Raw genomic sequence first — 230,686 nt, 5'->3', positions numbered from 1 at the left:
GCCGGCCGCAAACAATTCGGGATATTGGTTGCGAGGTTGCAGGGCTGGGCCGAACATCAGGTGAAATAGTTCAGTGTGCTCACGGGCAAACTTTACATAGGCCAAGCCAAAGTAGAGTAAGCTTTTGTCTGCCCGGGGCTCTTCTTCACTGGGGCGCCCCATTTCAAAAAAGCGTTTAAAGCCCTCTGTTGCGAGGGCCGCGAGTAGCGCATTTTTGTCGCGGAAATGGCGATAGGGCGCCGTCTGCGATACGCCGATTTCACGGGCGAGAGCACGCAAGCTCAGATCGCGGACGCCGCCCTCGACCAAGTGTTTTTCTGCAAGCTCCATCAGCTCTTGACGGAGATTGCCGTGGTGATAACTGGAGGATGTATTGCTGGCCATAAGGTCACTTCTAAATTGATGCGACAGCAATGTTGACAGCTGGGAGTGGGCTTGTCATCTTTTTTTCACGAAAATGCGATTTTTGCCCCAAAGCCGTGACAAAGCCCGAAATTCGACGGTTTTCGTGGCCGACTTCGATAATTTAACGGCCGATATTGTCGGTGCTCAGGCGCAATTCAGGCCGCTATTGTTTGGGTGGGCGCTGTTGCAGTGTCATGTTTCAGGAGAGAGAAAATGGACTTAGGTGTGAGTGGAAAGGTCTTTTTGTTGGCGGGTGCCAGTAAGGGGCTGGGCTATGCCATCGCCGAGAACCTGGCCCAAGCTGGCGCAACGCTATTATTGGGTAGCCGCGATGTACAGCGAACCCAGGCATCGGCAGCGCAGTTAGCGGAACGTTACGGCACCCGCGTTGTGGGCGCGGGCCTGGATATGGCTGATGCAGAGAGTATTCGCGCTTGGGTAGCTCAAGGCGTGGAGGAGTTTGGTGAGGTGAATGGAGTCTTGGTCAATGCCGGCGGACCACCGCCCGGGGGCTTTGACGCGTTTACCGATGACGACTGGCAAAACGCATTTAACTTAACCCTGATGAGTGCGGTACGCCTAGTGAGGGAAACCCTGCCTCACCTGCGTAACGCGGGCGGGGGAGCAATTTTGATGCTGACGTCGTCGTCGGTAAAAGAGCCGATCGATTTTCTATTACTGTCCAATGTGATGCGTTCGGGCGTCAGCAGTTTGGCAAAGAGTTTAAGTCGCTCCCTGGCTGCCGACCAAATCCGCGTTAACAATTTGATTCCGGGGATAATCTATACAGACCGAATAAAGTCGCTGGATGCCAATCAAGCGCAGATGAGAGAAGTGGCGGTGGAGCAGCAACGGGCCGCGAATGAGGCGTTGATTCCGCTCGGGCGCTACGGTGAGCCGGAGGAGTTCGGTCGCGCCGGTGCATTTCTACTGTCGGATGCGGCCAGTTACATCACGGGCGCATCGTTGGTGGTTGATGGCGGTACGATGAAATCCCTATTCTAGGGTTTGCTCATACTCATTGAATTGCACCGGCTGGCGGTTATTTTTGGCTCCAGCCCTTCGGCTTGTGGCTAAAAATCCACCACTTGTCGTTTATGTGGAATGACCAGAGTTCTCTTATCATTCCTGGATTGGCGAACTTTTAGCCGCAACAGACGTGGCGTAATCAGTGTGAACAGGCTCTAGGGCAAGTCTTCAGTTGAGTCGCTCCGCAAGCCTATTTTGCTGATGCGCTTGCCTTTCATCTCTGCGACCGTCCAGATCATGTTCTGCCATCGAATGTGGTCGCCCAACACCGGTTTGCTGGACAATCGCCGAGATAAAAATTGCGCGAGGGTGAGGCCGGCATTCTTGTCGCTGACCTTCAAGTTATACAGCTGGGCAATATCGGCTAAGCGCGCATCTGCTTGGAGAATAAAGTCGCCGAAGAAGCGCATATCCAATCCTTGCGTTGGCGCCTCGCTAAACAGCTTTCCAAGTGCTGGCAGGTCTGCATCGTGTGCGATGACACAGAGAATATCACCGCTTAGGAGCAGTGTGCTGCCGCTTGGGTGGAGGAGCTGTCGGTCGCGGAATAATGCCGCGATCCGCGTATTCTCGGGCATATGCAGCTGCTTTAATGGCCGACCGATATACCATTTGTCCGCAGCCAGGGTGTAGACGAAGAGCTCCCATTGACTGGCGATATGTACCTCAAGGCCAACGCGCGAAACCGGGGCCGGCGTTGCGGGCACGACGACATCGGCGCGTCGCGCCGCCCAGCTCAGGCTGCTTCCCTGGAATAACAGCGATACTAAAACGATAAAAAAGGCGACATTGAAGTAGAGTTGGGCGTCTTCCAAGCCTGCCATCATCGGGAATATCGCTAGGATAATAGGTACGGCGCCGCGTAGCCCAACCCAGGCTATAAAGGCCCTTTCACGCAGGGCAAAGCTCCTGAAGGGGATTAAGCTAGTGAATACGGCGAGCGGCCGTGCAAAGAAGATCATCCACAATGCCAGTGCCAGGGCAGGCAGGGTCACTGCAAATAACTCGCTTGGGGTAATTAATAGTCCCAGCACCAAGAACATAGCGATTTGGCTGAGCCAGGCCAGACCGTCGAACATATGCAAAATACCATGGCGGTTGCGCACCGGGCGATTCCCCAACACCAAACCACAAAGGTAAATAGCGAGAATGCCGCTGCCGCCAGCAGCGGTGGTGAGGGCATAGATAATCAGGCCGCCGCTAACAGCCAGCAGGGGATAAAGGCCACTGGCGAGCTCCATTTTATTGATTAAGCGCCACAGCAGGTAGCCGCCGCCGACACCCAGGCCGATTCCCAAGCCGAACTGCCACAGTAAATCCACTGCCAGTGATAATGAGAGTGGTTGGGCGCTGCGCAGTAATTCAATAAGACTGATCGTCAGGAACATCGCCATCGGGTCGTTGCTGCCCGACTCTATTTCCAAGGTGGCGCCAACCCGCTCATTGAGGCCTTTACCGCCTAATAGCGAGAAAACGGCTGCAGCATCGGTGGAGCCGACGATGGCGCCTATCAGCAGACCCTCCATCCAGGTGAGAGGGAAAAGCAGGGTGGCGACCCAGCCGGTGAGCGCTGCGGTAATCACAACACCAAAGGTGGCGAGTGACAGTGCGGGCCAAAGTGCGACTCTAAAACTGCTTATTCGCGTGCGCATGCCGCCATCAAGAAGGATAACCGCCAGCGCAAGGTTGCTAATGAGATAGGCGGTTGAAAAGTTGTCGAAGCGAATGCCTCCCGGGCCTTCTTCGCCGGCTAGCATGCCGACGCCCAAAAAGATGAGAAGAATTGGAATGCCCAGCCGAGAGGAAACGGAGCTAACGAGGATACTGGCTGCGACGAGGCTGGCGCCGATCAGAAAAAGGGTGTTGATGCTGGCAGCGTCCAAGGGAGTCCTATCTGGTTGGCATTAAAACGCTAATTAAAGCGAGAGTGTAGGGGCGCTGTCAAAAGCGATACGTCAGGATACGAAAGGTCAGCAGGGCTGACCTTTCTCCCATGAGGGGCTTATTCAGTAGTGTGATCGTCGTATTCGTCTTTGACTTCTTCTACGCCCTCTTGGTAGGAATCTCTGGCGCTTTCAAAGCTTTCATCAACGCTTTCAGCCGCTTCTTCAACGGGGCCCTCGTTGCGGTCGCACGCAGTCAGGGCAACCGTGCCACCGAGTGTTATCGCAACCATTAAGATGCCTCGTCCGAGAAAAACATGATCAAAAAATGACGTGAATTTCTTCATATGAATACGCTCCATAGTTGTTAGGTTTCGGGCGTCGATGTTCCTTGCGCCTCGCTGTGCAAACGCTGACGACGGGTATTTCTGTCGGTAGCTCTTTTGCATTGGCCATGTCGCGACATGGTGTAGCTGTGACGCAAATTCAGCGGTTTTGTTCCTTTACCTTTGGCCAGGCTGCCGCATATGGGCGGGAGTGAGGCATAAAAAAACCCGCATTGAGCGGGCTTTTTCACAGCAGGTAAAGAGTGATTATCTCTCTAAGTACTGGAGTTTATCTGGTTTTCCTGCCCATTCTTCTGCGTCGGCCGGAGCATCTTTCATTTCTGTGATATTCGGCCAAACCTCTGCGAGCTCGGCATTCAACTCAAGAAATACTTGTTGATCATCGGGGAGTTCATCTTCCGAGAAAATGGCTTCTACCGGGCACTCGGGCTCACACAGTGCGCAATCGATGCACTCATCTGGGTGAATAACCAGAAAGTTCGGGCCTTCGTAAAAACAGTCAACAGGACATACTTCCACACAGTCTGTGTGCTTACACTTGATGCAATTTTCACCTACAACAAAAGTCATTTTGGTCAGCCCCTTACTCTCTGACTGTGAATCGGCAAGCGCGCATTGTAACACCAGGAAAAAATATCGGTACAGCGTCAGCCTTAACAATAATTTAGGTGTACATAATTTGTTTTACTGATGAGCTGATATTGATCACTTATCACCCAATTCTTTGAGCTGATAGAGGGCTTCCAATGCTTGGCGGGGCGTCAGCGCGTCGGGGTCGATGTCTGCCAGTGCCTCGTCGACTGCTGAGAGGGTGGGGCTGGCAAACAAATCCGCCTGCGGGCCACTGGTTTTTATCACCGGGGCAATCGCCTGTTGTTCCAGCTCATTGAGTTTACTGCGAGCGGCCGAGATTACTTTTTCGGGCATTCCGGCAAGTTTTGCCACCTGTAGGCCATAACTGCGATTAGCTGGCCCTTCCTCAAGACGGTGCAAAAAGACGACATGGTCTTTGAATTCCCGCACACCGAGGTGAACATTGGCCGCGCAGGGATAGGTCTCGGGCAGAACCGTTAATTCAAAGTAGTGGGTGGCAAACAGGGTGAAGGCCTTGACCTTGTCGGCGAGTTCAATAGCGCTGGCCCAGGCGAGCGACAGGCCGTCAAAGGTGCTGGTACCGCGACCAATTTCATCCATTAACACCAGGCTATTTTGTGTGGCGTTGTGGAGAATATTTGCCGTCTCGGTCATCTCCACCATGAAGGTCGAGCGTCCGCCGGCCAGGTCGTCAGAGGAGCCGATGCGGGTGAAGATTTGATCCACCACGCTTAGCTTAGCGCGTTTCGCCGGAACGAAGCTGCCGATATGGGCCAGCAGAACTATCAGCGCGGTTTGGCGCATATAGGTCGATTTACCGCCCATATTCGGGCCGGTAATGATGAGGGTTCTGCGACGGCGATCCAGGTTGAGGTCGTTGGCGATGAAGGGTTCGTCTAGAACGCTCTCGACCACGGGGTGACGACCCTGCTCGATATCTATGCAACCACTGTCGGTAAACTCCGGTTCACAGAAGTCCAGCTGTAAGGCGCGTTCTGCGAGGTTGCTTAACACATCTAATTCGCACAGCGCGTGTGCCGAGAGCTGCAGGGCACCTAGATGCTCATTCAAACGATCCAGTAATGCTTCGTAGAGCGCTTTTTCTCGCGCCAGTGCGCGGCTTTTGCTGCTGAGCGCGCGGTCTTCGAACTCTTTGAGTTCCGGTGTGATAAAGCGCTCGGCATTTTTTAAGGTTTGTCGACGAATATATTCTGTTGGTGCATTTTCCGCCTGTGTGCGGCTGATTTCTATGTAATAGCCGTGCACACGGTTATAGCCGACTTTTAAGCTACTGAGACCAGTCCGCTCTTTTTCGCGCTGCTCCATTGCCACCAAAAATTCGCCCGCATCACTGCTCAGGCTTCGCAGCTCATCCAGCTCGGCGTCATAGCCCGGTGCGATGACGCCGCCGTCCCGAATGACCACAGGCGGATTGTCGATGATGGCTGTTTGTAATAGTTCAGCGAGTGTTGGGAAGCTACTGATATCTGCTGCAATTCCACGAATATGTTCCGTGGGAATTGCCGCTAACAGTTGCTGCAGGGTCGGCAAAATGGCAAGTGAACCCTGCAGGCGAGAAAGATCCCGGGGGCGAGCCGAACGCAGCGCAACACGCGCCAAAATTCTCTCCAGATCGCCGATGGCTTTTAGCTGTTCACGAATGGATTCAAAGTGATAATCCTGGATAAGTGCCGCGATACTGTTTCGCCTAGCTTCTAATACTACTCGGTCGCGTAGCGGGCGATGAAGCCAACGTTTGAGAAGCCGACTGCCCATTGCTGTCTGACAGCGATCAATCACGGAGGCGAGAGTGTTATCGGTACCGCCGCTGAGATTTGTATCAAGCTCGAGGTTGCGGCGGGTGGCGGCGTCCATGGCGACAGCCCGCTCGCATGCATCGTGCTGGAGTCGACGAATGTGCGGCAATTCGCAGCGTTGCGTATCTTTTACGTATTGTAACAAGCAGCCGGCAGCTGCCGTTGCGAGGGGCAGGCCGTCGCAGCCAAAGCCGGCGAGGTCTTGAACCTGGAAGTGGCTGCACAGTAATCGCAGCGCACTTTCGCTATCGAAGTCCCAAGGCGGAAGGGCGCGCCTGCCGGGTATATCTGGCAACCACTCGCCGCCAAAATCTTCGGGTATTAGTAGCTCGGCTGGGCGCAGCCGCTGTAACTCGCTTAGCAAGGCCGGTTCATTCGTCAATTCTGATACGCTGAAGCGGCCGCTGCTCATGTCGAGAACGGCTAAACCGAAAGTGTTTTCTTGTCGGCAACAGGCGACAAGCAGATTGTCGCGGCGTTCGTCGAGCAGCGCCTCATCGCTCAGTGTGCCGGGGGTGACAATGCGTGCGACCTTTCTTTCAACCGGGCCTTTGCTGGTGGCGGGGTCGCCGACTTGCTCGCAAATCGCAACGGAAACGCCATATTTCACCAGGCGAGCGAGATAGCCTTCCGCCGCGTGATAGGGAACGCCGCACATAGGAATTGGGTTTCCGCCAGATTTTCCGCGGGCTGTGAGGGTGATATCCAGTAAGTCGGAAGCGCGTTTTGCGTCATCGAAAAAGAGCTCATAAAAGTCGCCCATCCGGTAAAATAGTAATTCCTGCGGATGTTGCGCCTTGATTTTCAAGTATTGCTGCATCATCGGCGTGTGCTGGGCCAGGTCGATGCCTGCATTCATAATCACTCTCCGAACCCGAGGGAAAATCCGCTCGTCACTTTGCTGGGGAAAAGCGAGAAGTTTACGGAATGCCTCGTTGTGTCGCCAGCGTCGTGAGCAGGACTTTTTTTCAGCAGGGATTGACAACGCCTTACATAATACTGAGTATATATACAGTAATTAGTCAGCGGCCTCGCAAGTGTGGTTAAGACCACTAGCGACATAAAGAAGGGTGAGAAACTATGGACGCCAACAAACAGAAGGCTCTGGAGTCGGCATTAGGGCAAATTGAGCGCCAGTTTGGTAAAGGCTCAATTATGAAAATGGGGGATAGCTCTCGTGAAATCATGCCCTCTGTTTCCACAGGCTCATTGGGTTTGGATGTTGCCCTTGGGATCGGTGGCCTGCCGTTTGGAAGAATCGTAGAGATATATGGCCCTGAGTCGTCGGGTAAAACCACGCTGTGTTTGCAGGTAATGGCTGAGGCGCAAAAGCTGGGCAAGACAGTGGCTATTGTTGATGCAGAACACGCCCTCGACCCCCAGTACGCCGAAAAGCTTGGTGTGAACCTGGAAGATTTGCTGGTTTCTCAGCCCGACACCGGGGAACAAGCGCTGGAAATTACCGATATGCTGGTTAGGTCCGGCTCTGTCGATGTCATTGTTATCGATTCGGTCGCCGCGCTAGTGCCGAAGGCTGAAATCGAGGGCGACATGGGTGACTCTCACGTCGGTCTTCAAGCGAGGTTGATGTCCCAGGCGCTGAGAAAGCTTACTGGCAGTATCAAGCAGACCAATACGCTGGTGATTTTCATCAACCAGATTCGTATGAAGATTGGGGTTATGTTTGGTAACCCCGAAACCACCTCTGGTGGGAATGCCCTGAAGTTCTACGCGTCAGTTCGCATGGATATTCGTCGCACCGGCGCGGTGAAGGAGGGCGATGAGGTTGTTGGTAATGAAACCCGCGTTAAAGTTGTGAAAAACAAGGTTTCACCGCCCTTTAAGCAAGCTGAATTTCAAATCATGTATGGCCGTGGTATTTACCGCATGGGCGAAGTTATCGACTTGGGCGTCAAGCTGGGCTTAGTTGATAAATCTGGTGCCTGGTACGCTTATAAAGGCGACAAGATTGGTCAAGGTAAGGCAAACGCTGCACGCTTCTTGAGTGAGAACCCCGAAATCGCCAATGAAATTGAATCGGCCATTCGCGAGCAGCTGCTACCGAAGCCGACTGCTAAAAAAGCAGAAGAAAGTGTAGGGGCTAGCGAAGAGTAGCTTTGCAGCTAACTGGCTCAGGGGCATTAATGCTTGCCCCTGACTCCTTTTGACCTAACTCTCAGGTTCTTGAGGCTCTTCCTCTATTTGCAGGCTGAAAGCGTTATCAGATTTTCTGTCACTACTATTCGTATCAGGCTCTTCCTTATCGGCAGGAATACCTCTCGTACTTTCTAGTTTAATCCTAAGACGTAGGTTGTTGGACGAATCGGCGTTCTTCAACGCATCGTCAAAAGAGATTCTTCCTTCCTCGTAAAGCTTAAACAAGGCGGCATCAAAGGTTTGCATCCCCAGGTTCTCTGATTTCGCCATGATCTCTTTGATCGACTCGACGTCGCCTTTGTGAATAGCTTGGGCGACGGTTGGCGTACCCAATAAAATCTCGATAGCAGCGCAGCGCTTCCCGTCTAGGGTGGGGATTAGGCGCTGAGAGACGAAGCACTTTAAGTTGAGAGAGAGGTCGAGCAGTAATTGATTCCGGCGCTCTTCGGGAAAAAAGTTAATGATCCGGTCGAGCGCCTGGTTGGCGTTATTGGCATGCAGTGTGGAAATACACAAGTGCCCCGTTTCGGCAAAGGCAATGGCATGTTCCATCGTTTCGCGGTCGCGAATTTCTCCTATTAAAATCACATCAGGTGCCTGCCGGAGGGTGTTTTTCAGGGCTTGGTGGAAGCTGCGCGTGTCCACACCAATTTCGCGTTGATTAACAATGCTACGCTTGTGCCGGTGTATGAACTCAATCGGATCTTCGATGGTAATTATATGACCGCTGCTGTTGGTATTCCGGTGATCAATAAGTGCTGCCAGAGACGTTGATTTGCCAGAACCCGTTGCCCCAACGAATAACACCAGGCCCCGTTTTGTCATAATCACGTCTTTCAAAACCGGGGGGAGTCCCAGGGAGTCGACGTTGGGAATATCCGTGACAATATTCCTAGCCACTATCGAGATTTCGTTGCGTTGTTTAAATATATTGACGCGAAAGCGGCCAACATTAGGAATGGCGTAAGCAAGGTTCATTTCGAGCTCTTGGTCGAACTCTTTCTGTTGCTCGTCATCCATTATTTCATAGGCAATATCCCTGATCGCACCTGATGTGAACGGTTCTTTATCTAGAGGCTTTAATTTCCCGTGAAATTTTGCACATGGCGGAGCGCCGGTGCTGAGAAATAAGTCGGAGCCACCATTTTTTGCGAGAATGGTTAGGTAGTCATTGAAGTTCATTGTGGTTATAGCCAGCAGATTTTGTTTTTTTACAGTGTAACAGCAGTCGTTGTCAGACTATATTTTTTTGCAGAAGGCAGCATTAATAAAGCGAAAAGGCTCGCGTTACATTACTAGCTTCACTCGATCACTTTCGCAGGTCATGGCCGCGCCTACCTCGGTCTCGGCCAAGCTGACACCGAGCGCATCCAACAGCTGATTAATAATGGCTGTCAGCAGTGGGGAAAGCGTAGATGTGATAATAGCTTCAACTGCGTCAGTCAGTGCATTAGCCGCTGAGCCTACAAGGAAGAGGAGTCCACCGAGTGTGTTCCCGGTAATACCATCGCCGCTGTTGGTAGGGGCGTAGAACTCTAGATTTAAGCCCAGCAAATCGCCCTCCAAGTTATCTACGAGGCTTTGGGTGTCGACGCTTTGATAGGCCTCATCTATTGGATCTACACCGAACTCGGGTAGGTAGTCATCGGATGGGTTGTTGGCGAAATTCAGAGTTTCTGAGCCCGCGAGCAAATCGGAGTCTAAACTCAGGCCCAACCCGCCTCCAGTGAAGGCGTCCCGCTCGGCGGCACTGGGATCACCATCCCAAGCGCTGCCGTCCCAGTATTCAGTCCAGCAAATCAGCAATAGGGTGCACTGGTAGCGTACCCGCTTGGTACCGATATCGAGTATCGGAATGGGCTCCACATTTGGTGAGGCTTCATCAAAAGCGTTAGTAGCCGCATCATTCATATCGCTACCCAGGCTGCCGGCAAGTACGCTTACGGCGGAGCTATTTGCGAGGGCATCCAGCGCTTTGTCTTCGCCGTCGCAATCGTAATCGGTTACGCGACCGTCCCCGCTGCCTGCCTCAAGAAGGATATCCAGTCTCGGCGAGCTTAGCACTTCTATATCTAAAAGGTCTCTCTGGATGTCACAGTAAACCACGCAACTCAGCCCCTGTAGTACACCGAGTATATCCAGTGACAACAAGCTGCTGACTGTGCCAGCGATCCCGTTTAGTAAAGGGTTGTCATTGACGAGGCTTAGCAGCGTATTAAGGGTGGTGCCGACAATTGGCAGGTCTAGCGATATAAATGTGCGTACTTGGGCTGATCTGACAAATATCGCATCTGCGCCGTATGGGGCATCTGTTGCTAGCTTTGGGTTGCCGGTGGCCATGAGTCTTGGGGGGTCGGTCACTTGCAGTTTTACAGTGGCGCCGGCTAAGCCGAGAAGGTTTATGGGTATGTCGGCGGCGATCGCAGATTTGCTGTTAGCCAGTTGAATGGTGCCTTGAACAAGTTGCATTGCCTGAAGGCCAATGTCTAGCGCGGCGTCGGGTGCTCCGGTTTGCACCTCAAGCAGCTCACCGAGCGATATCAGGGGAGTGGCCCCAGGGATAGCTAAGACAAGATCACGAAATGCGCTAACCGCCGCTGTATTCCCCCCCAATTCCAGCACATCTGCGCCGACGTCGAGTAGATCTCCCAGGCTAACGTCGGCGTTAAGTACGCTATCGTAGTCTCCTGCGGAGATGCCGAGATCAACGGCCAGAGCATCAAGGTAGCTCAGCAAATTGAGGTTTGTGTCCAGTAGCCCGTCCCACTGCGCGACACTGAGGTTGAGGGTCGTGCCTAACAAGCCGCCTAAGACGCCGTTGAGCAGGGCAGATTGACTTGAGTCGACGTTGAGCAAATTGCTACGCAAATGTAGCGATGCGACGGGTTGGCAAGCTTCTGCAGCGCCTTGCGCTTCAATAGTGATGGTTTGGTTGCCGCCGGGTACCACACTGCCGAAAAGAGATGCACGTATCGTTCGCGTCAGCGTGACCTGTACCGCCTTCCCATCGGCGCTTGCGGTAAATTGTTTGACACTACCACCGTTGCCGTCATCAGCGCTCGTGATCTCACCAAGCACAACCGCAATACCACCCGCATCGCCACGAAAATTATTGCGCTCACTAGCCAATGCCGCCTGGGCGGCCGCAAATAGGCCGTCATCATCTAGCGATTGGTCGCGGCAATAGGTCAATGACGTTTCCAGGGCCGCTAGGTCAGCTTGCCTTTGCAGGGTGCGCTTCTCCAGAAAAAGCCTGCCAGTATCGACTGAGAGCGCAAGAAAAGCAGTTATCGCCAACATTAACGCAGCTAAGGTCAGCGTCATTACCCCTCGCTGTTGCGAAGGCGCTGGCTGGCGAATGAAGTGGCGGACGGCACTCATTACTATTCCGTTTTAAAGTCTGTGTCGATAAATGACACGGGAATCGGGCGGTCAAAGCTTTCGGTATAGCGTTTATAGCTTAACGCGCGTGAAGCGCCGTTCTGCTTCTGAGGAATATCCGAGGCTATTTCTCCAGAGCGTTGAGCGGCTAAGGCTCGCGTTGTTGCGGTGTCGCGGCTAATGTCATAGCTGGGCTCGCCCGCGGTGACCGCACAGCTAAAGGCGAGTGATGAAAGTATCAATAGTCGATTCTTCATACATTAATTCCCTATTTAACAATGGCGCGTTTGGCGACAGTGGGCTCGGTGAAATGGTTTGCTTTTTCAAGGAGCTGATTAAATTCTGCACTATTAATATCGTTGTTCTGAGCGAGGCGCAGTGCGGTTCGGGTGTCACCATCAAGTATTAGGCTGATAATCATGTTACGCATAGCTACCGGATGACCATTTTTCAGTTGTAATGCGGTCATAAACTCTCGTTGGGCTGCCTTGAAGTCTCGCATTGCCAGAAGAATAAAGCCGTAGTCGTTGCGAACATCTGCGCTGGTAGGGGCGAGGTGTCTGGCTTTCAACATGTGCTGATGGGCAATTGCCAGATCGCCACGGGTGGCAAGTATCTTCGCCATGCCAGCGTGGCCGGCAGCGGTCATGCAGGTCAGGCTGAGGTCTCTGTAGTTGTCGTAGGCTTCACTCAGCATCCCCGTCTTACGTTGTGCTTCGGCGGTCAACCAAAGGGCCCGAGGACTATCACTGTCATCTTGCTCGAGGTGCGCTTGTGCAGAGAAGTAACTGCCTTCTGACAATAACTGCTCAACAAGATCTAGTTTTACCCGCTGGGTTTGGCTCAATGAGGCGCCACAATCTCCACGGTGTTGCGATACTTGTGAAGGCGCTGAGGCGCATGCCGATAACAGCAGTGACGCCAGCATCAGCGGCAGAAAGCGTCGAATACACCCGTTGTTTATTAACGTACTCATCATCCACCCAGCTCGTTAAGCGCTTGCACCATGGAGAAAAAGCTAGGGCCCGCTGCAAGTAATACTAAAGCGGGAAATAAAAACAGCATCATCACCAATGACATTTTTCCCGATATCTTATTAACCTGTTCTTGTAAGCTAAGCCGCCGACGGTTTTGTAAGAGCAAGTAGAGTTCATCAAGGGACTTATCGATACTACCGCCAGTAATGGACTGTTGGCGGATTACAATCAGGTACTCTTTGAAGCCCTCTGCACTGCAGCTATTGATAAGCTCGTAAAGGGCCTCTTCTTGACTCTGCCCCGACTCAATTTTATTTGCTGCCAGGGAAAGCTCCTTGGCGCAGTTGGGCGATAATTCCGACAGTTGCTCGCAAATAATGCCTAGGGTTTTGGGTAAAGACAGGCCGACACGCCATAGCATGCGCGTGGTCTGAATTAACATCATGGTTTCTTTTTCTAAGGCGTTTTGTCGCTCGTCTGCTTGGTTTTTTAGAATGAGGTAGGCCAGTACAACACTGCCAATCACCGTCGCTCCGGTGATGGCCAAGACTTGCCCGATAGCCAGCCCTTTAAACAAACTCACGGCGGCGGCAATCACGCCTAAAACTATGCAAGCGATCAAGGTCAATGAAATCGCTTTGATCTGCTGTGCGCTGGTAAATAGTCCCGCGCGGCGTAGCAGCTGAGAGAGCGAGGCAATATGGGTGTTTTCCTCGCGAAGCATTCGCCAGGTGTCATGGCGCCCAAACTCTATTTTAGTGTTCTCGCTGGCATCACTATTAATGTGTGCGGTAGCCAGAAGGATTACTGGTGCGGTGCATAATATTAATGCGCCGATAATGAAAAAATAATGTTGCGCTTCCATGTCTATTGCCTATGACTCTATTGAGTTAACCATGCGCCACAGTACGAATACGCCCAGTATTTCCATTACCGCGGAGATGATAAATAGGGACTTACCACTGCTTTGGGACCACACCTCCAGCATCATGTCCGGGTTGATGCTAAACATGTATACGGCGATACCTGGCGGCAGCAGAGCAAGTACTGTCGCTGTGAAACGTGTTTCTCCTGTCATTGCGGCTAGTTCACGCTTGCCAGCCTCATCCATTCGCAAAATACCCACGATATCGTCCAGAATAGAGCGAATACTCCCGCCGTATTGTTCGTTGATGCGCAGGGCCGTCGCAATTACGTTGAATTCGTGCAGCTTCGTCACGCCAGCTTCACGACTGAAAGCTTGGTGAAGGTCGTAGCCCAGGTGTACCCGTCTGACTACTCGCCGCATGACGGTGCCCAAGGGACGCTCCAGGGTTTCAACTGAGTCTGCGAAGGCATTTTCTACAGATATACCCGCCGAAAGCCTACGGGTAACTTGGTTGATAAAAGAGGGCAGTTGCTCGAGCATCTTCGCCCGACGTTTGCTGCCGACAAATTTTATGCTGAGAAACGCGACGGCATAGCCAGTTAAAATGCTGATGGCAGCGATACTAATCGGCAGTAATGCAATGCACAGAATCGTCATTGCTGCGAGGCTGGCAATGACGCTGTAGATCACGACAGCTGGCAGTTCTACGCCATTGGCGGCTAGGTAATTAGTAATGAACTCTGGCACGGGGTCTTTGCGTTCGACCTCGGCGATTTCGACCTCTGCCGGTGCTTCGACATTGACCAACAGCATGAGCACAAAGGCCAGGCCAATCATTAGTGCCACCAGGGCTATCCAAAACATCACGGCGACCCCGGCATTACGTCGTTGAGCAGGGGAACATTTTGCTCACTGGGGTTTCTTGCGAGATTGCCGCCAGCATCCAGTGCGAATAGCTCGCGTAGTTGCAGTCCGTTCGCCGTATTCGTGAGTTTGCATATTTGCATTACACAGCGATGCCCATTTGATTGGCGGCCGATATGAACGATCATGTCCAATGCGCTGCCAATCATTTTGAGAATTAACTCGCTTGAGCCTTTGAACCCCGACATCCCAACCATCATTTCCAGTCTAGTGATCGCGTCGCTAGCTGAGTTGGCATGCACGGTAGTCATCGAGCCATTGTGGCCGGTATTCATGGCTTGCAACATGTCCACGACCTCTCCACCGCGGCTTTCACCGACAATAATTCGGTCTGGGCGCATGCGAAGGGCATTTTTGACAAGCTCTCCCGGTGTGACTTGGCCAACACCTTCATTGTTTTCCGGTCGGGTCTCCAAGCGCACCACGTGACTGTTGCGCAACTGGAGTTCTGCAGCGTCCTCAATGGTTACGATCCGCTCGGTTGCCGGAATATACTGGCTCAGAATGTTAAGCAAAGTGGTCTTACCGGAACCGGTCGCCCCGCTAATTAAGATATTGCGCCTTTTAGCAACCGACTCACTGAGAAAGTCCAGTGCGTCTTTGGTTATCGACCCACCAGCCAGGAGTTCTTCGGCGGTCAGAGGGTCCTTGCGAAATTTGCGGATGGACAGACAAGGGCCATCTAGCGCGAGCGGCGGAACAATGGCGTTAATACGGCTACCATCTGCCAGTCGGCCATCGACGATGGGGCTGGACTCATCAATGCGACGCCCCAATGGCGATATCATGCGCCGAATAACCCGAAGCACATGACGGTCGTCTAGAAAACGCATCGAAGATTGTTCTAGTACGCCGCGACGTTCGACAAAGATGCGCCGCGGACCATTGATCAAGATGTCATTGATATCGGGGTCGTCGAGAAGAACTTGTAGGGGGCCAAAACCCACAATTTCGTCTAGCAGTTCTTTCTCTAGATTATCGAATTTTTCGCGGCCGATATTTACCTCGTAAATACGACAGTACTGGCGTATATAGGCACCAATCGCTTCTTCTAACTTTTTTGAGTCATCGTCGTAGATGATATTGTCATCTTCGATACGGTCTATAACAAAGCGGTGAAGGGCGGCTTTGAGCGTTTCATAATCGTCGACTTGTTCCCGCTTAGTTTCAGGTGTTCTCCGGTCGATCAGCCTCATCACTGGACTCCCTTATTAATCGGCGAATCCGACATCGGATTTCTGCGCCTTTTTCGCTGCTCGCTTGCTGGACTTATCCAGGTCGCGAAACAGCATATCGGTAAATGAGGGGACGTAGTGCTTGTAGGTTTCTCCGGGCAGTTCTGGCAGCTCCGCGTCCTTGGCGATGGGGTTTACCAAGTGGGGAGTGACAATCATGATCAGCTCCTTGTCTTCCTGTGAAAACCGTGTAGAGCGGAATAGGGCGCCCAATATAGGAATATCTCCCAGGCCGGGCAGCCGGTCGGCATTGGTAAAGGTGTTTCTGCTTACCAAACCACTGATAATGAAGCTCTCCCCGGGAGCGAGCTGGATCGAGGTGTCAGTGCGCCTCACACGCAGAGAGGGAACGGAAACGCCGCTGGCTTGCACGCCGTTGGTAAAGTCCAGGTCACTGACCTCCGGGGCAACTTTTAGCATGATGCTATTTTCACTAAGTACGGTTGGTGTTAAGTGCAGCCGCACACCAAACTCTTTGTATTCAATTTGAATTTGGCCATCGCGGTTCGACGCTGGGTAGGGGAATTCCCCACCCGCCAAAAAAGTTGCTGTTTGCCCGGACATACTTACCAGCGTTGGTTGAGCCAGTGTGTAGGCGTAACCGTTTCGAGCAAGGGCGTTAATAGCTGCACTAAAACCATCTTTTACATGACCCACTAGTATTGAGGAGGCATCCGCGCCTGTTGGTGTAATGCCCAACAATGCACCGAGTGGCCCATTGCCCTCTAATAGCGGAAGCAATCCAGATCCGCCGGTTGCGATCGATGTATCGCCACCGACGTAGGACAGCGCGGTCCCAATTTGCTTGAGTTGAGATCGGCTGAATTCAACAATGCGAATATCTGTTTGCACCTGCATGGAGCCGCGCAGGACGGTGTTGTCCAAAACATTGGGGCCACTTGATGTGAGTAGTTGCTGATGTTGTTGTAAGGACCGAGTCTCGCCCTGCAAGCTGATGTAGGGGCCACTGCTGTCTACCGCAATGCCGTCGCGCGTACTGGGTGACAAACTGGGTACGACCTCTATGCGAAACTCCGTTGGCTGCCTGCCGCCCTGCCAAAGCAACAGCGAGGTTGCTCCAAGTTGTTTTGCAGTCAGAAGAAATTCTCTTGAATTGAGTACTTTAAGTGACGCAACGTCCGGGCGCCCAATGGCGCTCCTCTTTACGCTGTATTTGGTACTCAGCATTTGCTGCTCACCTAGTTCCAGTCGCAGGGTCTTGTAGGGCTCCGCATGCAGGCTGGTGACTAGCCCTAACAGCAAAGCAATTAAAAATCCCTGTTTCATGATAGATGCTCCATATCGAACCAGTGGTTGCTGCATTAGTTTCGTACTCGAATTGTCTCGACTTTATCGCCGCTATACATATAAATCGATTTTGGCGGTGGGGCGGGTTTAAAGCCCGTCACTTCTCGCATCAAGGTCGCTTTGTCTTCGTTTTCTTTGGGCGTTTCACCGGATGCGATCATCTCCTCGCGCGCTAGGCGGTCAGCTTCACCGATCGCCACCAATCGAAGACCCCCGGCGTTCTCAGCTAACACAAGGCGGTTTACCTCGTCTGTCGGCACTTCCAGCACCGCGGAGCGACTGCGTTTTCCGCCATCCTTGTTGTTCGCTTTTTTACTGCTTTCGTTAGTAACCGGCTGTGGCTTTTCGCCCTCGACCTCGTCGCCAAACGCGATCAGACGAATATTGCGTAATACGCGTCGCGACAAACTGCGGTCGTTGGTCTCTTTTGTTGCACGGCTATTAAAGATGACGTCAACAAAATCCCCGGGCTTTAAGAACCCTCCGGTGCCGATAACCTCATCAACTTTAACGGCAACGGCGCGGTGACCTGGCTGAATTTGCTCAGCTAATTTGCTATCGGATTCGAAATCGCTGTCACGAATCACCGAGCCTTTTAGAATGTCTTGTTTACTTCGCTTGTTAACTAGCTCTGAGACCGTTGCAAAGCTGCCCTCGACCTTGATTGCGTAAGGAACTTGCATCAGCTCCTCTTCGGTCAGGGTTTCCCCCTTGGCGATGTCTCTAGTTGCAATGACTAGCTTTTGAGCATACGTATAGGAGTCGGCCTGCGTTGCCACAGTCTGCCGCTGTTGGTCACGAATGGCATCTTGTTGGCTAATTCGATAACCAATGATACCCATGATAACTGCGCTGATAATTAGCAGTGCAGCGATGATCTTGAGAGTCCTTGCTTGCATCGGTATATCCCTTGAATGCATCTAAGATGAAGTTATCGTTTTACACCGTCGCTATATTTTAGTTTAGCGTCTCTTTCCCTGATGTTAGGTGGTGTGACGTTGTGCTGATATTGTGGCACCTACGTATAGTTTCCTGGTCGCGACCACTACATGCGCAGACTGGAGCGGCTGACTACCGGGTCGGGCAGGTTGGGAATGCTGCCGATAATAGGTAGGTTTATGTTGTCCAAAATGGGTGAAGCGCTGAGCCTCACCGTGCACAGCATCGTTGCATCGCAGCTGAAGAAATCGTCTCCGGCCGTTGCTGCATTGACGAGGTCTGCGGAGAACCAGGTAAGTGAATTCTGAACTTGCGCCGTAACGACAGGCTCTAGCTCTGCCTCCGTGCATATCGCTGCAGCACAGTCGGTAGCTAGCGCTGCCCTGAGGGCATCCTCGCCCGCATAGGCAAAACTCTGCAGCAGTAGAAAATACATACCATAGGCCATTACTGCATAGCTTAGAGCGAAAAATACCGGGAATAGAATGGCGAATTCAATGGCGACCACACCACTCTGGCGCGAATTATTTGTAGTATTTGGCGCCCCGGCCATCATGTTTTCCTCGCGGTGTGTCATAACGAAAATGGAAAGCGTGGCGTGAGTGGGAGCATTGCTGCGCCCAGGCTCACCGCAGTGCCGATCGGGAGTCCGCGCGCTCGATGGTTATCATGCCGCTTACTTTTTTCGATGAGAATCATGATGAATGACAGCATCAGAGTACCCGAGGCGAAGACAAAGAGTAACGTCGTCGGCGGCCAGAGCGGAGAGAGGGCCATCAGCAGCTTGACGTCGCCCGCTCCCATGTTGTTCGAAAGGTAGCCTGGCAGTGTAATAGTAAGGGCGAGCACAATATTCACCACCCATTGATAGGCGCTGATGCCACTACTGCCGATAAAAATGCTCAGCGATGCTATAAACAGCGCCAGATTTAGGGCGTTGGGGATTCTCCGTGATGACCAATCAACATATGCCAAGATTGCAAGTAGCAGAATGATGACAATGGCCATAACACGGGGAATTCCTTTTTCGCCGCCAATTTCAATAATGCGTCTAGGCTGCGTCGATATCTGCGTTGATGTCAGTGAAGATGCCGCCAAGGTCCAGCAAGCCAATCGCTGCGATGATGACGCCGATCAGTACGGCAGCCATAATTGCGTATTCGATGGCGCTCGCACCGCGCTCGTCATCGCGGAATTTAGCCAGGGAACCCGAAAAAATCTGCATCAACAATACTTGAATTTGCACTAACATAGTTACACTCCATGGTAAGAGAAAGCGGTCGAGTCTAATAACGCCCTGTTGACCGTGTTGTTACTTTGCTATTTGCACAGATTAAAAAAAATAAGTATTTGCCGTAGGGGCGAGCATCTACCCCCAGTTAGGATAGTAGAAATTGAGCGACATAGGTATACGAAAGAAAGCGATGGACTTGTTGGCCCGGCGGGAGCACAGCCGTAAGGAGCTGGCGTCCAAGTTGGCGCAGCGCTTTCCCAGTTGTGATGCGGACATTGCGATAGTTGTGGAGCGCTTGGCCCTTGAGCGGCTGCAAAGTGATCAACGTTTTGCCGAGAGCTATCTGCGTATGAGAGCAAATAGTGGCTTTGGCCCCTCGCGTATTCGCATGGAACTGCGCGACCGCGGTGTTTCAGAGACGGTTATCGATGAGGCGTTTACCGATGGCGGTTTCGACTGGTTCGAGCAATTGCAGGGTGTTTACCAAAAAAAATATGCCGATGTTCCACCCAAAGATCGGCGGGAGCTGGCCAAACGGCAGCGATTTCTTCATCATCGTGGCTTCGACGCAGAGTCCATCCGGCGCGTTTGCAGAATTGCATAACTATGTTGCACCGAGAAGTGCTTTGTTTGGGACAGATTCAGTGAAAGGAATAATGAATGTTGATTCGCTCTATCTCGATTCTTTTTCTCAGCACATGGGTGCTTGTGATGCCGACTCAGGCGGCAGAGGCTCTTAGCAGTGCCAGCATCGCTGCCTTGGCGGACAAGCTGGAGCTCACCAGCCAGCAACGCGAGCAGGTCAATAAGTTGATTGTCCGCTATGCGGCAAAAGCAGCCGAGTTACAAAAAGAAAGTGTCGCACTTAGACAAGATATGCAGCTGCAGCCGTTACCAGAAATGACGCGCAGTACGATTGCTGCCATGAGTCAACGGGCGGGCTCTGTTGCAGCCCGCCACACGGGGTCAATTCTCCAGACGCAAATGGAGTTTTACGGCCTGCTTACGCCCTCCCAACAGGCAGAGTATCGAAGACTGCGCAAAGCTGGCCAAGAAAAAACCGGTGTCTCTGCGGCGCAGTGAGACGCAGTGGTCGCTGAAATCACGGTTTGTACCTAGATAGCGTCTACGCCAGCTAACGTAGTATTCGCAAGGATAGCGAGCTGCAATGGGCAGTCAATCAATGGAGCTGTGAGTATGCGACAGGGTTTATTAGCCTCTCTGTTTATCTGTTTTTCCCTTGTCGCCTGCGGTGGAGGTGGTGGGGGAGGCTCCGATCGCGACGACGCGCCTTCCTATCGCATCGCACCAGGCGAAGCGTCGGTGATAACGTTCGATGACACCGCGCGTTTAGAGCTGGCGTCGACCAGCGCAGCGCAAGCCCTGTCTATTTCTGTAGAAGTGAATGTCGCCGCAGAGCAGACGCAGTATCAGCTGCAGCCCACGGGAACACAGCTGCTAACGCCCGCTAGGTTATTCTTACCCCTGCCGGAAAACTCCAAAAATCAACGCTATAGCGTGGCCAGAAATGTTGACGGCCAGTGGCGGCCGCTATTGAGCTCCGTGCAGAGCGAGGCGGGTGTCACTGCCAGTATCACCCAGTTCGGTGACTATCGCTTGGTTCCCACTGAAGCTCCCGGGGTGGCTCGCGTGATCAACGGCAACTGCGAAGCACAAGCCGACGAACAATCGCTGCGCTTTATTCATGTAGCTGACCTGCATGCACGCTATGGTGGCCCCGAGAAGCTTTTTAGTCGTATCAAGGCCTACCACCGACAGGCGCTCGAAGAGCAGCCTTATACGGTATTCAGTAACGGCGGAGACGATTTTGAAAAGGGCAGCGTCGCTGAGTTGTTATCGGCGGGAGCCGCGACGGTTGAGGTCACAAAGGCCATGGCGTTTGATGTACGCGTCATTGGCAATCACGATTTTGCCTGGGGGGCGGACACGCTACTTGACCACGCCCAGGACCCAATCGCACAGGTGATTGCCAGTAACAGTGAATACCGAGGCGGTAGTGCAGAGAGTTTTGGCGCGCAGGGCTTTGCGGTACTTCAGGTAGGCTGCTTGAAGGTCGGCTTCTTTGGCATGAGTTCGGGGCCGTGGAATGAGCTTGATGAGCCCCTTGAGACGGCGCCGATTCCGGATTTCGTCCCTGACTTTAAAATGAATTGGCACTTGCAGCATATTGCCGAAGGGGTGGTCAGCCAGTATCGGGAGCACGTGGATGTTTTAGTGATGCTCAGCCACCTTGGTGCCAGTGCGGATCGTGAGATCCTACTCGCCAATCCAGGGATAGACCTCGCCCTTGGCGGACACAGCCATTTGGGTACCGAGTTTGAACAGTTGGCGTCGGGCAATATACTGATCCAGCCAGACTTTTTCGCCGATGGTCTGAGTGACGTGACGCTTCGCTACCGCCTGTCGGATAAACGTCTCCTCGACGCCAGTGTTGACGAAATTCAGGTGCGTGATATCGCTGAGCCCGATGCTGCAACACAGCAGGTTATTGACGGCATTGTGCAAAAATACAGCCCCGATGCGCATGTCGAAATCGCCTTGGCTGAAGACCAGCCAAGTGCGCAACAATTAACCGCTCTGGCAGCCAAAGCGGCGCTATATCATCACGGGGCTGATGCCGCATTGCTCGACCCTTCTCAGGTTATCGAGCGCTGGCTGCCTGGGACGGTAACTGCAACCGAATTTCATCGTGCGCTACCCGTTGAGCGACAGCCCGCAGATACGCCAGGGTTTAAGGCATTCTATGAAGTTAGTGTATCCGCCGCGGAATTGGCTGAGATGCGTGCGGCGCAGCCAAGTTGGGTGTTTGTCTCGTCGGAGGCAGCCGAGACAGATCCCATCAAGCTGGTGCTGTATAAAAGTGCCGCGTGGAATTTGCCGCTTTTCTTCCCCAATTTAGCTGACCGTTCAGCAACCTACCTGTCCGAAAGTTGGGCAAGCCTGGATGCGTATGCGCGCCAGCGCAGCAGTGATTGCCTGTATCTGGATATCGATAAAACACTGAGTCGCTGTCAACCAGACACCGTTACCACTACGTGGCAGTTCCATAGCGGTGAGCAGCCCTTGCGAGAAGACGCTGGGCCCTCGCGCCTGAGCTACCTTAACGTTGCCACACAAGCGGATACCCAATTCGGTCTGCCGGCAGACTTTGGTCTGCCTGAATTAGCGGGTGGAGACTCGGTGGTGATGGCATTTGATGCCTACAGTCCCGAGCAGGGGCTGAAACTGCAGGCCAACGTCCCCGCCAATGGCGACCTTGCCGCGCAAGGAAAATTATCGGATTACTCGCTCGTTATGGACATTTTATGGCCAGAGGCCAGTGATGGCTTCTGGCGCGCCATTATGCAGACTGCGCCTAATAACGATGATGACGCAGACATATTCTTCGAAGCCAGCGCCAGTGGCGGTGTGGGCATTGCCAGTGCCGGTTCCGGGTACTTTGGCGAGTTCCGTCCCGGAAAATGGCATCGCCTCGGCTTGGTCTTTTATGCCGGTGGCGACGGCGGTAGCTTCAAGGCCTACCTCGACGGTGAGCTAATCGGCGCCAAGGCGGGGGGAGATATCGGTGAACGCTGGGCGATAGTCAATGAGCTATTACTGCTGACTGATAACTCCTTTGAAACGGAAAAGGGTTACATGAATGCGCTGCTGTTCTCGGGGCGTGCACTGAGCGACAGCGAGCTCAATGACTTGGGCGCCGCCAAACAAAATCTGCGCCTGCAGCCCAATGCTCAGCAGCTACAGCAGCGCATACAGCGCCACCTTCACCACTGATAGAGTAGGTGACACTGCAACGGGCGCTACAGTTGCCGTTGCTCAAAGCCTTCCGCTGACAGCCAGCTGTCAAGGTTTTGGGCCGTTGCGCTATTACTGATTACCGCAATGCTGGGCGCCACGCCCTTCAGGTACTCTCGGGTCACCCGCTGTAAATCGTCGCCAGTCACCGCAAGTACGCGGTTTCGGAATGTGCGGCGGTCATCAATGCTGCGGCCAAAAATACGGCTGTGAAAATCCTGCTTTGCCTCGCCTGCGGGCGAGCCAGGTTTGTCGATATTGCTGACAACGCCCAGTATCGCTTGCTCCAGGGCGTCGCTGCTCACCGGCGTGTCCAGCATCCAATCAATGGCTTGGCTGAAATCGTTTAGCGTTTCTTGCAAGCGTGGATCGCGGTAGGAATAAAAGCGGAAGGCCGCGATATTGGAGTCCTGCGATGCACCGCCGCCATAGGCGCCGCCCTGTTCGCGAATGCTGCGATGCAAGATGCCGTTGCGAAGATACACTGCAAGCACGCTCAATATCGCGGCGTCCGGGTGGCCCGAGGGAACGGTGGGGTAGGCGCTGGCGCAGAAGTTGACCTGGGAGTTAGCAGACCAAAATTCACGACGTGCTTCACGGCAGGTGTCGGTGTGCATTAGCGCGTTGCCATCGCCCTGGAAATTATCCCAGACCGATGCCAGCTCTGAGCGATGAGCATTGAACCCCTGTTCTTCAGCAACGACTAACAGCTGCCGGTTGGCAGACAGCACTTTCTGGTGAATGGCCGCTAATCCCTCAGCCAAGGCTGCTTTGCCGCTCGCTGTCTCAGCCGCATCGCTCAGCTGTCGAAGCTGCAGAATGCCATCTAAACCGGACATCTTTTGGCTAATTCTTGCAACGGGGCTCATCCCCGAAGAGGCTGCTGCCATGGCCAGCGCGTGCCCGTTTCCGGTGATTGAAGACTCTCGTCGCGCCTTCATGTGGGCGAGCATATCGTAGATTCGTTCATGTTCGTCAAAGCGCACCTGCTCCAGTGTGTCGCGCATGAGCGTTGCTTGCGCCTGGCAATTACGTAGCAAGGCCTTCGACGACAGTACTAAGTACGCCTGCTGCTGCTGTTCATCGTTTATGCCGCCGCGCATACTGGTGTAAGCCGAGATGCCGCCACAGATCGCGGCTTGGTGGGCTTGTACTTCTATGTAGCTGCGCTCGCCCAGGCCGAGCTCGGTGACGGTTTGGGTGTAGAGGGGGAGTAAGCCGAGCTCGTCATCGCTGAGATGCGGCATTTCGATTAACAACTGCTGGTAAATCAAACCATTGGTGCCGCGGTTGTAATAGCAGTAGGGCAGGTTGCCGAAATGTGCGTCGGTATAGGGCAGCTCGGGGAGGTCTTGGGCGACATCTGCCAAGCCGACTCGGGGCAAGATGCTCTCGTCTTCTTGCAGGGTTTGTCGCTCAGCCAAGGCTTCTGCCTGATCGATAATCGCCTGCTTCTCTGCGTCGCTGAGCGAGGCTTGGATTGTGGCTAGTCGGTGTTGTTCAGCGTCTTCGGCGCGCTGTTGATACTGTCGGTCAGGACTGAAAACCAGGGTGACGCGATGAGGGTTATCAATCAGCTGCTGCAGCAAGCGGGGGAGGTAATCCGCATCTGCAATTTTCTCACGCAGGCGTGCAAGCGCCGGGTCAAGGTCTAAGACATCAACGGGATTGCCGCGGTGGGTGGCTGCTCCCAAACTATTCAAGATCAGTTGCAGGCCATAGGGGTAGCCGTCGCCACTGATCTCTCGTTGTTGCAGCTCCAGCTGGTGAAGGACTGATTCAACTTGGTCGGCGTCGACGCCCTCCTTGATTAAGCCGCGGAGGGTGTCTAGCACCAGAGCTTCTACGGCATCGCGGTGCTCGATCTCACTACCTTCCAGTCCGCAGGCAAACACCATCTCACGCATTGAATCCTCTAAACCACACATCGGCGACGGGGAGCTCCCCAGGTCGCTGGTTTCAAGCGCGTGTAACAGTGGGCTGGAGCTGTTATCCAATAATATTCCGGCAAGAAGTTGCGCCTCTAGCAGGCTATCAAGGTCGGTGCTATTGCCCAGTAGCCAGGACAACACGATATGGGTCTTGCCCTTGGGGTCTTCCGCCGCTGGCAGCGGGTAGGACTCTTGCACGCGAATGGGGGCGTGGTAGCGTTTCTCATCCTCCACTGCAATGTGTTTATCCAAGGGGGTAAAGCGCTTGAGGGCCAATTCTTCAAAGCGCGCTTGGTGCTCGGCGGCAGAAATATCGCCGTAGGTCATAAAAATGGCGTTGCTGGGATGGTAATGGCTTTCGTAAAAGCTCTTTAACTCTTCGTAGCTGAGGTCTGGAATGGCCTCCGGGTCGCCCCCGCTGTTGTGGTGATAGGTGGCGGTGGGAAATAAATACTTACACAGCGTGTGCCAGAGCCTGCTTGGTATCGAGCTCATGGCCCCCTTCATTTCATTGAAAACCACACCTTTAAATTGAAGCGCGGAGTCGGGGTTGCCGCGCTCGCTAAACTCTAGCCGGTGACCCTCTTGGGCGAAGTCTAAGGGGTGCAGGCGGGAGAAGAAGACGGCATCCAAATAGACCTGTAATAAGTTATCAAAGTCTTTCCGATTGCTGCTGGCAAAGGGGTAGGCTGTCCAGTCAGAACTGGTAAACGCGTTCATAAAGCTGTTTAGCGAGCGGCGAATCATCATAAAAAACGGGTCGCGCACCGGGTATTTTTCGCTGCCACACAGCGCCGTGTGTTCCAAGATATGGGCGACGCCCTTCGAGTCGTTAGGGACGGTGCGCAGTGCAACAAGGAACACATTTTCTTTATTGTCAGCGTCGATATGGTAGTGGCTGGCGCCGGTTTCTATGTGCCGGTATTCGCAAAGGGTGACGCCGAGTGCGTCGATTGATTTACTGCTGAGCAATTCAAAAGCAGGGTGGGCGGCACGTGGTTGGGTAGCAGTCATAGAATCCTGTCTTGAGCGATTAAACGTTTCAGGGAGACTAGCATTTTTAGCGGGCTTTTGCGGCGGTTTTTGCCGCCTCCAATGCGGGAAGCGTAAAGCGAATTCGGTAGATCTTGGGCCAGAGTTTACCCGTCACCAGCCAGGTATTGTCGCGGGCATCATAGGCGATACCGTTGAGCACCGCTTCCTCATGGAGGCCCTCTGGAATGAGTGCACTCAAGTCTAGTTGTGAAACAACCTCACCTGAGCGTGCATCAATGACAAGGAGATAGGGCTGCTTCCATTGATTGGCGAGGATATAGTCGCCATGGCACTCCAATTCGTTGAGGTGCTGATAGTTACCGGGACCAGTAACGGTGAGCGTGTCCACCAATGAAAAGTCGCCGGTTCGGCGCCACTGTATTTCGTCGCTGCCGTTAGACATTGCAAATAAGTCGCGGCGCGAGTGATAGCAAATGCCCCAACCCTGACCCCTGTACGTGTGGCGGCGCAATAGCGCAAACCGCTCGGGGTCTATCTCCAGTAATTGACCAGCGCGCCATGTGAGCAGGTAAAGTCGGCCTCTGTGAAAGGTTAAGCCCTCTGCGAATAGCGATTTGTCCAGGGTGACGCCCCGCAGGGTTCCAGTACTTTCTTCAGCATCAGTCCTCCCTTCTGGAAAGGGGCGTGCAATCACTTTTGAGCGGCCATAAAGACCGCTGCTCTCAAAAAGCTGGCCGTGAAACAGTTCCAGCCCCTGTGTGAAGAGCGCTGTTGAATGAGGGTAGTGCCCTACAACTTCGTAAGGAAGCGTATTAGCCGCCGCGCGCAGTGGCAATACGACGACCACAAGAGCGATAAGCGTGTATAAGCGGTACATCACTATTGTCAGCGTTCACAGTGTTTGCATAATCTCCTACTATGCCATTTCGCTGTTAGCCGCGCACCACTGACGTGCAGATGAGGGACGCCGTGGCTAAGCAAGGATTTGGAGGGCACCCAGGGCTATGAACACCGACGACATTATCTGGCAATTGTCAGCGAAGGAAGCTATTCGCGACTTGGTACTGCGCTACTGCCGGGCCATTGACCGCAAAGACTACGCCGCTTTGGCAGAGCTATATCACCGTGATGCTACTGAGGACCACGGCGCCATGTTCCGCGGCGCAGCGAGCGATTATGTTCAATGGTTACCAGAGCAATTATCGCTGATGATGACGGTGCACGCGGTAATGAATCACCTGATTGTGGTTGACGGCGGGCGCGCCGAGGGCGAAGTGTATTGCCAGGCTTATCACCGTTATCCCGGTGCCTCGGGTGACGAAGAGCTGCTGGTGGGTGGGCGGTATTTGGATCGCTATATTTACTGTGAAGGCCGGTGGCAGTTTAGTCACCGCGAAATTGTCACCGACTGGAATGAATGCCGCCCTAGCCGTTGCGACTTTTCAGGCCCCATGTTTGCCGGTACGGCCCAGGGGGCTGAGCTGTCTCGCGATCCATCCGCGGACTGGTTTGGTCAATGAACCGCTCGGTAATGGTCTCTACAACGAGCGGCTTATATGGAGGGCATTGTGTTTCCGGTGTAGGTAACGCGGGCGTGATCACCAGAAAAATCAATCATCTCAACAGCAGCCACCGTGAAACGGCTCGCTGATATTTTCCACTCTCCATCGACACGTTGGTATTCATCATCGTAGTGTCCTGACAACTGAATGCGCGTTTTGTCCTGGGTGTTGATGCTCAGAAAACGCAGGCCGATGTGCCCTGTTGCTAGGTTTTCCGAGAGGATGCGGATAACGGGGTTTTGGGCGTGGTGCATGTCGATAATGTGGGGGTGGCAGCCGAGCTCTTCAAAGACGTTTACAAAAGCTTCGCGGCTGTCAAAGTGCCCGATATGGCCGAAGTCGATGTCGATCTTTCCTGCAACAAAGCACTCAATAACATCCTCGGGGCGCTTGGCATCACAGGCGTTGAGGTAGCGATATTTCAGTGCAGAAATTGCTGAAATATCCTCGAGTTCGCGCAGACGTTTTTCCAGGGCAGTGTAGTCGCTCACGCAGGCTCCTATGGTGTGTTAGCAGATGGAGGCAGCCTAGCGTTTACTGCGCATTAAGTCACGAATGATAAAACGCGCCGGCGACAAACTTTCGCATAACTGCTTGGGCAGTGGCCGGCTCTCATTGCATAGATAGGCGGCAAGCAGTTCGGCGGCAAGAGGGGTCGACGTTAGGCCCCGCGAGCCATGGGCGACATTCACATAGCAATTGCGCAAATAGCGCCCGGGCTGATCGATGGCGCGGCGAGCATCTTTGCGCAACGCGGCGTAATCATTGTCGAAGGCTTCAATATCAGGCAGGGCGCCTACGATGGGCGCGTAATCCGGGCTGGCGCAGCGCAGCGCGGCGCGGCCGCCAATCGCTTCGCTGCCAGGCTTTAGCAGCTTCGGGCTAAGGCCGGCGAGTGTGTTGAGGTTATAGGCGTGGTCTTCAGTCGTTATTTCGCTGTTGGTGTTGTGAAGATCAAAGCTGGCGCCAATGCAGAGTTGTTGATTATGTTCGGGGGCGACATAGCCTTTGTGGCACACCACGCACCGGGGCGAGGTCTGAACATCCTGCTGTCGAAAATAGCTAATTTGACCGCGAATTTTACGCAGCGGTAAGAACTCGCTCTGTGAAAACTGTGTTGCGTCGTGGCTATTGGCAATCACAACGGCGTCACCCTCGGCAATTGGATTTGGCCCGCTGCCAATGATCTGCCAGCGGTCTCCATAGTCAACCAGCGATAGCGCCTCACTGTTGGTCAATAGCTCAATGTTGGGGTGGGCAATGCGCTCCTTGCAAACACTCGGCGGCGATAGCCAGCCCGCGGCGGGATAGAAAATACCGTCTTGGCGTATATCAATACCGCTTAATGCAGAAGCCTGATCGCGATCCACAAACTTCAGCCAGTTGTGTTCGGTCAGTTGTTGCTGCAAGCGCTTAAACAACGCCTCCTCGCGTGGCGAATTGGCGAGCTGAAGCACACCGCAAAACTCACCATCAATGGCATCGGAATTGCTTGCAATACGATGGTAGTGGTGTAAGGCATAGAGGAAGCTATGCAGAGTAAACACGTTGAGTAAGCCGGGTTCCGGCGATAATTTGGTATAGAGCATGCCCTGGGGGTTGCCGGATGCCTCCTCAGCAGGGTGGGCCCGGCGCTCAATAAGGGTGACCTTGAGTCCTCGCTCTGCCAGTGCGCGGGCGGTGCTGCAGCCAGCTAAACCGGCACCAACCACCACCACTGAGTGCACGCTTGCGGTCGCGGCAGGCTGATGCCACGGCAGGCGGCTCGGTGGCAAAGCGGCCAGGGTGTCGGGCTGCGCGGCGGTAAAGTGCCCGATAAGCATGTCGCGTTTGCGGCCAAAGCCCTTGGTTTTGGTCACGGTAAAGCCGCGCTCCCGCAGGCCACGTTTGACTATGCCGGCAGCGGTAAAGGTCGCAAAGCTTGCATTGGGCTTGCTCAGGCGGGCCATGGCGTCAAAAAGGCCCGCTTGCCACATGTCCGGGTTGGCGGAGGGGGCAAAGCCGTCTAAAAACCATGCATCAACGGGGCGCGGTGACGAGTCGGGGTGAGTGCCAATACTATCGATCAGTGAGGGCAGGGTATCGGCAATGTCGCCAAACAGCAGGTCTATGTGGGGTCCTCTTTCACCGAGTGAACGGCGATGGTGTCCAGGTATCAAAGGGGGATAATTGTGCTGTAGAATCGCCGCCAATGACGCTAGGCTTGGCCAGTGCTGATGAGCTTTGGTGAGGTCGCCACTGTTAAGCGGGTGCTTTTCGCAGGAAATATAGTGCAGGGTCCAGGAGTCGGGCGCACATTGTTGCCATAATTGCCATGCCAGTAAAAAGTTGAGGCCGGTACCAAAACCGGTTTCGCAGATGGTAAAGCGCCCGGCTTGGTTGGCATCTAAGGCCCTCCAGCGTTCTGCCAGCTGGTTGCCGTCAAGAAAAACATAGCGGCTTTCTGCACGGCCATCATCGCGGGAAAAATACACATCACCGAAGTCGCTGGCGCAGGGAATGCCGTCTTGCCAGTCGAGCTCGGCAGGTTGGAGATAATAAGGATTGTTGTGGTCGTTCAATGACAGGCCTGTAAACGCTATGAGAGAGGCAAAGGGTATTGTAACAGGCAAAATTGCGTCGGCTGTAATGCTGATCGTATTTGCTGTCGTGGGGATATTCCCAGGCCTGCCCGCGCAGGCGAGCGCCGTTGACCTCGAGTCAAAAAGTATTACGCTGGCGCTCGCTACTGAACCGCCCACATTGCACAGTGCGAGAGCGACAGATACGATCGCGAGCTTCGTTATCTCCCATATGATGGAGGGGCTGCTGCGCTACGGCGAAAACGGTGAGCTGGTGGGCGGGGTGGCCGAACGCTGGCAAATCGACGAAAACGGGGCGCGGTTTTGGCTGCGTGAGAACGCGACGTGGAGTGACGGCCAGGCGGTTACCGCTCAGGATTTTGTTTTTGCGTGGCAATATGCCCTGCGTCCGGAAACCGCCTCCCAGTATGCGTTTATCTTTTATCCGATTAAAGGTGCTCGCGCCGTAAACGAAGGCCTTGCACCGCCGGATTCACTGGGTGTCCGGGCTGTCTCCCGCACCGAGTTGTATGTCGAGTTTGCCCAGCCGTGCCCTTACTTCCTAAGCCTCACGGCCTTCATGAGTTATATGCCGCTGCGCCAGGACGTTGTAGAGCACTGGGGGCGCCGTTATGCCGCCGACGCCGATAAAATGCTCTACAACGGGCCTTTTACCCTCACCAAATGGGTGCACGGCGCGCATTTAACCCTCGAGAAAAATCCGCATTACTGGGACAAATCGTCGCTGCGGATCTCTCGCATCGACATGCCCTATATCACCGCAGACCCCGGTGCACAGTTTAATTTGTTTCGAGATGGGCAGATTGCACTGGCCAATCTAGATACCGGTTTGTTGGATGAGGCGGTTAAGCGCGGCTACGACATTCAGCACTTTCACAGTGGCTCGCTGTTCTTTCTCGAGTTTAATTTTCGCGCGGGCAGGATTACAGCGAACAGAAGCTTCCGTAAGGCGATTCAGTATCTGCTGGACCCAGCTGTACTCGTCAATAAAGTGATTGGCCTGCCGGGCGTGCTGCCGGCGTATTCGCTTTTTCCGGTCACAGTGCGCGGCCAGCGACAGGCTTTTCGTCAGGAATATCCGGTGAGGAGGCTGCGGCAAGACCTGGCTGTGGCGCGCCAGTATCTGGATCAAGCAAAAAGGGAGCTGGGCCTTGAGGTTTTCCCGCCGCTTATGCTGCTCGCTGGAGACAGCCCTCGCGCCGTGCAAGAGGCTGAGTATTACCAGTACCTCCTCAAGCGCGGCTTGGGCCTGGACCTGCGCATTGATCAGCAGGTATTCAAACAGCGCATAGAAAAAATGCGCCGCGGCGATTTTGACATCGTGGTTGCCGCCTGGGGCCCAGATTACGACGATATTATGACCTTTGCCGATTTGTTTGCGTCGTGGAATGACAATAACCGAGGTCGGTACAGCCACCCGGAATATGATCGCTTGGTGCGCTTTGCTCAAAACAGCGCCAGTGCTTCCCAGCGATTTGCCGCGATGGCTGTATTGCAGGACTTGGTGGTTGATGATGTTCCCATTTTGCCCACCTACGAGAATGCCATGCTGTATGTTCAGCACCCTCAGTTAAAGGGCGTTCGTCGTTCCGTTTTTGGTGGTGACCCCAATTTTCGCGATGCCTGGATTGAGCCCTGAATGATGATCAAGTTTGTATTGCATCGGCTCTTATGGGGCGCGATAACGGTTTGGTTCATTGCAACGGCGACGTTCTTTGCCATGCATGCGGTCCCGGGTGACCCGTTGATCCAGGACAAAGCGATGTCGCCGGCAGTTCGCGCGCAGTTGGAAGCGCGTTACGGACTAGATAAGCCGCTGAGTCAGCAGTACTTCACCTTCATGGGTAATATGTTGAGCGGCGACTTCGGTATCTCCTTTACTCAGGAGAATCGCCGTGTGAACGACATAATACGCGAGCACTTTCCCGTGTCGGCAACCTTGGGAATCGCTGCCATTGCTATTGCATTAGTGGGTGGGGTTTTTGCAGGCAGCATCGCCGCGCATTATCGCGGCCAATGGCCTGATAAGTTAGTAATGTTCATGGTGGTTGCAGCGATTTCTGTGCCGGGGTTTGTGATAGCCGGTTTGGCTCAATTAATTATCGTCAGGCTCAACGCCGCGGCCGAGAGTACGGTATTGCCGGTGGCGGGGTGGGGAGGTGTCAACCATGTTTGGGTCCCGGCTCTGGTGCTCGGGCTGGGTACCCTGGCATATTTAAGCCGCTTGAGCCGTGCGGCCATGCTCGAGGTACTAAGCAGCGACTATATATTAGCGGCGCGAGCACGGGGCATCAGTGGTATATCACTCTTCTTTCGCTATCAGCTGCGCAATGCCCTGTTACCGGTAGTGACTGAACTCGGTCCAGCGGTTGCAGCGATAACGACCGGCGGGTTTGTGGTTGAGCTGATTTTTGCCATACCCGGCTTGGGACGCTATTTCGTGCAGGCCGTGCAACAGCTGGACTACACCGTCATTATGGGAACCACGGTATTTTATGGCGCCTTTCTGGTGGTGATTGTGGTGCTTGTCGACATCAGTTACGGCTTGATCGACCCTCGCATTCGTTTATCGGCGGGGCGAAGTTAACATGGGCATTCCCGTATTTCGTTTTGCGCCGTGGCAGCCGCCGATACTTCCAGACGTAGAGTGTGCGGCGCCCCCGTCATGGCGGTGGAGCCCCAGCTTGTTAGCGGCCGCGGGCACGGCGATGGCGATGCTGCTTTTTGTGCTCGTTGGCCCTTTAGTGTGGCAGCAGGACCCGAGCCAGCAATGGTTGTCGCAGGTGTCCAGTGGGCCGACATCGGGGATATACGCAAGGGTGGTTGGCCCAATACCGGCAAAGGGGACCGGGAACCTCAGCCGCTTGACGGTGATTGAGAGTAATACCGAACGCGTGCACCTTGCCTGGCCCGAGGTTGTCTCGGTTGAGCGTTTTCGTCTCTATCGAGCCAAACAGCATCAATCAGGTAAAGGTCTGCCGCTCTGGCAGGGTAGGGACCGGTCGTATACGGATGAGTTGCAATTGCGGCGTCAGATCTACCGTTACACCCTAGTCGATGCCGATACGGGGATAATGCTGTTTTCAACCGAGACGCGCCCTGAGCCGGCAATTTCCGTATTTGAAGCCCAGTTGCAGGGGCTGATTCCTGCCTCTGCGGCGGTTTATCCTGAGTACGTGAGATTGCCTGCTCACCCTCTGGGTACCGATGCATTGGGCCGTGACATCCTGGCAAGGTTGATGGCCGGCGGGCGAAGTTCACTGTTCGTGGGGATAGTGGCGCCGTTGTTGTTTATCAGTTTCGGTGCGATCTTTGGTGGTTTGGCAGGCTACCTTGGCGGTAAATTTGACCACTTTGCCATGCGTTCGGCAGATTTCGTCGTCGCATTGCCGTTCTTGTTATTCATGATTTTACTGCGTATTGCCTTTGGTATTGGTCCCGGTGAGGACGGTATTTTGCCACTTATTTTGGCAATGTTGCTGCTTAGCTGGCCGAGCAGTGCACGGCTTATTCGCGGCCAAGTACTGGCCCTGCGCAGCCAGCCATTTATCGACTCGGCGCGACTCTCAGGCGTTACCACTTGGGGGATCTTCCGGCGACATATTTTTCCAAATGTGCTGCCGGTATTGATGGTGGCGTTCAGTTTTGCCATTCCCCAGGCGATTTTTACTGAGGCCTTTCTTTCATTCATTGGTATGGGGGTGTCGCCACCAAGCACGTCTTGGGGGGCAATGTGTAACGATGGTATCAAAACACTTTTGTCCCACCCCGGGCAGCTTTTGTGGCCGGCCGCAATGATCAGTATTTCGGTGTTGGCGTTTAATATTCTCGGTGACGCATTGCGTGATACTGCCGATAAACGCAGTGGCGGGGTGGGGCAATGACTGTCGTCGCGATAGAGCATTTACAACTCGCACTCAGCGGCAACCAGGTGTTGAGAGATGTATCTTTCAGTTTGGCCGAAGGGGAATGCCGAGCGCTTGTCGGCGAGTCTGGCAGCGGCAAGTCGTTAACCGCCATGTGTTTACTCGGTTTGGCACCGCCCAATGCGGTGCTCAATGCCGAGCAGTTCAGTGTGATGGAACAGCCACTGCCTGCCCAGGGGCATCGCGATTGGCGGGGGTGGCGTGGGCGGCGCATCGCTATGATATTTCAAAACCCGATGACCGCATTAAGCCCCACGCGAACGATCGGAGCGCAGCTGTCTGAGTGCTTTCGCTTGCACCGCAACATGGACCGTCGGCAAGCGCGTGCCGAATCTGCGGCACTTCTTGAGCGCCTGGCCATTCCGCGGGCAGAGCAGCGCTTATCTCAATACCCCTTTGAGTTTTCGGGTGGCATGCTACAGCGGGTGATGATAGCGCTGGCTGTCGCTTGTCGCCCGAAACTCTTGATCGCCGATGAGCCGACCACCGCACTGGATGTGACGGTTCAGGCGGAAGTGTTGGCATTGCTGCGTGAATTACAGCACGAGCAGGGCACCAGTTTACTGTTTATCAGTCATGATTTGGGGGTGGTGGCCAATATTGCTGACACCGTGTCAGTGATGTACGCCGGTGAAACCGTGGAGTCGGCCTCTGTGGCGAGCTTATTGTGCCATCCTGCCCATCCCTACAGTGAGGCCTTGCAGGCAGCGATGCCGCGTTTGCATAGCAGCGAAATGACGGTTGCCATTCCAGGTTCGCCGCCCGACATGCGCGGCACTATTCACGGTTGTGCCTTTGCACCGCGCTGCAAACATCGGATGGCTATTTGTGAGGATTCGCCGCCGTTGCTGGCCTCACCTCGAGGCGCGGGCGTGCGCTGTTGGCGTTGGCACCCGGACTATCCCGAGCGCTGGAGGCTGCAGCATGACTGAACCATTGCTTGCGCTGCACCAAGTCAGTTGTCATTTTCAACGCAACAATGAGGATCTGGCCGCAGTCGATGGAGTGAGTTTATCCATCCGCGCTGGCGAAGTGCTGGGCCTAGTGGGCGAAAGCGGCTCCGGTAAGTCCACCTTAGGACGTATCATTGCCGGCCTGCAACGGCCTTCCCATGGCACTCTGCGATTCAACAGAGCGGTTTTACCGAAGACGCTCCAGCGCCGCCGCGTGGGGCAGATACAGATGGTTTTCCAGGACAGCTACGCGAGCCTCAACCCCCGCATGACCATTGGCGACAGTTTGGCCGAGCCACTGCTGGCACGCGGTGAGCGTCGCAGCGTGATTCACCAGCAACAGGGATATTGGTTGGAGCGGGTCGGCCTTGGTGCTCGATTTGCCCAGCGCTATCCCCATGAACTATCGGGCGGACAGCGCCAGCGGGTGGGTATTGCCAGGGCCTTTCTGTGTGAGCCACAACTGGTGGTTTGCGACGAAGCGGTGTCGGCGCTGGATGTGTCGGTGCAAGCGCAAATATTGGCACTGCTGAGGGAAATTCAGAGCGATCTCGGTACCGCAATGGTTTTTATCACCCACGACCTGGCGGTCCTTAGTGGCTTGGCTGACCGCATTGCGGTGATGTACTTAGGCGAACTGCTTGAGCTAGCGCCCTGCTGGCAGCTGCTGAATACCCCGGCGCACCCCTATACGCAGCAGCTACTGGCTGCTCACCCCGAGCCGACGCTAGATCGCACCAAGGTGCAAGTGGCCGCCCCGCGGACCACGGAGTTGCCCCTGCCGTTAAGTACCGATGTCGGCTGCCGCTTCGCCGACCGTTGCCCCTACGCCCTTGACGCGTGCCGACAGACCCCGCCCTGGCTTAAAGTGCAGGCTGAGGGCAGGGCTGTAGCCTGTCACCGCAGCGATTATATTGCCGGGGCAGCGCCCGTGGGCTGAGGCTGGTGTGAAGGAGAGTCTTGCATTAGCATGCTGTCGCCAGAATATGACGTACCAGGAATAACAACAATGAATGTAAATATTGAGACCCCCGCTCTGATGTTATTGGCATCTTCGCTGATTAAACAGTGCATCATTGATGGGCAGCGCAGCGACGGAAAGCGTTTTTTCCGTGCCTTGGAGGCAGGTAAGGCGGTATTGCTGAACGATGTGAAACTTGAAGACGGATCGGTTCTGCGCGTTAGTCTTGATATGAACTATGATGAGTTCCGCGGACAGTTAAACTTTAGTGCATTTCGCAATCAGTTGATCATGCTGGTGGATAGCTACGCCCGCTTTTTAAAAACAGGCAATGCACCCAGGGTGATGAGTGATGAAGAGGGGCAGGAACATGTTATTTTTGTGCCTGTCATCAGTGAAACAAAGGGGCAGATGAATGCGCTGGTACTAGGTGTAGACCAACGGCAAGCGGGAAATTTGCGCTTTCGTCTGATGTTTGTGGACCCGGATCAGTTTACGGCTGGCGAGACAACTGGTGTTGACAGTGAACACAAATCTGGTTAGCTTGCCAAATTCACTTGAATAGGCGTCCGAGCCCTTGTGCCAACTGGCATGGGGAGGCACGTCGATAACAAAAATATAGCTAGGGGGCGACCTTGTCTGAGCAGCAACAGCAAATTGCAGAAACGATTAACGCGGCGAGATCACGCATTGGCCTATCCAATGACGTCGATCTACAAGAGTTCCCAAATTTGGTCGGTATGTTTGACCATTGCGTCAATCAATACGCGGCGAACCCGGCTGTCAGCTGCTTGGGGCACACATTAAGCTACGCAGATCTGGATCGCTTGTCTGCGCAGTTTGCCTGTTACCTGCAAGAGCACAGCGGTTTGCAAGCCGGTGATCGCATTGCGATTCAAATGCCTAATATTTTGCAGTATCCGGTTGTACTGTTCGGTGCGCTGCGTGCCGGCATGATCGTTGTGAATACCAACCCCCTATACAGCGAGCGCGAACTCAAGCACCAATTGAACGACTCCGGTGCAAAGGCCATCGTTGTATTGGCAAACATTGCCGAAACGGCGGCCGCAGTAGTCGGTGATACCGGCGTGGGTACGGTTATCGTTACTGAAGTGGCCGACCTTCATCCGCCAGTGAAGCGGACATTGATTAACAGCGTACTTAAGTATGTACGCAAAGAAGTCCCCTCCGTTAAATTTAAGAATTCCATCAGCTTCCGTAAAGCCCTGGCCAAAGGCAGTAGCAAGCAATATCAAAAGGCCGCGCCCGACCTGGAAGCATTGGCACTGCTGCAGTACACCGGTGGTACCACTGGGGTGTCTAAAGGCGCAATGATTAGCCACAGAAACCTGATGGCTAACGTATTGCAGAGCCGGGAGAACTTCTCCAGCTATGGCTTGGTGAGTGGTGGCGAAACCTTTATTGCACCGCTGCCGCTTTACCACATCTATTCCTTCATGCTGACCTTTGTTGTCATGATGCAGGGTAACCACTCGGTTTTGATTCCCAATCCGCGTGAGCTGGACAGCGTCATCAAAGAGATGAAGCGCTGGAAATGGACGGGAATGAGCGGTATCAACACGCTGTTTGTTCAACTTTGTAAACACCCTGAATTTGCCAGCTTGGACTTCTCCGGACTCAAGGTCACGCTGTCTGGTGGTATGGCGCTGACTGCCGGCGCCGCGAAAACGTGGAAGGAAATGACTGGTGCGGAGATCTACGAGGGTTACGGTTTGACCGAGACCTCGCCAGTGGTATCGATCAATCCAGGTGGCGCCAACCAAATCGGCACCATCGGTTTGCCGCTGCCGGGTACCGAAGTGCGCCTGGTTGATGACGACGGCAACGATGTGGGTATCGGCGAGCGCGGCGAACTTTGCGTGCGCGGCCCGCAAGTCATGATGGGTTACTGGCAGCGCCCGGACGAAACTGAGAAGACCATTAAAGATGGTTGGCTGCTGACTGGCGATGTCGCGGTGGTGAAGGAAGATGGCTACCTGAAAATTGTCGATCGCAAGAAAGACATGATCTTGGTGTCCGGTTTCAACGTTTACCCCAACGAAATCGAGGATGTGCTTAGCTCGCATCCAAATATTGCTGAGTGTGCGGCGATTGGCGTGCCTGATGAAAAATCCGGTGAAGCCGTTAAGATTTTCGTTGCTCCCAAGCAGGGCGAGCTTGACGAGAAAGAGTTGAAGGACTTTTTGCGCGAGCGTCTCACCGGCTATAAAATGCCGCGCTATATCGAAGTTCGTGACGAACTGCCCAAAACGAACGTTGGTAAAGTACTTCGCCGCACCCTGCGAGACGAAGAGCTTGCCAAGCGCGCCAGCTGATTTTTACGCTGGAAAACGCAAGGGCGCCCATGTGGCGCCCTTTTTATTTTAAGGTCCTAGTCTAGCGCTCATGTCCGGCCATAATTGGAATCTCCTCGCTGACAAACTCGGCGACAGCTACCGCCCCGATCACTATCGATTGCGACGTCGTTTGCAGCAACTTCAGCGACGCGAGCGAGAAGGGCAAGCTGTCGGCGACGCCTATGTCAAACTTGCCGAGAGTATCAACGCCTCTGCTGAGCGGCTGCTTTCCCGGCAGCGCGCCGTACCGGCGGTGAGCTTCCCCGAGGCATTGCCGGTCAGTCAGCGCATTGACGATATTCGAGCAGCAATCGATAAACACCAGGTTGTGGTGATTGCCGGCGAGACGGGCTCGGGTAAAACCACGCAGCTGCCGAAGTTGTGTCTGGAAATGGGGCGCGGGGTCAATGGACAGATCGCCCACACCCAGCCTCGTCGTCTTGCGGCGCGTACGGTGGCACAGCGAATTGCAGAGGAATTGAATACGCCATTGGGTGATGCCGTGGGTTATCAGGTGCGTTTTCAGGAGCAAAGCACCCCGAATACCTACATAAAGTTGATGACTGACGGGATCCTGCTCGCTGCAATTGCCAATGACCGTTATTTGAATGATTACGACACGATCATCATCGACGAGGCCCATGAACGCAGCCTCAATATCGATTTTTTGCTGGGTTACCTGAAAACGCTGTTGCCCAAGCGTCCAGAACTCAAACTGATTATTACCTCCGCAACCATCGATGTAGAGCGCTTTTCTCGCCATTTCGACAATGCCCCGGTCGTCGAGGTGTCAGGTCGCAGCTACCCGGTTGAATTTCGCTATCGTCCTCTGGAAGAGATCAGCGCAGAGCAAGACCTGGGAGAAGGGGTAGAACAGGTATTGCGGGAGATGATCGCCGAGGGCGCGCATCGCCATGGCGATACTCTGGTTTTTTTGAGTGGCGAACGGGAGATACGGGACGTCGCCAAACAATTGCGTCAAGCGCAACTGCCGGGTGCGGAGGTGTTGCCGCTGTATGCGCGGCTGAGCGCGGCGGAACAACAGCGCATTTTCGACCTTAAAGGGCGGCGTGGCTGGCGCGTGGTATTGGCGACAAACGTGGCAGAAACCTCGCTGACGGTGCCAGGCATTCGCTATGTGATCGACGCAGGTACGGCGCGCGTGAGTCGCTACAGCGTTCGCAGTAAGGTACAACGCCTGCCGATTGAACCAGTGTCTCAAGCCAGTGCAAATCAGCGCGCGGGCCGCTGCGGGCGCGTGGCAGAAGGCATCGCTTATCGCCTGTACAGCAAGGAAGACTTTGAGCGCCGCCCGCTGTTTACCGAGCCGGAGATTCAACGTACTAACCTGGCGGCCGTTATCCTCCAGATGTTGCAGTTGGGTCTGGGTGATATCCGTAAGTTTCCCTTTGTCGACGCGCCGGATAACCGCTTAATTCGCGATGGCTTCGCCTTGCTGAGGGAACTTGGGGCCGTCGACGGGGAGCGGATGACGGCGCAGGGCAAGATGCTGGCGCGTTTTCCGGTAGATCCGCGTATAGCTCGGCTGATTATCGCCGGGGCAGAACAGCAGTGCCTGCGTGAAATACTGGTGATTGCCAGTGCCTTGAGTATTCAGGACCCACGCGACCGCCCGGCGGATAAACAGCAGGCGGCGGACGAAAAGCATCGGCGCTTTTGGCAGGAGGGGTCGGACTTCCTCGCCTTTGTGGCGCTGTGGGACTACGCGGAGGAACAGCGCCAGCTACTGAGTGCGAATCAATGGCGCAAACTGTGTAAGAAGGAGTTTCTCAGCTGGGCTCGCATGCGTGAATGGCGGGAGGTACACCACCAGCTTCTGCTGATGTGCCGGCAGTTAAAGCTCGAGCAAAATAAGCAGCCGGCCGATTACCAAAGCATTCATCGGGCGCTATTGCCGGGCTTTCTCAGTCAAATTGCCAACCACGACGAGGGCAGGGAATACCTCGGCGCGCGCAATCGTAAGCTGATGATTTTTCCGGGTTCGTCGCTGCGAAAGAAAACGCCGAAGTGGATTGTTGCCGCCGAACTGGCAGAGACCAGTCAGCTCTTTGCTCGCTGTGTGGCGAAGATCGAGCCGGAGTGGGTGTTTGGCATCAACGACAGTTTGTTAAAGCGCCATTACGCTGAACCGCATTTTCACGCTCGTAGCGGGCGGGTGATGGCCTATGAACAAACCTTGCTTTATGGCCTGACCCTGCGCGACCGTCACCGTGTTCACTTTGGCCCCATTGATGCCAAGCTGGCTAGGGAGATATTTATACGCCAGGGCTTGGTTGAGGGGCGTTACCGAGGTGCGGCGGCATTTTTTGCCCACAACCAGGCCTTGCGTCGCGAGATACTCGACTTGGAAGACAAGGCGCGCCGGCGTGATATTTTGATCTCAGATGAGGAGATCTATGCGTTCTATGATGAGCGCCTGCCCGAGGGCATAACGACCGCTAGGCAACTGGAGTCCTGGCTGAAAAAATCCTCTGCGGATGCCACTCTTAAGATGGCTCGCTCGCAGATGATGCGCAGCGAGGGTGGCGTTGACGAGGCGCAATTTCCCACCCAGTTGAGTTGTGGGGGTAAACAGCTGGCCTTGTCTTACCACTTTGAGCCGGGGCATCGCGATGACGGCGTCAGTGTTTCCGTTCCGCTAGTATTGTTGCACAAGCTGCCGGAGGGGCGCTTCGAATGGCTTGTGCCAGGGTTATTGCGAGAAAAATGTATCGCTCTGGTTAAGGCGTTGCCAAAGGCCCAGCGCAAGCAATTGGTGCCGGTTCCTGACTACGTAGATCGGGCATTGGCCCGGCTAACGCCGAGTGACGAGCCTCTACTGCCGGCATTAGCTGCCCGGCTGGAGCAGCTTAGCGACGCCAATATTGATTTAGCGGCATGGTCATCGGCGACCATAGACGACTACTACAAAATGAATGTGGTGGTACTCGACGACGGCGGCAAGCGGCTGGCGTCGGGGCGGGATATTGTTGCATTGAGGGCGCAGCTCGCTTCAGAGGTGCAAAAGAGTATCGCCGAAGAGAGTCAGGGCGGTTTTGAGGTGCGCCGCTATCAACAATGGGAGTTTGGCGAACTGCCCGTCGAACATCGTTTTAAACAGGCGGGCGCGACTTTGACGGCTTTCCCCTGCTTGGCGGATTTGGGGCAGGATGTGGAGCTCAGTTTGGCCGAAACGCTGGAGGAGGCGCTGAACAAGTCCCTGCGCGGCTGTATGCGGCTGTTACTTCTGCGTTTACCCGCCCAGTGCAAGAGTCTGCGCGCCAAGTTGTTTAAGGGGAATGCCCAACAGCTACAGTTCGCGGCCTGCGGACAACAGCGTAAAGCGTGGATAGAGGCCTGTCTATTGGTGGCAGCGCGTCGAGCTTTTGCAGTTACTACGGATAATCTGCCGCGCGATCAACAGACCTTCGATGCCCTTTGGGAGTTGGGTCGCGCGGAATTTGTGCCTTGCGCCGAAGAGGTTGCTGAGTTGTTGGGCGATATTCTTGCGTCGCAGGCGAGAATCCGAAAGCAGCTGAAAAAGCTAAACAGCCTGAGCTGGATACACAGTATCAATGATATTCAACGCCAGTTAGACGGCTTATTTGTCGATGACTTTATTTTTCAGGTGTCTGCCGAGGCACTTGGCCACTACCCGAGATACCTTGCTGCGGTAGAGGAGCGGATCAGTAAACTCGACGGCCACTATCAGCGGGATCGCCAGTCGACACTGGCCATTGAGCCGCTGCAGGAGCAGCTGGAAAACGTACTGGCTCGCGATCCTACGTTGTGGCAAAAATCAGAAAAGCTCAGAGAGTACCGCTGGCTGTTAGAAGAATTTCGGGTGTCGTTGTTCGCTCAGCGCTTGGGCACGGCGCAAACCGTATCGGAGAAACGCCTTAAGCAGCTTTGGCAAGCGTTAAAGAGCGATGTAACAATTCGCTGAGTCATACGTCCTAGCTCAACAATAACGGGCGAAGAGGAGAGGGCCTTGCCGCAACATCACGTTCAGCAACTGTCAGCAATCCAACCGGGCTTAGCGGCAGATGCCGTGGGGCTGGGCTTGCGGCGCGGCATGCTCGATGCCTTCAGCGAGTTGCAGCCCGGCGATATCGACTTCTTAGAGGTTGCCCCCGAAAACTGGATTGACCTCGGCGGACGGTTTGGCAAGGCATTTGAAGCGCTGGCCGAAAAATTCCCGGTCACTTTGCATGGCCTGAGCTTAAACATCGGTGGTTTTACGCCGCTCGACTACGCGCTGATCGACGATATCGCGGCATTCATCGACCGCTTTGATTGTCGCCTTTACAGCGAGCACCTTACCTACTGCGGCGATAGCGGCCACCTCTACGACCTGATGCCGATCCCCTTTACCGAGGATGCGGTTACGCATGTCGCTGAGCGCGTAATTGAGGTGCAGCGGCGTCTCGGCCGGAAAATTTTACTGGAAAATGCCTCCTACTACGCCGCGCTTGACAGCCAGATGAGCGAATCGCAGTTCATCACTGGCGTGCTCGAAGAGGCCGATTGTGGCCTATTGCTGGATGTGAACAATGTTTACGTTAACAGTGTGAACCACGGCTACGATGCCCGGCAATTCCTGCGCGAGCTACCGCTGGAGCGCGCCGCTTATATGCACATCGCCGGTCATTTTGACGAGGCTGATGACCTCAAAGTGGATACGCACGGTGCGCCCGTTATCGAGTCCGTGTGGCAGCTGCTTGGCGAGTGCTATGGGCATTGCGGGTCTTTGCCGACATTGTTGGAGCGAGATTTTAACTTTCCACCAATGGCCGAGTTGCTCGATGAGGTATCGCGAATTCGCGATGTGCAGGCGACAGGGGAGGTAGGGCAGTAATGGGTCCCTTTCAGCAACAGCAGCAGGCCTTCACCGCCTATTTGCGCGATCCGGAGTCTTGTCCACCGCCATCGGGGATCGAGCCTCGACGCCTGGCCGTGTATCGAGACTTGTTCTACAAGAACATAGAGGGCTTCATCAGCGGTGGCTTTCCGGTTTGTCGCAGTATTTTTCCCGATGATCAGTGGCACGCCATGGTGCGGGACTTTATGAAAGTCCATCACTGTCAGAGCCCGTATTTTTTGCAAATTGCCGAGGAGTTTCTTCACTACCTTAGCAGTGCGCGCGACCACCCGGATGATCCGCCATTTTTACGGGCTCTGGCGCACTATGAGTGGGTGGAGCTCGCCCTCGATACAGACACTGCCACGCTGCCGGCTAAGCTGTCTGCGTCCGCGCCCTTGGTCGATACCTGTTTGCGGAAATCGCCCCTCGCCTGGAGCTTGAGTTACCCATACCCGGTCCACCGTATTTCGAAGGCCTATCAACCTCCCCATCCGTCGGGGGACATGACGTATTTGGTGGTGTACCGGGACCGTAGCGACGCGGTGCGCTTTATGGAAATTAATGCGGTCACCGCTCGCTTGTTAGCGTTGCTAGAGGGAGGAGCGCCTCCCCGAGCGTGTTTAGCTAGCTTGGCTGCGGAATTGTCGACGGAGGAAGACCGCCTCGTTGACTTCGCTGAGAGCCTGCTACAGCAGCTGCTTGAGGCGGATATTCTCTGCCTTGCAGAGCCTTCGTTCACTGGCGAATAACATCGCTGGTATTAATGTGGGCTTTAGGTATAGTGGGCGCAATACAACGTTAGGGAATACTATTCGCATGTTGCTGCATAGGCTGCTCACCACGGTGATTTGTCTGTTCGCGCCGCTGTCTCTCGCCGCAGAATATGGCAATGATCCCCGCGACCCTTGGGAAGGCCTCAACCGCCATATTTTCGCCTTTAACGAGGGGGCGGATCGCTACGTTGCCAAACCGGTTGCCAAGGCTTACAAAGATGTGACGCCGAGATTCATTGACCAGGGTATCGGCAATGTTTTTGACAACCTCGGTGAAGTAAAGAACTTCTTCAATGATGTCCTTCAGGGCGAGGGCAAAGACGCCATCGTCGATGCTGGGCGCTTTCTGATTAACACCACGGTGGGCGTGTTGGGCTTTTTTGATGTCGCGACCCATCTGGGGCTGCCGCGCGAGTCAGAAGATTTTGGGCAAACTCTGGCTGTTTGGGGAGTAGAGTCCGGCCCCTTTCTAATGCTGCCCTTACTTGGTCCAAGTACGATTCGCGATGGTAGCAGTCGCTTTGTCGATCGCTATGCCTCGCCAACCAGTGAGGTTGAACCCCTTGCCGCTGAATTGGGTTTGATGGCGTTGGATCTTGTGCAAGTGCGTGCAAAATTATTGGGCTCTGATGAGCTCGTCAGCGGTGATAAGTACACGTTTCTGAAAGATGCCTATTTGCAGCGTCGTCAGTTCTTAATTAACGATGGCGAGTTCCAGGATAGCTTTGGCGACGAGGATTTTGAGTCCTTTGATTTTGAATAGCAGGGTAGCGGGATGTGAATCCTGCACAGGCACATGGCTTGCTCCGGTGGCGCCGTATAGGTAAAACAGGCAGATGACCAGACCCTTACATCACCGGCTGCTGCTTGTTCAGCACCGCGATGACCTTCATCGGCAATTGCGCGAAGCCCTAGAGGCCCTCGGCGTTATCGTGTTGAGTATCGACGACAGTACAGAGGCGCTGCGCTGTTTTCGGGAAGACGACATCGATATTGTGATGATTGATATCGATCTGCCCGACGGCCAAGGCATCACGTTGCTTGATGATATGGCCGCGGATCCCCGAGAGCTTCCCCTGATCTGTGTGTCGCGGCGCGAGAGCCTGGCCGATGTTCTCTCTGCTGTGCGCCACGGCGCTACCGATTACCTCATGCTGCCGCCAGAAAGCGCTGATGTCATTCGCCATGCCATTAATCGCGCGGTAGAACGCTGCGAACTAAAGCGCGAGAACCTCGCATATCGCCACAAATTAGAAGCGGCCAACCGCGAGTTGCTGGAAAGTCTGACCCACCTTCAGCAAGATCAACAGGCGGGTAAGCACGTTCAGCAATTACTGTTGCCAGACACACCAAAAGACATTGAAGGCTACCAATTCTGCCACTTTATTTTGCCGTCTCTCTATCTGAGCGGGGACTTCGTAGATTATTTTCTCGTCGGCGATGACAGGGCAGTGTTCTTTGTTGCCGATGTGTCAGGCCACGGCGCTAGCTCCGCCTTTGTTACCGTATTTTTGAAAAACCTTTTCGCTCGTAAGCGCAGTGACTACCTCCATCGCGGCTCAACGGCAATACTGTCTCCCGCGAAAATGCTTGCCATTGCCAACCGTGAGCTTCTTGAAATGGGTATCGGCAAGCATGTGACCATGTGCGTCGGCGTCTTTGACCTGAACTGTGATCAACTCTGTTACGCGGTTGCGGGACACCTTCCAGCGCCGGTGCTGGCCTGTGACGGGCAGGCTGAATTTTTGCCGGAACACGATATGCCCGTGGGGCTTTTTAGCGACGCCGCTTTTACTGATCATATGATCTGCTTTCCGAGTGGCGCCGTGCTGACACTCTTTTCCGATGGTATATTGGAAGTGTTACAACGCGACTCGCTAAAGGAAAAAGAAGAGGCGTTATTGGCTCTACTCAGCGCTGGGCAGCGTTCGTCCAGTGAACTGGTAACGGCCTTCGACTTAAACAACATTGGTGATGCACCGGATGATATCGCCATCTTAGTCATCAGCAGGTTATAAGAAGTTATGCAGCCAGGTAAGATTTTGGTCGCAGAGCAAGACGGTGCCTTCGTCATTAAGTTGGTTGGCGAAGTGCGTCTAACCCTTTGTACGACGATGGATGATTTTTTTGACGATATGCTAACCAGTAAAGGGTTTGCCAGTGTCGTTATTGATCTCGTCGATGCAACCAATATAGACAGCACCACCCTCGGCTTGCTCGCAAAACTGGCAATCAAAGCCAAGCAGCGCTTTTCCTATGTGCCGGTTATTTTGTCTACTAATCCTGATATCACTCGCGTGCTGGATAGCATGGGGTTTGACCGCGTTTTCTGTATTCGCCAAGAGCCAGTGGTAGACGACGAGGACCTGAATGAACTGCCGGTATTGCCCGACAGTGAGGACGCTGTTCGCGCCAAAGTGCTGGAGGCGCATCGCGTGCTCATGGGGATGAATGACAGCAATCGGGCTAAGTTTCGCGAGCTTGTCACCCTGCTGGAAGGGCAGTGTTATTAAGCCTGCGGCATTACTTTTTTGCTGTCAGGCCAAGCGTTTCACAAACCATCAGTTTTGCCCTGATAAAGTCCTTGTGGGGCAGGTAAATCAACTCTGAAATTTTACGAATGACGTGCTCTTCGTACTTGTCTATGTCGCCGTCTTCCGCCGCAACTTCCCACAGCGCCTTCACCAGTTGGAATTTCTCTGCATTATTGCAATTGTCATTGATGTAGCGGGTAAAGGGGTAGAGGGAGGTGCTGTCTTGGGTCGACTCATGCGCCTTTTCCATAAAGGCTTCAATTTCGTCTGCACTGAGATGAAAGTGCTGCACCAGCAGTTGGCGAATCTTATCCACTTCTGCCGGCTCTTGCTTGTAGTCGGATTTGCTGACTTCTATCAGCAGCGAGGCGGCTACCAATTCCATCGACAGCTCGTCGCTGCCGTCGGCATTGGAGGCCTCGCCCAGCAAGTTTTTTATAAACTCAAACACCTTGCCAGCCTCTCAACAAATCCTCGAGTTTCCTTTGATCGGCGGCAAAGGCGCGAATCCCTTCTGCCAGCTTTTCCGTTGCCATGGCATCTTCATTCATGGCCCAGCGAAAAGATGCTTCGCTAGAGTCGAGCTTCTGTTGTGTTGCAAAGTCGGCGTCAGGACTCAGGCGCTGTGGCAGTTCACCTTGCGCATTATCCAATTCTTCGAGCAGGGCAGGACTGATTGTGAGTCGGTCACAACCCGCTAGCTCAGCAATTTCGCCGGTATTTCGAAAGCTCGCGCCCATCACAATGGTGCTGTAGCCATGCTGTTTGTAGTAGGCATAGATACCCGCGACTGACTGCACGCCGGGATCTTGTGCCGGGCTTTCGGGAGTGTCGCCGCGCGCCACGTGCCAGTCGAGAATGCGCCCGACAAAGGGCGAGATCAATGTTGCACCTGCCTCGGCACATGCTGCTGCTTGTACCAGGCTGAACAATAGGGTCAGGTTACATTCAATGCCGGCTTTTTCGAGCTCTGCGGCAGCTTGAATGCCTTCCCACGTCGAGGCGATTTTTACTAATAACTTGTCGCGCCCAACACCCGCTTCTTCGTATAGCTTGACGATAGTCTTGGCTTGTTCGATGGTCGCGGCAGTATCGAAGGAGAGCCGAGCGTCCACTTCTGTGGAGACTTTTCCTGGCACCAGCTGACTAATTTCGCTGCCTATCGCCACGGCCAGGCGCGTACAGGCGGTTTTAATTTGTTCGTCGTTGTTAGGGTCGGTAATGTTTTCGGCAACGATGCGGTCAATCAGCGCCTGATACTGAGGCAGCTGAGCGGCTTTTAGGATGAGTGAGGGGTTGGTGGTCGCATCTTGAGGGGAAAAGCGCTTGATTGCCTCGATGTCGCCGGTGTCGGCCACGACATCCGTCATCGCTTTCAGTTGTGCCAGTATACTGCTCATTAAATGAATCCTATCACCGTATCTTGATTTCGCTTTCCTGCAGGGTTTGGGCAGCACGTTGTTGCGCGTAGTCTTGCAGGCGTTGTTGCGCCGTTGTTGTCAGGGCCAGTGCTTCTTGCAGCACCTCCAGTCCGGCGTCATTCCGGTGCGCATGCTGACTGAGGTGGCGGCGGAACTGGCGGGCTCCGGCCTGGCCATTAAAAATCCCGAGAATATGCCGCGTTATATGGTGGAGTCGAGTACCGCTTGCAAGTTCCTTTTCAATGTAGGGGTAGAGTGATTCGACAACATCCTGCCGGCTGCGCTGATTGGCTTCATCGGCATAGATACGTTCATCTACCTCCACCAGTTGGTAGGGGTTCTGGTAAATACTGCGCCCCAACATACTGCCATCGACATGTGACAAATGCGATAGCGCGTCGTCGATACTGTCGATACCACCATTGATAATGACCTCCAGTTTGGGAAAGTCATTTTTGAGCTGGTAAACCATATCGTAATTCAACGGCGGGATTTCCCGGTTTTCTTTGGGGCTTAAACCCTGTAGCCACGCTTTGCGGGCGTGCACAATGATCGTGTTACAGCCTGCCTGATGAATTTGGTCAACAAAGTCGTGCAGCGGCTCATAACCTTCCTGATCATCAATACCAATGCGGTGTTTCACGGTGACCGGCAAGTCACTAGCATCAATCATCGCGGCGACGCAGTCTGCCACCAGGCGGGGGCGGGCCATTAAACACGCGCCAAAAAAGCCATTTTGAACACGGTCAGAGGGGCAGCCACAATTCAGATTCACCTCGTCGTAGCCCCATTGTTTGGCAAGCTTGACTGCCTTGGCTAAGTCGCCAGGATCGCTACCGCCCAACTGCAAGGCGAGGGGTTGCTCCTCTGTGCTGAACTGCAAATGCCGGTGTTGGTCGCCGTGAAGCAGGGCGCCAGTGGTCACCATTTCTGTGTAGAGCACGGCGCGCCGACTCATTTTTCGCCAAAAGAAACGGCAGTGGCGGTCTGACCAGTCCAGCATTGGCGCTACGCAGAAGCGCCTGTCGAGGGTATTGTTGGGCATTCGCCAGGAAAACCTCCGGGGTAGGTGAATCTTATCGCCGCTGGCCCGTATAATGGCGCCTTTCATGTCGCAGCTTATGCGCGCGGCCAACGCTAATTGTATTGAAATGGTAAACAACTCTCCATGACTGTTCGCACTCGCATTGCGCCATCCCCCACTGGTGATCCACACGTCGGCACCGCATACATCGCCCTGTTTAACTACTGCTTTGCAAAAAGCCAAGGCGGCCAGTTTCTGCTGCGCATTGAAGACACTGACCAGCAGCGTTCGACGCCAGAGTCAGAGCAGGCCATTTTAGACTCCCTGCGCTGGCTGGGCTTGGACTGGGATGAAGGGCCAGATGTGGGCGGGCAAGCAGGGCCTTACCGGCAGAGTGAGCGCAGCGAAATTTACCGTGAGCACTGCGAGCAACTTATCGCGAAGGGCTTGGCGTTTCGCTGTTATCGCAGCCCTGAGGAACTCGATGCTCTGAGAGAAGCGCGGCGTGCTGAAGGCCAGCACACGGCCTTAAAACCCTCAGATCTGCGCCTGAGTGACGACGAGCAGCAGCGCCGCGAAGCCGAGGGCATGCCCTATGTTATTCGCATGGTGGTGCCCGAAGAAGCGGGTCGTTGCGAGATAGAAGATATGTTGCGCGGTACCGTGGAATTAGATTGGGGCCAGGTCGACGCGCAGATATTGTTGAAATCCGATGGCCTGCCTACCTACCATTTGGCCAATGTCGTCGATGACCATTTGATGGGTATTACCCACGTGCTGCGCGGCGAAGAATGGTTGAACTCTGCGCCTAAACACAAGTTGCTGTACGAGTATTTTGGCTGGCAGATGCCGCAACTTTGCCATTTGCCACTGTTGCGCAACCCTGACAAAAGCAAGCTCAGTAAGCGCAAGAACCCCACTAGTATTTTGTACTACCAGCGCATGGGCTTTTTGCCGGAGGCGCTACTTAATTACTTGGGGCGAATGGGCTGGAGCATGCCCGATGAGCGCGAGAAGTTTAGCCTGCAGACAATGATCGAGCACTTCGACATTCAGCGTGTCAGCTTGGGTGGCCCGATTTTCGATGTTGAGAAACTGCGCTGGCTTAATGGGCTGTGGTTGCGAGAGGACTTGAGCGACGACGCCCTAATTGAGCGCCTGCAGCGCTGGGCATTGAATCGGGAAACGCTGACCAAAATGTTGCCACACCTAAAACAGCGTATTGAGGTATTTACCGATATCGCACCGCTGGCGGGTTTTTTCCTGTCGGGAATGCTGCCGCTGAGCAAGGAAAGTTTTGCTCAGTGCACCTTAGAGGAAGAGCAGTTGGTTGAGGTCTTGCAGTGCTGCTTGTGGCGTTTGGAGGCCGAGTCCGATTGGCAGCGCGATACCTTGTTTGCCGATATCAAAGCGTTGGTCGACGGTCTGGAACTGCGCATGAAAGATGTGATGCCACCGCTGTTTATTGCCATTGCGGGCACCACTGCATCGATTTCAGTCGTCGACTCCATGGAAATACTGGGGCCGGAAATCAGTCGTGCGCGCATTCGCCACGCCATTGATATTTTGGGCGGTGTGGGCAAGAAAAAACTTAAGAAGCTGGAAAAACGCTACCAACAACTCCCTTGATGGTGGCGGCAATGCGCCTGTGTTGTTAAAGGGGATTTTTTTTTACTGCGCGTGTTGACAAGGTCGGGGGCGAACCTTAATATGCGCAGCCTCTTTCGGGGCTATAGCTCAGCTGGGAGAGCGCTTGCATGGCATGCAAGAGGTCGGCGGTTCGATCCCGCCTAGCTCCACCAAATTAAAAGAACCGCCTACCGGCGGTTTTTTTATGCCTGCAATTCCGTCAGCGCCTGGGTGCGACTCTGCTAGAATACTTGATATTCCCGATGCGACTTACTGGAGACTGACCGTGTCGAAAATTTCTCTTAGTCAACGCCACTCGAAAAGCGACGCAGATGTTCGGGAGATGCTCGATGCTTTAGCAGTGAAACTGAGCGACCGTTTTGAGATGAAGGCCCATTGGCGCAGCGACCGAGAACTGGAGCTGAAGCGCTCCGGTATTCAGGGGGTGTTGCAATTGTTGGAGGGCGAGGTCAAGGTCGACATCCAGCTGGGAATGATGATGAAGCCTTTTAAGTCGCGAATCCGCGATGAGCTCTCCAAGGCGATGGCAGAAAAACTGGCCTGAGCAGGCAGTAATTTGCTGATCTTGCAGAATCTGCTTATTTAGGGAAATAATTTTGGATTCTGCACTCTAACCTTGTTATCAACGTTATGAGGAGATCGGCACAGTTATGACCCGGATTTTGCAAACCACCATTTCCCGCTCATATTTAACGGTTTTTGCCGTGCTGCTGTTAGCGGTAAGCACGCACAGCTTTGCTCTACTACCGAAGTCGGGGAGTGACGGGGAGCCATTGCCCAGTTTGGCGCCGATGTTGAAGTCGGTGAATCCAGCGGTGGTCAATATTTCAACCTACACGACACAACGGGTTCAGCAGAACCCACTGTTAAACGACCCCTTCTTTCGCCGTTTCTTCAATATGCCTCAGCAGCAATTGCAGCCGCGCCAGCGCCGCACGCAGAGTGCTGGGTCGGGCGTGATTATCGATGCGGGTGAGGGGACTGTGCTCACCAATCACCATGTGATTGACGGTGCGGATGAAATCACGGTGTCACTGGAGGACGGGCGCAGTTTTACCGCAGAGCTGGTCGGCTCTGATCCAGACGTTGACATCGCGGTGCTGAAAATTCCCAGCGAAAAGCTCACCGCGGTGCGCCTCGCTGACTCCGATAAATTGCGTGTGGGCGATTTTGTCGTGGCGATCGGTAACCCCTTTGGCCTGGGACAAACGGTGACCACCGGGATTGTCAGTGCCTTAGGTCGCACCGGACTGGGTATTGAGGGCTATGAGAATTTCATCCAAACCGATGCCTCTATCAACCCCGGTAACTCGGGTGGCGCACTGGTAAATTTACGCGGAGAGTTAGTTGGCGTGAATACCGCGATTCTGGCGCCCTCCGGTGGTAACGTAGGTATCGGTTTTGCCATTCCGGCAAATATGGCCATGGCGAGCATTGAACAGATTCTTCAGCACGGCGAGGTACGTCGGGGTCAGCTGGGCGTTATTATCCAGGACCTGACGCCCGAGTTGGCGGAAGCCTTTGATATTGAAGCGGGTCAGCGCGGCGCTGTAGTGGCAGAGGTTCAAGAAAATTCGGCCGCAGACAAGGCTGGCATAGAGGCGGGTGATGTCGTGATCGCTGTGGATGGCAAGGCCGTACTGAGTTCTGCGCAGCTGCGAAACGCCATCGGCTTGCGACGAGTCGGCGACAAAGTGGCGATCACGCTGCTAAGAGAAGGGCGCGAGAAACGCTACAAGGTTGTTTTGGGGTCGGCTGAAAAGCAGGTCGATGCCGATGCACGGTCGGTGCATCCTCTGCTTGACGGCGTTAGCCTAAAAAATGCCGACGATGGCAAAGGCGTGGTCGTTACCGAGGTTAAGCAGGATGCCTTGGCTGCCTCTAAGCTGCGCCCCGGTGACTTGTTAGTGTCTGTGAATCAGCGGCGCATACGCAGTATTAATGAGCTACAGGCGGCGGCATCACGCAGTGATGATGGCATGCTGCTGCGTGTTATTCGCGGCCGCTTTGCAAACTGGGTTGTACTTAAGCGAAATTGAAGCCACTAGGCGACTTGGAGGGCGTAATGCACGATTTACCCGCAGTCATTAAGCGATTTGGTATTGCCATCATCGTCGCAGTAATAGCGGCGTGTACCGCGGTGCCAGTGAGTCAGGATTACGCCCTCGATTACGATTTCGCTACCGTAGAAAGTTATGCCTGGCTGGCGTCTGAAAACGAGCAGCGGGAACCCGCCTACGACGCGCTGATGCATGAGCGCTATCGCGACGCTATCGAGGCGCAGATGGCGCTGCGCGGCGTCAAGAAAGTTGCCGCCGACAGCGCGTCAGTACTGGTGAGTTACCATGTCGGCACTGTCGAAAAAACACGTGTGGAAAGTGTGGGCAACTGGTATAGCCATTTTGGTTATTATCCGTGTTATCACTGCTACCACCGCCCGGGTTTTGGCTACGCGCATTTCTATGATGACGATCTCTGGGTGCGCGAATATACCCAGGACAATGTTGTCATCGATATTATCGAGCCCGAAAATCGCCGTTTGGTATGGCGCGGCAGTGCAAGCCGTGTCAAGCCGACGCTGAAAGATCCCGTGGAGCGGCGCGCGTATATCGATGAAACTGTGGCGACGATTCTCGCGCAATTTCCGCCGGTCAGCGCGCAATAATCCGATCATCCCTCTTGCATGTGAAGGGGGTTTCGAACACAATAGCGCCCCGCAATTGGCCGAGGCCGAAAGCGCGTTATGGTGGTCCTTCCGGTCCTCTCGCAACGATAGGTAGCAAACCCCGCCAGGCCCGGAAGGGAGCAACGGTAGTTATCGACTCGTGTGCCGGGGTGTGGCTGGTTGGGCCGCCACCCATTTATTCCTATCCCTGTGATTCCTCTCGTTTTTTCTAATTCCGACATTATTTATGTCAGCGCAGCGCTAGTGTATCCTTGACGATCGATTTCGAGAGATTTTGTGATGACATATCAGGTTCTGGCGAGAAAGTGGCGACCCAAGAGCTTCCGGGAAATGGCCGGCCAGAGCCACGTGCTCAAAGCCTTGATCAATGCGCTTGATCACGACCGGCTTCACCACGCTTACTTGTTCACCGGGACTCGTGGTGTGGGTAAAACCACCATCGCGCGTATCCTGGCGCGTTGTCTGAATTGCGAGCAAGGCGTTAGCTCTGAGCCCTGTGGTCAATGCCAGTCGTGTGTCGCCATCAACGAGGGGCGCTTCGTTGACTTGATCGAGGTTGACGCGGCGTCGCGCACCAAGGTTGAGGACACCCGCGAGCTTCTCGACAATGTGCAATACACCCCGACACAGGGGCGCTACAAGGTATACCTCATCGATGAGGTGCACATGCTCAGTGCCAGCAGTTTTAATGCGCTGCTAAAAACGCTGGAAGAGCCGCCGCCTCACGTTAAATTTTTGCTGGCGACGACGGACCCGCAGAAAATTCCCGCTACCATTTTGTCGCGCTGCCTTCAGTTTAGCCTGAAAAACTTAAGCCCTGAACGCGTAGTAGAGTATTTGAAACAGATACTCGAAAAAGAGCTGATCAGCTTTGATGAGGCGGCGCTGTGGCTGCTGGGGCGCGCCGCCGACGGCAGTATGCGCGACGCGTTGAGTTTAACGGATCAGGCAATCGCCTTCGGCTCGGGTAAACTCGGCGAGCACGATGTTCGGCAGATGCTGGGTACCATCGATCACGGCGCGGTTTACCGGATAATTTCGGCGCTGTCTAAACGCGATGGCGCTGAATTGTTAGCGATCGTGGCGGAGCTGGCCGAGCTGGGTGTGGATTTTGCCGGCGTTGCCAATGAGCTGCTGGTGGTGCTCCATCGCATCGCTATTGCCCAAACCGTTCCCGAGGGGCTGGACAATAGCCTGGGTGACAAACAAAACGTGACGGCATTGGCGGGCGAGTTCAGCGCCGAGGAAGTTCAGTTCTATTACCAGATGGCGCTTCAAGGGCGACGCGATTTGAATCTGGCCCCCGAGCTTCGTGGCGGCTTGGAGATGTTGCTGCTGCGCATGGTGGCCTTCAAACCTGAAGGTGTCATGGCGCCGCCAAGTCAGCCGCTTACTGCCAGCGCCTCGCCCGAGGGGGAGGCTGCTCCCGTAAAAAAGCCGCCGACGCCGTCTGAGGCCGGGAGCGAGCCGGAGGCGGAGCCGAACACTGCTGTTACGGCGGCAGGACCCGCACCGATTGCCAATGAGACTCCTGAACAGCATGGCCGCGAGGCCGAGGCTTCGTCAGTAGCCGGTGAGCCTAGCAAACCAGAGCAAGCCTCAGCGCCGATTTCGCCACGAGAGGCCCTGCAAAACAGCGCGCCATCGCCCGAGCAAATTACTGACGCCGTTGAGCATAAGCAAGCAGAAGTCCAGCGGCCGCGTCCAGACGAGCCAACAGTGGCAATAGCGTCGGCACCGGAAGAGGCTGCACCCGCGGCGCCGAGTGTTGAGCTCGCTGATCTCGATGCCAGGCTATGGCGCGAGCAGTTCGACGCTTTCGCCTTGCCTGGAATGTTGGGGAGTATTGCCTCGCATTGTCAGCTTGCCGCCAAAGAGGGTAGCCACCTGCAGTTTGTAATTAGCCAAGGCAATGCGACACTGCTGAATGACCGCCATATCGAGCGCCTACAAGAGGCCTTGGCTGATTACTTTGGTCAGGCACTCAAGGTGGCAATCGATATCGGCGAACCCGCGGAGGAGACACCGGCCGAGTACCGCGCCCGGCGCCTACAAGAGAGGCTTGTTGTCGCTCGCCAAGCGATTGAAAGCGACCCCCTGGTGCAAGAAATTATCGCCGAGTTTTCCGCCGAATTAGACCTAGACTCAATCAGCTTGCCGGAAAAACGTCGTCAAGATTAGGAGACTAAAGTGAAAGCAGACCTCAATGAATTGATGAAAAAAGCTGCCGAAATGCAGGAAAAAATGCAACAAGCGCAGCAAGAGCTGGCAAATAAAGAGGTGCGTGGCGAAGCCGGCGCGGGCTTGGTGAGCGTGGTAATGACCGGGCGCCACGATGTGCGGCGTGTGCAAATAGACGACAGCTTGCTTAGCGAAGACAAAGAAGTGCTGGAAGACCTGTTGGCCGCAGCGGTGAATGACGCTGTGCGCAAGGTTGAGGAAAACAACAAGGGACAAATGGGCGATATGCTTTCAGGGATGGGGATGCCCGGTAACTTCAAGATGCCTTTTTAATGTCGAACTACAGCCCCCTTATCGATGAGTTGATTGACGCGTTGCGCTGCCTGCCTGGGGTTGGCCCCAAGTCGGCGCAGCGCATCAGCTTTCAATTACTGGAGCGCAACCGTGGCGGCGCCCAGCGACTTTCAGAAGCGCTGCTCAATGCCGTTGAAAAGGTCGGGCACTGCCGCAGTTGTCGCACGCTCACAGAAGACCCTGAATGTCGATTGTGTCGTGACCCGCGGCGCGACCAACACACAATCTGCGTCGTGGAGTCACCTGCCGACGTGCTTGCCTTTGAACAGGGGGGGGACTATCGCGGCCTGTATTTTGTATTGATGGGCCGGCTGTCGCCCATCGATGGTATTGGCCCGGAGGATATTGGCATTGACCGCCTGGTCGAGCGTGTGCAGGCCTTGAACGTCTCGGAATTGATACTGGCAACTAATCCCACCGTAGAAGGCGAGGCAACTGCCTTCTACATCGCTGAAGAGATGCGGCGCTTAGGGGTGGCAGTGAGCCGTATCGCTCACGGTGTGCCACTGGGTGGAGAGCTTGAATATGTCGACAGCGGTACCTTGTCGCACGCGCTAAAAGGACGCCAGCGCTTTGAATGATGCATACCATTATCTGGATTCCAACGAGCAGCTAGAGCAAGCTTGCAAGCGTTGGCAGTCGGCTGAATTTGTCGCCCTGGACACCGAGTTTATCCGCCGAGATACCTTCTACCCCATTGCAGGCTTAATACAGGTAGGCGCGCTTGGTGAGTGTTGGTTGATCGACCCCATCGCGATCACCGAATGGGAGGACTTTAAGGGGCTTCTCAACAACGCAGGTATCCCTAAAGTCCTGCACTCATGTAGTGAAGATCTTGACGTGTTTCAACGCCTGTGTGGTGCGTTGCCAGCGCCGTTGTTAGATAGTCAAATTGGCGCTGGTCTGGCGGGCTGGGGAGAGGGCCTGAGCTACCAAAAACTGGTCGCTCACAGCTTGAATAAACACGTAGAGAAAGGCGAAACACGCTCCAATTGGCTGCAGCGACCGCTTACCGCCAGCCAATGCCACTACGCGGCGCTCGATGTGGCGTATTTGCAGGATATTTACCCATTACTGCGTCAGCGACTCGAGGAGTTGGGTCGGCTGCCGTGGTGGCAAGAAGATTGTCAGCAACTTATTGAGCAGGCCGATCAGGGCACACCATTGGATCAGTTCTACCTGCGCAATAAATCGCTTTGGAAGCTCAACGGCTGCCAGCGTCTGGTGTTGCAGCGCGTATGTGCCTGGCGCGAGGAGCTGGCGCGGCAGCAGGATGTGCCACGCGGGCGAATTTTTAAGGACCCAGTGTGCTTCGAAATTGCTCGCCGCCAGCCGTCCAGTAGCGGTGAGTTGGCAAGGATTAAAGACCTGCCCAGTTCATCGCTGCGGCGCTTTGGCGATGATGTGCTCACCATCGTACGAGAGGCATGTGAGGAAGATAGTGCTGCGCATCCACCACCGGGTGAACGGCCGTTATCAGCAGAGCAGACGCAATACCTGGCCGCGATGCGCCGCGGAGTAGAGCGTTGCGCAGACTCGCTGGGTATCCCCGCGGGTTTGTTGTGCCGCAAACGTGATATGGAAGGGGTGATTAGGCACCGTCGCCTGCCCGATTCGATGACAGCGTGGCGCAAGCGGGTGGTAGGTGAGGTGTTATTACAAAGTTTGGAGGGGGCGTGATGCGGCGGATTTGCACCATTTATCGCAGTGCTAAGCATGAGGGGATGTACCTTTATGTCGACAAGGCGGAAGACACTGAGCGCGTTCCAGAGGCGCTGTTGAAGCGCTTTGGTCAGCCGGAGAGAGCGATGACGCTGCTGCTCGAAGAGGGTAAAAAGTTAGCTAGAGCAGATGTTAAGGATGTGTTGCAAGCTATTGATGAAAATGGATTTTATCTTCAGCTTCCGCCGCAGCCAGATGCGCCGTTATCACCGCGTGAAGATCGGTGATAGCGTCTCGTCATCGCCCATTTTGGGAGGCGAAGCCGCTCGCAGAGATGAGCGACCAGGAGTGGGAAGCCCTGTGTGATGGTTGTGGCCGCTGCTGTTTGCACAAGCTTGAAGACGAAGACAGCGGTGAAGTGTATTACACCGACGTGTCGTGTCGACTGCTCGATGTTGACCGCATACGTTGCCGGGATTACCCGCAGCGCCTGACGCGGGTGCCGGGCTGCCTCGATCTGCGCGAATCGCTGTCGGCGTTTGCGTATAGCCTACCCAGCAGCTGCGCCTACCGGCAGCTTCATGAGGGGCGGCCGCTTGAGCCTTGGCACCCCCTTATTGCCGGTGATAAGCGGCTGATGGAAGCGTTGGGTGTGTCGGTGAAGGGCCGCTGCGTGAGTGAAGTGACCGTGGCAGACGACGAGCTTGAGGACCATATCATCCGTTGGATTGATTAGGGATTAGTATGATTGATAACAATGATTACACACTTGCCTGGCAAGCCTATTGGGCCTTTGGCGTGGTTGCGACTCTGTTTTGGGGCTTGCTGATTCGTGTTTACCGCCTGTCTGCAGTCAAGTTGTGGGCGTTTCTCGCTGTGGCCTTTTTACTATTGCTGCCGTGTCGGCACCCCGAGGCGGTGGAGCTGTGGATGCCGGCAACCATCGGTGCGGCATTAAGTGTGATGACCAGCGGGATTGAATCGGCAATGGCGGCGGTGATTATTGTTGGCGCCGGCCAACTCTTCGCCATCGTCGCGGCAATAGTGTGGGCGCTGGTCGCTCCTCGCTCTACAAGTCCTGCTCCCTCGGCTGAGAAAGCCGGGGAGCGCGTCGAGCCGAAGGTGTCGGCGTAATTAATAGCATTGTAGTTTTAGCTGCGTGGCAGGGTGATATCAGCTTTCGATTTCGCTGAAGGCGCCGTCAAATAAGGGGCTGCTGAGGTAGCGCTCCGCGGAGTCGGGCAGGATTACGACAATGGTTTTGCCGGCATTGGCCGGTTCGCTGGCTACGCGCTCGGCAACGGCCATCGCGGCACCGCTGGAAATACCGGCCAGAATGCCTTCTTCCTTCATCAGCCGATGCGCCCAGCGCATGGCTTCTTCATCGCTTATCGCTTCAACGCGGTCTACCACGCTTAGGTCTAGCGTATCTGGCAGAAAGCCTGCACCAATGCCCTGAACTTTATGGGGAGCGTGCCGGAGTTCCTCGCCATTGAGTGCATGGCGAATCACCGTCGAGCTCTCCGGCTCCACGGCCACTGAACATATGGCTTTGTTGCAGTGGTTTTTAATATAGCGAGACACGCCGCTAATTGTGCCGCCGGTGCCGACGCCGCTAATTAAAATATCAATATCGCCGTTGGTGTCCCGCCAAATTTCCGGGCCGGTGGTTTGTTCGTGAATCTCTGGGTTCGCGGGATTCTTAAACTGCTGCGGCATAAAATAGCGCTCGGGGTTCTGGGCGCAAATGTCTTCAGCGGCACTGATGGCTCCCTTCATCCCCTTGGCGCCATCGCTTAAATGGAGTTTGGCGCCTAGTGCAATGAGTACTTTACGGCGCTCCAGGCTCATTGTGTTGGGCATGGTCAACGTGATGGGGTAGCCCCGCGCCGCGGCGACAAAGGCCAGCGCGATGCCGGTATTACCACTGGTTGGCTCAACAATTTCCATGCCGGGTTTCAGCGCACCGCTCTGCTCAGCTTGCCAGATCATATTGGCGCCAATTCGGCATTTCACGCTATTGGCAGGATTGCGCGACTCCTGTTTTACAAGAATCCGGTGGCGGCTGATTCTGCGTATCTGCACCAGCGGCGTTTCGCCAATGCTGCGGCTGATGTCGTCGAAAATTGCGGTCATTTGGGGTTTCCTTGATCCTGGCAGTGTAATGTCACGGCAAATTGTCCTGCCTCGATACTATAGCTGGCCGCTGCGACGCTTGCCGTAAGTCGAGCAGCCAAGTAGGCTTCGCGTTGACTATTAGATAGTGTGGCGCCAGCGCCGCCCAGTGTAATGATCGTCCGGCAATAATAAAACCGGGCGCCCGAGTAGGACGAGTTGATGAAATTTACTGGTACTGATTCTTACGTATCCACCGAAGAGCTGAGCATGGCGGTAAACGCCGCCGTCACCCTACAACGCCCGCTGCTGATCAAAGGCGAGCCCGGAACGGGTAAAACCCTGCTCGCCGAGCAGGTAGCGGCTGCAATGGGTAAAAAATTGATCCAGTGGCATATCAAATCCACCACAAAGGCTCAGCAGGGCTTGTATGAGTACGATGCGGTGTCGCGTTTGCGCGATTCGCAGCTGGGCGATGACAAAGTGCACGACATTGCCAACTACATCAAGCGCGGCAAACTCTGGGAAGCTTTTGCCGCTGATGAGCAAGTGGTGCTGCTGATTGATGAAATTGACAAGGCAGACATTGAGTTCCCGAATGACCTGCTGGTCGAGCTGGACCGCATGGAATTCTTCGTATACGAAACGGGTGAAACCGTTCGTGCCAAGCACCGACCCATTATCATTATTACCAGCAACAACGAGAAAGAGCTGCCAGATGCCTTCCTGCGCCGTTGCTTCTTCCACTTTATTAACTTTCCCGATCGCGAAACGATGGAGAAGATCGTGGAGGTTCATTATCCCGATATCTCAAAAACCCTCGTTCAGGAAGCGCTTGAAGTCTTCTTCGATGTTCGCAAGATCCCGGGTCTGAAGAAAAAGCCCTCAACGTCAGAATTGATTGATTGGTTGAAGCTGCTGATGGCCGATGACATCCCCGAAGAAATTCTTAAAAATCGCGATGCGAGTAAGGCCATCCCGCCGCTCTACGGCGCATTGCTGAAGAACGAGCAAGACGTTCACCTGCTTGAACGGCTGGCCTTTATGCATCGTCGCGAGAGCCGCTAGTCTATGTTGGTTCAGTTTTTCTTTGGTCTGCGAAATGCTGGCGTTCCGGCGAGTATTCGTGAACTACTCGACTTGATGGCCGGTCTTGAGGCGCGGCTCGCCTTCATGGACGTTGACGAGTTTTATCAGCTCGCTCGCGTCTGCATGGTGAAGGATGAGAAGTATTACGACCGCTTTGATAAGGCGTTTGCGCGCTACTTCAATGACCTATCGAGCCTCGATGACGTCATTGAGGCGCTGATTCCCGATGACTGGTTGCGAACCGAATTTTTGAAGCAGCTCAGCGAGGAAGAAAAGGCAAAAATTGAGTCTTTGGGTGGGCTCGATAAGCTCATTGAGGAGTTTAAAAAACGCCTGGAAGAGCAGAAAGAACGCCACGAGGGCGGCAACAAGTGGATCGGCACCGGCGGCACCTCACCTTTCGGCCACAGTGGTTATCACCCTGAGGGCATCCGAATCGGTGGTGAAAGTAAAAATAAGAAAGCCGTAAAGGTCTGGGAACGCCGCGACTTTCGCGACTTGGACGACTCCGTTGAGCTGGGTACGCGAAATATCAAGATTGCGTTGCGCCGGCTGCGCAAGTTTGCCCGCAGCGGTGCGGCCGATGAGCTGGATATCGACGACACGATATCGTCGACGGCCCGCAATGCCGGTTTGCTGGACCTGAAGATGGTACCGGAACGCCATAACGCCGTTAAAGTGCTGCTGTTCTTTGATGTGGGCGGTTCTATGGATCCGCATATTCGCGTTTGCGAGGAGCTATTTTCCGCCGCGCGCAGCGAGTTTAAGCACATGGAGTATTTCTACTTCCATAACTTCCTGTATGAGTCGGTGTGGGACAGCAATGTGCGTCGTCACAGCGAGCGAATACAGCTGCTCGACGTAATGCACAAATACAGCGCGGATTACAAAATTATCTTTGTCGGCGACGCGTCAATGTCGCCCTATGAAATCGTGCAGCCAGGCGGCAGTGTCGAGCACTGGAACGACGAGGCCGGAGAGCTGTGGATGCGGCGCTTGCGCGAGACCTTTGACAAAGTGGTATGGCTAAACCCGGTGCCGCCCGAAGATTGGAGTTGGACGCAGTCCATAGGCATGGTTGAGCAGATCATGGAAGGGCAGATGTACCCCATGACCCTGGGCGGCCTGGAAGAGGCGATGGCCTACCTGGCTAAGTAGTGCCGAGCTATGCGCCCGCCCTGTTATGGCTAAATGCCAACAGGGCGGCGGTTACCGCGACATTGAGTGACTCCACGCCATTGGCCATTGGTATTTGCAGCGCGCAGTCGCTCAGTGCCTGTGTGGCCGGCGACACGCCCTCAGTTTCATTCCCCAACACATAGACTCGACTGGTGTCAGACTGGCTTTCGAAGAGCGATTGCTCGGCGTGGGAAGATAGGCAGGCGATCTCCACACCGGCTTTTTGGAGGCGCTGCAATTCGGACTGAAGTGTGTCGCAGTGAAAAATAGGACAGTTGAACAGGGCCCCGGCGCTGGCCTTGATCACCAGCGGTGACAGCGCGGCACAGCCTTTTTTGGGCAGTATTAAGCCATCGATGCCACTTGCCGCCACCGAGCGAATAATCATGCCCAGGTTCTGTGGGTTGTTAACGCCATCGAGAGCGATATAGATACGCCGGGTATGGGTGTCGCGACTTGCTGGTATCTCGCTACAGGGCCGGTACGCCTTAAGCTGCAGGTCCGCAGCAACGCCCTGGTCTTGTTTGCCATTTTTCGATATCCGCGACAGGGCGCGGCGCTCGTGCCAAGCGATCTCAATCCCTTCGCGCTCCGCCGCGTCTACGATTTCTTTGACGATGCCGTCGCGTCGATTGCTGTCCGCCAAGTGCAGTTTATAAATGCGAACTTGTGGGTTTTGTAGCGCCTCTAGCACTGGCTTGCGGCCGTAAATAGTTAGCAGCTGTTGGAAAAATTGCTTTTTCTTGAGGTATTGCTGGCGGTCTTCGGTCATGCGGTCGGCGGATCCTGGTGGGGCTGGGGGTAACTCAGGGTTGCGGTGGCGGCTTCGCTGATTTCTTTAGCCGCGAGTTTTAGGCGGTCGGCGATGGCAAGGATATCCTGCGCTGACACGGGGCGGCGAATACTGCCCGCTGAAATAACCAGTTCCGGTTCTTCATCACTGGCGAAGATAGGCACAGCAATATTGGCGACCTGGTACTGGCGACCTTCTTCAATACGGTCAAGGTGGTAGTGGCTGCGGCACAGCGACTCCCGGTAGTGCTGTACGTGCTCAGCGACTTCCTCAAGGCTCCAGTTTTCTTTCGGTTTAGCTAATTCCCGCTCCAGCGCGGCCTCTGCCTCGCTAATCAAGGTCACTTCAAAGCCGCGAGCACGTATGCCAATAACGGAAATTCGTAGTCGTTTATCTAAGTTTTCATCCCACTCGGGCAGATGTGCCTGAGCGCTATCTAACCACTGTTGCAACTTGTTCGGTGACGACCAGGCGATAAAAGCGGCCCCTAATGGCGCGGCATTGGGCAGACGCAGGCCTTGGTGGAAAGGAAATTCCAGGCGCTCTGGAATGCCGTAATTTGTGAGCAGCACGAGCTGGTCGCCGCTTCGTCCCATCAGGCCGCAGCCCAGCTGCAGCTCTTTACTGAGTGCTTCCAGTCGCGGGCGAGCCACTTCAAGCACGGGGAACTGGGCAAAGGCTGACATGCCCGCAGCGGCGATGCTTGGTCCCAAGCGATAGGCTTTACTGCGACTGTCCTGGGCGAGAAAGCCGTAGCGGGCCATGGTGCTCAATATGGCGTGGCAGGTGGCCTTGTTCAGGCCCAGTATGCGCGTCAGCTCGGTTAAGCCGTAGGCTTTACTGGGATGGCTCATAAACAAGTCCAAAATCGCTAAGACTCTGGCAGTTGGTTTGGAAAACACGCTGTTCTCCCTTGTTATCGTTGTTGGCGGCCTATTCTACGTTATCTGAGCTTGAATGCCTCAGCCTATCACGCGCTTCGCCACTGAAAACGAATTTGCAAGAAAATGGTGCGCTCGCCCCATTTTGGGCATGGATATTGCTTTTAATCAGGGCAGCGGTCTCTTTCGGCGATAAATAACGGCGCGGGCAATACTGTGCTGAAGCCGCCGAAATTTGATAACTATTTGAAATTAAATGGAAAATAATTTCCTGGTGAGGGCGGGCTAATTCGTTTTTATTGCCAATTAGCATCAATATGCACCTAAACGGTGCTGGCTCATTGGGTTGTGCTTATAAATAGTGCGTTTTGTTGCGCGAGTTTGGAGAGATGTAAATGAAAATTCCTGTCGTTCGGGCGGCTCTGCCCATTTTTGTTGCATTGGCAGCATTGCTGCCTCAAAGCAGCTTCGCTGCAGAAGCCGATGGTGCGAATACGGCGTGGATTTTAACGTCCACTGCGCTGGTTCTTTTCATGACCTTACCGGGGCTGGCCCTGTTCTACGGCGGTCTTGTGCGCAGTAAGAACATCCTCAGTGTGCTGATGCAGTGCTTTAGCATCACCTGTGTGGCCTCGCTGTTGTGGTTTGCCGTGGCCTACAGCATGGCGTTTTCTGATGGCAACGACTTTGTCGGCGGTCTCAGCCGTGTTCTTCTGGCCGGAGTAGGGGAAGACAGCTTGGTGGGAGATATCCCCGAGACGGTGTTTGTGATGTTCCAAATGACATTCGCCATTATTACGCCGGCACTAATCGTGGGCGGTTTTGCTGAGCGTATTCGCTTTTCTGCCGTGATGCTGTTTTCCGCACTGTGGCTGCTGGCCGTTTACGCACCCATTACCCACTGGGTATGGGGTGGTGGCTGGCTCGGCCAAATGGGGCTGCTCGACTTTGCTGGCGGTACGGTTGTGCACATTACCGCCGGCGTGGCCGCACTGGTAGCGGCGATGGTAATGGGGCCGCGTAATGGCTTTGGCAATGTCGCCTTACCGCCTCATAACTTAACGATGACATTTACCGGCGCAGGAATGCTCTGGGTGGGTTGGTTTGGCTTCAATGCCGGGAGCGCGCTGGCGGCGAATGGCGATGCTGGTATGGCAATGCTGGTGACACACCTGTCAGCGGCAACCGGCTGCCTTACATGGTCGCTGGTTGAATGGTGGCGTTACGGTAAACCCAGTGCACTGGGCGCTGTGACTGGTATGGTGGCCGGGCTCGGTACCATCACGCCAGCATCGGGGTATGTTGGTCCAGCGGGCGCGGTGGTAATTGGCTTGAGCGCGGGCGTTATTTGTTTCTATTGCACGCTGTGGATCAAGCAAGTATTGAAAATTGATGACTCACTGGATGTATTCCCCGTGCACGGTGTTGGCGGTATTCTCGGCACCTTCCTCGCCGGTATTTTTGCCAGCGGTGAGCTGGGTGTTTTCAGTGGCCAAGGCTTGGCCGAGGGCGTGACAATCGTTGAGCAGCTGAAAGTGCAGCTTATTGGTATAGGCTCAACCTTTGCCTATACCGCGGTAGTGAGTTTTGTGCTGTTTAAACTGGTTGATAAGTTGATTGGTTTGCGTGTTACCGCCGATGAGGAATCGGAAGGTTTGGATATTACTGGCCACAACGAGGTCGGATACGACTTATAATGGCCTAACACCTGACCTGGAGCCCGGCAGTTGCCGGGCTTTTTTTTGGACCAAGTATGCGTGAATTAACTCTGTATGGCACCTCGGCGTGCCACCTTTGTGAGCAAGCAGAAGCCCTATTGGCTAACTTGCTTGCCAGCCATCCGCAGTGGCAAATAGAAGTGGTGGATATCGCTGAAAGTGATGCCCTGATTGCCGATTATGGGGAGCGTATCCCGGTGTTAGGCGATGGCGACAGGGAGTTGCAGTGGCCGTTTGATAGCGCTGCCGTTGTGACCTTTGTCAGTGATGGAGACGCGTTGTGCAAGTAAGTGGTTTGTGGCGCTACCCGGTAAAATCGCTGGCCGGAGAGTCCCTTTCGACCCTTGATGTTAGTGATTGGGGGCCGCATGGTGATCGGCGCTGGATGGTTGTCGACCACCGTGGTCAGTTCCTTAGCCAAAGGCAGTTGCCACAGATGTGCCGACTGCATGCAAGGCAAATCGATGGCGGGGTTAGGTTGGAAGACTTGGGTAGTGGCGACTCTCTGCTGGTGATGCAACCCACTGGCAGTCATAACATGGCTGTTGTTGTTTGGCAGGACCGCTGCTCGGCCGCGGACGCTGGTGATGAAGCTGCCCGCTGGTTGGCCCGCCGGCTGGGGGTGGAGGCACGACTGTGCTACATGACTGATCATTTTCACCGGCAGGTAGATACCGCTTATGCTCAGCGCGGTGACAGAGTCAGCTTTGCCGACGGTTTTCCCTTTTTGCTCTGCCTGCAGCAGAGTGTCGATGCCTTATCTGATGGCTATGGCGAGCCACTGGCGATGGAACGTTTTCGTCCAAACCTCGTTGTTGAGGGCGCGCCACCCTTCGCGGAAAGGCAGTGGCAGCAATTGCGTATTGGCGATGTTACGTTCGATGTGGTCAAGCCCTGCACCCGCTGCGCCATTCCGACCATTGATCCGCAGACAGGCGAGCGTGAAAAGGCCGTCTTTTCACTGTTGCGTGAGCACTGCAGTGAGGGAAAAAATATCATTTTTGGGCAGAACGTTATCCAGCGCGGCCAAGGGCGGATAGCCCTTGGCGACGATGTTGAGGTGCTGGCTTAGCTTAGGGCGTTTGAAGCTCCTCGAAGGGGCTAATCCGCCGCTCATGCTGAGCCAGGATGGGCTTGCTCAGTTGCAGCTTTTTGCCGTACACCACGCTGAAGGCCATGACATTCTTGATGTACTCACGGGTCTCGCCGTAGGGTAAATTCTCTATCCAGATATCTGCCGGCATATTGCCATCTTGGCGCATTAATACTCGCTCCACCCGGGACGGACCGGCGTTATATGCGGCGGTGGCGAGAATGCGATTGCCATTGAAGCGCTTGAGTAGCTGGCCCAAGTAAAAGCCGCCCATTTCGATGTTGGTGTTGGGTTCCAGTAACTCCTTACCGCGGGGGGCGGGGCGCCCCATTTGTCGTGCAAGGGTGCGAGCGGTGCCGGGCATCAGCTGCATCAAACCGCGGGCGCCAACGGGAGAGCGGGCATCACTGGCAAAGGCGCTTTCTTGTCTGGCGATTGCGTATATCCATTTTAAGTCGATATTTTCTTTCTCTGCGATACGAGCAAATACCGTCTGGTAGGGAGTGGGAAAGCGCAGAGACAAGTCGTCCCATTGCCCCGCTTGAATAGCGGTGGCGATGGCCTGGTGAGACCACTGCCAATCCAAAGCGAGTTGCGCCGCCGCGATTTGCTCAGCGGTGTTTAAGCTTCGCATTGCCTGGCGCCACTCAAGCCGGGCTATGGTCGTTGCGCCGTGCCAGTATAGCTCGCGCGCGCGCAGAATAGCGCTGTGTTGTTGCACTTCGCTCACCAAACCGGGGTCGAGGTTGCGTTGGTGGCCCAAGCGATATTCCTGATTCAATAAGTCCGCCGCCATAAAACTGTAGTAGCCGCGATCAGTCGCCATGGCCCTAAGCCGCGTTTCTGCTTCGGGTGTGAATCGTTGATTCTTTTCAATGTCGGCACGTGCCCACCAGTACTGCCAGTCTGACTGCTGGCGCAGTTTGGCCGGCAGCAGGGCAATGTAGTGGTGGACTGCCTCCCAGTCGCTATCTTTTAACGCGAGCCTTACGCGCCACTCGGTGAGGTAGGGGTCTTCAAAGGCGGGGTCATTGGCGTTAATCCAATCCCGGGCGTATTCCGCGTCGCTGGCGATAATTTGCCGGGCAAAGGCGTCACGCAGTGCGTAGTTCTGCTGGCTACTGAAAGACAACTCCCTCTCTAGTTGGTGCCAGAGCGTATTTGCACGTTCGAAATCACTTTTCGCCAAGCGGCGCAGGGTAAGCAGTGCCAGCTGGCGGTTGTCGTCGTTGGCCGACAACTCGAAGCCACGGGTATAAAGCAGGCTGGGCTGCTTAAGCAGCGCGAGCGCGTCATCGCTGCCGGGTACGTTTTTAAGTAAATAGATCGCTAGATTGTGCTGCCCAGCGGCAATTGCCAGGCGCGCTCGCTGGCGGCGTTGTTGATGGCGTTCCTGTGGTGCTAATCGGCTGAGCCACTGATCTAATACGCCATCGCAACGTGTGGGCAGCGAGTGCCCGGTATGCCACAGTTTTTGCGTTTCTTTATCCGCTAAGGCGTTGTCGCCGGTATGTCGGAGGGCGCTAATATAGGCGCAACGCAGGCTGTTGAGGGGCTTTTTTCGGTAGTAACGTATAAATTGCGGCCAGTCCCCCGCGCGACGCAGCTGGTGTAGCCAGGCAATGTGAATACGGCTACCAACGACGGTGTTGCGGTATTGTTGTAGATAGTAGTCGATGGTGCCGCTAGCCACGTCGTCAATCTGCGCTTTTAACAGTTCCAGTTCAATGTAGGGGAGCAGTGGGTAGTTGGCGAGTGTGGGAAGATACCGCTCGGCTTCTTCGCTGCGACCGCGGCTGATTTCATCCATGGCTTCACGATATACTTGCCGCTGCTCGTTCAACTGGGCATTATCCGCCCAGCATGATGCAGCGCCAATTGAAACAAGCAGCGCGAAGAGTCGCGTGCCAATCGTCTTGTTTATCATCCTTGTGCACCTGCTTTTCCGGCCAGCGATGTGGCGCGGCAGTTAACCTTAATATCCATGGAAACCACTATATGCCTTTAATTCGCGGCACTCAATTGCAACACAGCATTGGTCAGCAGACGGTATTGGATAACACTGATATCCAGCTGGACGATGGTGATCGCGTTTGTTTGCTTGGGCGCAATGGTTGCGGAAAGTCGACATTATTGCGCATGGTTGAGGGCGGCCTTCAGCCGGATGCGGGTGAATTTTGGCGCCAGCCCGGGCTGGTCATTGCACGAATGGAGCAAAATCTGGACTTCGCGTCGGCAGATGACTGTGTTTTTGACGTCGTGGCAGGCGGCCTTTCTGAGCTCGGCGATTTGCTGAAGGGCTACCACAGCCTGACGCACGGTGAAATGAATGATGCTTCGTTAAAGCAGCTGGAGCACCTACAGCGTCAAATTGAAGCGGCCGATGGCTGGCTTTTTCAGCAGCGTATCGAGTCTATCTTGAGCCGCTTGGAATTGGACCCTGAAGCCCCGATCTCATCCCTGTCCGGCGGATGGTTGCGCCGTGTGTCGCTGGCGAGGGCGCTCGTCGCAGACCCCGACGTATTGCTGTTGGACGAGCCGACTAACCACCTCGATGTTGAGGGCATTCTGTGGCTAGAGCAATGCGTTAAAAGCTTCGGTGGCTGCGTGCTTTTCGTCACTCATGACCGTGCACTGATTGAGTCACTGGCTAACCGAATTATCGAGCTGGATCGGGGGCAACTGAAAAATTACGACGGCACTTACAGTCAGTATCTGCAGCGGCGCGAGCATGAGCTAGAGGTAGAGGCTGAGCACAATGCGTTGTTTGACAAACGCCTGGCCCAGGAAGAAGTCTGGATTCGCCAGGGTATAAAAGCGCGGCGCACGCGCAATGAAGGGCGGGTCAGGGCGCTTGAGCAAATGCGTAGGGAGCGCGCCCAGCGCCGTGAGCAGCAGGGTACTGCGCGCCTGAACGTCAACGAAGGGACAAAAACCGGCAAGGTTGTTGCCGAGCTGAGCGATGTTTGTTTTAGTGTGCCCGGCCGCGACTTGGTGAAAAACTTTAACCTGTTGCTGAATCGCGGCGACAAGCTGGCACTGATTGGGCCGAACGGCGCGGGTAAAACGACGCTGCTTAGGTTGATACTGGGGGAATTGGCTCCTCAGAGCGGCGAGGTCAAGCAGGGGAGCAACCTGCAAGTCGCCTATTTTGATCAATTACGCGACCGCTTAGACCCCAACGAGCGTGTGGTAGATATCGTCGGCCAGGGGCGAGAGTCGGTTTCGATCAATGGCAGCGAACGGCACATTATGTCGTATTTGGGTGATTTCCTGTTCACACCTGAGCGCGCTCGCAGCCATTTTGGTGTGCTGTCAGGGGGCGAGCGAGCACGCGTGCAGCTGGCATGCCTGTTTACGCAGCCGGCAAATGTGCTGGTGATGGACGAGCCGACCAACGATCTCGATATGGAGACCCTCGAGCTGCTGGAAAGCTTACTTGTTGATTTTAAAGGAACCGTGCTATTGGTCAGCCATGATCGGTCTTTTGTCGACAGCGTTGCCAGCAGTTGTCTGCTTTTCGAAGGAAACGGCAATATCAGCGAGCACATTGGCGGGTATAGCGAAGTGGCCGCCTACCAGGCGCGTAGGGCGGTGGTTGCGCCCGAAAAACCAAAAGACGAGAAAAAAGCGGCGGCTGCGCCGGCCAAAAAAGCAGCACGTAAGAAGTTGAGTTACAAAGATCAGCGCGAGCTCGATAATTTACCTGACAAGATTGACGACCTGGAAACTCAGCTGCAGCAGTTGAGCGACCAAAGCGCCAGCGCCGAGTTCTATCAGCAGGATGCGCAAAAGGTTAACGATACGCTGGCGCGCTTAGCGGCGCTCCAAGAGGAACTGGATAGCTGTATGGAGCGCTGGATGGAATTGTCTGAGGCGGCGGGAGACTAACCCACTCTTACAGACAAAACGTCGCACTTGGCGCCGTGTAATACGGCGTTTGCTGTGGAGCCAAGTAGCAGGGCGAGCCCTTTGCGGCCGTGGCTGCCCACGACAATCAGGTCGCAGTCTAGTTCTTCGCTGAGTTGGTGGATATGGGCCTCAGGGCGGCCAGTAAGCAGGTGGCAGTTGTCGGTTTGAATGCCGTATTGGTCGGCATAGCGTTTAAGGCTGTTTTCCGCCTGTTGTTGCAGCTCTTCCTGTATCCCTGAGAAGTCCATGGGGATATCGCCGCCGTAGGCCAGGCTCAGGGGTTCAACGACGTGTAAAAGATGCAGTTCCGCTTGATGCTGGCGGGCCATGGCTGCCGCGCGTTGCAATACCGGAATCGCCTCGTCCGAGAGGTCGATCGCCGTCAATATCCGTTGGTAGTTGGCCATGGTATCTCCTTGCGCTGTACTTGCGGTGAGTCTATACGACATTTTATAGCACGGGTTGTACGACCAGTGTGCAATGATTTATTAAGGATAACCATGTTCTGGATCATCGCGGCGGCAGTTTTAGCGTTTATGTTGGCGCCAATATTGTGGATCATTCCCAGCCCGCGCCAGCGCTTGCAGGCGGCCCTTCGCGATCGGGCGAGGGCGATGGGTGTTACGGTGCAGATCACTCAGCTGCCGCAAACTCGTCGCCAGCAAGTGCGCAAGGAGGACACCGTCAACGGGCTATGCTATGCCATGACACTGCCAAAAGCCCGCGCCGGTGAGCGCTGGCGATATTGGCCCGATGGCGCCGAAGACGATGTGCCTGCTCCGCCTGCGGCGTTACAAGATCGCATTGCCGGCCTGCGTGACCAGCTGCCGAAAGACACCATAGTGATCGAGGCCAGTGGCCGAATGGTAAAAGTGTTTTGGCGCGAGGCGAATGCGGATATCGCGGCAGTTGAAAATTTGGCGGATATCCTCAATACACTAGTATCAGATTAAGGTTGGAGTATGTCGGAAAAGACAAAGGTAGAGCTTGGCCGTTATCGCCACTATAAAGGTGGTGAGTATCAGGTCTACGGCGTAGCGCGGCACAGTGAGTCCGAAGAGCTGCTGGTGGTATATCGCCCCTTGTACGGGCAATCGGAACTGTGGGTTCGGCCCGTTGATATGTTTCTCGAACATGTTGATATCGACGGCAAATTAACGCCTCGTTTTGCGCTGATTGAGCAAAATAAGGAAGCCATTTAGGGGCGTTGTCGGGTCGGCATTATTGTGACCAGCCTTGACCACCGAGGACTGAACACTTATATATGTCGCCTCGCCACTGGCGCGTCATCTAATCGCATTTTGCAGATAAGGGTAATATGGGTAAATCTCTGGTAATCGTGGAGTCGCCGGCCAAAGCTAAGACGATCAACAAATATCTGGGGTCAGATTTTGTTGTTAAGTCCAGTGTGGGCCATATCCGGGACCTACCCACTAGCGGCAGTAGCAAGGGCGCTGGGGCAGATCCGAAGGAACGCGCCAAGGCCGCCGCGCTAACGCGCAAAATGTCGCCGGAAGAGAAGGCGCGCCACAAAAAGAAAAAGGCGCGCGAGCAGTTGGTGGCGCGAATGGGCGTAGATCCGGAAAAAGGCTGGAAGGCGCGCTATGAAATACTGCCCGGCAAAGAAAAAGTCGTCAGCGACCTGAAAAAGCTGGCCGCCGATGCCGACACCATCTATCTCGCGACCGACCTTGACCGCGAAGGGGAGGCGATAGCCTGGCATTTGCGCGAGGCGATTGGTGGCGACGACTCGCGCTACAAGCGCGTCGTTTTCAACGAGATTACCAAAAAGGCGATTCAAGAAGCCTTTTCCGCGCCCACCGAGCTTGATATCAACAGGGTTAACGCCCAGCAGGCGCGTCGCTTTCTCGATCGCGTTGTTGGTTATATGGTTTCGCCACTGTTGTGGGCAAAGATTGCACGAGGCTTGAGCGCAGGCCGAGTGCAGTCGGTGGCGGTGCGCCTGATTGTCGAGCGTGAGAAGGAAATCCGCGCTTTCGTGCCAGAGGAATACTGGCAAATCCATACGGACAATCGCGCTGAGGCAGGGCCGCTGCGTCTGGAAGTCAAAAAGCAGGGGGCGAATAACTTCCGGCCGAACAGCAAAGATTCAGCGATGGCGGCGGTGACCGCACTTGAGGCCGCGAGCTTTGAAGTAGCCGGTCGCGAAGACAAGCCGACGCGGAGCAAGCCCGGCGCGCCTTTTATTACGTCTACGCTGCAACAAGCGGCGAGTACGCGCTTGGGGTTTGGTGTTAAGAAAACCATGATGCTTGCGCAGCGCCTCTACGAGGCGGGTTATATCACCTATATGCGTACTGACTCGACCAATCTGAGCAATGATGCTGTGGAAGCCTGCCGAGGCTACATTGAGCAGAATTTCTCCAAGCGTTACCTGCCTGACCAGCCTCAACGCTATTCAAGCAAAGATGGCGCTCAGGAGGCTCACGAGGCGATACGCCCCTCCGACGTTAATGTAGAACCGACCCAATTGTCGGGCATGGAGCGAGATGCAGAGCGTCTTTACACCCTGATCTGGCGGCAGTTTGTTGCCTGCCAAATGGTGCCGGCTGAATTCACCAGCACGTCTATCACCGTCAAAGCAGGAGAGTTTGAGCTGCGCACTCGAGGGCGTGTGATGCGCTTTGATGGATTCATGAAGGTCCAGCCGCCAGCTGCGAGCAAAAAGGACGACGATCAGGAACTGCCCGATGTGAAAGTCGGAGATCGCCTTGAGTTGCTCAAGGTCGATCCCAGCCAACACTTTACCAAGCCCGCGCCGCGTTACAGCGAGGCAGCATTGGTTAAAGAGCTTGAGAAGCGCGGCATCGGCAGGCCATCGACCTATGCGTCCATTATTTCGACGATTCAGGACCGCGGTTACGTAAAAGTCGAAAATCGACGCTTCTATGCTGAAAAAATGGGCGACATTGTTACCGATCGTCTAGTTGAGAGTTTTAGCAATCTTCTAGACTACAGTTTCACCGCACGAATGGAAGAGTCCCTGGATAGTGTTGCGTCTGGCGACAAAAACTGGACGGCGCTGTTGGATGAGTTTTACAGCAACTTTAGGGCGACCCTCGAAAAAGCGGAGGGCAGTGAAGATGGGATGCGCAGCAACCAGCCCACCGAAACGGATATTCCCTGCCCGAAGTGCGGGCGTAACATGCAAATCCGCACCGCCAGCACCGGTGTCTTTTTAGGGTGTTCGGGTTACGCGTTGCCGCCCAAGGAGCGTTGTAAACAAACCATCAATCTGGTTCCCGGTGAGGAATTTATTAGTATTGATGCGGAAGACGAAGAGGCAGAGTCTCGGGTCTTGCGCAGTATGCATCGCTGCAAGCTATGCAATACGGCGATGGAGAGTTACCTGATCGACGAAAGTCGCAAATTGCACATTTGTGGCAATAACCCCGATTGCAGCGGCTATGAGATTGAGAAGGGTGCCTTTAAGGTTAAAGGCTATGACGGCCCAATTATCGAATGTGATAAATGTGGCGCTGACATGCAGCTGAAAACGGGGCGCTTCGGCAAGTATTTCGGCTGTACGAGCGAGAGCTGCAAAAACACACGCAAATTACTGCGTAACGGCGAGGCGGCACCTCCGAAAATGGACCCGGTTCCTATGCCGGAGTTGCAGTGTGAAAAAGTCGATGACCATTACGTACTCCGCGACGGCGCCTCCGGACTGTTCCTGGCTGCCAGTGGCTTCCCCAAAAATCGCGAAACCCGGGCACCCAAAGTGAAAGAGATCCTGCCTCACCAGGCAGAGATCGACCCCAAGTACGCCTTTTTGTTTTCCGCGCCAGCGCAAGACAATGAGGGGCGAGATACCGTTATCCGCTATAGCCGCAAGACTAAGGAGCAGTACGTCCAGTCTGAGGTTGACGGCAAACCCAGTGGTTGGTCGGCCTTTTATGAAGGCGGTAAATGGGTGGCGCATGTAAAGCAGAAAAAAGCGGCTAAAAAGTCGCCGGCAAAGAAAGCGAAGTAGGGCGTATGTCAGAGAGTTATAGGGGGCAGTGCAACCTCCATTTACACTTCGCCAAGCAATACCTCGCTGACAGTGGAAAGGACGCCGAGCCGCAGTGGAGCGGGCATTATCAGCGAGCTTGTGTTGAGTCTGCGTTGTGGCAGCTACGGCTGGCCTACGAGTGCCATTTGGCCGACTTACTCACCCAGCAACCGCTGTACAGCCAGACTCTGCCCACTGGGCGTATGAATGCGCAATTATTGACGAAGGCTGCGCATCCTCCGGAAATTGCAGAGTTGGCCGATCGCGAAATACACGATGATCAGTTGAAGTGGATGCTGGACTACCGTTTTTTGCGCCAGCCCGGTGATGCAAAACAGTACAACCCGTCGCTGCTAAGCACCGTTACGGTTTCTGATCAGGACGATATCGAGCTTGCTAAGGGCTGCTTGCAGTTCCTCAGTGAGCTGATTGCTAGACACCGAAGCACACTTCTAGAGTATTGATAGATCGGTCCACTGACAGATTGGCCTACTGGTCGCTGGGTTTGTTACACTTAGCAACCGCGTCAACGCGTGGTGATAACAAACAAGGGAAACTCTGTGCTGGCTTATTTAGAATTGGTTGAATTGGCAAATGGCGATATCGTGCTTCAGCGTTCCGAAGGCGACGAAAAGCCATTGGTAATGATCCGGTTCTCAAGTGAGGCCAGAGAACAAATTCCCGGCTCATGTTTAGAGATCGCCCGTGCAATGGTGCAGGCCGGCTTAGAAGCTGCGCAGGTTGTGAGCGAAGAGCTTAGTGACGACTCGGCCGAGGCACAAGACGACGATCAGGACGATATTCACCCCCCTTCCAAGACCCTCCACTAGGGCATAAACCACTTCTTTACCTTTTGTTTATAGAGGTCGCCGGATTCCCCCTGGCTGCTAATTTTGAAGCTGTATCACCAGGCACTCGGCGTCGCCGGCTAGCGCGGCTCGTTCTAGGGCACAGCGTTGCTCTGTGCTGAGGGGGGTGTTCGTCAAAACCGCCACGGTGTGACTTTTTCCGCGCTCCAGCGCTCGTGCGGCAATATTGCAAAGGCTGCCGCCGTTAGCCACAACTTGTAATATTCGCTGGCCGCGATCTTTACCGCAGGCATCGAGTAATGGCTTGAGAGGTCTGTCTGCAACCCAGCACAACCAACGCTCCTCGGTTTGCCCGCTTAGCTGCATTAGCATGGCGGCCAGCAATGTGCGTGATAGGTGCGCCTGGCTGCTCAAAACGATATCGGTAATGCGCGTAGCAGCGTTGTGCTGCTGAGCGTTTGAGAACAGTGATGTTTGTTCGATTAGTGCCATGCTTAACTCCCGCGTCTCAGTACACCGACACTCAAGCCTTCAATGGCGAAGTCCTGTTCTCGCAGGTCAACTTCAATGGGGGCGTAGTCGGGGTTTTCGGCGATTAATAGCAATTGGTGTTTGTTCTTTTGGTGTTGCAAGCGCTTTACAGTGACCTCATCACCAATTCGCGCAACGATGATTTGTCCGTTCTGCGCCACCTGGCAGCGGTGTACGGCCAGCAGGTCATCTTCAAATATTCCGGCATTGATCATGCTGTCGCCGCGCACGCGAAGGAAGTAATCGGCCGAGGGAGAAAACAGGTTTGGAGAAATCGCACAATGGTCTTCAATGTGCTCCTGAGCCAATATAGGGCTACCCGCAGCAACCTGACCAACAATAGGAATGCCGAGGTCTTCTGGAAGGCGAATGCCTCTTGAGGCGCCGGGTATAATTTCGATCGCGCCCTTTCTGGCCAGAGCCTTGAGGTGCTCTTCGGCAGCGTTAGGTGAGCGAAACCCAAGCTCTCTGGCAATGTCTGCACGGGTTGGTGGGTAGCCGGTATCGTCGATATGGCTTTTTATCAGCTCGAGTACTTGCGCTTGTCTGGCAGTTAATTTTTCCATGTTCTGGCATCTGTTTATCTATACAGTACCTGTGAGTATATACAGTATTTTGCTCTGTGCAAGCCGCGAAGGGGTATTTTGGTTTTGGCTGAAAGGAAGAGGGCAGATAAAAAGAAGCCCACCCGAAGGCAGGCAGGAGGGGGAGCGCGGAAAATTCAGTGTCTCAGTGGCTAGAACTCATCGAGAATGCCGTTGACGACATCGCTCTCTATTTCGTGTAGCGGGTTGCCGATTTGCTCCGGCATGATGCCATCATCCCAATGGCGGTAGTCGTCATCGCTGAGCTCAAATGCATTTCGCCAGTCCTCTGGCTCCTCAATACCGGTGAGCTTTAGTTGTCTCCAGCTGTCCAAATCGTACTCGCAGATTTCTCCGTCGATTAATTGCACTTCTATTGTGTCCAGGCCTTCATCTGTCGCCACAACTTCAAACTGCTGACCGGTTTCCAGGTCTTTGTACCAGCAGCCTATCAACGCATTTAATGTTGCCATAGCGTTCACCTCCTAAAGTACGTATTCCCAAGCTATCATGTCCCATCGGGCTGTCCAGTAGGGATTTATCCGAGAGTCGGGGCGTGGCTTTGTGTCGTTGTTAGGGGCTTAACGTTTAAATCTTCGCACTTTCAGTAAGATGCCCGGCTAAGTTAAACTGATTTTCTTTTTTTTAACCCCGTTTTTAGCACGCTAATGAATAAGTGGCGTGGGGTTAACAAGCAATCTGTATAAGTAGAGGGCGGCGTTTGATGTCGATGGATTGGATTAAAGGTATAGAGTTTTCTAACTACCCTTGGCTCACGGAAGTGTTCATCGTTGTCCTTATTGTCTTGACGGCGAACTTATTGGCAGGCCGCCTGCTGAATGTGCTGGGAGAACGTTTTAAACGCACGCATAACCTGTGGGACGACGCCGTTTTGCTCGCTGCGCGTCGTCCGCTGGTATTGTTGATATGGGTAGTCGGCGCCAGTCACGTGCTGGAGATTATCGCCGGCAGTACTGATGCCGACATCTTTACCGCGCTGCAACCGTTTAGAGCCGTTGCGGTGATGGCGATTTTGGGCTGGTTTCTGGTGAAGCTGGTTCACGAGATCGAAGCAGGCCTGCTCTCCAGAGAATACAGCGATAGCGATGAACCGATAGACCAAACAACGGTGATGGCACTGGGTAAGCTGGTGCGAAGTGCGGTCATCATCGTCGTGGTGTTGATGATCCTTCAGAACCTTGGCTACAGCATTTCCGGTGTGCTGGCCTTCGGTGGCATTGGCGGGATCGCCGTTGGTTTTGCCGCAAAGGATTTATTGGCGAATTTTTTTGGTGGCCTGATGGTGTATTTAGACCGCCCGTTCTCTGTGGGCGACTGGGTGCGCTCGCCAGATAAGGAGATAGAGGGCACGGTAGAGAATATTGGTTGGCGGCAGACTCGAATTCGCACTTTTGATCAGCGCCCACTGTATGTACCGAATGCCACGTTTACGCAGATCGCCGTTGAGAACCCATCGCGTATGCTGAACCGGCGGATCTATGAAACGGTGGGCGTAAGGTATGAAGATGCGAGCAAGTTGCCCGGCATTATCAGCGACGTAAAAACCATGCTGGAAGCGCATCCGGAGATCGATCTCAGAAAAACGCTGATTGTGAACTTCAATAAATTCAATGCGTCGTCTTTGGATTTCTTTATCTACACCTTCACTAAGACAACCCAGTGGGTGACGTACCATGAAATTAAGCAAGATGTTTTGTTAAAGGTTTTAGATATTGTCCATGAGCATGGCGCTGATGTGGCGTTCCCCACCACCACGGTGAAAATGGACCCCTTACAGATCGAAAATGCTGCTCGCCAAAGCGGAGCGGTTGGAGACGAAGAAAATGCGTAGACCCATTGCAGTAATTGGCGGTACCGGGCTGTGTGATTGGCCGGGCGCTCACATGTTGAGCAGTGAAACCGTGTCAACGCCCTACGGTGAGCCCAGTGCACCTGTTCAGCATATGGAGTATCAGGGGGCGGAGTTTCTGTTTCTGCCGCGGCACGGTGTGGGGCATTCGCTGCCGCCCCATGCGATTAACTACCGCGCGAACATTCACGCCTTGAAGGCTGTTGGCGCAGGGGAAGTGATCGCAGTGAATGCGGTAGGGGGAATCAGCGAGCGCTTTGTTGCCGGTGTTATTGCATTGCCTGAGCAAATCAATGACTACACCTGGGGACGTGAACATACCTTTTACGATGGCCGTGATGGCAGGGTCGAGCATGTGGACTTCAGTTACCCCTACTGTGAAGAGCTGCGGCTACGATTATGCGCCGCTGCCCAGGACGCGGATATTGATATTGAGCCCTACGGCACCTACGCGGTAACCCAGGGACCGCGTTTGGAGACGGCAGCAGAGATACGCCGCTTGGCGCGCGATGGCAACGATATGGTGGGTATGACCGCGATGCCTGAAGCAGCGCTTGCTCGGGAGGCTGGTTTGGATTACGCCTCAGTGTGCTTGGTGGTGAATCCAGGTGCCGGCCTGAGCGACACACTCATTACGATGGAAGATATTCAGGCCGTTATCGATACCGGAATGTTGCAGGTAAAGTCGTTACTCTCCCACGCTATCGCCAGCCACGGGTAATGCCTGAGGCTTGCTGATCATAACCAGTAAGCCAAACAGGGGGTGGTCGATGTAGTGCAGCTCTTCGCTGCGCATGCGGCGTTCCTGCTTCATGACCACGATGCGCTCTACCGGCTCCGCCCCTGCGGGGATAGTAGGCTCAGAATCTGCCAGCTGGGGATTCTGTTTTAAAAATTCGGCGTACTCTGGGCTATTTTCAAACGCCTCATCGATAAAACCGTCCTCGTTTTCCGGTGCTGGTCGGTAGGGGTGGCGGGGCAGATAGTAATTGCCGCCGCGTTCGCCGAACTGAGAAAGCCAAAGCATGGGTTGCGCATATAAGTAGCGCTCCAAGGCGATGCGAATATAGCCCTCAAGCTCATAGTGCTCGCCGACTTCCCGTCCGCCGCGAATGAGGATTGCCGGTGCTTTGCTGCGTGGTTGCAGGTCTTGAATCCAACTTTGCTGAGTAAGAATACGGTAGCGCGACGACAGCTGCAGAGAGCGTAGGGCTTTGGCGAATTGTGGGTGGTGCTGCTCTGTGCGTTGCAAGTGGCCGCGGCCGGTGTTTTTCAAGCTTCGCCAATCTCGCGGGTAACGCAGGTGCAGATTGTCTGGCCATGCCTCGGCATTGTTCGCCGCGGGATCGGTATTGGCGTAGACCACAATATCGATTTGGTAACGGTTGTCGGGCTCAGCCTGCAGTGGCGCGGCAATTGCGACAGCAAGTAAAAAGAACGTAGCGAGTTGAAAGCGGGGCATATCTTGGTCTCTTGTTGTTAAGCGCCGTCATCGACGTTTACTTTGTACTGGGTGTCAGTGCTGCTAGCAAGTCGTCAACGGCACTAATACGCTGTTCGGGGCTTTCTACCTCTTCTTTGAAGCGCATAGCGTTAGCGCCATCAAGTTGGTAGCGCAGAGCATTTTTCTGCACCAATTGAACAATAGCCATTGGATCCACCTGCGTGTCTTCGGCAAATTCCAGGCGACCCCCTCCCGCTGATGCCTCGATTTTGCGTATACCCAGTGCTTCTGCTTTGAGGCGGAGCTGGGCACAGCGGAACAGATTTTTACAAGCCTCGGGGAGCAGGCCAAAGCGGTCGATCATTTCCACCTGTAGCTCGCGCAGCGCGTTGTCGCTAGTAGCACTTGCAATGCGCTTGTAGAGCATTAAGCGTTCTTGCACATCGGGCAAGTAATCGTCCGGGATCAGCGCAGGAATACGCAGGTTAACCTCGGTGTGGTCAGCTTGGCTGTCTTCCAGGTTCACTGTTTTCCCGGCTTGAATGGCTTTTACGGCGCGGTCGAGCATTTCCATGTAAAGGCTAAAGCCGATGGAGTGTATTTGGCCGCTCTGGCCTTCGCCGAGCAACTCGCCGGCGCCGCGTATCTCCATGTCGTGCGTTGCAAGGGTGAAGCCAGCGCCGAGGTCGTCGGCCTCGCTAATGGCGGTCAGGCGCTTCTCGGCGTCGCGGCTGAGCTGCTTGGCCGGAGGCGTTAGCAAATAGGCATAGGCCTGGTGGTGAGAGCGTCCGACGCGGCCTCGCAGTTGGTGGAGTTGCGCCAGCCCGAATTTGTCGGCGCGCTCAATGATAATGGTGTTGGCGTTGGGGACATCGATGCCTGTTTCAATAATGGTCGAGCACAGCAGTACATTGTGGCGCTTGTGGTAGAAGTCGCTCATTACTTGCTCAAGCTCGCGCTCGCGCATTTGTCCGTGACCAATACCGACGCGTATTTCCGGCAGCATCGCCTCGAGCTCGCGCGCGGCTTTTTCAATGGTTTTGACCTCATTGTGCAGGTAGTAAACCTGGCCGCCACGCAGAATCTCTCGCAGTATCGCCTCTTTAATCAGCGCGTCGTCACGCTCGCGGACAAAGGTTTTTACCGATAAACGCCGCGCTGGGGGGGTGGCAATGATGGATAAATCGCGAATCCCCGACATCGACAAATTCAAGGTGCGAGGGATCGGTGTCGCGGTCAGTGTCAGTACGTCGACTTCGGCGCGCAAATTTTTAAGGGCCTCTTTTTGGCGAACGCCGAAGCGGTGTTCTTCATCAATGATGACCAAGCCGAGGTTGGCATAGCGAATATCACTGCTGAGAAGCTTGTGGGTGCCGATAAGGATATCGATCTTGCCGGCTTGCAGGTCGCTAATTACTTGCTTTTGCTCGGCTGCTGAGCGAAAGCGCGACAGCACTTCAATTTTGACCGGCCAGTCTGCAAAGCGGTCGCGGAATGACTCATAGTGCTGCTGGGCAAGCAAGGTGGTGGGCACTAGGATCGCGACCTGAGTGTTGTTTTCCACGGCAACAAACGCGGCGCGAACAGCGACCTCGGTTTTGCCAAAGCCCACATCGCCGCATACCAGGCGGTCCATCGGTTGCTCGGAGCGCAAGTCGCCCAGTACCGCGTCGATCGCCAGCTGCTGGTCTGGCGTTTCTTCAAAGGGGAAGTCATCCGCAAATTGCTGATAGTCGCCGCTCAATGAAAAGGCGCGGCCCTGTCGCGCTTCGCGCCGGGCATAAATATCGAGCAGCTCCGCAGCAACATCGCGAATTTTTTCCGCGGCTTTGCGTTTGCTGCGACTCCACTGGTCGCTGCCAAGTTTGTGTAAAGGAGCCAGTTCCTCGTCGGCACCGCTGTAGCGACTTATCAGTTGCAGTGATGACACCGGTACGTACAGCTTGGCATTGTCGGCGTATTCCAGTGTCAGGAATTCGTTGCTTTGCCCGTCTACATCAATGCTGTGTAGGCCGAGGTAGCGGCCCACGCCGTGATCGGCGTGGACAACGGGCGCGCCGATGCGCAGTTCTGCAAGGTTGCGGACCACCGCTTCGGCATTGTTGTTGGTGTTTTTCCGCCGTCGCCGGCTCTGTGAGACCCGGCGGCCAAACAACTGCGGCTCGGCGACCACCGCGAAAGCCGAGGGCGCGCTGAATGCGAAGCTCTCCTGCAGGGCGGCGGTAGTGATCGCCAAATCGCAGTCGGCGCTTTCGAAGGCCTGCCAGCTATCGATCAGGGTAGGGCGCAGATGGTGGCGCTGAAGCAACTCTACAAGTGCCTCGCGCCGCCCCGCCGATTCTGCACACAGTAATATCCGCCGGTTTTCGCTGAATGCACGCAGCGCTGCCACGGGGTCGTCGGCGCGGCTGTCGATGTCGAGGACGGGCAGGGATTCAGCGGCCAGATTGTATTCAGGGTTGCTGACGCCGTCTCGGCCCAGGCGCAGACGGGGGTAGTGCTTAATACTGGCAAACAGGTCTGGCACCGGCAGGAAAAGCTCTGCGGGGCTTAACACGGGCCGCTGGGTATCGCCGTTGCGTTGCTCGTAGCGTTGGTGAATGTCCTGCCAGTAGTGGTCTGCTGCAGCCTCTATACCATCGCAGCGCAGCAGCGTGACATTGTTCGGTAAATAGTCGAACAGGGTGCCGCAGCGTTCAAAAAATAGCGGTAAGTAGTACTCAACCCCCGCCGGGGCAATACCGCTACTCACATCTTGATAGACCGGGCATTTGCGGTGGTCGACATTGAAGCGCTCGTGCCAGCGCCGGCGAAATCCGGCAATGCCGTCGTCATCCAGCGGGAATTCCCGCCCAGGAAGCAGGTCGATCGCCTCAACGTGTTCCAGGCTGCGCTGCGTTTCTGGGTCGAAGCTGCGCAGGCTGTCGATATCTTCATCGAGAAAATCCAGGCGGTAGGGCAGATCGCTGCCCATGGGGAAAATATCCAACACAGCGCCGCGCAGGGCGTATTCGCCGTGCTGAAAGACGGTAGTGACGTTGTTATAACCGCCATTTTCTAATTCCAGCCGGAAGGCATTTAAGTCGACGGCTTGACCACGCTTCAGCGCCAGGCTGTGACTGCCCAGGTATTCCGGTGGGGCGATGCGCTGCATGAGCGACGTGATCGGCACTACAACGACGCCGCGCGTCATCTGACGAATTTCAGTCAGGCAGCGCAGCCGCTCGGAAATAATATCCTCGTGGGGGGAGAAAGTGTCGTAGGGCAGGGTTTCCCAGTCTGGGAGCAGCTTGACGGGCAAGCCAGCGGCGAAAAAATGCAGCTCTTGCTCAAGCCGGTAAGCACTTGCGGTATCCGGGGTGATCAGCAGCAGGGGCTGCTCAATACGCGATGCGAGTTTTGCGGTGACAAATGCCTGGCTGGCGGGGGTAACACTACCGAGATCGAGGCTTTGACGGTGGCTAAGAGAGAGCGTATTGGGAAGTTGTATCACTGTGCTTTTATTCGTCGGTGGACAGGGGCGGGCATTGTACCGCGTCGGCGCTTGCAGTCATAACCCCGACGATCACGGCAAATTTGCCAGGATTAGTACCGACATTGGTAGCAGTTGACAGTTGTGGAGGTTGATCTGGATGGCGTGAATAAAGATAATACGCGCTCCTGAATTTTCCCCCCGACAGTAAAGGGTATCTGCCGTGACTGAGAGAAGACGAGAGCGTCCTGATGATTACTTCGCCGACTGGAAAGAGCGCGAAGCATTAGCCGAGGGAATGATCCCTCTGATTGGTAAGCTCTACCGCAGCAATAACGTCAAAACCTATATCTACGGAAAGAATCTGGTCAACCTCTCGGTGCTGGATATTATGCAGGCGCATCGCTTTGTTCGTCAGGTTGAACAAAACGAGTTGTCTGAATTTGAAACCTTCCCTGTCATTCAAGCACTTGCTGGTTTGGATCTGGGCACGGCGCACATTGATGCCGGCCGTATTGCTGTTGCTTACGAAGAGCAAGGCAAGCCAGCAGGGCAGAGTGTTGACGAGTTCGTTCGCAGCCAGGTTGCCGATCTGATCGGTGGCGTCAAAGAGCCTGCGCGCCCACCTCGCGATGTCGTTCTCTACGGTTTTGGTCGTATCGGTCGCCTGATGGCCCGTCTCCTGGTAGAGAAAGCGGGCGGCGGTGACAACCTGCGTCTGCGCGCAGTCGTTGTTCGCCAGGGCGGTGCTGAAAACGATCTGGTGAAGCGAGCCTCATTGCTGCGCCGCGATTCAGTGCACGGTCCCTTTAATGGCACCATCCGCGTTGATGAAGAGCGTCAATCCTTCGTCGCCAATGGCGTAGAAGTCAAAGTCATTTACGCCAACTCTCCTGAAGAGGTGGATTACACCCAATACGGTATTAACGATGCAATTCTGGTCGATAACACCGGTAAATGGCGTGACCCGGAAGGTTTGGCGACACACTTGGCGCGCCCCGGTATCGCCAAAGTGATCTTAACGGCGCCAGGCAAAGGCGATATGAAGAATATCGTTGCCGGCGTAAACAATGCAGAGATTCTCGACAGCGACACCATTATTTCTGCCGCCAGCTGTACAACCAACGCCATCGCGCCACCGCTTAAAGTGCTGGATGACCGTTTTGGTATTGAAAATGGTCACGTTGAGACGGTTCACTCGTACACCAATGACCAGAACTTGATTGACAACTATCACAAGGGTGATCGTCGCGGCCGCAGTGCACCGCTGAACATGGTTATCTCTGAAACGGGCGCAGCGAAAGCCGTTGGTAAAGTGTTGCCGCAAATGCTCGGCAAGCTGACCGGTAACGCGATTCGCGTGCCGACCCCGAATGTGTCGCTGGCTATTTTGAAGCTGAACCTCAAAACGGAAACCACTGCCGACGAGTTGAACGAGTACATGCGCAAAGTGGCGTTGCACTCGCCGCTGCGTAAGCAGATCGACTACTCAAACTCACCCGAAGTGGTATCCAGTGACTTTGTCGGCTCTCGCCATGCCTGTATTTTTGACAGCGAAGCCACCATCGTGAACGGCAAGAGCGCTATCTTGTACTGCTGGTACGACAACGAGTTTGGTTACAGCTGCCAGGTGCACCGTATTTTGGAGCAAATGGCAGGGGTTTCCTACGCGGTATATCCAGCCGAGTAAGTGTCGATACGGCCAGCAGCGCACATAGCGACGCTGGCCGTTTTGCATAGCGGTTCTGGCCGGTATCGCCAGTTTCGTCGTGACAGACTATGCCGTGAGTCTATATACTTGCGGCAATTTTTTTGAGCTGGGTGACCGTGCTCACCCCGCCTCCCGGGCCAGCATCTGCTCGGAATCGCAGAATTTTTATTTTCGCGTTTAACCATAAGAGTGTCAGAGAGCCTTATGATCAAAATCTCCAGGGGCCTGGATTTGCCCATATCCGGCGCACCCGAGCAGCGTATTGAGCCAGGACCCAAAGTCCGCTCGGTGGCTGTACTCGGGTTCGACTATGTTGGTATGAAGCCAACAATGGCGGTGAAAGTAGGGGACCGTGTAAAAACGGGCCAACTTCTTTTTACCGACAAAAAAACTGAAGGTGTACGCTACACTGCGCCGGCTACCGGTGTGGTGTCAGCCATAAACCGCGGCGAAAAGCGAGTGCTGCAGTCGGTCGTTATCGATGTGGAAGATGACGAGTACGAAGCGTTCGCTAGCTACTCTGCCGAGCAGCTAAGCGGGCTGAGCAGAGACCAAGTTGCAGAAAACTTGCAGCAGTCCGGGCTTTGGACAGCGCTTCGCACGCGGCCATTCAGTAAGGTGCCGGCCTTAGATGCATCGCCAGCCGCCATTTTTGTTACGGCAATGGATACTCATCCACTGTCTGGCGACCCACAGTTGGTGATTGCAGAAGCAGAGCAGGACTTTGCTAACGGCCTTGAAGTGCTGAGCAAACTCACCACTGGCAAAGTTCATCTTTGTGTTGCCGCCGGTAGTCAAGCGCCGAGCGTTAACAATAGCCAGCTGCAGGTCAGTGAATTTGCCGGTGCCCATCCGGCAGGTTTGGCGGGCACGCATATGCACTTCCTGGAAGGCGCTAGCCTCAGCAAGCAGTTGTGGCACGTTGGTTATCAGGATGTGATCGCCTTCGGACGCTTGTTTACCACGGGTAAGTTGCAAGCGGATCGCGTTGTCGCACTGGGCGGCCCGCAAGTTGAACAACCTCGACTGCTCAGAACTCGTCTGGGTGCGAGCTTGGAAGAGCTTTGTGCCGGTCAATTGAAAGCAGGCGAAAACCGATTGATTTCTGGTTCCGTACTCGGTGGTAGAACCGCGCGCGGCGCAATGGCGTATCTCGGCCGCTACCACAATCAGGTGAGTGTCCTTCTTGAAGGTGTGCAGCGCGATTTCATGGGTTGGCTATCGCCCGGTGCAAACAAACACTCGACCCTGCGTATTTACCTCAGCCAATTCCTGAAGAAGCGTCTGCCATATACCACCAATACCAATGGTAGCGAGCGCGCTATGGTGCCGGTCGGTGCTTACGAGCGGGTTATGCCACTAGATATTTTGCCTACCCAGCTGTTGCGTGCCCTCATCGTAGGGGATACACAGATGGCGCAGGATTTGGGCTGCCTCGAACTGGACGAAGAAGATTTGGCGCTGTGTACCTACGTTTGCCCTGGCAAATATGAATACGGCCCGATTCTCCGTGACAATCTCAGCCGTATTGAGAAGGAGGGTTAATCATGGGTCTGCGAACTATTCTCGACGATCTGGAACCGCATTTTGAAAAAGGTGGCCGCTTTGAAAAGTGGTATGCCCTCTATGAAGCGGTTGACACTATTTTTTATTCGCCGGGTTCGGTAACAAAAACCACGGCCCATGTGCGCGACGGTGTTGATCTTAAGCGCATCATGATCACCGTCTGGTTCTGTGCGTTCCCTGCCATGTTCTACGGTATGTGGAATATTGGTTTCCAAGCCAACACCATCATGGCCGATATGGGCATCGCTGCTGGTGAAGGCTGGCGCCACGCTTTGATCGGTATGTTTGCCGGTTATAACCCGGCCAGCGTGTGGGACAACTTCTGGCATGGCTTCTGGTACTTTATTCCGGTATATGCCGTCACCTTTGCGGTCGGCGGTTTCTGGGAAGTACTGTTTGCCATGAAGCGCGGTCACGAGGTGAACGAAGGTTTCTTCGTTACCTCTATTCTGTTCGCACTGATTTGCCCCCCGTCAATTCCGCTTTGGCAAGTAGCTCTGGGTATTAGCTTTGGTGTGGTTGTTGGTAAGGAAGTATTTGGTGGTACCGGTAAAAACTTCCTTAACCCAGCGCTGACCGGTCGTGCCTTTTTGTTCTTCGCCTATCCTGCCCAGCTTTCTGGTGACGCAGTGTGGACGGCGGTAGACGGTTATACCGGCGCGACGGCTTTGTCGGTCGTGGCCAGTGACGGTATGGCGGCACTGCAGGATAAACTGACATGGTTCGATGCGTTCAGCGGTAACATGCACGGCTCCATGGGTGAGGTATCCACTATCGCGATCCTTATCGGCGGCGCTGTTCTGCTTTGGACGGGCATCGCTTCCTGGCGCATTGTGCTGGGTGTGTTTAGTGGCATGGTGGCGCTGTCGTTACTGTTTAACGGCATCGACAGTGACAACCCAATGATGGCTATGCCTTGGTACTGGCACTTCGTTTTGGGTGGTTTCGCCTTCGGTATGATCTTTATGGCCACCGACCCAGTTTCCTCAGCCATGACCAATACCGGCAAGTTCATTTTTGGTTTGCTGATCGGCTGCATGGTTGTCCTGATCCGCGTCGTTAACCCGGCCTTCCCAGAAGGTATGATGTTGGCAATTCTATTCGCCAACCTGTTCGCACCACTGATTGACCATTTCGTGGTTCAAGCAAACATCAAACGGAGGTTGGCACGTGGCTAATAACGACAGTATTCAAAAAACACTGCTGGTCGCGGTAACACTCTGTATCGTCTGTGCATTGTTTGTTTCCTCGGCGGCGGTCATGCTGAAACCGGCGCAAGTTGCCAACAAAGCGGAAGACCGCAAGGCAAATATCCTCGCTGCGGCGGGCATGCTTGACCCAGAGAAAAGCATCGATGAGCAATTCGAGCGTGTGACTACGCGCATTGTTGACCTTAATACAGGCAAGTTTACTGACCAATTTGATGTTGCAAGCTTCGAGCAAAGCAGCATCGCTAAAGATCCGCAAACCTCTGTGGAACTGGGCGGTGACGACATTGCCAAGATAAAGCGCCGCGAAAATTACGCGACGGTCTATCTTGTTGAGAGCAATGGCGAGCTGGACAAGATCATTCTTCCCGTGCGCGGCGCTGGGCTGTGGTCGACGCTTCACGGCTTTCTGGCCTTGGAAAATGACCTCAACACCGTTGCCGGTTTGGGTTTCTTCGAGCACGGTGAAACACCAGGGCTTGGCGGCGAAGTTGATAACCCGAACTGGAAAGCGCTGTGGCCGGGCAAAAAGGTCTACGACGAAGGTGATGCAAAAATTCAGTTGATCAAGGGCAGTGTTGATGCCAATACGGCAGAAGCAGAGCACAAGGTTGACGGTTTGAGTGGAGCAACTTTGACCAGTCGCGGTGTAACCAATCTACTGCAATTCTGGATGGGCGAGAATGGCTACAAGCCTTTCTTGAGCAACCTGCAGTCAGGGGAGGCCTAAGTAATGGCAACGATGAAAGAGGCATTGACCTCACCCATATTTAAAAACAACCCAATAGCGCTGCAGATCCTCGGTATTTGTAGTGCCCTAGCGGTAACCTCAAGCATGAAGGTTACCCTGGTAATGTGTATTTCAGTGATTTTCGTTACGGCGTTTTCCAACCTCGCCGTATCGATGATTCGCAACCACATTCCTGGCGCTATCCGTATCATCGTACAGATGGTCATTATTGCCTCGCTGGTTATCGTGGTTGACCAGGTACTTAAGGCCTACGCCTATGCCATCAGTAAGCAGCTGTCGGTATTTGTTGGTTTGATCATCACCAACTGTATCGTTATGGGTCGCGCTGAAGGCTTTGCAATGAAGAATCCACCGCTGGCGAGCTTTATCGATGGTATCGGTAATGGCTTGGGCTATAGCGTGGTGCTGTTCAGTGTGGCGTTTGTGCGTGAGCTGCTTGGTTCTGGAAGCCTGTTTGGTATCGAGATTCTCGCCACAATCAATAACGGTGGCTGGTATGTGCCGAATGGCTTGTTGCTGCTGCCTCCCAGTGCGTTCTTCTTGATCGGTTTCTTCATCTGGATCCTGCGCAGTGCAGATAAAGAGCAGGTAGAAGAGGAAGAATTTAAAATCACCAAGAATACACGCAGCGTTAAGGAGGCCTTCTGATGGAACACTATCTCAGCCTGTTTGTCAGGTCGGTGTTTATCGAGAATATGGCGTTGGCCTTCTTTCTTGGTATGTGTACCTTCTTGGCAATTTCAAAAAAAATCCAGGCCGCCATCGGTCTCGGTATTGCGGTAATTGTTGTACTGACACTTACCGTGCCGGTTAACAACCTGATTTATACCTATTTGTTGCGCGACGGCGCGCTGGCTTGGGCCGGCTTCCCGGATGTGGATCTCAGCTTCCTGGGCTTGTTGAGCTACATCGGCGTTATCGCCGCTATCGTACAAATCATGGAGATGTTCCTGGACAAGTTCGTTCCGGCTCTCTACAGCGCGCTGGGTGTATTCTTGCCGCTGATCACGGTGAACTGCGCGATCATGGGTGGTTCACTGTTCATGGTAGAGCGTGATTACAACTTCACCGAGTCGGTAGTTTACGGCGCGGGCGCGGGAACCGGTTGGGCGCTGGCGATCACTGCCTTGGCAGGGATCCGCGAAAAGCTCAAGTACAGCGATGTTCCCGAAGGCCTTCGCGGTCTTGGCATCACCTTTATTACTGTCGGCTTGATGTCGTTGGGCTTTATGTCCTTCGGCGGCATCGATCTGTAACCGAGAAGAAGAACTGGAGGCGTTTTAATGAATACAGTGGTTGTTCTCGGTGTAACGATGTTTACCGCGATCGTGTTGTCGCTGGTAGCCGTTATCCTGTTTGCTCGCGCGCGCTTGGTGAGCAGCGGTAATGTGACCATCGAGATAAATGGTGAAAAAACAATCAGCGTACCCGCTGGCGATAAGCTCCTGGGTACGCTTTCGAATCAGGGCATCTTTTTGGCATCTGCCTGTGGTGGCGGCGGTAGCTGCGCGCAGTGTAAGTGCATTGTGAAAGATGGTGGCGGCTCCATGCTTGCTACTGAAGAGGCACACTTCAGCCCCCGTGAAGCCCGCGAAGGCTGGCGTTTGTCCTGTCAGACGCCCGTCAAGCAGGACATGGTTATTGAAGTGCCGGAAGATGTCTTTGGCGTTAAGCAGTGGGAATGTACCGTTGAGTCTAACCCCAATGTGGCTACCTTCATCAAAGAGCTGACGCTCAAGCTGCCCGAAGGCGAGAATGTCGACTTCCGCGCGGGTGGTTACGTGCAGTTGGAGTGTCCGCCTCACCACGTGAAGTACTCTGACTTTGATATTCCCGAAGAGTATCGCGGCGATTGGGAGCGCTTTGGCTTCTTCAATGTTGAGTCAAAAGTTGACGAGACCGTTGTACGTGCATACTCAATGGCCAACTATCCCGAAGAGAAGGGCATTGTTAAGTTCAATATTCGTGCTGCAACACCGCCGCCGAATAACCTTTCGCTACCAGCTGGCCAGATGTCTTCCTGGGTATTCAGCCTGAAACCCGGTGACAAAGTTAAGGTGTACGGCCCCTTCGGTGAGTTCTTTGCTAAAGAAACTGAGGCAGAGATGGTGTTCATCGGTGGTGGTGCGGGTATGGCGCCGATGCGTTCGCACATCTTTGACCAACTCAAGCGCCTGAACTCCAAGCGTAAGATTTCTTTCTGGTACGGCGCTCGCTCATTGCGCGAGGCGTTCTACATGGACGAGTACGACAAGCTGGCGGAAGAAAACGACAACTTTGAGTGGCACTTGGCGTTGTCTGACCCGCAGCCTGAAGACAATTGGGAAGGTTTGACGGGCTTCATTCACACCGTGTTGTACGAAAACTATCTGAAGGACCACGAGGCTCCTGAAGATTGTGAGTTCTACATGTGTGGACCCCCGATGATGAACGCGGCAGTGATTAAAATGCTCGAAGATTTGGGCGTAGAACCGGAGAATATTCTTCTTGATGACTTCGGTGGTTAAGCGATCTCTGTCCTTGGAAAAAGCAGCCTTAGTGCTGCTTTTTCTGTTTTTAAGTGCCTGTAGTCCGGCGCCAGAGGAAATTATCCAGTTCAGTGGCGAGACGATGGGAACCACCTATCACGTCACACTGCGAAACCCTGGTGATTTGCGCGCAGAGCGCTTGAAGCAACAGCTCGATTATCAGCTTGCGCACTTTAACCAAATTGCGTCGACCTATATTGATGACTCTGAGCTAAATCAGCTAAACCGCGCGCCCATCGGTGAGTGGCAACAGTTGAGTGAGCCGCTATATGCCATCTTGACCATGGCAATGGAGGTGAGTTGGCTTAGCGCCGGGGCATTCGATATTACTGTGGCACCGCTGGTGGATCTTTGGGGGTTCGGGCCCGTTAAGCGCGAGGGCCGGCCGAGTGACGATGCCCTGGCCGACGTGATGGAGAGGGTGGGTTATACCCGCTTACAGCTCGATATGCTTGAGCCAAAGCTGATGAAGTCAGCGGCATTGAGCATGGATCTTTCAGCCATTGCCAAAGGCTATGGTGTCGACGCTGCCGCGATTTGGCTGGCGTCGCTGGGTGTGAAAGACTATCTCGTAGAAATCGGCGGCGAAATGCGTGTAGCGGGTAAGAGCCCGCGCGGCGATGCCTGGCGCATTGGCGTTGAGAATCCGGCCGGCGGTGGTCCTCAGTTGGCGATAGCGCTGGGCGATATTGCGGTGGCAACCTCCGGTGATTACCGCAACTATTTCGAGCAGGATGGTGTGCGCTATTCTCACACTATTGACCCGCGCACTGGCAGGCCCATCACTCACACGCTGGCGTCGGTGACAGTGCTTGACCCATCGTGCGCCTTCGCTGACGCGATGGCGACCGCGCTGTCCGTAATGGGGACGGAGCGCGCACTGGCGCTTGCTGAAGCTCAGGATTTACCTGTGTATATTATTGAGAAAGGGGAAGAGGGCTTTGTCAGTCGTTACAGCTCGGCCTTCGCGCCCTATCTACCGAAGGAGTAAGTGATGGCGACTATTTTTGCAGCAGTACTGGTGATGTTGCTGATCGTGGCGGCGATGTCGGTCGGCGTTATCTTTGGACGCAAGCCGATAGCGGGCTCTTGCGGCGGCGTGGGTGCAGCGTTGGCTGATCCGGATTATGTCTGCGACCTCTGCGGGAATGACCCGAACAAGTGTAAAGAAGAGTCCGAGAAAGCGGCCATGCAGGCTGACAGCAAGCAATTCTATGATGCTAGCCGCGACTAGCGGCCCTTGTGCGCCGCACAAGGCGGCGCAATTACTGCGGTTTCTTATCCCTACAATGCTAGTATAGAGGCCCAACCGTTTACGGCGCCCAGCAACACTATGCCAGCTTCACTGCCATTCTTTATTGGTCTTCGCTACTTTCGCAAGGGTGCGGGTGATGACCGTTTTCTCTCCTTGATGTCGTGGTTTTCGCTGCTGGGCATGATGCTCGGTGTGGTGTCATTGATCGTCGTGACCGCCGTCATGAATGGCTTTGAAGCCGAGCTACAGAAGCGGGTGTTGTCAGTGTTACCCCATGCGTATGTGGAGGGGCCGAATCAACGCCTGGACGATTGGCCTTTACAGCGACAGGCGATAGCCTCGGCTCCGGGGCTAAAAGCGTCGGCACCCTATGTAGGTGGCAAGGCGATGCTATCGGCGGCAGGCAGAATACAGGGCGTTGCTATGTACGGCATCGATCCCGAACTAGAGCGGTCAGTGTCGTCGGTTGCCGAGAAAATGATCGCCGGTCGCTACTTGAGCGAAACGCCCGGTCGCTACGAAGTGGTCGTGGGGGATATCCTCGCGCGGCAGTTAGATTTAATGCCCGGCGACACGCTGCGGGTGATTTTACCGAAGGTCACCGTCACGCCCTTTGGTTTATTTCCTCGGGAGCGGGATTTTACCGTCGTTGGAATGTTTTCAGCGGGCGCGCAGCTTGATGCCAGCACCGCATTTATCCATCTTCAGGACGCGCAAAAACTCTATCAATTGGGTACTGCTGTGCAGGGCTTGCGTCTACAGTTTAGCGACCTTCTCCAGTCGGCAGAGTGGTCTGCCGATTTACTGCCCTTGCTTCCCAAAGGTAGCACGGTGGTGGACTGGAGTGTCAGCCAGGGTAGTCTGTTTCAAGCCGTTAAGATGGAAAAGCTGATGGTGCGGCTGCTGTTGATGTTTATCGTCATTATCGCCGCCTTCAATATTATTTCCATTCTAAGTATGGCCGTCTCCTCTCGGCGCGGCGCCATTGCGGTGTTGCGTACCATGGGGGCATCGCCCGCGAGTATCACTGGGGTATTCATTGTCTACGGGGTTGCGACCGGGCTGTGTGGTGTGTTGTTGGGCTTGCTGATAGGCGTGCCGCTGGCAGTGAATATTGGTGACGCCGTCGCGTGGTTAGAGTCCGTGACAGGCCTGTATGTGTTTGATCCGCAGGTGTACTTCATCAGCCGAATACCGTCGCTGCTGAGGGTGACAGATATTGTTTGGATTTGCGGTTTTGGTCTCGCCTTAAGTGTATTGGCCACATTGTATCCCGCGCGCCAAGCGGCCAAAGTCCAGCCGGCAGAAGCATTGCGCTACGAGTAAATGAAAAATATGGAACAACTAAGCACCGCGAAACCGGTTTTACACTGCCAAGCCCTCTGCAAGCGTTATCGTCAGGGTGACGGCGAGCTCACCATTCTCGATAACATCGAGCTGGTGGTGAAGAAAGGTGAAATGCTGGCGATAGTCGGGCCCTCAGGGGCCGGTAAAACGACCTTGTTGCACATGCTGGGAGGCTTAGACTTGCCTAGTAGTGGCCGCGTGCTGATTAACGACCGTGATATCGCCGCTCTCAACGACCGAGACCGCAGTCGTCTGCGTAATGCCGAGCTGGGCTTTGTCTACCAATTTCACCACCTGCTGGCAGAATTCAGCGCGGTCGAAAACGCCGCAATGCCGCTGCTTGTTGCCGGTAGAAAGCGACGTGAGGCAATGGCTGAGGCGACAAGCTTGCTGGAGCGCGTTGGCTTGGGCAGTCGCCTCAGCCATCGACCTGCCCAGCTTTCGGGCGGTGAGCGGCAGCGCGTGGCCATTGCCCGGGCGCTGGTCAACCGCCCGGCTTGCGTGTTGCTTGATGAACCAACAGGGAATTTGGACGGTGATACTGCTGAGTCTGTGCACGCATTGCTCGCTGAACTTAACCGCGAGTCTGCAACGAGTTTTTTAATTGTTACCCACGACCTACAACTGGCGCAGCGCATGGACAGGATTCTGGAATTGCGGTCTGGTCAATTGACCCAGAAGGTATAGCTGTGGCCGGTATCTCCAGATTTATTGGTTTGCGCTACAGCACCGGTGGTGACGGCAGTCAGCTGATGTCATTTTTATCGCGGCTGTCTATGGCGGGTTTAATACTGGGCATTGCCATGCTGATTACCGTGTTGTCAGTAATGAACGGTTTTGACCGGGAAATGCGCCAGCGTATTCTCGCCCTTGTGCCGCATATTAGTATGCTGCCCTGGAATGGCGGCGACGCCGATTGGCAGTCATTTCGCAGCAGCGTTCTTGCACATTCCGAGGTTCGCGCTGTGGCGCCCTTTGTACAGGGCAATGCGCTGTTAGTGAAGTCCAGTCAGGCCGAGCCGGTGCAGTTCTTCGGTGTGGATCTTGCGCAGGAAACGAAGGTGTCTCAGATGACACAGTTCGCTGATTTCAGCGCATTTGAGGGGCAGAGCGTCGTGCTTGGCAAGGGGCTTGCCACGCGCCTGGGATTGATGGCGGGAGACTCGTTGAGCTTGGCAGTTCCCCAGCCGGAGAAGGGGGGAGTGCGGTTTTATCGCTTTACGCTTGCGGCGATTTTCAACAGTGGCACCGAGCTTGATCAGCAGCTGGTGTTAATGCCGCTGGCTACGGCACGGTCATTATTGCCGAATCAATCGTTGTCGCTGCGGGTCGCCCTGCACGACGTGTTTGCAGCGCCAAAAGTGGCCTGGGAGTTATCAACGGTGCACGGCCGAGACTACCGGTTGCGTGATTGGAGTCAGCAATTTGGCAATATGTATCACGCGATACAAATGTCGAAAAAGTTAGTGGTAATAATGATGTTGGCCGTGGTGGCCGTTGCGGTATTCAATATCGTTTCGACACTGGTGCTTGTGGTGAATGACAAGCGCTCGGATATTGCTATTTTGCGCAGCCAGGGCGCCACACAGAGTGACATTCTGAAAACCTTTATGGTGTACGGCGCGATTATTGGCGGTATTGGCACGCTTATCGGCGCCATGCTAGGCGTGCTCTTCTCTTTGGTGATTGGTGATCTTGTGGCTGGCCTGGAGCAGGTGTCCGGGGCGCAGCTGTTGCGCTCGGATGTCTACCCAATTAGTTATCTGCCAACAGACATTCGCGCTAGCGACGTCGCGATTGTTAGTGGGGCGGCGTATTTTATGAGTGTGTTTGCCAGCCTCTATCCCGCATGGCGAGCATCGCGGCTCGCGCCTGCGCATACCCTGCGGCAGCAGTAACGGGTATCAGTTAGGCGTTTTTGCTTTGCGCTGCTGTTGACGTTTACGCCAGCGGCGCACAACGTGCACGCGCCACAGTATGTGGATACCCACCGCACCGACCAGGCCGCAGAATAGGCCGGTCAGCAAGCAGCCGAGCAGGAATGGCCGCCACAACAAAATCAGCTCATCTTGAATCCACTGCCAAGACAACTCAAAGGCGAAGTCCTTGGCAGGCACATCAAGCAGGGCAGCCCCCACTTTGTAGCTAAAATAGAAGAAGGCCGGCATGGTAACGGGATTGGTGATCCATACCAGCATCACCGATAGCGGCAGATTTGCCCGCAGCAAAATAGCCAGCAGTGCCGCAAGGAGCATTTGTGTAGGAATGGGCACAAAGGCTGTGAACAAACCAATAAAAAACGCAAAGGTCACTGAGCGGCGATTTAAATGCCACAGATTGGGTTCGTGAAGGAGACTACCGAACACGCGCACTGAGGGGTGTTCACGCATGCGCTCGGGAGCCGGAAGCCATCGCTTGAAGAATTTACGAGCCATTGGCCCCACTTTACGTAAAATGAATGCACATGACAGCCGCTAGCGCAGTGCCATGCGGCGTTATTATGCATGTAAGTCGAGAGCGAGACCAGTATGTTGTCATGGATGACATTTGCTGCAGCCGGGCTGGCAGTGCCTCCTTTTCTTCCGGAGGTCATTGACTGGCGCCTGCTTGTCGGTGCTGCAATTGCTGCTGGTCTGAGAGTAAAACGGCAGTGGCGCGGCGCAGCGGTAGCGTTTTTGCTCGCTTGCGGCTATAGCGCCCATTATTGTGAGCAGCGCTTAGCCCAGCTTCCTCCTGTAGCAGACATGCCGACACACGCAGTTTTTGATGCCCTGATCCTCGGCCCAATTGAGGAAAAGAGTGGCTATGGGCGTGTTTACTATCGCTTTGATATTCAGTTGGCCGAGGGGCAATGTTCCGACGGCTACTGCCCCGCAGGTCGCGCCCGATATCGTGTGAACTATTACGGCGCGCGCGCCCCTCAACCCGGCACCTGGGCGAGATTGACGCTGCGCTTGCGACCGCCAACGGGCGCCCGGTCACAGGGCGCTTTCGACTACGGCCAGTGGTTGATTGCCAACGGCTACGCCGGGCGCGGTTATGCCAAAGCCATTATGCCAATCGCACGGGCTGAACAAGCAGTCAGCATAAGTGTTCGCTATCAGCAACTACGTAATCGCTTGTTGAATCGGCAGCGCGAGGCGCTCGTTGGCCTGACGCGACAAGGTATTATGCGGGCGCTGCTCTACGCGGATCGGCGTGATGTCAGCGATGAGGATTGGCGGCTACTTTCCCGGACTGGAACCAGTCACCTAATGGCCATATCCGGTATGCACATTGGCATTGTTATGGCCTGGGGTTTTGTTCTGGCTCGCCTGCTTGGCACCGCTTTGACGCGAGGCGGGCGCGGCAGTTTGTGGCTGGGGCCGGCGTTGGGGTTTGGTCTGGCCAGCGTTTATGCCGCAATGGCCGGGTTTACGCTGCCCACTCAGCGGGCAATAATTATGGCCGCAGTGCTATGCGTTGGGCTGCTACTACAACGGCGCATATCGCCGTGGCAGGGCCTTCAGATTGCCCTGGTACTGGTGCTAATGCGTGACCCATTGGCACTGCACAGTGCGGGTTTTTATCTGTCATTTGTTGCTGTGGGCGTGTTACTGGTTCTGACAATGGGCGTGCAGTCAGGTCAGGCCGCGTGGCGCAAATTGCCGGTTCTTCAAGCTCAGCTGTTATTCGTGTTATTGCCGGTGCTGGCAATTTGGGGGTTTGGCTCTGGCGTCGCGGCTTTGCCGGCAAACTTAGTGGCAATTCCGGTGCTCGCGCTGGTAATTATGCCGGTGCTCTTTATCGCGTTATTGGTCAGTTGGTTAGGCTTGCCCGAATTTGGCCTATTTTCTGCCGCGAATTCGTTGCTTGAATGGCTGTTTTATTACCTTGAGCTACTGTCGCAGCTGCCATATTGGCAGCCCGCGCTTAGCGTTCTATCGATCCTGTGCTTACTGTTGGCGGCGGGTTTGCTGTTGTTGCCTCGCGGGGTATTGGGTCGCCCTTTGGCGGTGATTTTTGCGGGACTCGGTTTGCTGCAAACGCCACCATCGCCGCCACCCGGCCATGTATGGGTAAGTGTGTTAGATGTGGGGCAGGGCTTGTCGGTATTGGTTCAACAAGGGCGGCGCGCATTGATCTACGACACTGGGCCGGGCTTCTCCGAGCGCTACAACAGTGTCGATGCGGTGCTACTTCCGCTGCTCCGTCGCCGCGGCATTCACCGGGTCGATCGCTTAGTTCTCAGCCACGGAGACCGCGATCACGCTGGCGCGGCCGACCGGCTGGTGACTGCGGTGCCGGTGAGGCAGGTACTATCGGGGGAACCCGAGCGTCACCGTGAATTGGCGGCGAAAAACTGTCATTACGCTTCACCTTGGGTGTGGGAGGGTGTGGAATACCGTTTTTTACGCTATTTACCCTCTCGTGACAGCAAGAGCAATAACCGCAGCTGCGTTCTGCTTATTCGCTCTGGCGATCATAGGGTGCTGCTGACCGGCGATATTGAGCGGGGTATTGAAGCAGAGCTGGCGCGGAGTTGGCCCCCAGAGGCTGGGCTAGACATGCTCCTGGCGGCGCACCACGGCAGTAAGAGCTCTTCTTCTAATGTATTTCTTCGTGCTACCCAGGCCGAGCACGTCGTCTTTGCTGCCTCGCGGTTTAACTCCTATGGGCACCCGGCCAAAGACGTTACCGAGCGTTTCCAAAGGCTAGGGAGCCGCTGTTGGCAAACGGGTATCCACGGTAGTGTGCATTTCGAGATGACCAGCAACGGCATGCAACTTTTGCGATATGACGGGAAAAAGCGCTACTTCTGGCAGATTACACCCAAAGATGTGTGCGCTATACCGGATTCAGGGCCATGATGACTTTTTCATTGCCAGCATCGCTGTATAATGCAGCGACAAAAATAAAGAGGCTGTGCTGTGCTGGAACTCGTCAAAGCTGGTGGCTGGCTAATGCTACCAATCATCCTATCTTCCATTCTCGCCCTGGCAATTTGTGTAGAACGTTTTTTAGCGCTGAACCCCGACAAGGTCGCCCCGCGCAATTTGCTCAATCAGGTGTGGGGCTGGATGCAAAACAAGCAACTGGATAATGAAAAACTTCGCCAACTGCGCAAGGGCTCACCACTTGGTGAAATCATTGCCGCCGGGCTTGGCAACGCCAAACACGGCCGCGATATTATGAAAGAGAGCATCGAAGACGCGGCCTCCCATGTTATTCACGAGCTGGAGCGCTACCTCAATGCCCTGGGAACGATCGCGGCCGTTACCCCGCTACTGGGTTTGCTGGGAACCGTCGTCGGAATGATCCGAGTATTCAGCGAGATCATGGTGCAGGGTACCGGAAATGCGGGGGTACTGGCTGGAGGTATTTCCGAGGCACTGATCACCACAGCTTCAGGGCTATGTGTTGCCATTCCCGCGCTAATTATGCACCGGTATTTCTTGCGCCGTATTGATGCCATCGTTGTGACAATGGAACAAGATACCATCAAGCTCATTAATGCCGTCCACGGCGATGTGCAAATGAAAGAAAATAGCCAATCGGGGCGCTCGGCGTGAAGTTTCGCCGGCAGCGTATCGATGACGGCGGCGTCAACCTGACGCCGCTGATCGACGTGGTATTTCTACTGTTGATTTTCTTTATGGTGTCTACGACCTTCACTAAGGAAAGTCGTCTACAGCTGGAGTTGCCCACGGCCGAGGGTGAGTCGGTTAGCGATGACACCGACCTGATTGAAATTATCATCAACGCGCAGGGCCGTTTTCAAGTCAATGAACAATCACTGGGTGATGGTGGTCTAGAGGCATTGCGTAAGGCTCTGCAGAATGTCTCGGGCGGTGATACGATGCGCCCGGTCACCATCACCGCTGACGCCAACAGCCCCCATCAAGCGGTTGTCACGGCGATGGATGCAGCGGGCCGCCTGGGCTTTGTTAAGCTTAGAATCACCACACAGGAAGCTGATGCCAGCCCAAACTAGGGCGGCTTATATTATGAGTAAAAAACCTTCAGATTTAGCTATTTACGGCCGTCTTTTAAAGTACGTTATCCCATTTTGGCCGCTGTTTTTGCTCAGTGTCTTGGGCTTCTCATTCTATTCGGGTGTGCAGGTTTTACTCGCCGATATGATGCAGCTGATCGTCGATTACATTGGCGGAAATGTGAAGCCGGGCGAGGGCGGGGTAACGGCCAAGATGATGTGGGCGCTGGGCGGTGATGACTTCCACCTGGGCTCGGCGCGTACCTGGATCGTGGTGACGCTGGTGGCACTGGGTGTTGGTCGCGGACTGGGTTTTTTCGCGGGTAACTATTTTATTGCCGGTATCTCGCACCGCTTGGTGCACGTGCTGCGGGTAGAGCTCTATCAAAAAATGCAGTTCATCCCCAGTAGCTATTTCGATCGAAACTCCACGGGTGCACTGATCTCGAAAATTACCTTTAACGTGGAGCAAGTGACGGGTGCTGCAGTCAACGCCTTGAAGGTGGTACTGCGCGAAGGCACCTTTGCGATTGGGTTGCTGGCCTACCTTCTGTATATGAACTGGCAGCTGACCCTGGTTTTTTTACTTGCCTTGCCAATGATCGGCGTGACCGTGTGGTGGGTGGGCAAGCGCTTTCGCAAGATCAGCCGCAAGATCCAGAACGCAATGGGCGAGGTGAACCAAGTTACCAACGATAGCATTAATGCCTATCGCGAAATTCGCCTGTATGGCGGCAGCGCCCAGGAAGCGAAGCGATTTCAGGCGGCGAGCGAAAAAAACCGCAATCAAAATATAAAAATGGCGTTCTATAACGCCATTAGCCCAACAGTCATCCAGTTTCCGGTCGTGTTGGCGACGGGCCTGTTGATATGGATAGCTCTGGGGCTTACCGGCCAAATGACACCCGGTTCTTTTGTGGCCTACCTGTCCGCGGCGCTCTTTTTACCTAAGCCTATTCGCCAACTGGCCGAAGTGAGCAGCGTGATTCAGAAGGGCCTGGCGGCCGCCGAGAGTATTTTTGAGTTTCTCGATGCTGAACAGGAAAAAGACGAGGGCCGTATAGAGTGTGAACGGGTGCGTGGCGAGATTGACATCCGCCACCTCAATTTTCGCTACGGCCCAGAGCTGCCGAATGTGCTTACCGATATTAACCTGCATGTGGAGCCCGGTACGTCGCTAGCCTTGGTGGGGCTTTCTGGCTCCGGCAAGTCCACCTTGGTCAGCTTGCTGTCGCGTTTTTATCAACACAGGGAAGGTGAGCTGTTGCTCGACGGCGTTGATATTCGCGATTACACCCTGGATAACCTGCGCCACAATATCGCCTTGGTTACCCAACAAGTGACGCTGTTCAACGACACGGTGTACAACAATATTGCCTATGGCAGCATGGCATCGTCCAGCCGTGAAGAGGTGCTTCGCGCGGTTGAGGCGGCCCACGCCAGCGACTTTATCAATAGTTTGCCTGAGGGAATCGATACCGTCATCGGTGAGGACGGCGTCATGTTATCCGGCGGCCAGCGTCAGCGTTTGGCCATTGCCCGGGCATTTTTGAAAAATGCGCCGCTGCTGATACTCGACGAGGCAACGTCGGCGCTCGACAACCAGGCGGAATCCCATATTCAAAAAGCGATGGAAGAGGTCATGAAGGGCCGCACGACCATCGTGATTGCCCACCGGCTCAGCACCATTGAGAGTGCTGACCAAATCGTGGTGATGGAAGAGGGGCGCATTCTGGAGCGGGGCAGCCACGCTGACTTGTTGGCCTTGGGCCAACGCTACGCTCAGTTGTATAACCGCAATTTTGAGGAAGATAGTGAAGCTTGAGCAATGGCTGAATGCGCGTTGGTACGGGCGGCCGGGAGTGCTGTATGCATTCTGGCCTCTAGAGTGCCTGTTTCGCGCGTTGGCCGCATTGCGACGGCGCAATTCCCGCCCGCAGCGCTGTTCGGCGCCGGTTATAGTGGTCGGCAATATTGCTGTGGGTGGCAGTGGTAAAACCCCCGCCGTTTTAGCGATCGCCCAGCATCTCCAGCAGCGCGGTTGGCGCCCCGGAATCGTCAGCCGCGGTTATGGCGGTAAGGCTGCGCAGTATCCCTTATTCGTCACCGGTGCCACACCGCCCTCGGAAGCGGGCGATGAACCCTGCCTGATGGCGCGGCGCAGCGGCCTGCCAGTTGCAGTTGCGCCAGACAGAGTCGCCGCCGCAAATTTATTAGTGGACGAACACGCTTGCAACGTTATTATCAGCGACGATGGTCTGCAGCATTATCGCCTCTACAGAGATGTAGAAATTCTGCTTGTTGACGCAGCGCGCGGCTTTGGCAATGGCCACTGTCTGCCACTTGGGCCGCTGCGGGAACCGCCTCGGCGAAGTAAAGAAGTGGACTTGGTGATCAGTAACGGCCGCGTTGAAAGTGATGTTCTAGCGGCGTTATCTGCCTATGAAATGCGCCTGAAGGGCGACACCTTGATCAATGTTCACTCTGGCGAGCGACGCGCGGCAGCAGACTGGCCCGAAAATGCCCGTCGGGTGAACGCCATTGCGGGTATCGGCCATCCACCACGCTTTTTTGCCGCGCTGGCTACGCTGGGTTTTGACTGCCAGGGGCAGGCTTTTCCCGACCACTATGAATATCGACCCGAAGACCTACAGCAGGACTCATCATTGCCACTAGTGATGACGGAGAAAGATGCGGTTAAATGCGCACAGATCAGTCCGGCTGATAGTTGGATGCTTCCTGTTGATGCTGTGTTGCCCGACACTTTTTTTGAATCGCTTGATCAGTTACTCGACCGAGTTGCCTAAACGCCAGAGGTTTCCATGTCTTACACCGTTATTATTCCAGCCCGTTACGCCTCGAGTCGTCTGCCGGGGAAACCGCTGATGGACATCGCGGGCATGCCGATGATTCAGCATGTATGGCTGCGCGCCTCACAGAGCGGCGCCGAACGAGTGGTGATTGCAACCGAAGATGAACGCGTGGCCCGCCGCTGTGAAGAGTTTGGGGCGCAAGTCTGTATGACTAGCGCTGAGCACGAGAGCGGCACTGACCGTTTGCAAGAGGTGGTTGCCAAATTGGGGCTTGCCGATGACGATATCGTGGTCAATGTCCAAGGTGACGAGCCCCTGTTGCCCGCACCGGCAATAGAGCAAGTGGCGCAAAACCTCGCGGCCAATACTCAGGCCGGCATTGCAACACTGAAAGAGCCGATTGACGATGCCGCGACGGTCTTCAATCCCAATGCAGTAAAAGTGGTGAGCGATCGTCAGGGTTTAGCACTGTACTTTAGCCGCGCCCCGATCCCGTATTGCCGCGACCAATGGTCTGATGACCAGGGGGTGTTGCCTGAGGGAGTTGAATACTGGCGGCATATTGGTATTTACGCCTACCGCGTTGGCTTTTTGCACCAGTTTGTTAGCTGGCCCTCGGGCGAGCTTGAGGGTTGCGAGCGCCTGGAGCAGCTTCGGGCTATGGAGAACGGCGTGCGCATACATGTCGCGCAGAGCTGCGTCGATATTCCCGGCGGCGTAGACACCGAAGAAGACCTCAATGCGGTACGCGCCATTTTGGAGTCAGGCCGTGGTTAAGCGGGTGTTATTTGTCTGTCTGGGAAACATATGCCGCTCGCCGACGGCGCACGGCGTATTTTTGCGCAAGGTTATTGATGCCGGCTTGCAGACGCAGATCGAGATAGACTCGGCGGGTACGGCGGCCTGGCATACCGGCAAGTCGCCAGATGAGCGCAGCCAAGCCTTCGCCGCGCGGCGCGGCTACGATTTATCGGCCCTGCGTGCCCGGCAGGTATGTGAAGCCGATTTCTATAGCTTTGACTATATCTTGGCGATGGACCGCGCCAATATGGAATCCCTAGCGGAGATCGCTCCGAATGATGCTAGCGCGACAGTCTCGTTATTGTTGAGCTTTGGCAGCAGCACGAGTGAAGAGGTTCCCGACCCATACTACGGCGGCGATGACGGCTTTAATGCCGTGTTAGATCTTGTCGAGGATGCATCAGAGGGGCTGTTGCAGGCTTTGCAGAGAGAACGTTAATGTTGGAAATCGCAAAAAACGTCTCACTGCTCGACCACAATACCCTTGGCGTAACGGCCCAGACATACGCCTATAGCGCGATCGACAGCGATGGCGCCTTGCGTGATGCCTTGCAGTACGCCGAGCAGCACGGCCTGCCAAGCCTCGTGCTGGGCGGTGGTAGCAATATTGTATTGAGCGATGACTTCCCGGGTTTAGTGATACATATGCGTCAGCGCGGTATCAGCGCAAGCACCATTGACGGCGGCGTGGCGCTGCGGGTGGCCGCGGGTGAAAACTGGGATGCCTTGCTGCGTTATTGCCTGGATCAAGGGTGGTATGGGCTTGAAAACCTGATAGCTATTCCGGGGTCGGTGGGGGCCGCGCCGGTGCAAAATATAGGTGCATACGGGGTGGAGCTGTCTCAGTGCTTGGCCTGGGTAGAGGGCTGGGACCGGCGGCTTGGTGAGCGCCGACGCCTGTCGGCAGAGCAGTGTCAGCTGGCCTATCGAGACAGTATTTTTAAGGGCGCGTTGCGCGATCAATTCATCATTACTGAAGTCGGGCTACATCTGCGACATCGCGCCCAAGCCAATACCGAATATCCTGCGCTGCGGCAATTTCTTATCGAGCACGGCGAATCACCCGAGGAGGTACACCCTCGTGTCGTTGCTCAAGCCGTTGCCGCTATTCGTGCCGCTAAGCTTCCCGATTTACACGCTGAGCCGAATGCCGGTAGTTTTTTCAAAAATCCGCTGGTCAGTGCTGATGCTGCCACGCAATTACTTATCGATTTTCCGGAAATGGCGCACTGGCCGATGCCCGATGGGCAGGTGAAGCTGGCCGCTGCCTGGTTAGTGGACCAGTGCGGCTGGAAAGGGCGCCGCCTTGGCCCGGTCGGCGTGCATCCTAAGCAGGCGATTGTGCTGGTGAATTACCAGCAGGGCAGGGGCGAGGATATTCTTGCCCTCGCCGATGCCATTATTGGCGATGTCGCCCAGCGCTTTGGTGTGCAGTTGGCCATCGAACCGCGGGTCTACTGACGATGGCGACCGGCCAGCGGGAGATACAACTTCCCGGCGGTGCGTTAATTTATCAGGCGGATTTTGTACCGGCGCCGGATCAGTTGTTCCAGCAGTTGCGTGATCACGTTATGTGGCAGCAGCCGATGCTGCAGGTTTTCGGGCGTTGGTCTCCTACGCCGCGCCTGGTGAGCTTTGTCGGCGACGATGGGCTGAGCTATCGCTACAGTGGTCAGCAGCACGACAGTATGCCGTGGCCAGATGCTCTGTTACCGCTAAAAGCCGAACTGGCTGATAAATACGGCCTGTTATTCAACTGTGCATTATTAAATTACTACCGCGATGGCAAGGACTGCATGGGTTGGCACAGTGATAATGAGCGTGAGCTGGGGCCATCGCCGGCCATCGCTTCGGTCAGCGTGGGGGAGTGTCGGGATTTTCGGCTTCGGCCCTCGCCCAAGGGGTGTGCGGCGGGCCGTCCGCCCATGAGTATCGCACTGGAGCACGGTTCGCTGCTGCTGATGCTGCCGCCGACACAATCCCACTGGCAGCACAGTCTCCCCAAGCGTGCAAAACGCGGCCCACGGATAAATATCACTTTTCGTCAGCTGATTCGCTGAGCTCCCTGTAGCCTGAATATATCCCTAAATGGTATCGTTTGCGTCTTACACAGGGAGTAACACTATGATCACAGTGCTGGTTGCAGATGACCACGCCATGGTGCGGACGGGCATAGCAAGGATGCTAGACGACGCGGACGATATCAGTGTCATTGGCGAGGCGGCAAATGGCGAAGAGGCTATTCAACGTTGCCGCGAACTTCGGCCTGATATCGTGCTGATGGATATACGAATGCCGGGCATGGGTGGCCTTGAAGCCACCCGAAAACTTCAGCAGGTTGCGCCGGATACCCGGATTATCGCCGTCAGCGCCTGCGAACAGGAGCCGATGCCTAGCCGCTTATTGAAAGCCGGCGCCTGGGCCTACCTGACGAAGGGTGGTGACGACAGCGGACAAGAGGTGCTGACCGCCGTGCGCCAAGTGGCCAGCGGCAAGCGCTATTTAAGCCCCAGTATTGCCCAGGCCCTGGCGCTGAGGGGTTATGACGAGCATTCGGCGTCGCCCTTTGACAGCCTGTCTGAGCGAGAAATTCAGATCAGTATCATGATAGGCAATGGCTTACGCGTGCAGGATATTGCCGATACCTTGCATATTCAGGCGAAAACCGTGAACAGTTACCGCTATCGCATCTTTGAAAAGCTTGATGTCAATGGTGATGTGGCACTGACGCTACTGGCCATTCGCCACGGCCTCATCGAGGCTCCAAGCAGTAGTTGATAGGACAATATGGCGTCTTCGCAGAGTTTTGACCACCAGCGCTTTTTAAAGACGGTCACCCAAAAAGCGGGTGTCTATGTGATGCTCAGCGAAGCGGCCGATATTCTCTATGTCGGTAAAGCCAAAAATCTGCGAAACCGGCTGAGTAGCTATTTCCGCAGCGCCGGGCTGACCAATAAAACGATGGCGTTGGTGGCGCGCATTCATCAAATTGAAGTGACCGTAACCGGCACAGAGCGAGAAGCTCTGCTGTTGGAGCAAAACCTCATCAAGCAGTACCGGCCGCCCTATAACATCCTGCTGCGTGACGATAAATCCTACCCCTATATCTACCTGAGCAGCGATCATCGTCATCCTCGCCTGAGTCTGCACCGCGGCAGCAAACGCGCCAAGGGCACGTATTTTGGCCCTTACCCAAGTGCCGGCGCGGTGCGAGAGAGCCTGAGCTGGCTGCAAAAAGTCTTTAAAGTCCGCCAGTGTGAGGACAGCTACTACCGCAATCGCAGTCGGCCTTGCTTGCAATATCAAATTGGTCGCTGTACTGCGCCCTGCGTCGGCAAAATTTCCGATGACGAGTATCGGCGCGACGTCGCCTACACAGAAATGTTCCTCAGCGGGAAAAGTGCCGATTTGCAGGCCTCACTGGCCGATGAAATGGAGCGCAGTGCCGAGGCCCTGGAGTTTGAAAAAGCGGCGGAGCTGCGCGACCGCATCGGTTATCTGCAGCAAGTTCAAGCCAGCCAATGTATTGAGGGAGAAACCGGCGACCTGGATATCGTGGCCGGTGTTATCAACGCGGGTCTGTGTTGCATACAACTACTATCGGTCCGCGGTGGGCGGGTGCTTGGCAGTCGCAGTTATTTTCCCAAAAGCGCATTGGAGGAGGGCGTCCAAGATCACGTGGAAGCGTTTATCGCTCAGCACTACCTGACGGGTAGCGGCGCAATGGATTTGCCGAAGGAGCTGGTAGTCAATATCGAGCTCAACGATGCCCCGTTGCTGGCCAGCAGTTTAAGTGAGCAAGCAGGGCGCAGTGTTTCCATCGCGCACCGGGTGCGTAGCCAGCGCGCCAAATGGTTGCAGCTGGCAATTACCGCCGCCGAGCAGAACCTGCAGAATCGCTTGGCTGCAACAGAGAGTATGGCTGGCCGCTATCGAGCCCTGCAGGAGCTGCTTGATTTGGACGCGCCGCCGTCGCGACTGGAGTGTTTTGATATTAGTCACAGCAGTGGTGAGGCAACGGTCGCCTCCTGCGTCGTGTTTGACGATAACGGACCACTGAAGTCGGATTACCGCCGGATGAATATCGAGGGTATTACCGGGGGGGATGATTACGCGGCTATGAACCAGGCGCTGAGTCGCCGCTACAAACGTATCGCCAGCGGCGAAGTCCCCAAACCCGACATCCTGTTCATCGATGGCGGTAAAGGACAGTTGAACCAGGCGCTTACGGTTTTGCATGAGCTCGGCATTCGCGACCTGCTGACCGTGGGCGTTGCCAAGGGCTCCGATCGCCGCGCGGGATTAGAAGTGCTGATTCGCGGCGATAATGGTCGCGAACTCAGCTTGCCAGACAACAGTCCCGCGCTGCATCTTATTCAGCATATCCGCGATGAATCACACCGGTTTGCGATTGGTGGGCACAAAGCCCGTCGCGACAAGGCGCGTCGACAGTCGGGCCTGGAGGCGATTCCCGGCGTGGGCGCCAAGCGTCGCAGAGAGCTGCTGCGCCATTTTGGCGGTTTACAAGGGGTACGCCAGGCGAGTATTGCCGACCTGTGTCGCGTGTCGGGTATTAGCGAAAAAATTGCCCGTGATATCTATGAAGGACTGCGTAGCGCCTAGAAAAAGCCTAAAATAGCGCCAATTCAAAGAAATGAGAGCCCCATGAATATACCCAACGCCTTGACGCTATTCCGGATTGGATTGATTCCCGTGTTTGTAATCCTGTTCTATCTGGACTTTCCCGGTAGTTACATCGCAACGGCCGCGGTATTTGCGATAGCCGGCATGACCGACTGGCTCGACGGTTACCTTGCCCGCAAGCTTGAGCAGTCCACCCCGCTGGGCGCGTTTCTAGACCCCGTGGCCGATAAGCTTATGGTCGCCGTTGCCTTGGCGCTGTTGATAGAGCGCTACAACACCCTCTGGTTTACCGTGCCTGCCATCGTCATCATTGGTCGCGAAATTGTAATTTCCGCTCTGCGTGAGTGGATGGCGGAATTGGGCAAGCGCACCAGTGTAGCCGTTTCTTACTTAGGCAAAGTTAAAACGACGGCGCAAATCGTCGCGATTATCGGCCTGCTGATGATGCCGCCAGTGGAGGGCAGTTTGTGGTACCAAGCAAATATGCTGTGCTTGTATGTTGCGGCGGTATTAACCCTTTGGTCAATGTTGATCTATCTTCATGCGGCGTGGCCTGATTTGCGCGGCAAAGCGGAAGAAAACAGATAAAACTGCGATAAATCAGCAACTTTCCTTGACAGCAAGCGGCGAGAAGCTAGAATAGGCGCCTTCTTGAGTTGCCGCCCTGTTGGGTTCTTGTCTGGCATCTCAAAGTGCGGGAATAGCTCAGTTGGTAGAGCGCAACCTTGCCAAGGTTGAGGTCGCCGGTTCGAACCCGGTTTCCCGCTCCAATACTTGTAACCAGTCGGTTGGAGTATTAAAGGCGCGGTGGCAGAGTGGTTATGCAGCGGACTGCAACTCCGTGTACGCCGGTTCGATTCCGACCCGCGCCTCCATTTTTCTCCAGACATAATTCCCAGACATAAAAAAACGGCTGAATAATCAGCCGTTTTGTAGTGTTTCTTTACGTTTTCTTTATCTGAAATCAGGCAATGCCGACATGGCGGGTAGTGTCGTAATGACCCCGGTGCGCCTGGCTAAAGTGTTCCCAACTCATTGGCATTTTTTGGCGCCAGCGGCCGGGTAGGTTGCTCAGCGGCACCGCAATACCGTCGCTGTCACGCCAGAACAGCCAGTCACAGTGTAAATGCGGTGTCAGGCGGCTGGCAATTTGCGCGGCCGCGGGGCTTAGCTTGACGCCACGCAAGTCACTGCGTTTCATGGTAATGGCTTCGAGTAGCGACAGGTTTTCGCTCAAGGCAAACAAGATGGCAGCTCGCTCACCCCGCTCAAAGCGCGAGATCATATACCCCGTTTCTGACACATTGCTTAATGGGTCTGGCAGCAAGCTGTTAGCGGTTGCAATCCAACCGTTTTGCTCCGCTTGCTCGGCGGAAATTTGTAAACGGTGGAAAGCGTCGTGCCTAGCGCTTGCACCGTCCATTAGCTCAATGCGGTTAAGGGCTTCCGCAACATCCTTAAGAGCGACTTCCTCCAGTCGTAGGTCATAAAAGCATGTTTGTTTAAAACAGCTTAGGTCCACAAAGCAATTCAGGTCTGAAAATCGCATGGTTTATCCGCCTCTGTGCTCTAACGGTTTTATTATGTCTCTGGTCTGGCGTAGGAACAAATCCAGATACGTATTTTTCCCTATTGTTACAGAAAAACGTGCAGTGTGTCTCCTTTTCTAATGGTATTGCTGCGGCTATTTTGCTGCGAAATGACGCGAAAACCCCTAACTTAACTAGTGTTAAACCATGTATCTGCAGAAAAGTGTGCAGTAGTCTTTGGCCTTTATGCCAGCCCGTGCAGACATAGCGCCGGAGCGCTGAACACTGCGTGAATCCCTTACTGCCCCTCGCCAGCCTTCGTTTTATCCTTTTTGCTCAGTTTGTGTCATACCCGGTGGAGAGGGCGATCTTGGGGAAGCTGCGCGTAATACATTGCTTGCTTTGCGCTATAACGCTACCCAGCGCGTTGTTATTAGCGTGTTCCGAAAGACCAGAGCATCAGTTCCATGCTGGCGACGTACAATGGCGAGCGGAAACCTTTTACGGGCCGCGATTACGAGAATATATAGAACGGGGTAGCGAGGAGGTTTTGTTTAACACAGAGCAGCGCTTTCTGCTTCATTACCGGGCGGGAAGTCTGGCTTCTGTACTTGAGCGCTTAAAACTCTACGACTACGCTGTGGAGAAGACAAATGCGACATTTCTGCAGATTACGCTGCGCTTAAACAGTGAAGATAAGCTACACCAACTGCAACAAATCGATGCAATAACGGCGGTATCTCTCGCGCCAACGCAATCCCCAATTTCTAAATGAGACCCTAATATGACCTTATCCCCAGCAAAAATCGGATGTGCGATCGCGGGAATACTATGCCTGGGCGTGAGCTCAGCAACATTAAGTCAGGGGGCAGACACCGCGGTTAGCGAGCGATTGGGCAGCCATTTGCGGGATATTCGCGCAGGCGTCGGCCAACGCGACAGCACCGGGCTAACGCGCTTGATGCGCAGCAGCATGGAGCAAACGCGCTTGTTCATCACGTTGCGTATCAACCCGGAGAATGTCACGGACGAGGCTTTGCGCCGCGAAATAAACAGCCTGGCGGGCGTTGATCTGCGCTATCTGAGCGACGATAGGCGCTGGGCGCGCATCAGTGTTTCCAACCTGGATGTACTCGATCAGCTTAGTCAGCAGCCGTGGCTGAGTGAAGCAAGTTTTGCCCCGCCGGCCATTCTTCGCCGTGGCGAAGCCCGAAGCCGGGCAGGCGTTGCGCTGCGTAGCGAGCAACTGGCGGCAAGCTATACCGTTGATGGCAGCGGTCAAGCGATTGGTATTATCTCAGACAGTTTCTCGCACACCAGCAATGTCCGCGACGCCAATACCACGCCAGCAGTGGGTCAGGCCGGCACACTAATGGGGAGTCGGCCGCAAGACAGTGGCGATTTACCGCAAACCGTGCGCATCCTCGCCGATGGCAGCCGAGACGAAGGGGGTAATTTCGACGGTACGGATGAAGGCGCCGCTATGGCGGAGTTGGTGTACGACATCGCCCCCGGTGCCGACATTCTCTTTCACACCGCCGGAGGCAACCGCAGCGAGTTCGCCGATGCGATCAGCAACCTTTGTAATGGTGGCGCCAGCATCGTTGTCGACGATGTTCTATTTTTAACCGAGTCCAGCTACCAGGACGATTTACCCGCAATTGCGGCCAGTAATTGCGTCGCCAATGGGGTTCCCTATGTAAGTGCGGTCGGTAACGACGGCGACCAAGGGCATCGCTTTGTTTATCGCGACAGCAACCGTTTGGTCGATGAAGAGGGCGGTAATCGCAACGCACCGACCGGCAGCGACCTTCACAGCTGGTCGCAGAGTGGCACTGACCGCTTTATGGCGGTGACCTTGCCACCCCGGGCCTCAACGTTTGTATTGCTTAACTGGAATCAACCCAGTGCCAGTGTAAACCCAACCAACGGCGCGCAAGTCGACTTAGATCTTTACGCGACAACCCGCGCGGATATCAGTGCTCTCACCACCACTCATGCCAGTTTTTATGCGCGCGGCGCCAATACACAGGGCACCACCAATAACCCGCGTGGCGACGCCGTCGAGTTTTTATTGCTTGAAACCGGCAGTACTGCCCAGACATTTTACCTGGCCGTTGAGCATTATGCCGGCAGCCAGGGAGATATCCCGCAACAGAGTGGCGTGCCCTTGGAATTCCGGCTGCTATTTACCGGTACATCGCCTGACTCTGTTGAGTACGACTACAACGGCCCCAGTACGTGGGGGCACGCGCTTACAGCGGGCATTGCCGCCGTGGCGGCTGTGCCGTGGTGGGAGTCGCCGGAATTTGCACCCAGCCGTTACACCACCCCGGATATTGATCCCGAGCCGTTCACCTCTCGCGGTGGCAGCCAAACCATACAATTCGATTCCCAGGGTAACTACCAGCCCAGCAGCCGCAACCCGCCTGCCTTCGCCGGGGTGGATGGCAATAACACAACCTTCCTGGGTTCACCCTCCAGTAGTGCAGCCCCCGAAGACGGCGAGCCCGATGGTTTCCCCAATTTCTTTGGCACCTCGGCCGCTGCCCCCAATGTCGCTGCGGTTTTTGCGCTGATGTTGGAAGCGTTTCCGGCCGCAACGCCCGCGCAGTTAATCAGTGCCGCGCGCGATAGTGCCATTGATGTCACCGGATTTCGCGCCGTATCGGGCAACGACGATGTAACCGGCCCCGGCTTATTAAACGCCAGCGCAGCGGCCGACTTATTAGCGCAGCGTGTTGGCGAAGATGACAATACCGACGACACTCCGCCGCAAGATAATGACGGCGGCAATACCGGTGGCGGCAGCGGAGGTAGTGTCGGAGGCAGCTCCGGCGGAGGCGGCGGTGGTGGCGGGTGTTTTATCGCCACGGCCGCCTACGGTAGCTTTATTGCCGAAGATGTTGAGCTGTTGCGGGACTTCAGAGACCGCGTGCTGTTGCAGTTCGGCCTTGGCAGACAATTTGTCGCTTTTTACTACCAGCACTCGCCAAAACTCGCCAACGCCATTGCCGGGCGAGAATGGGCAAAATCAGTGGTTCGAGCTGGCCTGTACCCAATGGTGCTTTCTATTCGCTACCCGCTTAGCAGCGCGGCAGGCTTACTGCTATTGCTGCTGGCGTTGCACATCCGGCGTCAAAAAAAGCGCTGATTCAAGTGTAGAACAGCGCTAAGGCATTGTTTTTGAGGGGGGTAGGCAGTAGAATCTGCCGCCTCTACAAAAACCGCGACGGCTGCAATAGCCTCGTCGGCCTTTTGCCCGGATGGTGAAATTGGTAGACACAAGAGACTTAAAATCTCTCGACCTCACGGTCGTGCCGGTTCGATTCCGGCTCCGGGCACCAATCCCCAATTTAACACGCTGTAGCGTAGTATAGATTAAGGGTGCATATCCTTGATTTATAAGCGTTATTTAGGCGTATTGTTACACTCCTTTAACCGACACAATATGGTGTAATATGGTTTCGTATTACGCACAAATTACGCCAGAATGCGCCTGCAGTGCCTTTACGGCATCAATACTGACCGTTTCTAGAACAACACGTCGTATTCCTAGGTCATCACACTCCTCTTTGTTTGCCTCCCGACCTATTTTTCTGTGCAAATGCCGTTAAGATGCCCTTCAATAAAAAATACTGTCGAGGCAGGCTAGTTGACGAATAGAAACTGGGGTGGCGATATTGTTGTTTCCCAAGGTGTGGCGATATACCGAGGTCGCGTCGGCGATAATCGTTTGCATAGCCACTGGGCGTCGCAGTTAACCATAGCGCTGGATTCTGAGCTCATTTTTGAAACGCGCGCGGGTCGGCGCAGTGCCGGGGCGGTGTATTTCTCTTCAAAGACAGAGCATCGCCTTGAGTCGGGCTTTGTCTGTTCGATCTATCCTGATCCGCTGGCAGCGCCGCTTCGCGATAGTGTCGATTTTAAGCTGGTTGATGGCTGGGCGACGTTGCCATTGGATGGCTTACCTGCGTGGCTATCGGGAATTGACCGGGATACGGATTTACGGGCGCTAGTGGAATCGGGGCACTTGCTCAGGCCACGTCAAACGACAGATCCGCGATTTGCTTTAGTCGCCGAAGAAATCAGCGAGCAACTGACCTTGGGACGGGATATTAGTCGAGATGCCCTGGCGGCGGTCGCGGGTTTATCTCCTAGTCGTTTTTCGCATTGGTTTGTTGAGTGTTCTGGCGTGCCACTGCGGAGCTACAAAAAATGGCTCAAGCTGAGGCTGGCGGTGGATGCGGTGTTGGCGGGCCAGCCGCCAATGGAGGCGGCAATGCAGGCAGGTTTTAGTGACCTGGCTCATATGAGCCGTGTGTTTTCAGCGTCTTTTGGCTTTACCTATTCCGATGCGATGCGCGCGATGGCCCAATCAACCTTGGTATAGCTGTTTCGTTCAATACCTCTGCCAACTCACAGAGTAGAATGGTTCTTTTAGAATAATCTGCGGCTGATAGGGGAGTGCTGGCATGAAGGTCAGAGAGGGTTTCGTTGAGTCGCATGGCCATCGCCTCGCTTATTTGGCGGTCAATGAACACTTCGCGAGCGATGATCAGCCGGCGATTATCTTTATTCATGGAGTGCTGGCCTCAGTCAATTTTTGGCGAGACTGTGTGCCAGCCAGCTTCCGTGATAAGCGCGCGTGGTATGCCTTAAGTTTGCCCGCCCATCACCCCTCTACAGTGTCCGAAGGCTTTGCTTCGCAAGTGCTGGATGAACAGTGGTTTTACGACATTACTCAGGGCGCAATTGCAGCCTTGCTAGGTAGCGGAAAGGCGATTGTTATCGGGCACTCCACTGGCGGTTTCTGCGCGTTAAATCTGGCGATCCGTCGGGCGCCGAATGTGATTGGTGTTGTTAGTATTGCTGGCTTTCACAACGGTAACTGGGGCGGAGTGGAAGGCTTGCTCGTTAAACTGGCGGCTGCGGGGAGCTGGGCAAGAGGCTTGTTTGCAGTAAATATCTGGTTGGCCAAAAAAAGCGCATTCGTTCAGCGCCTGTTTGCCAGTTTGCTGGCCTATGACCGACATGCTTACCTGGCAAGCCCATTGAGTCAGAAGATGATCGACAATATTCGGCCTAATGTTCGCAGCCAAGACTCCTCGGCATTGTTTTATTTATTCCGAGGTATCAACCGTCTGGAGATTGCTGAGCAGCTGAATGACATTTCCATACCGTGCTATCTGCTCGCCGGTACTCACGACCCAGTTGTGCCAGCCGAGCAATCTCTGTTGTTGGCGGGAGCGATTGAGCAGGTAAAAACGGTCGTGTTCCGCAATGTTGGTCATATGCTGTTTATGGAGAGTACCGAGGTCTGCATGGCCGCCATAGAAGGCGCTGTTAACGATATTGCATCCCAGTACCGCTGTCGTCGCGCAGAAGATGAAGGAGAGCGCTGATGAACGCTATTAACGCAAACAATGTCATTGTCATCGGAGCTGGTTTTTCTGGACTGGCGGCGGCTGATGCACTCAATGCAGCGGGCCTGGCGGTAACCATTGTGGAAGCGCGTGACCGCGTGGGTGGACGGGCGCGCACAGAACAACAGGAAAATGGCATTTGGTTGGATTATGGCGGTCAATGGCTGGGGCCCGGGCAAGACGAAATGTATGCGCTGGCAAAGCGCCTGGGCCATAGCACCTGGCCGATGTATACCGCTGGCAAGCACCGCACCTTGTTTTCCGGGCGGCTCGGGGCTTATCGCGGCACCATTCCCCTTAACTTGTCACTGCGTGCACTCTCTAGCTTAGGCTATGCCTACTTACGCTTGCTGCGCCTGATGCGAAGGGTCGATAAAAATAGCCCGTGGCTGTCGCCGAGGGCACAGGAGCTGGATAGCCAAAGCATGGGGGAGTGGATGCGCGCGCATGTGCGTCACCCCGATGCATTCAGTGTTTTTCGTATTGCTGTCGAAAGTATCTTCGCGGCTCACCCGGACGATATCAGCCTGCTGCATGCGCTGTTCTATTTTCGCAGTGGTGGGGGCTTTTTCTCCTTGGTGGAATCCGAGGGTGGTGCGCAGCAAGACCGCTTGCAGAGAGGCGTGCAACCCTTGGCCGAGGCCTACGCTAAGGACTTGCAGCAGCGCGGTGTGCAGATTTTCCTCAATGCTCCTGTGCGCAGCATGGAGCAGACGGGGAGCGCAGTAACAGTAAAAAGCGATACCCGAGAGTGGCAGGCCGAGGCAGCAATATGCGCCGCGCCGCCAATATTGGCCCATGACATTGTATTTGCGCCGCCCTTGCCGGAGGCCAAGAAGGCGCTGCTGAACAATCTACAACCGGGCTGCGCCATTAAGTGTTTCGCTATTTATGAAAGGCCATTCTGGCGCAAACAGGGTTGGTCTGGCTCGGCGGTCTCGGATGTGCCTCCGGTGCATGTGTGTTTTGACGTAACGCCTCCCGATGAAACGCGCGGCATTCTCATGGGCTTTATCGAGGGGCGCGAAGGCGTCAAATACACGGAATTGGGTGAATCGGCGCGTCGGAAAGCCTTCTTGGAAGCGCTGACAAATTGGTTTGGCGATGAGGCAGCAACCCCTCTGGATTACTACGACCACAGTTGGCGAAATGATGACTGGGCGCGTGGTTGCTATGCCGGAGTCGCCGGTCCGGGTCACTGGACGTCCGTTGGGCATAGCATTCGTGCGCCGCACGAGCGGGTGTTCTGGGCGGGAACGGAAACGGCGACGCAGTGGAATGGCTATTTTGAAGGGGCGGTGCGCGCGGGTAAGCGCGCCGCTTCTCAAGTGATCGAGACTTTGCGTTGAAACGGTAGGTGATTCTCTGAGGGTATGGGTGAAAAATGCATGTCGGCACGATTAAGGAAATATGGCGTTTTCCTGTGAAATCGATGGGCGGTGAGCGCATCAGCGCAGCCAACATTGACTATGCGGGCTTTGCGGATGATCGCACCTGGGCGGTTCGCGATGACGAGACTAATGAGATTGCCACGGCTCGGCGTATTCCCAAACTAATGATGCTAAAGGCCCGCTACCTCACTGAGCCGACGACCGGCTTCGGTCCGGTTGCAGCGTCGCGGGTAGAGATCGAATTCCCAGATGGGCGCCGCGTGACTTCGGATGATCCCTATGCGTCGGCGATTTTGTCGATGTATCTCGGCAAACGCGTTACCCTGATACCGCGACCGGCTGCGCGAGACAAGGCTGCCTACCGCCTGACTCAGCCGATGAGCCCGCGAGAGATTCGCTATATATTGGGCATGGCGGCGGATGATCCAGACCCGGATTTTTCTTGGTTTTCGCTCAAAGTACTCACCAATTTGTCCAAATACACAACGCCGCCAGGCGCACTCTACGATGTCTATCCACTGCATTTCATCACAAGTGCCGCACTGGATAGCATGAACGCCATTTACCCTGAGGGAAACTTTTGCCCCCAGCGCTACCGGCCGAGTTTTGTTATCGAAACTAACCCCGAGTTAACGGGCATAGTGGAGAACAGCTGGCGCGGCCGTGACCTGCGTATCGGCGATGCCCTCATTCGCTGTAATCATCCAACTATCCGCTGTTCTATGCCCGGCACGCAGCAGCCCGGTATTCATCAAGACCCAAATGTTCCCCTCACGGTTATGCGGCATGCCGGTCAGCATCTGGGGGCGTACGCGAGCCCGCGCAATCGCGCGGCGATTCAACTCGGTGATAGCGTTGAGCTGGTCGACCAGGCAAGCACAAAACTCTACGTCTGGTTTGATGACGTTGGGCGTCGATTCAAGTCGCAGATCGTTAAGGCAGGGAATCGTATTGCCCAATGGCAGGAGCAGGAGCGGGCTCCGTCGTCAGCGGTAAAATCGCCTTATCCCAGGGGGTTCCGTCCTTTTACTCTGGTTAAACGGGAGCAGGAATCCAGCGACATTATCTCGCTGTGGTTTCAAGACCCGGAGCGCAGCGAGCTGCCGCGCTTTGTACCCGGTCAGCATATCGTGCTGGCCATACCGCAGATTGATGGCGGCCTAGTTTATCGGCCCTACACGCTGTCCAGCCCTGGCGATCAGTTGGATAGTTTTCGCATATCCGTGAAGCGCGAGGTCGGCACGGTGAGCGGTGAATCAGCGGTGGGCAGAGGCTCCGGTTGGCTGCATGATCAACTCGCCGTCGGTGATAGCGTGGCGATTAAAGATCCGAATGGGCAGTTTGGTGCCGTCCCGACAGATTCCCAGCCGCTCGCCTTAATTAGTACCGGCATCGGTATTACGCCCATGCTATCGATCCTGCAGAGTGTCGCCAAAGAAAACCCTAAACGGGATGTGCGCTTATTTCACGGCATTCGCGACCCGCAGGATTTTGCTTTCCAGGGTGCACTCGAGGCGCTGAAGCAGCATTTAGCCAATTTCCACTTACAGCTTTTTGTAACGGGGCAGGGGGGCGAGCGGCCTGTTGGCAGCCATGCGGGTCGCATGACCCCTGAGCGAGTGTGCGCTGCACTACCCGATGTCAACAAATATGACGTTCTGATCTGCGGAAAACCGGCATTCAGTAAGACCTTCCACGACGGCTTGTTGGCATGCGGAATCGCCGCAGAACGTCTTCACTTCGAGAGTTTCGGTGCTAGCCTCGGCGTCGATGACGGCGACCAAACCGTGTATCGCATCCACTTTAGCCAGAGCGAGCAAACAGTAAACTGGAATCCTGCACAGGAGAGTTTGCTTAGTTTTGCCGAAGAGCAGGGCATTGATGCCAATTCGGGCTGTCGCTACGGCGCCTGCCAGGCTTGCGAGTGTACCTTGCTTTCCGGCGAGGTCAGCTATCCCGACGATGTTCAGCCGCCGGGAGGCAAAAACAAAATCCTACTTTGCTCAGCGAGGCCAAAGTCGGACTTAACGCTAGCGCTGTAAGTTGCTGCCAATGTATGGGGTGCGACGAGTAGCACTCGGAGGTTTGTTGTCGATTACAACAAGCGTGTTTTAAAAATGCGGCAGCGCTTGGCTGAGTGCCGCCGCTTTGTTTGGGTAGCGTTAAATGTGTGGTCGCTTGTTTTTTGAACACAGTGCGTTGGTTGAAATGTTAGTCAGAACGCTGGGGTTTAATGACTTTCAAATGCCGTCGTTGCCCAATGTGGCACCGACTGAGGCCGTGCCTGTTGTACATTTTCTAGAAGGGCAGTTGACGATCAGCCCTATGCGTTGGTGGTTGGTGCCAGGTTGGTCAGACGGGCCAAGCACGAAGTTTGCAATGTTCAACGCCAGGATCGAATCGGTACTAACTAGCCGGGCCTACAAGGGGCCGCTCAAATACCGGCGCGGGCTTGTTCCGGCGTCAGCATTCATGGAGTGGCAGACGGTAGCGGGCAAGAAGCAGCCCTATTATTTTATCGGTGACCCAACGCCGCTAGCGCTGGCGGCTATCTGGGAGGAGTGGGGCGGGGAATTACTGTCGGTATCGGTGCTCACGCAGCCCGCCGATAGCAATTTTACCCGCTATCACCCGCGTATGCCGGTTATGCTGTCGGGCGAGCAAATAAACCACTGGCTCGACCACCGGCTTGCGCCACAAGACGTGCTGGCGGCTGTGTCTGGCGCAAGTGTTCCGCTGTTGGCCAGGGCGGTTGATCCCCAACTCAATAATGCCCGGCTGAAGGTCTTTCCCAATTCTTTCACACCATAGTATTCATGGCGGTTAACGCAGGCCCCACCACTTGGGCAGTAGTGCCCGGACTGCGGGCCGGCTAAAGCGATCATCGATTAACTCGATAACGCCGCGATCCTCCTCGGTGCGAATTAATCTCCCTGCCGCTTGTACCACTTTTTGTATGCCGGGGTAGAGGTAGGTGTAGTCATAGCCGCGGCCGTAGCGCGCTTCAAGCCGTTGCCGGAGAACTTCGTACAAGTCGTTGTGGGGAGGAAGGCCGAGGGTGGCAACAAACACGCCGATCAACCGTTCTCCTGGCAAATCTATGCCCTCGCCAAATACCCCGCCTAATACCGCGAACCCGACACTGGGGGTGGCATCGCCGGCTTCAGTGATAAAACTGTCTCTTTCAGTGGGAGGCATGCCTGGGCGTTGGCGCAATAGCCGCAATGTGGGGGCGTGCTCCCGAAGGTATTCAAACAGGGCGTTTAGGTAGTCAAAACTGCTGACATACACCAGGTAGTTGCCAGGGATTGCGGTCATTTGTTGCACGATACGGTCGCAAATTGGCGCGAGTGAGTGCTGGCGCTGCTGCTGACGCGTGTTGATTGAGGTGATGAGTCTCAGGTCTATTTGCTCGCGAGAAAATGGGCTCTCCACATCCTTAAAAACCGTATCGGCGGGCAGTCCCAGCAGGTCTTGGTGGTACTTAGGAGGGGACAGGGTGGCGGAGAACAACACGGTGCAGGCGGCGGCGTCAAAGCGAGGCCGCAAATGGTCGGCGGGAATGAGGTTGTCGATACACAGTTTGCCACTTCCCGGCTTGGCTTGAAGACTACCACTTACGGTTTCAAAGCTGAGCGTACACAGGGAGTGGTCTGCAAAGCTTTCAGCCAGGCGCAGAAAGGCGAGGGCGGTGAATAGTACCTGCTGTACATCGGCGGCGGCCGGGTGGTCAGTGAGGTAGTCGGTAATGGCGGCAATGACGCTGTACAGCGCGCTATTGAGCGCCTCTGGCACCTCGTCGAGATAGTATTGGTGGTGAAGTTCGAACTCGCTGTCCTCAAGATAGGGGCGAATCAACGCGGCCCAGGCGGTTTCCAGCTCAGAGAGCGGTTTGAGTAGCGGTGCCGGAACCTTGCGCACGGTGTAAAGTAACTCGGCCTCGGAAAGCTCCATGCTGTACATGCCGCGGGCCCGGTCGATAAGGTTGTGGGCTTCGTCGACCACCGGCATTACTCGCCACAGATGTTGCTGGGCCAAGCTGTATAGGAGGGCGAATTGATCGAAATAATGATTCACATCGCCCACCACAATATCTGACCAGCGCGCCATTTCCTGGGCGAGAAAGTAGCGGCAAATGTCGTGCTCCGCGGCAATCTGGCGCAGCGTTGTTTGGTCGAGACAGCGCGTCTGGGTCGCCTGCTGGCGCGCTGCGCTAAGCCTGTCGAAAAAACCATTGGCCAGGGGGCAGGAATCGCCGTGACAGGCTTTGTCTGGATGGTCACAGCTGGCTTCTTTGGCAGAGAGCTCCACGAATCGCAGGGGCACTGTGGTGTCTTGGTGGTCGAGGATGCTGCGAAGGCCATCTAAGCCGAGCTGGCGCCCGGTGTTGCGATTACTTAGAAAAAACACGCGATCGAGGTCGCTGGCTGGCATAGCCTTTAGCGCCGGGAATAAAACACCAACGGTTTTTCCGATGCCGGTCGGGGCTTGGAGTAACAGTGGCGTGTCGCGCCTTGCGGCCTTATAAACGTTTTCGGACAGTGCCCGTTGGCCGGTGCGAAAGTCCGGGTAGGGGAAACGCAGTGCCGTGAGGGCCTCGTCCCGCGCGTGGCGGTGTCCGGTTTCACTTTCCGCCCAGTGCCGATAGCGGTCGCAAAGTATGGTTAAAAACTGGGTCAGTGACGCGGCCTCGAAGGTTTGCGTGTCCTGCGTTTCCTGTTCGTCGCGGACTTCAAAGTAGGTGAGCCGTAGGTCGATATTGTCGCGTTTGTCGCGCATGCACAGTAGAGCGCCGTACACTTTTAGCTGCGCCCAGTGTAAGGCTCGCCGCCCGGGTCCAATGCGGTTGATATTTCCCCGATGCGTTTTAATTTCTTCCAGATAGCATTTGTCGGGGTTCGCGTAGTAGCCGTCTACGCGCCCGCTTATCGCAATGCCCTCGCACTCTCCGGTTAACCGGTATTCCGCGACATAGGGATCGGGACGGCGTTGTTGAACGGTGAGGTGGCCGATAATGCCCTCATCGGCGCTCGGTGCGGGGGTGTAGCGAAATTCCAGGCTGCCGCTTCGCGCGGCAAATTCGCAGAGGTTGCGCACCGATACCTCAATCATGATTTGCTCTCCCAATCGACTTCTGCAACGGATACGGGCAAACCGGCCTGAAGCATGGTTTCAATCCACAGGCGCTGATGGTCTTGCAGGCGGTCGCCGGGGCCTTTGACTTCAATCAGTTGATAGCGGCATTGGGCGGTATCGAATATCACCAGATCCGGCATACCGCGCCGGTGGTGGCGAAGATCGCTGAGTAGGTGGCGGAAAACGATGCGCAAATGCTCGGCAGGAATACAGCGTAGCGCCGCTTGGACCAGCGCTTCGCTCATTGCCGGCCAGTGTATCAATGCGCAGGAAACGCCGTGCTTGGCCTGCCAGATTTTCCATATTTCCTGCTGATAGGCCTTGGTTTCGAGTAAGCGTAAACGCTGGTCGATTAGTGTTTGCCGGCGAGTGACAAAATCGGCTCGAAATAAGTCGGCGGGGCCGGCCTGAAAAGGATGAAAGAAGGCGCCGGGCAGTGGTTCAAATAACACCGGCCAGAACAGCAATCCAAAAAGCCCAGTGAATAAGGTGTTTTCGCTATAGAAGCCGGTAAGCGCGCTATTTTCGGTTAGCGCGGTTAGCGTTGCAATTTCCACGCTGTGTTCAGATTTACGTAATAGCAGGGTCTGGCTGGGAATAGGCTGCACGCGCCGGACCGGGCTGCACGCGCCGGACCGGGCTGGACTGACCGGCCTTGCGCCGAAGGCGATGCTGAATCCGTTGTAAGTGCAGTCGAGTTTCCGGGCGCTGCACGTTGTGAAGTGACGCATCCAAACGCGGCAGCAGTTGCTCGGGTAAGGGTGTGGATTTTTCCAACACGCGAAACTGCCTGACCAGTGCTTCTTCTAAGGGGTTGTCGCGGTAGAGCTGTAGTGCGGTATCGATATCACCGCAGCGCTCAGCGTGATGGGCGAGCTGAAAGAGTAGTTTTTGTCGGCGGTGTTCCAGCCAGTTATTTGTGCTGGGGCCAGGCACCTGAAGCTCATTGACGGGAACGCCCTCTGCCAGGGCTGTTTGACAGTGGTAGATGTCGAGGTAATCGTCGACGTCATTGCGGTCTGAAAACGCGCGCGATTGTGGCGTGAAACTCACTGCCTCGTAGCGCTGATAGCCCAGCTCGGCGAGCACAAATTCCGACCAGTCTTGGTAGAGATTGCCGAAGAACATCAATCGAATTCGCTGCAATAGCGCGTCGCGAAGTAGGCTGATCGTGTTAATAGCGCCCTCGGGCCACCACTGCTGCATGGTTTGTGCGGAGTGATTGGCAACCAGGGTTTGCAGCGGCGCCAGCATCTCGCTTTTGCGCAGTGTTCGTGGGCAGTCAACGCCGCGGCTGGTCAGTAATTGCAGTAATTCCGCTCGGCGGCACAGCTTGTGAACGTCGTTGGCCGTTAATGTCGGGTTTAGCGCCACCCAGCCAGCGTCGACCAGTGGCCGTAGCGCGTCATCGATAGACGGAATCTCTCGATAGCGCAGCGCGTCGCCACGAAATAGTGTGCCACTGCGCATGCTTAGTCTGGCGAGTAATGCGCGGCTGTGCTTCGGTAGCGCGATAAACTGGTCGAGTATCGATCGTTCTGCCGTCTCCAATAGGTCACTGTGGTGGCTGCGTACCCAGTGAATAACCGTTTCCAGATTCGCCAGGTAGTACAGCGGATCGTTCAGCGAGGCGCGCTGAATTTCTGCGTTGTGATGGCGTTTATCCGGGGGCGCTGTTTTCATAGAGGGTGTTTGTGAATGAAGCAGGGGCCTTAGCAGTTAGAGGAAAGCGACTGGCGATACTGCGTCGATCGGTCTTCGCTCATCATACATTTTGTACTGTACGGGTGCACAGTGATAGACCGGGGCGGGCGGGAATGCAGCCGCGCGACTGTGGGGCGACTAAATAAACCGTAATCCAAATACGCGCTGTAACATCGTATACCGTAACAAACGGCGCAGTAGTGATGTGATCACCGCCGTGGCGGGTGAATTTTATCGGCGTCGGGATATCGCCAACCTATATCGGAGGGAAATGGCATTGCCGAATTCTACAAAGCGCGGGCGGCGCATCCTGGCGGCGGGGGCGCGTACCTTAGGGCGCGGCATTTTGCGCACCGTTACCCGATCAGATGCGGGGGCACACTGGGCGCGAGTAGGAGGCGACTGGTACGAAACCCTGGGGGAGCTTAAAGGTGCGGCAATGAAACTTGGCCAGCTAGCATCCCAGTATCACGATGTGCTGCCCCCGGAGTTGTCTAAGCAGTTGGCACGGCTGCAGGCCGATGCCGCGCCGTTGCCCTGGGAGCGCATCCGGGAAGTACTTGATGGACAGTGGTCAGCACATCAGTGGCAACTGATTGCAGAGATTGAACACGCGCCACTGGCCAGTGCCTCGATTGGTCAGGTGCATGTGGCAACACTTCGTGACGGGCGAAAAGTGGCAGTAAAAGTACGCTACCCTGGTGTTGCTGCGGCGATGGACGCTGATATTAATAACCTAGGCAGAATGCTGCGCATGGCGGGCATTTTGCCCTTTGATGGCGCCAGCCTGAAGGCCGTGCTGGAAGAGGTTCGCGAGCGGATGGCCGAGGAGATGGATTACCAGCGCGAGCGAGAACATTTAGAAATTTTTGCCGGCTTGCCAAATCGCGATGGCATCATCGTTCCCGACGTCGTCACTGAGCTCTGCAGTCCATCGGTGGTGGTAACGGAGTTTGTCAGCGGTAGCGGCATTGAGGTGGCGCAACGCTGGCCTCAGGCTGTGCGCGATCGCATTGGTGAGCGCTATGTCGACTGGATGGTGGCGCAGATATTTGATCATGGTATTGTCCACGCCGATCCGCACCCTGGTAACTACAGTTTCCGCAAAGACGGCAGCATTGTTGTTTTCGATTTTGGTTGCGTGAAGCGCGTTAATGGCAAAGACCAACGGCTGATCGCCGAGCAAGTGCGTGCGGTGGTTGAGCGCAATATGGCGGCGCTGCATCAATCGCTGGGTGAGATGGGAAGTTTGGCCAAGCCGGGCCGTCAGCCCTCTGCTGGCCTGGAGCGCGCATACACGGAAAGCACCGAATTTTTGCATGAGCGGATGATTGTCGAGCCACCATTCGATTTTGCAGATCCGAGTTTTATTACCGACGCCCGGGCGATCGCGCGGCGCGCACTGCCGGTATGGGGGCAATTTAAGCCGGTTCCTGACCTGGCCTTCGTCGCTCGTTCTCTCAGTGGTGGCTACTGGTTGCTGCGCAGGCTGGAAGCGCAAGTCGATTTACGTGAGCGCATTGTGGAAATTGCAAAACGGCGCCACTAGCTAAGGTCGTTATTCAGGCTCGATTCAGGCTGAGCGCGCCACACTGGCTTCACTGTTCACTCTTGGAGTACTGCAATGAAGCCACAACTGATGGGCTGGGCGCTTTTACTTTCTACTACCTCAGGTGTTGCGATGGCCGGCCACGCTGGCGGGCATTATTCTTCCTATAGCCGCTCCCCTAATTTTTATTTATTCGGAGGCCTGGGAGCCTCTGAGTTCACCACCGATGCCGGTGATATTCGCTACAGTTTTGGCGACGGCTCACTGAGAGATATCGAGGTGGATAACCAGTCTACCGCTGGGCGTTTTGGATTTGGGATTGTGCTCAGTGAGGCGCTGTCGCTGGAGCTGGGTTACGCGCACTTAGGCGAGCTCAGCGCCAGAGCGCAATCCGACGGCAGTCAGGTGTTAAATAATGGCTATGCGCCCGGGCCGGTTGCGATCGATGGCGACGTAGACGGCGCGTTTTTTGGTGTGCGCTTTCATACGCCAATGTCAGAACCGGCGTCGGCCTTTTTCCGAGCGGGGATGTATGGCTGGACAATGGAGGGCTGGGTGGACGACAGCGATCGCCGCGGCCAATTCACCCTTGAGGGTAGCGATCCCTACGTGGGCGTTGGCTTTATGATGGCGATCTCGCCCGCCGCTGCGGTATCGCTTTCCTATGATTACTATCCTCTGGAAGACGACCGCCGCTCCTTCGACTCAGCAGCCGATGTGCTGTCGCTGGATGTGGTGATGAGCTTCTAGCAAGTTACGGCCATGTAACCCGATAATAATGCATTTTCGCCGCATGTTCTGCGAATTATGAACAAGCTGTAATGGGGTTGTCAGCATCTTTTCTCCATAATCGTCGTTTATAAAAAATAGTCGTATGCTCGCTGCTGAGCATGCAGATCTAGTACGGAGAAAATATGACCAGTCTGGCATTTACGCTAAACGGTAAGGCCGTTGAACTTGATGTTGACCCGAGCACACCGCTGTTATGGGTCATTCGCGACGAGCTGGCAATGACCGGCACCAAGTTCGGTTGCGGCATGGGGCTGTGCGGCGCATGCACGGTGCACTTAAACGGCAACCCTATTCGCAGCTGTAGCTTCCCTGTTCAGGGGGCCGTAGGCCAGGCAATCACCACGATTGAAGGCTTGGTTGACGAGCAGGGTGGCCTCCACCCGGTTCAGGAAGCCTGGATCGAGCACAATGTTCCCCAGTGTGGATATTGCCAGTCCGGTCAAATTATGTCGGCGGTGGCCTTGTTGGAAAGCAATCCGCAACCGAGCGATGCCGATATCGATGCGGCCATGTCCGGTAATATCTGCCGCTGCGGTACGTATTCAAAAATTCGCGCGGCGATTCACGCTGCAGCAGCGGGCGTGCAACATTATGACCCCCAGGCAAATAAAGCGGAGGTGGCGTCATGAGTATTCGTCGTCGCCGTTTTATCCAAGGTAGTGCCGCCGTCGGCGGGTCCCTGGTTCTGGGCGTTAATCTCACCGGTTGTGGGCCAACGCCGCTGCCGCATGCCGCGTCAGCAGACCTTCAACCCAATGCGTTTTTGCAGCTGAGCCCCGACGGGCAGATAACCTTGCAGCTGCACAAATCGGAAATGGGTCAGGGAACCTACACAGGAATGGCGACGATGGCCGCCGAAGAGCTGAACATGCCGCCAAGCATGCTGCATATCGAACAAGCTCAATTCCATCCGGATTTTATCGACCCCGATTTCTACGTAATGCTTACCGGTGGCAGCTCATCGATTCGCACCAGTTTTGAGCCCTTGCGTAAAGCTGCCGCCAGCCTTGCGTATTTGCTGCGCAGCGCCGCGGCGGAGCAGGCGGGCGTGGATATTGCGACAGTGATGTTGCGCGATGGAAATGTTTATATCGGTGATTTAGAGGTTAAGCCGGCCAGCCTGATTGATCGGGCTCGTCAACAAGAATTACCCGAGGAGGTGCCGCTCAAAGCCGCGCGCGACTACCGTTTTATTGGCAAGCACAATGCGCGCTTAGATGCTCGGGCAAAAGTGACAGGGCAGGCCGACTTCGGTCTTGATGCCCAGTATCCTGGCGCGCTGAGCGCCGTGCTGGTGCGCTGTCCACATTTTGGCGGCAGCTTAAAAAGCTTTGATGCCAGCGCTGCGCTGGCCAGCCCCGGTGTTGAGCAGGTGCTTGAAGTCGACGGTGCCGTGGCGGTATTGGCCGGTAATTATTGGCAAGCGCGCCAGGCGGCAAACAAAATCAGCGTTGAGTGGAACAAGGGGCCGCTGGCTGGTGTGAGTAGTCGAGCACTGCGCGCCCAGCGGCACGAACTGGCAAAGACTGAAGAAGGCAAACAAGTTGAAGAGGTCGGTGAGGCAAGTGCCGCGGTAGGGGAGCGCTTTGAAGCTTTCTACGACGTGCCACTCCTGGCACACGCTACGATGGAGCCGATGAATGCGCTGGCCGTTGCCAGTGACGATGGCATAGAAATCTGGTCTGGTATGCAGGGTGTGCAGTTGGCACTTGATGCGGTAGAACGTGCCACCGGGATCGAGCGTTCGCGGATTCGTCTGCATAACCACTTTTTAGGTGGTGGCTTTGGGCGACGCATTCAAAATGACTATGTGGTTGAAGCAGCGCGTATTGCCCAACTTTCTGGCAAGCCGGTCAGGTTGGTATGGAGTCGTGAAGACGACACTCGCCACGACTTCTATCGGCCTGACGCGACGGCGCTGATGGCGGCGACCATCGACGGTGACAGCATTAGTAGCATGCAGATTAAAGCGGTCGCACCGAGTATCTTTGGCCAGTTTTTACCGCTAATGACCCGCAGTTTGTTGCCTCGCTGGCTACCCTCAGGTATTCACGATGGCATTGGTGACATGGCGGCTGGGTCAGACCCCTCAGCCAGTGAAGGCTTGATTCATACTCCGTATAATTTTGCCTACAAGCGCAGTAACTACGTGATGCAGGACGTGTCTGCGCCGCTGGGTTACTGGCGCTCAGTGGGCCATTCGCAGAATGCGTTCTTTATGGAAGGCTTTATCGACGAACTGGCTCACCAAACCAACAAAAATCCGCTGGATTTTCGTCTGGCCAATATGGATCCGGAGTCTCGCCACTTTGCGGTGTTGAGCAAGGCCGCTGAACTGGCTGATTGGGGTAACCCGCCTGCCGGTCAGTATCAGGGCTTAGCGGTGCATGAATCCTTTGGCAGTGTGGTGGCAGAAGTGGTGAATGTGTCAGCTGACGGTGGGCGCATTCGGGTGCACAAGGTGACGTGTGTTGTTGACTGCGGCCAAGTGATTAACCCGGATATTGTCGTCGGGCAAATGCAAAGTGGCATTAACTTTGGTTTGACGGCGGCCTTGAAAGGCGAAATCACTCTTGAGGACGGCGCTGTCCAGCAGAGTAACTTCCACGATTATCAGTTGCTGCGGATTAACGAATCCCCAGAAATTGACGTTCATATTCTGCCGAGTACCAACCCGCCCAGCGGCGTCGGTGAGCCAGGTACGCCACCCGTGGCACCGGCGCTGGCCAATGCCATTTTTGCGGCGACCGGGCAACGTCTGCGCGAGCTTCCTTTGCGTTTGAGCTAAGTCTGCAGTGAACTGATAAAGGCTAATTAAACCGCCGCCGCTTTGGCGGCGTGTTTAGCTGCATCTTCGCCAATCTTCTGCCAAACTGGTGTTTTTGCCTCTCTTCACGGCAACGATGGACCGTATCTATGAGTTCCGAATCCCAAAACCCTATTCGTTATCCGTTCTCCCAAGCGCCTGCTAAAGGGGAGTGGATTGAAGTTGCGCCCGGCGTCTTTTGGTTGCAGATGGCGCTGCCCATGGCCTTGGATCACATTAATTTATATGTGCTGGACGACAGCGACGGTTGGTATATCGTCGATACTGGCATGAAAACAGGGGATACCCAGGAGCGCTGGCAGTTATTGTTCGACGGCCCGATGGCGGGCAAGCCGCTCAAGGGGGTTATCTGTACCCATATGCACCCCGATCATATTGGTCAGGCGGGTTGGCTTTGCCGCGAGCACCGCGTGCCCCTGTATATGAGCTTTGGCGAATATATCAGCTCGCGCGTGTTTAGCTCGATGGGGCAGGGTGATCTGGAATGGACCACTGAGCGCTATTTTCAGAACGCCGGCATTCCCGCGGACGTCATCGAGAAAATGCGCAATAAATTCCGCGGCTTCGGCAATATCGTTGAGCCAATGCCCAAGGCCTACCAGCGCCTGAGAGACGGTCAAACGCTGAAGATTGGTGGCCGACGATGGCAGGTAATGACAGGCAGTGGGCATTCGCCGGAGCATGTCAGCCTGTTTTCTGCCGACGATAAACTGTTGCTTTCCGGCGACCAAATTATTCCGCGCATCACGTCAAATGTTAGCGTGATGCCCAGCGAGCCAGAGGCCAACCCCCTTGCGGACTGGTTTGCCGCCCTCACGCGCTTTCGTGAAGCATTACCTGCCGACACCTTGGTGATGCCCGCCCACAACGCGCCGTTCTATGGTGTGCATTACCGCCTAGAATATTTGATTGATCATCACAAAGGGCACTTAGCAGCTGTTGAGAAGGCCTGTGAACAGCCCAAATGTGCCATTGAGCTTTTCGATGTTTTGTTCGCGCGCAAGGTCGAGATGAGCCAATTAACGCTGGCCCTCGGTGAGTCCATTGCCCACCTGCATTACTTGTATTACCAGGGGCGCTTACAGCGTCATCTCGACGAGCAAGGCGTTTATCGCTACAGCAGTTTAGACCCGGATGGCAGCCCTTACTCGCGCTGCCCGCATCAGCCCGATGATGGCCCGATGGAGGTATAGAAATGAGCGATTGTATTTTTTGCCAAATTGTTGCGGGCCAACTTCCCTGTCACGAAGTGTATCGCGATGATCAGTTACTGTGTTTTATGGATATCGCACCGGCCAGTAATGGCCACTGCTTGATAATTCCGCATGAGCACCACGATGACATTTTTACCATGTCAGACACTTTGCTGGCGGCAGTAAACCAGTTCGCTGGACGCCTTGCGCCCATTTTAAAGGCGCACTGCCAAGCAGATGGCATTGGTGTTCATCAGCTAAACGGCGCCGCTGCCGGGCAAACCGTTTTTCATTACCACATGCATTTGATTCCCGCGTATCCGGGGCAAAGCATTCAAATACACGGTCGCGCCCAGGGTGACCCACAGCAATTGGCTGATAACGCGACGGCGTTACGTGAGGCGCTGGCCACGGGTAATTGACCGATTTTGTCCATGCGCTGGCGTCTAATGCTATTGAGGCGATGATGCCTTGCCCCGAGAATGTGTGCACACAACGAAAACAAGGAGCCATGCCATGCCAATGCCCAGTGACGTTAAGGTAGTCGACCTGATGCTGAGTGTGCCCGGCGAAGACAATAGCCAGTGGTACGAGTTCATGAAGCCACTGCTGATGGACGAAGAGAGCCGCAATCTGTTCAAGATGCCCGCTCAGTACATGTTTAAAGACATTCCGGATACCGGCAAAAAAGAAGATTACATCGCTTACACCATCGAACAGATGGACAAGCACAATATCGAAATTGCCATGACCGGCATTGACGATCACAACGAAGTCGCCAAGGAAGCGCTGCGCCGTCACCCCGACCGCTTTATTTGCAGCTACGAAGCCAACCCCAACAATGGCATGGAAGAAGTGCGTAAAATCGTGCGGCTGCACGAAGAGTACGGCATTAAGGCCGTTACGGGCTTCGCCTCGGGCCTGTGTCCGCAAGTGCCTTACAACGACAAAAAATGGTATCCGATCTACGCCAAACTGGTAGAGCTGGATATTCCGTTCTGTCCCTGTGTGGGCGTGCCCGGGCCGCGTCTGCCCATGGCTCCGCAAAAAGTGGAGCTGCTGGACGAAATTTGCTGGTTCTTCCCCGAGCTGAAAGTGGTCATGCGTCACGGCGCCGAGCCCTGGGAAAAACTGGCGTGGAAGCTCATGCTCAAGTACCCCAACCTGTACTACATGACCACCGCGTTTGCGCCCAAGCACTACCCGGAAGAAATCATCAAGTTCGCCAACACCCGTGGCGCCGACAAGGTGATGTACGCGGGCTACTTCCCCATGGGGCTGTCACTGGACCGCATCTTCAAAGATCTGCCCAATGTCCCGCTGAAAGACGAAGTATGGCCGAAGTTCCTGAGTGAAAACGCACGCCGTGTGTTCAAGCTCGACTGATTCACCCGCTTGGGTCATGCGCGATAAAACGGCAGTCACTAGACTGCCGTTTTTCGTTGTACTGGCGTTATATTTTTAACGATAACAATAAGAGGGCATTGCCGTGAGCTTGAGCTTGCAAGAGATTTCTGACCGCCTTGAAATACAGGACCTGCTATTCCATTACGCCGATATTATCGACCGGCAGGCGGCCGACGAGCTGCGTGACGTGTTCACGCCGGACGCGGCGATAGACTACAGCGCTTTTGGTGGCTCAGTGGGTGATGTGGAGACCACAATCGCGTTTTTGAAGGAAGCGCTGCCTGCCTTCAGTAATACCCAACACCTGAACGCGAACATTCAGATACGCGTTGACGGTGACCGCGCAACCGGGCGGGTAATGTGCTTTAACCCGATGGAAATGCCGCTGGGTGAAGAAAGCCAAGTATTTATGCTGGGCCTCTGGTACGTAGATGAATACCGCCGTGGCGACAATGGTTGGCAAATTTCCAGCCGCCGTGAAGAGCGCAGCTGGGTATTTAATGTGCCCGACTTTATGGGCTTGTAAGAGGCAGCCCTAGGCCGGAAGGTCCACAGGTGCGCCGCCGTCGCGCTTAGTACTGGTTACCACCTCGGGTTTAGTCGTCAGTTTCTTTGCATCCGGCGGCACGAAGCTGATCACTGTGTCGCCGTTTTGCAAGCGGCGACTGGATTTGCTCAACCACTCCAGCTTGCCACTTTCCGGAATTAGGGCCAGTTGCACTGCCTCGTCTGGCAGGCTGCTGAGAAACTGGGACTCGTCGAAGCTCTCCGTGATACTGGTTTTACGAAAGCCCCAACCGCGAATGAGCCGGGTCCACATTTCGGCGTAGGATACATTGCTTGAAAATGCGGTGATTCCGCGACGGGTTTCGGGGACTTGGTGTTTTTCGCGCTCGCTGCCACTGTCGTGGGGCTGAAAAACGCGGTGGCGTCCAATATGGGGGGCGTAGTGGTTACACACCATGGAGTTGTAATGGTTGTTACCTGTGGCCGCCAGCACGGTGTATATGTTGTCCAGCGCCATCGCTTCCTCGGCCATATCGGACAATACTTCGCCGAACCAGGTTTCAATACCGCGCTGACGGGCCGTTTGTAATCGCGCCCACTCGCTGTCGGCGATGATCACATCCTGCTTTAGGTTCTTCAGCTCCAGTGCGAGTTCTATGGCCCACGGTGAGGCGCCGACAATCAAGATGCGGCCTTTGCCCGGCGAGCCTAATTTCAGTAGGCGGGTGAGGGGTCCCAATGAGAAGCCGTGGGCAAGTACCGTCACAAATATCAACATAAAGACGGCGGGTACCAGATACTGAGCATCACTAAAGCCGGCATCGATCAACGCTGGTGAAAATGCACCTGCAGAGGCCGCCGCCACCACTCCGCGAGGGGCGATCCAGCCAATTAACAATCGGTCGCGCCAGTCGCCACCCGCGCCGATCGTTGCCAGGTACACCGCGAGAGGGCGCACCACAAACAGAAACGCCAGCACCATAAATATCAGCGGAGGGTGTATCGCGCGAATGGATTCCATGGTGAGTGAGGCGGTGAGGACCACGAACAAAAATGACACGAGTATCAGTGTTAAATACTCTTTAAAGCGCCGCATTTCATCCAGACTGCGCAGGCGCATATTGCCCATCACAATGCCCATCAGGGTTGTCGCCAGCAGGCCGGATTCGTGCTGCACCAAGTCCGCCAGAGCATATACCGCCAGTACCGACGCGATGATTACTGGCGCTTTCAAGTATTCCGGTATCCAGCCCTGACGAAAGCTCACTCCCAGGCCGTAGGCAATGCCGCCGCCCAATAGCAGCGATACACTGATGGCCAGGCCCAGACTGGTTAATACGTGGCCGATCGCTGGGCCTTCACCCGAGTACAGCAAGTACTGGTAAACCAGCACCGCGAGCAGCACCCCGATGGGGTCGTTGATAATACCTTCCCACTTCAGGTAAGACGCGGTGCGCCGGTTTAGTTTGGCGTGTTTTAACAGCGGCATGATTACCGTGGGGCCAGTGACCACTAAAATCGCCCCGAGTAGCGCCGAGACGCCCCAACTGAGCTGGCCAACCCAATGGGCGGCGGCGGTGCCCAGCAGCCACGCAAAAATCACCCCGAGGGACGTGAGTCGCCGCGTAACTTTTGCGGTTTCTCGCAATTCGTGGAACTGAAGGTTCAGTCCCCCCTCAAAGAGGATGATCGCTACAAACAGTGAGGTAACGGCTTTTAAACCGTCGCCAAAGTCGTCCAGCGGCGAGATCCAGCCGCTGAGTGGGCCAAGTATCAGGCCACCCGCAGCGAGTAGTACAATGGCCGGCAGGCGGAACCGCCACGCCAGCCATTGACAGAAAATACCTAAAACCAGAATGCTGACCAGAGTAAGGGTCATAAACCACCAAAATTAAAAACTTGCGTTACAGCCCGCCACATTGGCATGAAGCGAGGTAGACAGTAAAGACGCGACAGCGATCAACGTCTACGCACAAATACCGGGCTAGGATGACGCAGGGTAAAGAGATAATGAAATGAAATGTAGTTCCTTGGGTGTTTTTCGCAACAGCTTTTTAGCCAGTGTATTGCTCGTGTCGGCCTGTGCTCTGCCTACTCAGGAGCGCGTGCTGTTCGATGGTGATGCGGGCAGCGTAGTGTTTGAAGGCCGGATGAATGGCGACATGCCGCGCGAGGGGAAATTGGTGTTTAGCGCCAGTCGCAGCGAATTTAGCGGTCGCTTTGACGATGCTGGCTTTCCAAAAGAAGGTGTGCTGACCCAGGTGTATTCTGATCGCTTCGGGGAGCCGCTCACACTCACTTTGGATGGCCGGTTTCGGTATAACGCCAGCGAGCGGCAGTTACGCTTTCGCGGCGCGTTTGTTTTGAGCGATAGCAAACAACGCGTATTGGCTGAGTCACACAAGAGCCAATGGGTGAGCCAATATCCGGCAGCGGTGTTTCGCATATCGCCGCCGTTGTTTGCCATGGAGGGCAAACAGCAGTATCGCCAGTATCGCCGCGATATCAGCCCCGCTAACGCCCCCCGCAGACTGTTGAGTATCTACCGTCCCGTGTCGGGGCCCTTCATTGTCAAAGCCAACTATCAAGACGGCCTGCCGCGCGGTGTTGCACAAATTCGCCGTGAACTCAGTAGCGGCCAGCGTTATGTTATTGAGCGCCAGTATTTTAACTATCAATTACCCGACCAGCGCAGTCACTACTTTTACTTTGAACCGGGCAGCTTTGAGCGGGTTAGCATTATCGGCGGTTGCGAAGCGCCAAACCTCACCGTCCCCCAGCAACTGATCAACGTCTATGCCTACGACTGCGACAGTGGCAATTTCTATGCATTGAGTGAAAGCCTGCCGGCCTCTGTGCTCAGTATTGCCAGCAGCCAGATCGATAACAGCGGCCGCTTCCACAAAGTACGCATCATGCACCACGGTAATACCTCAGAATTTGAGGTGGATGCCGAGGCCTTATTGCAGGGGGTATTGCGCCCCCACGGTCTGTATTTAGACTGGCATTACGGTCAATTGCGCGCCGCCCACCACGCACAGCACGGGCAAGCTGTTGGCGTAGGTATTGAGCAGCTTAGTGCTGGCGAGCCGCGTTTTATCAGCCACCGGCTCGAAGGCAGCGAGGGAAGCGCGCCATCTGAAAGTCAGCACGCCGCGCTCAATGGCCTAACAGCCAACGACGCTGAGCGCCTGGAGCAGATATTTAAAGCCAAGGGGGTAGGGAGTCTAAACACGCGCCGGGCGGAAGCGCTGAAATCTGCACTGGTGAAAGCCTATCAGCAACCAGCGGCGGATGCCGTCAAGCAATTGCCCGGCGCCTTGAGCCTTTATCAGCGCTGGCAGCAAGACTCTAATGCGCTGCTCTCCCGTTGGCCTTGGGCATCGCGCCGCAGTGCGAAGGATATCTCAACCCTGCGCCGTGCGCTGCTTGCCAAACACCAGCACTACAGCGAACAACTGGAAGCGCTGCATGCAGAGCAGGCGCTGCGCTTTTGCCGGAGTCAGGGTGAGAGCTTTGATGCATTGCGCTGGCAGTGCCGCCTACAGGCCGATGTGACCATTGCGCAGATATGTCAGCAGGCCTACGGTATTAACCGATGCGACGCAATGCAGGCCGAGTTTGGCGCCAATAGCCAGTAAGCTAGCGCTGGTGTCGGCGGCAAAAAACTCTACAATGGGCGGCCTTTTTGCCGCCTTTTTTATACTGGAATTATCGATTTTATGTGGTTTAAAAATCTGCTCGTCTACCGTTTTACCCGTCCCTTTAGCACCAGCCTGGAAGAACTTAATGAAAAGCTCAGTGCCGCGGCATTCCACCCTTGTTCGAGCCAGGAGCAGTCGAGCTATGGATGGAGCAAGCCCCTAGGCGACGCCGGCAGCGAGTATCTGCACGCGGCAAACGGCTGCGTCATGTTGTGTGTTAAACAGCAGGAAAAAGTCTTGCCTGCCGCCGTGGTTAACGAAGTGCTCGATGAAAAAATTCGCGAAATTCAAGAAGCTGACGGGCGCAAGCCGGGCCGAAAAGAGCGAACGGATATGAAGGAAGAGATTGTTTTCGACCTGCTGCCGCGCGCTTTTTCGCGATCCAGAAAGCTGTACGCCTATATCGACATTGAAGCGGGCTTGCTGTTTGTCGACAGCGCCTCCCACAAAAAGGCCGAGGAGCTTCTCACCCTGTTGCGCGAGACCCTTGGCAGTTTGCCCGTCATTCCTTTGAAAGCTAAGAACACTGCTCAGCATTGTCTGACCGAATGGGTTGCCGGCGCAGCGCCAACCGGTTTTGAATTAGGCGGAGAGTGTGAATTGCGTGATCGCGCTGATGAAACGGCCGTCATTCGCGCCAAAAACCAAGACTTGTCCTCGGAGCAAATTCAAAGCCATTTGCAGTCTGGTATGTTTGTCAGCAAGTTGGCCATGACATGGACCGGCGGGATCGATTTCGTGGTTGATGATCAGCTGAGTATAAAGCGTATTGCGTTTGGTGACTTGATCCGTGAGCGCGCCGACGACATCAATGCCGATACCATGGCCGAGCAATTCGATGCAGACTTCAGCATTATGGCGGGCGAATTTGCGAAATTTATCCCGGCAGTCATTGCCGCCTTTGGCGGCGAAGAGGTGGAAGAGGGCGCCGCATAGTGCGCCATAGCATGCAGTAATGCGCTGATCATGCAGACCAGCGCATTGCCTTACTTGCCGCTGCGGGTGATCTTGTCCAGATAGCCCATCGCAAAAGCAGACACCACAAAGGTGATGTGCAGCAATAAATACCACATAATTTTATCGTTATCGATCTGCTTGGCGTTCATGAATACCTTAAGCAGATGAATAGACGAAATTGCCACGATAGAAGCCGCGACCTTGTTCTTAAGTGAGCCCGCATCCAACTTGCCGAGCCAGCCAAGCTTATCGGCGTCATCATCGACATCCAGCTGGGAAACAAAATTTTCGTAACCGGAAAACATCACCATCACAATCAGGCCACCCACCAGGGCGATGTCGATTAACGACAGGGTGACGAGAATTAAATCTGCTTCCTTCATCGAGAGAATATGCGGAAACACATGGAAAATTTCCTGGAAAAATTTGATGCCAAGAGCAAGCAAGACCAGGCTGAGGCCGAGATAGATCGGCGCCATGATCCAGCGGGATGAATACATGAGTTTTTCAAACATTTTTTCCATGGCGGTAAAGACTCTGTATTAAAACGAAGGGTTATTGGCCAACAGGCAGTTGGGCGCGATAATAACGGTGATACCGCGGAGACTCAACGGATAAAATGCCCGCCTGCCTGCTACAATCAGAGCCCCTAGATTCTGCCAATAGATACTGCCAATCCAAGTAAGGAAGCCGAATGGCCAGGACAAAAACTGCCAAAAAGAAAGCCCCCGCTAAACAAAAGAGCTTTGAGCAAACCCTGTGGGACACCGCCGACAAGCTGCGCGGCACGGTGGAGTCCTCTGAGTACAAGCACGTGGTGCTCAGCCTGATCTTCCTCAAGTTTGTCAGTGACACCTTCGAGCAGCGCAAGCAGCAGCTCATTGACGAGGGGCAGGGCGACTACGTGGACATGGTGGAGTTCTACACCATGAAAAACGTGTTCTACCTGCCAGAAGCAGCCCGCTGGTCATCTATCCAGAAGCAGGCCAAGCAAGACGACATCGCGGTGAAAATCGACACTGCCCTGCACACTCTGGAGAAGAGCAACCCTGCACTGAAAGGCGCCTTGCCCGACAACTATTTCTCACGCTTGGGTATTGATGTGAGCAAGCTGTCGGCGCTGATCGACTCCATCAACAATATCGACACTTTGGTGCGCAGCGATATGGCCAGCCCGGAGCAGCAGGCTGCCAGCGAGCTGGATATTGTCGGGCGGGTGTATGAGTACTTCCTGGGCAAGTTTGCCGCCACCGAGGGCAAGGGCGGGGGCGAGTTCTATACCCCTAAGTGCGTGGTTAACCTGCTGGCGGAAATGATCGAGCCCTACCACGGCAAAATCTACGACCCTTGTTGTGGCTCGGGCGGTATGTTCGTGCAGTCCGTTAAGTTTATCGACAACCACCAGGGCAACAAGAAAGACATCTCCATTTACGGTCAGGAGCAAACCAGCACCACCTACAAGCTGGCCAAGATGAACCTGGCTATTCGGGGCATCTCCGCCAACTTGGGCGAGGTGCCCGCCGATACCTTCTTTAAAGATCAGCACCCGGACCTCAAGGCCGACTTCATTATGGCCAACCCGCCTTTTAACCTGGATCAGTGGCGCGGCGCCGATGAACTCACCGACGACCCGCGCTGGTCAGGTTACGACGTGCCGCCGGTGGGCAACGCCAACTACGCCTGGATACTGCATATGGTGTCCAAACTGTCTGATCGCGGCGTCGCGGGCTTTGTATTGGCTAATGGCTCTATGAGCACCAATACCAAGGGCGAGGGCGCCATTCGCCAAAAGTTGATCGAGAACGATTTGGTGGACTGCATGATCGCGCTGCCGGGCCAACTGTTCTACACCACCCAGATTCCCGTTTGCCTGTGGTTTATCACCAAAAACAAAAAGGCGGAGGCCATACCCGGCCACCCAGACAGTAACCACCGTGACCGCCAGGGTGAAACCCTGTTTATCGACGCCCGCAATATGGGCAGCATGATCGACCGCACCCACAAAGAACTCACCGGTGATGACATTGCTGAGATTGCCCGCACTTACCACGCCTGGCGCGGTGAAGCGAAGGATGCCAGTTATGAAGACAAGCCCGGCTACTGCAAAGCTGCCACGCTGGACGACATCAAAGCCAATGACTATGTGCTAACGCCAGGGCGCTATGTGGGCGCGGCTGAGATCGAAGATGACGGCATTCCCTTTGAGGTGAAGATGGCGGAGCTTACCCAGACGCTTTATAAACAGATGGATGAGGCTTCGACGCTGGATGGGGTGATTCGGGAGAATTTGGCGGGGCTTGGGTATGGGCGGTGAGTGGCAATCAGCTCGGCTTCTTGATCTGTATGATGTTAGTTCAGGTCTTTCCAAGCCAGCAAAGGACTTTGGTTCAGGGTTCCCTTTTTTGGCTTTCAAGGACGTTTTTAACAACGCTTTTGTGCCCTCCAACCTGTCGCAATTAGTGCAGTCTAATGAGAAGGAACAGGTAAAGTGCTCGGTCTTATACGGAGACGTTTTTCTAACTCGTACCAGCGAAACGATGGACGAGTTAGGTATGAGCTCAGTGGCCTTAAAAGACTATCCTAATGCCACATTCAATGGCTTTACTAAACGCCTGAGACCGAAAGAGTCGAACGACCTGGTGCCGGAGTACGTTGGTTACTATCTGCGTAGCCCTATGTTTCGGCAGACAATGCTGTCTTTCTCAACTATGTCCACTAGAGCCAGCTTGAACAACGAAATGATAGGTAAGCTGGCCATCGAGTTTCCCGCGCGGGAACAACAGCGCGTAATTGCTTCATACCTGAAGTCCTTAGACGACAAAATCGAACTCAATCGCCAGATCAACACCACGCTGGAGTCCATGGCGCAGGCTCTCTTCAAAAGTTGGTTTGTGGACTTTGACCCCGTTATCGACAACGCGCTGGCGGCGGGCAATGACATCCCCGACGCTCTGCAAGCGAAAGCTGCCAAGCGCCAAGCCCTGGGAGATAAGCGCAAACCCCTGCCAGATGGCCTACAACAGCAATTCCCCGATCGCTTTGTGTTTACCGAGGAAATGGGGTGGGTGCCGGAGGGGTGGGAGGTTGGCAGCATCTACGAGTTGGCAGAAGTTGTTTATGGCGCCCCTTTTTCCTCAAAGCAGTTTAATGAGGATAGACAGGGGCGGCCGATTATTCGGATCAGAGACCTAAAGACGGGGACTCCGCAGATGTGGAGTGAGGAATTGCATCCGAAGGCAACTCTTATAACAGGTGGTGATGTCGTAGTGGGCATGGATGCGGAGTTTAGGCCTGTACTGTGGTCCGGAGAAGATGGCTATCTCAACCAGCGATTGTTTTTGGCTAGGCCTCGAGCAGACTATATAAATAGCTTTTATGTGCAATTTTCTCTTTCCCCCCTTTTGGCGCTTGAAGAGTTAGCTCAGGTGGGTACGACGGTTGCCCATCTAGGGAAAAAGGACATTGATAAGTTTGTCACCCTCAAGGCTAGTCATTCTGCGATTAGTGCGTTCTCCAAGATCACTGGCCCGATGCATGGACGACTTGTTGGAAATTATAAGGAACTTCGGGTGTTGGTTAAAATTAGGGACACCCTTCTCCCCAAACTCCTTTCCGGTGAACTCCGCATTCCCGAGGCAGAAAAGCAGCTGGCCGAGGCGCTATAGCGTATGGGTTGGGCGTTGGGCATGATGGTGTTTTGCCTGTGTAGCGATCGCAGGGCGGCGATATGAGCACCAATCCGATGAATGAACTGCTTATCTTTGAAACCGACCAACAGCAAGTGGAGGTGCGCCTGCAGGGCGAGACCCTTTGGGCAACTCAGAGCCAGATGGCGGAGCTGTTTGCCACCTCTACCGACAATATTGGTCTTCACTTGAAGAACATCTATCAAGACAAGGAGTTGGATGAGGGGGCAACTACCGAGGATTTCTCGGTAGTTCGTCAGGAAGGTAAGCGGCAGGTACGTCGAACTCTGACGCACTACAATCTCGATGCCATTATTTCTGTGGGTTACCGGGTAAACTCCAGTCAAGCCACGCGTTTTCGGCAGTGGTCTACTCGTGTGCTGCGGGAATACCTGACTCAAGGCTATGCGCTGGATAAGGCGCGCTTTGAGCGCAATGCGGCCGAGTTAGAGCAGGCCTTGTTGTTGATTCAGCGCACGGCGAAGCGCCCGGAGCTGAGCAGTGAGGCGGGCCGTGGCTTGGTGGATATTGTCTCTCGCTATACCCAGACCTTTCTCTGGCTGCAGCGCTATGACGAGGGGCTACTGGAAGAGCCTGATGGGCAGAGCGGCGGCACATTGCCCTGCCAGAGGGTATGCAGGCTTTGCTGGCGTTAAAGCAGCAGTTGATCACCAAAGGCGAAGCCAGCACTTTGTTTGGATGGAGTGTGGAAACCGTAGGTAAGCACATGAACATGGTGTTCCAGGAAGACGAGCTGGATCTCGGGGCAGTTGTCGCCAATTTTGCGCCAACTGCCGAGCACTTCTCGGTAGTTCATCGTTATCATTAAAAGGCAATTTAGCCCATGAATATCAGTGCTGAACAAGTTGATCTTTGGCGAACGGCATCATCGGAATCGAAGATTCTGGGGCTTAAAGAGGCCAAAACCCAATAGAATCCAAGCGATAGGCTCGCTACATTCCCGCTTGGGCCTAAAGGTATTTCATAGCAAACCCCATGGTGGTGCGCGAAGCCTTCTAACCGGTTGAAAAATAAAGACTATCTTATTTCATTGCAAATCCAACTATCTGTAAAAACCGGGTAGTTGCTCGGGAAACTGTCACTATGATGACCATTCATGCCACCAAGAAGTTAATGGCGAAGCTGCCGGTGAACGAGGCGGGCCTATTACCACTGAGGGAAAAGACGATTTACCTTGCCGAGCGGGATGATGCTGCTCCCAGCCCATTGGGTAGCTGGCATGCGAATCTGTTGACGCTACAGCGGCGCAACTGCGTATTACTGGTGCATGATCAAACGCGCTTTCCGGTATTTATTCCCGCCTTGAAAAAAGCAGACTTGGCGAACCTGGATTGGTGGTTTAGTGATGCCTTGATGAATACTTTGCTGAAATGTGGCGCCAACGACCGACAGATGGCGCTGGCCGCCGAAATGCTGCATCGATTGCAGGTGGATTCGGTCTGCGACCGCTCGGTGCAGGGCACAATGAATCGGATGGCGAGTGATATCGAGCATATGCTCTACTACGATTCGATTAACCTTGCTGAAATTACAGGCTATCGGCTTAGTGCTTGGCTAGCCCACCGGCCTTGTAGCGTCAAAGGACGAAAAGACTGTGTTTGGCCGGACCGGGAGTTTTTTGCGTTACTGGATCAGGCAGCGTTGTCTGGCCCGATACCAGACAATGTGATTAGTTTGGACGCTCACAGATAATAAGTACGATGTAAGCGCGCTAGTGGGGCGGTTGTAAGAAGCTAGCCATAGGGATCGGTATAAACGGAAGGTTCTTTAAGGAAGAAAAATTGGAAGAACTGTCATTATTTAGTGCTGTTAGTCGAGCAGTGAGATGTAGTCTTTAAGCAAAGACACTGTTTGCGGGAGTTGCTGTCTTTGTAGTGTCGCCAAAAAGGTCTCAACGTTCATTGTTGGGCTTTTTAGCGCCAGACGTTGTTGGCGAAGGGCTGAGCAGCATGGCCCAGGTGCCATATCAATTTGGTAGAAGATGAATTCGTCCGGATGCAGGGCTTCAATGCCAAAGGGGCGAAGTTTGTGTTCCGGAAAGTCCTTTAGGTTCATGGTGATTATGGCATCTGCATTGCAGCGGATAGCCGCAGCCAATACATGACGGTCGTCTGGATCTGGCAGTTCTAAGGTGTCTATCAGGCCTTCATAACCGCTTACCTTCGCGTCCAAGATGTGTGTATCCATCAGCTGACGAGTGGCTTCCAGTTTGTCTCGGCTGTGCTGGCCTGTGCGGAGCAGTCCGCGAATCCATTCCTCGTGGATATGATCGGTCCAATGTGCCTTGAATAGGTCAATCATTGCCAACCGCATTAAGGTATCCCGCAGCGGTGCGGGATACAGCACGCAAGCATCAAATACCACGGTAAACTTGCTCATGGGTCTCTAGTACCCCATACCTTCGTCCTGAGATAGTGCTGTTAGCTGATTCAGTGCGTCGTTCCGCTTTTGCTGTGTTTGCTCCTTGTACGCCATAAGGTCTGTGAGCAGTACCCGGCGGTGCGCGCCGACCCTCCGGAAGGGGATCTCACCCTTTTCCAGCAAGCCCACCAGAAAGGGGCGACTGACGTTCAGTAGATTTGCCGCTTCCTGAGTACTGATTTCTTGGTGATGGGGGACAAGGCTGATTGCGTTACCTTTGGACATCTCTGCCAGCACATCCAGCAGTATTTGCAGGACATGACCGGGCAAAACCAAGTCATCGGACTCGCCGTTACTGCCCTTTAACGATAGCTGTACTCGCTCAGCATCGGTGTACTTAGAAAGAGTCCGGCTGCTCTCTTTAGCTTGCTCAACCTCCGTTGGATTAGGCATGTGCAATACATTGTTCATGGTTTTCCTCCTACGTGGCAAGATTGCCGCACGGCCAGTGGCCTATTGTCTGCTCAATATAAACGAAATAAACGAAATAAACAAAATGAAAAATAAGGGCTTTCCTTCCACGGGTAATCGAAGTCGCGGTAACATCCAAGCTTTGCACCAACGCTGAGCCGTACGTCTAATAAATCGGTGCAGGAATGGCGAATTGGCACAAGGATGAAGTGATAGATGAGCTTTAATGAAGCCATGCTGGAGATAGCCATTATCGACCTGCTGGGTGAGCAGGGTTACCCCCATAGCCTGGGTGGTGAGCTAGCCCGCGACACGAGGGAGGTGTTGCTTAAAGACGACCTGCGGGCGTATCTGATGCGCCGCTATGCCAGCGACAACATCACCTCAGGTGAAATCGACGCCATTATTCGCAAGCTTGAGGCCTTCTCTGCGGCTGACCTGTATGACTCTAACCGGGCGATTCACCGCTTGGTGGCTGATGGTTTTTTGCTCAAACGCGAAGCCGTGGCTGATGCCCGGCACAAAAGCCAGAAAGACCTCTACATTCAGCTCATTGATTACGTGGGGCTGCCCGAGGCGAGAATGCCTGACCCCGACTCGCTGGATGCCGTAATAGCACATGACGAAGAAGGCTATGCCCTGGAGCGCGATGACTGGAATACCTACCGGGTAGTCAGCCAGTTAACGGTTGAGGGCAACGAGACGCGTATTCCCGATGCGGTGCTCTACATCAATGGTTTGCCCTTGGTGGTGTTTGAGTTCAAGAGCGCGGTGCGAGAAGAGGCAACAATCCATGATGCCTATGTGCAGCTGACCACCCGCTACAAGCGCGATATTCCCGAGTTGATGAAGTACAACGCCTTGTGTGTCATCAGTGATGGCGTGAACAGCCGGGTGGGCTCACTGTTTGCACCTTACGACTTCTATTACACCTGGCGCAAAGTCACCGGCGATGAAACCATCGAGCAAGATGGCATCAATGCTCTGCACACCATGTTGGAAGGCTTGTTCGACCAGCGTCGCTTGCGGGAGGTGCTGCGTCACTTTATCTACTTCCCGGATGTGTCCAAGAAAGAAGAGAAGATCGTTTGCCGCTACCCCCAGTTCTACGCGGCCACCAAGCTCTACGAGAACATTCTGCGTCACCGCAAGCCAGAGGGTGATGGCAAGGGCGGCACCTACTTTGGTGCCACCGGCTGCGGTAAAAGCTACACCATGTTGTTTCTTAGCCGGTTGCTGATGAAGAGCCTGGCCTTTGAGAGCCCGACGATTGTGCTGATTACCGATCGCACCGACCTGGACGATCAGCTTTCCAAGCAGTTCACCAATGCCAAAACTTATGTGGGCGATCAGACCATCGTGAGTGTGGAGAGCCGCGCCAAGTTGCGAGAGCTGCTAAAAGGGCGCAGCAGTGGCGGGGTATTCCTGACGACCATTCACAAGTTCACCGAAGATGCCGAGCTGCTCACCGACCGCAGCAATGTGATCTGTATTTCAGACGAGGCGCACAGAAGCCAGGTGAACCTGGACCAAAAGGTGCGGGTCACTGAGAAGGGCGTGAGTCGGACGTTTGGTTTTGCCAAGTATCTGCATGACTCGCTGCCCAATGCCACGTATGTGGGCTTTACCGGTACCCCCATCGACGCCACCCTGGATGTGTTTGGCGAGGTGATCGACAGCTACACCATGACCGAGTCGGTGAAAGATGAGATCACCGTACGGATTGTGTACGAGGGCCGCGCGGCCAAGGTGCTGCTGGACAACAGCAAACTGGAAGAAATCGAGCAGTATTACGCTGAGTGCGCCGAAGAGGGCGCCAGCGACTACCAAATAGAAGAGAGCAAGAAAGCCAGCGCCAATATGAGCGCCATATTGGGCGACCCCGACCGCTTGCGGGCACTGGCCGTGGACTTTGTTCAGCACTATGAAACACGGCTAGAAGAGGGCTCCACCGTTAAAGGTAAGGCGATGTTTGTGTGCAGCAAGCGTGAGATCGCCTACGACTTCTGGCAGGAGGTGATAGCCCTTCGGCCGGAGTGGAACGAGGTGCTGGCCTGCGAGGCGGGCGCTACGCTGACCGAGCAAGAGCAGAAAGAGGTCAAGCCCATAGAGCGGGTGAAGATGATTATGACCCGGGGCAAGGATGACCCCAAAGCGCTCTACGATATGCTTGGCACCGCTGAATACCGCAAAGAGCTGGACCGCCAGTTTAAGAACCCCAAGTCCAACTTCAAGATCGCCATTGTGGTGGATATGTGGCTGACGGGCTTTGATGTGCCGTTCCTCGACACTATCTATATCGACAAGCCCATCCAGCGCCATAACCTTATTCAGACCATTTCTCGGGTGAACCGTAAGTACGAGGGCAAAGACAAAGGCCTGGTGGTGGACTACATCGGCATCAAGAAGCAGATGAATCTGGCGCTGGCCCACTACAACAAAGCTGATCAGCAGAACATCGAAGAGATCAACCACTCCATTGTGGTGGTGAAAGACCACCTGGACTTGCTCAACAAGTTGTTCCATAAGTTTGATGCCAACGACTACTACCACGGCAGCCCGGTGCAGCAGCTGCACTGCCTGAATCGTGCTGCTGAGTTTGTGCAGGTCACCGATAAGATCGAGAAGCGCTTTATGGCCTTGGTAAAGCGCCTGAAAGCAGCCTATGACATCTGCAGTGGCTCAGAGGGCATCACTCAGGCTGAGCGTGATCAGATCCACTTCTATATGGCGGTGCGCTCTATCGTCTTTAAGCTCACCAAGGGCAATGCACCCGATACCGCGCAGATGAATGCCAAAGTGCGGGAAATGATTAAAGACGCCCTGCAAGCCGATGGCGTGGAAGAAATTTTCAAAATGGGCGAGGAAAGCGAGGGCGTCTCCGACCTGTTCGACCCTGATTACTTGGCTAAGATCGACAAGATCAAACTGCCCAACACCAAAATCAAGCTCCTCCAGCAACTACTGGCCAAAGCCATTGAAGACTTCAAGAAGGTCAACAAGGTGCAGGCGCAAGACTTTTCCAAGCGCTTCAAGGCACTGGTAGATGCCTACAACGAGCGCAAGGAAGACGATGTTCTGGTCAGCGATGTGCTCGAAGACTTCTCGGTTGAGATCATAGACATGATCCACGCCCTCAAGGACGAGTACGCCTCCTTTGAAGACCTGGGTATCGACATCGAAGAAAAGGCCTTCTACGACATCCTAAAGCGCCTAGCGGTGAAGTACGACTTCAGCTATCCCGAAGACAAACTGCTGCCACTGGCTCAGGAAGTGAAGGCCGTAGTGAAAGACAAGGTCAAATACACCGACTGGAACCAGCGCGATGACATCAAGGCAGAGCTAAAGGTCGGGCTGATACTGGTGTTGGCCAAACACGGCTACCCGCCGGTAGACCGCGATGAGGTCTACAAGGAGATCTTTGAGCAGGCGGAGAATTTTAAGCAGCACGACATCACTAACTGAGGTTTAGCGGGGCGCATGAGAGAAATATCAAATCAAGAATTACGCTTAGCTGATATTCCAGGTGATGATGCACCTGATTTTGAACTGCAGGAGTTCGCCCTTACATTCAATGGTTACGCGGAATTTCCTGATGATTCTGGTAGGGACAGCTGTGCGGTGATTGCGAATAGCAAGGATCATAGAAGCCTTAGCAGGGTAAGAGCGTGCTTGTTCTTCGAGCAACGACGAGGGCGCCAGTCTGACATTGGATGGGATAGGGCGGAGGCCCTAAAGTTGCTTGCGCTAATTAGAAAATTTGTGCAAGAAAAGCGCTATAGGCTGCCGGGCGTCAGAGGGAAAAAAGGGGCGTCTACGGCAGATTTAGTGCAAGAGATAAACTCCCTTTGTGAGGCGAACATTGCCACCATCCGGCGTATATCTCAGTTTAATGCCGAGCGAGAGATCAGAGACGAAATCAATAGGCGCCTCCGTGCAGTTCACAATGTGCTCGGCATGGCTGCGGGCTCAAGGCGGTTTGGTTGTCTTTATATTGAAAAAAATCTTGATGAAGCGGAGCCGTTCATTGCAGAGCACGCGATACCTGTATCTGCTCTGGTCAAGCTGTTTGAGAGGGGTATGCCTTTTGTTGATCTAGCTTTCTTTCCCGTGTCACTCATTAGCAAGATTTCCGACCGACGCCTGGCTGAAGCGAAGTTAACTAAGTCGGGGCATGATGAAAGCTTCAAGGAGGTCTTTAGGCGATACGCGATTGCGGGGATTGCTCTGGAAACACATGACGGAAAGCCTGTTGACGCTGAGACTTGGACTATGGATGACCACCTCTCTCTGATACGCCGTACCCCTGCATTGAATGAAGTATACGATACGGTGTTTCGGCGAATAGCCTCTAATTAAGTGACGGGTCGAGCGACGGTCTGAACAATTAGCGAAAACAAAAAAGCCCTGTAAAAACAGGGCTTTAATGATTTTTTATGGCGGTGAGGGAGGGATTCGAACCCTCGGTACGTTGCCGTACACACACTTTCCAGGCGTGCTCTTTCGACCACTCAGACACCTCACCAAAACAGGTACAGCCGAGGCTGCGTTTTGAGGGCCGACACTCTAAGGGATTTTCTACGCCTTGGCAATTGTGAATTTACATTGACGCATGCGGCTGCGCTAAGAGTGGAACATTTCTTGCGTCGACGTTGCTGCTTATTCACGCTACGCCTTGTGCGGCTAAGGATATCCAATGTTGTATACCCCGGAGATGGTGTCGCGCCTTCAGAAGCTGCGCTCCAGATTGTATGCCGAGTTTGGCATTCGTATTCGTTTGGCCGATCCGGAATTGCTAGATATTTTGTCGGCGTTGGCGCCCCGCACCCGCGACCCTATCTCGAAAAACACCATCGGCGAGCTACTCAGCCTCGCTGGTCGAGAGTCGGCGGAGAAAAAATCGCTGGAGGCTATTACCGAGATTACCTACCGGGGACATAAGATTCCCTCTACTGATGAGCAGCAAAACCCGGCCCCCGGCGCTAAAAAGCATGTGTACCGGGGACGGGTGTTTTATAAGTAAGGTTTTCTGCTGGCGGTGTTAGCCGCCAATATTTCCCAGAACTTCAATGTAATGCTCAATGGGCAGGTTCTCAGGGGCTTCGGTCATTGCCTCTGATAAGGCCTGCTGCATGCGTGCATTGAAGTCTGCAATGCTCTGGTCCGCTGTCAGGGGAGAGGGCGAAATACTGGGGGGCTGACGGTGCAGAGTTGCCTGTTCGTAGTCGTAAGCGATGGCAAGTCCGGTTCCCTCGTCATACTGACGAACGAATATTTCCATGCCTCGTGGTACACCAACGCTGTCGTCAAAGCCGACTGGCACGACGATTGAGCCCATTTGAGTGGTCGAGCCGAAATCGCAGGTTCTGCCGCCGGTCGGCCCTGGGCTCAAAATCAGCGCATCCAAGCGTACCTGTGCACCACTTTCGTCCAGTACCGGTTCGCCTGACTCATCGACCAAGGCGTCCATAAGTGAGGTGGTGTAGTCACGCATTTCTATCAGACCGTTGAGCTGGGCTTCGCTGGGTGCAAGATTTGGGTCGTCTGCGGCAACAAGCGCGAATAGCGCGGCCGTGCGCGGTCCCACTCTGCCTGTTTCAAGTATGCCGTCCAGGCCACTGCAGGCCTCGCGCTCATGGGCGATGGAGTCGGAGCCGTTGGTGGCAATCGCCAGGCTGCTTACGCAGGCTCTGGGGCTGTCTCCGCCTTCTTCCTCGAAGGTGAGGAAGTATTGGTTCATATCATAGTGCCGTGAACCCGCGCCGCGGCTCTCAAAATCGGGGAGGTAGATGTCATAGACCTCTGCGCCCAATTCGCGCATTTTTTCAACAGCGGCGCTAATCAGTTCGCCCTGGGCGCCGGTACCTGCCGCATCGCTGTTGCTACCCAGCTGTTTTACCACGCCAATTTTTCTTCCCTTCAGGCCATATTTTTCCCGGTCCAGAAAGCTCATATAGCTTTCGGGCCGCAATTCGGCAGGGTAGAGAAGGGTTTTCGGGTCGCGGGGATCAACACCCGCCATTGCATCGAGCATTAACGCTGCGTCACGCACCGTTCTTGTCATTGGCCCACCGGTGTCGCGCTCGTGGCTGAGAGGGAAGATACCGTGCTGAGAGATAACACCTAAACTGGGGCGGATGCCCACTAAGCCGTTAACTGAGGAGGGATGCCGAATTGACTGGCAGGTGTCACTACCGGTGCCGCCAAGGGCAAAGTTGGCGGCGATAGACGCGCCGGTGCCAGAGGATGAACCAGCGGGGCTTTCTGAGGTGTTATAGGGGTTGCTTACCTGGATGGCGCGATTGGAAAAGCCAGTGGTAAAAAAGGCGAATTCGTCTTGATTGGCCTTGCCGAGAATGACTGCTCCAGCCTGTCGCAAGCCCGCAACCGAGTGGGCATCTACCCCGGCCTGATGGCCGAGCATACTGTAGGAGCCCTGTGTGCTTGGGTAATCGTAGGTGTCGTAGTTGTCTTTCAATAAAACGGGCATACAGTGCAGCGGGCGGTCGCCGATGCCACCGTCACGTGCATAGAGGGCATCCAGCGCCTTGGCCTGGTCGATACTGTCGGGGTTAACAGCAAGCACGCCGCGAATAGGCAGTCCACCGTTTGGTTGAGGGGTGTCGTTATAGGCGAAGATTCGCTGGATATACATATTAACGAGGGCTTCGCAGGTGAGTCGCTGACCATCGGCAAGGCTGAGATCGCCGCGAAGCGCCGCGTGGACGTCCGCCGTGGTGGCTTCCTCCAGCACAAATTCCCCACCTGGAGTGGTAGGCGGCGTGGGCGGCGCGCTGGTACTTGATGAGCTGGACGAGCCGCCGCACGCAGCAAGTGCGAGGACGATGGGGGCTAGGGTGTATGCGAATGCACGCTGCATAGTGAAATTACCTCTAATAATGTATCGCTTCCTGGCGAACTGCTCACCTCCCTGTGTAAATGGCTAGCTAGGCTAGTGTTTGCGACGTTTGTGGTTTCTCAGTAACAGTCACCAAACAGCAGCAAACAGCGTGCCAGTATCGATTTATCGCCGCTTGCGCTATGAAGTTGCCAGTCGACTGCTTATCATTGTCGCCAGATGTGGAATAACGAAGTGGAAGAAAAAATGAAGTGTGCGATGGTGCCGGTAACGGCATATCAGCAAAATTGCTCGGTGCTGCTCTGTGAAGAAACGGGGCAGGCCGCGGTGGTTGATCCAGGCGGCGATATAGACCGCATCGAGGCAGCGTTGGAGCAGTTGGGCGGCAAACTGTCAGTGATTTTGCTGACCCATGGCCATATGGATCATTGCGCGGCGGCAGATACCTTGCGCCAGAAATACGGGGTGCAGATCATCGGGCCGCATAAGGACGATGCATTCTGGATCGACAAATTGCCTGAATGGTGCCAGATGTCAGGCTTTCCCCATGCGGAGGCCTTCACACCGGACCGCTGGCTGGATGACGGTGAGTCCGTTAGTTTCGGGAACCAGCAGCTGGCGGTCAGTCATTGCCCGGGGCACACCCCGGGGCATGTGGTGTTTTTTCATGCGCCGAGTAAGCTGGCGATTGTCGGTGACGTGTTATTTCAAGGCTCGATCGGTCGCACCGACTTCCCGCGCGGTGATTACGACACCCTGATTGCGTCCATTCGAGAAAAACTCTGGCCGCTGGGGGATGATGTCACTTTCATCCCCGGCCATGGCCCGACCTCGACATTCGGCGAGGAACGCCAGACCAATCCCTTCGTTGCTGACAGTCGCTATGGGTGATCACGTGGAAGAAAAACAGTTCACGCATTTTGATGCCCAGGGCCAGGCGAGCATGGTCGACGTCACCGATAAAGCGGTAACGGCCAGGGAAGCCGAGGCGACAGGCCGTGTGGTGATGCAAGCAGAAACGCTGGCTATGGTTGCCGCTGGCAATCATAAAAAGGGTGATGTGCTCGGTGTAGCCAGGTTAGCTGGCATCCAAGCGGCAAAAAAATGCAGCGATTTGATCCCCCTGTGCCACCCGCTGATGCTGTCTTCAGTCAAGGTCGATTTTGACATCGACAGTGCAGGGCAGTGCGTGCACATTCGTGCGCGGTGTAAATTAGCTGCGCAAACCGGCGTCGAGATGGAAGCCCTAACGGCTGTATCTGTGGCTGCATTGACGATCTATGACATGTGTAAGGCTGTTGATAAAGGCATGTGCATTGAGGGCATCCGCCTTCTCAGCAAGCGAGGCGGGCGTTCCGGCGAGTGGTCGGCGGAGGGGCATGACCATGATTAAGGTCTTGTTCTTTGCCAAACTGCGTGAAACCTTGGGCACCTCTGACTTGGAAATTGACTACGCCGGCACCGTAGCCGACCTTAAGGCACAGCTGTCCATGCGTAATGATTGTTGGGCCGAGCAGTTCGCCCAGGAAAATTTGCTATGCGCGATTAATCAGCAAGTTGCTGCCGACGAAAGCCCTGTTTCCGAGGGTGATGAGGTTGCTTTTTTTCCTCCAGTTACAGGAGGTTAAGTTAAGTGATTAAAGTTTTAGTTCAGGTTGAGGATTTCGATGCAGGCGCTGAAGTAGCGCAACTGCGCAGCACCGCCAGCGGCGCAATTGTGCAGTTTGTAGGCGTAATGCGCGATAACAACCAGGGCGATACAGTAGCATCGATGCACCTGGAGCATTACCCCGGTATGACCGAGTCCAGCATCGAGCGCATTTTGGTAGAGGCGAGTGAGCGCTGGTCCTTGCTTGGCTGCACCGTTATCCACCGAGTTGGTACCGTGCTGCCCGGCGAGCAGATTGTACTGGTTGCGGTGAGCGCGGCGCACCGTCACGCAGCATTTCAAGCCTGTGAGTTCGTTATGGACTACCTTAAAACCCAGGCGCCATTTTGGAAAAAAGAACAATTGCACAACGGTGAGAGCCGTTGGGTGGACGCCAGGGAAAGCGACGATAGGGCCGCCGCGCGGTGGTAGGGCGTCAGCCGTTCGGACGAGCTGTAACAGCATCGGTGAATGCATTCCCACGGTATACTACGCGCTCCTCACGCCGGCCCATACGCAGGTCGGCGGCGAATCACAGATAACAGGATATTTATGAGCTTCGATCCCCGTAACTTCCGCAATGCCCTCGGTCAGTTCGCGACAGGTGTGTGCGTAATTACCGCCAATCCACGCGGCTATGAGCCTTTCGGTATGACGGTTAATTCATTTGCCTCGGTGTCGCTGGACCCGGCTCTGGTGTTGTGGAGCCTGCGTAACGACTCCGAATGTTACCCGGCCTTTGAAGCGGCCGATGGCTTTACGGTCAACGTACTGAGCCAAGAGCAGGTTGGCCTGTCCAACCAATATGCGAAGAAAGATGCTCACCAACTGGATAAGGATCACTACCGCATTGGTAAAAGTGGCCTGCCGGTTCTGCGCGGTGCACTCACTAGCTTTGAATGTGATATCTGGCAGCGCTATGATGGCGGGGATCATTTGATTCTTGTTGGTAAAGTTACTGAAATGGACCTGAGTCCCACTGGTAAACCTCTTGTTTTCCACGGTGGTGGCTATCAGGAACTGCGCTAGGACTTTGCCTCTCAGCGGAGTAGCGGTATAGATGAAGTTTTGCAGTGAGTGTGGTGCGCCGGTTGAACTCCGTGTGCCGGAAGGAGACGACCGACCACGTTATACATGCACTCAGTGCGACATTATTCATTACCAAAACCCCCGTGTGGTGGTGGGCTGCCTGCCCACCATCGGCGATCAGGTTCTGCTTTGCCGGCGCGCTATTGAGCCACGGTTGGGCTTCTGGACGATTCCCGCCGGTTTTATGGAAAACGGCGAGACGATGCTGGAGGGCGCTCTCAGGGAAACCCGTGAGGAAGCGGCCGCCAAAGTGAAGGACGAGAGCCTGTATCGATTATTCGATATTCCCCATATCAATCAGGTGTATGTATTTTTTCGCGGTGAACTCGACGGCGATTTCGGCGTCGGTCCGGAAAGCCTGGAAAGTAAGCTTTTCCGAGAAGAAGACATTCCCTGGTCCGAGCTGGCGTTTCCGGTGGTTACCGATATTTTGATAGATTATTTCGAAGACCGTCGGCGCAACGATTACCCCATTCGCCTGGGTAAGCCCGGCCCCCTCTGGGCCAAGCACGTAAACTGGAACTTCGACCAATAGCCGCTGCGCGGCACCCGGGTAGGGTGTCAGCGCTCGGTGTATAGTACTCCATTCACTTTCTGGTCAGCCCGAATACGATGAATAATGTAGATCTAATTTTGCTTGTTAGCAGCGCGGTAGCGCTACTGCTAGGGCTGGGTATTGGTGCGCTGATCTGGCATCGCATAGCCGTGCTTGAGCGACAAAAAACGGACCAGCAAATGGACGCATTACGTGCACAGAGCGAAGACCTTAACGCGCGTTTAGACACCGCACAACATCGCTTGAATGCCGCTGAGCAACGGGCTAATGAGGCGCAGCGGGCTGAAGCCGTTGCTCAGGACAGAGTGCGCCATCAGGCAGAGGAGCTGGTAAAAGCCGAGGCGTACCGCAAGCAACTGGCGGACGCTCAGGCGGCGCTGGCACGCAAAGAGAGTGACTATCAGCACCTGCAAACTGCCAGCGCCGAGCAAATTGGCCTGCTCAAGCAGGCCAAGGAGGAACTGAGTGCGCAGTTCGAGAAGTTGGCGCACAAGATCTTTGACGAAAAATCCCGCCGCTTTAGCGAGAGTAATCAACAGAGCCTTCAGCAGTCGCTGAATCCCTTTCGCGAACAACTTAAAGGCTTTCAGGAGCGCGTAAACCAAATTTACGACATCGAAAATCGCCAGCATGGTGAATTGCGCGAGCAGTTAAAAACCCTTCAGGAAATGAACCACAGTATCAGTCGCGAGGCGCACAACTTAACGCGCGCGCTTAAAGGGGACAACAAGGCGCAGGGCAACTGGGGCGAAGTGATTCTGGAGCGGGTGTTGGAGGAGTCCGGGCTGCGCAAGGGTCACGAGTATGACACCCAGCAAAGCTTTACCGATGAACAGGGGCGCCGCCGTCAGCCCGACGTGATCGTCCACCTGCCTGACGACAAAGACATCATTATTGATGCCAAAGTCTCTCTTATCGCTTATGAACGCTACTGCAGCAGCGAGGATGACAGCGAGCGCAGCGCAGCGCTCAAAGAACATATCCAGTCGGTGCGTCAGCATATTGGGGGCCTGTCGACTAAGGCCTATCAGCATATTGAGGGCCTGCGAACCCTGGATTTCGTGTTTATCTTTATCCCGGTGGAGGCCGCGTTTATGGCGGCTTTTGAACATGATCCGGAGCTGTTTCGCAGCGCGTATGAGCAAAACATTGTGGTTGTCGGGCCGACAACCTTACTGGCGACGCTGCGCACGGTGCAGAGTATCTGGCGTTACGAGCGCCAAAACCGCAACGCCGAGAAAATTGCTCGCGAAGCGGGTGCCTTGCACGACCAATTTGTATTGGTGTCCGAGTCTCTGGAAGACCTGGGTAAGCACCTGGAGAGAGGCCAACAAGCCTATGAGAAAACCCTTAAGCGTATGACAGAGGGGCGCGGCAACGTGGTCGGTCGTATTGCCAGACTGGAGGCTCTGGGCGCGAAGGTTAAAAAGCAGATTCCAGCGGCACTCAGCGATCGCGCTGATCTGCAACACGACGATACTGACAATTCAGCGATAGATGATTGAGGAGTAAATCATGGCGTTCCCCAAAATCGGTAATATGGCTCCCGCCTTTACGTTGCAAGATCAAAATGGCGACAAAGTCAGCTTGAAAGATTTCAAGGGTAGTAAAAATGTGGTTTTGTATTTCTACCCCAAAGCGAAGACGCCAGGTTGTACCGTGCAGGCCTGCGGTATTCGTGACACGCAGAAAGAATTTGCTAAGCGGGACACCGTGGTGCTGGCTGTTAGCCCCGACCCGGTTGCGAAATTGAAGAAATTTGAAGAAAACCCCAAGAAGGAAGAGGCGCCGTTAAACTTTACCCTGTTGTCTGATGAAGACCACGCCATAGCGGATAAGTACGGCGCCTGGGGGCTCAAGAAGTTCATGGGCCGTGAGTACGATGGCATTTTGCGTACGACCTTTATTATTGGCAAAGATGGCCGCTTAAAACATGTGATGGAAAAAGTGAATACCAAGCGCCATCACGACGACGTTATCAGCTTGCTCGATGGGCTGGATTTAGACTGAAACCGCGCATAAATACGCATAGGCAAGGTTCTGTGGGCTTGCTATAAAGAGGTAACGTCACAGGAGATGCCGATGAGCAGCGACGCACACGGTTCTTTTTCCGTAGAAACTCAGGGCAATATCGTTATTGCCACCTTGCGCGGGGCCTGGAATATAGAGGGCGCCATGGCGTATTTCCAAGAATTGGAGCGCGTGGTTGCCCGCTATGACAAGCAGCCGTGGTGTCGAGTGGTGGATTATCGCGACTACGACCTTCATACCCCGGAAGTCACCGCGGCGCAGCCGAAGTTGTCGCTCTGGTGCCAGTTACAAGGCTGTGTTGACCAGGTTTATGTCGGCTGCAACTCGGTTGACTTAAAAGCGCTGGACTTTTCCTACGCCGACTCGGGGATGTCCTATGTCGCCTGCGATACCGTGGAGGAGGCAGTGCGTTATTGCCAGAGCGTGCTCAATGACGAACCACCGCCCGCTGACCTCAATTTCATTCTCGCCGGTGACCTGCCTGACGATTAATCGGTGTCTTCGTTGCTTATTTCGCCCTGTTGCTCGGCCTCATCTTTACTCAGACGGTACTGCTGAAGGTCCCGTGCGATCATGTCTAAACACAGTTTTAACACCACGGCGTCATCCAGATAGCCCGCTACAGGAATGAAGTCCGGGATGCTGTCCAATGGCATTAAAATATAACCAAGGGCTGTAATGACAGCGCCGATGGACCACCAGGGTATTTCCCGATAATTGCCCCGAGCATAGTCTTGCACAAGTTGAAACAGGGTTTTCACTTGTTCCAGGTAAGGGGCAAGTGAAGCGTTAGTGAGGACTTTGTCGAGAATGCGCCGCCGGTTTTTCAGGGTGGCTTCCAGCTGTTCTTGCTGGGCATCGTCGGCCCCGTCTTCAAGAATCTTGCGCGCCCGGCGCTCGGAGAAAAATTTCATTAGCGCTCCGAAGGGTGGCCCGGCCGTTAGCCGGGCGTGAGAACTTAAACCTTCGCCAGTGTAGCGTACTCCTCCTTAATTTGCTTTTTCAGCAGCTTGCCTGCGGCATTGCGGGGCAGGGGCTGTGCTACGAAGTGCAGCGCCGAGGGCACTTTAAAGCCGGCCAATTGCTCGCGTAAAAAGGATAGCAGGGCATCTTCGGTGAGCGTTTCGCCGTCATTCAGCCTGACCAGGGCGGCTACCGATTCCCCCATACGCTCATCCGGCAAGCCGATAACTGCGGATTCAAGAACCGCTGGGTGGCGGCTTAGCAGTGTCTCAATTTCCGCTGGATAGATATTTTCCCCGCCGCGAATAATCAAGTCTTTGGCGCGGTCTGCGAGATGAACGAAGCCGTCTTCGTCTAGGAATCCGATATCGCCGGTGGCCATCCAGCCATCTTTAAACTGGCTAGCGGTTGCTTCAGGACGATGCCAGTAAGACTGGATATTGCACACTGAGCGCAGCCAGATTTCCCCCTTTTCCCCCGGCGGGAGGTCGCGGCCTTCCTCGTCGCAGGTTTTAAAGTCGACCAGGGGGGACAATGTTCCAGCGGCGCCGGGTTTTTCTTCGTAGGCAGCGCCGGTGCAGCTGGAGCAGATCGCGTTGCTTTCCGTCATGCCGTAGCCAGTGCCCACGTAGGCTTGTTCAAAACGCTCGTCAATCACGCGTTTAAACGTTGGAGGGCAGGCACTGCCACCGCCACCGAGAGAAAACAAACTACTGGTGTCGCGTTTGTCGAAGTCCGGGTGTTGCAGCAGGTCTATCACCATCGAGGGCGCGGCGCTGAATATCGTGACGGTTTCCTGCTCAATCAAACGCAGGGCCTCGGCGGCGTCCCATTTATAGGTCATCACAATTTTGCGACCGCCGCGAAGGTTCAGCAGAAAGGCCGCATAGCAGCCGGAAACGTGAAATAGCGGCACTGATAGCAGTGAGCAGGGAGCATTGCCGCCGGCAAACATCGCCTCGATCGCCTTCGGGTTGGCCATCGCTGACATGATGGCCTGTACCTCAAAGCTGATAATCGCCTGGATGATATTGCGATGACTTGAAAGTGCTCCCTTGGGCTTACCACTGGTGCCAGAGCTGTACATGATTTGTACAGGGTCATCCAGCTGGCATTGCCAGGGCTGCGGCATGGCTTGGCCCATTGCGCCGGCGATAAGCGCTTCCATACTTTCGGCGTGTTCACTGGCCTGGCTGCGTGCAACGATGGCGCGGCAGGGCAGATCGGCCAGCATTGGTGTGAGCAGCTCGAGACGGCGAGCGTCGCAGAAGACAATGTCAGCGGCGCTGTCGCGCAGTACAAACTCCAATTCTTCAGCGCTGCCCCAGCTATTCAGTGGCACCACAATAGCACCGAGTGACGCGATAGCTGTGTAGGCCTCCATCCACTCTGGGTAGTTGCGCATGGCGATCGCGATACGCTGGCCCTGTTTGAGTTGATAGTGGTGGACAAGCTGGTAGGCGAGCGCGTCCACCCGCTGAAAAAATTGTGCGAAGCTGCGCCGCTCTTCCGGCTTGCCCGGTTCGGCATACACCAGAAATTCTCCGTCTCCATGCTGGCGGCCGGCATCGAGCAGTTCACGCATGCTCGATGGTGCCTGCTTAAACTGACGGAAATGCTGCCCGTTTACCACACAGTCTTCCATCTCATAGGGGGCGCCCGGGGCGCAGAGCTGGTTTTGGCAGTCGCGAAGCGTTTGAGCAATATTGGTCATAGTCTGGGTTGCCTATTTCTTTTCAAACATACTGTGGGTAAAGCTCAGGGTCGATGGAATCGGCGCATTGATGGTTTCCATTATCCGCTCATATTCCGTTCGGCAAATTTTCCACTCACCATTTTCCAGGCGATAGTGATCCGTGTAGATGGCCGTGCCAAACAGCATCCAGTTTTGCTCCTTATTGAACACGAGGTCCTGCAGGTACCACTTTCCGCGTGCCTCACTTTCGCTGAGCAACTCGATTTCAGGGTGGTGGCCATTGTGCATGGTTAGTACATTGGGGCTATCCATGTGGCCGCGCAGGCCAGCGATGAGCTCGCTGCGGTTGTCGAAGCTATACTTGCCGCCGTCGTAGCGGGCAACGCAGTCTTCACTGAGCGTGCTTTCCAATAATTGCCAGTCGTGGGTATCTACTGCGCGCAAGTAAACATATTTGAGACGTTTGATCGCCTCGATCTGTAAGAGTTGGTCAGCGGAGCTGGCGTTCATAGCGAATGTTCCTGTTTGGTCTTTATGTTGCCGCAATGCGGTTGTTATCGACCCTGATTTTAGGGTAAGCGACGCGGAACAACATGCTCTGTATGGGTGACGTTATATGGCTTCAAAATATTGAATTTGGTGAAAAAAAATGTACAGCAGTACTTGTCGGCAGGCGGGGTCTGCTAAGCTCGGCCATTTTTTGGAGGGTACGTGGTGCGCGTAATTACCGTAAACACCAACGGTATTCGAGCAGCAGCTCGCAAGGGTTTCTTTTCCTGGCTGGAAACTCAGCAGGCTGATGTGGTTTGTATTCAGGAAACCAAGGCCCAGCAACACCAGCTAAGTGACCCACTGTTCCACCCCCAGGGTTATGTATCGGCCTTCAATGATGCGCACAAGAAAGGGTATAGCGGCACGGCCATTTATTGTCGCACGCCGCCACAACGCTTTGTTTGCGAGCTGGGCTGGGACCCGCTGGACAGCGAGGGGCGGTATGTCAGAGCCGATTACGACAAGCTCAGTGTTATCTCTCTTTACATGCCCTCCGGCTCAAGCAGTGACGCGGCGCAGCAAAAGAAAGATGATTTTCTGGAAAAGATATACCCGCATTTTGTCGAGCTAAAAGCCCAGGGTAGGGAGCTGATCATTTGTGGCGACTGGAATATGTGCCACCGCGAAATTGACCTAAAAAACTGGCGCGCGAATCGCAAAAATTCAGGCTTTTTGCCCCACGAGCGGGCGTGGCTGGATAAGCTCTATGACGAAGCGGGTTTTGTTGACGCCTTTCGGCAGATTAACACCGAGGCGGTATACACCTGGTGGTCAAACCGAGGGCAGGCCTATGCCAACAATGTTGGTTGGCGGCTCGACTACCATGTGGTCACCCCCGGGCTCATCGATAGCATTCGCGATGGCTGGGTATACCGCGAAGAACGCTTTTCCGATCATGCGCCTTTTATAATGGACTATGACATCTCGCTTTGAATCTGGGCCTTGTGTACTATATTTCGCTCGGGATCTGCTGAGCAGCCCAAATTGAGGGCTTTCGCCCGGCTTTTTTAGTTTTGTTTAAGGAAACACGATGAGCTTTTTTATCTCTCAAGCCCACGCACAAACTGCTGGCGCTGCAGGCGCCCCTCCGGGCGGTGAGTTGTTCCAGATCGGCTTTCTGGTGCTGATGTTCGGCCTTTTTTACTTCATTGCGATTCGTCCTCAGCGCAAGCGTCAAAAAGAGCACGCGGCAATGGTCGCCGCTCTGGCAAAAGGCGACGAGGTGGTCACCAGTGCGGGTATTCTCGGCAAAGTCACCAAGCTTGACGATGACTATGTTGTGTTGAGTGTTGCGGACAACGTAGAGCTGAAGTTCCAGCGCGTTGCCGTGCATGCAGTGCTGCCCAAGGGCACGCTCAAAGCCATTTAATACCGTAAACGGGGCGCATCAAGCGCCCCGTTTTCATTTCACGTCATAAACGAGCGATTGCGGGTTTCACATGACTATCCCGACTCAGTTCACGCCCCCACGTCTGGGCCTAGCCAATCTACCAACACCGCTCCAGCCTCTGACACGCCTGCAGGAAGCTCGTCCTGGTCCACGCATTTGGGTGAAGCGCGACGACCTAACGGGCTGCGCACTGTCTGGCAATAAAATACGCAAGCTGGAATTCAGTTTGGCGCAGGCGTTGGAAGAGGGCTGTGACACCATTATTACCTGTGGTGGCTTACAGTCCAACCATTGTCGGGCCACCGCCTTGCTGTGCGCTCAGCTCGGTTTGAAATGCCACCTGGTACTGCGCGGCGAGAAGCCCGAGCATGCCGATGGAAACTTACTGCTCGACCAATTAGCGGGCGCCCAGATTTCGGCTTATCCCGCAAAGCAATTTCAGGCTCAGCTGCCGCAGTTACTCGCGCAGTGGCAGCAGTACTACGCCGACAGAGGGCGCCGCGCGTTTATCATACCCACCGGAGCATCCGATGCAGTGGGAGTTTGGGGCTATTTCTCGGCGTGTGCCGAGTTAGCCGACGATTTTCGCCACCACGACATTCGTCCACGCCATATTATCTGCGCAACGGGCTCCGGCGGCACCCAGGCTGGCTTGACCGCTGGAGCCCACTATTATCTGGCCGGTAGCCGCGTGTGGGGCGTGAATGTCTGCGATGATGAAGCGTGGTTCTTAAATAAAGTGGCCCAAGACCTGCATGATTGGCAGCACCGTTACGACTTAGACGTCGCATTGGACGACTTACAGGTGAGTGTTATCGATGGTTACGTTGGGCCGGGCTATGCGTTGGCCGACGAAAAGGTTTATCAAACCATCGCTGACCTTGCCGCGACCGAGGGCCTTATTCTGGACCCTGTGTACACAGGGAAGGCCTTTCATGCGTTGCTGGAAGAGCGCGACAACGGCCGCTTTGGTGACGATGGGGACATCGTCTTTGTGCATACCGGCGGCATTTTTGGCGTCTTCCCGCATCGGCAGCATTTTACTTCATTGGGTAGATGACTATTTGGCCTGCTATTAGCGGGCCAGCAGCGACTATGCACCGCGACCCAATAACAACGATAAGGTAGCGCTATGGAAACAATTACATCGGTCATTGGCGGCCTCAATGGTCTGGTGTGGGGCTGGCCCATGCTTATTCTTATTCTCGGCACCGGGGCCTACCTGATGTTGGGGCTGGGCTTTATGCCACTGCGCAGAATCCCCCAGGCCTTTGGTCTGTTATTTCGCGGTCGCAAAGGCGAGCAGGACAGCGGCGATATCAGTCCCTTTCAGGCCTTAATGACCTCCTTATCAGCAACGATCGGCACCGGCAATATCGCCGGTGTTGCCACAGCGATCGCGCTCGGCGGTCCCGGTGCGCTGTTTTGGATGTGGTGCACAGCATTGGTGGGTATGGCAACCAAGTACGCCGAGGCGGTCTGTGCCGTGCACTATCGCGAACAAGACGAGCAGGGCAACTTCAGTGGCGGCCCGATGTATTACATAAAAAATGGTCTGGGGCCAAAGTGGCGTTGGCTGGCGGCAACCTTTGCATTTTTCGGTGTCTTTGCGGGCTTTGGCATTGGCAATACGGTTCAGGCTAACTCTGTGGCCGATGCGCTTCACGCCACGTTTTCTCTGCCGGTATGGGTAACCGGCGCGGTGCTGGCAACAGCGGTCGCGCTGGTGGTGTTGGGCGGGGTGAAGCGCATCGCCTCGGTTGCCGGCGTGCTAGTGCCCGTCATGGCGGTGGCGTATATGGCGATGGGCCTCGTTATTATTGCGATGAATATCAGCGAAATTCCGGCTCTGTTTTTACTGGTAATCGATGCCGCCTTTAATGGCGCGGCGGCGGTTGGTGGATTTGCCGGCGCGAGTGTGGTGGCGGCGATACGCTTTGGTGTGGCGCGGGGAATATTTTCCAACGAGGCTGGCTTGGGCAGTGCGCCAATTGCCCACGCCGCCGCAAGAACACACAATTCGGTGAACCAGGGCCTGATCGCCATGCTGGGTACCTTTATCGATACCATTTTGGTGTGCAGCATTACTGGCTTTGTCATTCTGTTGTCCGGGGCATGGCAGGGCGACGAAAGTGGCGCGGCGCTGTCGGCGTTGGCCTTCGACAGCTTGATCGGCGGCGGTGACTTTATTGTGTCCGTGGGCTTGGCGGTCTTTGCGTTTACCACCATGCTGGGCTGGGCCTACTACGGCGAGCGCTGTGTGGTGTATTTTTTTGGCACTCACGCTATTTTTGCCTTTCGCCTGGCCTGGGTCGCGGCAATTCCCCTCGGCGCGATGGCGGAGCTCGATTTTATCTGGCTATTGGCCGATACCCTGAACGCGCTGATGGCGCTGCCGAACTTGCTGGCATTGTTACTGCTCAGTCCGGTGGTTTTTGCGTTGACGCGTGAGCGCCTGGGTAGCAATGGCTCAGCGGAAGCGCGCGAATGAGCGGTATAGGCGCTAGCTTATCTGGCGCATTGCAGCGCCTGAACCCGCGGCGGATTCTCGTTCTTCTCGACGATATTGATGCCGAAGCAGACAGTTACCGTTTATCGCGCCCGGCGGCGCTCAGGCGGGTTTTTGCGGTGCTGGCCTGTGTGTCCGTGAGCTTGCTGCTCATCCACTACTTAAAGTTTTCCTCTAGCCTGCAAACCCTGCTCCAGTGGCTCAGTGAAGTGCAGGGGCGTACACCGAACTATTGGTGGTGGGAGCTGCGTCGCAGTGGCTACGGTGAGTTGCTGTCCTACCTGTGGTGGACCACTTGGCATGTGGTTGGCTACGTGCTGCTGCCGTGGCTGATAATTCGCCGCGTAATGGGCGAGCGCATGCGCCATTTTGGCTGGGGCTGGGGGGACACCCACCGGCACTGGCAGGGCTATCTGCTGTTGCTCAGTCCAATTCTTGTGTTCATCTACCTGGCCAGCTTTCGGCCCGATTTTTTACAGCACTATCCCTTCTATAAACAGGCGGGTAGAAGCTGGTTTGACTTCATTAGTTGGGAGCTTCTGTACCTCACCCAGTTTATCTGCCTGGAGTTCTTCTTTCGCGGCTTTGTGCTGCAAGGCTTGCGTCCGGCCATCGGCGCGAACGCAATCTGGGTAATGTGTGTTCCCTATCTGATGATCCACTTTCCGAAGCTGTGGCCTGAAGCGGTGGGTGCCATCCTGTTTGGGTTGTTTCTGGGTATATTGGCACTGCGCTCGCGATCTATCTGGGGCGGCTTTTTCGTTCATGCCGGTGTCGCGGTTGGTATGGATGTGGCCTCTTTACTGCGCCAGGGACGAATACCCGAGACGTTTTGGCCCTTTTAAATCCTGCCAACGCGACGACTTACTTCCCCGCATTTTTGTGCGAATAACGGTGGAATAGCGCCGTTATAGCGCAAAACAGCGCAACGCCGAGCGCCGCAATGCTGCCGCCAATATAGGCAAATAACACCGGCGCTTGCATCATGGTCGACATCAGCGAGTCTTGGTAATAGAAAAACCATTGATGCTCTGCCGGAAACACCCAAATATGCAGTTGGTAGAAGACCGCTTCAAAGCCAAAAACGCCCAGCAGGCCAGCTATTAACACAGAGACGCCAAGCAATTTACCCAGTTGCTGAGTCAGAGGCGGGAAGGGCGCCTTGCGGCGTATTTTTGCCAATGTCCAAACGGTCCAGGCCATCGCGGTAAGGATAACGAGCAAGCGAGTTGCACTAATCAGATGCGCAACATCTTGGAGGTGGATAATTTCCGCCTCGTGCAACAGGGCGACAGCGCGGGTTCGCCCCGCGGCGCGATAGCTTATCTCCTTAAGGCCTTCACCATCGCTGTGCACGGCGCGAACAATCTCCGCAAAGAGCGTGATGCGCTGTGCTCGGTCAGTTGTTTCAAAGCCATCCTTAAAGCGATTTTGGGGGCCGTATTCCGCGATGGTTTCAGCGATGCCGATATGGTCGTGAAAAAAGCCGTAAAAGTAGTTGAGCTGCGCTGATAGCAGCCATGCAAGGCCGGCGGCAAGCACCAAGGTTAATAGGGCGTAGAGGCCATTGCTTGCGCCGCTGCGCAGGCGGTGAACGTTGCCAGCGGTGCGTTTAGTCATAGTAGCGCTCAACCCGTGATGATACCTGAGTGAACAGCTCATAGCTGATGGTGCCGCAGCGCTCGGCGACCTCCGCGGCACTCACGCCCTGGCCCCAAAGGGTGACTTCGTCGCCAACCTTAACGTGGTCGACGTCAGTGACGTCGGCGGTGAGTAAGTCCATGGAAACACGCCCGGCCAACGAGGCGCGCTGACCATTCACCATTAGCGGTGTACCGTCAGTGGCGTGGCGCGGGTAGCCATCGGCATAGCCAGCACCAATAGTGGCGATGAGGCGTTGTTCGCTGGCCTGCCAACGCCGCCCGTAACCGACGCCGTCGCCCGCGTGAACGGTTTTAAGCGCGACAATCCGGCTCTTGAAGTGCATCACTGGGCGCAGCGCTTTATTGCCCGTTAATGTCCCCGTGGGGTCGTCGCCGTAGAGCATAATGCCTGGCCGCTGCCACTGTGCATGGGTGTGCGGGTGGGCAATAATCGCGGCGGAATTAGCCAGGCTTAAAGGGAATGTGCCCAGTGCTCGACTGCTGCTGAACAGACGCTCAGCCTGTTCTTCGGTGACTTCCGCCCGAGGTGTATCGGCATCACTAAAGTGGCTCATATGAATCACTTCTTTCACATTTTTGCTACCGACGAGAAGCTGCTGCGCGGCCACAAAATCCTCATGGTTCATGCCCAAACGGTTCATGCCGACATTCCGCTTAAGCCAAATTGACAGGGGGGTAGTTAAGCGAGTGCCGACAAGCCGTTGTGCATCCTCGAGGCGATGAATAACCAAGTCCAGGCGCGCCTTGGCGCAGTGTTTAAGCGTGTTGTCATCAACGAGGGTGCCGAGCAGAAGCAAACGTTTGGACGGCGCGTGTTCGCGCAGTGCCAGTGCTTCACACAGGCGCGCCAAGCCAAAGCCCTGAGCGCGTTCACCCAGGGTGTCGGCAACCCAATTCGCGCCGTGACCGTAGCCATTGGCCTTGAGCATGGCTAAGATTGCGCCGCCCGGCGCTAACTGTTTCACAACAGCGAGATTGTGGCGCAGTGCCGCTGCATCAAATTCCAACCAGGTTGTATTATGCAAGATATGTTGCCGCTCCGAAGCCTGTTGAGAGATTATCGCTGTCGCGTCCCGCGTAATTCTACCGCCCTCTGGTTTACCCTGACAGTGTTTCTGTTCGGTGTTTCTCCGGCGTGGTCCGACAATCAATGCCCGCCGCGCTATTCACCTGCAGACGCCGACGATGCGCTTTATATCAGTGTGTCGGCTTGGCAGGCGATGCAGGCACAACGTCGCCTTATCGAGCGCTGCCCGACTCTGGCGGCAGATTTTGCATGGGCGACTTTTTTCAGTGGGCCCGCAACGCAACAGGCCGTTGCTAAGTCTGCGAATTATGCTGCGCTGGCGACCTCGGTGGCGGCCCGCGATCAACTGCGCCTCTTAAGAGTCGCCCATGTTTTGTTAGGGGCGTCGCAAGATTTCAGCGTGTCGGCTGCGGTGCGCCGCCTGCGCCGGGAATTCCATCGACAGCCGATGATTTATCGGGATAAAGCCCTGGCGCTAAGCAATCGACTTGCTGAGTTTCTGCCAAGGGTGTCCATTGACGGTCGCCGCGGCCTCGCGTTGCCTGTGCATCCGGGCTATTACCTGCTAGCGGGGGAGCAGGGCAGACCTGAACTGGTGTTTAGCGCCGCAACGCCGCAACGCGAGCAGAGCAGTGGTGCGGTGTTTTTTATTAACGCGCAGGCCAGAAGAGTCCGTGTTTGGCCACAGGCTGGCGTCCAGCAATGGCAAGTGGGGCGCTTATACAGCCAGTACCGCAAGGGGGACGCCTGGTGTACTGCCACGGCACTAACACGGCGCTGGCTGATAACGGCAGCGCACTGCTTGTTTGAACCGCGCTCGCCTGCACGCAGAGCGCATTCGGTGGCGTTCTACCCGGCGCGCGGTGGCGCGCAAAACCCGGGAATCCCGGCGGTGGCGGCGTGGACCTTGGATCACAAGCATGCACAATTGCTTGCTGGCGACCTCGCTGCCTATGCAGGTAGTGACGTAGCACTCGTACAGCTTGCCTTGCCGATTACCGGGCACTTTATCGGCGCGCCATTGGCAGCGCTGTCTGCAAATGATGCCACCGTAGAGATGGTTTCCTACCCAAGCGCGTCGTCCTCTGGCGGTTTGTGGTTGAGTCGCTGTCAGACGAGTCCGCGCAGTGAGGTTGGTGGTGACCTTGCTCTTGTCGGGCTCGACTGCTTGAATCAGCCGGGCCAAAGTGGCGCCATGCTGCGCGAGGGAATGAAAGCGGTTGGGGTATTGTCGGCGAATGTCAGTAGCGAGGGCATCGCCGCCACATCGATAGCGGCTGTATTTTCCCAGGCGTTAATCGACGATATCGCCTTGATTCGTCAGGGCAGCAAGCCGCGCTCGATGAACTGGCAGCGTTTGCAATTCTAGCTTCGGCTCTTGTCTGCACTTCGCCATCTTGTATAGTGGAGGCGCTACGTATTGAGGGACATTCATGCCCAAGGGATTTGAAGACAAGTTAGTCGTTGCGATTTCATCACGGGCGCTGTTTAACTTGGATGACAGTCATCAGGTGTTTGAAACGCAGGGGCTGGACGCGTATCAACAATATCAAATCGATCGCGAAGATGAGGTGCTCGATAAAGGCGAGGCCTTCAATATTGTTGAACGCTTACTCAAACTTAACGACTTGCTGAAAGAACCGCGCGTTGAGGTTATTTTATTGTCTCGCAATTCCGCGGATACCGGCCTGCGGATATTTAACTCTATCGAGCACTACGGTTTGAACATACGCCGTGCCGCCTTTAGTGGTGGGGCGAGTCCCTACAATTACGTGTCGGCGTTTGGCTGCCACCTGTTTTTATCCACCCATGCCGAAGACGTGCGTCGAGCACTTGAAAACGGCGTTGCTGCAGCGACCTTGTTACCACGCAGTAAAAAGTCTGAGCAGTCAACGCAGCGCGAACTGCGTTTTGCTTTCGACGGTGATGCAGTGCTGTTTTCCGATGAGGCAGAACAGATATACAAACAGCAGGGGCTGGAGGCCTTTACAGCCAGTGAAGTGGAGGCGGCGGACCGCCCGCTGAGTGGCGGCCCCTTTAAACCCTTCCTGTCAGCACTAAATACCTTACAGCGAGAATTCCCATCGGACGCGCCGCCAATTCGAACTGCCTTGGTGACCGCCCGGTCGGCACCGGCGCACAAGCGCGTGATACGTACACTGCGCGAGTGGAATATCCGGATCGATGAGTCACTATTTTTGGGTGGCCTTGAAAAGGGCGAGTTCTTGAAAGCCTATGGTGCGGATGTATTTTTCGACGATCAGCAAAGTCACTGTGAATCAGCCAGTGAACATGTGCCAGCCGGGCATGTCCCGCACGGTATTGCTAACGCCCCACAGGCTTAGCCGTTGTATTTGGAGACAATAATCAATGAAACTTCAGCAGTTACGCTACATCTGGGAAGTGGCCCATCACGAGATGAACGTATCCGCAACGGCGCAGAGCTTGTTTACCTCCCAACCAGGGATCAGTAAGCAAATTCGCATGCTAGAGGATGAGCTGGGCGTGGAAATCTTCGCGCGCAATGGCAAACATCTGACACGGGTAACGCCGGCGGGCGAGGCAATATTAAAAGAAGCCGGAGAAATACTGCACAAGGCTGAGGGCATCAAAAGCATCGCTCAGGAGTTTAAAAACCCGAACAAAGGCAGCCTGTCTATCGCCACCACGCACACGCAGGCGCGCTACGCATTGCCGCCGGTGATCAAAACCTTTATCGAGCGCTATCCCGATGTGTCCCTGCACATGCACCAGGGAACGCCCATGCAAATATCGGAGCTGGCGGCGAATTTCGGTGTGGACTTCGCCATCGCCACGGAGGCCCTGGAGCTGTTTAGCGACCTGATAATGATGCCGTGCTATCGCTGGAACCGGGCGATACTGGTGCCGCGAGATCATCCTTTAGCCAGCGTCTCCAAGCTGTCTGTGGAGGATGTTGCTGCCCATCCTATCGTCACTTACGTATTTGGTTTCACTGGTCGCTCAAAATTAGACGATGCGTTTTTACAGCGCGGCTTGGAGCCTAAAGTCGTGTTCACGGCCACCGATGCCGACGTTATCAAAACCTATGTCAGACTTGGCCTGGGCATTGGTATTGTCGCGCAAATGGCTTACGACCCCGAGGTTGATAGCGACCTGGTTGCCCTCGATGCCAGCCACCTTTTCGAAGCCAGCGTTACCAAAGTGGGCTTCCGCCGCGGCACGTATATGCGCAAATTTATGTACGACTTTGTCGAATTATTTGCTCCGCATCTGACGCCGGAGCTCGTTGACCAGGCCTACCAATGCCACAGCAAAGCTGACCTGGAAGCGCTGTTTGCGCCTATCGAGTTGCCCACCCTTTAGCGAGATCGCTCCGGTGTTGACCTGAGGCGTTGCTTTTAGCGGGGCAAGCCGTTAGATTGACCGCCTTTTTTTACTTGAGGAGACTTTCGCCGTGGAAATCGCATGCCTGGACCTGGAAGGTGTACTGATTCCGGAAATCTGGATCGACTTCGCCGAACGCACGGGTATTGAGGCGCTAAAAGCGACGACCCGCGATATTCCCGACTACGATGTGCTGATGCAGCAACGTCTTCGTTTGTTAGACGAAAACGGCCTTGGCCTGCCCGATATTCAAGCGGTGATTGCCGATATGCGGCCGATGGAAGGTGCGCGCGAGTTTTTGGATTGGCTGCGGGCACGCTTTCAGGTGGTGATCCTCTCCGATACCTTTTACGAGTTTGCTGCGCCATTGATGGCCCAGCTCGGCTGGCCAACCCTGCTGTGTCACAAGCTGGAAACCGACAATGTCGGAAAGGTGGTCGACTATAAAATTCGCCAAGTAAACCCTAAACGCCAGTCGGTATTGGCGCTGAAAACCCTGTATTACCGCATTATCGCTGCTGGTGATTCATACAATGACACCACCATGCTCGCAGAAGCAGACGCCGGTATTTTGTTCAAAGCACCGAGCAATGTGATCGAAGAGTTCCCTCAATTTCCAGCGGTGCACGACTATGAAGCGCTGAAGTTGGAGTTTTTGAAGGCCTCTAACCGCAACCTTAGCTTGTAACGAGCGCTACTCAGGCTCGGCAAGCACCGCCATGAGCTTGCCGAGCTTCTCTTCCGTTTCGACAAATTCCATCTTTGCCTTAGAATCGGCAACAATGCCGCCGCCGGCCCAGCCGCGAATCTGCCCGTTGTGGCAAACAAAGCTTCGAATGGTAATCGAGCTGTCCAGCCGCCCACTTGCCGACAAATAGAACACGCTTCCGCAGTACAGCGATCGTCGGTTTGGTTCAAGCTCGGCGATAATCTCCATCGCCCGTCGTTTTGGCGCGCCGGTGATGGAGCCACCCGGAAAGCAATCCAATAGCGCCCGAAGCGCGGTGATCTCGGGTTTTAGCGTACTGCGAATGGTGCTTACCAAGTGATGAACCGTGTTAAAGCTTTGCAGCTCAAGCAAACGCTCGACCTGCACACTGCCCGCTGTGCTGTTTTTACCCAGATCATTGCGTAGCAGGTCAACGATCATCACATTTTCCGCGCGATTTTTTTCGCTGGCCTCCAGGGCCTCGGCATTCGCCTTGTCCGTTACCGGGTCAGGGGATCGTGGCGCGGTCCCTTTGATGGGCTGGGTTAGCATGCTGCCCTTATCGATTTCAATAAAACGCTCGGGGGAAAGGGATAACAGCTGGCATTCCCCTAAATCGAGATAGGCGGAGAAGGGCGCTGCGGCGACCTTTCTCATGCGTTTATACGCCTGCCACGGGGAGCCTGAGTAGGGCGCGCTAAACTGGCGAGTGAGATTGATCTGGTAGCAATCACCGTCGAGGATATAGCGCTGAATCGCCTCGAAGCAGCGAGCGTAGTCCGGCCAGTCCAGATGGCTATGAAATGGCGCAGTTAGCATAAATGTGGCGTCGTTGACGGCGTGCTCGAGGGCCGATGACGACAGCTGGCGCGCTATCTTGCTTTGGCAGTCAGGCTGTAACACCAGCTCTGCGCACTGCGTGTGGTGGTCGACAATAATTGCCCAGTCGTAAATGCCAACGTGCAGCAGCGGCAGTTCAGCTGAGGGGGAGAGGTGTATATCCCTGGCCTCGCCAAGCTCATAGTTGATACAGCCAATCGCCCCGCCGCAGAAGGGCAAATCGTCGGCGCTGTGCATGCCGGCAACGGCTTGCTCTATAGCGGCCTCCGCCTGTGAAAGCAATACACCGATAGTCGTGTTATCACGTGGCGCAATGCTGATTATAGTGGTGGGATCGGCACTAATGATGCTGTAGCGGCCGCGGTCGCTATGGGGCTTTCCCGAATCGATAAACACTGGATTCGGCGCCGACGCCACAGCCTCGAAGTAGCGGCTGCTGTCTGCAAAATAGGCTAAAGGACGGCGTTGGAGGTTGGGCATTGCTGCGGCGATAGTGCTCTTGAAAGCGGGTTGGCAAAGACCGATTGTACGTGCTAGGCCTATGAAAAATCTAGCATTTTGTCACCGATAGTGATCGGTATGGTCACCCATATCAGATTGACAGCGCCACCGCCCTAAAGTAATGTTAGCCGCCGCTTTGAGAATCAAATAAGCCGTCGTTGGAATGACACCTAGAACGGCACGTTCTCAATCATCCGTCGCTCACATGCCAGTTGGCAGGAATCTAGGCAGCCTGAAATTCAGTGGCTGTGGATTACTTCAGCCTGTATGCGGGTGCGGAAACAAAACAATATTGCATCTGGGACTGACAGGCATGAGTAAAAAAGAGCAATTGACTCCCTCGCTGAATAATCCATTCGCGCAGAAATCCGAGCTGGAATTCACTGTGCCCGGTCAAATTGACTACGATCCGGGCCTCTATGAAGCTGCGCTTCAAGCAGGTTACGACTTGCAGCAGCGCCCAATGAAGGCTGCGGGAATTAAAGGCGTTCAAAAGCAACACGAAAAGAAACGCATGACTATCTGGGAACGTATCCAGGTGCTTGCGGACGATGGCAGTGAGCCAAAGGTGCTCTACCAAAACTGGGGTAAAAACCTCGATGGAGCCTCACTGGTAACCGCCATTGTTAAGGTTAACGGTCGCGATGTCGCGATGTACGGCCACGACTTCACCGTTCGCGCGGGTTCCATGGATGCCACCAACGGCACCAAGCTGGCCAATCTTTTCCAGCTAGCCGGTAAACTGGGTATTCCCCTGGTCGGCATGAACGACTCTGCGGGGGCGTACATTCCCGCGGGTGTCGGCGGCCTTGACGGTTATGCCGAGGCCTTTACGGCACTGCGTAAGATCAACGGTGTGGTGCCTTCGATTATGTGCATGTTCGGCTATAACGCCGGTGGCGGTGCTTATCTGCCGCGTCAGGGCTCATTTGTTATTCAGCCCAACGACACCTTCTTTGGCCTGACTGGCCCAGGTGTTGTTAAGTCGGTACTGGGTGAAGACGTAACCGCCGATGAACTCGGTGGCCCCAGTGTTCACAGCCAGTCTGGCGTTACAGACTTTGTTGTGCCCGATGAAGTTGCAGCGCTGCGCAAAGTTAAAGAGCTGCTGAACTACCTGCCAGACAACGCATCGTCTAAGCCTCCCTTCCAGCCAACGTCTGACCCACTGAATCGCAAAACCTGGGATATCGACCTGCTGCTGAAGAAGGCCTTTAACAGCCCAACCGGTTTCAACACGCCCTTTGATATCAGCATTATCATTCAACAGATGTGCGATCACGGCGACTATTTTGAAATTCAGCCAGAGCGCGCTCGTAACACCATTTGTGCGCTCGGCCGTATCGGCGGGAATGTTGTCGGCTTTGTCGCCAACAACTCAGCCGTGTCATCGGGTCAGATCGATATAGACGCCGCCTACAAAAACGCGCGTTTCATCCGCTTCTGTAATGTCTACAACATTCCGGTGATCTTTATGGAAGACACCACCGGCTTCCTGCCCGGTCGCGACCAGGAAACGGGTGGTATTGTTCAAGCCGGACGCGCCATGCTCGACGCGATTATCGACCTGCGCACACCGCGCTTCCTGATGATTGTGCGCAACGCCTTCGGCGGCGCATACGCCTCCTTCAACAACTATCCAACGGGTGCGGATTTCGTCTGCGCGTTGCCAACCACTCGCCTGGCCGTAATGGGGCCTGCCGGGGTTGAGTACGTTTATAAGGATGAAGTGCGCAAAATCCGTGGTTCAATCAAGTCTCGCATCGCCGAGGCAACCCAGCAGAATATTGCCGCTGGCATGGCCGAGGGCGAGGCGCGCAGCCGAGCTGAAGCGGCAGTTGCCGAGTGGCAAAAGCAAGAAGAAGCGCTGTTAACCCAACGCTACGAAAAAGAACTGATGAACCCCAACGAAGCACTGAGCCTGGGATCGATTTCCCAGATCGTCATGCCTGCGGACCTGCGAAAAGTCCTGGGCGAGCAATTGGAGCTGCACTTGAAAGCGTACACGCCTGAGCCGATGTCCGGCCCTCAGCGCGAGTTCCACTAAGCAGCCTTGCTCGACAACAACTACTAGACGATTCGCTTAAGAGGTTATCAACGTGCAGACAAGCAATAATTACTACCTGAACAACCCGCTGATCCACAAAGACCGTCAGCTGGCTAAATCTAACTCAGAATGGGTGAGAAGTTTTTCTTGTAAAGACTTGAAACCATTGATTATTTGTCGCGGCCCCATCCGTAAAGAAGCGATGGATGTTTTCGACGAAATGGGCATTAACGGCTACGGCATTTTGCTGTCCGAGAAAGACTCGATCACCTATACCAATGCCCTGGCGCCAGAACTGCGCACACTGACCGACCCCGATCGTGTGCACCGTGTGCCGGATTACACCGGTGCCACCAAAGAAGAACGCAACAAGCGCATCCAGCAGATCATTCGCATTGCCCACGACAATGGCTACAACGCCATCTTCGCGGGCTATGGCTTTATGTCGGAAGATGCCGACATGGTCGAAGCGATGGAGAAGGCCGGCCTGAACTTCATTGGCCCTTGTTCATTCACGCAGAAATCGGCGGGTATGAAGGACCAGGCTAAGCGCACCGCGCTGGAGACTGGTGTATCGGTTACGCCGGGTGTGAATAACGCCACTAGTCTGGCGCTGTTTGCCAAATACGGCAAAGATGGCCTCGAAGCCTGCGCAAAAGACAATAATCTCAATGTCGACTTCGCTAGCTGCAAAGACGATGAAGAAAAAGCCCTGGCGTTGCTCGCGGCGTCCTATGAAGCGGGTATCGATATTATCGATGCCGCCGACATCGGCGCAGCCCTGCAGGTTGAAGCCAAGCGCATGTTGGCTGAAAAGCCCAACAACCGCTTCCGCCTGAAAGCCATTGCCGGTGGCGGTGGTAAAGGTCAGCGTATCCTGCAATCGGCCAATTCTTACGAAGGCGCCAGCCTCGAAGAAAAGGTTGAAAAAGCGGCTGAAAATGTCCCCTCATTGGTGCTCGAGTGCTTGATTGAGCTGAAAACCAACGGTGTTGGCGACAACAAAAACGTATTGATTGAAATGAACATCGATACCACTCGCCACCAGGAAATCCAGGTGGTGGGTAACGGTGAGTGGTGCATGACGATGGGTGGTCGCGACTGCTCATTGCAGATGCACGAGCAAAAGTTGCTCGAGGTGTCGGTGACCGAGGAAGAGCTGGTTGCCGCCATCGCCGTCGCTGAAGCCGAGGGCAAAGAGGGCGAGCTGGCTCAACTGAAGAAAGATCTGGTCATTCTTCAAAAAATGGAAGAAGAGGGCGCCATCTTCGGCCAAGCGGTAAAACTCGACTCTGTCGGCACCTTTGAGTGTATCGTCGACGGTGAAGCGCACTATTTCATGGAGATGAATACGCGTATTCAGGTTGAGCACCGTGTTACTGAGCTGTGCTACAAGCTTAAGTTCACCAACCCGGACGACCCCAGCGACTTCTTCATTGTTGAAAGCTTGGTCGAAGTGATGGCGCTGTTGGCCCGTCACGGTAAGCGCCTGCCCAAGCCAGAGCGCATTGTGCGTGAAAAAACCTCGGTGGAAGCGCGTATGAACGCGACCAACCAAGCGCTTCAACCCCACGCGGGCGGCATTATCGAAAACTGGTCAAACGCGATTCCCGGTGAGATTCGCGATGACCAGGGTATTTCCACCCACAACCCGGATACCGACGTGTTTATGAAGTACCACCTCGCTGGTGCGTACGACTCAAACATTGCACTGCTGCTCACCACCGGTGAAACCCGGATGGACAGCTACCAGCGCCTGGCGGAGATTCTGCGTCGCACTGAGCTGCGCGGCAAGGATCTGGCGACCAACCTGGAGTTCCACTACGGCTTGGTGCATTGGTTTATCGGCAACGGCATCAATGCTCGCCCAAGCACCCGGTTCATCGTGCCGTATCTGACCCTGGTTGGTTTGCTCAAGGAGCAAGCGAATCAGCTCGACCTGGATTACGCCTACGGTGAAATTCGCCAGCGTTATCTGGACGAGAACAGCGATCAGGCCGCGGAGTGGGCGGCTGTGCTCGATGCCAAAAAGCTGCTGTTTACACGCCCGCTGGAGCGCCTGTTCGCAGAGCCTCACTACATGTCGGGCTGGCTGAGCATCAACAAGAAAGCGCTGCAAATGACCGACAACGGCGTGCAGTGGCTGGAAAACCCAATTCTTCTGCTCGATCGTCTGTATCACTACTTGAACATGGATTATGAAACGGGCAAGCCCGCGCGTTACATGATCTGGGATCACGATGCAGAGATCCTCAGTGACGCTGTTAGCTTCTACAAGGCCTTGGAAGAGAAGTTGGCGACACAGGACTTCACCGCCATTGAGCAAGCTATCGCGGGTGATGCGCCACAGGGTATTAGCAGCGAAGAATGGGCATCAGTACGCAGCGCTCACGCCGGTTACATGGCGGGAACGGAGCTATTAGCCATTCTTGCGCACATTGCCTCAACCACCGGGTTCTTTGACTTGGCAGTACAGCCGGACTTGAGCATTGATATTCCCGAGCGTCTCACCGATGACGCACTGCAAAAGCGCATGGCGAAGGTGCTGGTACCACCGCCGGTGGCCAAGTCAGACGAAATCCTCGCTGCCAGCGGCGGCATGTTCTACCCGCGCGAAGCGCCGGGTATGGACGTATTCGTCAACGAAGGTGATCACTTCGAAGCCGGCGACACGCTCTACATTGTTGAAGTAATGAAAATGTTCAACAAAGTCGTTGCACCGTTCTCGGGTACCATCGAGAAGGTGTTGATCGACGGCGATGGTGTGATTATTAAGAAGGGGCAACCCCTGTTCAAAGTGAACCCCGACGAGAAGATCGAAGTGGTAACCCCTGAGCAGATTGCTGCCGAGCGTCGCGCTGCGACCGATGGTTTTCTTAAACACATTGCTTAAGCTCGTCTAATCGACGGCGACCGGTGTGGGGCAGCTAAGCCCCGCGCCGGTTTGCCCTGACGTATTCGGAGTATTTATGATCACTGCACTAGACCATATCGCCATCGCTGTGCCGGATTTGGAAAAGGCCATCAAACGTTTCATGGAAGACTTTGGTTTGCCTTTTGAAGGCACTGAAGATGTTGAAAGCGCGAAGACCTCGACGGCGTTTTTCCCACTTCCCCCAACCAGTATTGAGCTCGTTCACCCGCTTAATGGTGAAGGCCCTATCGCCAAGTACCTGGAGAAAAAGCCAGGCGGCATCCACCACCTGTGCTTTCGCAGCGATGACATCGAGGCCGATGTCGCGCGTTTGAAAGAGAAGGGCTACCAGTTTTTGTCAGATGCGCCGTCACCCGGTGCGCATGGCTGCCAAGTTATCTTTATCCACCCCAAGTCTTGCGACGGCGTCCTGATTGAAATCAATCAGCCCGCTGCCGACCACTAATCACTCCTAGTCGCCATAGCTACTCACAGAAGCAGCGTGGCACTGACACACGACAGGTACTCGTATATGGCCGATTACAAAGCCCCAGAGATTTCGTTGGACGAATGGCAGAACATTGCCAATAAATCGCTTGAACGCAGCAACAAGTCATTGGATGACTTGGTTTGGAATACCCCAGAGGGTATTGATGTAAAACCGCTGTACACTGCAGAAGATACTGCTGATCTGCCGTATACCAATACCTTCCCAGGCGTTGAGCCCTTTATCCGCGGGCCACAGCCAACCATGTACGCCGGCCGTCCCTGGACAATACGTCAGTATGCGGGCTTTTCAACGGCTGAAGAATCTAACGCTTTCTACCGCAAAGCACTGGCAGCCGGCGGTCAGGGCGTATCTGTCGCCTTTGACCTGGCTACCCACCGCGGTTACGACTCGGATCACCCCCGTGTGACCGGCGACGTAGGTAAAGCCGGTGTTGCAATCGATTCTGTCGAAGACATGAAAGTGCTGTTCGACGGTATTCCACTGGACAAAGTCTCTGTATCGATGACGATGAACGGTGCGGTACTACCCGTGCTGGCGGGCTACATTGTGGCGGCCGAAGAGCAGGGCGTTGGTCAGGATATGTTGTCAGGCACCATTCAGAACGACATTCTGAAAGAGTTCATGGTGCGCAACACCTATATTTACCCGCCCGCGCCCTCAATGAAGATCATCGGCGATATTATTGCCTATGCTTCGGAAAACATGCCGAAGTTTAATACCATCTCCATTTCTGGCTACCATATCCAGGAAGCCGGTGCTGATGCCGCGCTGGAGCTGGCCTACACCCTGGCAGATGGTAAAGAGTACATCCGCACCGCGATCGCCGCTGGCCTGGACATCGATAAGTTTGCCGGCCGCCTGTCCTTCTTCTGGGGCATTGGCATGAATTTCTACATGGAAATTGCCAAAATGCGTGCCGCGCGTCTGCTATGGGCAGAAATCGTCTCTGAATTCGAGCCGAAGAACCCGCGCTCTAAGATGCTCAGAACGCACAGCCAGACCTCGGGCTGGTCGCTCACCGAGCAGGATCCGTACAACAACATCGTTCGCACCACCATCGAAGCGATGGCGGCAGTATTCGGTGGCACACAATCGTTGCACACCAATGCACTGGATGAAGCGATCGCCTTGCCGACGCAATTCTCATCACGCATCGCGCGCAATACTCAGCTGATCATCCAGGAAGAAACTGGCATCACCAAGGTGGCCGATCCCTGGGGTGGCTCGTACATGATGGAGTCGCTGACCAAAGATATTGCCGACCGCGCTCGCCAACTGATTGCAGAAGTTGAAGAAAAGGGCGGTATGGCCAAGGCCATTGAAACCGGCATGCCGAAGTTGCGCATCGAAGAGTCGGCGGCGAAGAAACAGGCGCGCATTGACCGCGGTGAAGACGTGATTGTCGGGGTGAACAAGTACACCTTGTCTGAAGAAGACGATGTTGAGGTACTGGACATCGACAATGAAAAAGTGCGCCAATCGCAGGTCGATGCATTGGCTCGTATTCGCGCTGAGCGCGATGAAAAAGCCGTTGAAGATGCGCTGGAAGCCATCTATCAATGTGCCTGCAGCGGCGAAGGCAACCTGCTGGATCTGGCCGTGAAGGCAACGCGTCTGCGTGCAACAGTTGGGGAGATCAGCTTTGCTATGGAACGTGAATTCGGTCGCTTTAATGCTCAGGCGCAAACGGTTTCAGGTGTCTACGGTAGTGCCTATCAGGACGACGAGAACTGGCAGGGTATCAGCAGCGACATCGAGCAGTTTGTTGAAAAACACGGTCGTCGCCCACGTATGCTTGTCTGCAAAATGGGTCAGGATGGTCACGACCGCGGCGCGAAAGTGATCGCCACGGCCTTTGCTGATGTCGGGTTTGATATCGACCTTTCGCCGATGTTCTCAACACCTGAAGAAGTAGCTAAGCAGGCCGTCGAAAACGACGTGCACGTGGTCGGTGTTTCTTCCCAGGCTGCCGGCCACAAAACGCTGGTTCCCCAGTTAATTGACGAGCTGAAAAAGGCGGGCGCCGATGACATTATTGTTGTCGCCGGTGGCGTTATTCCCCGTCCTGACTACGACTTCCTGTATAACGCTGGCGTAAAAGGTATTTTTGGTCCCGGTACCAAGATTCCCTTGGCGGCACGTGATGTACTCGATGCGATCAATGAGGCCTACAAAGGCTAATCACGCATAGAGAACGGCAGGCGGGAGGCGGAGCTCAGCGTTGCTGATGGTCCGGCCTCCCGTTTTTATATTGGCAGGGATTATGACTATTGATATAGAAGCGTTAACCAAGGGCAATTCACGCGCACTGGCCAAAGCCATCACCTTGGTAGAGAGCAAAAAAGTCGAGCACCGCGCGCAGGCGCAGGAGCTCTTAGAGGCGGTGCTGCCGCAAACCGGCAACAGCATTCGTATCGGTATCACCGGCATTCCCGGCGTCGGCAAGTCCACGTTCATCGAGGCGTTCGGCCTGTATTTGGTCAGCCAGGGCAAGCGTGTCGCGGTATTGGCGGTCGACCCGAGCTCGCCCATTGCGGGCGGCTCAATTCTGGGTGATAAAACCCGCATGGAAATGTTGTCGCGCAGCAGCGACGCTTTCATTCGACCGTCGCCTTCCGAGGGCTCACTGGGTGGCGTAGCGCTAAAAACCCGCGAAACCATGTTGCTGTGCGAGGCGGCTGGCTACGACGTTATTTTGGTCGAAACCGTGGGTGTCGGACAGTCGGAATACGAAGTGGCCAGTATGGTCGACTTTTTTATGGTGCTTATGCTGCCCAATGCCGGTGATGAACTGCAGGGCATCAAAAAAGGCATTATGGAGCTGGCCGATGCATTGGTGATTAACAAGGCCGACGGAGAGAGTATTAACCTCGCAACGCAAACCCGCCGTCATTACCAAAGTGCGCTGCATTTGCTCCGTCACAGCAGCTTCTGGACGCCACAGGTAATGACCTGCTCGGCGATCAAGAACGAGAATATCGAAGCGGTGTGGGGCATGATCAGCGACTTCCAGGTCGACGCCACAAAAAACGGAGCGCTTGCCGACAAGCGTGCCCGCCAGGCCAAGGAGTGGATGAACAAACTGTTGCACGAGATGCTGGATATTAAGCTCAAGGAAAACCCGTCTGTTAAAGCGCTGCTGCCGGAACTGAATAGAAAGGTGACCGACGGACAGACCACGCCATTTTTAGCGGCGCAAAAACTAATAAACCTGCTGTTTGAGGACGCGTAATCATGTCGCAGCCTATCGCTCACCGCCTGAGTGAATTTATCGCCGAACACTTACCCACGGCGCGCCATATGCGGCTTTCTGTTAGCGACTATTCCGATGGCGCATTAACGCTGACCGCCCCGCTGGGGCCGAGTATTAACGATAAGCAAACCGCCTTTGGTGGCAGCATCTATGTGGTGGCAGTGATGGCTTGCTGGGGTAGCGTGTATCTACATTGTGTTGAGCGCGGCCTCGACCCGGATATTGTGGTGGCCAAAGCGGAGATCGAATACTTACTGCCGGTGCCCAGCGATATTGTTGCGCGCTCGCTGCCCGCAGAGGACGCCGATTGGCAGGGATTTTTTACTCGCTTTGAGGAGCGCGGTCGCGCCAAGATCGAGCTGTGCTCAGAGGTGATTGTCAACGGCGAAGTCGCGGCGCGCTTTAAGGGCTTGTACGCGATCGTCGGCCTAAAACAGTAGCTTTTATTGGTAGAGAAAAGCGCTGATGTCATCGCGCTGAGCAAGCCCGTCACGGTAGCCTAGATCGATCAGCTTGGCGCAATATTCCTCGGTAAATAACAGGTAGCTGGCAATACTCACACTACCTCCGCGGCTACTGCCGGTGCGCCCCAGGAAAGCACGCAAACTGCGTGGTAGTTCTTTCACATGCTCGTCGGCAATGGCGTCAATATCTTCGCTCGGGCTGATTACCAGGCACTCAACCGGCAGTAGCTCACGCCCCATCATTTGCATATTTTCCCGTGGTATCAGCGCCAATAATTCGTTGATTCTTTCCAGACGCTCAATATCGGTTTCGATGCTGTCGATAAAGGCGCTGTTAAGTAACTGACCAATAATCTGTCCGAACGCCGGAGACTGAATAGGTTTTGGGGTGTGGTGATAAACCCGTTTATGCCCGTTGGCGGGAATCACCAATACCCGGTTTGCACCCAAATGGATGGCGGGGCTGATCGGGGTCAATTGGCGCAGCGCGCCGTCGCCGTAGAAATAACGGCCTACCTTGGCGGGTGGAAAGATCGTCGGGATGGCTGTGGACGCCATCAGGTGTTGCAGCTGGATAGGTGTCGCCAGCCCCTGTCGCCGCCAGCGCTGCCAGCCAGCATGCTGCGGCCCGCCCTGAAAGAAGGTCTCCGACAAGCCGAGGCTGTAGTTCATCGCCGTGAGCGAGAGTGCGTCCAAGTCACCGTTGCGGATGTTCATGCCGATCGACTCGAAGCGGATTCGCTCTTCTAGCAGTTCGCGCAGTGGGCTGTTGTCCAGCAGTGCCACCGGTCGACCGACGGCAATGCCCGAGTTAAACAGGGAGCCGGCCAGTCGCAGGGCATTGCGAAGAACCCCCATTAAATCGGCGCGATAAATCCGGTCCGTGGAAAGCTGCTTCCACATGATTTCCAGGGTTTCCACGGTGCCGGTAAAGTGGTGTGCGCCCGCCGCAAGGGAGGTGGCATTGATCGCGCCGGCCGAGGTTCCTGCCAGGATAGGGAAGGGGTTGCTGTGCCGCTTGCCGTGCAGCGATGCAATGGCTTTTAGCACGCCAACCTGGTAGGCCGCACGAGCGCCACCGCCGGGTAGAATCAGCCCGGTGTTGGCGTGACTGGCGCTGGCGTCAGGACAAGACATCGCGAGACTTCCCGGCTATGACCGCTGACCGCGCAGGCCGGTTTCAACCAGCACGCGCGTAGCAATTTCCTCGACGGAGGCATGCGTTGTATCCAAGTAGGGAATGCCAAAGCGGCTAAAGAGCGCCTCGGCGTCGCGCACCTCATCCTCGCAGCGGCGCAGGCTGGCGTAGGGGCTGTCGGGACGGCGTTCGCTGCGAATTGCGGCAAGTCGCTGCGGTTCTATGGTCAAACCAAAGAGCCGGTCGCGATAAGCGGCGAGCGGTTTTGGCAGCCTGCGTTCTTCCAGGTCTTCTTCGGTGAGCGGGTAATTGGCGACGAAAATACCGCCCTGCATCGCCAAGTAAAGGCAGGTTGGGGTTTTGCCACTGCGGGAAACGCCGATCAATATCACTTGGGCTTGGTCGTAGCGGTTGATTCTTGCACCGTCGTCGTTGTCCAGTGCGAAGTTAACAGCGTCGATGCGATGTTTGTACTGGGCGTCGCGGTCGGCGTTTTTGACGCGGCCAACCGTGCTGGAGGGTTTCTCCCCAAGGGCGCTTTCCAGCTGGTTGAGGAAGGTGTCGAGCACGTCGATGATAAAACCATTGCTGGTGGCAATTACGGCGCGAATCTCTTGGTTGACCAAGGTGTCAAAGATAATCGGCTGGCGCCCCGTGGCCTCGGCGACCTGATTGATTTTATCGACGGCGGCGCGCGCTTTCTCCACGGTGTCTACATAGGGCACGACAACGTGGTCAAATTTTAACTGTTCAAATTGGGAGAGCAGGCTGCTGCCCAAGGTTTCTGCGGTGATGCCTGTACTGTCAGAAATATAAAAAACGGTTCTCATCATGTAGTTTTTTTACCGAATGCTGCGTTGTTTTCGACGGGAATTTCCAGAATAGCTGTTTTAGTATGCTCGCGTCGCATTTTTTTACGCTTATTGCACTATGCATCAAGCATAGCAAAAGGAGATACACCGCATGGCTGAATACGTTATCTGGTTCAGGGATCTGGGAATGAACGATGTCGAAGTTGTTGGGGGCAAAAACGCCTCTCTCGGTGAGATGATCAGTCAATTGTCTAATGCCGGTGTATCGGTACCCGATGGCTTTGCCACCACGGCGCAAGCCTACCGCGACTTCCTCGACCAAAGTGGCCTGAACCAACGTATTCAGGACATGCTCAAAGGTCTGGATATCGACGATGTAAAAACCCTTGCCAAGGTAGGCAAGGAGATTCGCCAAGCCATCGTTGATACGCCATTTCCCGCGCCATTGAATGACGCGATCAGCGAAGCCTACGCTAAAATGATCGACGGCAACCCCGCAATGGCCTGTGCAGTGCGCTCCTCGGCCACAGCAGAAGATTTGCCCGACGCCTCATTTGCCGGCCAACAGGAAACCTTCCTGAACATCAACGGCCTCGACAACATTATGATCGCGATCAAGGAGGTCTTTGCCTCACTGTACAACGATCGCGCTATTGCCTACCGCGTTCACAAGGGGTTTGAACACGCCGATGTTGCCTTGTCTGCCGGTATTCAGCGCATGGTGCGCTCAGAAACCGGTGCCGCAGGCGTTATGTTCAGCATGGATACCGAGTCTGGCTTTGACGGTGTGGTCTTCATTACTGCCAGCTACGGCCTGGGTGAAACCGTGGTTCAGGGCGCTGTTAACCCTGACGAATTTTACGTTCACAAGGCCACGCTGGAAAAAGACCGCCACGCCGTGCTGCGCCGCAACCTGGGTAGCAAGCTGATCAAAATGGTCTACGGCAGTGAAGCATCGGCCGGCAAATCGGTAGAAACCGTTGATGTTCCCGAAGCCGATCGCAGCCAGTTCTGCATCACCGACGAAGAAGTCATGTCGCTGGCCCGTCAGGCGCTGATTATTGAAAAACACTACGGCCGACCCATGGATATTGAGTGGGCGCGCGACGGCGACGACGGCAAGCTCTACATCGTTCAGGCTCGCCCGGAGACGGTAAAAAGCCGCGAGTCGGCCAATATGATGGAGCGCTACCTGCTGAAAGAAAAAGGCGAAGTGCTTTGCGAGGGCCGCTCTATTGGTCAGCGCATTGGCGCGGGCCCTGTGCGGGTGATCGACAACCTGGCGGAAATGGATCAAGTACAACAGGGCGATGTCTTGGTTACTGATATGACCGACCCAGACTGGGAGCCGGTAATGAAGCGCGCAGCCGCCATCATTACCAACCGTGGCGGCCGTACCTGCCACGCGGCTATCATCGCCCGCGAACTGGGTATTCCTGCGGTCGTTGGCTGTGGTGATGCCACTGAGCGTTTGAGCTCAGGTCAGGACGTCACCGTGTCCTGCGCGGAAGGTGATACGGGCATGGTTTACGCCGGTCAGCTCGACTTCGATATCAGCCGTAACAAGCTCGATGCCATGCCCGAGCTGCCCTTTAAAATTATGATGAACGTGGGCAACCCCGATCGCGCGTTTGATTTTCAGGCATACCCCAACGCCGGTGTGGGCTTGGCGCGTTTGGAATTTATCATTAACCGCATGATCGGTGTGCACCCCAAAGCACTGATCAACTACGACACTTTGCCGCGCGATGTTCAGCAAGCGGTGAAGCGTCGTGTGGCTGGCTACGCCGACCCTGTAGAGTTTTATGTCGAGAAGCTGGTCGAGGGTATCTCTAGCATTGCCAGCGCGTTTTACCCGGAGCGGGTAATTGTGCGGATGTCCGACTTTAAATCAAATGAGTACGCACACTTGATTGGCGGCAGCCTTTACGAGCCCTCAGAAGAAAACCCCATGCTGGGTTTCCGAGGTGCCTCACGCTATATCTCTGACTCGTTCCGCGAGTGCTTTGAGCTGGAGTGCCGCGCGCTGAAGAAAGTGCGTGAAGAGATGGACCTGCAAAATGTTGAGATTATGGTGCCCTTTGTACGCACCGTAGGCGAAGCGAAACAAGTGGTAGAGCTACTGGCCGAAAATGGCTTAAAGCGCGGTGAAAACGGCCTGAAGGTCATCATGATGTGTGAGCTACCTGCCAATGCCTTGTTGGCGGAGCAATTCCTCGAGCACTTTGATGGCTTCTCAATTGGTTCAAACGACCTCACTCAGCTGACACTTGGTCTGGATCGCGACTCCGGCTTGATCGCCCACCTGTTTGATGAGCGCAACGAGGCCGTTAAGGTACTACTCTCCAATGCGATTCGGGCGTGTAAGGAGCAGGGCAAGTACATCGGAATTTGTGGACAGGGCCCCTCAGATCACCCGGACTTCGCGCAGTGGCTGATGGAGCAGGGCATCGACAGCGTGTCACTGAACCCGGATTCGGTACTGGAGACCTGGCTGTTCTTGGCCGATAAATTAACCGAGCAATAACTCATTTTCGAGAATATTCGGGTCGGTGTAGGCTAGTATTTAGCTACACGTCTGGTCAGCGGAATGAACCAAAATCGTTCGTGAGGCTACTCGCCCAGCGTTGGTTTGTTCTGCTGATTATATTTCAGTCAAAGCCTGACTCAATTGTATCTCTTACGGCGAGTGAACCCACTAGTAAAAAGAGGACGATGCTGCCCAGTACCACAGCAGCTGTATGCCTCTTCCCGCCAGCTTTACTCTTTATCTCTTGTATTTCAGAAAATTTATGATAGTGGTTCTCAGTGTCGTAAAAGCCTTCTTCTGTTACAACAGATATACGGCTCTTTTCGGAGAAACCGCTGGAAAATACTACGTAATACTCACTTCCAGGCTCTAGATGTGGGCCACCTTTCTGCCTGGGACTATAAACGTTCGTTGAACTACAGCCGATAATAGAAATTATCAGCAATAGTACGAGAAGGGACTTGCAAAAACGGCGTGTTTTTACAGGCATATGCGCAATACAAATCATGAATTAGACCTTTTCGACCTGAGTTGGGGTGTTCACTTCCTTAGATTTTTAGAGCTGAAAAGCCGGATGGAAAGCACTCTATTCAGCCGATGCGCAAATCCAATTATGCCTGTGTTGAGAACGATGCGAATAACTCGAGTTGATCGCGGTAGGCCATCAAGCTTGGGGGTCGTCATTTCAAAGTCTTGATTAAAATTGGTTCTGTTTTTATAAGCCAGATAGGTTACTACACTCTCTCCAAGTGTCGTTGTACGCCGAAACAAATTTCACTACTAGGGGTACTAGGGTTTTTCCGTCCAAAAACGACAATAATCGCCGAAAGCCCCGCCATCCGGGGCCTCCAAGAGGGGATTGCTTTTTCTGAAGTCCATATTTACACCAATTTTGGTTAAGATTTGGCCTTTTTAGGCTAAACGTATGGCATATGAAGAACGTGTTCAAATCTTGTCCGATGCAGAACAAGACGATTTTTATGGGCCCCCAATTTTCACGTCCAACGATCAACGCTTCATTTTCGCTCTGAACGACAAGGAACTGGCTGTCGCTAATAAATTCCGAAATCGTGGGCAGCGCTACATGTTTATTGTGCTGCTGGGTTATTTTAAGGCTAAACCTGTAGTGCTGAATCCTGGATTTCATCAGATAAAACATGATCTAAAGCACGTCCACGAAACGGTACTGCCAGGACCCGGCTTCAGACCGTTCAATCTCTCGCAGAAAGAAAACGAGAGGATTTACAAGCGGATATTCGAACTCTGCGAATACCAGCGCTGGAGTTTTAAAGCCCATGGATCTGCTTTGGTAGCCCACCTAACGCAGCAGGCCAAAGCCTGGTCTGCTCCGAGGCACCTCTTCGACGCAGCGATTGAGTATTTATCAGGGCAGAAAATTGCGATCCCTGCCTACAGCACCCTGCAAAAGATCATCAGCCAGGTTGTTGGTCAGGAGCAAGATCGGCTGATTACCCACGTAGATCTCGAACTGCCTCAGGAGCTAAAAGACGCATTGGCTGCCCTCGTAAACGTAGACGGATCGCTAACGTTGCGACAGTTACGTCAATCTGCCCGTAACTTCACAGGAACTGAGCTGGAGAAGGAGCTGACCGTACATCGCCACATCCAGCACTGGATGTCGCAAGTGAATGCCATATTGAGTACGCTATCGTTGTCCCAGAAAAATCAGCAGCACTTTGCAGAACGGGTCGATTACTATGGGGCTAAACTGAAGCGGCAGTCTGTGGGAAATCAGAGGCTTTATCTCCTGTGCTATTTGCAGTTCCGCTGGCAGCAGGCGTTGGAACGCATAGCCGATGGTTTTGTTCATCATGTCCGACAGGCCAAGAATAAATCGAAGGCTTATGCGCAGGAAGTAGTTTATCAAGATTGGCAAAAAGCCGCTAAAAATGTCAGCAAGGCTGCGGAAGTTCTACATCTGTTCATTGATGATAGCATCGATCAACAGCAACCGTTTGGGGCGGTAAGACAGAAAGCGCTGAAGCTGCTTGCGGAGAAAGATCTGAAGTCTGTCTACCTGTTCCTGAATGAACAAAAGCGTTCCGTTGAGGAAGCTATGTGGCAATACTATGACCAGAGAGATAGCTTAAGGGAAGGGTTGCTTCGGCAGCTGTTTCTTTGCCTACGCTATGAAGCCAGCGCAGGCGCCCAACGCCTGGCAGCAGCACTGAATCACGCTCGGCTTGATCTTGCAGCACAAGGGGTCATCTCAAATGCAACGATAGACGCCCGGTTGCCCTCCAAGAAACAATTACCGTTCTTGCAGGACGAGGGTGGGACGTTTAACCCAGATCGCTACGAATGGTACCTGTATCTACAGATCCCCGATCGGTTGAATGGCCAGCTGACCTTGCCTGATGTCATTAAATACCGGGCCTTGGATGCAGATCTGGTGAGTCGAGAACGCTGGCGAAGAGAAAAGCACAATTTGCTGGAGCAAACTCAGCTACCAAAGTTGACCGCTGAACCGAGTAAGCTGATCGAGCGAACAGCCAATGATCTGGAGATCCGTTTGTATGAGGTCAGTGACTACCTGGAACAGGATGACAACCGGAACATTATCCTACGTAATCCGAAGGGTAAGCGCCTATGGCGGTTGCCGACGGGGAGTAAAAAGTACTTGGTCAACAACCCCTTCTTCCAGCAGATACCGACGACGGGCGTTGCCGATGTGCTGCGCATGGTGGACCGTGATACCGGCTTCATTGAGTGCTTTGAACATGTGCTGGGCGCTCAGTCCAAGAACCGAGCCCACGAATATGACCTTCTGGCGATTCTGGTGGGGAATGCAACGAACCAAGGCATCTACGGCATGGCTCAAATCTCCGATCGCACTTATGATCAGCTCAGTACCATCCAAGCGAATTACCTGCGACTGGAAACCCTGAATGCTGCCAACGACAACATCAACAATGCGACGGCCATGCTTCCAATCTTCAAGCATTACAATATCCAAGAGGATATTATCCACGCCAGTGCCGATGGTCAAAAGTTTGAGGCCCGGCGAGAGACCTTCAAAACCCGCTATTCATCGAAGTACTTTGGAACTCAGAAAGGCGTCTCGGCCATGAGCTTAATCGCTAACCATGCCGCTATTAACGCCAGGGTGATCGGAGCGAATGAACACGAATCCCATTACATCTTTGACTTGCTGATGAATAACAGCTCGGAAATCATTCCGGACGTGCTCTCTACGGATACCCACGGAGTTAATCACGTCAACTTCGCTCTGCTAGACTTGTTTGGATACAGCTTTGCACCGCGTTACGCGCAGGTTAGTCGCGTCATCAACGAGATGTTTGATGTAAAAGAAGACAAAGATCAGAGAATTCAGCTACGCCTGAAAAAAGCCATCAATACCAAACGTATCATGCAGCACTGGGACACCATCCAACGGATCGCAGTGTCACTCAAGGAGCGAAAAACGACACAGGCCACGCTGGTTCGTAAACTCTCCGGGTACAAGAAAAACCATCCCTTGCTGGAGGCCCTAACGGAGTACAACCGCTTGGTAAAAGCGAATTACTTGTTGAACTACATCGATGATGCCAGCCTGCGTAACTACGTTCAGCGAGCCCTTAATCGGGGGGAAGCTTACCACCAGCTGCGTCGAGCAATCAGCAACGTCAATGGGGATCAGTTCCGGGGCAGCTCTGATGAAGAAATCCAACTATGGAACGAATGCGCGCGCTTGGTCACCAACGCCATTATTTACTTCAATTCCAGCATACTCAGCCAGCTGCTGACGAGCTTCGAATATCAGAATGACGATAAGCGAATACAGATTGTCAAACAGGCTTCTCCAGTGGCTTGGTATAACATCAACTTGAAGGGTATCTATACCTTCGAAATGAGTGAAAAACTACCGGATCTGGAGGAACTGATGCGCACAATCGAGGGATATTTACCGGTTCGGGAAAAGTAATACCCCCTGGGAGGCCTCGGATGGCGGGGCTTTCAGCGATTCTTGTCGTTTTTGGACGGAAAATCCCTAGTACCCCTACTAGGGGAAATTAGCGCAAACCGAGTTGTCTTTTGGAGGGCTTTATAGCCATACTTGACTCCGTCTTTGCGGGGCCCAAAGGTTTCTTTATGGAAGGGGGAGCAAGTTCCTAGCGTAGCAAAATGATATATAGCAGTGGTGTAAGAGGAAGATAGCAGTGCGTTATTACAGCCTTGAAAAGCTGATCAATCTTTACGATGGATACCGAAAAGTCTTCAAGATTGATGATGCACAATTGATGCTGCTACAGCTCGACGGCCAGCACTATTTGATCGAAAGTAACTGCCCCCACCGCGCCTGGCCTCTCGATACGTCGGATATCCGAGGTGAGAATTTGGTTTGCCCCAAGCACCACTACCGCTTTGACCTACGCAGTGGTGAGTTACTTCACGCGACAGAAGAACCCTGTCGGGGCTTGAGGTGTTATGAGGTGGTCTACCGAGACAACGAGCTCGGTGTAATGCTGGGCGATTAGACCAGCGGGCGCAGCCAGGGAGAGGGTTTTGCGTGCTGCCACAGGCGGTCAAACTGTTCTCGGTAGGCACTTGCGGTCGGCCGCGAATGAAAACAGCCCCAGGCCCGGCCGCCGCGCCGCATACTGTGAACGAGGGTTGCCTCGTTGTCGGCGAGCAAGAAGTATTCACTAAGTTCGCCGTGTTGCTTTGGATTAGAAACCCGAATATGAATACTGCTGCTCAGCCGCTGACTGAGTTCTACCAAGGGATGGCGACTCTCTCGCAGCGGCCGGTCGTCGCAGATCAGCAGTCGTATTTCACTGTCGCGATGCCTTCGAGCGAGGGTAGAGACAATATCAATCAGGCGCGGCTGGGCATAAACCTCTGGCTCCAGACTGTGGCAAAACACCCACAACTGTCGGCGACTCAAACTGGCTAAGGCCAGGGCGCTGTCGGGCAGTGACTCAACAGCAAATTTGCGGCCATCTTCTCCCAGGCGTTGCGTACCCCGCAGCGTTCGCGTCATTGACTGGTGAGCGATACCGGCGTCCATAAAACTGTCACCGATGGGCTGAAAACCTTCTTTCCGGTAGAAGTCGATGGCGTGTGTTTGGGCCGCGAGCTCCAATTTGGGCAGTTGCTGTTGGATCGCGTCATCAATTACGGCATGTAGCAGTGCGCGACCGATACCTCTGCCGCGATAGTCAGCGGCGACAGCCATACGCCCGACGTGGCCGTCAGCCAAAAGACGAACGGTTCCGACGACTTCGCTGCCATATCGCGCCAGCCAGTGACGCGCGGTGAAGTCATCTTCATCTAGTTCCAGTTCAATGGGAACGCGTTGCTCTTCAACAAAAACCCGACGCCGAATTTCCGTTAATTCCCGCCAATGTTCTGACCAGCGTACGCGCTCAATCTTCAACATCGTCATCGAAATACACCGTGCCTGTTTGGTAGAGCTGATAGCGTAGCTCAACCACCAGCCCCATCACATCATCACCGCCTTCTTGTTCACAGAACTCAGCCACGGCGGGGCGCAAGTCACTGGGGTAGGGGTAGGCAATACCGTCGGCAAACAGATAGTGGGCGTCGAAGGCCAAGCGCGCACCCAGGCGCAGGCAGGCTGGCACCTGTTGTTCGCGGTGAGCATATTCCTCAAATGACAGCGCAGGGTTATCGAAGCGCTGCTGCTGGTCGACGTGGGTCATCATCTGTCCAAACCAGCGTGAAAGGGCTCGATCATCGTCTAGCCCTGCGCTCAGGCGCTCGCGCAGTTGCGGGAGAACATCTTCAGGGATCCAGCCACTGGGCGCGCTGGCATTTAGGGCCTGATCGCTAAACCGCTGCCCGTCGCTCAACACGGTTTCTCGCTCGATTGACCAGCTATTCAGTAATTCGGCGTTGGAGGGGGCTCTAAAGCCCACCGACAGGGTGATGCAGTCATCGCCGACAGCGGTTCCCCAATGTGCGACACCCGGGGGAATGTAGAGTATGTCGCCGGCTTCAAGAATCACTTCCTGTTGACAGTCGAAGTGTTTAAGCAAGCGTAATTCAGGGTGGCCGAGCAGTTCGCTGCTATCGTCGCAGTGCTGGCCCAGCTGCCAGCGACGGCGGCCGCTGCCCTGAATGAGAAATACATCGTATTGATCGTAGTGGGGGCCCACGCTGCCGCCATCGGCCGCGTAGCTGACCATAATGTCATCGATACGCCAGCGCGGTAAAAAACGGAAATCGTTTAGTAATTCTGCAACACCGGGTATCCATTGGTCGACCGATTGAACCAAGAGAGTCCAATGGCTGGCGGGCAGCTCGGCGAAGTAGCTCTCCTTCAGCGGCCCGTGTTGTAGCTGCCAGTCGCTGCCGTGTTGTGAGATTAGCCGTGAATCAACCTCGTCTTCACAGGCCAGACCAGCGAGGTCATCACCGTCCACGGGGCATTCAAAACCCTGCAGGGCGCCACGCAACACCCGTGGACGGCGCTGCCAATCCTCGTCGAGGAATTGCTGCGCATCGAAGCCCTGCAGCGCCATTTTATATCCGCTTGGCTTGCGCGACGGCGTTGCCGATATAGCTCGCGGGGCTTAGCTGACGAAGCTCCGCTTTTGCTGCCTCGGGGATCTCCAGCGTGTCAATAAAGCTGGCCAAAGTCTCCCGTGTGATGCGCTGGCCGCGGGTTAGGGCCTTCAGTTTTTCGTAGGGCTCTTCTACGCCGTAGCGACGCATGACGGTTTGAATGGGCTCAGCCAGTACTTCCCAGGCATCGTCCAAGTCAGCGGCCAGTCGCTCTGGGTTGATTTGCAGCTTGCCCAAGCCTTTCAGCGTGGCTTGATAGGCGATCATGCTGTACGCCATGCCAACGCCCATATTGCGCAAAACCGTCGAGTCAGTCAGGTCGCGCTGCCAGCGAGAGATCGGCAGCTTCGCCGCCAGGTGTTGCAGCACCGCGTTGGCAATGCCGAGGTTGCCCTCAGAGTTTTCGAAGTCGATGGGGTTGACCTTGTGAGGCATGGTGGACGAGCCAACTTCACCGGCGATGGTGCGCTGTTTGAAGTAGCCCAGTGAAATATAGCCCCAGATGTCGCGATCTAAGTCGATCAAGATGGTGTTGAAGCGTGCAATGGCATCAAACAGCTCAGCGATATAGTCGTGAGGTTCGATCTGTGTGGTGTAAGGGTTCCAGCTAAGCCCCAGGCCTTCAACAAAGCTCTGCGCGTTGGCTTCCCAGTCTACGTCGGCATAGGCACTGATGTGGGCGTTATAGTTGCCCACCGCGCCGTTGATTTTACCCAGCAGGGCAACGTCGGCAATGCAGGCGCGTTGGCGGCGCAGGCGCGCAACCACATTGGCCAGCTCTTTACCCATTGTGGTGGGGCTCGCCGTTTGGCCGTGGGTACGAGACAGCATCGGAATGTCCGCAAACTCGCGGGCTTGCTCGGCCAGCTTGTCAACGATAGCGTCGATGTCCTGCAGCAATACCTCGCGGCCTTCACGAAGCATCAGGGCGTGGGAAAGGTTGTTGATGTCTTCTGAGGTGCAGGCAAAGTGAACGAATTCTGAAATCGCCGCTAATTCAGCATTGTCTGCGATGCTTTCCTTAATGAAGTATTCAATCGCTTTAACGTCGTGATTAGTGGTGGACTCAATCTCTTTGACTCGCGCCGCTTGTGTTTCACCGAATTCAGCGATCATGGCCTCTAATCTAGCGGCTGCGTCTTCTGAGAGAGCTGGTACTTCTTCAATGCCAGGATTTGCCGCCAATTGGGCCAACCAGCGCAGCTCGACGATTAAACGGCTTTTGATCAAACCGAATTCGCTGAACACCGGGCGCAGCGACGCTGTCTTACTGCCATAGCGGCCGTCGACAGGGGAAATAGCAGAGAGCGCGGACAATTCCATCATGGGGTTACCTTTCTATACGCGGAGGGCAAATTAATGGGGCGCAATCATACACTGCTCAGTGCTGAATTTCAGTGCCCAGTAGCCGCTGCGCTTCGGTAAAAAGGCGATTTCTGAGGAACATTAGGCTAAAGCGATTGCCGCCCGCCGCTCGCCAGAGATAGGCACCGCGAATGGCCGCTAACAGCAGTGCACGAATTTTGGCGGCATTGTCATTGTTTTGCAGTTGTTGAGCGCTACCGCTTACCTGAATGCGAAAGCGATACTTGGATAGGGTATCTTGATAGATATCCGCCAAAGCCGGCGCCAAGCTCGTTAATTCACCGCCAAACTCGCGCTGTTTGGCGCAGTGCTCTAGTCGATTACGCATGATGCTTGCGGCTGCATGGTCCCGGCGCAGTTTGTTTTGTAAGAACAATACGCCCATACAGTAGCGCGTAACGGCCTGGCGCTCGCCGTAATCATTGCCACTGAGCAAATCACGCAGGGCGCGGATACCCAGCTCAAGTGCATTGATATTGCCGAACACACTGCGGGTGTCATTCCCTGAGAAGGCAAAAAGGCTGGCCAGGGAAGCGTCGAGCGCTGCGGGTTCAGCTTGCCCGGTTCGGGCAATTTGATCGACCAGCGTCACGGCCTGCAGAACGCCAGCCAACGCCAGGGTTTGTTCTGTGAGTTGCTCTGCATTGGGAAAGAAGGCCATTAGCGATTGTATCCCGATTCGATAATGCCGCCGCCCAGGCATTGCTCGCCCAGGTAGAAAACCGCTGACTGCCCAGGGGTGATTGCGCGCTGGGGAGTATCGAAAATTACCTCGTAGCCGGTTTCGGTCGCCAGCAGCTCGCAGGGTTGGTCGGCCTGGCGGTAGCGCGTTTTTGCACTGCAACGCAGGGGCAGCTGGGGTGGCGGGGGAGTGATCCAGTGAATACTCGACAGCCGCAGGCAATTTTTAAACAGCGCAGGGTGCTGGCTGCCCTGGGCAACCCGCAGAACATTGCGTGACAAGTCCTTATCAACAACGTACCAGGGCTGTTCACCGGCACCGCGCACACCGCCGATACCGAGGCCCTGACGCTGGCCAATTGTGTGATACATCAAGCCGCTGTGCTGCCCCATATCCTGGCCATCGAGACTTTCGATACGGCCCGGTTGAGCAGGCAGGTATTGCTGCAAAAAATCCTTGAAGCGACGCTCGCCGATGAAGCAAATCCCGGTGCTGTCTTTTTTGTTGTGGGTGACGAGCCCGTGCTCCTCGGCGAGGGCGCGGACGGCAGGTTTCTCTAATTCCCCAACTGGGAACAAGGTCTTGGCCAGTTGATCGGCGCTGACTGCATGCAGGAAGTAACTTTGGTCTTTGTTGTTGTCTATGCCTTTTAGGAGTTGGGTATGCTCTCTGCCCGGGCTGCGCCGGGTGTAGTGACCGGTGGCAATGCCATCGGCGCCCAGCTGCAATGCGTAGTCCAAAAAGGCCTTAAATTTAATCTCCCGATTGCAAAGAATATCGGGGTTAGGGGTGCGGCCCGCGCGGTACTCTTCGAGGAAGTGCTCAAAGACATTGTCCCAGTATTCCTGAGCGAAATTGGCGGTGTGCAGGTAAATATCCAGTTTTTGGCACACGGCAGCAGCGTCGGCGAGGTCGTCCATGGCGGTGCAGTATTCTGTGCCATCGTCCTCATTCCAGTTCTTCATGAACAGGCCTTCGACCTGATAACCCTGCTGCTTTAACAGCAGTGCCGTTACCGATGAGTCGACGCCACCGGACATGCCGACGATCACTTTGGTATCGGCAATCGCCTTGTCTGCCAGCGGGTTGTAGTCGGTGGCGCTCATTAAGGTTCTCCGTAGATCATCGCCAGTGGAAAGCGTTGGCCTTCTAGATAGCGTTCAACGCAGTCGAGCACCATGGGGCTGCGCAGCTGATGGCGGCGCTCGCGAAGTTGTTCAATAGTCAGCCAGTGAACGCTATCGATATCGCTGTCCAGCGGGCTCTCAGGGCAAAACGCCATGGGGCGGCCAAAAAACGTGGTGCGATGATACGTTGCGTTTTTGGCTGGCGGGCTATACAGGCCAATACCGACGACGCCCTGTAGCTCAACCTTCCACTGAGTTTCTTCCAGCGTTTCTCGCAGCGCCGCTTCACAAAGCCCTTCGTCGGCCTCCAGGTGGCCGGCGGGCTGGTTGAGCACACGCTTGCCGTCACGGATCTCTTCAACGATCAAAAATTTACCGTCATTTTCTATTACACACGCGACCGTGACTCTTGCCTGCCAGTCCATAGTGGTTCCTAGTCTGTTGTGAATTGTCGCAGCACCGAAAGCCGGGCATTGTACCGCCACCGCTCAGCGTGGGCTACGTTTGCCACGCCGGGCTGGCGAAGTTCGCGGCCTGGGTTTGCGCGTTTTAGCATTGCGTGTACTACAGCGCCCGGCCTTCGGAAATAATTTACGTTGCTCTGAAGTACTCAGTTCTACTATTCGCGATTGTCCGGGGGCCAAATCGTCGAGTGACCAAGGGCCAATGCTCGCCCGAATCAACCGAAGTGTTGGAAAGCCTACCGCTGCCGTCATACGGCGAACCTGCCGGTTTCTACCTTCGGTGATTTCCAGTGACAGCCAGCTGGTGGGAATCGCAGCGCGATAGCGCACCGGCGGTTGCCGGGGCCACAGTCCGGCAGGCTCGTCCATCGCGTGCGCTAGCGCGGGCTGGGTCAGGCCGTCTTTTAGCTCCACACCATTTTGCAGGGCGTTAATTGCCGATTCATTGATCTCACCCTCCACTTGTACCCAATAACATTTGCTAAGCTTGTGGTCGGGATGGCTAATACGGTGCTGGAGTGAACCGTCTCCGGTGAGCACCATTAATCCCTCTGAGTCAAAATCCAGTCGGCCAGCGGGATAGATGGCGGGAATATCAATGTAATTCGCCAGCGTTTCGCGGTCGTCGCAGGGGGTAAATTGGCTCATAACCCGAAAGGGCTTATTAAAAAGATAGAGAACTGTCACGGGAATCTAATATTCATGGAAGAAATTCGACTATAAAGTGTTATAATGCGGCGCTTTTTAAAGAAAGCTAGGCTTTAAAGCGCTCGCTGACCAGACTTGGAGGGGCGGCATTGTAGCAGCGACACTGCGCTGTTGCCGCCACCGAACGAGCTCAGATACTAACCTATAAACCATGGAGTCAAAAATGGGATACCAACATATCAAGGTACCTACAGAGGGTGAGAAAATCTCCGTTAATGCGGATCTTTCCCTGAACGTACCCGATCGGCCAATTATTCCTTTTATCGAAGGCGATGGCATCGGGATCGACATCACTCCGGTAATGATCAACGTTGTGGATGCAGCGGTTGAGAAAGCTTACGCCGGCAATAAAAAAATCAGCTGGATGGAAATCTTCACTGGCGAAAAAGCCGCCGAGCTCTACGACGGCGACTGGTTCCCCGCAGAAACACTGGACGCCATCAAAGAATACGTCGTGGCGATCAAAGGTCCACTAACTACCCCCGTTGGTGGTGGTTTCCGCTCTTTGAACGTTGCACTGCGCCAGGAACTGGACCTCTACGTTTGTCAGCGCCCCGTTCGCTGGTTTGAAGGCGTTCCTTCTCCCGTTAAAGAGCCAGGCAAAACCAATATGGTGATCTTCCGTGAAAACTCGGAAGACATTTATGCGGGTATTGAATGGAAAGCGGGCACTCCTGAAGCTGATAAAGTGATCAACTTTATGCAGGAAGAAATGGGTGTCACCAAAATCCGCTTCCCGCAGGAGTGTGGTATCGGTGTTAAGCCGGTATCGGAAGAGGGTACTAAGCGCCTGGTGCGCAAAGCGATTCAGTACACTATCGATCAAGACCTGCCTTCGCTGACACTGGTTCACAAAGGCAACATCATGAAGTTCACCGAAGGTGCCTTCAAGAACTGGGGCTACGAGTTGGCCATGGAAGAGTTCGGTGGTGAGCTGCTAGACGGCGGTCCATGGGTCAAGCTGAAAAATCCAAACACTGGCAAAGAAATCATCATTAAAGACGTAATTGCCGACGCGATGCTCCAGCAGGTATTGCTGCGTCCGGATGAGTACAGCGTTATCGCGACGCTGAACCTGAACGGCGACTACCTCTCTGATGCACTTGCCGCGCAGGTTGGCGGTATCGGTATCGCACCTGGTGCAAACCTCAGCGACAACGTTGCACTGTTTGAAGCCACTCACGGTACAGCACCAAAATACACCGGCCAGGATAAGGTTAACCCCGGTTCGCTGATCCTGTCGGCTGAAATGATGCTGCGCCACCTCGGCTGGAATGAAGCAGCGGACCTGATTATCGACGGCATGAACGGCGCGATTCAGGCCAAAACAGTCACCTATGACTTTGAGCGTTTGATGGAAGGGGCAACCTTGCTGAAATGTTCTGAGTTCGGTGATGCGATCGTCAAGCACATGTAAGTGTGTCGGCCACCCCTAGCGGGGTGGCCTTGCTGTCGATGTGGGCGCGTTTATTGAGGGCTTAGATCACAGCGCGGAGTAATTGCCCACGTATTCGTGGCGACCAAGGCACTTTGCAAACCTTAGCCTTTTTCTTGGTTCACTGCTCAACTTCTTGTTCTAATTCAGAATCTGCCTGAATATTTGTTGCATGTAGGCCTTTCGGGCCCTGCTGGGCATCAAAGCAGACACTCTGACCTGCCTTAAGTGTTTTGTAGCCTTCCATCGAGATCGCCGAGTAGTGGGCAAACACTTCTTGATTGCCATCTTCGGAGAGAATAAATCCGTAACCTTTGGCGTTATTGAACCACTTTACAACACCATTTTGCATAGCCTTACACCCTGATTTCTCGTTATAGTTATTGTCACATTTAACGCGATAGACCTTGTTTTTATCGCGCTAATACCCATTTTTAAAACACGGAGTGCTTGGCGTCAAGCCGCGACTTCTCGCTAGCCGCGCTTCGTGAATACCCCTATTGTGGGGGAATACCGCGATGCTAAGCTCAGGTAAACAGAATTATGCCGTACCCGAACACAGTTATGAGCCAGGAAGATCACTCCGATTATGAAGGAGGCACCGCTCTACAGGAGTCGAAACCACAGCTGAAAAAGCCACCGCTCTATAAAGTGGTGCTGCTAAACGATGACTACACCCCAATGGAGTTTGTCATCGAGGTACTCGAAGACTTTTTTTATATGGATAGACAAAAAGCAACGCAAGTGATGCTAACCGTTCACACCCAGGGGAAAGGGGTTTGCGGCGTGTTCACCCGCGATATCGCTGAAACAAAAGCGGAGCAGGTTAATCAGTATTCACGTGAAAGCGGTCACCCTCTACTCGCCGAAATCGAAGAGAACGAAGGCTGATCATGTCACGTACAAAGCAGTACCCATGTGCAACAACAGAAGGCGTAACAGGCTATGTTGAGTAAAGATTTAGAAACGACACTCAGCCAGGCATTCAAGTCTGCCCGCAGCCGTCGGCATGAATTTATGACGGTAGAGCACTTATTGCTTGCCCTTGCAGACAACGAAGCCGCCGTGAAGGTGCTACTGGCCTGTGGAGCAGATTTACCCCAGTTAAAGGGTGAACTAAGCGAGTTTGTTGACGCGACCACACCGCGTATTCCCGACGACGACGTCGAGCGAGATACCCAGCCCACTTTGGGCTTCCAGCGCGTTTTGCAGAGAGCCGTGTTTCACGTGCAATCCTCCGGCAAACAGGAAGTGACCGGCGCTAACGTTCTGGTTGCTATTTTCAGCGAACAGGAAAGCCAAGCGGTCTACTTCCTGAAGTCGCAGAGTGTTAATCGCCTGGATATCGTCAATTACATCACCCACGGCATTTCCAAGGTGTCCGGGGGAGAGTCCGGCGAGCACGAGCAACACGGCGAGCACGAGGGTGAGGGCAGTGATCCCGAGCAACGTCCACTGGAAAGCTTCTCCACCAACCTCAACGAAGAGGCGCAGTCCGGTCGCATTGACCCCTTAATTGGCCGCACAGAGGAAGTGGAGCGCGTAGCCCAGATACTCAGCCGCCGTCGCAAGAACAACCCTTTACTCGTCGGCGAGTCTGGTGTCGGTAAAACTGCTATTGCAGAAGGCTTGGCAAAGCGGATTGTCGATGGCGATGTCCCCAGCGTGCTGGCCGACAGTGTCGTTTACTCTCTGGATATGGGGGCGCTATTAGCCGGGACTAAATACCGCGGCGACTTCGAAAAACGCCTGAAGGGCCTGCTTGCAGACCTGAAAAAACGTGAAGGTGCGATCCTGTTTATTGACGAGATCCACACGATTATCGGCGCAGGGGCCGCGTCGGGCGGTGTTATGGATGCCTCGAATCTATTAAAGCCGCTGCTCAGTAGCGGACAAATTCGCTGCATAGGCTCTACCACTTTCCAGGAGTATCGCGGGATCTTTGAGAAGGACCGCGCCCTGAGCCGCCGCTTCCAAAAAGTGGATATCGGCGAGCCCAGTGTGGAAGATACCTTCCATATATTGAAAGGCCTGAAGTCACGTTTTGAAGGGCACCACGAGCTCAAATACAGTGACGCAGCGCTGCGAACCGCCGCAGAATTGTCGGCGCGTTATATCAATGATCGCTTTTTACCCGATAAAGCCATCGATGTAATAGACGAAGCCGGAGCGTATCAGCGCCTGCAGCCCGAGGATCAGCGTGTCGATGTTATCGATGTGGCAGATATTGAGGCCATTGTCGCCAAAATTGCTCGCATACCGCCCAAGAGCGTATCGTCGGATGACAAAGCGTCACTGGCCAAGCTCGAAGATAATCTCAAAATGGTGGTCTTCGGTCAGGATCAGGCAATCACCGAGCTGAGTGCATCCATCAAGCTGGCGCGAGCTGGCCTGAAAGCCGGGGACAAGCCCATTGGCTCGTTCCTGCTGGCCGGCCCCACCGGCGTGGGTAAGACAGAAGTTTGTCGCCAATTGGCAAAAATACTGGGCTTGGAATTGATCCGCTTCGATATGTCGGAGTACATGGAACGCCATACAGTATCGCGCCTGATCGGTGCGCCTCCAGGCTATGTCGGCTTTGACCAGGGCGGGTTATTAACCGATGCGGTGACCAAGCACCCACACTCTGTTGTGTTGCTCGATGAGATCGAAAAAGCACACCCAGAGCTTTTCAATCTGTTGCTGCAGGTGATGGACCACGGTTCACTGACCGACAACAACGGCCGCAAAGCGGATTTCCGCAATGTTATCTTTATCATGACAACCAATGCCGGGGCCGAGAGTATTAGCCGCCGCTCTATTGGTTTCACCGAGCAGGATCACCACACTGATGCCAGCGAAGCGATCAACCGGCTGTTTACGCCGGAGTTCCGCAACCGCCTGGACAGCGTGATTAACTTTGCGCCCCTGCCTGAAGAGGTCGTGCTTACTGTCGTGGATAAGTTCTTGGTTGAACTACAAGCTCAGCTGGACGACAAAAAAGTCGCTCTTCACGTTGATGACGACGCGCGCCGTTGGCTGGTGAAAAAAGGTTACGACCGCACAATGGGTGCCCGCCCGATGGCGAGAGTCATTCAAGAACACATCAAAAAGCCGCTGGCGGAAATGGTGTTGTTCGGTAGCCTGGAAGAGCAGGGAGGTGTTGTGCACATCAGCGTGAATAGCGAGGCAGATACACTAACACTGGAAGCGGAAACTCAGCGGGAAACAGAAACAGAGGCCTGACACAGGTCTCTGTTTCATTGCTGGGCTTAACGGCCGCGGAAAGTGATGCGGCCTTTGGTCAGGTCGTAAGGCGTGAGCTCAACCTTAACTTTATCGCCGGTCAAAATACGGATGTAGTGCTTGCGCATCTTCCCTGAGATGTGAGCAGTAACAACGTGGCCGTTTTCCAGCTTTACGCGAAACGTGGTGTTGGGCAGGGTATCAATAACCTCGCCTTCCATTTCAATCTGGTCTTCTTTCGCCATTCGGCAGCAATCCTCAGATGTGGTTGAAAGTAGAGAGTGGGGCCTAGTGACCCGGAAAAAACTGCGCGCATTTTGCCCTAAATAGCGGGATTAGGCAATTTGTGATCAATTCAATCGCACCCAGCGCTGACTCATAAGCAGCTCCAAGGGGCGATAATCAATTTTGTAGCGCATTTTTTGGCAGTCTCGTATCCAATAACCGAGATATAAATAGGGCAGTTGTCGCTGCCGGCAGGTTTCGATCATATGCAAGACCGCCAGCTTACCGAGGCTGCGACGTTGCGCTTCTGGCGCATAAAACGTGTATATCGCCGACAGCCCGTCCCCCATCTGGTCGCATACACTGACCGCTAGCAGCTGACGCTGATGGTATATATGCAGGTAAGTCGTGTCTTGACGGCTGTCGGCAATAAAGCTGTCGAACTGTTCGCGCGAGGCGGGGTACATATCGCCATCGCGGTGACGCTCGTTGATGTAGCGTTCATACAGCGGGTAGGCCTCGGCATCTAACGATTCACGCCAGTAGTAATCCAGGTCTTTGTTGCGGGCGATTTGCCGCCGCTGATTGCGACTCAAGCTGAAGTCGGCGACGGGAACCCGGCTGGCTATGCAGGCGTTGCAACCGTCGCAATTTGGCCGGTAATAGTGGCTGCCACTGCGCCGAAAGCCGGCCTGGGACAGGCGAGTATATAGGGGAGAGCCAACGGCGCAGGCCGGGTCTACGAACAGGGTCTGCGCCTCGCGGTCATCAAAGTAACTGCATGGGTGAGGGGCAGTGGCGTAGAGCTTAATTTGTCGGTCGTCATTCATAGCTATCTAGCAGGTCTGCGTCCAGCGTCCAGTGGCTCGCATCACTGGCTGTCGGTTGGGCGAAGGTCTCCAGCATCGATTTAAAGTCTGCGCGCGCTAGGTCTTCGGCACCCATGCTGTAAAGGTAGTCATTGCCGACCTGGCAGTCGATAAGTTCAAACCCCCATCGCTGTAGTTGTTTGCACAGCCCTAGCAGCGCGAGCTTTGAACCATTGCTGCGATGGCTGAACATCGACTCGCCAAAGAACATTTGCCCCAATGCTAAGCCGTACAGGCCGCCAACCAGCTCTCCTTGCTGCCAAACTTCGATGGAATGCGCCCAGCCGAGTTCATGCAATTGTTTATAGGCTTTCCGCATTTTTGCGGTGATCCATGTGCCTGGGCGTTTTGGGCTCAGTTCGGCGCAGGCATCCAGCACTTCGCCAAAACATTGATCGGCGGTGATCCGAAAACGCTCTCGCTTTAACTGCTTGCGCAGCGTTCTGTTCACATAGACCTTTTCGGGGAAAAGCACTGCTCGCGGTTGTGGCGACCACCACAAAATGGGTTGTGGGTCTTCATACCAAGGGAAAATCCCCTGTCGGTAGGCTTCCAAAAGGCGAGCAGGGGAGAGATCACCGCCAACGGCGAGCAGGCCGTTGGGGTCATCCAGCGCGGAGTCAATCTCTGGGAATTGCAGCGAATTTTCGCTTAACCAGGGAATGCTGGGCACAGCAACGTGCCCGTATTTAGGCGAGGTTGTCTAAATAGCGCTCAGCGTCCAGTGCCGCCATACAGCCAAAGCCTGCAGAGGTCACCGCCTGACGGTAGATATGGTCGGCCACGTCGCCCGCCGCGAACACGCCCTCTACTGAGGTTTGGGTAGCGTTGCCCTCTGTGCCGCTGGCAATCTTCAGGTAGCCGTTATGCATATCCAGTTGCCCCTCGAAGATACCGGTATTGGGCTTGTGACCGATCGCAATAAACACACCGGCAACGTCAATTTCCTGGGTACTGTCGTCTTGTGTGCTGGCCAGGCGCAAGCCGGTTACCCCTGAATCATCGCCCAGGACTTCATCGAGAGTATGGTTCCATAAAATATTGATGTTGCCATTCTCAGCGCGCTCAAGAATTTTATCCTGCAGGATTTTTTCAGAACGCAGCGCATCTCTGCGGTGCACTAAGGTCACCTCTGAGGCAATGTTTGACAGATATAAGGCCTCTTCAACAGCGGTATTACCACCGCCAATAACGGCTACTTTCTTGCCACGGTAGAAAAAGCCATCACATGTTGCACATGCCGACACGCCTTTACCCATAAAGGCTTCTTCTGAGGGCAGCCCCAGGTATTGAGCAGAGGCTCCCGTTGCAATAATCAGTGCATCACAGGTGTAAGTATTGCTGCCTGTGAGCGTGAAGGGGCGCTGCTTAAGGTCCACGCTTTCGATGTGGTCGAACAGCACTTTGGTATCAAAGCGCTCGGCGTGCTCCTGCATACGCATCATGAGCTCAGGGCCTTGAACGCCGTTTTGATCGCCGGGCCAGTTGTCGACGTCCGTGGTGGTAGTAAGCTGTCCACCCTGCTGCATACCCGTAATCACCACTGGGTCGAGGTTGGCGCGGGCAGCATATACAGCGGCGGTGTATCCAGCAGGGCCGGAACCAAGAATAATCAGACGGTGGTGTTGGCTGTCGCTCATGAAGGCAGAATTCCGTGTTTGGGGATTGAACTTGTACTCATCCCGGGTGACTGAGATTAGGCGCTTATCATAGGGTAAAAGGCCGGGGTCAGCAAAAGCTAACACGGCGACAAACGCCACTTCGAAGTGCTAATATTGGGCCAAATTTCGCGGTTTCAACCGCTTCGCTTGCGCCCGCGCAGTGTTTTATCGCTACGAAGATAAGAAGGAAGCCGATTTCCCTTGGCAAAGACCACGAAGTCAAAGAACAACACTCCCGACAAAGGCCGCGACACCCTGCATTTGCGTTTGCGCGAAGGGCTGCTTATCGCTCTGGTCGCGGCCTGCCTGTACATTTTTGTCTCGCTAATCAGCTATAGCGCCGCCGACCCTGGTTGGTCGAGAACGGGCAGTGGGGAAGATATCGCTAACGCCGGTGGCCCCGTGGGCGCCTGGCTCGCCGACGTGTTTTATGCATTGTTCGGCTACATGGCCTATCTCTTTCCCGCCATGCTGGCCTTTCGGGCGATACAACTGTTTCGCGACCGCCTGCATGCCAGCGGTTTCGACTCTGTTGTCTTCGCCTTGCGTTGCATCGGTTTTGTGCTGGTAATGATCGCCAGCACCGGCCTGGCCGCCACGGAAGATCACGGCAACAGTGGCTTGCCATTCGGTGCGGGGGGCGTTCTGGGCGATGCGATCGGCAGCGCTACCGTCGCCGGTTTCAGTTACTTCGGCAGTCATCTGCTGCTGTTGGCGATCTTTTTGTTCGGAATGACGGTATTCACCGACCTGTCCTGGCTGAAATTAATAGACCGTCTAGGGGGCATTACCCTCACGCTTTATGCGCGCCTTCAGGATCGCTACTACCAATTCCTCCAGCAGCGGGCAGAGCGCAAGGCCTCTCGCGAGGCGCAGCAACAGCGCAAGGAGTCGGTGGCCAAGAAAAACGAGATACAAAAGACCCGAACTGCACCGGCTATCGCGCCGCCGCCCAAGCCTGCCGCACCATCGGCGCGTGTAGAGAAAGAGCGCCAAACCTCGCTGTTTGACGGCATCGTCACAGGCAGCTTGCCATCGTTATCACTACTCGATCCGGCGGAACACCACCCAGACAAAGGCTTCTCTCCTGAGACGCTGGAGGCGATGTCGCGGCTGCTCGAAATTAAGCTGTTGGATTTTGGTGTCTCAGCAAAGGTTGTCGCGGTGTTTCCGGGGCCGGTAATTACGCGCTTCGAGCTGGAGCCAGATGCAGGCGTTAAAGTAAGTAAAATCAGCAACTTGGTTAAGGACCTTGCCAGATCACTTGCAGTAGTCAGTGTGCGCGTCGTGGAGGTTATTCCAGGCAAGCCCTACGTTGGCATAGAAATTCCCAATGAAGATCGCGAGATCGTGAACTTCCGCGAGGTGCTTTCCTCTCAGGCTTTTGAGGCCTCTAAGTCCGCGCTCACGCTGGCCTTGGGGCACGACATCTCGGGAGAGCCGGTTTGCGCTGACCTCGCTAAGATGCCGCACTTATTAGTTGCCGGTACGACGGGTTCCGGTAAATCGGTCGGCGTTAACGCGATGCTGCTTAGCTTGCTGTACAAGTCATCGCCGGAGGAAGTTCGCCTGCTGTTGGTAGACCCCAAGATGCTTGAGCTATCGGTCTACGACGGCATTCCCCATCTGCTGACGCCAGTCATTACCGATATGAAAGATGCCGCCAACGGGTTGCGCTGGTGTGTTGCTGAAATGGAGCGGCGCTACAAATTAATGTCAGCAATGGGCGTTCGGAATCTGGCGGGCTTCAACCGCAAGATCAAGGATGCCATCCAAAGCGGCGAACCCATCAAAGACCCACTATTCGTGCCAGACGAGAACTACCAGCCAGGCCTTGAAGAGGCGCTAGCGCCCGACCTTGAGCCGCTGCCCGCTATTGTGGTGGTCATCGACGAATTTGCTGACATGATGATGATCGTGGGTAAAAAGGTTGAAGAACTTATCGCACGAATTGCTCAAAAGGCCCGTGCGGCGGGTATTCATTTGATTCTTGCCACGCAGCGCCCATCTGTTGATGTGATTACCGGCTTGATCAAAGCCAACGTGCCCACGCGGATTGCGTTCCAGGTTTCGTCGAAAATCGATTCGCGCACAATTCTTGACCAAGGTGGTGCAGAGCAGCTGCTTGGCCACGGTGACATGTTGTATTTGCCACCTGGTTCCGGCCTGCCTGTGCGGGTGCACGGCGCCTTCTGCAGTGATGATGAGGTGCACAGAGTTGTTGCCGATTGGAAAAAGCGGGGAGAACCTCGCTATATCGATGGTCTATTAGAGGAGGGTAGCAGCAGCGATGCCATGCCAGGCATGGCCCCGGAAGGGGGCGATGACGACGGTGAGGCCGATGCGCTCTACGATGAAGCGGTTCGCTTTGTTACCCAAAGCCGTCGGGCGTCGATCTCCTCTGTGCAGCGTAAACTGCGCATTGGCTACAATCGCGCTGCTCGATTGATAGAAACCATGGAGTCTGCAGGTGTGGTCTCCGAGATGGCCAGCAACGGCAGCAGAGAAGTTCTGGCGCCGCCACCGGTCGAATAGGATCTTCTTATGTACAACGCCTTTTGGGCCCTCGTTATTAGCGTAATATTCGCGGTGCCAGCACACGCCAGTGATGTTGCGCAACTGCATTTGCACTTATCCTCTCTGCAAACTCTGCAAGCCCAGTTTGAGCAAGAGGTTCGCGATGAAAGCGGCAACGTTTTGCAGCTCACCCGCGGCGAACTTGCGGTAGAGCGCCCCAACAAGCTTCGCTGGGAGAGCCGTGAGCCTTTTCACTACCAACTTATTAGCGACGGTGTAACGCTATGGCGTTACGACGCCGACTTGGAGCAGCTCAATAGCGAGCCATTTAGCGACGAGCTGGCAGAAGCGCCGGCGATGATTATTGGCGCCAGCATTGAGCAGCTAGAAAGCCAGTTTGATGTGCGGTTTAACAAACAGGGTGCGCTGCGGGAGTTTATTCTCACGCCGAAACAACCCGGCATGTTCAGCCAAATGAGTCTGCGCTTTCGCCAGGGCAAACTTATCGGCATGAGTATGCGCGACAACCTGGAACAGTACACAGAGGTGAAATTTATCAAGCCGCGCTACAACGTACCGCTGGCTGACGACACCTTCATCTTTTCTGAATCCAACGCCCCCTCATGAGTAACCCCGCGCCGCTGGCGGCGCGTATGCGCCCGCAATCACTCGCTGAATACCGAGGACAGGCGCATTTGCTCGCTGAGGGCCAAGCGCTGCGCACAGCGCTTGATTCAGGCCAGCTTCACTCGATGATTTTTTGGGGGCCGCCGGGAGTTGGCAAGACCACCCTGGCGAGATTGATCGCCCAGCATAGCGACGCTCACTTTATTACGGTCTCAGCGGTACTCGCGGGCGTAAAAGATATACGTCAGGCCGTTGAAGAGGCCAAGCGGGAGCGCCAGTACGGTCGCCGGACGGTCTTGTTTATCGATGAAGTACACCGCTTTAACAAGGCCCAGCAAGATGCCTTTCTTCCCTATGTGGAGGATGGAACACTAATCTTCGTCGGTGCCACTACCGAAAACCCCAGTTTCGAGATCAATAACGCACTGCTGTCGCGCGCCCGTGTTTACCCACTTCACGCGCTTGACGCCGAGAGTCAGCTGGCAATTTTACGCCACGCCTGTGAAGAGGAGGGCTGGCAGTGTAGTGATGAACTGTTGTCAGAGCTCGCTCTGCAGGCAGACGGCGATGCCCGCCGAGCACTTAACCTGCTAGAGCTCGCAATGGACATCATGCGCGACCGTGGCAGCGAGCAAACGATTGACGCCGACGCTGTCTCGCAGGCAATGAGCCATCAACCCCGGCGCTTCGACAAAGGCGGCGACCTGTTTTACGAGCAGATCTCCGCCTTGCACAAGTCGGTAAGAGGCAGTTCACCCGACGGCGCTCTGTACTGGCTTATTCGCATGCTCGACGGCGGCTGCGATCCTATTTACGTCGCGCGGCGCTTGGTACGGATGGCCAGCGAAGATATCGGTAATGCCGACCCCAGAGCCCTGCGCATCTGCCTTGACGCCTGGGATGTACAAGAGCGCCTCGGCAGTCCGGAAGGTGAGTTGGCACTGGCGCAAGCCGTGGCCTATTTAGCTGCCGCGCCCAAGAGTAACGCAGTCTATACGGCCTTTAATGCCTTAAAAAAACGCATCGCCAGCGACCCAAGTCACGACGTGCCCATGCACCTACGCAACGCGCCCAGCAAGTTAATGAAGGCCCAGGGCTTTGGCGAGGGCTATCGCTATGCCCACGATGAGCCCGACGCCTACGCCGCCGGAGAGAGCTATTTACCGGAAGCCCTTCACGGTGAGCATTTCTACCAACCCGTGGACCGCGGTTTGGAGCGAAAAATTGCTGAAAAAATGCGTTATTTACAGCAACTGGATGCACAAAGCCCGCATAAGCGTTATCCGTGAGCGCAGTTCTTGCTAAAATGCCCGCTTTAACCAACAGGGAAAGCGCGTGCTGCAATATCTACTGATCGCCTTAGGTGGTGCCAGCGGCGCGCTGAGTCGCTACGGTATTGGCCGGCTTTGCCAGGTGCTACCCGCGAGCCAATGGCCAGTGGCAACCTTTGCAGTGAACGTGCTCGGCTCCGCCGCCATTGGCGTTGTATACGTGCTGATTACCGAGCGCAGCACCTTGCACAGCGACTGGCGCTATGTGTTGATGGTCGGCTTTTTTGGTGCCTTCACCACCTTTTCCACGTTTTCCCTTGAGTCTGTAGCGCTGTTGGAGGCGGGCAAACCGCTGCTGGCGCTGGCCTACATGCTCACTACTGTTACCACATGTGTACTGGCCTGCTGGCTAGGAATAATCGCTACAAGATAGCTTAAATATCAAAGGTTTGGAGAGTTTATATAATGTTGGATATCAAGCAGCTTCGCCAGGACCCGGACGCCGTGGCAGCCGCCTTGAAGAAAAAGGCCTACGACTTCGACGTGGCGCATTTTCAACAACTCGATACCCGTCGCAAGCAAGCCGATGTGGAAAGTCAGGAGCTGCTTGCACAGCGCAAACAAGCCTCTAAGCAAATTGGCGAATTAGTAAAGAGCGGCCTGTCGGTCGATGAGGCCAAAGCCAAGGTAAATGAAACCCTGGCAACCATAGAAGCGAGCCTCGAGCGCGTAAAAAATGAAGCCAAGGCTGCGAACGACGAACTCGACGCGGTGTTGATGGCTGTACCCAATGTACCGGTAGAGGAAGTGCCCGAGGGTGCAGACGAGGACGCCAATGTAGAGATTTCGCGCTGGGGCGAGCCGCGCCAGTTCGACTTCGACGTTAAAGATCACGTGGATGTCGGCGGCAACCTCGGCGGGCTGGATTTCGATACCGCAAGTAAAATCACCGGCAGTCGCTTTGCCGTTATGCGCGGCGGTTTGGCGCGTCTGCACCGCGCACTCACGCAGTTTATGCTCAACACGCACACCGGTGAGCACGGCTACCAAGAAGTTTACGTGCCCTATATCGTCAACAGCGATTCACTGCGCGGTACCGGGCAGCTGCCTAAATTTGAAGAGGACCTGTTCCGCCTTAACAGCGAATCAGAGTACTACCTGATCCCCACAGCGGAAGTGCCGGTTACCAATATGCTGCGCGATGTTATCGTCGAAGCGGGCGAGCTGGGAGAGGGCTTAAAGTTCACCGCCCATACACCGTGCTTCCGCTCAGAGGCGGGCAGCTACGGCCGTGATACCCGCGGAATGATTCGCCAGCACCAGTTTGAAAAAGTGGAGCTGGTGCAGTTCGTCAAGCCCGGCGATTCTGCCCAAGCGCTGGAAACCCTGACAGGGCACGCCGAAGCCATTTTGCAAAAGCTGGAGCTGCCTTACCGCAAGGTCTTGCTCTGCGGTGGTGATCTTGGCTTTTCCGCGCAAAAAACCTATGACCTGGAAGTGTGGCTGCCGGCCCAAAACACCTACCGGGAGATCTCCTCTTGCAGTAATTTCGGCGACTTCCAAGCGCGCCGTATGATGGCCCGCTGGCGCAACCCTGAAACCGGCAAACCTGAGCTGCTCCACACCTTGAACGGCTCAGGGCTGGCAGTGGGGCGAACACTGGTCGCCATACTGGAAAATTACCAGCGCGCCGACGGCTCGGTGGCCATACCGAGTGTATTGCAGCCCTACATGGGTAATATTGAGCAACTCAGCGCTGAGGAACTTGGCTGATGGACTTTTTGCCGCTGTTCACCAAACTCGACGGTAAGACCTGTTTGCTGGTGGGCGGTGGCGAAGTCGCCTTGCGCAAAGCCCGGCTTCTCAGTAAAGCAGGAGCGATACTGCGCGTTGTCGCCCCGGATATTACCCCTGAGCTGGAGCAACTTGCCCGTGAATCCGGTCAATGTTTGCACGCGGATTACCGCTTGGATTACCTGGATGGCGTGTTTTTAGTCATCGCCGCCACCGATGACCAAGCCCTCAATGAGCAAGTGTCGCGGGACTGCAACGCGCGCAATATTCCGGTAAATGTGGTGGATAACCCGCCGCTGTGCAGCTTTATTTTGCCGGCAATTATCGATCGTTCGCCCATCGTGGTGGCAGTGAGCAGTGGCGGTAAAAGCCCGGTGCTGGCCCGGATGATTCGCTCGCGGTTGGAATCGAGCATTCCCGCCGCTTACGGGCGACTAGCCGGTTTGGTCGGACAATTTCGCGACGCCGTTAAAGCCCGTTTTGACGACATAGAAGATCGCCGTGACTTCTGGGAGCAAACGCTCCAGGGGCCTGTGGCGGAGATGGTCTATGCCGGGCAAGAACAAGCGGCCGGCGAAATGCTCAGCAAATTGATCAATGAGGCAGAGCTTCGTCCTGGCGGCGAGGTATACCTTATTGGTGCCGGGCCTGGCGACCCGGACTTAATGACGTTTAAGGCGCTGCGGCTATTACAGCGCGCGGATGTTGTGCTGTACGACCGCTTGGTCGCACCGGAAATCGTCGAGTTGTGCCGCAAAGATGCCGAGCGTATTTTCGTGGGCAAAGCGCGCTCGAATCATGCGGTGCCCCAGCAAGACATCAACGCCTTGTTGGTTGAACACGCCAAGCAGGGCCGAAAAGTCGCTCGCTTAAAAGGCGGTGACCCCTTTATTTTTGGGCGCGGCGGTGAGGAAATTGAGCAGCTGGCAAACGAATCGATCCCTTTTCAGGTTGTGCCAGGCGTAACTGCTGCGGCCGGTTGTGCGAGCTATGCCGGTATACCGTTGACCCACCGCGACTATGCCCAGTCAGTGCGTTTTGTTACCGGCCATTTGAAAGATAACAGCATCAACCTGCCCTGGGCCGAGCTGGTTCACGGCCACCAAACGATCGTTTTTTACATGGGCCTGGTTGGCCTGCCGGTGATCTGCGAGCAGCTCATCGCCCACGGTCGAAGCGCCGATACACCAATCGCTCTGGTGCAACAAGGCACCACGCGCCATCAAAAGGTAGTGGTAGCCACCTTGGCAACCATGGTTGAGGAAGTGGCAAAAAATCCCGTTAAAGCCCCCACGCTGATTATTGTCGGCGAAGTGGTCAGCTTGCGAGAAAAACTGGCCTGGTACGAGCACTACGATCTCGCGTCGCCAAGTTTGTAACATCGGTCGCTGCGGCGAGTCCCAATGCCATATTCACTTGATTCGGAGGTTTTGTGAGTCAGTTTGATTACGATCTGTTTGTCATTGGTGCCGGTAGCGGCGGTGTTCGCGCGGCCAGAATGTCAGCGTCGATGGGCGCCCGCGTGGCCGTGGCCGAAGCCCGTTATCTGGGTGGTACCTGTGTAAATGTCGGCTGCGTGCCTAAAAAACTGTTTAGCTATGCGGCCCATTTCACCGAGAACTTCCACGATGCCGCCAGCTTTGGGTGGGATGTTTCGCACGGCCCTATAGACTGGCCACGCCTGCGCGACAACAAAACCCGCGAAATTGAGCGCTTGAATGGCATCTACGGCAATATTCTCAAAAATGCCAATGTTGACCTGATCAACGGTCACGCGCGCTTTGTCGACGAACATACGGTGGACGTGAACGGCAAACACTATCGCGCCGAACGGATTCTTATTGCTGTTGGCGGCTGGCCCTATATCCCCGATGTGCCGGGGAAAGAGCACGCCATTAGCTCCAATGAGCTGTTTTATCTCGATGAGCTGCCAGAACATGCCACGGTAGTGGGCGGAGGCTATATTGCCACCGAATTTGCCGGCATCCTCAACGGCCTGGGGGTTAAGGTCACACAAATTTACCGTCGCTCGCTGTTTCTGCGTGGCTTTGATGAGGAAATACGCGGCCACCTTGCAGAGGAAATGCGCCAGCGCGGCATCGAACTGCGTTTCAATGAAAACGTCACTGCGATCGAGAAAACCGCCGATGGCTTGCAGCTTCAGCTGGAGAGCGGCGGCGTGCTGAATACCGGCGCTGTGCTTTATGCCACTGGGCGCCAGCCGCTACTCGAGGGACTTGGGCTTGAAAACACCCGGGTTGCGCTCAACGAGCAGGGCTTTATTGCCGTGTCGGACACCTTCCAAACGGCGGCGCCCAGTATTTACGCACTGGGTGATGTCATCGGTGGCATGGAGCTGACGCCCGTGGCGCTCGCCGAAGGAATGAATCTCGCTCGGCGACTCTATGGCGGCATTGACCAGGCGATGGACTACGAATACATTCCCACCGCGATCTTCTGCCAACCCAATATTGGAACGGTCGGCTACAGCGAGGAACAAGCGCGGGAGAAATTTGGCGATATCAGCGTGTTTACGTCGCAGTTCAAACACCTGAAACACACCCTCACTGAGAATCCGTCAAAGGTATTTTTGAAGCTGATCGTCGATAAAGCCTCAGACCGCGTTGTCGGCGTTCATATGCTCGGAGATGATGCCGGCGAGTTAATCCAGGGCTTTGCCGTGGCGATAAAGGCGGGGGCAACCAAAGCGGTATTCGACGCCACTATTGGCATTCACCCCACGGTCGCAGAGGAGTTTGTGACCATGCGCGAGGCCAGCCGATAAGCTGGCCTTCATGGGGAAGGCCCTTTTTAGGGCCGCCCGGCGAGTCTTTCCTGCTGGAACGCGGGAATCGCGTCCACCAGAATATGGCCGGCCTCATTTAGCAGCGGGTCAGGGCGTTTGTCTTTCTCTTCACCCTCATTCTCCGACTCGGTATCCGGGCTGATCAGCAGGTCATCCGGGGTATCGAGCTCGTCATCTTTCAGCACATCCAAGGGCTTTTCACCCTTGGCCACACGACGGCGGTTTTCCATCGCCAGCTGCAGGGCTTTTTGCTCTTCGCGCTCTTTTTTACGCTTGGCAATATTCAGCGACAGGTACTTTCTGTCGCGATATTTTTCTATTGCCGCTAATTGCTCTTTCAAAAACCGAAAATCAGGGTCTTTAGCAACACGCTCCTCGTGGCGTTTTTCCAACTTATCCAGGCCACTGCGCAGGTCGTAATAATAGCTGTGGCGAGCGCGGGCGATGCGGTCCCACGCCATCGCATTGTCGAGAATGCTTTCGCCAATCTGCTCGGAATCGTAGAGGGGAGGGAAGCTGATATCGGGAATCACGCCGCGGTTTTGGGTGCTGTCACCCGAAATGCGGTAAAACTTCGACTCGGTCATTTTTAACTGACCGTGACTCAGCGGGTTTACCGACTGCACCGTTCCCTTACCGAAAGACTGGGTACCGATCACAATACCGCGCTGGTAGTCCTGAATGGCACCGGCGAAAATCTCCGACGCAGATGCGCTCATGCGGTTGATCAACACCGCCAGCGGGCCGGTGTAATAGGGCGAGCTCCGGCGCTTACCTTCGCGAATCACTCGGGAATTGGACTGGCGTATCTGCACCGTCGGCCCGGATTCAATGAACAGGCCCACCAGACCGTTGGCCTCGGCAAGCGAGCCGCCGCCATTGTCACGCAGGTCGATCACAATACCTTCCGCGCCCTCGGCCAGTAGTTCACCAAGAATCCGATGCACATCGCGGGTGGTGCTGCGGAAGTCGGGGTCACCCATGCGGAAGGCGTCAAAATCCAAGTAAAAGGTTGGGATATCGATAACCCCAATCTTTCTTACTTTGCCCGAGGCATCTTCAATATCGAGGATCTCTCCCTTGGCACTTTGCTCTTCGAGCTTCACCTCGTTGCGCTCGATCACAATTTCCTTGCGCTCTTCGTCGCTATGCGCCAATGCAGGAATAACCTCTAAGCGCACAACCGACCCCTTCGGGCCGCGAATCAGGTCGACAACATCGTCCAGGCGCCAACCAATTACGTCCTGCATATCACCCTTCTTGCCCTGGGCAACACCGACAATTCGGTCTGCAGGTTGCAACTCACCCTGTTTATCGGCAGGGCCGGCAGGCACCAGTCGCACGATCTTGGTGTAGTCGTCTTCCATTTGCAGAACAGCGCCGATCCCCTCGAGCTTCAGGCTCATATTAATCTGGAAGTTTTCCGACAGCCTTGGCGAAAAGTAATCAGTGTGGGGGTCGTACAGCGAGGCGAGGGCGTTCGCGTAGATTTGGAAGGCGTCTTCCGCCTCAAGCTGAGTCAGGCGCTTCACCTGATTGCGGAAACGCTTCTCCAGCAACTCAACGATGGCTTTATCTTCTTTGCCCGCCAGCTTTAAACCGAGAACACGATTTTTCAGTTGCTTGCGCCAAATCTCATCAGCTTCGGTCTGGTTTTTTGGCCAGGGCTGTTCAGAGCGGTCCAGCAAAAAACTCTCGTCGACACTGAAGTCCATCGCTGCGACGGTTTTTTCCAGATCGTCGAGGCTGCGCTCCAAACGGCTCACAATGCGTTGACGATAGCGGTTAAAAATCAGAAAACCTGTATCCAGGCGACCCTTTTTGAGTTCATCATCCAGGCGGTCGCGGTATTGCTGAAAACTGGCAATATCCTCGGCGAGTAAAAACTGTCGATTGGGGTCCAGGTCACTGAGGTAGGCATCCAACAAACGCGACGATGAGGCGTCATCAACAGCCAATTTTACATAGTGGCTGCTATTGAGTTGGTTGAGCATGTCGCGAATCGCCTTGCGATGCTCTTTGCTGGGTTCTAAGTCGGTCAGCGCATGGGCGGGCGACAGCAAGAATAAAAAGAGGAGTGAAACGCTAGCGAAAAGGGTGCGCGACGAACGATGTTGAGTAAAAAGCATAAATTACCTGTGTTTTTCCGCTGTGGTTCAGCCTTACGACTAATTTTCCGGTGATTTCCTATCAGCGGATTTCCCGTATCGGTATACCGCGTTACACTGAAAATATCCACTTAGGCTAACTGATGGAGCCCGCAATTGTGAGTAAAAACCCTAAAGTGACAGCCGTTGAAACATATATCAAGGCGCTGACTGAGCACGACCTCGGCGCAATTGACGCACTTTTTGATGACAACGCTACCGTGGAAGACCCAGTCGGCGGAGATGTCATTCGCGGTAAGGACGCTATTCTAGGATTCTACAAGACCGCATTTAGTTCCGGCATTTCTGCAAGATTAGAGGGCGCGGTGCGCTTAGCCGCTAACCATGCGGTGTTTCCGTTTGTGGTAGAACTCAACCCCGGCAACGGCGAAATGCGCCTGGAAGTCATCGACCAATTCACCTTTAATGACGTCGGAAAAATCTGTGCAATGAAGGCATTTTGGGGTGAAGAGAACATGACAACCCCCTAACGCCGCCCCGCCAAATGCCTGTCACCTAGCGAATGATCGCCACCGACTTAATTTGTGCAAACACCGACATACCCACGGTTAAGCCCAAGTGGTCGATACTTCGCCGGGTGAGCCTCGCCAATAGGCGCTCGCTACCCAGCTGCAATGTTAGTACCTGCATAGCGCCTACCGCCTCATCACTGATTGCCGTTATCGAGCAGGGCAGCACATTCAAAATACTGCTGTCGCCGTGGGCCGACAGGCTAATACTCACGTCCTGCGCCCGAATACGCAGGCGTTGCTCGCTCCCTAAGGCTTCATCGTTGTGTTGTACCCAAAGTGCACCCCCATTAAAGGCCAATTCCGCGAGTTGCCATTGCTCATCAATGCGGTTCACCCTGGCACGCAGTACCGCCGACACATCCGCGCTGCCCGGTCGGGCGATTACCTGCTGCATGAGCAGCTCTTCCATTGGCCCGTAGTGGCTGACTTTGCCGTTTTCCAGCATTAGCAGGGTATCAGCGAGGCGGCACACCTCATCAACCGAGTGGCTGACATACAGAATAGGAATATTCGACGCGCGGCAGAGTGTTTCAAGATAGGGCAATATCTCGGCTTTTCTGCGGTCATCCAGGCCGGATAAAGGCTCGTCCATCAACAGCAACTCCGGGCCGATCAATAGCGCTCGCGCAATCGCCACACGCTGGCGTTCTCCCCCTGATAACTGATCTGGCCGGTGCGACATCAATGCGGCAAGGTCCAATAAGTCCACTACTTCTTCCAATGCCGGCGCCTGGGGCGCTGCGCGCCGCCGTGCGTAGCGGAGGTTGCCCGCCACACTGAGGTGTGGGAACAAACTCGCCTCTTGAAAAACGTAGGCGATCGGCCGGCGATGGCAGGGTAGGCAGTGGCGCCCTTGCTGCCAGCAAGCGTCGCCAAAAAACAACTCGCCGCGAGCGCGTTGCAATCCTGCAATGCAGCGCAGCAACGTTGTTTTTCCCGAACCGGAAGGGCCAAATATCGCCGTAACACGGTCCATTGGCAGGGAAAACTCGGCATCAAGCGCGAACTTGTCGCCGGGAAACGCCAATCTAAAATGACCTGAAAGCTGCTTTACCACGACTAGAAACCCAATACTTTTGCTGAGCGCTTGCCGCTGCGAAGCCCATGCAGCGATAGCATGGTAATAAAGGATAGCGCCAACATCAGCGCGGCGAGGCGATGCGCACGGGGGTAGTCGAGGGCTTCCACATGTTCATACAGCTGCACCGAGAGCACCTGGGTTTCACCCGGAATATTGCCGCCAATCATCAGCACCACACCGAACTCACCCAGCGTGTGGGCAAAACCCAGCGCCGCCGCGGTGATAAACCCCGTTCGGCACAGCGGTAATAACAGCGTGAAGAAACGGTCAACCGGGCCGGCACGCAAGGTGGCGGCCACTTCAAAAGGGCGCTCGCCCATGCTTTCCATTGCGTTTTGTATGGGCTGTACCACAAAGGGCAGGGAGTAAAACAAGGAGCCAATCACCAAGCCCGTAAAACTGAACGCCAGGCTCCCCATTCCCAAACGCTCGCTCAGGTAGCCTATGGGCCCCTCCGGCCCCATTGCCAACAGCAAATAAAAGCCAAGCACTGTAGGCGGTAGTATCAATGGCAGGGTGATCAGCGCCGCTACCGGAGCGCGCAACCAAGAGCGACTGCGGCTTAGCCACCAAGCCAGCGGAGTCGAAATCACCAACAGTAAAACAGTGACGACCAGTGCCAATTTCAGGGTAAGTAAGAGCGCGGTCATATCCTGGCTATCAAACCCCATCATTCTGCGCCCTCCCTTGTGGGCAGCTGATAACCATCGTTGCGAATGATCTGCTTAGCAATATCGGTTTGTAAAAACGCCAGAAACGCCCGGGCAGCCTCAATATCGTCACAGCGAGTTAGCAGCACTCGTTGCTGCCTGATCGGCCGGTGCCAGTCATCGGGAATTAACCAATAATCGGTGGAAGAGGGAGGCATCTGAGCGCGCGCTAACAGGCCCGCCTCCGCATTTTTGGAATGCACAAATTGGTAGGCCTGAGCGATATTTTCACCAACTACCAGTCGCTTTACCGCCGCTTTTTCTAGCTTGAAATGCCGCAAAACATCTTGTGCTGCTCGCCCGTAAGGGGCCAAACGCGGATTGGCAATGGCAAAGCGCGAATAGTGAAATGCCTCCAGTTCACGCTGCCCATCTTTATTTACCGGCCACAGCACTAAGCGGCCACGCGCATAGTCCTGGCGGCTGCCATCGATGACGAAGCCGCTTTCCTCCAGCGCTTTCGGGCGAGCGATATCAGCCGAGAAAAACATATCGAAGGGCGCACCTTGGCGAATTTGTGCGTACAGCTTGCCCGACGAACCGCGAACAAGCTCGGGGGACACTCCACCCAAGGTCGCGTAATGCGCGGCGAGCTTCTCCAGTGTGGGAGCGAAATTCGCGGCCACAGCAATACGCAGCGGCGCCGCCACTGCAGCGCCAGACCACATACATATCAATAACAGGCCAAACAGTCGGTTCAACAACACAGGCACCCTAAAATCAGGCAGCTAGTCTCGACCAAATTTACGTACGACACAAGCGGCGCCTCTACTTAGCCTCAACTTAGTTAGCCTCTAATGCATGTTGTGCGACAAGGGCTGCTGCGGCATGACCCGCGTCGGAAATGTAGGCTGGGGCATGGTGGATCAACATACTCGACGGAGCACCTTCCAGCAGCAAAAACACCTGCCTCGCGGTAAGCGCCGGCGCGGCGAGGCCTGCGGCACTATAGGCCTCGGTTTTCCCATCTTGCTCGGCGAACGCCTGCTGATAAGCAGCCAAATTTTGTTGGTCCCGCGAGCGTAAATACGCCGTTATGTGGTTAAAAAGCTAAAAGCCCGCCGTAGTAAGGGGGAGCAAATTGGCCATCCATTGAATTCACTTTAAATGGTACCAGAACCAAAAACCTAAGGCATTGATATTTAAGTAAATTATTTCTAATTCTTCATCTAATTGACTGAATATTAGAATTACCGGCTATCGATGGAGCGACGGCTTGTAGCTCCACCGAAAGTTGTGAAATCTTTATCCAGTTTTGCTTATAGATAGCCAATAAGTAGCAATAGCGCTCTACTTTCACTAAAGCTGGCGTGAGGAGGGGGTATTTATACCTCTAGATTGCCCATGTTGCGGGTGGGCACATAAGGCTCATCGAAGTTTATATAATCGCTGATATCAGGGCGACTCACGTTAAAAGCCGATTCTGGCACATAAAGTGTGATCGAGTCATCATCATAAAACCACGCTATGTCACGACACAAACCAGAATATGTCCCCCTGAATGGGTTCAGTCGGCGCTGAACGAATTGATTAAACTCTAAGTGAGCATCTTCGGCGGCTTTAGTGATCATTACATTGCAATAGATACACCGAAATAACGCGAGAAGATCCAAGTAGTACACTAACTTTGATATCTTGCTAGGGACTGAATAGGTTTTATACGGCCCGGAGATTGTTTCCCCCCATCTTATTGCATAGTTTAAGGGTTCCGGCGTGATAGGTGTTAAGTCGCTCCAAACACTGGGACATCGGAAGTAATATCCTCTAAATTTTCGGCGCCCAGGCACAACATGCTTTCTATTGCTCGAGATATAGTGCCACCACATTGAGTAAATAATGCAATATGGGCAGTGGTCGTACCTGTTGTGCACATTAGAGTCAGAAATGTGGCATATCACCGAGAGCGTATGGTCTAAAGAGTCATGGGGTAACAACCTCATTATCTTTCGCCTCGCGACATTCCGAATTGTTCTTTCCCAGCTTTGCTGCGGGCTGAGGAAATGCTCAAGACTATAATCAAAAGCCTCATCTGAAAGATCGAAACCCGGTGTTGGCGTCACACGAGCGCTTACAGCTCTTATGGGCTCGTGCGGTATCCCGTATTTCTCTAGTTTCGGGCGTAAACTTGGATTCAAGTGGCACGCTAGGGACGGGTAGACTAGATCCGTTGGATGGATCCCTCGCCTATGCATGTAAAGCGAAAAGTTCGCTGATAATGCATTCAATGGAAATAGGTAGGAGATGCTATTCATTAGGTAGATATCCTCAAGCAACTCCTCATTAATCATATACTGCTCTGGGGCTTTCATCGCGCCGCGCTCGAAAAGCTCGCTCATCGTGAGGTGTGTTCCGCAGGTCTTGCATTTCGACTGGCAACGCATGAAGTTTGATGGCCAAGGCTTTTTGCAGTCTGGGCAGGCTGTTAGTAAAGGCTCGTTGTGAACCGGACAGAGAGCTATCCAAGGAAAGTCATACAGGGCTGAATGATAGCCAAGGCGAGCGCAAGAGCGACAGTTTCGTATGGGGACAATTCCGTTGCAGGTCGAGCTGGCGTACCTAAAAACCTGTGAGGCACCGTCATCCGAATTTGGGAGAGCGGCGTCTCGCTCTGCCTTATTGCCAGACCGTGACCGACATTGCTTAAGCTTATCTTCCAACGCGGGATTGGCGATATAAAATCGCCGCTGTTGTGAATATATGCTCTCGCCGGGCCGTTTGAGGATGTCCCCTTTGTTAAAAATCATTTTAAGACGCCAGTTTAACGTTCGAGGGCACTACACCAGACACATTAATGCAGTGTCGAATCATTTCCCCACGCTCTTCGTAGTCTCCGAGACCGTACCTTGGAAAGTAGTCCAGAAGAAGCGTATTGACTGTTGTTGTGAAATACTGCATTCCCCAGGATCGAAGCCCAAGGGGCTTGCGGTATTCGTCGTTAAATATTTCCCATAACAACGGCGCAAGAGAGCATATCTCCCAACCATCGGGCGCATCATATGGCCTTAGTACCTCGGTAAGTGTTTTTTTATTGCTCTCGGGATACTTGTAGTTGTCATACTCCAGAAGGCACGCTTTTACGTTCTCAACACATTGAAGGCCTGTAAAGTAGTAGCAATCGTTAAAAAATCGCCCGCGATATTTATCTAACGCTTCTTCAGTTCTCACTTCTTCAACAAACCGGTCGTATTCATTACAGTTAGCAATAAAAACAACCATTAGGCTGACCCCGATTGCCAGTAACTTTTCACCGAGTTCCATAAATGGGTCGTACTGAGAAATTGAGAGGTACTGCGCTTCATCGACAATGATAACGACCTGACGATTCGCGTTGAGGCAGGCTTCGTCAGCAAGGTAGTTAACCAAGTCGTAAGCTAACTCATCTGAGGTTGCTCGGGTTTTAACGGTGTTGTGAATGGAAAACCATAGGTTTCTAAAAACGGCGGTAATTGTTTTAAGGTCACGCTTTGCCAAGGAGATGTACACGCTGGATACTGGTTCTCCGCAGCGTGTACGCAGGCGGGTGCTCACTTCTCTAGCAGCCGTAGATTTACCGTGCCGGGCGTCACCGAGCACAATTCCACCAGCTCGACCGCACCATAGCCAACTCAGTACCGTCTCCTCAAGACCGGTTAGCATGGGGGTATCAATCACCATCGCTCGCGGGTTGTAGATAGGATGGTCAGGAGGCAATACGGCTGAATTGTTGGTTTGCGACTTTTGCATAACACTATCCTCTACCGGCAATTCTTGGTGACCATGGCTTGAATCTGCCCAGCTGCGATAGCTGACCGTGGGGTTTAATTCGTGATTCTGCGACAGGGACATCAATGGGGTTCCCCTCCGGACTAAACTCGCGATACACCCTTATCAGTTCTTGGGCAAACTTAGGAATGTGCTTATTCTCGACTAAGTATTTGAAATAGCCGCCGAGAGGGTCTCTATCTTTGAAGCGCTGAGCCTTTACCGCATCTCGAATATGCCGTCGCGTTAAAACGCTGTGAGGAAAATGCATCCAAGATCGCGGCCCGCGCATTTCACCCAAGGGTTGCCCTGCGCTTGTATAAGCTTTTATGCAGCGGATATCCCGCCAGTCATAAGTCACGGTGACTGTCTTCGGGAGTGGCCGCAAGGCTCGCAATTCAGGAGAGGAGTATCGGTCGCCAAAAAAATTAACGTACGGAAGACGACGCTCTTTCAGGTTACATTTAACGGGCACGACTTTCGTCTGTTGGAACGGGTTTCCATCGTACCGTAGCTCAGAGGGTAGCAATCTAGGGCACCGTTGGCCGATATTATTCTCGAACCATTGAATTGGGCTCAACCCACCTAGTCGGGCTTGCTGGCGCTGGTTGTGCTCGGCGACGAAAACTTCAATGGTTTCCTCAAAAGTCTTCAAATTAAGCATCGGCGCCTTCGCTAGCCGTTTTTGCCGTCTTCTGTCACGTACATGTGAACCCGTTGTAGAGGGGAAGCGGTGCTCCATTTCAGCGATCCGTTTGAACGCGTATTCGACAGCCTGCCGGCTCTTAGGTGCAGCGGGGATCCCCAAGCTAAGCGTTGCACCTAAGCGATTGCAGATAAACTCTCGCACACGAAGTGCGTGATGAGCGTATGCGTTATCCAGTTTGATGGTATCGGGCGCGAGCGTTTGGCAATAATCGGGCAGATCTACGACAGCAAAGGGTTTTGGAGGGTACGTCAACCCGGGGGTCAGTAACGCACGCGCCGGTGCAAGCCCCACCATTCTCTCCAAAAGAAAGAGAAGATCGAACTGGTTGGGTGTTTTGCTTAGGCTTACATGGGCCGCAAGAATCATGTCACTAGCGATATCTACGGCACAATATAAGTGAACACGCGGGAGGGGGAGGGGGATCTCCACGTCATCCATGACCAAATACACCTGGGTTGTCAGATCAACCTGATGGCCGTCAATTTCAACGTACTCTAATGCGTGCTGCTTGGTAAGATCGCCCCGGATAACGCGCGTTGCCCTTGGGCTCGGAAGAGTGAAATCGGCGAGGCGACGATTGTAATAACGTCTGACCGCCTCATAGGCAAGTGAACGCGTCGAGAAGGGGTATCTGTTGAGGGGCCAATTCGCTCCTTGCAAATAGTCGATAAAAGACTTGTGGCATGATTGAACCGTCGAGAACTGCTCATGTTTGCGTGGCCTTGCCGCCGACTTGATGAGGGCATCCAGGTGTTTCTGCAAGCCTGGCACAGTATGGAGTAAATGCTGAAAGGCATTTGCATTGCCTCCACGCGTACCTAGCTCCGGTAATGGAAGCCGTCGCTTTGAAGAGGCCAAGCGTTGAAACGGAATCAAGCCTGATGTGAGAGGCGGAAACTCATCGTCCTCACCGGCTAACGCTCGCGAGAGTAGCTGTGACACCCGTGATGGATTAAGGTCAAATTTATGAGCGGTAGCCGTTAGGGGATGGCCATCGAGAATCTGCTTCACGACGGCGAAGTTTCGAAGAAATCCGCTGCGCGTCTTCTCAGGCAAAGTTTGAATATCAATTCGCGGCCAGGCCTCGATGTTCCCCCACTCTGGTGACTGAGTTAGGCGCTCACGCCACGTCAGGTACATAGTTCAAACACCTGATCAGGGAGTAGCGGTGTCTTTGATAACTCTGTCCGAACCCTCCCTTTGTGGAGCAAGGTCAAAAGCGCGATTTCTGCCAGCAAGCTTGCTTCTCGCTCAGACACGTCCACCACGTCACTGAAGCACATTTGCTTTTCCGCCTGGAACCGCTGCCAAAGCGACATTTGAGTCGCACTGGTATCTAACAGTCTATTCGCCGCTAACCGCCGAACGATATCTAGCCAGTTTCTAGCCTCCTGCTCTCGCTGCATAACCAGCTCATTGCGTTCTACGAAAAAACGCATACCGTGCAAGTCAAAAAACGCCGACAAGGCCATCTCCATCGGCTCAGGCAGACTGACCTTAGCTTTGAGCTCAACGACCTCTTGAGTGGCGCCACGCTGCACAAAAAAGTCGGGGGTGTATCGCTTGCCACCTACATGAAGTGAGAAGGGCTGGGGCACAAACCCGCGAACATCCGGATCACCTTCCAACAGTGCGGCGAACAGCAGCTCAGCGAGGGAATGAAACATTGCAAGATCAGGGTACTTAACGAAACGTTGAACATAGAAGTCACAGCCAACAGCGAATTTACGTCGGGTCTGATGTTGTTGGGGCAGCAGTGAATCTGCTTTCACACGTGGTAACGCATCGAGCGTCCACGGATTTTTGAGCACGCTGTTGGGCCGCATAGCGTTACTCCCAGGGCGAGAAGAGTAAGCTCTTATCTATACGCTTGTTGGTGTTGAGTTAAAAGAACCGAAGATGCACCAATTACTGGTAGTCTGGTGCAGGGCATTTGGGCGGCATTTTTGTCGTGTTTTTCCGCTTGCCGCGGCGGAAAGTGGGGCGTATAACGGGGACGAAGGTGCACCCGAGAGCCTAGTGAAATGGTACGGATTCACGCCAGCGGCGGCGGATTTCCCGCGCCCCGGCCCAAACGGCTTTTCTACCCGAAAACGCCGCGCCCGGACACGTTCCCCATCCAGCACGTGCAGATCGACTGGGACCGCCTGATCGCCAAGCGCGAACTGGTGCTCGACACCATCGACGCCATGCCGGCCTACCTGCTCAAACCGGAAGTCCTGGGCCTGCTCGACGCCGAAAAGCACCCGACCTACCGCCTGATACTCGATTTGATGTGGACCACCGGCGCACGTGTCTCCGAGGTGCTGGCGCTCACGCCGGGCCACTTCCGCGATGATGGCTATGATTTTCTGGTGGTGCTGCGCACGCTCAAGCAGGGTCCGGGGCGGCCCACCAAGGTCCAATTGGCGCGCAGCCCCAAACGCGCCGTCCCCATAGTCGATCCCTTATTGCAAGACCGCATCCAGAGCTACCTGTACGCGGGGCATTTTCGCCAAGACGAGCGGATTTTTACGATGGCGCGCCAGACGGTGAACCGGCATATCCACGATTTAGTGGAAAGAGTCGGGGGCGCGCCGATCAATATTACCTGTCATACCTTTCGGCACAGCTTTGCGATACATCTGCTGCTACACGGTCGACCGCTGAAGATCGTGAGTCAGCTACTGGGCCACAAGTCGATCGAAAGCACCGAGATCTACACCAATGTGCTCACTGCCGATGGCGGGCATTTTTTGGACGGGGTGGATTTTCATTGATGGACGACTTTTGGCACAAAGCCGACACCCATAGTGCCGCAGGCAATGGCAACAGTAGTCACATAGCGGACATCGGTTTCCCAAAAGCAATTCGCCGACCGCCGGGGCTGACCCTCAACCTAGGTTAAGTGGCTAGATTAAACGCTAGTCAATAATTCTTCGGTTAAATAATGGCGCCCGACGGATACCGTCACACAAAGCGGGTTAGTGGATCTTTAAAGCAAAGGAAAGTGCGGGATGGTGCGTTTTTCAAAGGCGATAGCACCCTTTATTGAACTTGAGTTAGTGCGTGCCAGGCAGGCTGAGGCATTTGGCGATGCAGTAACAGGTTTTCGTCATTTGGAAAATGCCCATGTACTGGGTCAGGAGTCCACCAGATGGCATGTTAAGGTGCATTGGTTGATGTTTCGCTGGGGTTTGCGTCAGAGAGATCGTAGGGAGGTCGTGGGCCAAATCATTCGTATTATCGGTGCGGCCGCGCTTACCGCAATAAAAGGCGTGCCGATAGGTAATACTGGCGGCAGTAATATCAGCCCCGTGAAGCCCTTGCCGATTAAACCGGAACTCGAAGCGATTATTGCCAAGGCCAAAGCAGGAGGGTCGTGACCCTTTTTGCTGAAACTCGGTATGACTGGCAGCAGTTTTGCTGCCAGTCATTTCCTATAGGCTAGTCAGTTTGATCTCGCCGGTGCACCCAGCGATAAAGCACCGGCAATACAAATAGCGTCAACAACGTCGATGAGATAATTCCGCCGATCACCACCGTGGCCAGTGGGCGTTGAACCTCAGCCCCGGTACCCGTATTCAAAGCCATCGGCACAAACCCCAGACTGGCAACCAAAGCTGTCATCAATACCGGGCGCAGCCGAATTAGCGCGCCTTCAACGATGGCCTCACGCAAGTCGCCGGTCTCGTGCCAAAGGTCACGAATAAAGGCCAGCATCACCAAGCCATTCAAGACCGCAACCCCTGAGAGAGCGATAAAGCCAACGCCTGCTGAAATTGACAGGGGAAGATCGCGAAGCCACAAGGCCAATACGCCGCCGGTCAGGGCCAGGGGCACACCGGTAAAGATGATCAGCGAATCCCTTAAAGAACCGAAGGCCATCACCAATAGCCCGATAATTATGGCCAATGTGACGGGCACCACGAGCGCCAGCCGCTGGCTAGCGGATTGCAGTTGCTCAAAGGTGCCGCCGTAATCCAACCAGTGGCCACTGGGCAAATCCACTTTCTCAGCAATCTGACGCTCAACCTCATCCACAAAGCTGCCAAGATCCCGGTCTCGCACGTTGGCGGTCACGACCACACGACGCTTGCCGTTTTCCCGGCTGATTTGAGCCGGCGCCGGTTTAAGCTGTAGTTCTGAGACTTCCGCCAGCGGCACATAGTTGCCATCGGGTAGGGGAACCGGCAGAAACCCGAGGCTGTCGATGTCGCGCCGTATGTCCTCCGGCAATCTCAACGCGAGGGTAAAGCGGCGATCGCCTTCGTAAATCAGCCCAACGTCTTCACCGCCGATGCCCGCCGCAATCAGGGATTGCAGATCATCAACCGTCAAACCGTAGCGGGCCAGTGCTATGCGCTTGGGAATAATCGACAACATGGGTAAACCGCTGACCTGTTCCACACGCGCGTCGGCGGCGCCTTCGACTTGCTGAACCACCGCCAAAATGTCTTCGGCGGTTTGTTCGAGCTTATCGAGGTCATCACCAAATACCTTGATGCCAAGATCCGCCCGCACACCGGAAATCAACTCGTTAAACCGCATTTGAATGGGCTGGGTAAACTCGTAGTTGTTACCGGGCAAGGCGTCGAGTGCTTTTTCCATGGCATTCACCAACTCTGCCTTGGAACGGTTTGGATCAGGCCATTGGTCGCGAGGTTTCAGCATCACAAAGTTGTCGGCTACATTGGGTGGCATGGGGTCGGTGGCCACTTCCGGCGTGCCGATTTTAGCGAAAACCTTGTCAACTTCCGGAAAGGCTTTCAGACGCTCTTCGAGTATTTCCTGCAACTTGATGGATTGCTCAAGCCCGGTGCCGGGTATCCGCAAGGCATGTAAGGCGATGTCGCCCTCGTCGAGCTGAGGTACAAACTCAGAACCCAGTGTGGTTGCCAGCCACAGGCAAAACGCCACCAACAGCGTTGCGCACGTGACAACCAAGCCAGGCAAGGCCAGCGCCTTTTCCAGCAGTGGGCGATACAGGTTTTTGCCTGAGCGGATGATCCGGCTTTCCTGCTCCTGGAGCGGGCCCTTCATAAACACGGCAACCGCTGCGGGAACCAGCATGAGCGAGATGATCATGGCTGCCAGCAAGGCCATCACCACAGTGGCGGCCATTGGGTGGAACATTTTTCCTTCCACCCCGCTGAGGGTAAAGATCGGGATGTAAACGACGGTGATGATGGCCACGCCGAACAGGCTGGGGCGGATCACCTCACGCGTCGCGTCATACACCACCTCCAGACGCTCGCGTAATGCCAGAGTTTGACCAGCATGACTCAATCGCCGAATACAGTTCTCAACGATGATCACCGCACCGTCGACAATCAGTCCGAAATCCAGCGCGCCTAAACTCATCAAGTTGGCAGAAACGCCGGTGCGTACCATCCCGGTAATGGTCGCCATCATGGAAAGCGGTATGACAGCAGCAGTGATCAAGGCTGCACGGATATTGCCGAGCAGTAGAAACAGCACCACGATGACCAGCAACGCGCCTTCCAGCAGGTTTTTCTGCACGGTGACGATGGTTTTATCCACAAGAGTCGTGCGGTCGTAAACGGTTTCTACCTTGATACCGTCCGGTAAAGAGGCTTTGACATTTTCCAGTTTGGCCGCAAGATCTCGAGCCACCGTGCGCGAGTTTGCACCTGTCAACATCATGGCAGTGCCCAACACCGTTTCTTTGCCATCGCGGGTGGCTGCGCCGGTACGCAGCTCCTTGCCAATGGCAACCTCAGCCACGTCTTTGACCATGACGGGAGCTGAGCCATGACGACCGACAACCACGTGCTCTATGTCGGTAATTGTCTGAAGTTGCCCCGGCGAGCGCACCAGTATCTGCTCGCCATCGCGCTCAATATAGCCAGCACCACGGTTATTATTGTTGGCCTGCAATGCACGAGCGATATCCTGCAAGGTGATGCCGTGCTCCAGCAACTTCATCGGGTTCGGTGTTACGTGGTATTGCTTGTCGAAACCGCCAATGGTGTTGATCTCCACCACGCCGCGAACCTGAGCCATCTGCGGCTTAATAATCCAGTCCTGAATTTCCCGTAGTGCGGTTGCATCCCACGGTTCGCCATTGGGATGTAGGCTGTCTTCGTCCGCTTGTACGGTGTAACTGAATATTTCGCCCAGGCCGGTAGCAATTGGCCCCATTCGGGGTTCAAGGCCCGAGGGTAAGGCGCTTTTGATTGCCGCCAGTCGCTCGTCAATCAGATTGCGAGCGTGGTAGATATCCGTGCCTTCCTCAAACACCACGGTGATCTGCGACAGACCATAGCGGGACAGCGAGCGGGTGTAATCGAGTTGCGGTAAACCATAGAGCGCCGTTTCAACCGGAAAAGTGATCCGCTGTTCGGCCTCCAAGGGTGAGTAACCCGGCGCTTCGGTGTTGATTTGTACCTGCACATTGGTAATGTCCGGTACGGCGTCTATGGGAAGCCGCTGGTAACTCCAGATGCCCATCCCGGTCAGAACCAGTATGAAACTCAGCATCAGAAAGCGCCTCTCGATGGAGAGGCGCACAATTGAATCAATCATGTTTCTCTCCTTCAGTGTTCGTGAGCCGCGCCGGATTTTTCGATATCGGCCTTAATCAGATAGCTGTTTTCGACGACGTAGTGCGCACCCGCATCCAGCCCCGATAACACCTCGGTATGGTGCCCATCGCTGCGACCGGTTTCTACGACGCGCGCGTGGTATTCATCGCCTTGCTGAACAAAAACAACCGTTTTGCCTTCAAGCTGCTGTAGCGCCCGGTTTTCCACAACCAACGAAGCGCTAATGATTTCTGCATCGATTTCACCACTCACCAGATCGCCCGGAGCCATATCCCCCTCAGGATTATCGAGCAGTACTCGGGCGAGGATATAAGGTTCGCCCTGGCCTGCGGGGGCAAGGGATTCAAGGGTGCTGTCGTGACGGTGACCGTTGTGTACAACGTGCACCGGCAGTCCCGGCTTTACTTCAAAACGTTGGGCGGAAAATACCTGCAAGGTCGCCCACAGTTGCCGGGTATCCATCACGGTAAACAAGGGGGCGCTACCACTGATCTCACCGACACTGGTCTGGCGGGACTGTATGACACCCGCGATAGGTGCGCGGATCGCGTAATCTTTCAAGCTGTCGTTGGATTCAATGATGGCTAGCACCTCACCCTTTCCAACATGCTGGCCAACACGAGCGCTGACGGATTTCACCAGACCAGCAAAGCGGGCTCGGACTTCAATGCGTTGATCCGGTGGCAATTCGAGGCGACCGTAGACCTTGAGATGACGCTCTATGGTGCCTGGGCCAGCAATGCCAGTGCGAATACCATTGCGCCTCGCCATGGCTTGCGAAATGGTGGTCGATGGCGTTCCCTCATCGTGTTTATGCTCAGCATCTTCGTGATTCACGGATTCCGAATGGCCTGAATCGCCATGATTGTCATGATCCCCGCCAGCAAGGGCTTGTTGTGCGGGTAAGGTAAGAAAGGTAGCAAGCAAAAAGTACCGTAATGTCGTCGTGATTTTCATGATGTGTCTTCCGAATTCATTGGTCATGGCGGCTCTCCTCGCTGAGCGGAGTCGCTGTGAGCTGCTCGATCAAGGCCTGATGGTAGAGGGCACTGGTTGCCTCGCTGATCAGCCGCCGCTGTGCATCCAGCAGTTCATTCTGAGCAGCTAACCAGTCGGTATAGCGATAGCGCCCTTGTTCATAGGCCCGGCGTGTATGGGCTTGCGCCGACTCCAATGCCGGTATGACGTCTGCCTGAAGGGAGCGGGTTGCCAATTGTCTCTGTTGGTAGGTCTTCCAAGCCCGATAAAGGCCTCTGCGCAATGCGAGACGTGCGTCCTCCTGGCGGTAGGCTTGGCTTTCGAGCTGCGCTCGAGCCGCTTTTTCTTCGCCGCGATTGCGCCCGCCTGAGAATAGAGGAATGTCCATGCTGGCGATCAAGCCCGAGTCACCGCTGAACTGATCGCGCCGCACGCCCAGACGCCAACCAACATTGGCGCTGGATTGACTGCGTACCAGTGCCAGTTCGGCCTCAGCCATTCTCTGTTCGGACGCCATTATCGCGATGCCGGGGGATGACTCCACGCGACGCCACAGGATGGGAAAGTCATCCGGCGCCGGATTAGCAAAGAGATCCCCGCTGACATCTTCAAACTGAGCTTCGCCTGCGCCCCATAAGGTTGCCAACGCGAGCTTTTCGACGTCATATTTGGCCTGCAGCGCGGCAAGATTCAGTTCAACCTGAGCCTGTTGAGCCTTCGCCCTGAGTCGGTCGGCATCTGGCGCCGCGCCGTTACGGGCAAGCCGTGAGGCAACAGACAAGGATTCGTTAGCCAGCTGCAATGCCCGTTCTTCGACTTCAATTTGCTGCTGCAAACTGAGAACCGTGGCAAAGCCCTGGGTTACCGCAGCGATCAAATCCAGCGCAGCGATCTCACGCTCCAGCGCAATTTGCGCGTAGCGAGTGTCGGCCAATGCCGTGCGGGCCGAGCGTTTTCCGCCTAGCTCGATAACCGAACCAATAGAGAGCGCATATTCCGCCTTGTCCGTTCCGGAGAACTCGCCACTACCTGCGAGATTTTCCGCTGCGATACCCAGCGTGTACCCGGGCCTCAGATTGGCCGACTCTCGTTGTGCTTCAGCGGCCTGTTGCCGTAAAGGAAAAACCTGTAGCTGAGGGTTTTCGTCAAGCGCGCGAGTTATGGCTTCCTGTAGTGTTAGCTGCGCTTGGGCAGCAGAGGCAGCCAGGCACAGCACCAGCGCAAGCCACCGCCTGCACGGGAGATACATGATATTCATGGATTAATCCTGTTGTGTTAACGCAAAAAAGTTTTGGTTGAAACAGGATTTATTGAATTGGCGGTCTGAACGGCGTGGTTTGATTAGCTTCCGTTAGCCAGGCGAGATAGCTCATGGCTTTCGTGCCTCGGCTAGTCCGCTCGACGAGGGCATTAGAGGGGGGTAAGAAGGACGTTTGATGAAAATGGCAATGACAGCAGTGGACACAGCTTTCTGCATCATCACTGTGTTGTCCTTTATCACTCGCATCCGCAGCATGTCCATCATGGCGTAATTCTTCGCTAGCTGCAGTGTCGCCATTAACACCGTGTTCATCCAGCATTGCCCACACGGATTGCGATGCAATCAGGGCGACAAGCATATAGATGATGCGGATGTGGCTTTTCATATCGAATAAATGTGGTTAGAGAAAAAGCATGGTTCGAAAGAGTATACGACACAGGCGATTGAATAAAGTTTCAGGATTGACGAAGGTGATGGCTTGATATTGGGTCTGCAGGCCTACTTAAAAATCGATGATAGATCTAGCCTAGGTGGTATGGGCTCTTCTCGTTGCTTTGAAGATCAAATGACCTGACTGTCTGCTATTGACCAGCAGCCGACCACCACGCCGAAAAGGCTAGAGTCCGCTCCTGTCGCAATGAAGACAATTCTATAAGTCTCGCAATGCTTCAGATATCGCTATTTCAGGCGGCTCTTCATAAATTAATGTTGTAGAAGGATTTACGTGCCCCGCAATTTTTTGGGCAACTTTTACTGACTTTTTCTGTTTGTGAATGACATTCGTGATCAATGATCGGCGACCACTGTGTGAGCTTGCTTTTTCTACACCGGCCCAGACCCTGAGCATGACGGCCATGTGTTCCTGCAAGGTGTTCGGAGAATAGGCCCCACCTTTTTGAGTAATAAAAAGAGGGGAGGAGGGCTTGAGCGTTCCGGCTTTTTCTATCCGTAGACGCAAATAGTCCGCTATGGCGGCGCGAAGAGCCGCATCTACCATAGGAAGATCTCGCGATTTTCCGCTATGTTTTCGAACGGGTGGGTAAAAATCTTCAGGATTCACGTCAGCACCGGCTTTAGCTAGCGCTTCAATCTGCTGAACCACTTGATTGAAACGGGCTACATCGAAACTGACCGTTCTGCGCTGATACTGACTTTGGGAGCGTCCCATAGCATCGGCGCCTTTGGTGTAGGCTGCTGGCAGGCTCATGACTTCGAGAAGCTTGAAGTTGGTACCTGAGGGATTCAGTTTCGCAATCTCTTTTATCTGAAGCAGGGCAATCTCTTGGGCCCGAAGTCCAAGCTTGAAACTGATCTGCATGATCGCCGTGTTCTTTTCAGGATGCCGGTGATGCTGGATCACGTCGAAGACATGGTCTTGTTGCTCAGCAGTGAGTACGCGCGCCTGGCCAGATTTGGGCATGGAAACCTCGAAGAGGGCTGCAAGAATAATCCGTAATAATGATATTTTAACGGATTATTGCGGTGAGAGTCTGTTGTGATCGAAATTTATCACCATCGAAGTAATATACTCGCCTTAGCGATCACAAGCAGTGCCAACCGTCCGGTGAAATTTTCGGGCCTCTACAAAGGGAATACTGAACTCATCCACTGGAGAGATAAGCTCAGCATTCGCTATCTCAAGCCCAATCAAGGGCATTCAGGGAGACTTAAGAGGTTATTCTGAGTCTCGCCATCTGGTTCAGTGGTTAGATATTTATTCCCAAACCGGCTCGTTCGAACTACAACTTGTGCACGCCCCAGGAGCGTAGTCCCAACATAAAACTCCCATTTCCCATTATCTATGCCTTCAATGGCTTCTTTCTGAGTGAGTTTCCAGCGGGACATATCGTCATTCAAGCCACCAACATGCGTTATTCGCTCGCTTGGATCGTAGCGGTCTTGTTTGTTTATGCACTTAATTTCAATAGCCATGCTCCATTTCTCCTTGGCGCCGAGTTGAGCTACGAACAGTAGTCAAGAATCAACGGCTATCCAAGGCAGCAGTGCTATACATTGAGCAATTAAAGTCCCGCTGGTTAAAGAATTCAGGGCTATCCATGGAAATTCAGCAAATTGGAAGGTTTCGTTTAGTGAAATAGAAGGATGGCCACAAATGCCAACCTCTCGCTCTCATGCAAATACCATATTTAACATAATATATATTATGCGAACATAAGTAGATCGCCATCCGAGCGGTTAACACCGCTCCAGCAACTGGAGAATCTCACTGAGATTGCGAATGGGTCTCATATTCGCAGTTGCGCATGCGAATGAAACATCAGCATATATCGTATGAGATTTTCCAAACGTTATCGCTCACGTGTAAGGATCGTTTTAAGTTCTTTTATTCTTGCCTCAGTGATCCATACATACCAATATCTGGAAGGCACTGTGAATCGCCCCCAGTTTGCTAGACACCTTTTAGCCATAGAAAATGGCACAAAGAGAGGTGTTTATGAGCAAGCAGCGTTATCCAGAAGAGTTCA

General features: G+C 54.6%; 210 protein-coding genes, 5 tRNA genes and 1 other RNA gene (1 of these 216 cut by a window edge). 135 read left to right on the top strand and 81 right to left on the bottom strand.

All coding sequences use genetic code 11. The features are described 5' to 3' along the window. On the bottom strand, nt 1-384 hold the 5' portion of the coding sequence (locus H573_RS16525; protein WP_051170802.1) for a TetR/AcrR family transcriptional regulator. It extends 300 nt beyond the left edge of the window; the window shows 384 of its 684 coding nt (coding positions 1-384); it begins with the start codon at nt 382-384; its stop codon lies off the left edge, out of view. Between the two features lie 234 nt (nt 385-618). On the opposite strand from H573_RS16525, the gene H573_RS0101085 reads away from it, so the two are divergent. Next, a complete protein-coding gene (locus tag H573_RS0101085; protein ID WP_027872657.1) occupies nt 619-1,410 on the top strand; it encodes an SDR family oxidoreductase in 792 nt (263 codons plus the stop codon). A 179-nt stretch (nt 1,411-1,589) separates the two neighbouring features. Here the strand turns inward: H573_RS0101085 and H573_RS0101080 are convergent, their stop codons facing one another. The 4 genes from H573_RS0101080 to mutS all read right to left on the bottom strand — a co-directional run bounded on the left by H573_RS0101080 (nt 1,590) and on the right by mutS (nt 6,934). Continuing rightward, nucleotides 1,590-3,317, bottom strand: a complete 1,728-nt coding sequence (locus H573_RS0101080) for a potassium/proton antiporter (protein ID WP_027872656.1) — start codon at nt 3,315-3,317, stop codon at nt 1,590-1,592. A 119-nt stretch (nt 3,318-3,436) separates the two neighbouring features. After that, complete coding sequence (locus H573_RS0101075) at nt 3,437-3,664, bottom strand: hypothetical protein (protein ID WP_027872655.1); 228 nt, start codon at nt 3,662-3,664, stop codon at nt 3,437-3,439. A 246-nt stretch (nt 3,665-3,910) separates the two neighbouring features. Continuing rightward, nucleotides 3,911-4,234, bottom strand: a complete 324-nt coding sequence (fdxA, locus tag H573_RS0101070; protein ID WP_027872654.1) for a ferredoxin FdxA — start codon at nt 4,232-4,234, stop codon at nt 3,911-3,913. Nucleotides 4,235-4,369: 135 nt separating this feature from the next. Then, the gene (mutS, locus tag H573_RS0101065; protein WP_027872653.1) at nt 4,370-6,934 is read right to left on the bottom strand and encodes a DNA mismatch repair protein MutS; all 2,565 of its coding nucleotides are present in this window, start codon (nt 6,932-6,934) and stop codon (nt 4,370-4,372) included. A gap of 221 nt (nt 6,935-7,155) precedes the next feature. Between mutS and recA the strand changes: the two genes are divergently transcribed. After that, nucleotides 7,156-8,190 (top strand): recombinase RecA, encoded by a 1,035-nt coding sequence (gene recA / locus H573_RS0101060; RefSeq protein WP_027872652.1) that lies wholly within the window; start codon nt 7,156-7,158, stop codon nt 8,188-8,190. A gap of 54 nt (nt 8,191-8,244) precedes the next feature. Here recA and H573_RS0101055 read toward each other — a convergent pair whose 3' ends face one another. The 12 genes from H573_RS0101055 to H573_RS16490 all read right to left on the bottom strand — a co-directional run bounded on the left by H573_RS0101055 (nt 8,245) and on the right by H573_RS16490 (nt 19,116). Beyond that, on the bottom strand, nt 8,245-9,414 hold the full coding sequence (locus H573_RS0101055; protein WP_027872651.1) for a PilT/PilU family type 4a pilus ATPase: 1,170 nt from the start codon (nt 9,412-9,414) through the stop codon (nt 8,245-8,247). Nucleotides 9,415-9,519: 105 nt separating this feature from the next. Beyond that, nucleotides 9,520-11,613, bottom strand: coding sequence for a TadG family pilus assembly protein (locus H573_RS0101050; RefSeq protein ID WP_084497830.1), 2,094 nt, complete (start codon nt 11,611-11,613; stop codon nt 9,520-9,522). Between the two features lie 2 nt (nt 11,614-11,615). After that, entirely contained in the window at nt 11,616-11,870 is a 255-nt protein-coding gene (locus H573_RS16520) for a DUF3613 domain-containing protein (protein WP_036255427.1), read from the bottom strand. Nucleotides 11,871-11,881: 11 nt separating this feature from the next. Beyond that, on the bottom strand, nt 11,882-12,589 hold the full coding sequence (locus H573_RS0101040) for a hypothetical protein (protein ID WP_027872649.1): 708 nt from the start codon (nt 12,587-12,589) through the stop codon (nt 11,882-11,884). Next, nucleotides 12,589-13,455 (bottom strand): type II secretion system F family protein, encoded by an 867-nt coding sequence (locus H573_RS0101035; RefSeq protein WP_027872648.1) that lies wholly within the window; start codon nt 13,453-13,455, stop codon nt 12,589-12,591. Before H573_RS0101035 ends, H573_RS0101040 begins: the two co-directional genes overlap by 1 nt. Nucleotides 13,456-13,464: 9 nt before the next feature. Next, the gene (locus H573_RS18720; protein ID WP_051170801.1) at nt 13,465-14,322 is read right to left on the bottom strand and encodes a type II secretion system F family protein; all 858 of its coding nucleotides are present in this window, start codon (nt 14,320-14,322) and stop codon (nt 13,465-13,467) included. Next, complete coding sequence (locus H573_RS16510) at nt 14,322-15,578, bottom strand: TadA family conjugal transfer-associated ATPase (RefSeq protein ID WP_084497828.1); 1,257 nt, start codon at nt 15,576-15,578, stop codon at nt 14,322-14,324. The genes H573_RS18720 and H573_RS16510 overlap by 1 nt, the downstream gene beginning before the upstream one ends. A gap of 15 nt (nt 15,579-15,593) precedes the next feature. After that, nucleotides 15,594-16,904, bottom strand: a complete 1,311-nt coding sequence (locus tag H573_RS16505; RefSeq protein WP_051170798.1) for a type II and III secretion system protein family protein — start codon at nt 16,902-16,904, stop codon at nt 15,594-15,596. 35 nt (nt 16,905-16,939) lie between these two features. Beyond that, nucleotides 16,940-17,824, bottom strand: coding sequence for a Flp pilus assembly protein CpaB (gene cpaB / locus H573_RS18715; protein ID WP_161624220.1), 885 nt, complete (start codon nt 17,822-17,824; stop codon nt 16,940-16,942). A gap of 146 nt (nt 17,825-17,970) precedes the next feature. After that, nucleotides 17,971-18,417, bottom strand: a complete 447-nt coding sequence (locus H573_RS0101010; RefSeq protein ID WP_161624219.1) for a TadE/TadG family type IV pilus assembly protein — start codon at nt 18,415-18,417, stop codon at nt 17,971-17,973. Between the two features lie 20 nt (nt 18,418-18,437). After that, nucleotides 18,438-18,872 (bottom strand): prepilin peptidase, encoded by a 435-nt coding sequence (locus tag H573_RS18710; protein ID WP_051170797.1) that lies wholly within the window; start codon nt 18,870-18,872, stop codon nt 18,438-18,440. A 43-nt stretch (nt 18,873-18,915) separates the two neighbouring features. Continuing rightward, a complete protein-coding gene (locus H573_RS16490; RefSeq protein WP_036255425.1) occupies nt 18,916-19,116 on the bottom strand; it encodes a Flp family type IVb pilin in 201 nt (66 codons plus the stop codon). Between the two features lie 142 nt (nt 19,117-19,258). Between H573_RS16490 and H573_RS0100995 the strand changes: the two genes are divergently transcribed. The 3 genes from H573_RS0100995 to H573_RS16485 all read left to right on the top strand — a co-directional run bounded on the left by H573_RS0100995 (nt 19,259) and on the right by H573_RS16485 (nt 22,893). Further along, complete coding sequence (locus H573_RS0100995; RefSeq protein ID WP_027872645.1) at nt 19,259-19,702, top strand: regulatory protein RecX; 444 nt, start codon at nt 19,259-19,261, stop codon at nt 19,700-19,702. 56 nt (nt 19,703-19,758) lie between these two features. Beyond that, nucleotides 19,759-20,181 carry a Spy/CpxP family protein refolding chaperone gene (locus H573_RS0100990; RefSeq protein ID WP_027872644.1) on the top strand — a complete coding sequence of 141 codons (423 nt, stop codon included), beginning with the start codon at nt 19,759-19,761 and terminating at the stop codon, nt 20,179-20,181. Nucleotides 20,182-20,295: 114 nt separating this feature from the next. Further along, the gene (locus tag H573_RS16485) at nt 20,296-22,893 is read left to right on the top strand and encodes a metallophosphoesterase (RefSeq protein WP_051170793.1); all 2,598 of its coding nucleotides are present in this window, start codon (nt 20,296-20,298) and stop codon (nt 22,891-22,893) included. A 26-nt stretch (nt 22,894-22,919) separates the two neighbouring features. Here the strand turns inward: H573_RS16485 and H573_RS0100980 are convergent, their stop codons facing one another. After that, the gene (locus H573_RS0100980) at nt 22,920-25,859 is read right to left on the bottom strand and encodes an insulinase family protein (RefSeq protein WP_027872643.1); all 2,940 of its coding nucleotides are present in this window, start codon (nt 25,857-25,859) and stop codon (nt 22,920-22,922) included. A 46-nt stretch (nt 25,860-25,905) separates the two neighbouring features. After that, nucleotides 25,906-26,718: a glutaminyl-peptide cyclotransferase gene (locus H573_RS16480; RefSeq protein ID WP_051170792.1), complete on the bottom strand. Its 813-nt coding sequence runs from the start codon at nt 26,716-26,718 to the stop codon at nt 25,906-25,908. Nucleotides 26,719-26,845: 127 nt separating this feature from the next. On the opposite strand from H573_RS16480, the gene H573_RS16475 reads away from it, so the two are divergent. Beyond that, nucleotides 26,846-27,361, top strand: coding sequence for a nuclear transport factor 2 family protein (locus H573_RS16475; RefSeq protein WP_051170790.1), 516 nt, complete (start codon nt 26,846-26,848; stop codon nt 27,359-27,361). Between the two features lie 32 nt (nt 27,362-27,393). Here H573_RS16475 and H573_RS16470 read toward each other — a convergent pair whose 3' ends face one another. Both H573_RS16470 and mnmC read right to left on the bottom strand, forming a co-directional pair. Then, the gene (locus H573_RS16470; RefSeq protein WP_051170788.1) at nt 27,394-27,894 is read right to left on the bottom strand and encodes a nuclear transport factor 2 family protein; all 501 of its coding nucleotides are present in this window, start codon (nt 27,892-27,894) and stop codon (nt 27,394-27,396) included. 36 nt (nt 27,895-27,930) lie between these two features. Further along, complete coding sequence (gene mnmC / locus H573_RS0100960; RefSeq protein ID WP_027872642.1) at nt 27,931-29,964, bottom strand: bifunctional tRNA (5-methylaminomethyl-2-thiouridine)(34)-methyltransferase MnmC2/FAD-dependent 5-carboxymethylaminomethyl-2-thiouridine(34) oxidoreductase MnmC1; 2,034 nt, start codon at nt 29,962-29,964, stop codon at nt 27,931-27,933. A 19-nt stretch (nt 29,965-29,983) separates the two neighbouring features. Here mnmC and H573_RS0100955 point away from each other — a divergent pair, with 19 nt between their 5' ends. The 13 genes from H573_RS0100955 (at nt 29,984) to H573_RS0100890 (ending at nt 46,332) form a co-directional block, all read left to right on the top strand. Further along, nucleotides 29,984-31,624 carry a peptide ABC transporter substrate-binding protein gene (locus tag H573_RS0100955; RefSeq protein WP_027872641.1) on the top strand — a complete coding sequence of 547 codons (1,641 nt, stop codon included), beginning with the start codon at nt 29,984-29,986 and terminating at the stop codon, nt 31,622-31,624. Further along, the gene (locus tag H573_RS0100950) at nt 31,625-32,572 is read left to right on the top strand and encodes an ABC transporter permease (protein WP_234701816.1); all 948 of its coding nucleotides are present in this window, start codon (nt 31,625-31,627) and stop codon (nt 32,570-32,572) included. Between the two features lies 1 nt (nt 32,573). Further along, nucleotides 32,574-33,869: an ABC transporter permease gene (locus tag H573_RS16465; RefSeq protein ID WP_084497818.1), complete on the top strand. Its 1,296-nt coding sequence runs from the start codon at nt 32,574-32,576 to the stop codon at nt 33,867-33,869. Continuing rightward, entirely contained in the window at nt 33,866-34,843 is a 978-nt protein-coding gene (locus H573_RS0100935; RefSeq protein WP_027872638.1) for an ABC transporter ATP-binding protein, read from the top strand. The genes H573_RS16465 and H573_RS0100935 overlap by 4 nt, the downstream gene beginning before the upstream one ends. After that, complete coding sequence (locus tag H573_RS16460) at nt 34,836-35,804, top strand: ABC transporter ATP-binding protein (protein ID WP_036255423.1); 969 nt, start codon at nt 34,836-34,838, stop codon at nt 35,802-35,804. The genes H573_RS0100935 and H573_RS16460 overlap by 8 nt, the downstream gene beginning before the upstream one ends. Nucleotides 35,805-35,834: 30 nt before the next feature. Further along, the gene (locus tag H573_RS0100925) at nt 35,835-36,368 is read left to right on the top strand and encodes a hypothetical protein (protein WP_154653804.1); all 534 of its coding nucleotides are present in this window, start codon (nt 35,835-35,837) and stop codon (nt 36,366-36,368) included. Between the two features lie 92 nt (nt 36,369-36,460). Beyond that, complete coding sequence (locus H573_RS0100920) at nt 36,461-38,161, top strand: AMP-binding protein (RefSeq protein ID WP_307681684.1); 1,701 nt, start codon at nt 36,461-36,463, stop codon at nt 38,159-38,161. A gap of 70 nt (nt 38,162-38,231) precedes the next feature. Beyond that, the gene (gene hrpA / locus H573_RS16455) at nt 38,232-42,128 is read left to right on the top strand and encodes an ATP-dependent RNA helicase HrpA (RefSeq protein WP_051170784.1); all 3,897 of its coding nucleotides are present in this window, start codon (nt 38,232-38,234) and stop codon (nt 42,126-42,128) included. 45 nt (nt 42,129-42,173) lie between these two features. Next, nucleotides 42,174-43,040 carry an HvfB family MNIO-type RiPP peptide maturase gene (locus H573_RS0100910; RefSeq protein WP_479691868.1) on the top strand — a complete coding sequence of 289 codons (867 nt, stop codon included), beginning with the start codon at nt 42,174-42,176 and terminating at the stop codon, nt 43,038-43,040. Next, the gene (locus H573_RS16450; RefSeq protein WP_036255421.1) at nt 43,040-43,795 is read left to right on the top strand and encodes an HvfC family RiPP maturation protein; all 756 of its coding nucleotides are present in this window, start codon (nt 43,040-43,042) and stop codon (nt 43,793-43,795) included. Before H573_RS0100910 ends, H573_RS16450 begins: the two co-directional genes overlap by 1 nt. Before the next feature lie 67 nt (nt 43,796-43,862). Then, nucleotides 43,863-44,582 (top strand): MlaA family lipoprotein, encoded by a 720-nt coding sequence (locus tag H573_RS16445; RefSeq protein WP_036255420.1) that lies wholly within the window; start codon nt 43,863-43,865, stop codon nt 44,580-44,582. Nucleotides 44,583-44,655: 73 nt separating this feature from the next. Next, nucleotides 44,656-45,837, top strand: a complete 1,182-nt coding sequence (locus tag H573_RS0100895; protein ID WP_027872634.1) for a PP2C family protein-serine/threonine phosphatase — start codon at nt 44,656-44,658, stop codon at nt 45,835-45,837. A gap of 6 nt (nt 45,838-45,843) precedes the next feature. Next, nucleotides 45,844-46,332 (top strand): STAS domain-containing protein, encoded by a 489-nt coding sequence (locus H573_RS0100890; protein WP_027872633.1) that lies wholly within the window; start codon nt 45,844-45,846, stop codon nt 46,330-46,332. A gap of 10 nt (nt 46,333-46,342) precedes the next feature. Here H573_RS0100890 and H573_RS16440 read toward each other — a convergent pair whose 3' ends face one another. The 3 genes from H573_RS16440 to dusA are packed head-to-tail and all read right to left on the bottom strand — an operon-like array spanning nt 46,343 to nt 48,819. Next, nucleotides 46,343-46,804: a tellurite resistance TerB family protein gene (locus H573_RS16440; protein ID WP_051170783.1), complete on the bottom strand. Its 462-nt coding sequence runs from the start codon at nt 46,802-46,804 to the stop codon at nt 46,343-46,345. After that, entirely contained in the window at nt 46,797-47,753 is a 957-nt protein-coding gene (gene tal, locus H573_RS0100880) for a transaldolase (protein ID WP_027872632.1), read from the bottom strand. Before tal ends, H573_RS16440 begins: the two co-directional genes overlap by 8 nt. Before the next feature lie 13 nt (nt 47,754-47,766). Beyond that, a complete protein-coding gene (gene dusA, locus H573_RS16435; protein ID WP_084497816.1) occupies nt 47,767-48,819 on the bottom strand; it encodes a tRNA dihydrouridine(20/20a) synthase DusA in 1,053 nt (350 codons plus the stop codon). A gap of 123 nt (nt 48,820-48,942) precedes the next feature. On the opposite strand from dusA, the gene gltX reads away from it, so the two are divergent. From gltX to H573_RS0100815, 13 genes are all read left to right on the top strand, one after another. Then, complete coding sequence (gene gltX / locus H573_RS0100870; protein WP_027872631.1) at nt 48,943-50,427, top strand: glutamate--tRNA ligase; 1,485 nt, start codon at nt 48,943-48,945, stop codon at nt 50,425-50,427. 97 nt (nt 50,428-50,524) lie between these two features. Further along, nucleotides 50,525-50,600 (top strand) — tRNA-Ala (locus tag H573_RS0100865). A gap of 113 nt (nt 50,601-50,713) precedes the next feature. Next, complete coding sequence (locus H573_RS19580) at nt 50,714-50,992, top strand: polyhydroxyalkanoic acid system family protein (protein ID WP_161624218.1); 279 nt, start codon at nt 50,714-50,716, stop codon at nt 50,990-50,992. A gap of 115 nt (nt 50,993-51,107) precedes the next feature. Then, entirely contained in the window at nt 51,108-52,487 is a 1,380-nt protein-coding gene (locus H573_RS0100855; protein WP_422730520.1) for a DegQ family serine endoprotease, read from the top strand. 26 nt (nt 52,488-52,513) lie between these two features. Beyond that, entirely contained in the window at nt 52,514-53,113 is a 600-nt protein-coding gene (locus tag H573_RS0100850) for a DUF4136 domain-containing protein (RefSeq protein WP_027872629.1), read from the top strand. Between the two features lie 88 nt (nt 53,114-53,201). Beyond that, an RNA gene (ffs, locus tag H573_RS19210) (signal recognition particle sRNA small type) lies at nt 53,202-53,298 on the top strand. A 115-nt stretch (nt 53,299-53,413) separates the two neighbouring features. Beyond that, entirely contained in the window at nt 53,414-55,315 is a 1,902-nt protein-coding gene (dnaX, locus tag H573_RS0100845; RefSeq protein ID WP_027872628.1) for a DNA polymerase III subunit gamma/tau, read from the top strand. A 9-nt stretch (nt 55,316-55,324) separates the two neighbouring features. Continuing rightward, on the top strand, nt 55,325-55,648 hold the full coding sequence (locus H573_RS0100840; RefSeq protein WP_027872627.1) for a YbaB/EbfC family nucleoid-associated protein: 324 nt from the start codon (nt 55,325-55,327) through the stop codon (nt 55,646-55,648). Continuing rightward, the gene (gene recR / locus H573_RS0100835) at nt 55,648-56,250 is read left to right on the top strand and encodes a recombination mediator RecR (protein WP_027872626.1); all 603 of its coding nucleotides are present in this window, start codon (nt 55,648-55,650) and stop codon (nt 56,248-56,250) included. Before H573_RS0100840 ends, recR begins: the two co-directional genes overlap by 1 nt. Continuing rightward, nucleotides 56,243-57,349: a ribonuclease D gene (gene rnd, locus H573_RS0100830; protein ID WP_027872625.1), complete on the top strand. Its 1,107-nt coding sequence runs from the start codon at nt 56,243-56,245 to the stop codon at nt 57,347-57,349. Before recR ends, rnd begins: the two co-directional genes overlap by 8 nt. Beyond that, nucleotides 57,349-57,618 carry a YcgL domain-containing protein gene (locus tag H573_RS0100825; RefSeq protein WP_027872624.1) on the top strand — a complete coding sequence of 90 codons (270 nt, stop codon included), beginning with the start codon at nt 57,349-57,351 and terminating at the stop codon, nt 57,616-57,618. The genes rnd and H573_RS0100825 overlap by 1 nt, the downstream gene beginning before the upstream one ends. After that, nucleotides 57,615-58,067, top strand: a complete 453-nt coding sequence (locus H573_RS0100820; RefSeq protein WP_267878893.1) for a YcgN family cysteine cluster protein — start codon at nt 57,615-57,617, stop codon at nt 58,065-58,067. Before H573_RS0100825 ends, H573_RS0100820 begins: the two co-directional genes overlap by 4 nt. Nucleotides 58,068-58,075: 8 nt before the next feature. Next, nucleotides 58,076-58,465, top strand: coding sequence for a hypothetical protein (locus H573_RS0100815; RefSeq protein WP_027872622.1), 390 nt, complete (start codon nt 58,076-58,078; stop codon nt 58,463-58,465). A 39-nt stretch (nt 58,466-58,504) separates the two neighbouring features. On the opposite strand, the gene cysK is transcribed toward H573_RS0100815, so the two are convergent. Beyond that, nucleotides 58,505-59,467, bottom strand: coding sequence for a cysteine synthase A (gene cysK, locus H573_RS0100810; protein WP_027872621.1), 963 nt, complete (start codon nt 59,465-59,467; stop codon nt 58,505-58,507). A 201-nt stretch (nt 59,468-59,668) separates the two neighbouring features. Here cysK and H573_RS0100805 point away from each other — a divergent pair, with 201 nt between their 5' ends. Both H573_RS0100805 and H573_RS0100800 read left to right on the top strand, forming a co-directional pair. After that, a complete protein-coding gene (locus H573_RS0100805; protein ID WP_027872620.1) occupies nt 59,669-60,514 on the top strand; it encodes an AAA family ATPase in 846 nt (281 codons plus the stop codon). Nucleotides 60,515-60,517: 3 nt separating this feature from the next. Continuing rightward, nucleotides 60,518-61,693, top strand: a complete 1,176-nt coding sequence (locus tag H573_RS0100800) for a vWA domain-containing protein (RefSeq protein WP_027872619.1) — start codon at nt 60,518-60,520, stop codon at nt 61,691-61,693. Nucleotides 61,694-61,700: 7 nt separating this feature from the next. Here H573_RS0100800 and H573_RS0100795 read toward each other — a convergent pair whose 3' ends face one another. From H573_RS0100795 to H573_RS0100785, 3 genes are read right to left on the bottom strand one after another with little or no spacing between them, the layout of a single operon-like run. Then, complete coding sequence (locus H573_RS0100795; protein WP_027872618.1) at nt 61,701-62,486, bottom strand: TrmH family RNA methyltransferase; 786 nt, start codon at nt 62,484-62,486, stop codon at nt 61,701-61,703. Continuing rightward, on the bottom strand, nt 62,483-63,409 hold the full coding sequence (locus H573_RS18705) for an IclR family transcriptional regulator (protein WP_267878892.1): 927 nt from the start codon (nt 63,407-63,409) through the stop codon (nt 62,483-62,485). The genes H573_RS0100795 and H573_RS18705 overlap by 4 nt, the downstream gene beginning before the upstream one ends. Before the next feature lie 31 nt (nt 63,410-63,440). Next, nucleotides 63,441-63,701: a hypothetical protein gene (locus H573_RS0100785; RefSeq protein WP_027872616.1), complete on the bottom strand. Its 261-nt coding sequence runs from the start codon at nt 63,699-63,701 to the stop codon at nt 63,441-63,443. Nucleotides 63,702-63,783: 82 nt separating this feature from the next. On the opposite strand from H573_RS0100785, the gene H573_RS0100780 reads away from it, so the two are divergent. Genes H573_RS0100780 through H573_RS0100770 form a run of 3 tightly spaced genes read left to right on the top strand, consistent with a single transcriptional unit; the run spans nt 63,784 to nt 66,178 of the window. After that, nucleotides 63,784-65,085, top strand: a complete 1,302-nt coding sequence (locus H573_RS0100780; protein WP_027872615.1) for an ammonium transporter — start codon at nt 63,784-63,786, stop codon at nt 65,083-65,085. A 56-nt stretch (nt 65,086-65,141) separates the two neighbouring features. Then, nucleotides 65,142-65,396 carry a glutaredoxin family protein gene (locus H573_RS0100775; protein WP_027872614.1) on the top strand — a complete coding sequence of 85 codons (255 nt, stop codon included), beginning with the start codon at nt 65,142-65,144 and terminating at the stop codon, nt 65,394-65,396. Then, nucleotides 65,387-66,178 (top strand): MOSC domain-containing protein, encoded by a 792-nt coding sequence (locus tag H573_RS0100770; RefSeq protein WP_027872613.1) that lies wholly within the window; start codon nt 65,387-65,389, stop codon nt 66,176-66,178. Before H573_RS0100775 ends, H573_RS0100770 begins: the two co-directional genes overlap by 10 nt. Before the next feature lies 1 nt (nt 66,179). Here H573_RS0100770 and H573_RS19695 read toward each other — a convergent pair whose 3' ends face one another. Then, entirely contained in the window at nt 66,180-68,126 is a 1,947-nt protein-coding gene (locus H573_RS19695) for a transglycosylase SLT domain-containing protein (protein WP_027872612.1), read from the bottom strand. Between the two features lie 71 nt (nt 68,127-68,197). On the opposite strand from H573_RS19695, the gene H573_RS0100760 reads away from it, so the two are divergent. After that, nucleotides 68,198-70,090 (top strand): ATP-binding cassette domain-containing protein, encoded by a 1,893-nt coding sequence (locus H573_RS0100760; protein ID WP_027872611.1) that lies wholly within the window; start codon nt 68,198-68,200, stop codon nt 70,088-70,090. Here H573_RS0100760 and H573_RS0100755 read toward each other — a convergent pair. Further along, complete coding sequence (locus tag H573_RS0100755; RefSeq protein ID WP_027872610.1) at nt 70,087-70,518, bottom strand: universal stress protein; 432 nt, start codon at nt 70,516-70,518, stop codon at nt 70,087-70,089. The genes H573_RS0100760 and H573_RS0100755 overlap by 4 nt on opposite strands. Before the next feature lie 93 nt (nt 70,519-70,611). On the opposite strand from H573_RS0100755, the gene H573_RS18700 reads away from it, so the two are divergent. From H573_RS18700 to H573_RS0100730, 5 genes are all read left to right on the top strand, one after another. Continuing rightward, nucleotides 70,612-71,064 carry a hypothetical protein gene (locus H573_RS18700; protein WP_027872609.1) on the top strand — a complete coding sequence of 151 codons (453 nt, stop codon included), beginning with the start codon at nt 70,612-70,614 and terminating at the stop codon, nt 71,062-71,064. 9 nt (nt 71,065-71,073) lie between these two features. Further along, nucleotides 71,074-71,313, top strand: a complete 240-nt coding sequence (locus H573_RS0100745) for a DUF1653 domain-containing protein (protein ID WP_027872608.1) — start codon at nt 71,074-71,076, stop codon at nt 71,311-71,313. A gap of 116 nt (nt 71,314-71,429) precedes the next feature. Continuing rightward, complete coding sequence (topA, locus tag H573_RS0100740) at nt 71,430-74,105, top strand: type I DNA topoisomerase (RefSeq protein ID WP_027872607.1); 2,676 nt, start codon at nt 71,430-71,432, stop codon at nt 74,103-74,105. A gap of 5 nt (nt 74,106-74,110) precedes the next feature. Beyond that, nucleotides 74,111-74,590: a DUF6586 family protein gene (locus H573_RS0100735; RefSeq protein ID WP_027872606.1), complete on the top strand. Its 480-nt coding sequence runs from the start codon at nt 74,111-74,113 to the stop codon at nt 74,588-74,590. A gap of 96 nt (nt 74,591-74,686) precedes the next feature. Then, nucleotides 74,687-74,956 (top strand): hypothetical protein, encoded by a 270-nt coding sequence (locus H573_RS0100730; protein ID WP_036255531.1) that lies wholly within the window; start codon nt 74,687-74,689, stop codon nt 74,954-74,956. 57 nt (nt 74,957-75,013) lie between these two features. Here the strand turns inward: H573_RS0100730 and H573_RS0100725 are convergent, their stop codons facing one another. From H573_RS0100725 to H573_RS0100715, 3 genes are all read right to left on the bottom strand, one after another. Further along, nucleotides 75,014-75,427 (bottom strand): hypothetical protein, encoded by a 414-nt coding sequence (locus tag H573_RS0100725; protein ID WP_027872604.1) that lies wholly within the window; start codon nt 75,425-75,427, stop codon nt 75,014-75,016. A gap of 2 nt (nt 75,428-75,429) precedes the next feature. Beyond that, complete coding sequence (gene lexA, locus H573_RS0100720) at nt 75,430-76,032, bottom strand: transcriptional repressor LexA (protein ID WP_027872603.1); 603 nt, start codon at nt 76,030-76,032, stop codon at nt 75,430-75,432. A 170-nt stretch (nt 76,033-76,202) separates the two neighbouring features. Beyond that, a complete protein-coding gene (locus H573_RS0100715) occupies nt 76,203-76,523 on the bottom strand; it encodes a DUF6763 family protein (RefSeq protein ID WP_027872602.1) in 321 nt (106 codons plus the stop codon). A 251-nt stretch (nt 76,524-76,774) separates the two neighbouring features. On the opposite strand from H573_RS0100715, the gene H573_RS0100710 reads away from it, so the two are divergent. Together H573_RS0100710 and H573_RS0100705 are read left to right on the top strand one after the other, a co-directional pair. Beyond that, nucleotides 76,775-77,902, top strand: a complete 1,128-nt coding sequence (locus H573_RS0100710; protein WP_154653803.1) for a mechanosensitive ion channel family protein — start codon at nt 76,775-76,777, stop codon at nt 77,900-77,902. After that, nucleotides 77,895-78,641 (top strand): S-methyl-5'-thioinosine phosphorylase, encoded by a 747-nt coding sequence (locus H573_RS0100705; protein WP_027872600.1) that lies wholly within the window; start codon nt 77,895-77,897, stop codon nt 78,639-78,641. The genes H573_RS0100710 and H573_RS0100705 overlap by 8 nt, the downstream gene beginning before the upstream one ends. Here H573_RS0100705 and H573_RS0100700 read toward each other — a convergent pair. Both H573_RS0100700 and mfd read right to left on the bottom strand, forming a co-directional pair. Further along, on the bottom strand, nt 78,609-79,382 hold the full coding sequence (locus H573_RS0100700; protein WP_027872599.1) for a CsiV family protein: 774 nt from the start codon (nt 79,380-79,382) through the stop codon (nt 78,609-78,611). The genes H573_RS0100705 and H573_RS0100700 overlap by 33 nt on opposite strands. Nucleotides 79,383-79,419: 37 nt before the next feature. Then, nucleotides 79,420-82,857, bottom strand: coding sequence for a transcription-repair coupling factor (mfd, locus tag H573_RS0100695; RefSeq protein WP_027872598.1), 3,438 nt, complete (start codon nt 82,855-82,857; stop codon nt 79,420-79,422). Nucleotides 82,858-83,059: 202 nt separating this feature from the next. Between mfd and H573_RS0100690 the strand changes: the two genes are divergently transcribed. The 12 genes from H573_RS0100690 (at nt 83,060) to H573_RS0100635 (ending at nt 95,100) form a co-directional block, all read left to right on the top strand. Further along, a complete protein-coding gene (locus H573_RS0100690; protein WP_027872597.1) occupies nt 83,060-84,526 on the top strand; it encodes a glyceraldehyde-3-phosphate dehydrogenase in 1,467 nt (488 codons plus the stop codon). Between the two features lie 225 nt (nt 84,527-84,751). Continuing rightward, complete coding sequence (locus tag H573_RS0100685) at nt 84,752-86,092, top strand: Na(+)-translocating NADH-quinone reductase subunit A (RefSeq protein WP_027872596.1); 1,341 nt, start codon at nt 84,752-84,754, stop codon at nt 86,090-86,092. 2 nt (nt 86,093-86,094) lie between these two features. After that, complete coding sequence (locus tag H573_RS0100680) at nt 86,095-87,291, top strand: NADH:ubiquinone reductase (Na(+)-transporting) subunit B (RefSeq protein ID WP_027872595.1); 1,197 nt, start codon at nt 86,095-86,097, stop codon at nt 87,289-87,291. Then, complete coding sequence (locus H573_RS0100675; protein WP_027872594.1) at nt 87,284-88,051, top strand: Na(+)-translocating NADH-quinone reductase subunit C; 768 nt, start codon at nt 87,284-87,286, stop codon at nt 88,049-88,051. The genes H573_RS0100680 and H573_RS0100675 overlap by 8 nt, the downstream gene beginning before the upstream one ends. 3 nt (nt 88,052-88,054) lie before the next feature. Further along, nucleotides 88,055-88,720: an NADH:ubiquinone reductase (Na(+)-transporting) subunit D gene (locus H573_RS0100670; protein ID WP_027872593.1), complete on the top strand. Its 666-nt coding sequence runs from the start codon at nt 88,055-88,057 to the stop codon at nt 88,718-88,720. Then, nucleotides 88,720-89,328: an NADH:ubiquinone reductase (Na(+)-transporting) subunit E gene (gene nqrE, locus H573_RS0100665; RefSeq protein ID WP_027872592.1), complete on the top strand. Its 609-nt coding sequence runs from the start codon at nt 88,720-88,722 to the stop codon at nt 89,326-89,328. The genes H573_RS0100670 and nqrE overlap by 1 nt, the downstream gene beginning before the upstream one ends. Before the next feature lie 27 nt (nt 89,329-89,355). Continuing rightward, nucleotides 89,356-90,579, top strand: coding sequence for an NADH:ubiquinone reductase (Na(+)-transporting) subunit F (nqrF, locus tag H573_RS0100660; RefSeq protein WP_027872591.1), 1,224 nt, complete (start codon nt 89,356-89,358; stop codon nt 90,577-90,579). After that, entirely contained in the window at nt 90,563-91,591 is a 1,029-nt protein-coding gene (locus H573_RS0100655; protein ID WP_027872590.1) for an FAD:protein FMN transferase, read from the top strand. The genes nqrF and H573_RS0100655 overlap by 17 nt, the downstream gene beginning before the upstream one ends. Before the next feature lie 3 nt (nt 91,592-91,594). Beyond that, nucleotides 91,595-91,834 carry a (Na+)-NQR maturation NqrM gene (gene nqrM, locus H573_RS0100650; protein WP_027872589.1) on the top strand — a complete coding sequence of 80 codons (240 nt, stop codon included), beginning with the start codon at nt 91,595-91,597 and terminating at the stop codon, nt 91,832-91,834. A 99-nt stretch (nt 91,835-91,933) separates the two neighbouring features. Then, complete coding sequence (locus tag H573_RS0100645) at nt 91,934-93,181, top strand: lipoprotein-releasing ABC transporter permease subunit (RefSeq protein ID WP_027872588.1); 1,248 nt, start codon at nt 91,934-91,936, stop codon at nt 93,179-93,181. 9 nt (nt 93,182-93,190) lie between these two features. Continuing rightward, nucleotides 93,191-93,889, top strand: coding sequence for a lipoprotein-releasing ABC transporter ATP-binding protein LolD (gene lolD / locus H573_RS0100640; RefSeq protein ID WP_027872587.1), 699 nt, complete (start codon nt 93,191-93,193; stop codon nt 93,887-93,889). Between the two features lie 2 nt (nt 93,890-93,891). After that, nucleotides 93,892-95,100 (top strand): lipoprotein-releasing ABC transporter permease subunit, encoded by a 1,209-nt coding sequence (locus H573_RS0100635; protein ID WP_036255413.1) that lies wholly within the window; start codon nt 93,892-93,894, stop codon nt 95,098-95,100. Between the two features lie 6 nt (nt 95,101-95,106). On the opposite strand, the gene H573_RS0100630 is transcribed toward H573_RS0100635, so the two are convergent. Next, nucleotides 95,107-95,637, bottom strand: a complete 531-nt coding sequence (locus tag H573_RS0100630) for a DUF2062 domain-containing protein (protein ID WP_027872585.1) — start codon at nt 95,635-95,637, stop codon at nt 95,107-95,109. A gap of 93 nt (nt 95,638-95,730) precedes the next feature. On the opposite strand from H573_RS0100630, the gene H573_RS0100625 reads away from it, so the two are divergent. From H573_RS0100625 to H573_RS0100560, 14 genes are all read left to right on the top strand, one after another. Further along, nucleotides 95,731-98,052 (top strand): DNA internalization-related competence protein ComEC/Rec2, encoded by a 2,322-nt coding sequence (locus tag H573_RS0100625; protein WP_084497810.1) that lies wholly within the window; start codon nt 95,731-95,733, stop codon nt 98,050-98,052. A 60-nt stretch (nt 98,053-98,112) separates the two neighbouring features. Continuing rightward, on the top strand, nt 98,113-98,754 hold the full coding sequence (locus H573_RS0100620) for a MotA/TolQ/ExbB proton channel family protein (protein WP_027872583.1): 642 nt from the start codon (nt 98,113-98,115) through the stop codon (nt 98,752-98,754). After that, on the top strand, nt 98,751-99,176 hold the full coding sequence (locus H573_RS0100615) for an ExbD/TolR family protein (protein WP_027872582.1): 426 nt from the start codon (nt 98,751-98,753) through the stop codon (nt 99,174-99,176). Before H573_RS0100620 ends, H573_RS0100615 begins: the two co-directional genes overlap by 4 nt. A 13-nt stretch (nt 99,177-99,189) precedes the next feature. Continuing rightward, nucleotides 99,190-101,001, top strand: coding sequence for a lipid A export permease/ATP-binding protein MsbA (msbA, locus tag H573_RS0100610; RefSeq protein ID WP_027872581.1), 1,812 nt, complete (start codon nt 99,190-99,192; stop codon nt 100,999-101,001). Further along, on the top strand, nt 100,991-101,983 hold the full coding sequence (lpxK, locus tag H573_RS16415; protein WP_036255409.1) for a tetraacyldisaccharide 4'-kinase: 993 nt from the start codon (nt 100,991-100,993) through the stop codon (nt 101,981-101,983). Before msbA ends, lpxK begins: the two co-directional genes overlap by 11 nt. A gap of 15 nt (nt 101,984-101,998) precedes the next feature. After that, on the top strand, nt 101,999-102,766 hold the full coding sequence (gene kdsB / locus H573_RS0100600; RefSeq protein WP_027872580.1) for a 3-deoxy-manno-octulosonate cytidylyltransferase: 768 nt from the start codon (nt 101,999-102,001) through the stop codon (nt 102,764-102,766). Then, nucleotides 102,729-103,229 (top strand): low molecular weight protein-tyrosine-phosphatase, encoded by a 501-nt coding sequence (locus H573_RS0100595; RefSeq protein WP_036255408.1) that lies wholly within the window; start codon nt 102,729-102,731, stop codon nt 103,227-103,229. Before kdsB ends, H573_RS0100595 begins: the two co-directional genes overlap by 38 nt. After that, entirely contained in the window at nt 103,229-104,251 is a 1,023-nt protein-coding gene (gene murB / locus H573_RS0100590; RefSeq protein WP_027872578.1) for a UDP-N-acetylmuramate dehydrogenase, read from the top strand. Before H573_RS0100595 ends, murB begins: the two co-directional genes overlap by 1 nt. A gap of 2 nt (nt 104,252-104,253) precedes the next feature. Further along, entirely contained in the window at nt 104,254-104,850 is a 597-nt protein-coding gene (locus H573_RS0100585) for an alpha-ketoglutarate-dependent dioxygenase AlkB family protein (RefSeq protein WP_036255406.1), read from the top strand. Between the two features lie 64 nt (nt 104,851-104,914). Then, nucleotides 104,915-105,568 carry a response regulator gene (locus tag H573_RS0100580; protein WP_027872576.1) on the top strand — a complete coding sequence of 218 codons (654 nt, stop codon included), beginning with the start codon at nt 104,915-104,917 and terminating at the stop codon, nt 105,566-105,568. A 9-nt stretch (nt 105,569-105,577) separates the two neighbouring features. Further along, nucleotides 105,578-107,413, top strand: coding sequence for an excinuclease ABC subunit UvrC (uvrC, locus tag H573_RS0100575; RefSeq protein ID WP_027872575.1), 1,836 nt, complete (start codon nt 105,578-105,580; stop codon nt 107,411-107,413). Nucleotides 107,414-107,455: 42 nt separating this feature from the next. Beyond that, nucleotides 107,456-108,022, top strand: a complete 567-nt coding sequence (pgsA, locus tag H573_RS0100570; protein ID WP_027872574.1) for a CDP-diacylglycerol--glycerol-3-phosphate 3-phosphatidyltransferase — start codon at nt 107,456-107,458, stop codon at nt 108,020-108,022. Nucleotides 108,023-108,128: 106 nt separating this feature from the next. Continuing rightward, nucleotides 108,129-108,204, top strand: a tRNA-Gly gene (locus H573_RS0100565). A 31-nt stretch (nt 108,205-108,235) separates the two neighbouring features. After that, a tRNA-Cys gene (locus H573_RS0100560) sits at nt 108,236-108,309 on the top strand. 89 nt (nt 108,310-108,398) lie between these two features. Here H573_RS0100560 and H573_RS0100555 read toward each other — a convergent pair. Further along, nucleotides 108,399-108,983: a hypothetical protein gene (locus H573_RS0100555; RefSeq protein ID WP_027872573.1), complete on the bottom strand. Its 585-nt coding sequence runs from the start codon at nt 108,981-108,983 to the stop codon at nt 108,399-108,401. An 821-nt stretch (nt 108,984-109,804) separates the two neighbouring features. On the opposite strand from H573_RS0100555, the gene H573_RS0100545 reads away from it, so the two are divergent. From H573_RS0100545 to H573_RS16405, 7 genes are all read left to right on the top strand, one after another. Beyond that, the gene (locus H573_RS0100545) at nt 109,805-112,117 is read left to right on the top strand and encodes a S8 family peptidase (RefSeq protein WP_027872571.1); all 2,313 of its coding nucleotides are present in this window, start codon (nt 109,805-109,807) and stop codon (nt 112,115-112,117) included. Nucleotides 112,118-112,223: 106 nt separating this feature from the next. Continuing rightward, nucleotides 112,224-112,310 (top strand) — tRNA-Leu (locus tag H573_RS0100540). Between the two features lie 308 nt (nt 112,311-112,618). Then, a complete protein-coding gene (locus tag H573_RS18695) occupies nt 112,619-113,356 on the top strand; it encodes a helix-turn-helix domain-containing protein (protein WP_084497806.1) in 738 nt (245 codons plus the stop codon). A gap of 82 nt (nt 113,357-113,438) precedes the next feature. After that, the gene (locus H573_RS0100530) at nt 113,439-114,368 is read left to right on the top strand and encodes an alpha/beta fold hydrolase (protein ID WP_027872570.1); all 930 of its coding nucleotides are present in this window, start codon (nt 113,439-113,441) and stop codon (nt 114,366-114,368) included. Next, nucleotides 114,368-115,738, top strand: coding sequence for a flavin monoamine oxidase family protein (locus H573_RS0100525; RefSeq protein ID WP_036255405.1), 1,371 nt, complete (start codon nt 114,368-114,370; stop codon nt 115,736-115,738). Before H573_RS0100530 ends, H573_RS0100525 begins: the two co-directional genes overlap by 1 nt. Nucleotides 115,739-115,773: 35 nt before the next feature. Then, nucleotides 115,774-117,822 (top strand): MOSC N-terminal beta barrel domain-containing protein, encoded by a 2,049-nt coding sequence (locus H573_RS0100520; protein ID WP_027872568.1) that lies wholly within the window; start codon nt 115,774-115,776, stop codon nt 117,820-117,822. Between the two features lie 124 nt (nt 117,823-117,946). Next, nucleotides 117,947-118,591, top strand: coding sequence for an SOS response-associated peptidase (locus H573_RS16405; RefSeq protein ID WP_051170775.1), 645 nt, complete (start codon nt 117,947-117,949; stop codon nt 118,589-118,591). Nucleotides 118,592-118,603: 12 nt separating this feature from the next. On the opposite strand, the gene H573_RS0100510 is transcribed toward H573_RS16405, so the two are convergent. The 3 genes from H573_RS0100510 to H573_RS19575 are packed head-to-tail and all read right to left on the bottom strand — an operon-like array spanning nt 118,604 to nt 122,599. Beyond that, a complete protein-coding gene (locus H573_RS0100510; RefSeq protein WP_205618878.1) occupies nt 118,604-120,892 on the bottom strand; it encodes an ATP-dependent DNA helicase in 2,289 nt (762 codons plus the stop codon). Continuing rightward, nucleotides 120,889-121,473, bottom strand: coding sequence for a VRR-NUC domain-containing protein (locus tag H573_RS18690; protein WP_161624216.1), 585 nt, complete (start codon nt 121,471-121,473; stop codon nt 120,889-120,891). The genes H573_RS0100510 and H573_RS18690 overlap by 4 nt, the downstream gene beginning before the upstream one ends. A 13-nt stretch (nt 121,474-121,486) precedes the next feature. Then, nucleotides 121,487-122,599: a PDDEXK family nuclease gene (locus H573_RS19575; RefSeq protein ID WP_051170772.1), complete on the bottom strand. Its 1,113-nt coding sequence runs from the start codon at nt 122,597-122,599 to the stop codon at nt 121,487-121,489. 298 nt (nt 122,600-122,897) lie between these two features. Between H573_RS19575 and H573_RS0100500 the strand changes: the two genes are divergently transcribed. From H573_RS0100500 to H573_RS0100465, 8 genes are all read left to right on the top strand, one after another. Continuing rightward, the gene (locus H573_RS0100500) at nt 122,898-124,169 is read left to right on the top strand and encodes an ABC1 kinase family protein (RefSeq protein ID WP_161624215.1); all 1,272 of its coding nucleotides are present in this window, start codon (nt 122,898-122,900) and stop codon (nt 124,167-124,169) included. 75 nt (nt 124,170-124,244) lie between these two features. Continuing rightward, nucleotides 124,245-124,919, top strand: coding sequence for a porin family protein (locus H573_RS0100495; protein ID WP_027872565.1), 675 nt, complete (start codon nt 124,245-124,247; stop codon nt 124,917-124,919). Nucleotides 124,920-125,083: 164 nt separating this feature from the next. Beyond that, complete coding sequence (locus tag H573_RS0100490) at nt 125,084-125,590, top strand: (2Fe-2S)-binding protein (protein WP_027872564.1); 507 nt, start codon at nt 125,084-125,086, stop codon at nt 125,588-125,590. Continuing rightward, nucleotides 125,587-127,749, top strand: a complete 2,163-nt coding sequence (locus H573_RS0100485; protein WP_027872563.1) for a xanthine dehydrogenase family protein molybdopterin-binding subunit — start codon at nt 125,587-125,589, stop codon at nt 127,747-127,749. The genes H573_RS0100490 and H573_RS0100485 overlap by 4 nt, the downstream gene beginning before the upstream one ends. Nucleotides 127,750-127,877: 128 nt before the next feature. Further along, nucleotides 127,878-128,981: an MBL fold metallo-hydrolase gene (locus tag H573_RS16395; protein ID WP_084497802.1), complete on the top strand. Its 1,104-nt coding sequence runs from the start codon at nt 127,878-127,880 to the stop codon at nt 128,979-128,981. 2 nt (nt 128,982-128,983) lie between these two features. After that, nucleotides 128,984-129,403 carry an HIT family protein gene (locus H573_RS0100475; RefSeq protein ID WP_027872562.1) on the top strand — a complete coding sequence of 140 codons (420 nt, stop codon included), beginning with the start codon at nt 128,984-128,986 and terminating at the stop codon, nt 129,401-129,403. A gap of 94 nt (nt 129,404-129,497) precedes the next feature. Beyond that, nucleotides 129,498-130,367, top strand: a complete 870-nt coding sequence (locus tag H573_RS0100470) for an amidohydrolase family protein (RefSeq protein WP_027872561.1) — start codon at nt 129,498-129,500, stop codon at nt 130,365-130,367. A 103-nt stretch (nt 130,368-130,470) separates the two neighbouring features. Then, nucleotides 130,471-130,914 carry a nuclear transport factor 2 family protein gene (locus H573_RS0100465; protein ID WP_027872560.1) on the top strand — a complete coding sequence of 148 codons (444 nt, stop codon included), beginning with the start codon at nt 130,471-130,473 and terminating at the stop codon, nt 130,912-130,914. A gap of 9 nt (nt 130,915-130,923) precedes the next feature. Here the strand turns inward: H573_RS0100465 and H573_RS0100460 are convergent, their stop codons facing one another. After that, nucleotides 130,924-132,774: a cation:proton antiporter gene (locus H573_RS0100460; protein WP_027872559.1), complete on the bottom strand. Its 1,851-nt coding sequence runs from the start codon at nt 132,772-132,774 to the stop codon at nt 130,924-130,926. A gap of 136 nt (nt 132,775-132,910) precedes the next feature. On the opposite strand from H573_RS0100460, the gene H573_RS0100455 reads away from it, so the two are divergent. Then, a complete protein-coding gene (locus tag H573_RS0100455) occupies nt 132,911-134,536 on the top strand; it encodes a hypothetical protein (RefSeq protein ID WP_027872558.1) in 1,626 nt (541 codons plus the stop codon). Nucleotides 134,537-134,617: 81 nt separating this feature from the next. After that, nucleotides 134,618-135,535: a recombination-associated protein RdgC gene (gene rdgC / locus H573_RS0100450; protein WP_027872557.1), complete on the top strand. Its 918-nt coding sequence runs from the start codon at nt 134,618-134,620 to the stop codon at nt 135,533-135,535. A 50-nt stretch (nt 135,536-135,585) separates the two neighbouring features. On the opposite strand, the gene H573_RS0100445 is transcribed toward rdgC, so the two are convergent. Further along, the gene (locus H573_RS0100445) at nt 135,586-136,080 is read right to left on the bottom strand and encodes a TIGR00645 family protein (RefSeq protein ID WP_027872556.1); all 495 of its coding nucleotides are present in this window, start codon (nt 136,078-136,080) and stop codon (nt 135,586-135,588) included. A gap of 170 nt (nt 136,081-136,250) precedes the next feature. On the opposite strand from H573_RS0100445, the gene H573_RS0100440 reads away from it, so the two are divergent. From H573_RS0100440 to H573_RS16390, 3 genes are all read left to right on the top strand, one after another. Further along, nucleotides 136,251-137,870, top strand: coding sequence for a type I restriction-modification system subunit M (locus tag H573_RS0100440; protein WP_027872555.1), 1,620 nt, complete (start codon nt 136,251-136,253; stop codon nt 137,868-137,870). After that, on the top strand, nt 137,860-139,221 hold the full coding sequence (locus H573_RS0100435; RefSeq protein ID WP_027872554.1) for a restriction endonuclease subunit S: 1,362 nt from the start codon (nt 137,860-137,862) through the stop codon (nt 139,219-139,221). The genes H573_RS0100440 and H573_RS0100435 overlap by 11 nt, the downstream gene beginning before the upstream one ends. A gap of 62 nt (nt 139,222-139,283) precedes the next feature. Continuing rightward, nucleotides 139,284-139,898, top strand: a complete 615-nt coding sequence (locus H573_RS16390; RefSeq protein WP_051170768.1) for a virulence RhuM family protein — start codon at nt 139,284-139,286, stop codon at nt 139,896-139,898. On the opposite strand, the gene H573_RS19630 is transcribed toward H573_RS16390, so the two are convergent. Next, nucleotides 139,895-140,059, bottom strand: a complete 165-nt coding sequence (locus tag H573_RS19630; protein WP_205618877.1) for a hypothetical protein — start codon at nt 140,057-140,059, stop codon at nt 139,895-139,897. The two genes, H573_RS16390 and H573_RS19630, sit on opposite strands and share 4 nt — an antisense overlap. 287 nt (nt 140,060-140,346) lie before the next feature. Between H573_RS19630 and H573_RS0100425 the strand changes: the two genes are divergently transcribed. Next, entirely contained in the window at nt 140,347-140,955 is a 609-nt protein-coding gene (locus tag H573_RS0100425; RefSeq protein ID WP_027872553.1) for a DUF6933 domain-containing protein, read from the top strand. Nucleotides 140,956-141,072: 117 nt separating this feature from the next. Here H573_RS0100425 and H573_RS0100420 read toward each other — a convergent pair whose 3' ends face one another. Further along, on the bottom strand, nt 141,073-141,642 hold the full coding sequence (locus tag H573_RS0100420) for a PIN domain-containing protein (RefSeq protein ID WP_027872552.1): 570 nt from the start codon (nt 141,640-141,642) through the stop codon (nt 141,073-141,075). A gap of 6 nt (nt 141,643-141,648) precedes the next feature. After that, the gene (locus H573_RS0100415) at nt 141,649-142,095 is read right to left on the bottom strand and encodes a helix-turn-helix domain-containing protein (protein ID WP_027872551.1); all 447 of its coding nucleotides are present in this window, start codon (nt 142,093-142,095) and stop codon (nt 141,649-141,651) included. 216 nt (nt 142,096-142,311) lie between these two features. Here H573_RS0100415 and H573_RS0100410 point away from each other — a divergent pair, with 216 nt between their 5' ends. After that, nucleotides 142,312-145,560 (top strand): type I restriction endonuclease subunit R, encoded by a 3,249-nt coding sequence (locus H573_RS0100410; RefSeq protein WP_027872550.1) that lies wholly within the window; start codon nt 142,312-142,314, stop codon nt 145,558-145,560. Nucleotides 145,561-145,575: 15 nt separating this feature from the next. Next, nucleotides 145,576-146,454, top strand: coding sequence for a hypothetical protein (locus H573_RS0100405; RefSeq protein ID WP_027872549.1), 879 nt, complete (start codon nt 145,576-145,578; stop codon nt 146,452-146,454). A gap of 78 nt (nt 146,455-146,532) precedes the next feature. Here H573_RS0100405 and H573_RS0100400 read toward each other — a convergent pair. Next, nucleotides 146,533-146,620, bottom strand: a tRNA-Ser gene (locus H573_RS0100400). 171 nt (nt 146,621-146,791) lie between these two features. Here H573_RS0100400 and H573_RS0100395 point away from each other — a divergent pair. Beyond that, the gene (locus H573_RS0100395; RefSeq protein ID WP_027872548.1) at nt 146,792-147,118 is read left to right on the top strand and encodes a hypothetical protein; all 327 of its coding nucleotides are present in this window, start codon (nt 146,792-146,794) and stop codon (nt 147,116-147,118) included. 18 nt (nt 147,119-147,136) lie between these two features. On the opposite strand, the gene H573_RS0100390 is transcribed toward H573_RS0100395, so the two are convergent. Beyond that, complete coding sequence (locus tag H573_RS0100390; protein ID WP_084497800.1) at nt 147,137-148,975, bottom strand: amidase family protein; 1,839 nt, start codon at nt 148,973-148,975, stop codon at nt 147,137-147,139. Between the two features lie 225 nt (nt 148,976-149,200). On the opposite strand from H573_RS0100390, the gene H573_RS0100385 reads away from it, so the two are divergent. The 9 genes from H573_RS0100385 to H573_RS0100345 all read left to right on the top strand — a co-directional run bounded on the left by H573_RS0100385 (nt 149,201) and on the right by H573_RS0100345 (nt 154,770). Beyond that, nucleotides 149,201-149,845, top strand: coding sequence for an MBL fold metallo-hydrolase (locus tag H573_RS0100385; RefSeq protein WP_027872546.1), 645 nt, complete (start codon nt 149,201-149,203; stop codon nt 149,843-149,845). Nucleotides 149,846-149,849: 4 nt separating this feature from the next. Beyond that, on the top strand, nt 149,850-150,347 hold the full coding sequence (moaC, locus tag H573_RS0100380; protein ID WP_267878891.1) for a cyclic pyranopterin monophosphate synthase MoaC: 498 nt from the start codon (nt 149,850-149,852) through the stop codon (nt 150,345-150,347). Beyond that, a complete protein-coding gene (moaD, locus tag H573_RS0100375; RefSeq protein WP_234701815.1) occupies nt 150,334-150,582 on the top strand; it encodes a molybdopterin converting factor subunit 1 in 249 nt (82 codons plus the stop codon). The genes moaC and moaD overlap by 14 nt, the downstream gene beginning before the upstream one ends. An 8-nt stretch (nt 150,583-150,590) precedes the next feature. Continuing rightward, entirely contained in the window at nt 150,591-151,034 is a 444-nt protein-coding gene (gene moaE / locus H573_RS0100370; protein WP_027872543.1) for a molybdopterin synthase catalytic subunit MoaE, read from the top strand. A gap of 120 nt (nt 151,035-151,154) precedes the next feature. Continuing rightward, nucleotides 151,155-151,631, top strand: coding sequence for a flavin reductase family protein (locus tag H573_RS0100365; protein WP_027872542.1), 477 nt, complete (start codon nt 151,155-151,157; stop codon nt 151,629-151,631). A 31-nt stretch (nt 151,632-151,662) separates the two neighbouring features. Continuing rightward, nucleotides 151,663-152,226, top strand: a complete 564-nt coding sequence (locus tag H573_RS0100360; RefSeq protein WP_027872541.1) for an NUDIX hydrolase — start codon at nt 151,663-151,665, stop codon at nt 152,224-152,226. A 77-nt stretch (nt 152,227-152,303) separates the two neighbouring features. Then, nucleotides 152,304-153,752 carry a DNA recombination protein RmuC gene (locus H573_RS16385; protein ID WP_036255401.1) on the top strand — a complete coding sequence of 483 codons (1,449 nt, stop codon included), beginning with the start codon at nt 152,304-152,306 and terminating at the stop codon, nt 153,750-153,752. Between the two features lie 10 nt (nt 153,753-153,762). Further along, nucleotides 153,763-154,257, top strand: a complete 495-nt coding sequence (gene bcp / locus H573_RS0100350; protein WP_027872540.1) for a thioredoxin-dependent thiol peroxidase — start codon at nt 153,763-153,765, stop codon at nt 154,255-154,257. 72 nt (nt 154,258-154,329) lie between these two features. Beyond that, a complete protein-coding gene (locus H573_RS0100345) occupies nt 154,330-154,770 on the top strand; it encodes a hypothetical protein (protein WP_027872539.1) in 441 nt (146 codons plus the stop codon). Here the strand turns inward: H573_RS0100345 and H573_RS0100340 are convergent. Genes H573_RS0100340 through H573_RS0100330 form a run of 3 tightly spaced genes read right to left on the bottom strand, consistent with a single transcriptional unit; the run spans nt 154,767 to nt 157,447 of the window. Then, nucleotides 154,767-155,192, bottom strand: a complete 426-nt coding sequence (locus H573_RS0100340) for a YkvA family protein (RefSeq protein WP_027872538.1) — start codon at nt 155,190-155,192, stop codon at nt 154,767-154,769. The genes H573_RS0100345 and H573_RS0100340 overlap by 4 nt on opposite strands. Nucleotides 155,193-155,236: 44 nt before the next feature. Continuing rightward, nucleotides 155,237-156,955, bottom strand: coding sequence for a class I adenylate-forming enzyme family protein (locus H573_RS0100335; protein WP_027872537.1), 1,719 nt, complete (start codon nt 156,953-156,955; stop codon nt 155,237-155,239). A gap of 12 nt (nt 156,956-156,967) precedes the next feature. After that, on the bottom strand, nt 156,968-157,447 hold the full coding sequence (locus tag H573_RS0100330; protein WP_027872536.1) for a nuclear transport factor 2 family protein: 480 nt from the start codon (nt 157,445-157,447) through the stop codon (nt 156,968-156,970). Nucleotides 157,448-157,651: 204 nt separating this feature from the next. Here H573_RS0100330 and H573_RS0100325 point away from each other — a divergent pair, with 204 nt between their 5' ends. The 5 genes from H573_RS0100325 to H573_RS0100305 all read left to right on the top strand — a co-directional run bounded on the left by H573_RS0100325 (nt 157,652) and on the right by H573_RS0100305 (nt 162,233). Beyond that, nucleotides 157,652-158,422 carry an exodeoxyribonuclease III gene (locus H573_RS0100325; RefSeq protein WP_027872535.1) on the top strand — a complete coding sequence of 257 codons (771 nt, stop codon included), beginning with the start codon at nt 157,652-157,654 and terminating at the stop codon, nt 158,420-158,422. 97 nt (nt 158,423-158,519) lie between these two features. Further along, nucleotides 158,520-158,858 (top strand): preprotein translocase subunit YajC, encoded by a 339-nt coding sequence (gene yajC / locus H573_RS0100320; RefSeq protein ID WP_027872534.1) that lies wholly within the window; start codon nt 158,520-158,522, stop codon nt 158,856-158,858. 70 nt (nt 158,859-158,928) lie between these two features. Then, nucleotides 158,929-159,939: a D-cysteine desulfhydrase family protein gene (locus H573_RS0100315; protein WP_027872533.1), complete on the top strand. Its 1,011-nt coding sequence runs from the start codon at nt 158,929-158,931 to the stop codon at nt 159,937-159,939. Between the two features lie 72 nt (nt 159,940-160,011). Continuing rightward, nucleotides 160,012-161,370, top strand: coding sequence for an alanine/glycine:cation symporter family protein (locus H573_RS0100310; RefSeq protein ID WP_027872532.1), 1,359 nt, complete (start codon nt 160,012-160,014; stop codon nt 161,368-161,370). Beyond that, nucleotides 161,367-162,233, top strand: a complete 867-nt coding sequence (locus tag H573_RS0100305) for a CPBP family intramembrane glutamic endopeptidase (protein ID WP_154653802.1) — start codon at nt 161,367-161,369, stop codon at nt 162,231-162,233. Before H573_RS0100310 ends, H573_RS0100305 begins: the two co-directional genes overlap by 4 nt. 19 nt (nt 162,234-162,252) lie before the next feature. Here H573_RS0100305 and H573_RS16380 read toward each other — a convergent pair whose 3' ends face one another. Further along, the gene (locus tag H573_RS16380; protein WP_051170765.1) at nt 162,253-163,008 is read right to left on the bottom strand and encodes a lipoprotein intramolecular transacylase Lit; all 756 of its coding nucleotides are present in this window, start codon (nt 163,006-163,008) and stop codon (nt 162,253-162,255) included. Beyond that, nucleotides 163,001-164,077, bottom strand: a complete 1,077-nt coding sequence (gene alr / locus H573_RS0100295; protein WP_161624214.1) for an alanine racemase — start codon at nt 164,075-164,077, stop codon at nt 163,001-163,003. Before alr ends, H573_RS16380 begins: the two co-directional genes overlap by 8 nt. On the opposite strand from alr, the gene H573_RS0100290 reads away from it, so the two are divergent. The 4 genes from H573_RS0100290 (at nt 164,072) to thrH (ending at nt 168,133) form a co-directional block, all read left to right on the top strand. Further along, nucleotides 164,072-165,448, top strand: a complete 1,377-nt coding sequence (locus tag H573_RS0100290; RefSeq protein WP_027872529.1) for a trypsin-like serine peptidase — start codon at nt 164,072-164,074, stop codon at nt 165,446-165,448. The genes alr and H573_RS0100290 overlap by 6 nt on opposite strands. A 64-nt stretch (nt 165,449-165,512) precedes the next feature. Continuing rightward, nucleotides 165,513-166,424: a 5'-nucleotidase gene (locus H573_RS0100285; RefSeq protein WP_027872528.1), complete on the top strand. Its 912-nt coding sequence runs from the start codon at nt 165,513-165,515 to the stop codon at nt 166,422-166,424. Nucleotides 166,425-166,449: 25 nt separating this feature from the next. Continuing rightward, on the top strand, nt 166,450-167,424 hold the full coding sequence (gene cysB / locus H573_RS0100280) for an HTH-type transcriptional regulator CysB (RefSeq protein WP_027872527.1): 975 nt from the start codon (nt 166,450-166,452) through the stop codon (nt 167,422-167,424). A 91-nt stretch (nt 167,425-167,515) separates the two neighbouring features. After that, a complete protein-coding gene (thrH, locus tag H573_RS0100275) occupies nt 167,516-168,133 on the top strand; it encodes a bifunctional phosphoserine phosphatase/homoserine phosphotransferase ThrH (protein ID WP_027872526.1) in 618 nt (205 codons plus the stop codon). A 6-nt stretch (nt 168,134-168,139) separates the two neighbouring features. On the opposite strand, the gene pabB is transcribed toward thrH, so the two are convergent. Then, nucleotides 168,140-169,474, bottom strand: coding sequence for an aminodeoxychorismate synthase component I (gene pabB, locus H573_RS0100270; protein ID WP_027872525.1), 1,335 nt, complete (start codon nt 169,472-169,474; stop codon nt 168,140-168,142). Between the two features lie 334 nt (nt 169,475-169,808). Between pabB and H573_RS0100265 the strand changes: the two genes are divergently transcribed. From H573_RS0100265 to H573_RS0100240, 6 genes are all read left to right on the top strand, one after another. Then, nucleotides 169,809-171,542 carry an acyl-CoA carboxylase subunit beta gene (locus H573_RS0100265; protein WP_027872524.1) on the top strand — a complete coding sequence of 578 codons (1,734 nt, stop codon included), beginning with the start codon at nt 169,809-169,811 and terminating at the stop codon, nt 171,540-171,542. A gap of 52 nt (nt 171,543-171,594) precedes the next feature. Next, nucleotides 171,595-174,435: an ATP-binding protein gene (locus H573_RS0100260; RefSeq protein WP_027872523.1), complete on the top strand. Its 2,841-nt coding sequence runs from the start codon at nt 171,595-171,597 to the stop codon at nt 174,433-174,435. Between the two features lie 76 nt (nt 174,436-174,511). Then, nucleotides 174,512-174,922 carry a methylmalonyl-CoA epimerase gene (gene mce / locus H573_RS0100255; protein WP_027872522.1) on the top strand — a complete coding sequence of 137 codons (411 nt, stop codon included), beginning with the start codon at nt 174,512-174,514 and terminating at the stop codon, nt 174,920-174,922. A gap of 66 nt (nt 174,923-174,988) precedes the next feature. Next, a complete protein-coding gene (scpA, locus tag H573_RS0100250; protein ID WP_027872521.1) occupies nt 174,989-177,148 on the top strand; it encodes a methylmalonyl-CoA mutase in 2,160 nt (719 codons plus the stop codon). Nucleotides 177,149-177,230: 82 nt separating this feature from the next. Further along, nucleotides 177,231-178,199 (top strand): methylmalonyl Co-A mutase-associated GTPase MeaB, encoded by a 969-nt coding sequence (meaB, locus tag H573_RS0100245; RefSeq protein ID WP_027872520.1) that lies wholly within the window; start codon nt 177,231-177,233, stop codon nt 178,197-178,199. Nucleotides 178,200-178,201: 2 nt separating this feature from the next. Continuing rightward, nucleotides 178,202-178,660, top strand: coding sequence for a YiiD C-terminal domain-containing protein (locus tag H573_RS0100240; RefSeq protein WP_027872519.1), 459 nt, complete (start codon nt 178,202-178,204; stop codon nt 178,658-178,660). 3 nt (nt 178,661-178,663) lie between these two features. On the opposite strand, the gene H573_RS0100235 is transcribed toward H573_RS0100240, so the two are convergent. Together H573_RS0100235 and ppsR are read right to left on the bottom strand one after the other, a co-directional pair. Beyond that, the gene (locus H573_RS0100235) at nt 178,664-179,821 is read right to left on the bottom strand and encodes a patatin-like phospholipase family protein (RefSeq protein ID WP_027872518.1); all 1,158 of its coding nucleotides are present in this window, start codon (nt 179,819-179,821) and stop codon (nt 178,664-178,666) included. Between the two features lie 15 nt (nt 179,822-179,836). After that, complete coding sequence (ppsR, locus tag H573_RS0100230) at nt 179,837-180,655, bottom strand: posphoenolpyruvate synthetase regulatory kinase/phosphorylase PpsR (protein WP_027872517.1); 819 nt, start codon at nt 180,653-180,655, stop codon at nt 179,837-179,839. A gap of 130 nt (nt 180,656-180,785) precedes the next feature. Between ppsR and ppsA the strand changes: the two genes are divergently transcribed. From ppsA to H573_RS0100210, 3 genes are all read left to right on the top strand, one after another. After that, the gene (gene ppsA / locus H573_RS0100225; RefSeq protein WP_027872516.1) at nt 180,786-183,161 is read left to right on the top strand and encodes a phosphoenolpyruvate synthase; all 2,376 of its coding nucleotides are present in this window, start codon (nt 180,786-180,788) and stop codon (nt 183,159-183,161) included. A gap of 928 nt (nt 183,162-184,089) precedes the next feature. Beyond that, nucleotides 184,090-187,110, top strand: a complete 3,021-nt coding sequence (locus tag H573_RS0100215) for a Tn3 family transposase (RefSeq protein WP_008250937.1) — start codon at nt 184,090-184,092, stop codon at nt 187,108-187,110. Nucleotides 187,111-187,345: 235 nt separating this feature from the next. Then, complete coding sequence (locus H573_RS0100210; RefSeq protein ID WP_027872514.1) at nt 187,346-187,663, top strand: Rieske (2Fe-2S) protein; 318 nt, start codon at nt 187,346-187,348, stop codon at nt 187,661-187,663. Here H573_RS0100210 and H573_RS16375 read toward each other — a convergent pair. The 7 genes from H573_RS16375 to H573_RS0100175 form a co-directional block, all read right to left on the bottom strand. Then, on the bottom strand, nt 187,660-188,574 hold the full coding sequence (locus H573_RS16375) for a GNAT family N-acetyltransferase (RefSeq protein ID WP_084497791.1): 915 nt from the start codon (nt 188,572-188,574) through the stop codon (nt 187,660-187,662). The genes H573_RS0100210 and H573_RS16375 overlap by 4 nt on opposite strands. Beyond that, nucleotides 188,555-189,673, bottom strand: coding sequence for a cupin domain-containing protein (locus H573_RS0100200; RefSeq protein ID WP_027872513.1), 1,119 nt, complete (start codon nt 189,671-189,673; stop codon nt 188,555-188,557). The genes H573_RS16375 and H573_RS0100200 overlap by 20 nt, the downstream gene beginning before the upstream one ends. Before the next feature lies 1 nt (nt 189,674). Continuing rightward, complete coding sequence (gene purB / locus H573_RS0100195) at nt 189,675-191,039, bottom strand: adenylosuccinate lyase (RefSeq protein WP_027872512.1); 1,365 nt, start codon at nt 191,037-191,039, stop codon at nt 189,675-189,677. Nucleotides 191,040-191,097: 58 nt separating this feature from the next. Then, nucleotides 191,098-191,742, bottom strand: a complete 645-nt coding sequence (gene hflD / locus H573_RS0100190) for a high frequency lysogenization protein HflD (protein ID WP_036255397.1) — start codon at nt 191,740-191,742, stop codon at nt 191,098-191,100. Beyond that, on the bottom strand, nt 191,742-192,869 hold the full coding sequence (mnmA, locus tag H573_RS0100185; RefSeq protein WP_051170761.1) for a tRNA 2-thiouridine(34) synthase MnmA: 1,128 nt from the start codon (nt 192,867-192,869) through the stop codon (nt 191,742-191,744). The genes hflD and mnmA overlap by 1 nt, the downstream gene beginning before the upstream one ends. Beyond that, on the bottom strand, nt 192,869-193,315 hold the full coding sequence (locus H573_RS0100180) for an NUDIX hydrolase (RefSeq protein ID WP_027872509.1): 447 nt from the start codon (nt 193,313-193,315) through the stop codon (nt 192,869-192,871). The genes mnmA and H573_RS0100180 overlap by 1 nt, the downstream gene beginning before the upstream one ends. A 63-nt stretch (nt 193,316-193,378) precedes the next feature. Further along, on the bottom strand, nt 193,379-194,041 hold the full coding sequence (locus H573_RS0100175; protein WP_027872508.1) for a pseudouridine synthase: 663 nt from the start codon (nt 194,039-194,041) through the stop codon (nt 193,379-193,381). A 184-nt stretch (nt 194,042-194,225) separates the two neighbouring features. On the opposite strand from H573_RS0100175, the gene icd reads away from it, so the two are divergent. Beyond that, a complete protein-coding gene (gene icd, locus H573_RS0100170; protein ID WP_027872507.1) occupies nt 194,226-195,479 on the top strand; it encodes an NADP-dependent isocitrate dehydrogenase in 1,254 nt (417 codons plus the stop codon). Nucleotides 195,480-195,618: 139 nt separating this feature from the next. Here the strand turns inward: icd and H573_RS0100165 are convergent, their stop codons facing one another. Next, nucleotides 195,619-195,849 carry a cold-shock protein gene (locus tag H573_RS0100165; RefSeq protein WP_027872506.1) on the bottom strand — a complete coding sequence of 77 codons (231 nt, stop codon included), beginning with the start codon at nt 195,847-195,849 and terminating at the stop codon, nt 195,619-195,621. 212 nt (nt 195,850-196,061) lie between these two features. Here H573_RS0100165 and clpS point away from each other — a divergent pair, with 212 nt between their 5' ends. Together clpS and clpA are read left to right on the top strand one after the other, a co-directional pair. Continuing rightward, a complete protein-coding gene (gene clpS, locus H573_RS0100160) occupies nt 196,062-196,388 on the top strand; it encodes an ATP-dependent Clp protease adapter ClpS (RefSeq protein WP_084497787.1) in 327 nt (108 codons plus the stop codon). Between the two features lie 54 nt (nt 196,389-196,442). Beyond that, nucleotides 196,443-198,722: an ATP-dependent Clp protease ATP-binding subunit ClpA gene (gene clpA / locus H573_RS0100155; RefSeq protein ID WP_027872504.1), complete on the top strand. Its 2,280-nt coding sequence runs from the start codon at nt 196,443-196,445 to the stop codon at nt 198,720-198,722. A gap of 26 nt (nt 198,723-198,748) precedes the next feature. Here the strand turns inward: clpA and infA are convergent, their stop codons facing one another. The 4 genes from infA to trxB all read right to left on the bottom strand — a co-directional run bounded on the left by infA (nt 198,749) and on the right by trxB (nt 201,456). Further along, nucleotides 198,749-198,967 carry a translation initiation factor IF-1 gene (gene infA / locus H573_RS0100150; protein ID WP_027872503.1) on the bottom strand — a complete coding sequence of 73 codons (219 nt, stop codon included), beginning with the start codon at nt 198,965-198,967 and terminating at the stop codon, nt 198,749-198,751. Between the two features lie 105 nt (nt 198,968-199,072). After that, complete coding sequence (locus H573_RS0100145; protein WP_027872502.1) at nt 199,073-199,777, bottom strand: arginyltransferase; 705 nt, start codon at nt 199,775-199,777, stop codon at nt 199,073-199,075. Next, the gene (gene aat / locus H573_RS16370) at nt 199,770-200,489 is read right to left on the bottom strand and encodes a leucyl/phenylalanyl-tRNA--protein transferase (RefSeq protein WP_084497785.1); all 720 of its coding nucleotides are present in this window, start codon (nt 200,487-200,489) and stop codon (nt 199,770-199,772) included. Before aat ends, H573_RS0100145 begins: the two co-directional genes overlap by 8 nt. A 16-nt stretch (nt 200,490-200,505) precedes the next feature. Then, nucleotides 200,506-201,456 (bottom strand): thioredoxin-disulfide reductase, encoded by a 951-nt coding sequence (gene trxB, locus H573_RS0100135; RefSeq protein WP_027872501.1) that lies wholly within the window; start codon nt 201,454-201,456, stop codon nt 200,506-200,508. A gap of 222 nt (nt 201,457-201,678) precedes the next feature. Here trxB and H573_RS0100130 point away from each other — a divergent pair, with 222 nt between their 5' ends. From H573_RS0100130 to gorA, 7 genes are read left to right on the top strand one after another with little or no spacing between them, the layout of a single operon-like run. Continuing rightward, nucleotides 201,679-204,012 (top strand): DNA translocase FtsK, encoded by a 2,334-nt coding sequence (locus H573_RS0100130; protein WP_027872500.1) that lies wholly within the window; start codon nt 201,679-201,681, stop codon nt 204,010-204,012. 9 nt (nt 204,013-204,021) lie between these two features. Continuing rightward, on the top strand, nt 204,022-204,621 hold the full coding sequence (gene lolA / locus H573_RS0100125) for an outer membrane lipoprotein periplasmic chaperone LolA (protein WP_027872499.1): 600 nt from the start codon (nt 204,022-204,024) through the stop codon (nt 204,619-204,621). After that, nucleotides 204,618-205,910 (top strand): replication-associated recombination protein A, encoded by a 1,293-nt coding sequence (locus H573_RS0100120; protein ID WP_036255394.1) that lies wholly within the window; start codon nt 204,618-204,620, stop codon nt 205,908-205,910. The genes lolA and H573_RS0100120 overlap by 4 nt, the downstream gene beginning before the upstream one ends. A gap of 46 nt (nt 205,911-205,956) precedes the next feature. Beyond that, on the top strand, nt 205,957-206,325 hold the full coding sequence (gene crcB / locus H573_RS0100115) for a fluoride efflux transporter CrcB (protein ID WP_027872497.1): 369 nt from the start codon (nt 205,957-205,959) through the stop codon (nt 206,323-206,325). A 32-nt stretch (nt 206,326-206,357) separates the two neighbouring features. Then, the gene (serS, locus tag H573_RS0100110; protein WP_027872496.1) at nt 206,358-207,665 is read left to right on the top strand and encodes a serine--tRNA ligase; all 1,308 of its coding nucleotides are present in this window, start codon (nt 206,358-206,360) and stop codon (nt 207,663-207,665) included. Further along, nucleotides 207,665-209,065: a siroheme synthase CysG gene (gene cysG, locus H573_RS0100105; protein WP_027872495.1), complete on the top strand. Its 1,401-nt coding sequence runs from the start codon at nt 207,665-207,667 to the stop codon at nt 209,063-209,065. Before serS ends, cysG begins: the two co-directional genes overlap by 1 nt. A 53-nt stretch (nt 209,066-209,118) precedes the next feature. Next, nucleotides 209,119-210,471, top strand: a complete 1,353-nt coding sequence (gene gorA, locus H573_RS0100100; RefSeq protein ID WP_027872494.1) for a glutathione-disulfide reductase — start codon at nt 209,119-209,121, stop codon at nt 210,469-210,471. Nucleotides 210,472-210,497: 26 nt separating this feature from the next. Here the strand turns inward: gorA and H573_RS0100095 are convergent, their stop codons facing one another. Continuing rightward, a complete protein-coding gene (locus tag H573_RS0100095) occupies nt 210,498-212,621 on the bottom strand; it encodes a carboxy terminal-processing peptidase (protein ID WP_027872493.1) in 2,124 nt (707 codons plus the stop codon). Nucleotides 212,622-212,743: 122 nt separating this feature from the next. On the opposite strand from H573_RS0100095, the gene H573_RS0100090 reads away from it, so the two are divergent. After that, nucleotides 212,744-213,130, top strand: coding sequence for a nuclear transport factor 2 family protein (locus H573_RS0100090; RefSeq protein WP_051170756.1), 387 nt, complete (start codon nt 212,744-212,746; stop codon nt 213,128-213,130). Between the two features lie 25 nt (nt 213,131-213,155). Here H573_RS0100090 and modC read toward each other — a convergent pair whose 3' ends face one another. The 7 genes from modC to H573_RS0100050 all read right to left on the bottom strand — a co-directional run bounded on the left by modC (nt 213,156) and on the right by H573_RS0100050 (nt 221,239). After that, the gene (modC, locus tag H573_RS0100085) at nt 213,156-214,229 is read right to left on the bottom strand and encodes a molybdenum ABC transporter ATP-binding protein (RefSeq protein WP_027872491.1); all 1,074 of its coding nucleotides are present in this window, start codon (nt 214,227-214,229) and stop codon (nt 213,156-213,158) included. A gap of 2 nt (nt 214,230-214,231) precedes the next feature. Beyond that, nucleotides 214,232-214,927: a molybdate ABC transporter permease subunit gene (gene modB / locus H573_RS0100080; protein ID WP_205618876.1), complete on the bottom strand. Its 696-nt coding sequence runs from the start codon at nt 214,925-214,927 to the stop codon at nt 214,232-214,234. After that, nucleotides 214,924-215,667, bottom strand: coding sequence for a molybdate ABC transporter substrate-binding protein (gene modA / locus H573_RS0100075; protein WP_154653801.1), 744 nt, complete (start codon nt 215,665-215,667; stop codon nt 214,924-214,926). Before modA ends, modB begins: the two co-directional genes overlap by 4 nt. 79 nt (nt 215,668-215,746) lie before the next feature. Next, nucleotides 215,747-215,965: a hypothetical protein gene (locus H573_RS19450; RefSeq protein WP_154653800.1), complete on the bottom strand. Its 219-nt coding sequence runs from the start codon at nt 215,963-215,965 to the stop codon at nt 215,747-215,749. Nucleotides 215,966-217,708: 1,743 nt separating this feature from the next. Beyond that, on the bottom strand, nt 217,709-218,686 hold the full coding sequence (locus H573_RS0100060; RefSeq protein ID WP_027872486.1) for an ATP-binding protein: 978 nt from the start codon (nt 218,684-218,686) through the stop codon (nt 217,709-217,711). 4 nt (nt 218,687-218,690) lie between these two features. Then, the gene (locus H573_RS0100055; RefSeq protein WP_027872485.1) at nt 218,691-220,553 is read right to left on the bottom strand and encodes a hypothetical protein; all 1,863 of its coding nucleotides are present in this window, start codon (nt 220,551-220,553) and stop codon (nt 218,691-218,693) included. Continuing rightward, entirely contained in the window at nt 220,544-221,239 is a 696-nt protein-coding gene (locus H573_RS0100050; RefSeq protein WP_027872484.1) for a hypothetical protein, read from the bottom strand. The genes H573_RS0100055 and H573_RS0100050 overlap by 10 nt, the downstream gene beginning before the upstream one ends. 198 nt (nt 221,240-221,437) lie before the next feature. Between H573_RS0100050 and H573_RS0100045 the strand changes: the two genes are divergently transcribed. Continuing rightward, nucleotides 221,438-222,172: a tyrosine-type recombinase/integrase gene (locus tag H573_RS0100045; protein ID WP_027872483.1), complete on the top strand. Its 735-nt coding sequence runs from the start codon at nt 221,438-221,440 to the stop codon at nt 222,170-222,172. A gap of 237 nt (nt 222,173-222,409) precedes the next feature. Continuing rightward, entirely contained in the window at nt 222,410-222,778 is a 369-nt protein-coding gene (locus H573_RS0100035) for a DUF3703 domain-containing protein (RefSeq protein WP_027872482.1), read from the top strand. Nucleotides 222,779-222,839: 61 nt separating this feature from the next. On the opposite strand, the gene H573_RS0100030 is transcribed toward H573_RS0100035, so the two are convergent. The 6 genes from H573_RS0100030 to H573_RS0100005 form a co-directional block, all read right to left on the bottom strand. Beyond that, nucleotides 222,840-225,941 (bottom strand): efflux RND transporter permease subunit, encoded by a 3,102-nt coding sequence (locus H573_RS0100030; RefSeq protein ID WP_027872481.1) that lies wholly within the window; start codon nt 225,939-225,941, stop codon nt 222,840-222,842. An 11-nt stretch (nt 225,942-225,952) separates the two neighbouring features. Continuing rightward, nucleotides 225,953-226,945 carry an efflux RND transporter periplasmic adaptor subunit gene (locus H573_RS0100025; RefSeq protein ID WP_084497781.1) on the bottom strand — a complete coding sequence of 331 codons (993 nt, stop codon included), beginning with the start codon at nt 226,943-226,945 and terminating at the stop codon, nt 225,953-225,955. Next, the gene (locus H573_RS0100020; RefSeq protein ID WP_084497779.1) at nt 226,935-228,197 is read right to left on the bottom strand and encodes a TolC family protein; all 1,263 of its coding nucleotides are present in this window, start codon (nt 228,195-228,197) and stop codon (nt 226,935-226,937) included. The genes H573_RS0100025 and H573_RS0100020 overlap by 11 nt, the downstream gene beginning before the upstream one ends. A 49-nt stretch (nt 228,198-228,246) precedes the next feature. Continuing rightward, nucleotides 228,247-228,585, bottom strand: coding sequence for a hypothetical protein (locus tag H573_RS19445; RefSeq protein WP_154653799.1), 339 nt, complete (start codon nt 228,583-228,585; stop codon nt 228,247-228,249). A 264-nt stretch (nt 228,586-228,849) separates the two neighbouring features. Next, nucleotides 228,850-229,620 carry a site-specific integrase gene (locus tag H573_RS0100010; protein WP_027872477.1) on the bottom strand — a complete coding sequence of 257 codons (771 nt, stop codon included), beginning with the start codon at nt 229,618-229,620 and terminating at the stop codon, nt 228,850-228,852. A 227-nt stretch (nt 229,621-229,847) separates the two neighbouring features. Next, a complete protein-coding gene (locus tag H573_RS0100005) occupies nt 229,848-230,132 on the bottom strand; it encodes a DUF3892 domain-containing protein (protein WP_027872476.1) in 285 nt (94 codons plus the stop codon). Between the last annotated feature and the right edge of the window lie 554 nt (nt 230,133-230,686).

This window comes from Neomelitea salexigens DSM 19753, assembly GCF_000422345.1.
Taxonomy (GTDB): domain Bacteria; phylum Pseudomonadota; class Gammaproteobacteria; order Pseudomonadales; family Spongiibacteraceae; genus Spongiibacter; species Spongiibacter marinus_A.
Note: the sequence above shows the minus strand (reverse complement) of the source record. Positions and strands in the feature narration are given on the sequence as shown.

Excerpts from the sequence above, each read along its gene's own strand:
- H573_RS0100235 (WP_027872518.1), bottom strand. The coding sequence starts at position 179,821 with ATGTCTTGTCCTGACGCCAGCGCCAGTCACGCCAACACCGGGCTGATT.
- H573_RS16445 (WP_036255420.1), top strand. The coding sequence starts at position 43,863 with ATGTTGCTGCATAGGCTGCTCACCACGGTGATTTGTCTGTTCGCGCCG.
- H573_RS0100095 (WP_027872493.1), bottom strand. The coding sequence starts at position 212,621 with ATGCTTTTTACTCAACATCGTTCGTCGCGCACCCTTTTCGCTAGCGTT.
- H573_RS16505 (WP_051170798.1), bottom strand. The coding sequence starts at position 16,904 with ATGAAACAGGGATTTTTAATTGCTTTGCTGTTAGGGCTAGTCACCAGC.
- H573_RS0100005 (WP_027872476.1), bottom strand. The coding sequence starts at position 230,132 with ATGGCTATTGAAATTAAGTGCATAAACAAACAAGACCGCTACGATCCA.
- H573_RS0100580 (WP_027872576.1), top strand. The coding sequence starts at position 104,915 with ATGATCACAGTGCTGGTTGCAGATGACCACGCCATGGTGCGGACGGGC.
- H573_RS16485 (WP_051170793.1), top strand. The coding sequence starts at position 20,296 with ATGCGACAGGGTTTATTAGCCTCTCTGTTTATCTGTTTTTCCCTTGTC.
- H573_RS0100390 (WP_084497800.1), bottom strand. The coding sequence starts at position 148,975 with ATGCAGCGTGCATTCGCATACACCCTAGCCCCCATCGTCCTCGCACTT.
- serS (WP_027872496.1), top strand. The coding sequence starts at position 206,358 with ATGTTGGATATCAAGCAGCTTCGCCAGGACCCGGACGCCGTGGCAGCC.
- H573_RS0101055 (WP_027872651.1), bottom strand. The coding sequence starts at position 9,414 with ATGAACTTCAATGACTACCTAACCATTCTCGCAAAAAATGGTGGCTCC.
- H573_RS16475 (WP_051170790.1), top strand. The coding sequence starts at position 26,846 with ATGAACACCGACGACATTATCTGGCAATTGTCAGCGAAGGAAGCTATT.
- H573_RS0100035 (WP_027872482.1), top strand. The coding sequence starts at position 222,410 with ATGGTGCGTTTTTCAAAGGCGATAGCACCCTTTATTGAACTTGAGTTA.
- H573_RS16480 (WP_051170792.1), bottom strand. The coding sequence starts at position 26,718 with ATGTACCGCTTATACACGCTTATCGCTCTTGTGGTCGTCGTATTGCCA.
- hrpA (WP_051170784.1), top strand. The coding sequence starts at position 38,232 with ATGTCCGGCCATAATTGGAATCTCCTCGCTGACAAACTCGGCGACAGC.
- H573_RS0100200 (WP_027872513.1), bottom strand. The coding sequence starts at position 189,673 with ATGGCGCTGCAGGGCTTCGATGCGCAGCAATTCCTCGACGAGGATTGG.
- mutS (WP_027872653.1), bottom strand. The coding sequence starts at position 6,934 with ATGAATGCAGGCATCGACCTGGCCCAGCACACGCCGATGATGCAGCAA.
- H573_RS0100120 (WP_036255394.1), top strand. The coding sequence starts at position 204,618 with ATGAGTAACCCCGCGCCGCTGGCGGCGCGTATGCGCCCGCAATCACTC.
- H573_RS0101085 (WP_027872657.1), top strand. The coding sequence starts at position 619 with ATGGACTTAGGTGTGAGTGGAAAGGTCTTTTTGTTGGCGGGTGCCAGT.
- H573_RS0100365 (WP_027872542.1), top strand. The coding sequence starts at position 151,155 with ATGAGCTTCGATCCCCGTAACTTCCGCAATGCCCTCGGTCAGTTCGCG.
- tal (WP_027872632.1), bottom strand. The coding sequence starts at position 47,753 with ATGAGCAGTATACTGGCACAACTGAAAGCGATGACGGATGTCGTGGCC.
- cysK (WP_027872621.1), bottom strand. The coding sequence starts at position 59,467 with ATGACCGCAATTTTCGACGACATCAGCCGCAGCATTGGCGAAACGCCG.
- H573_RS0101010 (WP_161624219.1), bottom strand. The coding sequence starts at position 18,417 with ATGGCCGGGGCGCCAAATACTACAAATAATTCGCGCCAGAGTGGTGTG.
- H573_RS0100290 (WP_027872529.1), top strand. The coding sequence starts at position 164,072 with ATGCAAGATATGTTGCCGCTCCGAAGCCTGTTGAGAGATTATCGCTGT.
- recR (WP_027872626.1), top strand. The coding sequence starts at position 55,648 with ATGTCGAACTACAGCCCCCTTATCGATGAGTTGATTGACGCGTTGCGC.
- H573_RS0100310 (WP_027872532.1), top strand. The coding sequence starts at position 160,012 with ATGGAAACAATTACATCGGTCATTGGCGGCCTCAATGGTCTGGTGTGG.
- bcp (WP_027872540.1), top strand. The coding sequence starts at position 153,763 with ATGGCGTTCCCCAAAATCGGTAATATGGCTCCCGCCTTTACGTTGCAA.
- H573_RS19445 (WP_154653799.1), bottom strand. The coding sequence starts at position 228,585 with ATGAAAAGCCACATCCGCATCATCTATATGCTTGTCGCCCTGATTGCA.
- H573_RS0100495 (WP_027872565.1), top strand. The coding sequence starts at position 124,245 with ATGAAGCCACAACTGATGGGCTGGGCGCTTTTACTTTCTACTACCTCA.
- H573_RS19575 (WP_051170772.1), bottom strand. The coding sequence starts at position 122,599 with ATGAAAACAGCGCCCCCGGATAAACGCCATCACAACGCAGAAATTCAG.
- H573_RS0100020 (WP_084497779.1), bottom strand. The coding sequence starts at position 228,197 with ATGAATATCATGTATCTCCCGTGCAGGCGGTGGCTTGCGCTGGTGCTG.
- H573_RS0100030 (WP_027872481.1), bottom strand. The coding sequence starts at position 225,941 with ATGATTGATTCAATTGTGCGCCTCTCCATCGAGAGGCGCTTTCTGATG.
- H573_RS16465 (WP_084497818.1), top strand. The coding sequence starts at position 32,574 with ATGGGCATTCCCGTATTTCGTTTTGCGCCGTGGCAGCCGCCGATACTT.
- ppsR (WP_027872517.1), bottom strand. The coding sequence starts at position 180,655 with ATGATGAGAACCGTTTTTTATATTTCTGACAGTACAGGCATCACCGCA.
- H573_RS0100490 (WP_027872564.1), top strand. The coding sequence starts at position 125,084 with ATGACCAGTCTGGCATTTACGCTAAACGGTAAGGCCGTTGAACTTGAT.
- H573_RS0100555 (WP_027872573.1), bottom strand. The coding sequence starts at position 108,983 with ATGCGATTTTCAGACCTGAATTGCTTTGTGGACCTAAGCTGTTTTAAA.
- H573_RS0101040 (WP_027872649.1), bottom strand. The coding sequence starts at position 12,589 with ATGAGTACGTTAATAAACAACGGGTGTATTCGACGCTTTCTGCCGCTG.
- pgsA (WP_027872574.1), top strand. The coding sequence starts at position 107,456 with ATGAATATACCCAACGCCTTGACGCTATTCCGGATTGGATTGATTCCC.
- murB (WP_027872578.1), top strand. The coding sequence starts at position 103,229 with ATGTTGGAAATCGCAAAAAACGTCTCACTGCTCGACCACAATACCCTT.
- H573_RS0100850 (WP_027872629.1), top strand. The coding sequence starts at position 52,514 with ATGCACGATTTACCCGCAGTCATTAAGCGATTTGGTATTGCCATCATC.
- H573_RS0100385 (WP_027872546.1), top strand. The coding sequence starts at position 149,201 with ATGAAGTGTGCGATGGTGCCGGTAACGGCATATCAGCAAAATTGCTCG.
- H573_RS0100670 (WP_027872593.1), top strand. The coding sequence starts at position 88,055 with ATGGCAACGATGAAAGAGGCATTGACCTCACCCATATTTAAAAACAAC.
- recA (WP_027872652.1), top strand. The coding sequence starts at position 7,156 with ATGGACGCCAACAAACAGAAGGCTCTGGAGTCGGCATTAGGGCAAATT.
- H573_RS0100710 (WP_154653803.1), top strand. The coding sequence starts at position 76,775 with ATGTCGATGGATTGGATTAAAGGTATAGAGTTTTCTAACTACCCTTGG.
- H573_RS18700 (WP_027872609.1), top strand. The coding sequence starts at position 70,612 with ATGTTCTGGATCATCGCGGCGGCAGTTTTAGCGTTTATGTTGGCGCCA.
- H573_RS0101035 (WP_027872648.1), bottom strand. The coding sequence starts at position 13,455 with ATGGAAGCGCAACATTATTTTTTCATTATCGGCGCATTAATATTATGC.
- dusA (WP_084497816.1), bottom strand. The coding sequence starts at position 48,819 with ATGCCCAACAATACCCTCGACAGGCGCTTCTGCGTAGCGCCAATGCTG.
- yajC (WP_027872534.1), top strand. The coding sequence starts at position 158,520 with ATGAGCTTTTTTATCTCTCAAGCCCACGCACAAACTGCTGGCGCTGCA.
- H573_RS0100825 (WP_027872624.1), top strand. The coding sequence starts at position 57,349 with ATGCGGCGGATTTGCACCATTTATCGCAGTGCTAAGCATGAGGGGATG.
- H573_RS0100405 (WP_027872549.1), top strand. The coding sequence starts at position 145,576 with ATGAGAGAAATATCAAATCAAGAATTACGCTTAGCTGATATTCCAGGT.
- cpaB (WP_161624220.1), bottom strand. The coding sequence starts at position 17,824 with ATGCAAGCAAGGACTCTCAAGATCATCGCTGCACTGCTAATTATCAGC.
- H573_RS0100335 (WP_027872537.1), bottom strand. The coding sequence starts at position 156,955 with ATGACCAATATTGCTCAAACGCTTCGCGACTGCCAAAACCAGCTCTGC.
- H573_RS0100340 (WP_027872538.1), bottom strand. The coding sequence starts at position 155,192 with ATGAAATTTTTCTCCGAGCGCCGGGCGCGCAAGATTCTTGAAGACGGG.
- H573_RS0100890 (WP_027872633.1), top strand. The coding sequence starts at position 45,844 with ATGCAGCCAGGTAAGATTTTGGTCGCAGAGCAAGACGGTGCCTTCGTC.
- H573_RS0100785 (WP_027872616.1), bottom strand. The coding sequence starts at position 63,701 with ATGCTAATTGGCAATAAAAACGAATTAGCCCGCCCTCACCAGGAAATT.
- H573_RS16450 (WP_036255421.1), top strand. The coding sequence starts at position 43,040 with ATGGGTCCCTTTCAGCAACAGCAGCAGGCCTTCACCGCCTATTTGCGC.
- dnaX (WP_027872628.1), top strand. The coding sequence starts at position 53,414 with ATGACATATCAGGTTCTGGCGAGAAAGTGGCGACCCAAGAGCTTCCGG.
- H573_RS0100950 (WP_234701816.1), top strand. The coding sequence starts at position 31,625 with ATGATGATCAAGTTTGTATTGCATCGGCTCTTATGGGGCGCGATAACG.
- meaB (WP_027872520.1), top strand. The coding sequence starts at position 177,231 with ATGACTATTGATATAGAAGCGTTAACCAAGGGCAATTCACGCGCACTG.
- H573_RS0100645 (WP_027872588.1), top strand. The coding sequence starts at position 91,934 with ATGCCAGCTTCACTGCCATTCTTTATTGGTCTTCGCTACTTTCGCAAG.
- lexA (WP_027872603.1), bottom strand. The coding sequence starts at position 76,032 with ATGGAAAAATTAACTGCCAGACAAGCGCAAGTACTCGAGCTGATAAAA.
- H573_RS0100935 (WP_027872638.1), top strand. The coding sequence starts at position 33,866 with ATGACTGTCGTCGCGATAGAGCATTTACAACTCGCACTCAGCGGCAAC.
- H573_RS0100330 (WP_027872536.1), bottom strand. The coding sequence starts at position 157,447 with ATGAACGCCAGCTCCGCTGACCAACTCTTACAGATCGAGGCGATCAAA.
- modB (WP_205618876.1), bottom strand. The coding sequence starts at position 214,927 with ATGATGGGGTTTGATAGCCAGGATATGACCGCGCTCTTACTTACCCTG.
- H573_RS0100415 (WP_027872551.1), bottom strand. The coding sequence starts at position 142,095 with ATGAACAATGTATTGCACATGCCTAATCCAACGGAGGTTGAGCAAGCT.
- H573_RS0101075 (WP_027872655.1), bottom strand. The coding sequence starts at position 3,664 with ATGAAGAAATTCACGTCATTTTTTGATCATGTTTTTCTCGGACGAGGC.
- nqrF (WP_027872591.1), top strand. The coding sequence starts at position 89,356 with ATGAATACAGTGGTTGTTCTCGGTGTAACGATGTTTACCGCGATCGTG.
- clpS (WP_084497787.1), top strand. The coding sequence starts at position 196,062 with ATGAGCCAGGAAGATCACTCCGATTATGAAGGAGGCACCGCTCTACAG.
- H573_RS0100525 (WP_036255405.1), top strand. The coding sequence starts at position 114,368 with ATGAACGCTATTAACGCAAACAATGTCATTGTCATCGGAGCTGGTTTT.
- H573_RS0100010 (WP_027872477.1), bottom strand. The coding sequence starts at position 229,620 with ATGCCCAAATCTGGCCAGGCGCGCGTACTCACTGCTGAGCAACAAGAC.
- H573_RS0100795 (WP_027872618.1), bottom strand. The coding sequence starts at position 62,486 with ATGACCGAAGACCGCCAGCAATACCTCAAGAAAAAGCAATTTTTCCAA.
- H573_RS0100215 (WP_008250937.1), top strand. The coding sequence starts at position 184,090 with ATGGCATATGAAGAACGTGTTCAAATCTTGTCCGATGCAGAACAAGAC.
- H573_RS0100180 (WP_027872509.1), bottom strand. The coding sequence starts at position 193,315 with ATGGACTGGCAGGCAAGAGTCACGGTCGCGTGTGTAATAGAAAATGAC.
- H573_RS19695 (WP_027872612.1), bottom strand. The coding sequence starts at position 68,126 with ATGATAAACAAGACGATTGGCACGCGACTCTTCGCGCTGCTTGTTTCA.
- H573_RS16490 (WP_036255425.1), bottom strand. The coding sequence starts at position 19,116 with ATGTTAGTGCAAATTCAAGTATTGTTGATGCAGATTTTTTCGGGTTCC.
- H573_RS0100510 (WP_205618878.1), bottom strand. The coding sequence starts at position 120,892 with ATGATTGAGGTATCGGTGCGCAACCTCTGCGAATTTGCCGCGCGAAGC.
- H573_RS0100265 (WP_027872524.1), top strand. The coding sequence starts at position 169,809 with ATGAGTAAAAAAGAGCAATTGACTCCCTCGCTGAATAATCCATTCGCG.
- H573_RS18720 (WP_051170801.1), bottom strand. The coding sequence starts at position 14,322 with ATGTTTTGGATAGCCCTGGTGGCACTAATGATTGGCCTGGCCTTTGTG.
- H573_RS19630 (WP_205618877.1), bottom strand. The coding sequence starts at position 140,059 with ATGAACTACCGAGAAGTGCTCGGCAGTTGGCGCAAAATTGGCGACAAC.
- H573_RS0100775 (WP_027872614.1), top strand. The coding sequence starts at position 65,142 with ATGCGTGAATTAACTCTGTATGGCACCTCGGCGTGCCACCTTTGTGAG.
- H573_RS0100955 (WP_027872641.1), top strand. The coding sequence starts at position 29,984 with ATGAGAGAGGCAAAGGGTATTGTAACAGGCAAAATTGCGTCGGCTGTA.
- H573_RS0100445 (WP_027872556.1), bottom strand. The coding sequence starts at position 136,080 with ATGGAAAAAATGTTTGAAAAACTCATGTATTCATCCCGCTGGATCATG.
- H573_RS16390 (WP_051170768.1), top strand. The coding sequence starts at position 139,284 with ATGAGCACCAATCCGATGAATGAACTGCTTATCTTTGAAACCGACCAA.
- H573_RS0100805 (WP_027872620.1), top strand. The coding sequence starts at position 59,669 with ATGAAATTTACTGGTACTGATTCTTACGTATCCACCGAAGAGCTGAGC.
- trxB (WP_027872501.1), bottom strand. The coding sequence starts at position 201,456 with ATGAGCGACAGCCAACACCACCGTCTGATTATTCTTGGTTCCGGCCCT.
- H573_RS16460 (WP_036255423.1), top strand. The coding sequence starts at position 34,836 with ATGACTGAACCATTGCTTGCGCTGCACCAAGTCAGTTGTCATTTTCAA.
- H573_RS0100990 (WP_027872644.1), top strand. The coding sequence starts at position 19,759 with ATGTTGATTCGCTCTATCTCGATTCTTTTTCTCAGCACATGGGTGCTT.
- H573_RS0100460 (WP_027872559.1), bottom strand. The coding sequence starts at position 132,774 with ATGACCCTTACTCTGGTCAGCATTCTGGTTTTAGGTATTTTCTGTCAA.
- H573_RS0100815 (WP_027872622.1), top strand. The coding sequence starts at position 58,076 with ATGATTGATAACAATGATTACACACTTGCCTGGCAAGCCTATTGGGCC.
- H573_RS0100800 (WP_027872619.1), top strand. The coding sequence starts at position 60,518 with ATGTTGGTTCAGTTTTTCTTTGGTCTGCGAAATGCTGGCGTTCCGGCG.
- H573_RS0100440 (WP_027872555.1), top strand. The coding sequence starts at position 136,251 with ATGGCCAGGACAAAAACTGCCAAAAAGAAAGCCCCCGCTAAACAAAAG.
- H573_RS0100485 (WP_027872563.1), top strand. The coding sequence starts at position 125,587 with ATGAGTATTCGTCGTCGCCGTTTTATCCAAGGTAGTGCCGCCGTCGGC.
- H573_RS0100060 (WP_027872486.1), bottom strand. The coding sequence starts at position 218,686 with ATGCAAAAGTCGCAAACCAACAATTCAGCCGTATTGCCTCCTGACCAT.
- H573_RS18710 (WP_051170797.1), bottom strand. The coding sequence starts at position 18,872 with ATGGCCATTGTCATCATTCTGCTACTTGCAATCTTGGCATATGTTGAT.
- H573_RS0100760 (WP_027872611.1), top strand. The coding sequence starts at position 68,198 with ATGCCTTTAATTCGCGGCACTCAATTGCAACACAGCATTGGTCAGCAG.
- pabB (WP_027872525.1), bottom strand. The coding sequence starts at position 169,474 with ATGCCCAACCTCCAACGCCGTCCTTTAGCCTATTTTGCAGACAGCAGC.
- H573_RS16380 (WP_051170765.1), bottom strand. The coding sequence starts at position 163,008 with ATGACTAAACGCACCGCTGGCAACGTTCACCGCCTGCGCAGCGGCGCA.
- H573_RS0100090 (WP_051170756.1), top strand. The coding sequence starts at position 212,744 with ATGGAGCCCGCAATTGTGAGTAAAAACCCTAAAGTGACAGCCGTTGAA.
- mce (WP_027872522.1), top strand. The coding sequence starts at position 174,512 with ATGATCACTGCACTAGACCATATCGCCATCGCTGTGCCGGATTTGGAA.
- H573_RS0100520 (WP_027872568.1), top strand. The coding sequence starts at position 115,774 with ATGCATGTCGGCACGATTAAGGAAATATGGCGTTTTCCTGTGAAATCG.
- clpA (WP_027872504.1), top strand. The coding sequence starts at position 196,443 with ATGTTGAGTAAAGATTTAGAAACGACACTCAGCCAGGCATTCAAGTCT.
- H573_RS0100395 (WP_027872548.1), top strand. The coding sequence starts at position 146,792 with ATGTTGTATACCCCGGAGATGGTGTCGCGCCTTCAGAAGCTGCGCTCC.
- H573_RS0100925 (WP_154653804.1), top strand. The coding sequence starts at position 35,835 with ATGCTGTCGCCAGAATATGACGTACCAGGAATAACAACAATGAATGTA.
- H573_RS0100050 (WP_027872484.1), bottom strand. The coding sequence starts at position 221,239 with ATGCGGCCCAACAGCGTGCTCAAAAATCCGTGGACGCTCGATGCGTTA.
- H573_RS0101050 (WP_084497830.1), bottom strand. The coding sequence starts at position 11,613 with ATGAGTGCCGTCCGCCACTTCATTCGCCAGCCAGCGCCTTCGCAACAG.
- purB (WP_027872512.1), bottom strand. The coding sequence starts at position 191,039 with ATGGAATTGTCCGCGCTCTCTGCTATTTCCCCTGTCGACGGCCGCTAT.
- H573_RS0100045 (WP_027872483.1), top strand. The coding sequence starts at position 221,438 with ATGGTACGGATTCACGCCAGCGGCGGCGGATTTCCCGCGCCCCGGCCC.
- H573_RS0100285 (WP_027872528.1), top strand. The coding sequence starts at position 165,513 with ATGCCCAAGGGATTTGAAGACAAGTTAGTCGTTGCGATTTCATCACGG.
- H573_RS0100780 (WP_027872615.1), top strand. The coding sequence starts at position 63,784 with ATGAAAATTCCTGTCGTTCGGGCGGCTCTGCCCATTTTTGTTGCATTG.
- rdgC (WP_027872557.1), top strand. The coding sequence starts at position 134,618 with ATGTGGTTTAAAAATCTGCTCGTCTACCGTTTTACCCGTCCCTTTAGC.
- H573_RS0100715 (WP_027872602.1), bottom strand. The coding sequence starts at position 76,523 with ATGGCAACATTAAATGCGTTGATAGGCTGCTGGTACAAAGACCTGGAA.
- H573_RS0100630 (WP_027872585.1), bottom strand. The coding sequence starts at position 95,637 with ATGGCTCGTAAATTCTTCAAGCGATGGCTTCCGGCTCCCGAGCGCATG.
- cysB (WP_027872527.1), top strand. The coding sequence starts at position 166,450 with ATGAAACTTCAGCAGTTACGCTACATCTGGGAAGTGGCCCATCACGAG.
- H573_RS0100305 (WP_154653802.1), top strand. The coding sequence starts at position 161,367 with ATGAGCGGTATAGGCGCTAGCTTATCTGGCGCATTGCAGCGCCTGAAC.
- H573_RS0100705 (WP_027872600.1), top strand. The coding sequence starts at position 77,895 with ATGCGTAGACCCATTGCAGTAATTGGCGGTACCGGGCTGTGTGATTGG.
- H573_RS0100165 (WP_027872506.1), bottom strand. The coding sequence starts at position 195,849 with ATGCAAAATGGTGTTGTAAAGTGGTTCAATAACGCCAAAGGTTACGGA.
- lolD (WP_027872587.1), top strand. The coding sequence starts at position 93,191 with ATGGAACAACTAAGCACCGCGAAACCGGTTTTACACTGCCAAGCCCTC.
- kdsB (WP_027872580.1), top strand. The coding sequence starts at position 101,999 with ATGTCTTACACCGTTATTATTCCAGCCCGTTACGCCTCGAGTCGTCTG.
- infA (WP_027872503.1), bottom strand. The coding sequence starts at position 198,967 with ATGGCGAAAGAAGACCAGATTGAAATGGAAGGCGAGGTTATTGATACC.
- hflD (WP_036255397.1), bottom strand. The coding sequence starts at position 191,742 with ATGGCCTTCTTTCCCAATGCAGAGCAACTCACAGAACAAACCCTGGCG.
- scpA (WP_027872521.1), top strand. The coding sequence starts at position 174,989 with ATGGCCGATTACAAAGCCCCAGAGATTTCGTTGGACGAATGGCAGAAC.
- H573_RS0100315 (WP_027872533.1), top strand. The coding sequence starts at position 158,929 with ATGACTATCCCGACTCAGTTCACGCCCCCACGTCTGGGCCTAGCCAAT.
- cysG (WP_027872495.1), top strand. The coding sequence starts at position 207,665 with ATGGACTTTTTGCCGCTGTTCACCAAACTCGACGGTAAGACCTGTTTG.
- H573_RS16510 (WP_084497828.1), bottom strand. The coding sequence starts at position 15,578 with ATGAGGCTGATCGACCGGAGAACACCTGAAACTAAGCGGGAACAAGTC.
- H573_RS0100360 (WP_027872541.1), top strand. The coding sequence starts at position 151,663 with ATGAAGTTTTGCAGTGAGTGTGGTGCGCCGGTTGAACTCCGTGTGCCG.
- mnmA (WP_051170761.1), bottom strand. The coding sequence starts at position 192,869 with ATGAGCGCCACCGACTACAACCCGCTGGCAGACAAGGCGATTGCCGAT.
- H573_RS0100980 (WP_027872643.1), bottom strand. The coding sequence starts at position 25,859 with ATGACTGCTACCCAACCACGTGCCGCCCACCCTGCTTTTGAATTGCTC.
- H573_RS0100420 (WP_027872552.1), bottom strand. The coding sequence starts at position 141,642 with ATGAGCAAGTTTACCGTGGTATTTGATGCTTGCGTGCTGTATCCCGCA.
- H573_RS0100435 (WP_027872554.1), top strand. The coding sequence starts at position 137,860 with ATGGGCGGTGAGTGGCAATCAGCTCGGCTTCTTGATCTGTATGATGTT.
- lolA (WP_027872499.1), top strand. The coding sequence starts at position 204,022 with ATGTACAACGCCTTTTGGGCCCTCGTTATTAGCGTAATATTCGCGGTG.
- H573_RS0100655 (WP_027872590.1), top strand. The coding sequence starts at position 90,563 with ATGACTTCGGTGGTTAAGCGATCTCTGTCCTTGGAAAAAGCAGCCTTA.
- H573_RS16520 (WP_036255427.1), bottom strand. The coding sequence starts at position 11,870 with ATGAAGAATCGACTATTGATACTTTCATCACTCGCCTTTAGCTGTGCG.
- H573_RS0100425 (WP_027872553.1), top strand. The coding sequence starts at position 140,347 with ATGATGACCATTCATGCCACCAAGAAGTTAATGGCGAAGCTGCCGGTG.
- H573_RS0100725 (WP_027872604.1), bottom strand. The coding sequence starts at position 75,427 with ATGGCACTAATCGAACAAACATCACTGTTCTCAAACGCTCAGCAGCAC.
- icd (WP_027872507.1), top strand. The coding sequence starts at position 194,226 with ATGGGATACCAACATATCAAGGTACCTACAGAGGGTGAGAAAATCTCC.
- H573_RS0100410 (WP_027872550.1), top strand. The coding sequence starts at position 142,312 with ATGAGCTTTAATGAAGCCATGCTGGAGATAGCCATTATCGACCTGCTG.
- H573_RS16385 (WP_036255401.1), top strand. The coding sequence starts at position 152,304 with ATGAATAATGTAGATCTAATTTTGCTTGTTAGCAGCGCGGTAGCGCTA.
- gltX (WP_027872631.1), top strand. The coding sequence starts at position 48,943 with ATGACTGTTCGCACTCGCATTGCGCCATCCCCCACTGGTGATCCACAC.
- H573_RS0100455 (WP_027872558.1), top strand. The coding sequence starts at position 132,911 with ATGAAATGTAGTTCCTTGGGTGTTTTTCGCAACAGCTTTTTAGCCAGT.
- H573_RS0100055 (WP_027872485.1), bottom strand. The coding sequence starts at position 220,553 with ATGTACCTGACGTGGCGTGAGCGCCTAACTCAGTCACCAGAGTGGGGG.
- uvrC (WP_027872575.1), top strand. The coding sequence starts at position 105,578 with ATGGCGTCTTCGCAGAGTTTTGACCACCAGCGCTTTTTAAAGACGGTC.
- H573_RS0100585 (WP_036255406.1), top strand. The coding sequence starts at position 104,254 with ATGGCGACCGGCCAGCGGGAGATACAACTTCCCGGCGGTGCGTTAATT.
- nqrM (WP_027872589.1), top strand. The coding sequence starts at position 91,595 with ATGGCGACTATTTTTGCAGCAGTACTGGTGATGTTGCTGATCGTGGCG.
- H573_RS0100735 (WP_027872606.1), top strand. The coding sequence starts at position 74,111 with ATGTCAGAGAGTTATAGGGGGCAGTGCAACCTCCATTTACACTTCGCC.
- msbA (WP_027872581.1), top strand. The coding sequence starts at position 99,190 with ATGAGTAAAAAACCTTCAGATTTAGCTATTTACGGCCGTCTTTTAAAG.
- fdxA (WP_027872654.1), bottom strand. The coding sequence starts at position 4,234 with ATGACTTTTGTTGTAGGTGAAAATTGCATCAAGTGTAAGCACACAGAC.
- H573_RS16375 (WP_084497791.1), bottom strand. The coding sequence starts at position 188,574 with ATGACGATGTTGAAGATTGAGCGCGTACGCTGGTCAGAACATTGGCGG.
- H573_RS0100475 (WP_027872562.1), top strand. The coding sequence starts at position 128,984 with ATGAGCGATTGTATTTTTTGCCAAATTGTTGCGGGCCAACTTCCCTGT.
- H573_RS0100745 (WP_027872608.1), top strand. The coding sequence starts at position 71,074 with ATGTCGGAAAAGACAAAGGTAGAGCTTGGCCGTTATCGCCACTATAAA.
- H573_RS0100700 (WP_027872599.1), bottom strand. The coding sequence starts at position 79,382 with ATGCCCCGCTTTCAACTCGCTACGTTCTTTTTACTTGCTGTCGCAATT.
- H573_RS16395 (WP_084497802.1), top strand. The coding sequence starts at position 127,878 with ATGAGTTCCGAATCCCAAAACCCTATTCGTTATCCGTTCTCCCAAGCG.
- H573_RS0100025 (WP_084497781.1), bottom strand. The coding sequence starts at position 226,945 with ATGACCAATGAATTCGGAAGACACATCATGAAAATCACGACGACATTA.
- moaD (WP_234701815.1), top strand. The coding sequence starts at position 150,334 with ATGACCATGATTAAGGTCTTGTTCTTTGCCAAACTGCGTGAAACCTTG.
- H573_RS0100895 (WP_027872634.1), top strand. The coding sequence starts at position 44,656 with ATGACCAGACCCTTACATCACCGGCTGCTGCTTGTTCAGCACCGCGAT.
- H573_RS0100625 (WP_084497810.1), top strand. The coding sequence starts at position 95,731 with ATGTTGTCATGGATGACATTTGCTGCAGCCGGGCTGGCAGTGCCTCCT.
- H573_RS0100345 (WP_027872539.1), top strand. The coding sequence starts at position 154,330 with ATGAGCAGCGACGCACACGGTTCTTTTTCCGTAGAAACTCAGGGCAAT.
- nqrE (WP_027872592.1), top strand. The coding sequence starts at position 88,720 with ATGGAACACTATCTCAGCCTGTTTGTCAGGTCGGTGTTTATCGAGAAT.
- H573_RS0100240 (WP_027872519.1), top strand. The coding sequence starts at position 178,202 with ATGTCGCAGCCTATCGCTCACCGCCTGAGTGAATTTATCGCCGAACAC.
- H573_RS0100145 (WP_027872502.1), bottom strand. The coding sequence starts at position 199,777 with ATGAATGACGACCGACAAATTAAGCTCTACGCCACTGCCCCTCACCCA.
- ppsA (WP_027872516.1), top strand. The coding sequence starts at position 180,786 with ATGGCTGAATACGTTATCTGGTTCAGGGATCTGGGAATGAACGATGTC.
- H573_RS0100755 (WP_027872610.1), bottom strand. The coding sequence starts at position 70,518 with ATGGCCAACTACCAACGGATATTGACGGCGATCGACCTCTCGGACGAG.
- topA (WP_027872607.1), top strand. The coding sequence starts at position 71,430 with ATGGGTAAATCTCTGGTAATCGTGGAGTCGCCGGCCAAAGCTAAGACG.
- H573_RS0100530 (WP_027872570.1), top strand. The coding sequence starts at position 113,439 with ATGAAGGTCAGAGAGGGTTTCGTTGAGTCGCATGGCCATCGCCTCGCT.
- H573_RS0100595 (WP_036255408.1), top strand. The coding sequence starts at position 102,729 with ATGCGGTACGCGCCATTTTGGAGTCAGGCCGTGGTTAAGCGGGTGTTA.
- H573_RS0100680 (WP_027872595.1), top strand. The coding sequence starts at position 86,095 with ATGGGTCTGCGAACTATTCTCGACGATCTGGAACCGCATTTTGAAAAA.
- H573_RS0100685 (WP_027872596.1), top strand. The coding sequence starts at position 84,752 with ATGATCAAAATCTCCAGGGGCCTGGATTTGCCCATATCCGGCGCACCC.
- H573_RS16405 (WP_051170775.1), top strand. The coding sequence starts at position 117,947 with ATGTGTGGTCGCTTGTTTTTTGAACACAGTGCGTTGGTTGAAATGTTA.
- H573_RS0100470 (WP_027872561.1), top strand. The coding sequence starts at position 129,498 with ATGCCAATGCCCAGTGACGTTAAGGTAGTCGACCTGATGCTGAGTGTG.